This window comes from Paralcaligenes sp. KSB-10, assembly GCF_021266465.1.
Classification (GTDB): domain Bacteria; phylum Pseudomonadota; class Gammaproteobacteria; order Burkholderiales; family Burkholderiaceae_B.
The window spans coordinates 1,946,779-2,177,464 of the sequence record NZ_CP089848.1 but is presented as its reverse complement, the minus strand read 5'-3'; the positions used below and the strand labels follow the sequence as shown (position 1 = coordinate 2,177,464).

The 230,686-nt window shown below is 58.2% G+C and carries 195 protein-coding genes, 5 tRNA genes and 3 pseudogenes (2 of these 203 running past the window's edge); 130 read left to right on the top strand and 73 right to left on the bottom strand.

Annotation, left to right across the window (positions count from 1 at the left end; all coding sequences use genetic code 11):
- Positions 1-213 carry the 3' portion of a 30S ribosomal protein S15 gene (gene rpsO / locus LSG25_RS09850; RefSeq protein ID WP_232744466.1) on the top strand. It extends 57 nt beyond the left edge of the window, so the window shows 213 of its 270 coding nt (coding positions 58-270); its start codon lies off the left edge, out of view; the stop codon is at positions 211-213.
- Positions 214-304: 91 nt separating this feature from the next.
- Positions 305-2,458 carry a polyribonucleotide nucleotidyltransferase gene (gene pnp / locus LSG25_RS09845; RefSeq protein ID WP_232744465.1) on the top strand — a complete coding sequence of 718 codons (2,154 nt, stop codon included), beginning with the start codon at positions 305-307 and terminating at the stop codon, positions 2,456-2,458.
- A 142-nt stretch (positions 2,459-2,600) separates the two neighbouring features.
- On the opposite strand, the gene LSG25_RS09840 is transcribed toward pnp, so the two are convergent.
- Together LSG25_RS09840 and LSG25_RS09835 are read right to left on the bottom strand one after the other, a co-directional pair.
- Positions 2,601-2,686, bottom strand: a tRNA-Leu gene (locus LSG25_RS09840).
- Between the two features lie 180 nt (positions 2,687-2,866).
- Positions 2,867-3,769: a PCC domain-containing protein gene (locus tag LSG25_RS09835; protein WP_232744464.1), complete on the bottom strand. Its 903-nt coding sequence runs from the start codon at positions 3,767-3,769 to the stop codon at positions 2,867-2,869.
- A 387-nt stretch (positions 3,770-4,156) separates the two neighbouring features.
- Between LSG25_RS09835 and LSG25_RS09830 the strand changes: the two genes are divergently transcribed.
- On the top strand, positions 4,157-5,059 hold the full coding sequence (locus tag LSG25_RS09830; protein WP_232744463.1) for a GNAT family N-acetyltransferase: 903 nt from the start codon (positions 4,157-4,159) through the stop codon (positions 5,057-5,059).
- Positions 5,060-5,072: 13 nt separating this feature from the next.
- Here the strand turns inward: LSG25_RS09830 and LSG25_RS09825 are convergent.
- Positions 5,073-5,162, bottom strand: a tRNA-Ser gene (locus tag LSG25_RS09825).
- A 234-nt stretch (positions 5,163-5,396) separates the two neighbouring features.
- On the opposite strand from LSG25_RS09825, the gene LSG25_RS09820 reads away from it, so the two are divergent.
- From LSG25_RS09820 to LSG25_RS09720, 21 genes are all read left to right on the top strand, one after another.
- Positions 5,397-6,374, top strand: coding sequence for an NAD(P)H-quinone oxidoreductase (locus LSG25_RS09820; protein WP_232744462.1), 978 nt, complete (start codon positions 5,397-5,399; stop codon positions 6,372-6,374).
- A gap of 197 nt (positions 6,375-6,571) precedes the next feature.
- The gene (gene tpiA, locus LSG25_RS09815; RefSeq protein ID WP_232744461.1) at positions 6,572-7,324 is read left to right on the top strand and encodes a triose-phosphate isomerase; all 753 of its coding nucleotides are present in this window, start codon (positions 6,572-6,574) and stop codon (positions 7,322-7,324) included.
- A 17-nt stretch (positions 7,325-7,341) separates the two neighbouring features.
- The gene (gene secG / locus LSG25_RS09810; protein ID WP_232744460.1) at positions 7,342-7,842 is read left to right on the top strand and encodes a preprotein translocase subunit SecG; all 501 of its coding nucleotides are present in this window, start codon (positions 7,342-7,344) and stop codon (positions 7,840-7,842) included.
- A 154-nt stretch (positions 7,843-7,996) separates the two neighbouring features.
- A tRNA-Leu gene (locus LSG25_RS09805) sits at positions 7,997-8,081 on the top strand.
- Between the two features lie 352 nt (positions 8,082-8,433).
- Positions 8,434-10,026: a serine hydrolase gene (locus tag LSG25_RS09800; RefSeq protein WP_232744459.1), complete on the top strand. Its 1,593-nt coding sequence runs from the start codon at positions 8,434-8,436 to the stop codon at positions 10,024-10,026.
- Between the two features lie 443 nt (positions 10,027-10,469).
- Entirely contained in the window at positions 10,470-11,609 is a 1,140-nt protein-coding gene (locus LSG25_RS09795) for a porin (protein WP_232744458.1), read from the top strand.
- A 316-nt stretch (positions 11,610-11,925) separates the two neighbouring features.
- Entirely contained in the window at positions 11,926-12,285 is a 360-nt protein-coding gene (locus LSG25_RS09790) for an NADH-quinone oxidoreductase subunit A (RefSeq protein ID WP_232744457.1), read from the top strand.
- 68 nt (positions 12,286-12,353) lie between these two features.
- Complete coding sequence (locus LSG25_RS09785) at positions 12,354-12,830, top strand: NADH-quinone oxidoreductase subunit B family protein (protein ID WP_132584364.1); 477 nt, start codon at positions 12,354-12,356, stop codon at positions 12,828-12,830.
- Positions 12,831-12,878: 48 nt separating this feature from the next.
- Positions 12,879-13,490, top strand: a complete 612-nt coding sequence (locus tag LSG25_RS09780) for an NADH-quinone oxidoreductase subunit C (RefSeq protein ID WP_232744456.1) — start codon at positions 12,879-12,881, stop codon at positions 13,488-13,490.
- Between the two features lie 3 nt (positions 13,491-13,493).
- Entirely contained in the window at positions 13,494-14,750 is a 1,257-nt protein-coding gene (locus LSG25_RS09775) for an NADH-quinone oxidoreductase subunit D (protein WP_232744455.1), read from the top strand.
- 124 nt (positions 14,751-14,874) lie between these two features.
- The gene (nuoE, locus tag LSG25_RS09770) at positions 14,875-15,369 is read left to right on the top strand and encodes an NADH-quinone oxidoreductase subunit NuoE (protein ID WP_232744454.1); all 495 of its coding nucleotides are present in this window, start codon (positions 14,875-14,877) and stop codon (positions 15,367-15,369) included.
- Positions 15,366-16,733, top strand: a complete 1,368-nt coding sequence (gene nuoF / locus LSG25_RS09765) for an NADH-quinone oxidoreductase subunit NuoF (protein WP_232744453.1) — start codon at positions 15,366-15,368, stop codon at positions 16,731-16,733. Before nuoE ends, nuoF begins: the two co-directional genes overlap by 4 nt.
- 15 nt (positions 16,734-16,748) lie before the next feature.
- Complete coding sequence (gene nuoG, locus LSG25_RS09760) at positions 16,749-19,076, top strand: NADH-quinone oxidoreductase subunit NuoG (RefSeq protein WP_232744452.1); 2,328 nt, start codon at positions 16,749-16,751, stop codon at positions 19,074-19,076.
- On the top strand, positions 19,077-20,150 hold the full coding sequence (nuoH, locus tag LSG25_RS09755) for an NADH-quinone oxidoreductase subunit NuoH (protein WP_232744451.1): 1,074 nt from the start codon (positions 19,077-19,079) through the stop codon (positions 20,148-20,150).
- Between the two features lie 18 nt (positions 20,151-20,168).
- Positions 20,169-20,657 carry an NADH-quinone oxidoreductase subunit NuoI gene (gene nuoI, locus LSG25_RS09750; RefSeq protein ID WP_232744450.1) on the top strand — a complete coding sequence of 163 codons (489 nt, stop codon included), beginning with the start codon at positions 20,169-20,171 and terminating at the stop codon, positions 20,655-20,657.
- Positions 20,658-20,675: 18 nt separating this feature from the next.
- Positions 20,676-21,317, top strand: coding sequence for an NADH-quinone oxidoreductase subunit J (locus LSG25_RS09745; protein WP_232744449.1), 642 nt, complete (start codon positions 20,676-20,678; stop codon positions 21,315-21,317).
- Positions 21,314-21,622: an NADH-quinone oxidoreductase subunit NuoK gene (gene nuoK / locus LSG25_RS09740; protein ID WP_232744448.1), complete on the top strand. Its 309-nt coding sequence runs from the start codon at positions 21,314-21,316 to the stop codon at positions 21,620-21,622. Before LSG25_RS09745 ends, nuoK begins: the two co-directional genes overlap by 4 nt.
- A gap of 16 nt (positions 21,623-21,638) precedes the next feature.
- Positions 21,639-23,660: an NADH-quinone oxidoreductase subunit L gene (gene nuoL / locus LSG25_RS09735; RefSeq protein WP_232744447.1), complete on the top strand. Its 2,022-nt coding sequence runs from the start codon at positions 21,639-21,641 to the stop codon at positions 23,658-23,660.
- Between the two features lie 11 nt (positions 23,661-23,671).
- Complete coding sequence (locus LSG25_RS09730; RefSeq protein ID WP_232744446.1) at positions 23,672-25,159, top strand: NADH-quinone oxidoreductase subunit M; 1,488 nt, start codon at positions 23,672-23,674, stop codon at positions 25,157-25,159.
- A 12-nt stretch (positions 25,160-25,171) separates the two neighbouring features.
- On the top strand, positions 25,172-26,662 hold the full coding sequence (gene nuoN / locus LSG25_RS09725) for an NADH-quinone oxidoreductase subunit NuoN (protein WP_232744445.1): 1,491 nt from the start codon (positions 25,172-25,174) through the stop codon (positions 26,660-26,662).
- Positions 26,663-26,725: 63 nt separating this feature from the next.
- Positions 26,726-27,262 carry a DUF2818 family protein gene (locus tag LSG25_RS09720; protein WP_232744444.1) on the top strand — a complete coding sequence of 179 codons (537 nt, stop codon included), beginning with the start codon at positions 26,726-26,728 and terminating at the stop codon, positions 27,260-27,262.
- 89 nt (positions 27,263-27,351) lie between these two features.
- On the opposite strand, the gene serB is transcribed toward LSG25_RS09720, so the two are convergent.
- Together serB and mfd are read right to left on the bottom strand one after the other, a co-directional pair.
- Positions 27,352-28,197, bottom strand: coding sequence for a phosphoserine phosphatase SerB (gene serB / locus LSG25_RS09715; RefSeq protein ID WP_232744443.1), 846 nt, complete (start codon positions 28,195-28,197; stop codon positions 27,352-27,354).
- Between the two features lie 42 nt (positions 28,198-28,239).
- A complete protein-coding gene (gene mfd / locus LSG25_RS09710; RefSeq protein ID WP_232744442.1) occupies positions 28,240-31,698 on the bottom strand; it encodes a transcription-repair coupling factor in 3,459 nt (1,152 codons plus the stop codon).
- Positions 31,699-31,725: 27 nt separating this feature from the next.
- On the opposite strand from mfd, the gene ispD reads away from it, so the two are divergent.
- Entirely contained in the window at positions 31,726-32,430 is a 705-nt protein-coding gene (gene ispD / locus LSG25_RS09705) for a 2-C-methyl-D-erythritol 4-phosphate cytidylyltransferase (protein ID WP_232744441.1), read from the top strand.
- 197 nt (positions 32,431-32,627) lie between these two features.
- Complete coding sequence (ispF, locus tag LSG25_RS09700; RefSeq protein ID WP_232744440.1) at positions 32,628-33,113, top strand: 2-C-methyl-D-erythritol 2,4-cyclodiphosphate synthase; 486 nt, start codon at positions 32,628-32,630, stop codon at positions 33,111-33,113.
- Positions 33,114-34,173: 1,060 nt separating this feature from the next.
- Here ispF and LSG25_RS09695 read toward each other — a convergent pair.
- The 4 genes from LSG25_RS09695 to ompR all read right to left on the bottom strand — a co-directional run bounded on the left by LSG25_RS09695 (position 34,174) and on the right by ompR (position 37,629).
- Positions 34,174-34,692: a carboxymuconolactone decarboxylase family protein gene (locus tag LSG25_RS09695; RefSeq protein ID WP_232744439.1), complete on the bottom strand. Its 519-nt coding sequence runs from the start codon at positions 34,690-34,692 to the stop codon at positions 34,174-34,176.
- Positions 34,693-34,815: 123 nt separating this feature from the next.
- Positions 34,816-35,364, bottom strand: coding sequence for a peroxiredoxin (locus LSG25_RS09690; protein WP_232744438.1), 549 nt, complete (start codon positions 35,362-35,364; stop codon positions 34,816-34,818).
- Positions 35,365-35,425: 61 nt separating this feature from the next.
- Complete coding sequence (locus LSG25_RS09685; protein WP_232744437.1) at positions 35,426-36,820, bottom strand: sensor histidine kinase; 1,395 nt, start codon at positions 36,818-36,820, stop codon at positions 35,426-35,428.
- A gap of 74 nt (positions 36,821-36,894) precedes the next feature.
- On the bottom strand, positions 36,895-37,629 hold the full coding sequence (gene ompR, locus LSG25_RS09680) for a two-component system response regulator OmpR (RefSeq protein WP_232744436.1): 735 nt from the start codon (positions 37,627-37,629) through the stop codon (positions 36,895-36,897).
- 357 nt (positions 37,630-37,986) lie between these two features.
- Between ompR and tsaB the strand changes: the two genes are divergently transcribed.
- The 3 genes from tsaB to LSG25_RS09665 all read left to right on the top strand — a co-directional run bounded on the left by tsaB (position 37,987) and on the right by LSG25_RS09665 (position 41,910).
- On the top strand, positions 37,987-39,288 hold the full coding sequence (tsaB, locus tag LSG25_RS09675; protein ID WP_232744435.1) for a tRNA (adenosine(37)-N6)-threonylcarbamoyltransferase complex dimerization subunit type 1 TsaB: 1,302 nt from the start codon (positions 37,987-37,989) through the stop codon (positions 39,286-39,288).
- Positions 39,281-40,162, top strand: a complete 882-nt coding sequence (locus LSG25_RS09670) for a uracil-DNA glycosylase (RefSeq protein WP_232744434.1) — start codon at positions 39,281-39,283, stop codon at positions 40,160-40,162. Before tsaB ends, LSG25_RS09670 begins: the two co-directional genes overlap by 8 nt.
- 716 nt (positions 40,163-40,878) lie before the next feature.
- Entirely contained in the window at positions 40,879-41,910 is a 1,032-nt protein-coding gene (locus LSG25_RS09665; RefSeq protein ID WP_232740868.1) for an IS110 family transposase, read from the top strand.
- A 664-nt stretch (positions 41,911-42,574) separates the two neighbouring features.
- Here the strand turns inward: LSG25_RS09665 and lplT are convergent.
- Positions 42,575-43,879 (bottom strand): lysophospholipid transporter LplT, encoded by a 1,305-nt coding sequence (gene lplT, locus LSG25_RS09660; protein ID WP_232744433.1) that lies wholly within the window; start codon positions 43,877-43,879, stop codon positions 42,575-42,577.
- A 322-nt stretch (positions 43,880-44,201) separates the two neighbouring features.
- Between lplT and smc the strand changes: the two genes are divergently transcribed.
- From smc to ligA, 3 genes are read left to right on the top strand one after another with little or no spacing between them, the layout of a single operon-like run.
- Positions 44,202-47,726: a chromosome segregation protein SMC gene (gene smc, locus LSG25_RS09655; protein WP_232744432.1), complete on the top strand. Its 3,525-nt coding sequence runs from the start codon at positions 44,202-44,204 to the stop codon at positions 47,724-47,726.
- Between the two features lie 42 nt (positions 47,727-47,768).
- Positions 47,769-48,803, top strand: a complete 1,035-nt coding sequence (locus LSG25_RS09650) for a cell division protein ZipA C-terminal FtsZ-binding domain-containing protein (RefSeq protein WP_232744431.1) — start codon at positions 47,769-47,771, stop codon at positions 48,801-48,803.
- A gap of 20 nt (positions 48,804-48,823) precedes the next feature.
- Positions 48,824-50,884 carry an NAD-dependent DNA ligase LigA gene (ligA, locus tag LSG25_RS09645; protein ID WP_232744430.1) on the top strand — a complete coding sequence of 687 codons (2,061 nt, stop codon included), beginning with the start codon at positions 48,824-48,826 and terminating at the stop codon, positions 50,882-50,884.
- 962 nt (positions 50,885-51,846) lie between these two features.
- Here the strand turns inward: ligA and LSG25_RS09640 are convergent.
- Genes LSG25_RS09640 through msrB form a run of 4 tightly spaced genes read right to left on the bottom strand, consistent with a single transcriptional unit; the run spans position 51,847 to position 53,880 of the window.
- Positions 51,847-52,623 (bottom strand): peptidylprolyl isomerase, encoded by a 777-nt coding sequence (locus LSG25_RS09640; RefSeq protein WP_232744429.1) that lies wholly within the window; start codon positions 52,621-52,623, stop codon positions 51,847-51,849.
- Between the two features lie 14 nt (positions 52,624-52,637).
- Complete coding sequence (locus tag LSG25_RS09635) at positions 52,638-52,898, bottom strand: BolA family transcriptional regulator (protein ID WP_232744428.1); 261 nt, start codon at positions 52,896-52,898, stop codon at positions 52,638-52,640.
- Positions 52,898-53,488 (bottom strand): septation protein A, encoded by a 591-nt coding sequence (locus LSG25_RS09630; RefSeq protein ID WP_232744427.1) that lies wholly within the window; start codon positions 53,486-53,488, stop codon positions 52,898-52,900. The genes LSG25_RS09635 and LSG25_RS09630 overlap by 1 nt, the downstream gene beginning before the upstream one ends.
- A complete protein-coding gene (gene msrB / locus LSG25_RS09625) occupies positions 53,485-53,880 on the bottom strand; it encodes a peptide-methionine (R)-S-oxide reductase MsrB (protein WP_232744426.1) in 396 nt (131 codons plus the stop codon). Before msrB ends, LSG25_RS09630 begins: the two co-directional genes overlap by 4 nt.
- A gap of 611 nt (positions 53,881-54,491) precedes the next feature.
- Between msrB and LSG25_RS09620 the strand changes: the two genes are divergently transcribed.
- The 4 genes from LSG25_RS09620 to LSG25_RS09605 all read left to right on the top strand — a co-directional run bounded on the left by LSG25_RS09620 (position 54,492) and on the right by LSG25_RS09605 (position 59,443).
- Entirely contained in the window at positions 54,492-55,661 is a 1,170-nt protein-coding gene (locus LSG25_RS09620) for an ABC transporter substrate-binding protein (RefSeq protein WP_370635978.1), read from the top strand.
- 141 nt (positions 55,662-55,802) lie between these two features.
- A complete protein-coding gene (locus LSG25_RS09615; RefSeq protein WP_232744425.1) occupies positions 55,803-56,840 on the top strand; it encodes a branched-chain amino acid ABC transporter permease in 1,038 nt (345 codons plus the stop codon).
- 3 nt (positions 56,841-56,843) lie between these two features.
- A complete protein-coding gene (locus tag LSG25_RS09610; RefSeq protein WP_370635977.1) occupies positions 56,844-58,673 on the top strand; it encodes an ATP-binding cassette domain-containing protein in 1,830 nt (609 codons plus the stop codon).
- Complete coding sequence (locus LSG25_RS09605) at positions 58,670-59,443, top strand: ABC transporter ATP-binding protein (protein ID WP_232744424.1); 774 nt, start codon at positions 58,670-58,672, stop codon at positions 59,441-59,443. The genes LSG25_RS09610 and LSG25_RS09605 overlap by 4 nt, the downstream gene beginning before the upstream one ends.
- 467 nt (positions 59,444-59,910) lie before the next feature.
- On the opposite strand, the gene LSG25_RS09600 is transcribed toward LSG25_RS09605, so the two are convergent.
- The 7 genes from LSG25_RS09600 to LSG25_RS09570 form a co-directional block, all read right to left on the bottom strand.
- Positions 59,911-60,897, bottom strand: a complete 987-nt coding sequence (locus LSG25_RS09600) for a branched-chain amino acid ABC transporter permease (RefSeq protein ID WP_232744423.1) — start codon at positions 60,895-60,897, stop codon at positions 59,911-59,913.
- A complete protein-coding gene (locus LSG25_RS09595; protein ID WP_232743906.1) occupies positions 60,894-61,781 on the bottom strand; it encodes a branched-chain amino acid ABC transporter permease in 888 nt (295 codons plus the stop codon). The genes LSG25_RS09600 and LSG25_RS09595 overlap by 4 nt, the downstream gene beginning before the upstream one ends.
- 94 nt (positions 61,782-61,875) lie before the next feature.
- A complete protein-coding gene (locus tag LSG25_RS09590) occupies positions 61,876-63,087 on the bottom strand; it encodes an ABC transporter substrate-binding protein (protein ID WP_232743905.1) in 1,212 nt (403 codons plus the stop codon).
- A 52-nt stretch (positions 63,088-63,139) separates the two neighbouring features.
- Positions 63,140-63,850, bottom strand: a complete 711-nt coding sequence (locus tag LSG25_RS09585) for an ABC transporter ATP-binding protein (RefSeq protein ID WP_232744422.1) — start codon at positions 63,848-63,850, stop codon at positions 63,140-63,142.
- 1 nt (position 63,851) lies between these two features.
- Positions 63,852-64,622, bottom strand: a complete 771-nt coding sequence (locus tag LSG25_RS09580) for an ABC transporter ATP-binding protein (protein WP_232744421.1) — start codon at positions 64,620-64,622, stop codon at positions 63,852-63,854.
- A gap of 263 nt (positions 64,623-64,885) precedes the next feature.
- Positions 64,886-66,466, bottom strand: a complete 1,581-nt coding sequence (locus tag LSG25_RS09575) for an aldehyde dehydrogenase (NADP(+)) (protein ID WP_232744420.1) — start codon at positions 66,464-66,466, stop codon at positions 64,886-64,888.
- A 49-nt stretch (positions 66,467-66,515) separates the two neighbouring features.
- Positions 66,516-67,655: an iron-containing alcohol dehydrogenase gene (locus LSG25_RS09570; protein WP_232744636.1), complete on the bottom strand. Its 1,140-nt coding sequence runs from the start codon at positions 67,653-67,655 to the stop codon at positions 66,516-66,518.
- Positions 67,656-67,820: 165 nt separating this feature from the next.
- On the opposite strand from LSG25_RS09570, the gene LSG25_RS09565 reads away from it, so the two are divergent.
- The 3 genes from LSG25_RS09565 (at position 67,821) to tnpB (ending at position 69,902) form a co-directional block, all read left to right on the top strand.
- A complete protein-coding gene (locus LSG25_RS09565; protein ID WP_232744419.1) occupies positions 67,821-68,759 on the top strand; it encodes a LysR family transcriptional regulator in 939 nt (312 codons plus the stop codon).
- A 403-nt stretch (positions 68,760-69,162) separates the two neighbouring features.
- The gene (locus tag LSG25_RS09560; RefSeq protein ID WP_232744418.1) at positions 69,163-69,561 is read left to right on the top strand and encodes a transposase; all 399 of its coding nucleotides are present in this window, start codon (positions 69,163-69,165) and stop codon (positions 69,559-69,561) included.
- Positions 69,558-69,902 (top strand): IS66 family insertion sequence element accessory protein TnpB, encoded by a 345-nt coding sequence (tnpB, locus tag LSG25_RS09555; protein ID WP_013741949.1) that lies wholly within the window; start codon positions 69,558-69,560, stop codon positions 69,900-69,902. The genes LSG25_RS09560 and tnpB overlap by 4 nt, the downstream gene beginning before the upstream one ends.
- 70 nt (positions 69,903-69,972) lie before the next feature.
- On the opposite strand, the gene LSG25_RS09550 is transcribed toward tnpB, so the two are convergent.
- A complete protein-coding gene (locus LSG25_RS09550) occupies positions 69,973-70,146 on the bottom strand; it encodes a hypothetical protein (protein ID WP_232744417.1) in 174 nt (57 codons plus the stop codon).
- 18 nt (positions 70,147-70,164) lie between these two features.
- Here LSG25_RS09550 and LSG25_RS09545 point away from each other — a divergent pair, with 18 nt between their 5' ends.
- Complete coding sequence (locus tag LSG25_RS09545; protein ID WP_232744635.1) at positions 70,165-70,587, top strand: IS66 family transposase zinc-finger binding domain-containing protein; 423 nt, start codon at positions 70,165-70,167, stop codon at positions 70,585-70,587.
- A 176-nt stretch (positions 70,588-70,763) separates the two neighbouring features.
- Here the strand turns inward: LSG25_RS09545 and LSG25_RS09540 are convergent.
- Positions 70,764-71,036 (bottom strand): annotated as a pseudogene (locus tag LSG25_RS09540) (pirin family protein); the annotation flags it as partial.
- A 104-nt stretch (positions 71,037-71,140) separates the two neighbouring features.
- A complete protein-coding gene (locus LSG25_RS09535; protein ID WP_232744416.1) occupies positions 71,141-72,382 on the bottom strand; it encodes a hypothetical protein in 1,242 nt (413 codons plus the stop codon).
- Positions 72,383-72,940: 558 nt separating this feature from the next.
- Here LSG25_RS09535 and LSG25_RS09530 point away from each other — a divergent pair.
- The 6 genes from LSG25_RS09530 (at position 72,941) to LSG25_RS09505 (ending at position 78,313) form a co-directional block, all read left to right on the top strand.
- Positions 72,941-74,206, top strand: coding sequence for an ABC transporter substrate-binding protein (locus tag LSG25_RS09530; RefSeq protein ID WP_232744415.1), 1,266 nt, complete (start codon positions 72,941-72,943; stop codon positions 74,204-74,206).
- 196 nt (positions 74,207-74,402) lie between these two features.
- On the top strand, positions 74,403-75,272 hold the full coding sequence (locus LSG25_RS09525; protein ID WP_232744414.1) for a branched-chain amino acid ABC transporter permease: 870 nt from the start codon (positions 74,403-74,405) through the stop codon (positions 75,270-75,272).
- A gap of 53 nt (positions 75,273-75,325) precedes the next feature.
- Entirely contained in the window at positions 75,326-76,216 is an 891-nt protein-coding gene (locus LSG25_RS09520) for a branched-chain amino acid ABC transporter permease (RefSeq protein WP_232744634.1), read from the top strand.
- Complete coding sequence (locus LSG25_RS09515; RefSeq protein ID WP_232744413.1) at positions 76,213-76,962, top strand: ABC transporter ATP-binding protein; 750 nt, start codon at positions 76,213-76,215, stop codon at positions 76,960-76,962. Before LSG25_RS09520 ends, LSG25_RS09515 begins: the two co-directional genes overlap by 4 nt.
- The gene (locus tag LSG25_RS09510; RefSeq protein WP_232744412.1) at positions 76,959-77,681 is read left to right on the top strand and encodes an ABC transporter ATP-binding protein; all 723 of its coding nucleotides are present in this window, start codon (positions 76,959-76,961) and stop codon (positions 77,679-77,681) included. The genes LSG25_RS09515 and LSG25_RS09510 overlap by 4 nt, the downstream gene beginning before the upstream one ends.
- A gap of 38 nt (positions 77,682-77,719) precedes the next feature.
- Positions 77,720-78,313: a phenylacetic acid degradation protein PaaY gene (locus LSG25_RS09505; RefSeq protein WP_232744411.1), complete on the top strand. Its 594-nt coding sequence runs from the start codon at positions 77,720-77,722 to the stop codon at positions 78,311-78,313.
- Between the two features lie 5 nt (positions 78,314-78,318).
- Here LSG25_RS09505 and LSG25_RS09500 read toward each other — a convergent pair whose 3' ends face one another.
- A complete protein-coding gene (locus LSG25_RS09500) occupies positions 78,319-79,158 on the bottom strand; it encodes an IclR family transcriptional regulator (protein ID WP_232744410.1) in 840 nt (279 codons plus the stop codon).
- 402 nt (positions 79,159-79,560) lie between these two features.
- Between LSG25_RS09500 and LSG25_RS09495 the strand changes: the two genes are divergently transcribed.
- From LSG25_RS09495 to LSG25_RS09465, 7 genes are all read left to right on the top strand, one after another.
- Positions 79,561-80,244 (top strand): amino acid ABC transporter permease, encoded by a 684-nt coding sequence (locus LSG25_RS09495; RefSeq protein ID WP_232744409.1) that lies wholly within the window; start codon positions 79,561-79,563, stop codon positions 80,242-80,244.
- Positions 80,245-80,255: 11 nt separating this feature from the next.
- Positions 80,256-80,903, top strand: a complete 648-nt coding sequence (locus tag LSG25_RS09490) for an amino acid ABC transporter permease (RefSeq protein WP_232744408.1) — start codon at positions 80,256-80,258, stop codon at positions 80,901-80,903.
- Complete coding sequence (locus LSG25_RS09485; protein ID WP_232744407.1) at positions 80,887-81,615, top strand: amino acid ABC transporter ATP-binding protein; 729 nt, start codon at positions 80,887-80,889, stop codon at positions 81,613-81,615. The genes LSG25_RS09490 and LSG25_RS09485 overlap by 17 nt, the downstream gene beginning before the upstream one ends.
- Before the next feature lie 65 nt (positions 81,616-81,680).
- Positions 81,681-82,508, top strand: coding sequence for a transporter substrate-binding domain-containing protein (locus LSG25_RS09480; protein ID WP_232744406.1), 828 nt, complete (start codon positions 81,681-81,683; stop codon positions 82,506-82,508).
- 110 nt (positions 82,509-82,618) lie between these two features.
- Complete coding sequence (locus LSG25_RS09475) at positions 82,619-83,365, top strand: SDR family oxidoreductase (RefSeq protein ID WP_232744405.1); 747 nt, start codon at positions 82,619-82,621, stop codon at positions 83,363-83,365.
- 24 nt (positions 83,366-83,389) lie between these two features.
- Positions 83,390-84,247, top strand: a complete 858-nt coding sequence (locus LSG25_RS09470) for a fumarylacetoacetate hydrolase family protein (RefSeq protein ID WP_232744404.1) — start codon at positions 83,390-83,392, stop codon at positions 84,245-84,247.
- A gap of 98 nt (positions 84,248-84,345) precedes the next feature.
- The gene (locus tag LSG25_RS09465) at positions 84,346-85,170 is read left to right on the top strand and encodes a transporter substrate-binding domain-containing protein (RefSeq protein WP_232744403.1); all 825 of its coding nucleotides are present in this window, start codon (positions 84,346-84,348) and stop codon (positions 85,168-85,170) included.
- A gap of 222 nt (positions 85,171-85,392) precedes the next feature.
- On the opposite strand, the gene LSG25_RS09460 is transcribed toward LSG25_RS09465, so the two are convergent.
- Positions 85,393-85,469: transfer RNA gene (locus tag LSG25_RS09460), tRNA-Arg, on the bottom strand.
- Positions 85,470-85,714: 245 nt separating this feature from the next.
- On the opposite strand from LSG25_RS09460, the gene LSG25_RS09455 reads away from it, so the two are divergent.
- From LSG25_RS09455 to LSG25_RS09445, 3 genes are all read left to right on the top strand, one after another.
- Positions 85,715-86,890, top strand: coding sequence for an alpha-hydroxy acid oxidase (locus LSG25_RS09455; protein ID WP_255696722.1), 1,176 nt, complete (start codon positions 85,715-85,717; stop codon positions 86,888-86,890).
- Positions 86,891-86,999: 109 nt separating this feature from the next.
- Positions 87,000-87,881, top strand: coding sequence for a LysR family transcriptional regulator (locus LSG25_RS09450; protein ID WP_232744402.1), 882 nt, complete (start codon positions 87,000-87,002; stop codon positions 87,879-87,881).
- 117 nt (positions 87,882-87,998) lie between these two features.
- A complete protein-coding gene (locus LSG25_RS09445) occupies positions 87,999-89,021 on the top strand; it encodes an NAD(P)-dependent oxidoreductase (RefSeq protein WP_232744401.1) in 1,023 nt (340 codons plus the stop codon).
- 900 nt (positions 89,022-89,921) lie between these two features.
- Here LSG25_RS09445 and LSG25_RS09440 read toward each other — a convergent pair.
- The 3 genes from LSG25_RS09440 to LSG25_RS09430 are packed head-to-tail and all read right to left on the bottom strand — an operon-like array spanning position 89,922 to position 94,582.
- Complete coding sequence (locus tag LSG25_RS09440; protein ID WP_232744400.1) at positions 89,922-91,085, bottom strand: acyl-CoA dehydrogenase family protein; 1,164 nt, start codon at positions 91,083-91,085, stop codon at positions 89,922-89,924.
- A gap of 8 nt (positions 91,086-91,093) precedes the next feature.
- Positions 91,094-93,202, bottom strand: a complete 2,109-nt coding sequence (locus tag LSG25_RS09435) for an acetate--CoA ligase family protein (protein ID WP_232744399.1) — start codon at positions 93,200-93,202, stop codon at positions 91,094-91,096.
- Between the two features lie 27 nt (positions 93,203-93,229).
- Positions 93,230-94,582 carry an MmgE/PrpD family protein gene (locus tag LSG25_RS09430; protein ID WP_232744398.1) on the bottom strand — a complete coding sequence of 451 codons (1,353 nt, stop codon included), beginning with the start codon at positions 94,580-94,582 and terminating at the stop codon, positions 93,230-93,232.
- Between the two features lie 236 nt (positions 94,583-94,818).
- Here LSG25_RS09430 and LSG25_RS09425 point away from each other — a divergent pair, with 236 nt between their 5' ends.
- Complete coding sequence (locus tag LSG25_RS09425; RefSeq protein WP_232744397.1) at positions 94,819-95,832, top strand: tripartite tricarboxylate transporter substrate binding protein; 1,014 nt, start codon at positions 94,819-94,821, stop codon at positions 95,830-95,832.
- A gap of 18 nt (positions 95,833-95,850) precedes the next feature.
- Here the strand turns inward: LSG25_RS09425 and lon are convergent, their stop codons facing one another.
- The 3 genes from lon to LSG25_RS09410 form a co-directional block, all read right to left on the bottom strand.
- On the bottom strand, positions 95,851-98,271 hold the full coding sequence (gene lon, locus LSG25_RS09420) for an endopeptidase La (RefSeq protein WP_232744396.1): 2,421 nt from the start codon (positions 98,269-98,271) through the stop codon (positions 95,851-95,853).
- A 22-nt stretch (positions 98,272-98,293) separates the two neighbouring features.
- A complete protein-coding gene (locus LSG25_RS09415; protein WP_232744395.1) occupies positions 98,294-98,698 on the bottom strand; it encodes an Hsp20/alpha crystallin family protein in 405 nt (134 codons plus the stop codon).
- Between the two features lie 110 nt (positions 98,699-98,808).
- Complete coding sequence (locus tag LSG25_RS09410; RefSeq protein ID WP_255696721.1) at positions 98,809-99,360, bottom strand: DNA-3-methyladenine glycosylase; 552 nt, start codon at positions 99,358-99,360, stop codon at positions 98,809-98,811.
- Positions 99,361-99,527: 167 nt separating this feature from the next.
- Here LSG25_RS09410 and LSG25_RS09405 point away from each other — a divergent pair, with 167 nt between their 5' ends.
- The 6 genes from LSG25_RS09405 (at position 99,528) to LSG25_RS09380 (ending at position 103,847) form a co-directional block, all read left to right on the top strand.
- Positions 99,528-100,061 (top strand): hypothetical protein, encoded by a 534-nt coding sequence (locus LSG25_RS09405; protein WP_232744393.1) that lies wholly within the window; start codon positions 99,528-99,530, stop codon positions 100,059-100,061.
- Positions 100,058-101,548, top strand: a complete 1,491-nt coding sequence (locus tag LSG25_RS09400; RefSeq protein WP_232744392.1) for a cbb3-type cytochrome c oxidase subunit I — start codon at positions 100,058-100,060, stop codon at positions 101,546-101,548. The genes LSG25_RS09405 and LSG25_RS09400 overlap by 4 nt, the downstream gene beginning before the upstream one ends.
- A complete protein-coding gene (locus LSG25_RS09395) occupies positions 101,520-102,140 on the top strand; it encodes an SCO family protein (protein ID WP_232744391.1) in 621 nt (206 codons plus the stop codon). The genes LSG25_RS09400 and LSG25_RS09395 overlap by 29 nt, the downstream gene beginning before the upstream one ends.
- Complete coding sequence (locus LSG25_RS09390) at positions 102,137-102,712, top strand: hypothetical protein (RefSeq protein ID WP_232744390.1); 576 nt, start codon at positions 102,137-102,139, stop codon at positions 102,710-102,712. The genes LSG25_RS09395 and LSG25_RS09390 overlap by 4 nt, the downstream gene beginning before the upstream one ends.
- 239 nt (positions 102,713-102,951) lie before the next feature.
- A complete protein-coding gene (locus LSG25_RS09385) occupies positions 102,952-103,161 on the top strand; it encodes a cold-shock protein (RefSeq protein ID WP_013741470.1) in 210 nt (69 codons plus the stop codon).
- Between the two features lie 239 nt (positions 103,162-103,400).
- Positions 103,401-103,847: a hypothetical protein gene (locus LSG25_RS09380; protein ID WP_232744389.1), complete on the top strand. Its 447-nt coding sequence runs from the start codon at positions 103,401-103,403 to the stop codon at positions 103,845-103,847.
- On the opposite strand, the gene LSG25_RS09375 is transcribed toward LSG25_RS09380, so the two are convergent.
- The 5 genes from LSG25_RS09375 to zwf all read right to left on the bottom strand — a co-directional run bounded on the left by LSG25_RS09375 (position 103,834) and on the right by zwf (position 108,940).
- Entirely contained in the window at positions 103,834-104,697 is an 864-nt protein-coding gene (locus LSG25_RS09375; RefSeq protein WP_232744388.1) for an esterase family protein, read from the bottom strand. The two genes, LSG25_RS09380 and LSG25_RS09375, sit on opposite strands and share 14 nt — an antisense overlap.
- A gap of 52 nt (positions 104,698-104,749) precedes the next feature.
- Positions 104,750-105,799 carry an adenosine deaminase gene (locus tag LSG25_RS09370; RefSeq protein ID WP_232744387.1) on the bottom strand — a complete coding sequence of 350 codons (1,050 nt, stop codon included), beginning with the start codon at positions 105,797-105,799 and terminating at the stop codon, positions 104,750-104,752.
- A gap of 130 nt (positions 105,800-105,929) precedes the next feature.
- Positions 105,930-106,763, bottom strand: a complete 834-nt coding sequence (gene hexR / locus LSG25_RS09365) for a transcriptional regulator HexR (RefSeq protein ID WP_232744386.1) — start codon at positions 106,761-106,763, stop codon at positions 105,930-105,932.
- A gap of 39 nt (positions 106,764-106,802) precedes the next feature.
- A complete protein-coding gene (gene pgl / locus LSG25_RS09360; RefSeq protein ID WP_232744385.1) occupies positions 106,803-107,483 on the bottom strand; it encodes a 6-phosphogluconolactonase in 681 nt (226 codons plus the stop codon).
- Entirely contained in the window at positions 107,480-108,940 is a 1,461-nt protein-coding gene (gene zwf, locus LSG25_RS09355) for a glucose-6-phosphate dehydrogenase (protein WP_232744384.1), read from the bottom strand. The genes pgl and zwf overlap by 4 nt, the downstream gene beginning before the upstream one ends.
- Positions 108,941-109,102: 162 nt before the next feature.
- On the opposite strand from zwf, the gene LSG25_RS09350 reads away from it, so the two are divergent.
- The 8 genes from LSG25_RS09350 to LSG25_RS09315 all read left to right on the top strand — a co-directional run bounded on the left by LSG25_RS09350 (position 109,103) and on the right by LSG25_RS09315 (position 116,345).
- Positions 109,103-110,131 carry a LacI family DNA-binding transcriptional regulator gene (locus tag LSG25_RS09350; RefSeq protein ID WP_232744383.1) on the top strand — a complete coding sequence of 343 codons (1,029 nt, stop codon included), beginning with the start codon at positions 109,103-109,105 and terminating at the stop codon, positions 110,129-110,131.
- 255 nt (positions 110,132-110,386) lie between these two features.
- On the top strand, positions 110,387-111,058 hold the full coding sequence (locus LSG25_RS09345) for an amino acid ABC transporter permease (RefSeq protein ID WP_232744382.1): 672 nt from the start codon (positions 110,387-110,389) through the stop codon (positions 111,056-111,058).
- Positions 111,058-111,711, top strand: a complete 654-nt coding sequence (locus LSG25_RS09340) for an amino acid ABC transporter permease (RefSeq protein WP_232744381.1) — start codon at positions 111,058-111,060, stop codon at positions 111,709-111,711. Before LSG25_RS09345 ends, LSG25_RS09340 begins: the two co-directional genes overlap by 1 nt.
- Positions 111,712-111,772: 61 nt before the next feature.
- Positions 111,773-112,579: a transporter substrate-binding domain-containing protein gene (locus LSG25_RS09335; RefSeq protein ID WP_232744380.1), complete on the top strand. Its 807-nt coding sequence runs from the start codon at positions 111,773-111,775 to the stop codon at positions 112,577-112,579.
- A gap of 18 nt (positions 112,580-112,597) precedes the next feature.
- Positions 112,598-113,398 carry an amino acid ABC transporter ATP-binding protein gene (locus LSG25_RS09330; RefSeq protein WP_305072073.1) on the top strand — a complete coding sequence of 267 codons (801 nt, stop codon included), beginning with the start codon at positions 112,598-112,600 and terminating at the stop codon, positions 113,396-113,398.
- A gap of 264 nt (positions 113,399-113,662) precedes the next feature.
- On the top strand, positions 113,663-114,439 hold the full coding sequence (locus LSG25_RS09325; RefSeq protein ID WP_232744379.1) for a sugar phosphate isomerase/epimerase: 777 nt from the start codon (positions 113,663-113,665) through the stop codon (positions 114,437-114,439).
- Positions 114,436-115,380 carry a sugar kinase gene (locus LSG25_RS09320; protein ID WP_232744378.1) on the top strand — a complete coding sequence of 315 codons (945 nt, stop codon included), beginning with the start codon at positions 114,436-114,438 and terminating at the stop codon, positions 115,378-115,380. The genes LSG25_RS09325 and LSG25_RS09320 overlap by 4 nt, the downstream gene beginning before the upstream one ends.
- On the top strand, positions 115,377-116,345 hold the full coding sequence (locus LSG25_RS09315) for a D-glycerate dehydrogenase (RefSeq protein WP_232744377.1): 969 nt from the start codon (positions 115,377-115,379) through the stop codon (positions 116,343-116,345). Before LSG25_RS09320 ends, LSG25_RS09315 begins: the two co-directional genes overlap by 4 nt.
- A gap of 82 nt (positions 116,346-116,427) precedes the next feature.
- Here LSG25_RS09315 and hydA read toward each other — a convergent pair whose 3' ends face one another.
- The 8 genes from hydA to pcaQ form a co-directional block, all read right to left on the bottom strand.
- Positions 116,428-117,831: a dihydropyrimidinase gene (hydA, locus tag LSG25_RS09310; protein ID WP_232744376.1), complete on the bottom strand. Its 1,404-nt coding sequence runs from the start codon at positions 117,829-117,831 to the stop codon at positions 116,428-116,430.
- A gap of 15 nt (positions 117,832-117,846) precedes the next feature.
- Positions 117,847-118,575, bottom strand: coding sequence for an aspartate/glutamate racemase family protein (locus tag LSG25_RS09305; RefSeq protein WP_232744375.1), 729 nt, complete (start codon positions 118,573-118,575; stop codon positions 117,847-117,849).
- A gap of 21 nt (positions 118,576-118,596) precedes the next feature.
- Complete coding sequence (locus LSG25_RS09300) at positions 118,597-119,328, bottom strand: GntR family transcriptional regulator (RefSeq protein ID WP_232744374.1); 732 nt, start codon at positions 119,326-119,328, stop codon at positions 118,597-118,599.
- Positions 119,329-119,493: 165 nt separating this feature from the next.
- Positions 119,494-120,252 carry an aspartate/glutamate racemase family protein gene (locus LSG25_RS09295; RefSeq protein WP_232744373.1) on the bottom strand — a complete coding sequence of 253 codons (759 nt, stop codon included), beginning with the start codon at positions 120,250-120,252 and terminating at the stop codon, positions 119,494-119,496.
- An 88-nt stretch (positions 120,253-120,340) separates the two neighbouring features.
- On the bottom strand, positions 120,341-121,648 hold the full coding sequence (locus LSG25_RS09290; RefSeq protein WP_232744372.1) for an MFS transporter: 1,308 nt from the start codon (positions 121,646-121,648) through the stop codon (positions 120,341-120,343).
- Between the two features lie 1,011 nt (positions 121,649-122,659).
- On the bottom strand, positions 122,660-123,277 hold the full coding sequence (locus LSG25_RS09285; protein WP_232744371.1) for a bifunctional 4-hydroxy-2-oxoglutarate aldolase/2-dehydro-3-deoxy-phosphogluconate aldolase: 618 nt from the start codon (positions 123,275-123,277) through the stop codon (positions 122,660-122,662).
- Between the two features lie 33 nt (positions 123,278-123,310).
- Complete coding sequence (edd, locus tag LSG25_RS09280) at positions 123,311-125,155, bottom strand: phosphogluconate dehydratase (protein ID WP_232744370.1); 1,845 nt, start codon at positions 125,153-125,155, stop codon at positions 123,311-123,313.
- A 248-nt stretch (positions 125,156-125,403) separates the two neighbouring features.
- The gene (gene pcaQ, locus LSG25_RS09275; protein ID WP_232744369.1) at positions 125,404-126,333 is read right to left on the bottom strand and encodes a pca operon transcription factor PcaQ; all 930 of its coding nucleotides are present in this window, start codon (positions 126,331-126,333) and stop codon (positions 125,404-125,406) included.
- A gap of 118 nt (positions 126,334-126,451) precedes the next feature.
- On the opposite strand from pcaQ, the gene pcaH reads away from it, so the two are divergent.
- The 3 genes from pcaH to LSG25_RS09260 all read left to right on the top strand — a co-directional run bounded on the left by pcaH (position 126,452) and on the right by LSG25_RS09260 (position 129,209).
- Positions 126,452-127,168, top strand: coding sequence for a protocatechuate 3,4-dioxygenase subunit beta (gene pcaH, locus LSG25_RS09270; protein WP_232744368.1), 717 nt, complete (start codon positions 126,452-126,454; stop codon positions 127,166-127,168).
- Positions 127,165-127,749: a protocatechuate 3,4-dioxygenase subunit alpha gene (gene pcaG / locus LSG25_RS09265; RefSeq protein WP_232744367.1), complete on the top strand. Its 585-nt coding sequence runs from the start codon at positions 127,165-127,167 to the stop codon at positions 127,747-127,749. Before pcaH ends, pcaG begins: the two co-directional genes overlap by 4 nt.
- 116 nt (positions 127,750-127,865) lie before the next feature.
- Entirely contained in the window at positions 127,866-129,209 is a 1,344-nt protein-coding gene (locus LSG25_RS09260; RefSeq protein ID WP_232744366.1) for a 3-carboxy-cis,cis-muconate cycloisomerase, read from the top strand.
- 23 nt (positions 129,210-129,232) lie between these two features.
- Here the strand turns inward: LSG25_RS09260 and LSG25_RS09255 are convergent, their stop codons facing one another.
- On the bottom strand, positions 129,233-130,201 hold the full coding sequence (locus LSG25_RS09255; protein ID WP_232744365.1) for a LysR family transcriptional regulator: 969 nt from the start codon (positions 130,199-130,201) through the stop codon (positions 129,233-129,235).
- 152 nt (positions 130,202-130,353) lie between these two features.
- Between LSG25_RS09255 and LSG25_RS09250 the strand changes: the two genes are divergently transcribed.
- Together LSG25_RS09250 and LSG25_RS09245 are read left to right on the top strand one after the other, a co-directional pair.
- On the top strand, positions 130,354-131,346 hold the full coding sequence (locus tag LSG25_RS09250) for a tripartite tricarboxylate transporter substrate binding protein (RefSeq protein ID WP_232744364.1): 993 nt from the start codon (positions 130,354-130,356) through the stop codon (positions 131,344-131,346).
- Between the two features lie 96 nt (positions 131,347-131,442).
- On the top strand, positions 131,443-132,360 hold the full coding sequence (locus LSG25_RS09245; protein WP_232744631.1) for an alpha/beta fold hydrolase: 918 nt from the start codon (positions 131,443-131,445) through the stop codon (positions 132,358-132,360).
- A 68-nt stretch (positions 132,361-132,428) separates the two neighbouring features.
- Here the strand turns inward: LSG25_RS09245 and LSG25_RS09240 are convergent, their stop codons facing one another.
- Complete coding sequence (locus LSG25_RS09240; RefSeq protein ID WP_232744363.1) at positions 132,429-133,343, bottom strand: LysR family transcriptional regulator; 915 nt, start codon at positions 133,341-133,343, stop codon at positions 132,429-132,431.
- A 105-nt stretch (positions 133,344-133,448) separates the two neighbouring features.
- Between LSG25_RS09240 and LSG25_RS09235 the strand changes: the two genes are divergently transcribed.
- From LSG25_RS09235 to LSG25_RS09225, 3 genes are read left to right on the top strand one after another with little or no spacing between them, the layout of a single operon-like run.
- Positions 133,449-135,146: an acyl-CoA dehydrogenase family protein gene (locus tag LSG25_RS09235; RefSeq protein ID WP_232744362.1), complete on the top strand. Its 1,698-nt coding sequence runs from the start codon at positions 133,449-133,451 to the stop codon at positions 135,144-135,146.
- Between the two features lie 59 nt (positions 135,147-135,205).
- Positions 135,206-136,186, top strand: coding sequence for a Bug family tripartite tricarboxylate transporter substrate binding protein (locus LSG25_RS09230; RefSeq protein ID WP_370635976.1), 981 nt, complete (start codon positions 135,206-135,208; stop codon positions 136,184-136,186).
- A gap of 2 nt (positions 136,187-136,188) precedes the next feature.
- Positions 136,189-137,328, top strand: coding sequence for a CaiB/BaiF CoA-transferase family protein (locus LSG25_RS09225; RefSeq protein ID WP_232744361.1), 1,140 nt, complete (start codon positions 136,189-136,191; stop codon positions 137,326-137,328).
- Positions 137,329-137,340: 12 nt separating this feature from the next.
- On the opposite strand, the gene LSG25_RS09220 is transcribed toward LSG25_RS09225, so the two are convergent.
- A complete protein-coding gene (locus LSG25_RS09220) occupies positions 137,341-137,715 on the bottom strand; it encodes a DUF423 domain-containing protein (RefSeq protein WP_232744360.1) in 375 nt (124 codons plus the stop codon).
- A 153-nt stretch (positions 137,716-137,868) separates the two neighbouring features.
- On the opposite strand from LSG25_RS09220, the gene LSG25_RS09215 reads away from it, so the two are divergent.
- From LSG25_RS09215 to LSG25_RS09180, 8 genes are all read left to right on the top strand, one after another.
- Complete coding sequence (locus LSG25_RS09215; RefSeq protein WP_232744359.1) at positions 137,869-138,957, top strand: magnesium and cobalt transport protein CorA; 1,089 nt, start codon at positions 137,869-137,871, stop codon at positions 138,955-138,957.
- A 28-nt stretch (positions 138,958-138,985) separates the two neighbouring features.
- Positions 138,986-140,620 carry an isovaleryl-CoA dehydrogenase gene (locus tag LSG25_RS09210; protein WP_232744358.1) on the top strand — a complete coding sequence of 545 codons (1,635 nt, stop codon included), beginning with the start codon at positions 138,986-138,988 and terminating at the stop codon, positions 140,618-140,620.
- A 117-nt stretch (positions 140,621-140,737) separates the two neighbouring features.
- Entirely contained in the window at positions 140,738-141,376 is a 639-nt protein-coding gene (locus tag LSG25_RS09205) for a thermonuclease family protein (protein WP_232744357.1), read from the top strand.
- On the top strand, positions 141,352-143,610 hold the full coding sequence (locus LSG25_RS09200) for an ABC transporter substrate-binding protein (RefSeq protein ID WP_232744356.1): 2,259 nt from the start codon (positions 141,352-141,354) through the stop codon (positions 143,608-143,610). Before LSG25_RS09205 ends, LSG25_RS09200 begins: the two co-directional genes overlap by 25 nt.
- Positions 143,603-144,580, top strand: coding sequence for an ABC transporter permease (locus LSG25_RS09195; RefSeq protein WP_232744355.1), 978 nt, complete (start codon positions 143,603-143,605; stop codon positions 144,578-144,580). Before LSG25_RS09200 ends, LSG25_RS09195 begins: the two co-directional genes overlap by 8 nt.
- Positions 144,581-144,584: 4 nt before the next feature.
- Complete coding sequence (locus LSG25_RS09190; protein WP_232744354.1) at positions 144,585-146,060, top strand: ABC transporter permease; 1,476 nt, start codon at positions 144,585-144,587, stop codon at positions 146,058-146,060.
- Positions 146,057-147,775, top strand: a complete 1,719-nt coding sequence (locus LSG25_RS09185; protein WP_232744353.1) for an ABC transporter ATP-binding protein — start codon at positions 146,057-146,059, stop codon at positions 147,773-147,775. Before LSG25_RS09190 ends, LSG25_RS09185 begins: the two co-directional genes overlap by 4 nt.
- A gap of 107 nt (positions 147,776-147,882) precedes the next feature.
- Positions 147,883-148,356, top strand: a complete 474-nt coding sequence (locus LSG25_RS09180; RefSeq protein WP_232744352.1) for a DUF1178 family protein — start codon at positions 147,883-147,885, stop codon at positions 148,354-148,356.
- Positions 148,357-148,430: 74 nt separating this feature from the next.
- Here the strand turns inward: LSG25_RS09180 and efp are convergent, their stop codons facing one another.
- From efp to LSG25_RS09145, 7 genes are all read right to left on the bottom strand, one after another.
- On the bottom strand, positions 148,431-148,988 hold the full coding sequence (gene efp, locus LSG25_RS09175) for an elongation factor P (protein WP_232744351.1): 558 nt from the start codon (positions 148,986-148,988) through the stop codon (positions 148,431-148,433).
- 86 nt (positions 148,989-149,074) lie between these two features.
- On the bottom strand, positions 149,075-150,211 hold the full coding sequence (gene earP, locus LSG25_RS09170; RefSeq protein ID WP_232744350.1) for an elongation factor P maturation arginine rhamnosyltransferase EarP: 1,137 nt from the start codon (positions 150,209-150,211) through the stop codon (positions 149,075-149,077).
- A gap of 53 nt (positions 150,212-150,264) precedes the next feature.
- Positions 150,265-151,473 (bottom strand): DUF2863 family protein, encoded by a 1,209-nt coding sequence (locus tag LSG25_RS09165; RefSeq protein ID WP_232744349.1) that lies wholly within the window; start codon positions 151,471-151,473, stop codon positions 150,265-150,267.
- 184 nt (positions 151,474-151,657) lie between these two features.
- Positions 151,658-154,363: an aconitate hydratase AcnA gene (acnA, locus tag LSG25_RS09160; protein WP_232744348.1), complete on the bottom strand. Its 2,706-nt coding sequence runs from the start codon at positions 154,361-154,363 to the stop codon at positions 151,658-151,660.
- Positions 154,364-154,665: 302 nt separating this feature from the next.
- Positions 154,666-157,251 (bottom strand): bifunctional aconitate hydratase 2/2-methylisocitrate dehydratase, encoded by a 2,586-nt coding sequence (acnB, locus tag LSG25_RS09155; protein WP_232744347.1) that lies wholly within the window; start codon positions 157,249-157,251, stop codon positions 154,666-154,668.
- A 963-nt stretch (positions 157,252-158,214) separates the two neighbouring features.
- Positions 158,215-158,490: a GNAT family N-acetyltransferase gene (locus LSG25_RS09150; protein ID WP_232744346.1), complete on the bottom strand. Its 276-nt coding sequence runs from the start codon at positions 158,488-158,490 to the stop codon at positions 158,215-158,217.
- A 58-nt stretch (positions 158,491-158,548) separates the two neighbouring features.
- Positions 158,549-158,941 carry a hypothetical protein gene (locus LSG25_RS09145; RefSeq protein WP_232744345.1) on the bottom strand — a complete coding sequence of 131 codons (393 nt, stop codon included), beginning with the start codon at positions 158,939-158,941 and terminating at the stop codon, positions 158,549-158,551.
- Between the two features lie 209 nt (positions 158,942-159,150).
- On the opposite strand from LSG25_RS09145, the gene LSG25_RS09140 reads away from it, so the two are divergent.
- Complete coding sequence (locus LSG25_RS09140; RefSeq protein ID WP_232744344.1) at positions 159,151-159,495, top strand: hypothetical protein; 345 nt, start codon at positions 159,151-159,153, stop codon at positions 159,493-159,495.
- A 41-nt stretch (positions 159,496-159,536) separates the two neighbouring features.
- On the opposite strand, the gene LSG25_RS09135 is transcribed toward LSG25_RS09140, so the two are convergent.
- Positions 159,537-160,184: a TetR family transcriptional regulator gene (locus tag LSG25_RS09135; RefSeq protein ID WP_232744343.1), complete on the bottom strand. Its 648-nt coding sequence runs from the start codon at positions 160,182-160,184 to the stop codon at positions 159,537-159,539.
- A gap of 430 nt (positions 160,185-160,614) precedes the next feature.
- Between LSG25_RS09135 and LSG25_RS09130 the strand changes: the two genes are divergently transcribed.
- From LSG25_RS09130 to LSG25_RS09120, 3 genes are read left to right on the top strand one after another with little or no spacing between them, the layout of a single operon-like run.
- On the top strand, positions 160,615-161,826 hold the full coding sequence (locus tag LSG25_RS09130) for an efflux RND transporter periplasmic adaptor subunit (protein WP_232744342.1): 1,212 nt from the start codon (positions 160,615-160,617) through the stop codon (positions 161,824-161,826).
- A gap of 15 nt (positions 161,827-161,841) precedes the next feature.
- Entirely contained in the window at positions 161,842-165,024 is a 3,183-nt protein-coding gene (locus LSG25_RS09125) for an efflux RND transporter permease subunit (protein WP_232744341.1), read from the top strand.
- Between the two features lie 2 nt (positions 165,025-165,026).
- Positions 165,027-166,484, top strand: a complete 1,458-nt coding sequence (locus LSG25_RS09120) for an efflux transporter outer membrane subunit (protein WP_232744340.1) — start codon at positions 165,027-165,029, stop codon at positions 166,482-166,484.
- 757 nt (positions 166,485-167,241) lie between these two features.
- On the opposite strand, the gene LSG25_RS09115 is transcribed toward LSG25_RS09120, so the two are convergent.
- The 4 genes from LSG25_RS09115 to LSG25_RS09100 form a co-directional block, all read right to left on the bottom strand.
- On the bottom strand, positions 167,242-168,693 hold the full coding sequence (locus LSG25_RS09115) for a bifunctional 2-methylcitrate dehydratase/aconitate hydratase (protein ID WP_232744339.1): 1,452 nt from the start codon (positions 168,691-168,693) through the stop codon (positions 167,242-167,244).
- A 24-nt stretch (positions 168,694-168,717) separates the two neighbouring features.
- The gene (prpC, locus tag LSG25_RS09110) at positions 168,718-169,881 is read right to left on the bottom strand and encodes a 2-methylcitrate synthase (protein ID WP_232744338.1); all 1,164 of its coding nucleotides are present in this window, start codon (positions 169,879-169,881) and stop codon (positions 168,718-168,720) included.
- 17 nt (positions 169,882-169,898) lie between these two features.
- Positions 169,899-170,792: a methylisocitrate lyase gene (prpB, locus tag LSG25_RS09105; protein WP_232744337.1), complete on the bottom strand. Its 894-nt coding sequence runs from the start codon at positions 170,790-170,792 to the stop codon at positions 169,899-169,901.
- 108 nt (positions 170,793-170,900) lie between these two features.
- Positions 170,901-171,890: a malate dehydrogenase gene (locus tag LSG25_RS09100; protein ID WP_232744336.1), complete on the bottom strand. Its 990-nt coding sequence runs from the start codon at positions 171,888-171,890 to the stop codon at positions 170,901-170,903.
- 393 nt (positions 171,891-172,283) lie between these two features.
- Between LSG25_RS09100 and LSG25_RS09095 the strand changes: the two genes are divergently transcribed.
- The 7 genes from LSG25_RS09095 to gltA all read left to right on the top strand — a co-directional run bounded on the left by LSG25_RS09095 (position 172,284) and on the right by gltA (position 178,053).
- Positions 172,284-173,054, top strand: coding sequence for a GntR family transcriptional regulator (locus LSG25_RS09095; protein WP_232744335.1), 771 nt, complete (start codon positions 172,284-172,286; stop codon positions 173,052-173,054).
- Positions 173,055-173,150: 96 nt separating this feature from the next.
- A complete protein-coding gene (gene sdhC, locus LSG25_RS09090) occupies positions 173,151-173,564 on the top strand; it encodes a succinate dehydrogenase, cytochrome b556 subunit (protein ID WP_232744334.1) in 414 nt (137 codons plus the stop codon).
- Positions 173,564-173,947: a succinate dehydrogenase, hydrophobic membrane anchor protein gene (sdhD, locus tag LSG25_RS09085; RefSeq protein WP_232744333.1), complete on the top strand. Its 384-nt coding sequence runs from the start codon at positions 173,564-173,566 to the stop codon at positions 173,945-173,947. The genes sdhC and sdhD overlap by 1 nt, the downstream gene beginning before the upstream one ends.
- A gap of 3 nt (positions 173,948-173,950) precedes the next feature.
- Positions 173,951-175,729 carry a succinate dehydrogenase flavoprotein subunit gene (gene sdhA / locus LSG25_RS09080; RefSeq protein ID WP_232744332.1) on the top strand — a complete coding sequence of 593 codons (1,779 nt, stop codon included), beginning with the start codon at positions 173,951-173,953 and terminating at the stop codon, positions 175,727-175,729.
- 13 nt (positions 175,730-175,742) lie between these two features.
- The gene (locus LSG25_RS09075) at positions 175,743-176,459 is read left to right on the top strand and encodes a succinate dehydrogenase iron-sulfur subunit (RefSeq protein ID WP_232744331.1); all 717 of its coding nucleotides are present in this window, start codon (positions 175,743-175,745) and stop codon (positions 176,457-176,459) included.
- A 12-nt stretch (positions 176,460-176,471) separates the two neighbouring features.
- Complete coding sequence (locus LSG25_RS09070; RefSeq protein ID WP_232744330.1) at positions 176,472-176,732, top strand: succinate dehydrogenase assembly factor 2; 261 nt, start codon at positions 176,472-176,474, stop codon at positions 176,730-176,732.
- A gap of 19 nt (positions 176,733-176,751) precedes the next feature.
- Complete coding sequence (gene gltA / locus LSG25_RS09065; protein WP_232744329.1) at positions 176,752-178,053, top strand: citrate synthase; 1,302 nt, start codon at positions 176,752-176,754, stop codon at positions 178,051-178,053.
- A gap of 1,010 nt (positions 178,054-179,063) precedes the next feature.
- On the opposite strand, the gene LSG25_RS09060 is transcribed toward gltA, so the two are convergent.
- Positions 179,064-181,361, bottom strand: a complete 2,298-nt coding sequence (locus LSG25_RS09060) for an NADP-dependent malic enzyme (protein ID WP_232744328.1) — start codon at positions 181,359-181,361, stop codon at positions 179,064-179,066.
- 449 nt (positions 181,362-181,810) lie between these two features.
- Here LSG25_RS09060 and LSG25_RS09055 point away from each other — a divergent pair, with 449 nt between their 5' ends.
- The 5 genes from LSG25_RS09055 (at position 181,811) to LSG25_RS09035 (ending at position 190,110) form a co-directional block, all read left to right on the top strand.
- Positions 181,811-184,681: a 2-oxoglutarate dehydrogenase E1 component gene (locus LSG25_RS09055; RefSeq protein ID WP_232744327.1), complete on the top strand. Its 2,871-nt coding sequence runs from the start codon at positions 181,811-181,813 to the stop codon at positions 184,679-184,681.
- A gap of 30 nt (positions 184,682-184,711) precedes the next feature.
- Complete coding sequence (odhB, locus tag LSG25_RS09050) at positions 184,712-185,917, top strand: 2-oxoglutarate dehydrogenase complex dihydrolipoyllysine-residue succinyltransferase (RefSeq protein WP_232744326.1); 1,206 nt, start codon at positions 184,712-184,714, stop codon at positions 185,915-185,917.
- 179 nt (positions 185,918-186,096) lie between these two features.
- Positions 186,097-187,524, top strand: a complete 1,428-nt coding sequence (gene lpdA, locus LSG25_RS09045) for a dihydrolipoyl dehydrogenase (protein WP_232744325.1) — start codon at positions 186,097-186,099, stop codon at positions 187,522-187,524.
- A gap of 89 nt (positions 187,525-187,613) precedes the next feature.
- Positions 187,614-188,705 carry a cell division protein ZapE gene (zapE, locus tag LSG25_RS09040; RefSeq protein WP_232744324.1) on the top strand — a complete coding sequence of 364 codons (1,092 nt, stop codon included), beginning with the start codon at positions 187,614-187,616 and terminating at the stop codon, positions 188,703-188,705.
- A 70-nt stretch (positions 188,706-188,775) separates the two neighbouring features.
- Complete coding sequence (locus LSG25_RS09035; protein ID WP_232744323.1) at positions 188,776-190,110, top strand: tryptophan--tRNA ligase; 1,335 nt, start codon at positions 188,776-188,778, stop codon at positions 190,108-190,110.
- Between the two features lie 37 nt (positions 190,111-190,147).
- On the opposite strand, the gene LSG25_RS09030 is transcribed toward LSG25_RS09035, so the two are convergent.
- Positions 190,148-191,173, bottom strand: a complete 1,026-nt coding sequence (locus LSG25_RS09030) for a LacI family DNA-binding transcriptional regulator (RefSeq protein ID WP_232744322.1) — start codon at positions 191,171-191,173, stop codon at positions 190,148-190,150.
- 151 nt (positions 191,174-191,324) lie between these two features.
- On the opposite strand from LSG25_RS09030, the gene LSG25_RS09025 reads away from it, so the two are divergent.
- The 6 genes and pseudogenes from LSG25_RS09025 to LSG25_RS09000 all read left to right on the top strand — a co-directional run bounded on the left by LSG25_RS09025 (position 191,325) and on the right by LSG25_RS09000 (position 193,997).
- Positions 191,325-192,116, top strand: a complete 792-nt coding sequence (locus tag LSG25_RS09025) for a ribonuclease activity regulator RraA (protein ID WP_232744321.1) — start codon at positions 191,325-191,327, stop codon at positions 192,114-192,116.
- Complete coding sequence (locus LSG25_RS09020; RefSeq protein ID WP_232744320.1) at positions 192,109-192,561, top strand: nuclear transport factor 2 family protein; 453 nt, start codon at positions 192,109-192,111, stop codon at positions 192,559-192,561. The genes LSG25_RS09025 and LSG25_RS09020 overlap by 8 nt, the downstream gene beginning before the upstream one ends.
- Before the next feature lie 13 nt (positions 192,562-192,574).
- Positions 192,575-193,636 (top strand): mannonate dehydratase, encoded by a 1,062-nt coding sequence (locus LSG25_RS09015; RefSeq protein ID WP_232744319.1) that lies wholly within the window; start codon positions 192,575-192,577, stop codon positions 193,634-193,636.
- On the top strand, positions 193,633-193,773 hold the full coding sequence (locus LSG25_RS09010) for a hypothetical protein (protein ID WP_232744782.1): 141 nt from the start codon (positions 193,633-193,635) through the stop codon (positions 193,771-193,773). Before LSG25_RS09015 ends, LSG25_RS09010 begins: the two co-directional genes overlap by 4 nt.
- Positions 193,718-193,864: pseudogene (locus LSG25_RS09005) on the top strand (dihydroxy-acid dehydratase); the annotation flags it as partial. The gene LSG25_RS09010 and the pseudogene LSG25_RS09005, both read left to right, overlap by 56 nt.
- The gene (locus tag LSG25_RS09000) at positions 193,842-193,997 is read left to right on the top strand and encodes a hypothetical protein (protein WP_232744781.1); all 156 of its coding nucleotides are present in this window, start codon (positions 193,842-193,844) and stop codon (positions 193,995-193,997) included. The pseudogene LSG25_RS09005 and the gene LSG25_RS09000, both read left to right, overlap by 23 nt.
- 7 nt (positions 193,998-194,004) lie before the next feature.
- Here the strand turns inward: LSG25_RS09000 and LSG25_RS08995 are convergent, their stop codons facing one another.
- The 5 genes from LSG25_RS08995 to gabT all read right to left on the bottom strand — a co-directional run bounded on the left by LSG25_RS08995 (position 194,005) and on the right by gabT (position 199,717).
- On the bottom strand, positions 194,005-194,865 hold the full coding sequence (locus tag LSG25_RS08995) for an ABC transporter permease (RefSeq protein WP_232744318.1): 861 nt from the start codon (positions 194,863-194,865) through the stop codon (positions 194,005-194,007).
- A 1-nt stretch (position 194,866) separates the two neighbouring features.
- A complete protein-coding gene (locus LSG25_RS08990; protein WP_232744317.1) occupies positions 194,867-196,123 on the bottom strand; it encodes an ABC transporter permease in 1,257 nt (418 codons plus the stop codon).
- 76 nt (positions 196,124-196,199) lie between these two features.
- On the bottom strand, positions 196,200-197,246 hold the full coding sequence (locus LSG25_RS08985; RefSeq protein WP_232744316.1) for an ABC transporter substrate-binding protein: 1,047 nt from the start codon (positions 197,244-197,246) through the stop codon (positions 196,200-196,202).
- A 38-nt stretch (positions 197,247-197,284) separates the two neighbouring features.
- Positions 197,285-198,388: an ABC transporter ATP-binding protein gene (locus tag LSG25_RS08980; protein WP_232744315.1), complete on the bottom strand. Its 1,104-nt coding sequence runs from the start codon at positions 198,386-198,388 to the stop codon at positions 197,285-197,287.
- Between the two features lie 54 nt (positions 198,389-198,442).
- The gene (gabT, locus tag LSG25_RS08975; protein ID WP_232744314.1) at positions 198,443-199,717 is read right to left on the bottom strand and encodes a 4-aminobutyrate--2-oxoglutarate transaminase; all 1,275 of its coding nucleotides are present in this window, start codon (positions 199,715-199,717) and stop codon (positions 198,443-198,445) included.
- Positions 199,718-199,820: 103 nt separating this feature from the next.
- Here gabT and LSG25_RS08970 point away from each other — a divergent pair, with 103 nt between their 5' ends.
- Positions 199,821-201,317: a PLP-dependent aminotransferase family protein gene (locus LSG25_RS08970; protein ID WP_232744313.1), complete on the top strand. Its 1,497-nt coding sequence runs from the start codon at positions 199,821-199,823 to the stop codon at positions 201,315-201,317.
- 785 nt (positions 201,318-202,102) lie between these two features.
- Here LSG25_RS08970 and LSG25_RS08965 read toward each other — a convergent pair.
- Both LSG25_RS08965 and LSG25_RS08960 read right to left on the bottom strand, forming a co-directional pair.
- A complete protein-coding gene (locus LSG25_RS08965; RefSeq protein ID WP_232744312.1) occupies positions 202,103-202,624 on the bottom strand; it encodes a hypothetical protein in 522 nt (173 codons plus the stop codon).
- A gap of 5 nt (positions 202,625-202,629) precedes the next feature.
- Positions 202,630-205,005, bottom strand: a complete 2,376-nt coding sequence (locus LSG25_RS08960) for a Tex family protein (protein ID WP_370635975.1) — start codon at positions 205,003-205,005, stop codon at positions 202,630-202,632.
- A 189-nt stretch (positions 205,006-205,194) separates the two neighbouring features.
- On the opposite strand from LSG25_RS08960, the gene LSG25_RS08955 reads away from it, so the two are divergent.
- Positions 205,195-207,207, top strand: coding sequence for an ATP-dependent DNA helicase (locus tag LSG25_RS08955; RefSeq protein WP_232744311.1), 2,013 nt, complete (start codon positions 205,195-205,197; stop codon positions 207,205-207,207).
- A gap of 51 nt (positions 207,208-207,258) precedes the next feature.
- Here the strand turns inward: LSG25_RS08955 and LSG25_RS08950 are convergent, their stop codons facing one another.
- Positions 207,259-208,038, bottom strand: coding sequence for an outer membrane protein assembly factor BamD (locus LSG25_RS08950; protein WP_232744628.1), 780 nt, complete (start codon positions 208,036-208,038; stop codon positions 207,259-207,261).
- Positions 208,039-208,153: 115 nt separating this feature from the next.
- Between LSG25_RS08950 and LSG25_RS08945 the strand changes: the two genes are divergently transcribed.
- The 5 genes from LSG25_RS08945 to phaR all read left to right on the top strand — a co-directional run bounded on the left by LSG25_RS08945 (position 208,154) and on the right by phaR (position 213,282).
- Positions 208,154-209,116, top strand: a complete 963-nt coding sequence (locus tag LSG25_RS08945; protein WP_232744310.1) for an RluA family pseudouridine synthase — start codon at positions 208,154-208,156, stop codon at positions 209,114-209,116.
- Entirely contained in the window at positions 209,104-209,871 is a 768-nt protein-coding gene (gene pgeF / locus LSG25_RS08940; protein WP_232744309.1) for a peptidoglycan editing factor PgeF, read from the top strand. The genes LSG25_RS08945 and pgeF overlap by 13 nt, the downstream gene beginning before the upstream one ends.
- Positions 209,872-210,025: 154 nt before the next feature.
- Positions 210,026-211,660, top strand: coding sequence for a class I poly(R)-hydroxyalkanoic acid synthase (gene phaC, locus LSG25_RS08935; RefSeq protein WP_232744308.1), 1,635 nt, complete (start codon positions 210,026-210,028; stop codon positions 211,658-211,660).
- A 126-nt stretch (positions 211,661-211,786) separates the two neighbouring features.
- Positions 211,787-212,524: an acetoacetyl-CoA reductase gene (gene phbB, locus LSG25_RS08930; RefSeq protein WP_232744307.1), complete on the top strand. Its 738-nt coding sequence runs from the start codon at positions 211,787-211,789 to the stop codon at positions 212,522-212,524.
- Positions 212,525-212,718: 194 nt separating this feature from the next.
- Positions 212,719-213,282, top strand: coding sequence for a polyhydroxyalkanoate synthesis repressor PhaR (gene phaR / locus LSG25_RS08925; RefSeq protein WP_232744306.1), 564 nt, complete (start codon positions 212,719-212,721; stop codon positions 213,280-213,282).
- A gap of 18 nt (positions 213,283-213,300) precedes the next feature.
- Here the strand turns inward: phaR and LSG25_RS08920 are convergent, their stop codons facing one another.
- Complete coding sequence (locus LSG25_RS08920; RefSeq protein ID WP_232744305.1) at positions 213,301-214,242, bottom strand: 3-hydroxyacyl-CoA dehydrogenase NAD-binding domain-containing protein; 942 nt, start codon at positions 214,240-214,242, stop codon at positions 213,301-213,303.
- Positions 214,243-214,418: 176 nt separating this feature from the next.
- Here LSG25_RS08920 and LSG25_RS08915 point away from each other — a divergent pair, with 176 nt between their 5' ends.
- The 5 genes from LSG25_RS08915 to LSG25_RS08895 all read left to right on the top strand — a co-directional run bounded on the left by LSG25_RS08915 (position 214,419) and on the right by LSG25_RS08895 (position 218,805).
- Positions 214,419-215,342, top strand: a complete 924-nt coding sequence (locus LSG25_RS08915) for a ketopantoate reductase family protein (RefSeq protein ID WP_232744304.1) — start codon at positions 214,419-214,421, stop codon at positions 215,340-215,342.
- 270 nt (positions 215,343-215,612) lie between these two features.
- Positions 215,613-216,149 carry an iron transporter gene (locus LSG25_RS08910; protein WP_232744627.1) on the top strand — a complete coding sequence of 179 codons (537 nt, stop codon included), beginning with the start codon at positions 215,613-215,615 and terminating at the stop codon, positions 216,147-216,149.
- Between the two features lie 33 nt (positions 216,150-216,182).
- The gene (locus tag LSG25_RS08905) at positions 216,183-216,509 is read left to right on the top strand and encodes a cupredoxin domain-containing protein (RefSeq protein ID WP_255696747.1); all 327 of its coding nucleotides are present in this window, start codon (positions 216,183-216,185) and stop codon (positions 216,507-216,509) included.
- A gap of 15 nt (positions 216,510-216,524) precedes the next feature.
- Positions 216,525-217,376, top strand: coding sequence for an FTR1 family protein (locus LSG25_RS08900; RefSeq protein ID WP_232744303.1), 852 nt, complete (start codon positions 216,525-216,527; stop codon positions 217,374-217,376).
- A 10-nt stretch (positions 217,377-217,386) separates the two neighbouring features.
- The gene (locus LSG25_RS08895) at positions 217,387-218,805 is read left to right on the top strand and encodes a 4Fe-4S binding protein (RefSeq protein WP_232744302.1); all 1,419 of its coding nucleotides are present in this window, start codon (positions 217,387-217,389) and stop codon (positions 218,803-218,805) included.
- Here the strand turns inward: LSG25_RS08895 and LSG25_RS08890 are convergent, their stop codons facing one another.
- Entirely contained in the window at positions 218,806-219,948 is a 1,143-nt protein-coding gene (locus LSG25_RS08890) for a GNAT family N-acetyltransferase (protein ID WP_232744301.1), read from the bottom strand.
- 130 nt (positions 219,949-220,078) lie between these two features.
- On the opposite strand from LSG25_RS08890, the gene LSG25_RS08885 reads away from it, so the two are divergent.
- Together LSG25_RS08885 and LSG25_RS08880 are read left to right on the top strand one after the other, a co-directional pair.
- Positions 220,079-221,101, top strand: a complete 1,023-nt coding sequence (locus LSG25_RS08885; protein WP_232744300.1) for a GTP-binding protein — start codon at positions 220,079-220,081, stop codon at positions 221,099-221,101.
- 474 nt (positions 221,102-221,575) lie between these two features.
- On the top strand, positions 221,576-221,914 hold the full coding sequence (locus tag LSG25_RS08880) for a hypothetical protein (RefSeq protein ID WP_232744299.1): 339 nt from the start codon (positions 221,576-221,578) through the stop codon (positions 221,912-221,914).
- Here the strand turns inward: LSG25_RS08880 and LSG25_RS08875 are convergent.
- Positions 221,893-221,969 (bottom strand) — tRNA-Met (locus tag LSG25_RS08875). The two genes, LSG25_RS08880 and LSG25_RS08875, sit on opposite strands and share 22 nt — an antisense overlap.
- A 72-nt stretch (positions 221,970-222,041) precedes the next feature.
- Here LSG25_RS08875 and scpB point away from each other — a divergent pair.
- From scpB to truB, 7 genes and pseudogenes are all read left to right on the top strand, one after another.
- Positions 222,042-222,588, top strand: a pseudogene (scpB, locus tag LSG25_RS08870) (SMC-Scp complex subunit ScpB); the annotation flags it as partial.
- 279 nt (positions 222,589-222,867) lie between these two features.
- Positions 222,868-224,583, top strand: coding sequence for a pseudouridine synthase (locus tag LSG25_RS08865; protein ID WP_232744625.1), 1,716 nt, complete (start codon positions 222,868-222,870; stop codon positions 224,581-224,583).
- Positions 224,584-224,902: 319 nt separating this feature from the next.
- Positions 224,903-225,385: a ribosome maturation factor RimP gene (gene rimP, locus LSG25_RS08860; protein ID WP_232744297.1), complete on the top strand. Its 483-nt coding sequence runs from the start codon at positions 224,903-224,905 to the stop codon at positions 225,383-225,385.
- Positions 225,382-226,863, top strand: a complete 1,482-nt coding sequence (gene nusA, locus LSG25_RS08855; RefSeq protein ID WP_232744296.1) for a transcription termination factor NusA — start codon at positions 225,382-225,384, stop codon at positions 226,861-226,863. Before rimP ends, nusA begins: the two co-directional genes overlap by 4 nt.
- A gap of 67 nt (positions 226,864-226,930) precedes the next feature.
- Positions 226,931-229,966 carry a translation initiation factor IF-2 gene (infB, locus tag LSG25_RS08850; protein WP_232744295.1) on the top strand — a complete coding sequence of 1,012 codons (3,036 nt, stop codon included), beginning with the start codon at positions 226,931-226,933 and terminating at the stop codon, positions 229,964-229,966.
- 2 nt (positions 229,967-229,968) lie between these two features.
- Positions 229,969-230,379, top strand: a complete 411-nt coding sequence (gene rbfA / locus LSG25_RS08845; RefSeq protein ID WP_232744294.1) for a 30S ribosome-binding factor RbfA — start codon at positions 229,969-229,971, stop codon at positions 230,377-230,379.
- 33 nt (positions 230,380-230,412) lie between these two features.
- On the top strand, positions 230,413-230,686 hold the beginning of the coding sequence (truB, locus tag LSG25_RS08840) for a tRNA pseudouridine(55) synthase TruB (RefSeq protein ID WP_232744293.1). It continues 482 nt past the right edge of the window; only the first 274 of its 756 coding nucleotides appear in the window; its start codon is at positions 230,413-230,415; its stop codon lies beyond the right edge, outside the window.

Here is a 230,686-nt window from a genome sequence, read left to right as displayed (position 1 = left end):
GGCGATACGGGTTCCCCCGAAGTACAAGTGGCGCTGCTTACGGCCCGCATCAATGAATTGACCGGCCACTTCAAGGCTCACATGAAAGACCACCACTCGCGTCGTGGTCTGCTGCGCATGGTCAGCCGCCGTCGCAAATTGCTCGATTACCTCAAAGGCCGCAGTCCCGAGTCGTATCGTTCGTTGATCGAAAAGCTCGGTCTGCGTAAGTGATACTCGGGGCTGGCTCCCCATGATGCAACCGTGGGCGCTGCGATGACAATTCGCGGTGGCCACGGTTTTTTTATTGTAAGGATATTCCGTAATGTTTAATAAAGTGACGAAATCGTTTCAGTACGGCCAGCACACAGTAGTGCTTGAAACGGGCGAGATTGCTCGCCAGGCTGGGGGCGCGGTGCTGGTTTCCATTGAAGATACGGTTGTGCTGGCGACGGTCGTCGCGGCAAAAAAAGCCAAGCCTGGCCAGGATTTTTTCCCCCTGACAGTCGATTACATTGAAAAAACCTATGCGGCTGGCCGCATTCCGGGCGGATTTTTCAAACGCGAAGGCAAGCCCTCCGAAAAAGAGACCCTCACTTCGCGCCTGATCGACCGGCCTTTGCGCCCTCTGTTTCCCGAAGGGTTCTATAACGACGTTCAGGTCATTATTCATACCTTGTCGGTCAACCCCGAAATCGACCCCGACATCGCTGCCATGATTGGCGCGTCGGCCGCATTGGCGATTTCCGGCATCCCCTTCAATGGCCCTATCGGCGCGGCACGGGTGGGCTATATCGACAATCAGTACATCACCAATCCCACGACCTCGCAATTGAAAGAGTCGCAGATGAATCTGGTGGTGGCCGGCACCGAAGCCGCCGTGCTCATGGTCGAATCCGAAGCACGGCAATTGTCCGAGGAAGTCATGCTGGGCGGGGTCGTATATGGCCACGAACAAATGCAGACAGTGATCAATGCCATCCACGATCTGGTCGGCGAAGCCGGCAAACCCGAATGGGATTGGCAGGCGGCACCCAAGAACGAAGCGCTGATTACCGCCGTGAGCGCCGCCGCTCAGGCCGGCCTGCAGGCCGCTTATCAGGTTCGCGACAAGCAGGGCCGCACTACCCAGTTGCGCGACGTATACGCCAGCGTCAAGGCCAAACTGCTGGAACACGCCACAGCCAAAGGCGAAGCCCAGCCCGACAGCGTTGAAGTCGACAATATCCTGTTCGACCTCGAAGCCAAAATCGTACGCGGCCAGATCCTGAACGGCGAAGCCCGCATTGACGGCCGCGATACCCGTACGGTGCGTCCCATCAGCATCCGTCTGGGCGTGCTGCCTCGTGCGCACGGCAGCGCTTTGTTCACCCGTGGTGAAACACAGGCTTTGGTGGTGGCCACTTTGGGCACCAAGCAGGACGAGCAAATCATCGATTCGATCATGGGCGAATCCCGCGACCGCTTCATGATGCACTACAACATGCCCCCGTTTGCCACAGGCGAAACCGGCCGTTTCGGCGTACCCAAGCGCCGTGAAATCGGCCACGGCCGCCTGGCCAAGCGTTCGTTGATCTCCCTGTTGCCCGACGCTCCCGATTTCCAGTACACGATCCGCCTGGTTTCCGAAATCACCGAGTCCAATGGTTCGTCTTCCATGGCGTCGGTATGCGGCGGTTCGCTTGCCATGATGGACGCTGGTGTTCCCGTCAAGGATCACGTGGCCGGCGTGGCCATGGGCCTGATCAAGGACGGCGGCAAGTTCGCCGTACTGACCGATATCCTGGGCGACGAAGATCACCTGGGCGATATGGACTTCAAAGTGGCCGGTACCGTGCAAGGCATTACCGCCCTGCAAATGGATATCAAGATCCAGGGCATTACCAAGGAAATCATGCAGGTTGCGCTGGCCCAGGCCCGCGAAGGCCGTTTGCATATCCTTGAAAAGATGAAGGCTGCCCTCGAAGGTTCGCGCACCGAGCTGTCGGAGTTCGCTCCGCGCATGCTGACGGTCAAGATCAATCCCGAGAAAATCCGCGACGTCATCGGCAAGGGCGGTGCGACCATTCGTGCGCTGACCGAAGAAACCGGCACGCAAATCGATATCGGCGACGACGGCACCATTACCATTTCCAGCGCCGATCTCGATCGCGCCAGGGATGCCGAGCGCCGCATCAAGGAACTGACTGCCGATGTCGAAGTCGGTCAGGAATACGAAGGCCCTGTGCTGCGTCTGCTGGATTTCGGCGCGATTGTCCAGGTTCTGCCTGGTCGCGACGGCTTGCTGCATATCTCTGAAATCGCCAACTATCGCATCGCCAATATCAATGACGTGCTGAAAGTCGGCCAGACCGTGCGTATCAAGGTTATCGAAGCCGATGACAAGGGTAGGCTGCGTCTGTCCATGAAGGCTATTGGCGGTATCGAAGCCCAAGGCGGCCCGCAAGGTCCGGTGGCTGCTCCTGAAACCGCGGCCTGATTACGCCGGCGCAATACGCCGCGGCGCCAGTATTGCTTATCTGGCGCCCCGGTTATTGCAGTGGGTGGCGGCCTTCGGCCCCGCCTGACTGCAATCGGTGCCTTGTATATGAAAAACGACATCCGTGGATGTCGTTTTTTTATGGTGCACCCAGCCGGAATCGAACCGGCACGATCAATGATCGAGAGATTTTAAGTCTCTTGCGTCTACCAATTCCGCCATGGGTGCGCGGACGTGATTGTTACATGAACTGCTGTTTCCTGCTGTGGGTTTTGAAATTTTATTTCAAATAACAGGGGGATTTGCGATGGACGGCCGCTGCAGCGGCATGTATCGCTTGCGTAGGGGGGGCTTGTTGTCACCCGAGGTTTATGCCTTGGCCTGGACGGGCGGGCACAAGGCTTGCCCCTACGGCAGCGGTTCGACGACGAGTTCGAAGGTGACGAGCACCGCATTGGCGCCGCGGAGCAGGCGCCCTTGCGTGGTGGCTCCGGTGTAGTCGACCATCACAACATCGACAGTGGCTTGCGCCGCACCGTCGGCGCCAGGTTCGACTATGCCCCGCTGGATGAATACTTCGGTGGCAATGGGGGCAACCGTGCGTCCATCGTCGAATGCGGCTCCAACCAGGCTGCCTACGCCTCCGCGCACAATGGCGCGCCGGATGCCGCGCTCCGTACATATGGTTTCCAGGGCGGTGCAGAAATCCTGGTTTGGCCGGACACGCAGCACGAATGCGCTTACGCCGTTTGCCGACGAACCGGGCATAAGCTCCGGTTCGGGCGCCGGCAAGCCCTGTGGCTGCGCCTGCAACTGCGGCTGGAACAGCGAAAAATTTGTTTCGGCATCGGCCGCCACGACAAAATCCACGCCGCGTATCAGTGCGGCCGTGGCGTGCAATGGGGTCGAGAGAATAGCGTCGTCGGGCAGAATATGGCCGCAGCGCTGTGTCCCGTCCGCCTCGTTCCAGAGGGCATGGCAATGCAGCCATGGGGCGTGATCGCGCAGGCCATAGGTTATGCAGCCGGCCTGGATATGCGTTTGACCCGGTGGGGCATCGTAGCGTTTGCTGTAATAGACCGCGTGTTCGGGCGAGTCGGACATGGCGGGCAGCACATAGGCGAAAGGATCCAGGGCGCCGTCATGAAGCGTCAGCACGGCGCTGCTTGCCCCGAGCGCGGACAGGGCCTGCGTGGCAGCGGCCATCAATGGCTGGCCCGCGCCGAGTACGAGTTCCACGATATCGACCTTGCCGTCTATGCACTGCAGCCGCTCGGCCGCGACCGGGCCTGGGTGCTCAATATGACGCATGCGCCGCATCCCGGTCTACCCGCCTTGAAATCGTGTCGTGCTGCATGCCTCGTCCGTTTGATTGTTGGTTCATAATATGAACCTTTTGGCGGTTAAACCCGCTTGATTGTTGCTGGAACCAGTTTAGGGATCAAGGTGTATTCTTGTCAATATGCTCCTTGTTTTTGTCCATATTATGGAACTTGGATATCGGCCGGGATGGTGCGCGCCGTTTGGTGGGGTTTTCGCCAGGGCGACCATAGGAAAAGAGGTTTGTCCTCGCGACACTCTTGGTGCAACTGATTGTTTTTCGAGACGGGGTGTGGGGGTATAACATAAAAGACCAGGCGGCGCGGCGCCAAAAGGCGCCATGACCTGTCTAAAAGGTTCCTCTGAAGGAGTTGCCCAATGTCACTCATCTACAGGCCCGCCCAGGCGCAAGATTTGGCGACGACCGAGGCGCTGGTTGTTGCCAGTATCAACGACCTTACCGAGCGTCATGGCTTTGGCTCGATGGCGACTCCGAGCCCGCCCAACTTTCAGCTGTTCTCGCTCAAGGACGACCCCGGCGGCCTATGGATCGCGCAGGACGGCGGCGACATTCTCGGTTTTGCCTGGAGTTGGGTGTGCGGAAATGTCTGGTTTCTCGCTCAGCTATTCGTCGATCCCTCCCAACAGGGTCGCGGCATCGGGAACGAGCTATTGAAACTGAGCTTGGAGCACGCCCGGAAATCGAGAGCGGATCACAAGGCATTGATTACTTTTGCCTTCAACCGTGTGTCGCAGGGCCTCTACATCCGGCACGGCTTCTTCCCCAGGATGCCGGTTTATTTTTTCGGCGCCGCGCGTGAGCGGGTGAAGGCCGGTTTGCCGGGATTGCCATTGCGCAGCATGGCAATCGACGACACAGACCAGCACATGCAAAGGCTTGCCGAGATCGACGTTCGCGCTGTGGGCGTCGCGCGCGAGAAGCATCACCGCTACCTGCTCAATGACCCGGGGACCACAGGTGTCATGCTCTGCGCCGGCGGCGAGTGCGTTGGCTACGCTTACATTGGTCCCAGCGGGCATGTCGGGCCCCTCGCGGTCACGCGGGCTGACGTCCTTGCGAGCGCCTTCGCAACGGCGTTGAAAATAGCGGCCGACAAGCCCTCGGAGAAAATATCGGCGTTCGTGCCGGGCACATGCGACAGCGCACTGCGCCTTGCGGTCGATTGCGGCATGCGCATCACCGTTCCGATGCTGCTGATGGCGTCGCCTGGCTATGGCGCCTGGACGCAATATCTGCCGCGCAATCCGGGCTTTATGTGATCATAAATGTTCTTGGCGGAAGCGGTGAGATTCGAACTCACGGACGGGTTGCCCCGTCGCTGGTTTTCAAGACCAGTCCATTCAACCGCTCTGGCACGCTTCCATTGAGATGTTCATCCGCAAGGCGCTTGAGGCTTGGGAGTGCCAGGCCGACCTTTCAGAAGGACGTGAGTTTAGCCGATGCGTACCCGCTTGTGGGCGGAATTGGCGTTTTTGTCGCAAAAAGTATGGGAAATCGCCGGCTTTTATCGTTCGTCCGGCAAGTCCCAGGCCGCGGACTGAAGTTATTGCCGCATAGGCGATAATGCCGTTTTTGCCAAGCATACAAGGAGTTGTCATGAAAGCCGTGGAAATTTCGCATCCAGGGGGGCCCGAGGTTTTGGTCCTGGTTGATCGCCCTGTGCCCGAGCCCAAGGCCGGTGAGGTGCTGATCAAGGTTGCCGCTGCCGGAGTCAACCGTCCCGACGTGTTCCAGCGCAAGGGCAATTATGCGCCGCCGCCGGGCGCGTCCGATTTGCCTGGGCTGGAGATCGTGGGCGAGATTACCGGAGGCGACGCCGCTGCAGGCGGCTTTAAGCTGGGCGACAAGGTGTGCGCACTGATTGCCGGAGGCGGCTACGCGGAATATTGCACGGCCCCCGCAGCCCAGTGCCTGCCGGTTCCCGCGGGATTGAGCGACATCGAGGCGGCCGGCTTGCCCGAAACGTATTTCACTGTCTGGAGCAATGTTTTCGACCGCGGCCAATTGTCGGCCGGCGAAACCTTGTTGGTGCATGGCGGAGCCAGCGGTATAGGCACCACGGCCATTCAATTGGCCACTGCCCTGGGTAATAAGGTATACGCTACGGTGGGCAGCGATCAGCGCGCACGCGCCGTTGAAGCTCTGGGCGCTGTCCTGGGCATCAATTACCGTACCCAGGATTATGTCGAGGAAATCAAAAAGGCGACTGGCGGCAAGGGTGTCGATGTCGTGCTGGATATGGTGGCGGGCGACTACATCAACCGCAACCTGGGCTGCCTGGCCGACGACGGCCGCATTGTGATTATTGCGCTGCTGGGCGGCAACAAGGCCACCATCGATTGCGGACAGGTGTTGCGCCGGCGCCTGACCGTTACAGGCTCTACGCTGCGCCCGCGCCCGGTCGCCTTCAAGGCGGCCATTGCGCAATCCTTGAGGCAGCGGGTCTGGCCATTGCTGGAAGCCGGGAAAATCAAGCCTATTGTGCACGCCACGTTTCCTTTGGCAAAAGCGTGCGATGCGCACGCCATGATGGAAGCCGGGGAGCAGATCGGCAAGATCATCCTGACGGTATAGGTGGCGCGGGCGTTCGTGGGGGAGGGGGCGGGCAGCCCGGGCCGCTCCTTTGCGACGGTATCGCGCCTGCTGTTTCCAAGCCTGCCGCTGCTTGCTAAAATGGAACGATTAGGCAATTGGGTTCGCGGCAGGATACAATGCCGGGTTTACCCGATTTTTTGGATTGGCCTTGGGGCCTGTCCGCGTATTTGGACGACATGGCTACAGCACCTTCTCGAGCGCGCCTTGTAATAGGCAACTGGAAAATGCACGGCAACCTGGCGGCAAACGCCTCTTTGCTGGCCGATTTGCGGGCGGGCGTTGCTTCTGTTGCCCTCAAGGGCGAAATCGCCGTATGTGTGCCCTTTCCGTATTTGGCCCAAACCAGCGTGGCGTTGGCAAGCAGCCCTGTTTCCTGGGGTGCGCAAGACCTCAGCGCTCAGGCGCAGGGTGCATTTACCGGTGAAGTATCGGCCGTCATGCTGAACGATTTTGGATGCCGGTGGGTTCTGGCCGGGCACTCCGAGCGCCGTTCCCTGCACGGCGAAACCGATCAGCAGGTTGCCGACAAGGCGTCTGCGGCGGTCAAGGCCGGCCTGACGCCCGTGGTGTGCGTAGGTGAAACTCTGTCTGAGCATCAGTCGGGGCAAACGCAGGCAGTCATTGCCCGCCAGTTGGCACCGGTGCTGGCGCTGGGCGCCCAGGCCATTGCCAAAATCGTACTGGCTTACGAACCCGTGTGGGCAATAGGAACCGGCCGTACCGCTACGCCCGAGCAGGCCCAGGAAGTGCATGCGGCCATACGTGCCAGCCTGGTCGCGGCAGGGGCGGGGCAGAACCCTATTTTGTACGGCGGCAGCGTCAAGGCATCCAATGCCGCCAGCCTGTTTGCCATGAGTGATATCGATGGCGCCCTGGTGGGCGGCGCGTCACTGGTGGCGGAAGAATTTTTACGTATTGCGGCCGCATAGGCTTCGGAGTTTTTTAAATGCAATGGTTGTCACCCGCTCTTCTGGCGATTCAAGTTATTACGTCGCTGGCTATTATCGTGCTGGTCTTGCTGCAGCAAGGCAAAGGCGCCGACATGGGCTCCGCATTTGGCGGCGGCTCCGCTGGCAGCCTGTTTGGGGCAACCGGCGCGGCCAACTTCCTGTCGCGCACTACCAAATGGGCCGCGATTGTCTTCTTTGCATCGACGGCCGGCCTGGCTTATGTTGCCCATCATCCCGCTTCGTCGATTCTTGAGGGCGGCGTAATGCAAGGCTTCAAGCAGGCTCCCGCTCCGGCGGCTCCTGTGGGCTCGGCTGTGCCTTCGGTTCCGGGCAGCAGCGTGCCAGCGGCGAAACCCGCTGCGGGCGGCACATCGCCTGCCGTGCCGGGCGCCAGCGCCATACCCACTGTTCCCAGCACGTCTTCGGCGGTGCCGGCAGCGGCCGAGGGCGCAAAGCCGGCAAGCTCCTCGGACAAGCCGGCGGGTCAGTCCAAGTAAGGGTCTCAAGAGGGGCGGGATCGGCCCCGCAATGCCTTGTAAGCATGCTTGAAAAGCACCGGCAGGTGCGTCCGGGAAGTAGCCGGAAATCATGCTAGAATACCGCTCTTTGCACAGGGCGCAAGCCAGGAATCGCGCCCTGCAAGCAGAATTAGCCGACGTGGTGAAATTGGTAGACACGCTATCTTGAGGGGGTAGTGGCGAAAGCTGTGCGAGTTCGAGTCTCGCCGTCGGCACCAAATATCTAATAAGTAGCTTATCTAATAAGTAGCTTTAGTAAGTCGATCAACCCGCATCTTCACAGGAAGGCGCGGGTTTTTTTATTGCGCTGCGGCCTTGCGACGTTTGTCTTGTGCGTTCTTGCACGTTTGACTTCGCGTGCCTGGCTCACTTCGTCTTGGCCTTTGCTCGTTGCGCTGATTGAGACTCCAGGAATAGACTCCGAGACGCCAGGTCTAACGTCGGCATTCCATCTGCACATATACTTTCGACTCAATGACGGGGCTCCCGACCCTAAGCTATGGCTTTTTAGATCAACCAGCAGGGGTGCGCCGCGCACCCCTGCGCATTTTATAAATAAAGGGGTTCCTAATGCATGTCGCAGCCATCAAGGATCTAGCCAGGATGTTGCGCCTGTCGGCACTGACGGTAGCCCTCACCGTGGCGGCACCTGTCCTGGCGCATCAAACCCTGGTCGACGTAGGCAAGACGCCGGGGCAGGATGTCGTTGCAATGGCAGACAAGGGCCTGGACAAGGCGATTGCCGCGCTCCCTGAAATCGTGGCAAGCATTCTGAAGCGTAGCGGGGTTCCGGGTGCGGCAGTGGCGGTGGTGCACGGCGGCAAGACTATCTTTGCGCAAGGATTTGGCGTCCGCCAGTTGGGCAAGCCCACGCCTGTCGACCCCGGCACGGTGTTCCAGATTGCCTCGGTCTCCAAATCGCTCACCGCTTCGGTCATCGCCGTCGAGGTCAGTAAAGGGGTCGTGGCCTGGGATGATCCCGTCGCCCGTTATCTGCCCGATTTCAAGCTTAGCGACCCTTATGTCGCCAAGCACGCGACGATAGGCGACTTCATGGCGCACCGTACCGGGCTGCCCTTCGCCGCCGGTGACGAGCTCGAGGACCTTGGCTATGATCGCACGCAGATCATCCAGCGGCTCAGTCATTTGCCGCTCGATCCGTTCCGCGCGTCCTATCACTATGCCAATTTTGGCACGACGATCGCCGCCGAAGCCGTTGCGGTGGCCGCCGGCAAAAAATGGGAAGACCTGGCCGCGCAAGCGCTGTTCAAACCCCTGGGCATGACCTCCACCAGCTCGCGCCACGCCGATTACCTTGCACGCGACGATCGCGCGGTGTTGCATGCGCTGGAAGGCGGCAAGTTCCAGCCGCTGTTCGATCGCAATCCGGATGAACAGTCTCCGGCGGGCGGCGTATCCTCCACCGTGCTGGATCTGGCGAAATGGCTCGAGTTCCTGCTGGCCAACGGGCAGCATGACGGCCGGCAACTTGCGACGCCCGACGCCCTGCGAGCCGCAATGAGCCCGCATTCTTTCAGTGCGCCGGCGCACAGCCTGGATGCCCGGCCCGGATTCTATGGCTACGGCTTCAATACCGGCATCAACGCCAACGGACGCACGAGCTTCAGCCATTCCGGCGCCTTCCTGCTGGGGGCGGCCACGTCCTACCTGATCATCCCTTCGGCGGACATCGGTATTGTGGTACTGACCAACGGCAGCCCGGTCGGCGCAGCCGAAAGCATAGGTATGCAATTCATGGACATTGTGCAATACGGCGAGCCCCTGCGCGACTGGTATGCCGCCTACAACGGCCTGATGCGTCCGTTTTTCAATCCGGTGGGCGATCTGGCCGGCAAGAGGCCCCCGGCCCAAGCTCAGGCTCCGGGGGCGCTGGAGAGCTATACCGGCCATTATAAGAATGCCTATTTCGGTGCGGCGGACATCAAGATCGACAAGCAACAGTTAGTACTGACGCTGGGGCCCAGGCACGAACGTATCGTCATGGCGCACTGGGACGGGGATACCTTCGCCGTCGCTCCCCGTAGTGAAAACGCGCCGGAAGGTTCCCGTTCGTCCGTACGTTTCTTGATGAAAGATGGCAAAGCCCGTGGTTTCACCATTGAATATCTGAATCAGAACGGTATGGCCACCTGGCGGCGCTAGGGCGTTAATGGGGGAGGGTGGCTGCAAGCGCCTCCCCTGGGAAATCGCCTTCCAGTAAGTCGCATTACGGCAAATCCGAGTTATGGCAAATCGGCTTTTTTGGCTTTAAAAACTTCCATGGAAACCTCAATGGAAACAAATATTTATTTCGATAAGCTCGAATAAATCTAGATAGAAATAAATCCCGCTGATATGGGAAAAAATGTGGCTGGGATGCCACATAATAACAAGGGTAAACCCTTATGTTTTTAGGGTCAAAAAGCGGGTTTGTTGTGTGAATCCAACGATTATCAGGAAAAGTTAAGCTTTTGCCCTCAGGACAATAGCCAGCGGCCCCGAATTTTGATGCAATAGCACCAACTTCCCATCGCGGAGTTAGAAAGAGTGGCAGGACATAAGATTGATCGCTGCTCTCGTTACTCAAATCTACGGAGATTTCATAAATGAAAAAGACTCTGCTCGCTGCTGCTCTAATCGCTGGCTTTGCTGGCGTTGCTCAAGCAGAAACGTCGGTTACCCTTTACGGGATCATCGACACAGGTATCGGCTACAACCAAGTCAAAGGCACTGTTGACGGCGCTGACTACAAATCCAGCAAATTCGGCGTGATCAACGGCGTTCAGTCCGGCAGCCGTTGGGGCCTGAAAGGTTCCGAAGACCTGGGTGACGGCCTGCGCGCTGTGTTCCAATTGGAAAGCGGTTTCGACAGCTCGACTGGTAAGAGCGCTCAAGGTGGCCGTTTGTTCGGTCGTCAAGCTACTATCGGTCTGGCCGGCGACAGCTGGGGTCAATTGGATTTCGGTCGTCAAACCAATATCGCCTCCAAGTACTTGGCTGGTATTGTTGATCCGTTCAACAACGGTTTCGGTCAAGCCAACGTCGGTACGTCGTTCAGCTCGGCCAACACCCTGCGTCTGGACAACATGGTCTTGTACCAAACCCCGAACTTCTCTGGCTTCCAGTTCGGCGTAGGCTATTCGTTCAATGCTGACGGTGCTCAAAACTGGAACACCACCACTGGTGCCGGCGGTCTTAATCCTAACGACAGCAACAAACGTGTCGTGACCACTGGTCTGCGTTATGCCAACGGCCCCATCGGCGTTGCTCTTACGTATGACAACATGCACGTAGGCAGCAATGTTGCCGCCAACGGCGGCAGCAGCGTGAATGTGTCCGAATGGAACTTGGGCGCCAGCTACGACTTCGAAATCGTCAAGGCTAGCCTGGCTTTCGGTCAAACGCGTAACGGCTGGTTCCAAGGCACGACCTACGACAGCAACATCGCCACCCCGACTCTCGGCGCCGCACAAGGCCTGAAAGTTAATTCGTACTTGGTTGGCTTGAGCGCTCCCGTTGGTAACGGCCGCGTGTTGGCATCCTGGCAAATGGCTGATCCTCGCAATGCTCCTGAAGCAGCGGGCGATGCTAGCCTGAGCAAGATGCAAACATACAGCTTGGGTTACACCTACAATCTGTCCAAGCGCACCAACCTGTATGCAATCGGTTCGTACTCCAGGCACGTTGCATTTGCAGACGACCTGAAATCGACTGTTCTTGGTGTCGGTATCCGTCACCAGTTCTAATCGGCCTGCATAGCTTGTCTATGCACCGAGGCAGCCCAGCTCATCGGGCTGCCAAGAGAACTGGCATGGGCTTCGGTTCATGCATGAAAGCCACCCTTAGGGGTGGCTTTTTGCTGGGTGCTGTTTTTATCGAAAACTGATCCCGCCTGTGTGGCGACGGTAGCGGCAATCGGGCCTAGGCGAGGACAGTTTTGACGCTGCGGCAAAAAAATAACATCGATGCCCGCATTTGTTTCAAAGCCGTGTTTGTTCAGCCGAATGACACACTCAAAATGCTACAATCTATAAGTTTACATATTGCCATTGGATGCTTTGCATGAATCTGCAAGAGTATTTTCCTGTACTGCTGTTTATTATCTTTGCAACCTTGGTGGGCATGGCGCTGTTATCGGGCGGCCGCCTGCTTGGGCCGCACCGCCCCGACGCGCAAAAGCTCTCGCCCTACGAGTGCGGTTTCGATGCATTTGGCGATTCGCGCATGAAGTTCGATGTGCGGTATTACCTGGTGGCCATTTTATTCATTTTGTTCGATCTGGAAATCGCGTTCCTGTTTCCCTGGGCGATCGCCTCCGGTGCGGTAGGCATGGTGGGTTTCTGGACCGTTATTGTGTTTCTTGCGGTGTTGACGGTGGGCTTCATCTACGAGTGGAAACGAGGCGCCCTCGATTGGGAATAAGGTCTTTCGTTCGACGGCGGCGCCGCGTGCCGCACCTCACACCGATTACGAGTAATTAGGCAACAATCATGGCTATCGACGGCATTCTCAAAGAAGGTTTCATCACCACCAGCGCAGATAAATTCCTGAACTGGGCCAAAACAGGGTCCTTATGGCCCATGACCTTCGGCTTGGCCTGTTGCGCGGTCGAAATGATGCACGCCGGCGCGGCGCGCTACGACCTGGACCAGTTCGGCATTATTTTTCGTCCCAGCCCGCGCCAGTCCGACCTGATGATCGTGGCGGGAACCTTGTGCAATAAAATGGCACCGGCCCTGCGCAAGGTCTACGATCAAATGCCCGAGCCGCGCTGGGTTCTGTCCATGGGCTCGTGCGCCAATGGCGGCGGCTATTACCATTATTCGTATTCGGTGGTGCGGGGCTGCGACCGTATCGTTCCGGTCGATGTCTACGTGCCGGGCTGTCCCCCCACGGCCGAGGCGCTGGTCTATGGCTTGCTGCAAATGCAGAACAAAATCCGCCTGACCAATACGATTGCTCGCTAGGCTGCTTCGGCGAGCCTCTTATTCACGTTCATAAGCTAGTAAGTAACTATGACTCGGCTTGATACGCTAAAAACACATTTGCTGGCCCAGTTTGGCGACGGCATTGCGCTTAAAGGCGCCTTGAACGAGCTTACGCTCGAAGTCGCCGCCGATCAGTGGGTAGACACGTGCAAGACTTTGCGTGACGCACCCGCGCTGCATTTCGAAACCTGCATGGACCTGTGCGGGGTCGATTATTCCGCATGGGGGGCACCCACTTTTGCTGTCGATCCCGGCCGGCATCCGCAGCGCTTCGCCGTCACCATCCACCTGCTGTCCATTGAGCACAACTGGCGCCTGCGGGTGCGCACCTGGGTGCCGAACGACGAATTTCCCCTGCTGGATTCGCTGGTCGAGGTTTGGCCCTGTCTCAACTGGTACGAGCGCGAAGCGTTTGATTTGTACGGTATTGTGTTCGAAGGGCACCCTGATTTGCGCCGCATCCTGACCGATTACGGCTTTATCGGGCATCCTTTCCGCAAGGATTTCCCCCTGTCCGGCACGGTTGAAATGCGCTACGACCCTGAACAGCAGCGCGTGGTGTATCAGCCCGTCACCATCGAGCCGCGTGAAATCACGCCGCGGGTGGTGCGCGAGGAAGGTTACGGAATAGGGCGTTAAGACATGGCTGAAATAAAAAACTACACCCTTAACTTCGGGCCGCAGCACCCCGCGGCGCATGGCGTGCTGCGCCTGGTGCTCGAGCTGGACGGCGAAGTCATTGAACGCGCCGATCCGCACATAGGCTTGCTGCATCGGGCCACCGAAAAGCTGGCCGAGCATAAAACCTATTTGCAGGCCTTGCCGTACATGGACCGCCTCGATTACGTGTCCATGATGTGCAACGAGCACGCGTATGTCATGGCGATCGAAAAGCTCATGGGCATACAAGTGCCATTGCGCGCGCAATACATACGCGTCATGTTCGACGAGATTACGCGCCTGCTCAATCATTTAATGTCGCTGGGTTCGCATGCGCTCGACGTCGGCGCCATGGCGGTTTTCCTATATGCGTTCCGCGAGCGCGAAGACCTGATGGATTGCTACGAGGCCGCCTCGGGCGCCCGCATGCATGCGGCCTATTATCGTCCGGGCGGTGTGTACCGCGATTTGCCGGACTCCATGCCGAATTACGGGCAGAGCAGCAAGTACCGCGGCGAAAAAGAAGTCCGCGCCATGAACGAGGCCCGTTCGGGCTCGCTGCTCGATTTCATCGAAGATTTCACCAATCGTTTCCCCGCCTGCGTCGACGAATACGAAACGCTGCTGACCGATAACCGCATCTGGAAGCAGCGCCTGGTCGGCATCGGCGTGGTAAGCCCCGAACGCGCCAAGGCCTTGGGCTTTACCGGCCCCATGCTGCGCGGCTCGGGTGTGGTCTGGGATTTGCGCAAAATGCAGCCCTACGAAGTCTACGACAGGCTCGATTTCGATATTGCCGTCGGCGTCAATGGCGACTGCTACGACCGCTATCTGGTGCGCATCGCCGAAATGCGTGAAAGCAATCGCATTATCCGCCAGTGTGTTGAATGGCTGCGCAACAATCCCGGCCCGGTCATTGTCGACAACCACAAGGTGGCGCCGCCATCGCGCGAGCGCATGAAAACCGGCATGGAAGACCTCATCCACCATTTCAAGCTCTTCACCGAAGGCTTCCATGTGCCCGAAGGCGAAGCCTACTCGGCCGTGGAGCATCCCAAGGGCGAGTTCGGGATTTATCTGATTTCCGATGGCGCCAACAAGCCTTATCGCCTGAAAATACGTGCGCCGGGTTTTGCGCACCTGGAATCTCTCGACGAAATGGCGCGCGGCCACATGATTGCCGATGCCGTAACCATTATTGGGACTCAAGATATTGTGTTTGGCGAAATCGACCGCTAGCCGCTCGATCGTTAACAGCCTGATCGTTAACTGTTTAGCAGTAAGTCGTTAGCAGCCTGATCGTTAACTATTTAGCAGTATGCTGCTAAAAGTCGTTTTGCCAAGGAACAACCGGATTCAAACTATGCTTCTTTCCGAACAAGCCTACCAGAAAATCGATAGGGAACTGACCAAGTACCCCGGCGACCAAAAGCAATCCGCCATCATGGCGGCGCTCACCATTGCACAGGACGAAAAAGACTGGGTGTCGACCGAGGTGATTGAAGATGTGGCGAGCTATCTGGGTGTAGCCCCCATCGCGGTGCAGGAAGTCGCCACCTTCTACAATATGTTCAATACCAAGCCGGCGGGGCGCTTCAAGCTGTCGGTGTGCACCAATCTGCCCTGTGCCTTGCGCGACGGCGTCAAGACCGCCGATTATCTGAAGCAGAAGCTGGGCATCGATTTCCAGGAAACCTCGGCCGATGGCCTGTTCACCCTGGTGGAAGGCGAGTGCATGGGCGCTTGCGGCGATTCGCCGGTGCTGCTGGTCAACAACAAGCATATGTGTGTGCGCATGTCGCAAGACAAGATCGATGCCATGATTCAAGAACTTACACAGCACGGAGAATCGGCATGAGTGCGCCGGAGCTATTGCAGAAATTCTCCCAGGGCCTGGTGGCTGACCCGGGCAACGACTTGTCGCGCAGCATGCTTTTCCACGATCGCCATATCAAGCCGCAAATCGTGGCCGGCCTCGACGGCAGCAATTGGCGGCTCGACGACTACGTCAAGCGCGGCGGCTACGAGGCCTTGCGCAAGATCCTGACCACCGGCATGAAGCCCGAGGATGTCATCGCCGAAGTCAAGGCGTCGGGTTTGCGCGGCCGCGGCGGCGCGGGTTTTCCGACCGGCCTGAAATGGAGCTTCATGCCGCGTACCTTCCCCGGCCAGAAGTACCTGGTCTGCAACTCCGACGAGGGCGAGCCCGGCACATTCAAGGATCGCGACATCCTGCGTTTCAATCCGCATATCGTCATCGAAGGCATGGCGATTGGGGCGTATGCGATGGGCATCAGCGTTGGCTACAACTACATTCACGGCGAAATCTTCGAGGTCTACGACCGCTTCGAAGAGGCGCTGGCCGAGGCGCGCGCGGCGGGCTTCCTGGGCGACAAGATCCTTGGTTCCGATTTCAATTTCCAGCTGCATGCCTTTCATGGCTATGGGGCTTATATCTGTGGTGAAGAAACGGCCTTGCTGGAATCGCTCGAAGGCAAGAAAGGCCAGCCGCGCTTCAAGCCGCCATTTCCGGCCAGTTTCGGCCTGTATGGCAAGCCCACCACCATCAACAATACCGAGACCTTTGCCGCGGTACCCTGGATCATTCGCAACAGCGCCCAGGAATACCTTGAAATCGGCCTGCCCAACAATGGCGGCACCAAGCTGTTTTCCATCACCGGCGATGTCGAGCGTCCGGGCAATTATGAAATTCCCCTGGGCACGCCGTTTTCGACGCTGCTCGAGCTGGCCGGCGGCATGCGCGGCGGCCGTGCCCTGAAAGCCGTGATTCCAGGCGGTTCGAGCGCGCCGGTACTGCCGGCGAGCATCATGATGGACACCACCATGGATTACGACTCGATCTCCAAGGCCGGCTCCATGCTCGGTTCGGGGGCGGTCATCGTCATGGACGACACTCGCTGCATGGTCAAGTCGCTGCTGCGCTTGTCGTATTTTTATTTCGAAGAAAGCTGCGGTCAATGCACCCCATGCCGCGAGGGTACGGGGTGGCTTTATCGCATGGTCAACCGGATCGAGCATGGGCAGGGCCGGCCCGAAGACCTCGAGGTTCTCGACTCGGTGGCCCTGAACATCATGGGGCGTACCATTTGCGCGCTGGGTGATGCGGCAGCCATGCCGGTACGCAGCTTTATCAAGCACTTTCGCGACGAGTTCGCACACCACATCGAGCATAAAAGCTGTGTGGTGCCTAAATATTTGTAGGGTCAGGACACGCTAATGGTTGAACTCACCATCGACGGCAACAAGGTTGAAGTCCCCGAGGGCAGCATGGTCATGCATGCCGCCAATAAACTCGGCTTGTACGTGCCGCATTTCTGTTATCACAAAAAGCTTTCGATTGCGGCCAATTGCCGCATGTGCCTGGTCGAAGTCGAGAAAGCGCCCAAGGCCATGCCGGCCTGCGCCACGCCCGTCACCAACGGCATGGTGGTGCATACCGCCTCCGACAAAGCCGTGGCGGCGCAAAAAAGCGTCATGGAATTCCTCCTGATCAACCATCCCCTGGATTGCCCCGTCTGCGATCAGGGCGGCGAGTGCCAGTTGCAGGATCTGGCCGTGGGCTATGGTTCCTCGGCTTCGCGCTACAAAGAAGAGAAGCGGGTAGTCTTCCACAAGGAAATGGGGCCTCTGGTATCGGCCGAGGAAATGCAGCGCTGCATACACTGCACCCGCTGTGTGCGCTTCGGCCAGGAAATCGGCGGAGTCATGGAACTGGGCATGGTCAATCGCGGCGAGCACTCCGAGATCACGTCTTTCGTGGGCCGTGCGGTCGAGTCCGAGTTGTCGGGCAATATGATCGACATCTGTCCGGTGGGCGCGCTGACCTCCAAGCCGTTCCGCTATACCGCGCGTACCTGGGAATTGGCGCGCCGCCGTTCGGTCAGCCCGCACGATAGCCTGGGTGCGAACCTGGTCGTGCAGGTCAAGGGCGATCGCGTCATGCGTGTCGTGCCTTTTGAAAACGAAGAAATCAACGAATGCTGGATCAGCGATCGCGACCGCTGGGCCTATGAAGGCCTGTATACCGAAGATCGTCTGAAACATCCCATGATCAAGGGTGCCGATGGCCAGTGGCGTGAAGCATCCTGGAGCGATGCCTTGCAGGCGGCCGTCAAGGGGCTTGGCCAGGTGCGCGATCAGCACGGCGCGAGCCAGATCGGCGCATTGGGTTCCCAATACGCCACGACTGAAGAACTTGCCTTGCTGGCGCGCCTGACTCGCGCCCTGGGCTCGGAGAACGTCGATTTCCGTTTACGCAATATCGATCCCGACCTCGATCATGCCCTGACCGGCGTACCGTGGCTGGGCATGCCCATCGCCGAAATTGGCCAGCTCGACCGGGTCCTGGTCGTGGGCTCGTTCCTGCGCAAGGACCATCCCCTCATCGCTCAGCGCCTGCGCCAGGCCGCCAAGCACGGCACGCAGATTTCCTTTATCGATGGCGCCGCCGACGATCCCCTGTTCCCCGTGACCGCGCGCCTGACTGTCGCGCCCAGCCTGATCGCGAACGCCGTGGCCGAGGTGCTGGTCGCCGCGGCGCAGGCCACCGGCCAGGCCATTGCGACCGAGCTCGACTCAGTCCAGCCGTCCGAGGCCGCGCGCAGCATCGCTGCCAGCCTGGCATCGGGCCAGAAAGTGGCGGTGCTGGTGGGCAATCTCGCGGTCGCCTCCGACCGGGCCACCTTGATTGCGGCGAATACGGCGGCCTTGGCCCGGGCGGTCAAGGGCAAGTTCGGTTTCCTGATTCCCGGCGGCAATACGGTGGGCGGTTATCTGGCGGGCGCCACCCCCGGGCCTGGCGGCCTGAGCGCGACGCAGATGCTCACGCAGCCGCTCAAGGCTTACCTGGTAGTGCATGCCGAGCCGGAATTCGATGCCGACAACGGCGCTCGCGCGGTCGAGGTTCTGAAGGCGGCGGAGTTTGCCGTGGCGCTTACTTCATACCGTTCGACGGCCCAGGAATGGGCTCATATCATGCTGCCGATTTCACCTTTTACCGAAACCTCGGGCAGCTTCGTCAATGCCGAAGGGCGCGTGCAGAGCTTCAAGGGGGCGACCGCTCCCTACGCCGATACGCGGCCGGGTTGGAAGGTTTTGCGGGTTTTGGGCAATGTGTTCCAGTTGCCGGGCTTCGACGACGAGACCTCCGAAACAGTGCGCGATACCGTCATGGTGGGCGGTGTGGACAGTCGCCTGGGCAACGAGGTTCGCGGCGAAGTCGGCCTGGGTGCCAAGCTTCCCGGCCTGGAGCGTCTGGCCGATGTGCCCATTTACCGCAGCGACGCCATGGTGCGCCGCTCCGGGCCCTTGCAGGCTACGGCCGCTTCGCAGGCACCCTCCGCCCGCATGAGCTCGAGCACCCTGGCAAGCCTGGGCGTGCAATCGGGCGATGCGGTGCGCATCCGTTCCGCGCAAGGTGAAATCACCTTGCCGGCGCTGCTCGATGATGCGGTCGCCGAAGGGGCGGTGCGAGTGGCGGCGGCGTTTGCCGAGACGACAGCCCTGGGCAGCGCCTTCGGCCAACTTTCCGTGGAGCGTGCATAAATGGAATGGCTACAGATTGTTGAAAGCTACGGAACCGGCCTGATCGGGCCGACTGCCTGGCTGGTGGTCTGGACACTGGTCAAGATTATCGTGATCGCCGTACCCATTATTTTGTGCGTGGCCTATCTGACCTACTGGGAGCGCAAGCTGATCGGCGCCATGCACGTACGCCTGGGGCCCACGCGCGTGGGCTACAAGGGTTTGCTGCAGCCCTTTGCCGACGTGTTCAAGCTGCTCACCAAAGAGCTCATTGTTCCGAGCAAGGCCAACAAGGTGCTGTATGTGCTGGCCCCTGTGGTCACTCTTATGCCGGCGCTGGCCGCCTGGGCGGTGATTCCCTTCGGCCCCGATCTGGTCCTGTCCAATGTCAATGCCGGTTTGCTGTATGTCATGGCGATTACCTCGGTCGGGGTGTATGGCGTGATTGTGGCCGGCTGGGCGTCCAATTCCAAATACGCGCTGCTGGGCGCCATGCGCGCTGCCGCACAGATGGTGTCTTACGAATTGGCGATTGGTTTTGTCATGATCACCGTGCTGCTGGTGTCGGGTACGCTCAATGTCAGCGGCATCGTGGTTGGGCAGACACACGGCTGGTTCGCCGATAAAGGCCTCAACTTCCTGTCCTGGAACTGGCTGCCCCTGTTGCCGCTGTTCGTGATTTACGTGGTTTCCGCGGTGGCTGAAACCAACCGCCATCCCTTCGACGTGGTCGAGGGCGAATCGGAAATCGTGGCCGGCCACATGGTTGAATATTCGGGCATGGGTTTTGCCCTGTTCTTCCTGGGCGAATACGCCAACATGATTCTGTTGTCATGCCTGGCATCCATCATGTTTCTGGGCGGCTGGACGCCACCCATCGAAGTCGCGCCCTTTACCTGGGTGCCGGGCTGGCTGTGGCTGGGCCTTAAAACGTTTTTTGTGGTTTCGCAATTCATTTGGTTTCGTGCGACGTTTCCCCGCTACCGCTACGATCAGATCATGCGCCTGGGCTGGAAGGTATTCATACCTCTGACCGGCGTGTGGCTGCTGATTGTGGCGATCTGGATGCAGACGCCCTGGAATATTTGGCATTAATGCTGCCGGAGGCTTGATATGGAAGCAATTAAGGATTTTTTCGGCAGCCTGATGCTGTCGGAAATGCTCAAAGGGATGCGCTTGACGGGCAAGTACTTGTTCAAGCGCAAGATCACCTTGCGCTACCCGCAGGAAAAAACGCCGGCGTCGCCGCGCTTCCGCGGCCTGCACGCTTTGCGCCGCTACCCCAACGGAGAAGAGCGCTGTATTGCGTGCAAGCTGTGCGAGGCGGTTTGTCCGGCCCTGGCCATTACGATCGAGTCCGAAGAGCGCGATGACGGGTCGCGGCGCACCACGCGCTACGATATCGATCTTGCCAAGTGTATTTTCTGCGGTTTCTGCGAAGAAAGCTGCCCGGTGGATTCCATCGTCGAAACCCATATACACGAATATCACGGCGAAAAACGGGGCGACCTGTATTTCACCAAAGATATGCTGCTGGCGGTTGGCGACCGCTACGAGTCCGAAATCGCGCGTCGCCGTGCCGAAGACGCCCCTTATCGTTGAACGTCGGGACCCCGCTCCATGATTTTTACTTCTGTCCTGTTTTACTTATTGTCCCTGGTGCTGGTGATTGCGGCCTTTCGCGTCATCACGGCTACCAGCCCTGTTACGGCGGTGCTGCACCTGATCCTGGTGTTCTTTACCGCGTCGATGCTCTGGATTCTCCTCGGCGCAGAGTTCCTGGCCTTGCTGCTGGTGCTGGTTTATGTCGGCGCCGTGATGGTGCTGTTCCTGTTTGTGGTGATGATGCTCGATATACGCATGGCCGCCTTGCGCGAAGGGATCAAAACCTATCTGCCGGTGGGCCTGGTCATCGGCCTGGTCATGGTGCTCGAAATGGCTTTCGTGCTGGGCCGTTCATGGTTCGGCGCGGGCGCCGCGGCGCCGGCGGCGGCCGATTACAACAATACGCATGCCCTGGGCGTGGTGATGTACACCAATTATGTATACGCCGTCGAGATCGGCGCCGTGATTCTGCTGGTGGGCATGATCGCCGCCATTGCGCTGACCATGCGCGAACGCCGCGATGTCAAGTACAACAGGCCGGGCGATCAGGTGCGCGTGCGCGCCCAGGATCGTTTCCGCATGGTCAGCATGCCGGCGCAGGTCGAACCTGGTGAGCAGCCGCAGGCTGGCGCCGACGAACAGGGGAAATCAAAATGACAATTACTCTGGCTCATTACCTGATACTGGGCGCAATTTTGTTTGCGATCGGCATCTTCGGTTTTTTTCTGAACCGCCGCAATCTGATCATCTTGCTGATGTCGATCGAGCTCATGCTCTTGGCGGTAAACATCAATTTCGTGGCATTTTCCAGTTGGTTCGGGGATCCCGCAGGTCAGGTGTTTGTCTTTTTCATCCTGACCGTGGCGGCCGCCGAAGCGGCCATCGGCCTGGCTATTCTGGTGTTGCTGTTCCGCAATCTGAATACGATCAATGTCGAAGAACTCGATCATCTCAAGGGTTGATGGGACTGCATAGAATATGAATTCACCTACTCTATATCTTGTTATCGCCCTGGCGCCGCTCGTTGGCGCCTTGCTGGCCGGCTTGTTCGGCACCAATTTTCTGGGGCGTCAGGTAGGCCGCGCGGCCTCCCACTACATCACGATCGTCGGCGTTGCCATTTCCTTCATAGGTTCGGTGGTCGTGCTGTTCCAGGTGCTGGCCGGCCACACGTTCGACGGGACTATCTACACCTGGAGCGTTATCGGCCACGCCCAGCTGAACATCGGCTTCCTGATCGACCCCTTGTCGGCACTGATGATGACGGTGGTGACCTTCGTATCGCTGATGGTGCACATCTATACCATCGGCTATATGGCGGACGATCCCGGTTACCAGCGTTTCTTTTCGTATATATCGCTGTTTACCTTCTCCATGCTGATGCTGGTCATGTCCAATAACATGCTGCAGCTGTTCTTTGGCTGGGAGGCGGTAGGCCTGGTGTCTTATTTGCTGATCGGCTTCTGGTATACCCGGCCAACCGCCATTTTCGCCAGCCTGAAGGCGTTCCTGGTCAACCGCGTGGGCGACTTCGGTTTTATATTGGGCATAGGCTTGCTGTTTGCCTATACGGGCAGCATGCACTACGGCGATATTTTCGGCCAGGCCGACAAGCTGGCCGGCGTCGCCTTTCCCGGGACGGATTGGCAATTGCTTACCGTGGCGTGTATTTCATTGTTCGTCGGCGCCATGGGCAAATCGGCGCAAGTGCCTTTGCATACCTGGCTGCCCGATTCCATGGAAGGCCCCACGCCGATCTCGGCTTTGATCCACGCCGCCACCATGGTCACGGCGGGCATCTTCATGGTGGCCCGTTTTTCGCCGGTTTTCGAGCATTCTTCAACGGCCCTGTCGTTCATGATCATCATTGGTGCGATTGGCGCCTTGTTCATGGGCATATTGGGCATTGTTCAAACGGACATCAAGCGCGTCATTGCCTATTCGACTCTGTCGCAGCTGGGCTATATGACCGTGGCGCTGGGCGCCTCGGCGTATTCGGTCGCCATCTTCCACCTGATGACGCACGCTTTTTTCAAGGCGCTGCTGTTCCTGGCGGCAGGTTCGGTCATTATCGGCATGCATCACGATCAGGACATCCGCAATATGGGCGGCCTGCGCAAATACATGCCGGTTACCGCGATTACCTTTCTGCTGGGCACCCTGGCGCTGGTGGGTACGCCGTTCTTCGCCGGGTTCTATTCCAAAGAACACATCATTGAAGCCGCCGGCGCGGCGAACGTCTGGGGAGCGGGCTTTGCCTATTACGCCACACTGATCGGCGTCTTCGTGACGTCCTTGTATTCGTTCCGTGTGTACTTCGTGGTTTTTCACGGCAAGGAACGCTTCGATACCAGCGGCCATGGGCACGAGGCGCATGCGGACGGGCATGGAGACTCCGACGGGCACGACGGGCATCACGGCGGAATACCGCACGAGTCGCCCTGGGTCGTTACCTTGCCTTTGATTTTGCTGGCCATCCCATCGATCGTTGCGGGGGCGCTGTTCATCGACCCCTTGTTATTCGGCGGCTACTTCAAGAACGCGATCGCGGTCTTGCCGCAACATCCGGCGATGGCCGATCTGGCCGAACATTGGCACGGCTGGGTGGCTTATGCCTTGCACGGCTTCACATCGACCGCATTCTGGCTGATGATCGCGGGTCTGGTCGTGGCGTGGTACTGCTATCTGGTCAATCTCAAGGTGCCGGCAGCCATCCAGAGCAAACTGGCCGGGCTCAATACTGTGCTCAATAACAAATATTATGCGGACTGGTTCAACGAACAGATCGTGGCGCGCGGCGCCCGCTGCCTGGGGCGCGGCCTCTGGCAGGGCGGCGATCGCGCGATGATCGACGGCTTTATCAACGGTAGTGCCCGTGTAGTGGGCTGGACCGCGGCGATCGGCCGCCTGGTCCAGTCCGGGTTCATTTATCACTACGCCTTTGCGATGATCATCGGCATCATGGCTCTTATAACCTTTTTCGTGCTGACGGTTCACTGATGGCTGGCGATATGGCATCTTCTACTATTCCTTGGCTGACGCTTTCAATTTTCGTACCGATTGTGGCGGGCTTGTTTGTATTGCTGCTGGGCAGCGACGACCGGCCTCAGTTCACGCGCAAGCTTGCGCTGGCGGGGGCGGTGCTGGGCTTTCTGGTTACGCTGCCGCTTTATACCGGGTTCAATTCGGCAACCGCCGATATGCAGTTCGTCGAGAACGTTCCCTGGATCGCGACTTTCGCCATCAATTACCACCTGGGTGTGGACGGCATTTCCTTGTGGTTCGTTTTGCTGACTTCGTTCATCACGGTGATCGTGGTGCTGGCGGGCTGGGAATCGGTGACTCAGCGTGTGGCGCAATATATGGCCGCCTTCCTGATTCTGTCGGGATTCATGGTCGGTGTATTCGCGGCGCTCGACGGCATGCTGTTCTACGTGTTCTTTGAAGCCACGCTGATACCGATGTACATCATCATCGGGGCGTGGGGCGGTCCGAACCGCGTGTACGCCGCCTTCAAGTTCTTTTTGTACACCTTGCTGGGTTCCTTGCTGACACTGATCGCGTTCCTGTATTTGTGGCATGCATCGGGCGGTTCGTTCGATATCCTCACCTGGCAGCAGACCAAGCTGGGTTATACGCCGCAGATCCTCGTATTCATTGCCCTGCTGGCGTCGTTCGCCGTCAAGATACCGATGTGGCCGGTGCATACCTGGCTGCCCGACGCGCACGTTGAAGCGCCAACGGGCGGTTCGGTCGTGCTGGCGGCCATCATGCTGAAGCTGGGTGCCTACGGGTTCATGCGGTTTTCCCTGCCGATCGCGCCCGACGCTTCGCATAGCCTGGCGGGGCTGATGATTGCCTTGTCCATCATTGCGGTGATATACATCGGCCTGGTGGCCATAGTGCAAGACGACATGAAAAAGCTGGTTGCTTATTCGTCGGTCGCGCACATGGGCTTCGTCACCCTGGGCTTCTTTATATTCAATACCGCCGGCCTCGAGGGTGCGATTGTGCAAATGATCTCGCACGGCTTCGTATCGGCCGCCATGTTCCTGTGCATAGGCGTGCTGTACGATCGGATGCACACGCGCCGCATTGCCGATTACGGCGGTGTCATCAACACCATGCCGCGTTTCGTGGCGTTCTTTGTGCTGTTTTCCATGGCCAATTGCGGCTTGCCCGCCACCAGCGGGTTCGTTGGCGAGTTCACGGTCATCATGGGGGCGGTCGAACATAATTTCTGGATCGGGCTTCTGGCGGCTACCGCCTTGATCTGGGGGGCTTCCTACTCCTTGTGGATGCTCAAGCGCGTGGCTTTCGGAGGAATTGCAAACGAGCGTGTCAAAGCCATGACTGACTTGAGCAAGCGCGAGTTTTTCATAATGGGCATTATGGCGATATTGGTATTGTTTATGGGGATCTATCCCAAACCATTCACAGATGTCATGCACGTGTCGGTTCAGGCCTTGTTGCAACACGTCTCCATTTCGAAACTGTAGGCCTAGATCACTATGCAAAATCCATTTCAATTAGCCTTGGCGACTCCCGAGATTCTGCTACTGGTGCTGGCGGCAGTGGTATTGATGTTCGATGCCTTCAACAAGTCGAAAGAGCGTCACCTGACCTTTCTGCTGACCATCGGCTCCCTGATCGTCATGACGGCGGTTTCATTGTGGCAATGGCACGAGGGCGTTTCGGGCCACGCGTTCCACGGCTTGTATGTGGCCGATTCCTTATCTCATCTTCTTAAAATAGCGTCGTACCTTGCGGTGGCGGCGGTGCTCATATATGGCCGCGATTATGCCGAACAGAATGATGTACTGCGCAGCGGCGGCGAGTTCTATTGCCTGAGCCTGCTGACCCTGCTCGGGCAGATGGTCATGATTTCGGCCGGGAGCATGCTCACGATTTATCTGGGCATCGAACTGATGTCCTTTGCCCTGTATGCCTTGATTGCCCTGCGCCGCGACAATACCGCTGCCATTGAAGCCGCCATGAAGTATTTTGTGCTGGGCGCATTGGCATCGGGCATTTTGCTCTACGGCATATCGATGATATACGGAGCAACGGGGCACCTCGACCTGGAGCAAGTCGCGCAAGTCATAAGCAGCGGCAAAGCCCAGCGCCTGCCCCTGGTTTTCGGGGTGGTATTCATTGTTGCGGCCTTTGCCTTCAAGATGGGGGTGGTGCCGTTTCATATGTGGGTGCCCGATGTCTACGATGGCTCGCCCACCGCGGTCACTCTTGTTCTGGGAACCACTCCCTACCTGGCGGCATTTGCCGTAATGCTGCGCTTTCTTATCCAGGGCCTGCATGGCATTGCGCTCGACTGGCAGCCGATGTTGCTGATCCTGGCTGTGCTGTCTCTGGGGGTCGGCAATATCGTGGCCATTGCCCAAACGAACTTCAAGCGCATGCTGGCCTATTCCATGATTTCACACATGGGCTATGTGTTCCTGGGTTTGCTGTCGGGGGTCGTGCCTGGCCACTTGCAGGTCATTGAGACGGCCTATGGCGCCTCGCTGTTTTATCTGCTCATTTATGTCTTTTCAACGTCGATCACCTTCGGCCTTATTGTGCTGTTAAGCGGCAAGGGCTTCGAATGCGCTGAAATCGCCGATCTCAAAGGCTTGAACCGGCGCAGTCCCGTGTTGGCCGGTGCCTTGCTGGCATCGATGTTTTCCTTGGCGGGGATTCCGCCTTTTGCCGGATTCTATGCGAAACTCAGCGTGCTGCAAGTGCTGATCGGTGCCAACCATGTGGCGATTGCCGTCGTGGCCGTCATGTTTTCCCTGATTGGCGCATTTTTCTACTTGCGTGTCGTCAAGGTGGCTTATTTCGACGAACCCGATAGCGATGCCGTCGAGATCCAGAGCGGCAATGGCGTGATCCCTCGAGGTTTGATGTCTCTGAACGGTTTGCTGCTATTGCTGTTCGGTATCCTGCCTGGTGGCTTGATGGCCTTATGCATCAAGGTGGTTGAAAGTTCATTGAAGTTTTGAATGTTTCATTTCAGTAGGGGTGGGCCTTGTGCCCGCCCATGAGCAGAGGTTTCAAGGAAGGGCATGGATCAGTCGTCGGCCGTTTGGATATTAATAGCGCTTGCACTCGTGACGGCCAATCTGCCCTTTGTGGTGGAGCGGTCTTTTCTCGTACTGCCCTGGGTGCAGATTGGCGAACACAAGCGCCCGGCCTGGCTGCGCTGGATCGAATCCCTGGTTTTCTTTTTGCTGTTGGTGGCGCTGGGTTACGCCGCCCTGGCGCTGATTGGCCGGACCTTTGTCAGCGGCTCCGACGTGGCCTCGGCTGCGCTGTTCCTGCTGAAAGTAATTGGGGTGTTTGCGGTGGTGGCCTTGTTGCTGGGGTATTCGGGCTGGCGCAATAAAGGGCATGAACTCAATAAGTCCTTTTTCGTGCGTCTTATCGAAGTGCTGGTTTTCTACGCCCTGGTAGGCACGCTGGGTTTTGCCTTCGAGGCAAACATAGGCAACGCATTTCAACAGACCTGGGAGTTCTATGTGGTGACGCTCAGCCTGTTCCTGGTGCTGGGTTATCCGGGTTTTGTCTACCGCTATCTGCTGCATCGCCGCAAGAAATCGTAAGGGCGGGTACCCGCAAGAGGTGCCTCCCGGCGTCATTCAGTTCGCGGGGCCTTACTGACCACGCCGGCCGGTCACAACACACTTATGGTTTATGCATTGAACCAGTTCAACACGGCATCCAGGCCGCTGAAGTTGAGAGCGAAATTGGTTTGCTGGCGAACTACCGGCTTGGCGCGGTATGCGACCGAATAGTGTGCCAGGGCCAGCATTTTCAGGTCGTTGGCGCCATCGCCGAGCGCTATGATCTGGTCGGCGCTTGCTCCGGTGTCTTGCGCCAGCGCCCGCAAATGATCGGCTTTGGCCTGGGCGTCGACGATGTCTCCGAGCACTTTGCCGGTGAGCGCGCCATTTTGGATTTCCAGTACATTCGCATGGGTGGCATCCAGGCCCAGTCGCTGTTGCAGGCGCTCGGTAAAAAAGGTGAAGCCGCCCGATACCAGCATGGTTTTCAAACCGGCTGCCTTGGCTGATGCGATCAGTTTTTCGGCTCCCGCGTTCAAGCGCAGCCGTTCGGTGTAGACGCGCTCCAGGGCGGCTGCGGGCACGCCGGCAAGCAGGCCGACCCTGCGCCTGAGGCTTTCCGAAAAATCGCTGATTTCACCGCGCATGGCCGCTTCGGTAATGGCGGCCACCTCGGCCTTGCGGCCCACCATATCGGCAATCTCGTCGATGCATTCGATATTGATCAGGGTGGAGTCCATATCGGTGGCCAGCACCTTGCAATCGCTCAGTCGTGCCGGACGGTCGATATAGGCATAGTCAATTCCCAGCGTGGCGCAGCATTGCGCGACCTCGGCTTGTTCGCCTGGATCGACGTCCAGCAGGCGTACTGCCGTGTTGTCGATATTCTGAAGCCCGCCTGCCTGCGCGATGGCGGCGATTTTTTCGGTGTCGGCAGCGTTGAGGTTCGGTGCTTGTAGTATCAGATGCGTCATGAGATCAGGTGATGTGGTGGTAGGGGCTGCTTTTGCGCAATGTCATGCCAGGGCTCGAAGGACATTGCGCACTGCGTCGATGCGGGCGGAGATTTGCTGGTCTTCCTTGATTTCGATCCTGAGCTTGTCCTGTCCGGCCAATTTTACTTGCCTTTGTTTTTGGACGAGTTCGATAATGCGCAGAGGGTCGACATTGGGTTTGGCCGAGAACTGGATCAGCGCCTGTGTTTCGCTGGCATCGATTTTTATGACGCCGAGCGGTTCCGCATTCAGGCGCAGGCGGTGAGTGGCCAGCAAGGTTTGCGCGGCTTCGGGCAGCTTGCCGTAGCGGTCTATCAGTTCTTCCTGGATGGTGATCAGCTCGTCGTCGTGGCTTGCGTGCGCGAGCTTCTTGTACAGGCCCAGGCGGGCATGCACGTCCGGGCAATAGTCGGCCGGCAGCAGGGCGGAGGCATGCAGATTGACTTCGCATGACACGGCAAACGGAGATTCCAGGTCCGGCTCTTCGCCCGCTTTGAGGGCGCGCACGGCGGTATTGAGCATTTCCGAATACATGGAAAAGCCGATTTCATGAATATTGCCGGATTGGGATTCTCCCAGTACCTCACCCGTGCCGCGTATTTCAAGATCGTGCATGGCCAGGTAGAAGCCCGAACCGAGCTCTTCCATGGCCTGTATGGCTTCGAGGCGTTTCTTGGCGCCGCTGGTCATGGCATCTTCGCCGGGAGTGAGCAGGTAGGCATACGCCTGATGGTGCGAACGGCCTACGCGGCCGCGCAGCTGATGCAGTTGCGCCAGTCCGAGGCGGTCGGCGCGATGGATCACGATGGTGTTGGCGGTGGGCACATCGATACCGGTTTCGATAATCGTGGTGCAGAGCAGGACATTGAAGCGCTGCTGATAGAACCCCTTCATCACATCTTCGAGTTCGCGCTCCGGCATCTGGCCGTGAGCCACTGCGATACGCGCCTCGGGCACCAGCTCTTCGAGCTTGGCGCGCCGGTTGTGAATGGTTTCGACTTCGTTGTGCAGGAAATAGACCTGGCCTCCGCGCTTGAGCTCGCGCAGCAGGGCTTCGCGTATGGTGCTGCCGTCTTCGCGACGGACAAAAGTCTTGATGGCCAGGCGCTTTTGCGGCGCGGTGGCGATGACCGAAAAATCGCGAATGCCTTCCAGCGACATGCCCAGGGTACGGGGTATGGGGGTGGCGGTGAGGGTCAGCACATCGACTTCGGCGCGCAAGGCCTTGAGCGCTTCTTTTTGACGCACACCGAAACGATGTTCCTCGTCGATGATCACCAGTCCAAGGCGCTTGAATTTAATGTCTTTGGAAAGAATCTTGTGGGTGCCGATGACGATATCGACATGGCCGGTATTCAATCCTTCAATCGTGGCGCCGACTTCTTTGGGCGAACGGAAACGCGACAGCTCGGCCAGTTTGACGGGCCAGTCCGCGAACCGGTCGGCAAAGGTTTGAGCGTGCTGTTCGGCCAGCAGTGTCGTGGGGCACAAGATAGCGACCTGCTTGCCGTTGAGCACGGCCAGGAACGCGGCTCGCAGCGCCACTTCGGTTTTGCCGAAGCCCACGTCGCCGCATACCAGGCGGTCCATGGGGCGGCCTGAAGTCATGTCTCCGATGACCGCTTCGATGGCCGCGGCCTGGTCGGGAGTTTCTTCGAAACCGAAGCCCTCGACAAACGCCTGATAGTCATGGGCAGGCATTGTGAACGCGTAGCCTTCCCGCGCGGCACGCAGCGCATATAGCGCAAGCAGCTCGGCGGCCGCATCGCGTACCTGCTTTGCGGCCTTGCGGCGCGCCTTGTCCCATTGGCCCGAGCCCAACTGGTGCAAGGGGGCATGGTCGGGATCGGCGCCGCTGTATCGGGAAATAACGTGGAGCTGGGCCACGGGAACATACAAGGTGCTGCCGTTGGCATACTGGAGATGCAGGAACTCCATTTCGCCTTCGCCCAGATCCATGTTCACCAGGCCATGATACCGGCCGATGCCATGCTGCGCGTGAACCACGGGATTGCCTTCACGCAGTTCCGACAGATCGCGCACCATGGCTTCGACGTTGCTGCTGCGCTCCTGCGCCCGCCGTCCGCGCCGCGTGCCGTGCGCCTGGCTGGGATAAAGGTCGTTCTCGGTCAGTAGCGTGATGGATTCGGCAACCAGGCCAAAACCGGTGCTCAGAGGCGCCACCGTCAGCCCAAAGCGGCTTGTGGATTGCAAGAAATCCTGCAGCGATTCGGGCTGGGTTTCCGGCGCGATGCCGAATTCCGCCAGCATTTGCAGCAAAGTTTCGCGGCGGCCGGCCGAGTCGGCGCACAGCGCGACGCGGCCCTGGTTCTGGGCCAGCAGCGCGCGCAGGCGGGCAAGCGGATCGTCGGCTCGCCGTGCGACCGCCACATTGGGAGCCGCGGTGAAATCGGGATGTGCCGAGTCGGCTACCAGGGCCAGGCGCGCAAAGGACTTGAGCCGCGTGTATAGCCCTTCGCCGTCCAGGAAAAGTTCCTTGGGCGCGAGTACCGGCCGTTCACGATCGCTTTTCAGGAACTGATAGCGGCTATGCGTATCCTGGTGAAAGCGTCGTATTGCCTCATCGATATCGCCCAGCGTGACCGTGAGCGTATTCGCCGACAGATAATCGAACAGGGTTGCCGTTTCGTCGAAAAACAAAGGCAGGTAATACTCGACGCCCGCGAAAGGAATGCCATTGCCTATATCTTTATAAGGCGTGGCACGTGAAGGATCGCCTTCGAACACTTCGCGAAACCGGGCGCGGAAGTTGTTCCGTGCCGTTTCATCCATGGGAAATTCACGCCCCGGAAGAAGCTGCACTTCCTTGACCGGATAGACGCTGCGCTGCGTATCGATGTCGAAGCTGCGTATGGATTCGATCTGGTCGTCGAACAGGTCGATGCGATACGGCAGCACCGATCCCATGGGGAACAGGTCGATCAGGCCGCCGCGTATGCAGAACTCGCCTGGCGCCGTGACCTGGGTGACGTGGGTATAGTTGGCCAGCGTCAGTTGGCGGCGCAGGCCCTCTTCGTTCAAGCGGTCGCCCTGTTCGAACGAGAAGGTATACGCGGCCAGGAAGGCCGGCGGAGGCAGGCGGTAAAGCGCGGTGGTGACCGGTACCGTCAGAATATCGACAGTTTCCTGCATCAGGGCATGCAGGGTATGCAGGCGCTCGGAAATCAAGTCCTGGTGCGGTGAAAAGCTGTCGTAGGGCAGTGTCTCCCAGTCGGGTAACTGGCGGATTCGCAGCTCTGGGGCAAAGAGCAGAGTTTCTTCCGCCAGGCGCTGGGCTGCCAGAGGGTTTGCGCACAGGATCACCAGGGTTTGGCGGGAGGCGCGGGCGAGATCGGCCAGCAGCCAGGCGTCGCCGGATCCCGGCGGTGTCGGATGGGCATGCCGCAGCCCCGGCTTCAAGGCCGTGAGCAGTGTTTGGGTGGAGGAAAGCCGGGGAGTAGGGGTAGTATGAGTCGCCATTAGGCTTTCGATTATAAAATCTCTTTCATGACAAAAAAAATTATTGCGATTGTGCCTGCCGCCGGAGTTGGGATGCGGGCGGCCACGGCATCTTCGGCCGAGCCGACGCTTGCCGCCCGAGAGCTACCCAAGCAGTATCGCTTGCTGAAAGGCGAGCCCATGCTGCGCTGGGCGGTCAAGGCCCTGCTGGCGGATCCGCGCATCGAGCAAGTCCGGGTGGCTGTGGCGCCTCATGATACATGGGTGGCGCAAGCTTTGTCGGGCCTGGAGCGTACGGTCTGGCGGCCGTGCGGCGGCCCGAGTCGCGCGGCAACGGTTACAGCGGCTTTGCTCGATGCGGGGCTGGATGATGAGGATTGGGTGCTGGTGCACGATGCGGCGCGCCCCGGCTTGCCCCCCGGGGCGCTGGCCCGCCTGATCGATAGCTGTCTGTCGCAAGGCATAGGGGGGCTTTTGGCGCAGCCTGTTGCCGATACGGTCAAGCAGGGCAGCAGGGTGGTCGAGGCCACTTTGTCGCGCGAGGCTTTGTGGTTGGCCCAGACGCCGCAAATGTTTCAGGCGGCTGGCCTGCGCGAGGCCCTGCTCGCCGCAGACGCCGCGGGCGAGACCATCACCGACGAAGCCTCGGCGCTGGAGCGCATGGGCTATAAGCCGTGCCTGGTGCCAGGTTCGGTGCGCAATTTCAAGGTAACCTGGCCCGAGGATTTTGAATTGATGGAAAAATGGCTGTGAAGGCGGGGCTGTATGCCTTTCGGTTCGTCCGTAGGGGGGCTCTCGTGGCCGTCCGTTTGAGCCGCATTTTAATGGCGGGCTCCAGCAAGAGGAGTCCCTGCGCAGCGGTCAATTGAAGCGGTGAATCGAAGCGATGACAGATTAGATAGCGACATACCCAATGAGGTATCTGCGCCGAGCGCGCTGGAGAGTAATTGATGAATGTTCCGTTCCGAGTAGGCCAGGGGTTCGATGTCCATGCCCTGGTGCCTGATCGCCGTCTGATTATCGGCGGGGTGACGATTCCGCATACGCATGGCTTGCTGGGTCATTCCGATGCCGACGTGTTGCTGCATGCGCTGACCGACGCCTTGCTGGGCGCCGCCGGGCTGGGAGATATCGGGCGTCATTTCCCCGATACGGATCCGGCCTACAAAGGGGCCGACAGCCGTGCTCTGCTGCGGGCGGCGATGGCCAAGGTGCGGGAGGCGGGCTGGGATGTGGTCAATATCGATGCCACCATTCATGCCCAGGCGCCCAAGATGGGTCCGCATGTGGCGGCTATGGCAGCCAATATTGCGGCCGACTTGCAGGCCTCGCCGCAAGTGATCAATATCAAGGCCAAGACAAACGAAGGCCTGGGGCATCTGGGACGCCAGGAGGGAATAGCGGCAACAGTGGTGGTTTTGCTGGCGCAGGCTTGAGGCTGCTGGCCTGCGGAGCGATGCGTCAATAGTGGCGCGGCCCTTTTGGCCGTGCGCTTGGGCAATTCATTAGCGCATTTTTGGTTTGCGTTGTTTATGGCATTCGATGGATGGGGTATTGGTATTTAAAGACGCCGTCTATCGGGGCTTGGGGTCAGGACCGGCACGGCGTGCTTGATCCGGATTTAGCTCGGCAAGGCGGGCGTCGGGCGAACTCACTGCGCCTCGCACACTGCGCGAGGCTCCGTTCAGACAGCGCCCGCCGACTACCCCCGCCTTGCCGAGCTAAATCCGGCGCACGCCTTACGCCGGCCCTGACCCCAAGCCCCGATAGACGGCTCACGTAATGGCATGCCTGGAACTGCATCACGGGATGCCCGGAATTTACGTGCTTGCACCTACCGTTAATGGGCCTGCATCCATAGAACCGTTAACGTGCGTGCACCCGTACCTTTATCGCGTGGCCACTACACCACGATGTGCCAAACCCTGGATTTATTAAGCGCCCGATGCCTCAACGTAGCCTGTGATTGGCTCAACGCGGCTTCCCCAATGCATACCTCGATGCATTGCCTCAACGCAAGCCGCAGGGTGGGCGGTGCTGTGCAGTCCGGCGGTAGTCCAGCGCCGGGTGCTGACGAAGGGAAGGCGGGGGCTGTCGGCGGGCCCTGTTTGAGTGGCGACCCGCAGCGCGGGGCGGCGCGAGTTGGCCCGACGCCCGCCTGGACGAGGCAGACCCGGGCAGTCGGGGTGCGTAGCACCACGACCGCTGGACGTGCCGGACTACACAGCACCGCCCACCCTGCGGCGTCTTTATAGAATTAACCGCCGCCTACACAGCCAACACAGCAACGCACCGTCCAAAGTCATCGCTCAAGCCGGTATAGGCAGTTCAAATTCACACCTCAAGCCCAAAAAAACGGCTCAAAACGAAAGTCGCTGAAGCACATTCAGCGCCATAAAACACTTAAACCAAAATACCCTAGCGGCGTGCAAGCGGTAAATCCGGCGGGCGCATCAACGGCGAGCCCACCAAGAATCCCGGGTTTGCAGTGCCGGTTTATTTCCCTTCGGCGACAAATACCTGGGCCGTCGCGTTGACCACCGAGGCGATGCGCCCTACATCGCGCAATTGCTCGGACGTGAACCCCGCCTTTTTCAGATTCTCGTAGTGCGACTGTACGCAGAAATGGCATTTGCCGATAATCGAAGCGGCCAGGGCGAACAGTTCGAAACGGTTCTTGTCGATACCGCCGTGACTGGCATAGGCGTTCATGCGCAACTGGGCCGGCAGGGTTTTAAGCTGCGGGTCGGCCGACATTTCGACATAGGGATAGTAGGTATTGTTCATGCCCATCAGAGCTGCCGCGGTCAGGACCCCGGTTACGTCCGTTTCGGACAGGCCCGACTTGAAAGCGGCGATCAGGGCAGGGCTACGCGCGGCATAGGCTGCGGCCAGGGCCACTCCCACCGCGTCTTCGGAAGACAGGGTCGAGCGCGCAATAGTGCCGTCCAGATTCAAGCGGACATCTTTGGCCCAATCAGGAATCGATTCTTTGATTGATGCTAGGAATTCCATAGTTTTTACCTATTAAAAAGTTCCGATAAAGCCCGGGCTGGCCGGGCTGGCTTATTGCTGCGATCCTCGCCATTCAGACGCTGGCGCATCAAGCGCCGTGCCCGAATGGCGATTGGCGGCATATTACAGCGTGGCGCCACCAACGCTGCGGTTGCACGGGCAGAGTTCATCTGTTTGCAGGCCGTCGAGCAAGCGCAGGACTTCTTCAGGGTTGCGCCCCACGTTCAGGTTATTGACCGAAACGTGCTGGATGACATTGTCGGGATCGACAATAAAGGTGGCGCGCAGGGCGACGCCTTCTGCTTTGTCGCGGATGCCAAGCTGGTCGACCAGTGCGCCCGTGGTATCGCCAAATTGGTAATGGCCCAATTTGTTGAGGTCGGGGTGCTCGCGGCGCCATGCCAGCTTGACGAATTCGTTGTCGACCGAGCCGCCCATCAGGACCGCGTCGCGATCTTCGAAGTCTTTGGCCAGGTTATTGAAGCCTACGATTTCGGTGGGGCAAACGAAGGTGAAATCTTTCGGGTAAAAGTAAATGACTTTCCATTTACCTGGGAAAGAGCTTTCGGTGATGTCTTCAAATGCCGATACACCGTTTTCTTCGTGGTGGTTGAAGCCGGGTTTCACGCCAGCTACTTTGAAGGGTTCTAGTTTATCGCCTACAGTTTTCATCTGAGCTCCTAATTGGTTAGTGTAAGAAAGGCTTGTGCCCGATGAATGTAATTTTACGCTATTAAACTTTGTTGTCTAATTGAAAATTCCTAATTCGAACTTTAGGTAATTCTATTCTGGCGACCAGGCCGCCGGGCGGTCGTGAAATCAGTTTCAACTGCCCGCCTACTTGGCCAAGCAGCCGCTCCACAATAGCCAGCCCCAGGCCGGCGCCGCTTACCCCGGTACGGGCGGATTCGCCGCGCGAAAAGGGGCGCAGCAGGCGCTGGATGTCCGATTCCGGGATGCCGACGCCCTGGTCCGACACCTCTATGGCCAGAATATTGCCTTCTTCCTGGACGGCGAGCCGGATGTAGGCACGGTCTTCGACAGGAGTGCGGCCATAACGGCGCGCATTTTCGATCAGGTTGCTGACGATGCGCTTCAGGTCGTGGGCGCTGATTTTGGCGTACAGGTCCGGCTCTATGACCGCGGTCAGGAAACTGCCCAGCGATTCGGTATGGCTGCGTTCGCGTTCATACAGATCGTGCAGGACCGCGGAGACGTCGATGCCGCGGTCGGGAACCACGCCCGCGGGACGCGCGTATTCCATCAGTTGCCCTATGCTGTGATCGATTTGCGCGAGATCTTCGTCGATGGATTGACGGGCCTCGTCGCTGACATTGCTCATTTCGATTTCCAGCCGCATCCTCGCCAGAGGCGTACGCAGATCGTGGGAAATGCCGGCCAGCATGATTTCACGGTCGGCTTCCGTTTGCCGCAGGTCGCGCGCCATGCGATTGAAAGCGGTATTCAGGTCGCGAATCTCGAGAGGGCCTTTTTCGGGCAGCGGCGAAGGCGATTCGCCGCGTGCCACCTGCTGGGCCACCTTGGCCAGTTGCGCCAGCGGCCGGTTTACAAAACGCACGCTGACGGCGGCGCCGATCAGCGCCAGCAACAGGGCGGTGGCGCCCCAGCCCAGCCACTCGACCCCCGCGGTCAGGCCGAGCTGTTCGCGATCGAACACCAGCCAGTACTGGTCTTTGTTGATATCGAAGCTGACCCAGATCCCCGGGGTCTTGTTGACGGACCACATGATTTTGGCATTGGAACCCAGCCTGTCCCTGATTTCGGCGGCAACATGATTCCAGTAGTTGGACTCGGGCAGGGGTTCCAGCACATCGCTGGGATCGCGCGGCTGGACCCGCAGGCTTTCCTTGGTGGCGAGATCGAGCAGCAGGGCGGGCCGTACGCTGGTGGGGGCGTACACGAGCGCCGATCGGGTAATACTGACGGCGGTAGTGACCCGCTGGGCCATCTGAGTCGCGCGCGGGCCTTCTTCCATGCTGAAAAAAACCTGCAGCCATGCGCCAAGACTTACCAGCATGAGTGCGGCCAGCAATAAAAATGAGCGGCTGAATAGGCCCAGCCTCAGCCGCGATGTCAGTCTCTTCAGTTTTTTGGTTGGGGGGGCCATCGAAACTTTCCGGCGATCACCAGCCAACCAGAAGTGTATGACGGCGATACGCTGTGTGAATAGTGAGCGGAGCCTTAATGGCCGCCATCAGGAACGAATACATAACCCAGGCCCCAGACCGTTTGAATAAATACCGGTTTGGACGGGTTGGGTTCGACGAGCTTGCGCAAGCGCGAAATCTGCACGTCGAGGCTGCGGTCGAACGCTTCGTACTCGCGACCGCGCGCCAGTTCCATGAGTTTGTCGCGTGAAAGCGGTATTTTGGGATGACGCGCAAACACTTTGAGCACCGAAAATTCGCCCGTGGTGATCGGCACCTGCTCGTTGTTGCGAGTTAAAGTACGGGTGGACAAATTAAGCACATACGGGCCGAATTCGATGGATTCATTTTCCTGGCTGGGGGCGCCCGGATGCTCTTCGGTGCCGCGGCGGCGCAAAATGGCATTGACGCGGGCCAGCAGCTCGCGTGGATTGAAAGGCTTGGAAAGGTAATCGTCGGCGCCCATTTCCAGGCCGACGATACGGTCGATTTCTTCGGCCTTGGCCGTAAGCATGATGATGGGCGTGTTGTCGTGCCCGCCGCGCAGGCGGCGGCATATGGACAGGCCGTCTTCGCCGGGCAGCATCAGATCGAGCACCAGCAGGTCGAAATGCTCGCGCTGCCAGAGCTTGCCCATTTCCTTGGCGTCTTCGGCAACAAATACGTTGAATCCTTGCTCGGACAGATAACGGCGCAGCAGGTCTCTGAGGCGCGGGTCATCGTCGACCACAAGAATTTTGCGAGATAAAGATTGGTTTTGAGTATTCATGGTCGAAAATGTAACAGGGCAAAATAAACCCGCATAGGGGTTAGTAGCAAGATATTACACATTAAGTGTTTCGTAGAAAATCTTTTACATTAGCTACTTGGCAATCGTTAACAGTTAAGTCCGGTATTTGTTCGACTGGCAGCTTTGAGCGGGAGGCTGCGTTTTTTTGGATCTTTTGTCTGATTCATGAAAGTATACTGATATATCCGCTATTTGTGCTTATATTTTTATAAATCCGCTTAAGTGTTATTTTTAGGCGATGCCACTCGCGCCTCCGGCGTTTTGTTCTCGCCAGCCATTGTGCCGGAATGTAATGGCCGGCAGCAGAAGTTTCCCAAGTTTCTTAAAATGCATTTCATGGACTCTCACCTTCTCGCTCTTGAAACGTCTTCCAGCCGCTGTGGAGTGGCTGTGTTGTCTGTGGTGCAAGGGCGCCTGAAGCTGTGTACGGCTGCGCATGACGCCGTCGGCGAGCACGCTGAACGGCTTTTGCCCATGGTCGATCAGTTATTGCTTGAAGCAGGCATAGTCCGGGATCAATTGTCGGCGATAGGCTTTGGACAGGGGCCGGGCGGTTTTACCGGCCTGCGTGTGGCGTGCGGCGTGGCGCAGGGAATGGCTTATGCCCTGGGCTTGCCCGTGGTCCCGGTGGGTTCCTTGCTGGCGGTTGCGGCGCGCGATGGCATGGGTTCCGGTGCCGATCGCGGTGCGATCCGGCTGATCGTCCAGGACGCCCGCATGGGCGAGGTCTACCTAGCGGCTTATCGTCCGTTAATTACCCCTGGTGATAGCGAAGAAACATCCGCCTGGGAGGAACTGCAGGCGCCGATCCTGCTCAATGCCGGCGATGTGGCGCCCTGGCTTGATCAGCATGCCGGCTCATGGGACGGGCAGCCCAGCGTGCCTATCCGCCTTGTCGGCGACGCGCTCGATGCTTATCCCCAACTGGCCGCCCTGGCGTCTTGCGGCACACACAAGGTTTTGCCGGGGCAGCCTTTGCGCCCCGATGCCGAGGCCGTGGCCAGGCTGGCCTACCGGGCCTGGCAGCGCGGCGAAGCGGTGCCGCCCGAACAGGCGGCACCGCTTTACGTGCGCGATAAAGTAGCCTACACCACGCTGGAGCGGGAACATGGTTTGGGCGGTAACCCCAAGGCGCAGCAGGTCGCGGCCGCAGGCTCCGGGCGCAGCTCGCCTGTGTCGATCTGCACAATGACTGCGGAGCATCTGGATGAGGTGCTCAAGATCGAGCGCGCCGTCCAGTCCTTTCCCTGGACTCGAGGCAATTTCTCCGATGCCCTGCAAGCGGGTTACGGTGCGTGGGTTGCGTGTCGGGACAATATCGTTCTTGGCGCCTGCCTGGCCATGTTTGCCCCGGACGCCGCCCACCTGTTGCTGATTGCGGTGTCGCCGGATGCGCAGCGGCAGGGGGTGGGAGCGCAGCTCCTGCAACAGTGCGAGCGCGCTGCGCTGGAGCACAGTCTGAAAGCAGTGCTGCTCGAAGTCCGGCCTTCAAACGGCAAGGCCCTGGATTTTTACCGGCATCGGGGGTTCGAACGTCTTGGAGTGCGCAAGAATTATTATCCCACTGGCCGGGACGAGCGCGAAGATGCCTGGGTTCTGGAAAAGAAACTGGGCCATATCGAGGCAAACCATGATTGAAGAATCGTCATCGGCCGAACCCAGGCTCAGCTCGATGCAAATGGCCTGGCTGCAGGAAATGGGTATCGACCGGCAGTTGCTGGCGCGTTTTCGGCGTAGCGCCGAAATCACTGCGGCGGCGCGGTCCACGGCCGGCGAGCGCGTGTCGCACGATGTGTCACCCATGGCGGCGCCGCCGCTTGTCGATCCGCCCACTCTGGTGCCGACCCGTACCTTGCTTAAAGTACCCGGGCATCCCGGACGGGATGCGTCCTCGATTGCCGTGGCGGAGGCAGGCACCGGCGCCGGTCCTCGCGCTGTTGCACACGACTGGGCGGCGTTGCAGATTCAGGTTGCGAATTGTGAAGCCTGTTCCCTGTGTACCAATCGACGTCAGGCCGTGTTTGGGGCCGGGGTCGCCGATTCGCCTGCCTGGATGGTCATAGGCGAGGCGCCGGGCGAACAGGATGATCGGGACGGGCGGCCGTTTCAGGGCAGAGCGGGCATCCTGCTTGGGGCGATGCTGGCTGCGGCTGGGGTAGATGCCGAGGCACAGGTGTTTTATGCGAATCTAGTCAAATGCAGACCATTGGGCAACCGGACTCCTCGGCTGGATGAAGTGAATGCGTGCCTGCCTTATCTGCAGCGGCAGATTGCATTGCTGAAGCCGCAGCGCATTCTTGTGCTGGGCAAGCTTGCCGCGCAAGCCCTGGTGGGCAAGGATGACGATTTTGAATCATTGCGGGGCACGGTGCACGTTTTCCGCAGCGAGACGGGCGTCGACATACCTCTCGTGGCCACGTATCATCCGGCGTTCCTGTTATCGCGGCCGCAGCACAAAGCCCATGCCTGGCGCGATTTGAGCCTGGCGAGATCCTGTCTGGTTTCGCAATGAATGGCGGCGGAATGGGGTTTTCGGGGTGGGCCTTGTGCCTGCTCTAGCCAGAGCGTTTTTGGCTCGAGTGTTTGCGGCATTCTTCGATGGATTGATAGCTTTGGTATTTGAAGACGCCGTCTATCGGGGCTAGGGTCAGGGCCGGCACGGCGTGCTTGATCCGGATCTACCTCGTCCAGGCGGGCGTCGGGCCAAACTCGCTACGCCGCTGGCGCGGCTACGCTCAAACATGGCCCGCCGAAGGCCCCCGCCTTCCCTACGGTAGCATCCGGCGCACGCCTTACGCCGGTCCTGACCCTAGCCCCGATAGACGGCTCACGTAATGGCCTGCCTGGAACTGCATCACGGGATGTTCGGAATTTACGTGCTTGCACCTACCGTTAATGGGCCTGCACCCATAGAACCGTTAACGTGCCCGCACTCATGCCTCCATCACGTGGCCGTATCTACTTCGATTGACTTCTTGATGGATTGACGACTCGATTGACTAAACGCCCGCCGCCTCAACGTATCCCGTGATTGGCTAAACGCCGCTTCCCCAACATATACCTCGATGCATTGCCTCAACGCAAGCCGCAGGGTGGGCGGTGCTGTGTAGTCCGGCGGTAGTCCAGCGCCGGGTGCAATGGAATGGACGCCCCTTCTCGAACCGGCATCATTGTGCCAAAGTGAAGGGGTTACTAACTCATTCACTGCTATCGGAAGGAGCATCCATCATGAAGATTACAACGATTGGTCTTGATTTAGCAAAGTCCGTGTTTCAAGTTCACGGCGTGAATGCGCAAGGCCATACCGTCTTGACCCGGCAACTACGCCGCGAGCAGCTCAGCGCCTTCTTTGCGAAGCTGACACCGTGCCTCATCGGCATGGAGGCCTGCGCGAGCGCCCACCACTGGGCGCGGCTGCTGCGCGACCAGGGCCACGACGTGCGGCTGATCGCCGCGCAGTTCGTCAAACCTTACGTTAAATCCAACAAGAACGATGCCGCCGATGCGCAGGCGATCTGCGAGGCCGTCACCCGGCCCTCCATGCGCTTTGTCGCCATCAAATCGGTCGAGCAACAAGCGGTACTGAGCCTACACCGGGCCCGTGAAGGCTTCGTCAAGGCGCGCAGCGCCGCGGCCAATCAGATCCGCGGCCTGCTGGCCGAGTTCGGGTTGATCCTGCCCCAAGGCATCGCTCACGTCACCCGGCGGGTGCCGGCGTTGCTTGAGTCCGCGCTGGCGCGCCTGCCTGGCCCTTTCGTGGAACTCATCCGTACGCTGGTTGAACACCTGCGCGCGCTCGATACGCAGGTCCAGGCCCTGGAGCGATCGATCGTGCACGGGCATCGTGCCAATCCGGTCAGCCAGCGGTTAGCGCAGTTGCCCGGAATCGGGCCGATTACGGCCAGCGCCCTGGCCGCCAGCGTGGGCGATCCGCGGCTCTTTAAAAATGGCCGGCAACTGGCCGCCTGGCTAGGTTTGGTGCCGCGCCAGCACTCCAGCGGGGGCAAGGCCACGCTGCTGGGGATCAGCAAGCGCGGCGATGGGTACCTGCGCAAGCTCCTGCTCTTGGGCGCGCAGTCGGTGCTGATCCGAGCGCGCGCCCAGGCCGATCGAACGACCTGGCTAGGCCAACTGCTTGTGCGCCGCCCGCTCAATGTGGTGGCCATCGCGCTGGCCAATAAAAATGCGCGCATCGCCTGGGCTCTGATGGCGTACGACACGCCCTACGACCCTGGGCATACGCTGAGCCGGGCCCGCTAGGGTCTACGGCACGCGTACCGAGCTCGGGGCCAACCCGGCAGCGCCTCACCACCGTTTATCCCTTTTAACGTAGGACACCACCGCACCGATTGCTTGAAGCACTTTTAGCCGTAATGGCCACTTAGGTCAGACCAGGACCAGTCAAACCCGATTCGTCAGCCGCACATCAAAGTGCTTGGGTGCTAAGGGGAGCCGGTCAGCACAACCCATTAGGGGCCGTGACACGCGTGTCACCTCGTCAAGCCCGGATGTACTGCTGCAATCAACACCTAAGAAACCGGAAGGGCAAAAAAGGGCTAGGCAAATTAGGGGCGTCCATGTACTGACGAAGGGAAGGCGGGGGGTGTCGGCGGGCGCTGTCTGAGCCCGGCCTCGCGAGGCCGGGCGAGTTCGCCCGACGCCCGCCTGGACGAGGCAGACCCGGGCAGTCGGGGTGCGTAGCACCACGACCGCTGGACGTGCCGGACTACACAGCACCGCCCACCCTGCGGCGTCTTTATAGAATCAACCGCCGCCCACACAGCCAACACAGCAACGCACAGCCCAAAGCCATCGCTCAAGCCGGTATAGGCAGTTCAAATTCACACCTCAAGCCTAAAAAAACGGCTCAAAACAAAAGTCACAGAAACACGTTCAGCGCCGTAACCATTTAATCAAAAATACTCTAATGCAAGGCCTGGCCATGGCCGTATTGGCCGATTTTGTTCTCCAGGCTCGGATCGGCCCGGTGATTGCGACGATTCCAGCGCATAAAGACCAGCATCAGGCTTGCCACCAGCAGGCCGAAAATCACGATAATGATATTGATGGGCAGGTTCAGCCATAGCATCAGGCTATAGATGGCCAGCATCAGCAGAATATTCAGTTGTTCGTTGAAGTTTTGCACGGCAATCGAATGGCCGGCCGACAGCAGGACGTGGCCTCGATGCTGCAGCAGCGCATTCATGGGCACGACAAAGAATCCCGATAAGCCCCCTATCAGCAGCAAGACGCAATAAACCGCCCAGGTCTGGTGCACCAGCGGCATCAGCAGCACGGCCAGACCCATGACAATGCCTACGGGAAGTACCGATAAGGCACGCTTGAGCGGAACACGCCCGGCCACCACCGAGCCGACCACGGTTCCTACGGCGGCCACGCCCATCAGAATGGATGCCTGATCCAGCCGGTACCCTAGATGGCGCGCGCCCCATTCGATTACGATGAATTGCAGCGTTGCCCCCGCTCCCCAGAACAATGTCGTGACAGCCAGCGAGATCTGCCCGAGCTTGTCGCTCCACAAGATGCGCACATAGCCTTTGAAGGTGCGGATAAGCTGCAGCGGATGGGTTTGCTGCTTGGGGTAGGTGACCATGGTGCGCGGAATCAACAGGGTGCAGACCGCCGCAAAAAAGTACACCACGCCGATCAGCAGAATGGCCGCTTCGGCCCGGGTATGCACCAGATGCTGGATCCAGTTGTACTCGAGCAGCGCTTTGGATACGACAGGGTTGATCAGGACTCCGCCCAGCACCGTTCCGATAATAATCGACAGGACGGTCAACCCTTCTATCCAGCTATTGCCCTTGACCAGCAGGTCGGGCGGCAGCATTTCGGTGACAATGCCGTACTTGGCGGGCGAGTAGGCGGCCGCGCCAATGCCCACCAGCGTATAGGCGCAAAAAACCAGTATCAGTTGCGCTGTCGGGTCCGGGCCGAAGCCCTTGTAGCAGAACATCAGGATGCAGCCGAGTATCTTGATGGCGTTGGTGGCGAACATCACCCGGCCTTTGGGGAAGGAATCGGCGAATGCGCCCACGAAGGCGGCCAGCGCCACGTAGGCCAGGGCGAACCACCATTTCATCATAGGCGCCATCCAGTCCGGCCCGTGCAAATCGCTAATAAGCGCTATGGCGGCGATTAGCAGCGCGTTATCGGCGACAGACGATAACGCTTGGGCTGTCATGACCAGATAAAAGCCTTTTTTCAATCGGATGTCTCGGTAGAGTTAGTCAATGAAGCAAGATCCGGCTGTCTTCGGCAGCCTGGACGGGCGCTCAAGCTTATGCCAAATTTCAAAAAAAATGAAATCAAACTACAAAAATTGTTAGCGAGTATAGCGTTAGCGCCTGATTCGGTTCGGATTTTGTGCCGCTGGCCGCTATTTAGCTGCGGATCAATTCGCGGGTGCGTTATCATACGGAACAGTTGCATGTCTGGATTTTCGGCCCGGTTCCTGGGCCGTTTTCATAGCCGCACAGAGGCAGTAATGTGTTGCGGTCCCATCGGTCTTTTTTTGTGCCTCGTCTATTGTGCGTTTGACCCAGATTAAACTTGCCGGTTTTAAATCCTTTGTCGAGCCGACAACCATTCCCACGCCCAGCCAATTGGTTGGAGTGGTGGGTCCCAACGGTTGCGGCAAGTCGAATATTATCGATGCCGTACGCTGGGTGCTGGGTGAGTCCAAGGCGTCGGAATTGCGTGGCGAATCCATGCAGGACGTCATTTTCAACGGCTCGGGCAATCGCAAGCCGTCGGCCAGAGCCTCGGTCGAGCTGGTGTTCGACAATTCCGAAGGGCGTGTGGCCGGGCAATGGGGCACTTATGCCGAAATTGCCGTACGGCGGGTCCTGACGCGCGACGGCACCAGCAGCTATTTCGTCAACGGCCAGCAGGTGCGCCGGCGCGATATCCACGACATTTTCCTGGGCACAGGGCTGGGCACCCGGGGTTACGCCATTATCGGCCAGGGCATGATCAATCGCCTGATCGAGGCGCGGCCTGAAGAATTACGGGTTTTCCTGGAAGAGGCCGCCGGCGTATCGCGTTACAAAGAGCGGCGCCGCGAAACCGAAAACCGCCTCGGCGACACTCGTGAAAACCTGACTCGCGTCGACGACATCATGCGCGAACTGGGTTCGCAGCTTGAAAAACTCGAAACTCAGGCCGAGGTGGCGCAGCAATATCGCGCTCTGCAGGAAGAGGGCGAACAGAAGCAATATGCTTTGTGGCTGCTGAAGGAAGAAAGCGCCGATGCCGACAAACAGAAGAAATTGCTGGCGATTGCGCAGGCGCAAACCGAACTCGACGCGGCGCTGGCAGGTTTGAGGGCCGGCGAGTCGGCGCTCGAATCGCGCCGCCAGGCCCACTATGCGGCCGGAGACGCCGTCCACGCGGCCCAGGGCCTGTTGTTCGAAGCGGGCGCCCAGGTCAGCCGGCTCGAGGCCGAAATACGCCATGTGGTCGATTCGCGCAATCGTCTGCAGTCGCGCCGTATACAGTTGCAGGAGCAAATCCAGGAGTGGGGCGACCAGCAGACTCATTGCTCTGAACAGATCGCCCAGGCCGAGGCCGACCTTGAATCGAATGCCGTGCGTACCGAAGAGGCTCGGGCCCGGGTCGACGAAGCACAGGAACATCTGCCTGAAATCGAGTCGCGGGTACGCGGAGCGGCGGCCTCGCGCGATGAAATGCGCAGCGTGCTGGCGCGGGTCGAGCAAAGCCTGGCCCTGGCGGCCCAGACTCAGCGCGACGCGGATCGCCAGCTGCAGGCCCTCGAGCTGCGTCACGAGCGCCTGACCCAGGAAATGCGCGAACTCAATGCCCCCGACCCGGCAAAGCTCGAGCAACTGGCGGGCGAGCACAGGGTCATGGACGAGCAGGTACAGGAAGCGCAGGCCCAATTGCTGGAGCTTGAAGAGCGTCTGCCCGAACTCGACGAAGCGCGCGGCGCGGCACATGCCGCATCCCGCGAAGAAACCCAGGGCCTGGCGCGGCTCGAGGCGCGTCAGGCGGCGCTCAGCAAATTGCAGGAAGACGTGCAGGGGCAGGGGGCGCTGCAGCCCTGGCTGGCCAAGCACGAGCTGTCCAGCCTGGGGCGCTTGTGGCAGAAGCTGCAAATTGAATCGGGCTGGGAAACGGCGCTTGAAGCTGTGCTGCGCGAGCGCATGGCCGCGCTCGAAGTGCGCCAGCTCGAGCATGCGCGGGCGTTTGCCGCCGATGCGCCGCCGGCGCGCCTGGCGTTTTACCAAGTGCCGCCCGCGGCGCCCGGCCCGGCCGCCGTTTCGGGGCTGACGCCGCTGGCGTCCTTGCTGCGCATCACCGATCCCGATTTACGCACGCTGCTTCACGACTGGCTGCGCGACGTGTACGTGGGCAGCGATTTGCACAAGTGCCTGTCGCAGCGCGCCGATTTGCCCCAGGGTGGCGTTTATGTGGTGAAAGAGGGGCATCTCATCGATTGCCACAGCGTCCGGTTCTATGCGCCTGATTCCGAGCAGGCCGGCATGCTGGCGCGGCAGCAGGAAATCGAGAACCTGCAGCGTGAAATCAAGGCCCGGCAATTGATCGCCGACCAGGCCCTGAATGCCGTGGCGCGCGCCGAAACGGCCTGGCAGCAGGTTTCGCAAGCCATGGCTCCGGCCCGGCTGCGCGTCGCCGAACTGACCCGGCGCCTGCACGATGTACAACTCGAACACTCCCGTCTGCAGCAGCTTGCGCAGCAGTCAGGCGAGCGCGCGGCGCGCATCCGCGAAGATTTGGCCGAAATCGCTTTGCAGCAGGAAGAGCTGCGCGCCGGCAAAGAAGAGGCCGAAGCGCGCTTTGAAACGCTGGATGTCGAATTGGGCGAACATCAATCGGCATTTTCCGATGCCGAAATGTCCGGTGAAGATCTGGCGCGCCAGGCCGATCAGGCGCGCCAGCACCTGCGCGAACTGGAACGCGCCGTGCAGGAGTCCGAGTTCGCCGAGCGCGCATTGCAGACACGCATTGCCGATCTCAAGCGTAATTTGCAGTTGGCGGCGGACCAGTCGCGACGCGCCTCGGACGAACTCGAAGGCCTGCAGGGCGAACTCTTCGAGCTGGATGCGTCCGCATCTCAGGCCGGCTTGCAGGAAGCGCTGGAACAGCGCGCCGGACGCGAAGAAGCCTTGAATCTTGCGCGTATCGAACTGGATAATCTGGCGGCCTTGCTGCGCACCGCCGATGAAGAGCGGGTAACACTCGAGCGCTCGCTCGAGCCGCTGCGTGCGCGCATTACCGAATTGCAGTTGCAGGAACAGGCAGCGCGGTTGTCGCTTGAACAGTTTGCCGAGCAGCTCGATGCGCAAGAGGTCGATCGCGAGCAATTACGGGCCAGCCTGGCCGACCGCTCCGAAGAGTGGCGGCGGCCCAATTGGCTGCAGTCCGAGGTGCAGAGGATTTCGCGCCAGGTCGAAAGCCTGGGTTCGGTCAACCTGGCGGCGCTCGACGAGCTCACCGCCTCGCGCGAGCGCAAGAGCTTTCTCGATTCGCAGTACCAGGATCTGCAGACCGCCATTGAAACGCTCGAAGACGCCATCCGCAAAATCGATCGTGAAACCCGGGAACTGCTGCAGGAAACCTTCAATACGGTCAACACCCATTTCGGCGAGCTGTTTCCGCGCCTGTTCGGCGGCGGCGAGGCCCGGCTTTCGATTACAGGCGACGAAATCCTCGACGCCGGGGTACAGGTCATGGCTCAGCCGCCGGGCAAGCGCAACAGCACGATCCATCTGCTGTCGGGCGGCGAAAAAGCCCTCACGGCCACCGCGCTGGTATTCGCCTTGTTCAAGCTCAATCCGGCCCCATTTTGCCTGCTCGATGAGGTCGATGCGCCGCTCGACGACGCAAACACCGAACGCTATGCCAATCTGGTTAGTAACATGAGCGAACAAACCCAGTTTTTATTTATTTCCCACAATAAAATTGCCATGCAAATGGCGAAACAGCTGGTGGGTGTGACTATGCAGGAGCAGGGTGTTTCCCGAATTGTTGCCGTGGATATCGAATCGGCTCTACAGTTGGCTGAGGTATAACGGTGCTGGTGGTTAACGTAAAGTGTGGCGACGGGGCTAAAAATGAGTGATTTGCAAATCGGACTGATCTCCCTGGGCGTGGTGCTGATCCTGGTCGTGGTGGTGTTCAACTGGTGGCAAGACCGCCGCGTCCGGCAAAAAATGCAAGAGCATTTTCCTGAAACCGAGGCGGATCCCCTGATGGGAGGAGCGGCGCAGGCCGCCGGACGCCGCGAACCGGGTTTCGGCCTGCATACAGTCAACGATGAGCCTGTCCACGACACCCCGCCCGATGACGAGGCCGAGGTCGACCCGACCTGCGAAGTCGTAATCGATATCAATTTTCATCAGGCTGTGCCCAGCGATCAGCTCTATGCGGCGATTCAGGCGATACGCAGAGTAGGCAACAAGCCCGTGCGTATTTTTGCCGAGTGCGACGCGGGCGGGCACCGGGCGCGCCTGCGCCCCGGGGAGTCCTATGCGTCCATGCAATTGGCCGTGCTGCTGGCCAATCGCGGGGGGCCTCTGAGCGATATCGAATGGTCGCACTTGTGGACGATTGCACAAAGCCTGGCCGAGCGGTTCGATGGTTCGGTGGAAGGGCCCGAACAGGCCCTGGTCATGGCGCGCGCCAAACAGCTCGACGAGCTTTGCGCGGGCCTTGATGCCCAGGTCGGCCTGGCCCTGCGTCTGGGCGGCACCAAGCCTGTTCCTCAAGTGGTTCAGGTGGTAAAGGATGCCGGGTTTTTGGTGCACGGCAAACAACTGGCCTGGATGTCCGAGTCCGGTGTACCCCGTTTTACGCTGTTGTTCGATGGCGTGCATGCCGACGAGGTTCAATCGGCCGGTGTGGACCGGATCGATTTGCTGCTCGATTTGCCCAATAGCCCGGCCGACGAGCAGGCATTCAGCCGTATGGTAAGCGTGGGCCGCGACTTGTCCGGCCGTTTGCACGCGGTGTTGGTCGACGATCAGGGGCGGCCGGTGGCCGAAGGCTCCGACCACGCCATCGACGAACAGTTGCTCGAGATGTACCGCAAGCTTGAGCAAGCAGGCTTTCCGGCCGGCGCGGAGCGCACGGTCAGGGTGTTTTCGTGACGGCCGAATCTGGCTCAATCATGACAATACAACAGGAACTCGAAACACTGCGTCAAACGATAGCGCAACATAATCGTCGTTATTATGTACTCGATGCGCCGATTGTTTCCGACGCCGAGTACGACCGCCTGATGGCCGAACTGCTCGCCATCGAGCAGGCTCATCCTGAACTGGTCATACCCGAGTCGCCGTCTCAACGGGTCGGCGGCGCACCCTTGTCCGCTTTTACGACGGTGCGGCATGCCGTGCCCATGCTTTCCCTGGGTAATGCGTTTGCGCCGGAAGACGTGCAGGCCTTCGACAAGCGAGTCAGCGATACTTTGCGCGAATCGGGCCTGCTGGATGCCGACGGACTGGTGGAGTATGTGGCGGAGTTCAAGTTCGATGGCCTGGCCATCAGCTTGCGCTACGAGCAAGGGCGCCTTGTACAGGCGGCCACTCGCGGCGACGGCCGGACTGGTGAAGATGTCACCAGCAATATCCGCACCCTGCGTTCCGTTCCACTGAAGCTGGGGGGTGATTATCCCGATGTGCTCGAAGTGCGCGGCGAAGTGCTTATCAACCGCAAGGATTTCGAACGACTGAACCTCGCGCAGCAAGAGCGCGGCGAGAAGGTTTTTGTCAATCCCCGCAATGCGGCGGCGGGGAGCCTGCGTCAACTCGATCCGCGCATTACCGCCACGCGGCCCTTGCGTTTTTTTGCCTATGGCTGGGGTGACATACAGGGCATGCGGCGCGCTCAGGCCCAACTGTTCGATGGCGCGGCGCGTGCCGCAACGGCCCCCAAGGCGACTCACGCGGAAATGCTGAGCTGGTTCGAGCAATTGGGCCTGCCCGTGAATCAGTCCAGGCAAGTGCTCAAAGGCGCCGCGGGCTTGCTCGGGTTTTACGCCGAGGTTGGCCGGCGGCGTGTCGACCTGCCCTTCGACATCGACGGAGTCGTGTACAAAGTCAACGCGCTCGAAGCCCAGGAAGTGCTTGGCCATGTGGCCCGCGCGCCGCGTTTTGCCATCGCGCATAAGTTTCCGGCCCAGGAAGAAACCACGACGTTGCTGGGCATTGAAGTGCAGGTGGGACGCACCGGGGCCATAACGCCCGTGGCGCGATTGAAGCCGGTATTCGTGGGCGGCGTGACGGTAACCAATGCCACCCTGCACAACGAAGATGAAGTGCGCCGCAAGGATGTGCGGGTGGGCGACACGGTCATTGTGCGCCGTGCCGGCGATGTGATTCCCGAAGTGGTGGGGCCGGTTCCAGAGCTGCGTCCGGCCGGGACGACCCTGTTTGTCATGCCCAAGGTCTGTCCGGTATGCGGCTCGGCCATCGAACGCCCCGAAGATGAAGCCATATCGCGCTGTACCGGTGGCTTGTTCTGCGCGGCCCAACGCAAACAGAGCGTTATTCATGCCGCGGGCCGTAAGGCCCTCGATATTGAAGGCCTGGGCGAGAAGCTGGTGGATCAACTGGTGGACAGCGGCCGCATCAAGTCGCTGGCGGATCTGTTTTCCCTTGATGCCGATGAACTGGCCCAGTACGAGCGCATGGGGCGGAAGTCGGCTGAAAATCTGGTGCAGGCCATCGGAAAAGCCCGTACCCCGGCCTTGGGGCGGCTTTTGTTTGCCCTGGGTATCCGGCATGTGGGGGAAACCACGGCTCGCGATGTGGCTCGCCATTTCGGCTCTATGGAGGCGATCATGGCCGCTGATGAAGACAGCCTGCTGACGGTCAACGACGTGGGACCCGTCGTGGCGCATTCGATCCTGCGTTTTTTTGCCGAAGCGCATAATCGCGAAATTGTCCAGGCACTGGTTGCCGCCGGGGTAAGGCCTCAGGCGGCCGAGCAGCCGACGGGTCAGCGCCTGAGCGGCAAAACCCTGGTGCTTACCGGCGCTTTGCCTACCTGGTCGCGCGACGATGCGACACGCCGCATATTGGCGGCCGGGGGCAAGGTGAGCGGCTCGGTTTCCAAAAAAACCAGCTATCTGGTGGCCGGCGACGATGCCGGCAGCAAGCTGGTCAAGGCCAGGGAGTTGGGCGTTACTGTCATCGACGAAGCAGGCCTGATCGCCTTGCTGGGCTGATTTGGTTATTGCGTGTTGTAATCGATAAGGATAAGGGGGGCACCAGGCTCGCCCTTATCCTTAGCGCATTTTTGGGTCGAGTTGTTTGCGGCATTCTGTTTGTGGCATTCGGTGGTGGATGGGTATTGGTATTTGAAGACGCCATCTATCGGGGCTTGGGGTCAGGACCGGCACGGCGTGCTTGATCCGGATCTACCTCGTCCAGGCGGGCGTCGGGCCAACTCACTACGCCGCTGGCGCGGCTGCGTTCAAACAGGGCCCGCCGAAAGCCCCCGCCTTCCCTACGGTAGCATCCGGCGCACGCCTTACGCCGGTCCTGACCCCAAGCCCCGATAGACGGCTCGCGTAATGGCATGCCTGGAATCAACGTGCTTGCGCCCACCGTTAATGGGCCTGCACCCCTAGAACCGTTAACGTGCCCGCACTCATGCCCTCTATCACGTGGCCACTACACCACGATGTGCCAAACCCTGGATTTACTATGCGTCCGACGCTTCAACGTAGCCTGTGATTGGCTAAACGGGGCTTCCCCAATGTATACCTCGGTGCATTGCCTCAACGCAAGCCGCAGGGTGGGCGGTGCTGTGTAGTCCGGCGGTAGTCCAGCGCCGGGTGCTGACGAAGGGAAGGCGGGGGCTTTCGGCGGGCCCTGTTTGAGCAGTGCCTCGCACGCGAGGCACTGCGAGTTGGCCCGACGCCCGCCTGGACGAGGCAGACCCGGGCAGTCGGGGCGCGTAGCGCCACGACCGCTGGACGTGCCGGACTACACAGCACCGCCCACCCTGCGGCGTCTTTATAGAACTACCGCCCAAAGTGCAAAGTAATAAGCTAAAACCTGAACGAACGGCTCAAAACAACGGCCGCTGAAACACGTTCAGCGACCGTAAACACTTTAACCGGAAATGCCCTAATGTATCGCCCCGCGCGGGCGGGCATGAGGCCCGCCCCTGGTTCGGGTCAGCTTATTTGACGGTGGCCGATTTCAGCAGGCCTTGCTGATAGCTGGCCAGGGCTTGCTGGTGCAGCATTTCCTCGATTTGCGACTTGACGTCTTTCAGTTCGGGGAATTTCACGGGCCGAGTGTCTTCCACTTCGATGATGTGCCAGCCAAACTGAGTTTGCACCGGCTTGTCGGTCATTTGGCCTTTCTTCAGGCTTTCGACAGCCTTGGCGAATTCGGGTACATAGTTGGTTGCCGGGCCCCAGCCGAGTTCTCCGCCTTTTTTGCCACTGCCAGGGTCGATGGAGTTTTTCTTGGCCGCCGCATCAAAAGTGATTTTTTTGCTTTTGATTTTGGCGGTCAGGTCTTCGGCGGTTTTCTCGTCTTTGACCAGGATGTGGCGCAGCTTGTACTCTTCTTTGCCGGCCTGTTCTTTCTTGATCTGGTCGTATTCCGTTTGTACCTGGGCATCGGTGATGGGATGGCCTTTAACGTAATCGGCCATAAGGGCACGCACCAGGATGCTCTGGCGAGCCAGTTCAAGTTCCTGCTTGACCGCGGCCTGCTTGTCGATGCCTGCTTTTTCGGCAGCCTGTACGGCGACCAGGCGATTGATCATTTCCTGTTTGACCTGTGCGCGCAGCTCGGGCGAGTCTTTGGCGCCCTGGCTGACCATCAGGGAAACAAATTGATCCAGGTTGCTCTGTGTGATGGCCTGGCCATTTACGGTGGCGATGTTTTGTGCATAAACGGGAACGGCAATAACACATGCTGCTGCAAATACGGCGAGTCGTTTCATGTAATTCCTTTTATTTAGGTTGTGCTGGCAACGATTGCCAGTGCATGAATGGGGTAGGGGATTAAATCTTGGAGGCGATCATACACGAGCCGATGGCGGGCAAGTAGTGCCAGGCCATTAAATTGCCTGGAAGAAATAATGATCCGGTAATGACTTGCCCCCCCCTTGCTGCCCTCGTGCCCGGCGTGCAGGTGGGATTCGTCGATGATCTCGAGTTTGGCGGGCTCGAGCGGTGCGAGGCGTTCCCGAATCAATTCCGTACGTTCTATAGACATCAGCCCGGTTCCTTTGGTTCCCCGGGACCGGGCAGCGCCTGTGCCTGGGTGAGTTCTTCTTTCATGTACCGGCTTAGCCAGAGAGACTGGGCAATCACGAATACCAGCAGCAGGGCCATGAGCCCGAATACCTTGAAATTGACCCATTGCGATTCGGTGAACCTGCCGGAAAACGCCACATACAGGTTAAGGGCGCCCGATGCCGCGAAAAAGCCGGCCCAGCTCAGGTTGAGCCTATCCCAGATGGCTTCGGGCATATCGATCTGGGTGCCAAGGACCTTGCGGATCAGATTGCGTTTGAATACCCATTTCCCCACCAGCAGGATGCCCCCGAACAGCCAGTACAGCACGGTAGGCTTCCAGCGGATGAAGACATCGTTATGGAAGAACAGGGTGGCGCCGCCAAATACCAGGATCACGGACAAGTTGATCCAGTGAGTGGCTTCAATGGTTTTGCCGGTGACTTTGAGCCAGATGAATTGGGCTATTCCGGCCGCGATGGCGACGGCGGTTGCGGTGAAGATATCGGCAAACTTGAACGCCAGGAAAAACAGGATCAGCGGGAACAGGTCAAACAGGAATTTCTTCATTCGGCAGGTTCAAACTTGAGAGACAGTGAATTGAGGCAATAGCGCAGGCCGGTGGGCGGGGGGCCGTCGGGGAAAACGTGGCCCAGGTGCGAATCGCATATATTGCACAGGATTTCGGTGCGCACCATGCCCAGGGTGGTGTCGCGTTCTTCGCGCACCGCGGCCGGATCCAGTGCCGCGAAATAGCTGGGCCAGCCGCAGCCCGCGTCGAATTTCGTGTCGGAGGCGAACAGGGGGGTGCCGCAGCCCACGCAACGGTATATTCCGGGCTCGGTCGTATCCCAATACCTTCCGGTGAAAGGACGCTCTGTACTTTTCTGGCGGGCCACCTGGTATTCTTCGGGGCTTAGCTGCGCACGCCATTCGGCGTCGGTTTTGCGTACTTTGTTCATTGTGGATGCTCCTGCATCGTGTTCCGATACGGCATTGCCGGGCCATGGCCCGCGGCCTCGCCTGTATCGGCGGCCTGTATCTGGCTTGATCTTTACATCCGTCATGTTAATCGACTTTTAAATGTCACGGATGTTCCCGCGATTGCCGCAGGCTTGCCGATTATTTTTTACTCTCCGATGCGCGGCCTTCCATCGTTGCGGAAGATGCCGGGCATTTATGCGAAATCCCGGCGCGGGACCGGCTCAAGATCGCTGGAAAGGCAGTCATTCAGGGATTCCCCTTAAAGACTTCGCGGCGATTATTATCGATAATCGCTTTATGATTAGATAGTTACAAATTAATTAGACAATTACTAATTAATTTCCAGGGCCTGGTTTCCCAACACACTGTATGGGGCCTATGCAGGGAATCCCCTAAAAGACTTTGTATCTATTTTTGTCGATAATTTAAAACCTATCGTAAAATGCTATAAGCTTAAACTATTTGAAGGCCCAGGCTTTTTTGTAGGGTAAATTTGATACGTTAATTTCCAGTACCACCTATTTTGTGTATAACTTTTGGTTTAAACGAGAGTGCCGGGTCGGCACTGTGTTTTGCCTTGGAGACAAAGATGAACATTAGTCAGTCATTCCGGCTTTCGGCTTTGGTCGGCGCTGTTGCCCTTGCCCTGCCTTTAATCGCCTCGGCGCAGATCAAGGTAGGCATCACGGTTGCCAGCACAGGCCCGGCGGCATCTCTGGGCATCCCCGAACGCAATACGGTGGCCTTGCTGCCTACGGAAGTTGCCGGCCAGAAAATCGAATACATAGTCCTCGACGACGGAACTGACACGACTCGTGCTGTCAAGAACATGCGCAAACTGATTACCGACGACAAGGTCGATGTCGTGGTGGGCTCGTCGGTGACTCCCAGTTCCATGGCCATGGTCGATGTGGCGGGCGAAACCAAGACTCCAATGATCTCTGTGGCGGCCAACGCCAAGATTGTCGAGCCGGTTGAAGGCGCCCGCAAATGGGTTTTCAAGACTCCGCAAAACGACCAACTGATGGCATCGGCCCTGGCCGATGCCATGGCCAAGCAGCATATCAAAACCCTGGGCTTCATCGGTTTTTCTGACACCTATGGCGATGGCTGGCTCAATGTCATGACGGCCGCGGCCAAGGAAAAAGGCATCAAGATGTCCGCGGTTGAAAAATACGGCCGCACCGACACCAGCGTAACCGGTCAGGCGTTGAAGCTGATCGCCGCCAAGCCCGATGCCATTCTCATTGCCGGTTCGGGTACGCCTACCGCCTTGCCGGTGCGCGAACTCAAGAGCCGTGGCTACAAGGGCATCATTTATCAGACCCACGGATCGGCCAACAACGATGTCCTGCGTGTCTGCGGCAAGGATTGCGACGGCATGATCCTGCCGGCCGGCCCATTGCTGGTGGCTGACCAGTTGCCCGACAGCAATCCGGTCAAGAAAACCGCGCTGGCTTACGAAAAGCTCTATAACGCCAAGTACGGCGCCGGCACCATGAATACGTTCGGCGGCCATATGTGGGATGCCGGCAAGTTGATTTCCACGGCGATTCCTCTGGCGCTCAAGACCGGAGCGAAGCCGGGCACCGAGGCATTCCGCTCGGCCTTGCGCGATGCTATCGAACAAACCAAGAATCTGGCGGCGTCGCAAGGCGTGTTCAACATGAGCCCGACCGATCACGCCGGCTTCGACAAGCGTGCCCGCGTCATGGTGAAAGTGGTCAACGGGAAATGGGTCTACCAGCCCGATCTGTAATCGACTTTGCGCGGCCGGATTCGCGTCGGCCCGAAAGTATGCTGTTCGTACGAGTACCGGCCCTCGCGGCCGGTATTTATTGCCTACGCCGCAGGGCGGCGTAGGCGCATTTTCAAACCCCGAGATATGGTGTTGTCCTAGATGGATCTGACGATAGTACTGATATTGCTGCAGGACGGCGTGGTAAACGGCGCAATCTATGCCTTGCTGGGGCTGGCGCTGGTGCTGGTGTTCGTGGTGACGCGCGCTATTTTCATACCTCAGGGAGAGTTCGTGGCCTTCGGCGCCCTGACACTGGCCTTTCTGGTCAATGGCAAAGTCCCGGGCACTGTCAATTTGCTGGTCATCATAGGTATTCTGGTGTTTGTGGTGGAACTGCTCGCCGCCTTGCGCAGCCGCGACTGGAGCGGCCTGCCCAAAACGCTGGCGTGGTCGGTGGCACTGCCCGTGGCGCTGTATTTTGCGGCACCATTTATTGCAAGCACCACAACGCCGCTGTGGATCAACGTTATTTTTGCGATGGCCCTGGTCGTTCCCCTTGGGCCGATGATGTATCGGCTGGTGTATCAGCCGGTCGCGGAAGCCAGCGTGCTGGTGCTGCTGATTATTTCGGTGGCGGTGCATTTCGCCATGACGGGCCTGGCCCTGGTTTTTTTTGGTGCCGAAGGCTGGCGTACGCCGCCTTTCATGACAGGCGATGTGCATCTGGGCGCAGTCACCTGGTCGGCGCAGACCTTTTTCGTGCTGGGCACCTGTGTTGCGCTGATCCTGGCTTTGTGGATATTTTTCGGTAAAACGCTGTACGGGCGCGCCTTGCGCGCCACCGCGGTGAATCGTCGCGGTGCCCGCCTGGTGGGCATCAGCACCAATATGTCCGGCACGCTTACCTTTACCTTGGCCGCCGCTATCGGAGCCCTGTCGGGCATGCTGATTGCGCCGGTTACCACCATTTATTACGACACCGGGTTCCTGATAGGCCTGAAGGGCTTTGTGGCCGCCATCTTCGGCGGGCTGGTCAGCTATCCGCTTGCGGCGGCGGGAGCGTTGTTCGTCGGCATTCTTGAAGCATTCTCGTCGTTCTGGGCGAGCGCCTATAAAGAGGTTTTCGTGTTTACGCTGATTATTCCTGTGTTGATGTGGCGCTCGTTCAGCGCGCACCATGTGGACGAGGAGGAATAAGCCATGCTGAACCGTCTTGTGCTTTTTGTGGTCTTGCTGGTACTGGCGATTTTGCCGGCCTTGTCCAGTACCCCCGAATTCTGGATCACCCAGCTCAACTACATCGGCCTGGCCAGCCTGGTTGTCTTGGGTTTGCTGTTGCTGACGGGAGTGGGCGGGCTTACCTCGTTTGGCCAAGCGGCGTTCGTGGGCATAGGCGCTTATACGACGGCATGGCTGACCACGGCCATGGCCGTGTCGCCGTGGCTGGCCCTGCTGGTGGGTTTGATCCTGACTTTTATTATCGCTTATGTCCTCGGGGCGATTACCCTGCGGCTTTCGGGGCATTATTTGCCGCTGGGCACGATAGCCTGGTGCTTGTCGCTTTATTACCTGTTCGGCAATCTGGAGTTTCTGGGCCAATACGACGGGATCGCCGGCATTGCTCCCATCAAATTCTTCGGCATTTCGCTCGGAAGCGGCCGGTATATCTATTATTTGATCTGGATCATTGTGCTGTTGTCCATGTGGGCCACGCGCAATCTGCTGGATTCGCGGCCTGGCCGCGCCATCAGGGCGCTTAGAAGCGGCGGAGGAATGGCGGAGTCATTCGGTATCAATATGGCGTCCTACAAAGTCATTATCTTTGTGTACGCCGCATTGCTGGCCTGTCTTTCGGGCTGGCTGTACGCGCATATGCAGCGGGCCGTCAGCCCCAGCCCGTTTGGCTTGAACTATGGCATCGAATATCTGTTCATGGCCGTGGTGGGCGGGGCCGGCAGCGTCTGGGGCGCAGTCCTGGGTTCAGGCCTGATCCTGGTTCTCAAGGACCAGATCCAGAATGTGCTGCCGCATATTCTCAATACCAGCGCCAATTTCGAGCTTATTGTTTTCGGTGTCCTGATGATTCTGGTGCTGCAGTATGCCCGCAACGGGGTCTGGCCCATGTTGGCATCATGGTGGGATGGACTCACCAGCAAGACGCAGCGCCGCCGCGTGGCCGCGCCGCCCGAAGCGCCGGCGCTCATGCAGCGCGCGCGGCCGCAACAAGGTTCGCTGGTGCTCGAGGTCGATTCGGTGCGGAAAGAGTTCGGCGGCCTGGTTGCCGTCAATAACATCAGCTTTTCGCTGCGGGCCGGTGAGATCATGGGTTTGATCGGGCCGAATGGGGCGGGCAAAAGCACGACCTTCAACCTGATCACCGGTGTGCTGCCTCTGACCGCCGGCAAGGTCAATTTCATGGGCCACAGGCTCGACCAGCTGCGGTCTCGTGAAATTGCCAAGCTGGGCGTGGGCCGTACTTTTCAACATGTTCAATTGCTGCCTACCATGACGGTGCTCGAAAACGTCGCCCTGGGTGCGCATTTGCGCAGTGATATCGGCGTGCTGGCGTCCGCCCTGCATCTCGAGCGCAAGGGCGAAGCCGAGCTCCTGCATGAAGCCGCCAGGCAGCTGCAGCGCGTTGGCCTGGGTGATTATCTGTATGAACAGGCGGGCAATCTGGCCCTCGGGCAGCAGCGCATTCTTGAAATTGCACGTGCGCTGGCCGCCGATCCGGTGCTGCTTTTGCTCGACGAGCCGGCCGCCGGCTTGCGCTATAAAGAAAAACAGGAACTGGCCAAGGTGCTGGATCAGCTCAGGTCCGAGGGCATGAGCATTCTGCTGGTCGAGCACGATATGGATTTCGTCATGAATCTGACCGATCACCTGGTTGTCATGGATTTCGGTGTCAAGTTGGCGGAAGGTTTGCCGGCCGAGGTGCAACAGAATCCTGTGGTGCTTGAGGCCTATCTGGGTGGAATCGACGATGAGCTGACTCTCGATGATGTCGCCGTGGCGGGAGAAAGCGCATGAATACGACTGATTCCTCGGTTCTGCAGGTGACTGGCCTGGCCGCAAAATATGGCAAGGTGACTGCGGTGGCTGGAGCCAATATCAAGGTGGCTCGAGGCAGTATTGTCACGGTTATCGGTGGTAATGGCGCCGGCAAGTCGACGCTGCTTAATTCCATCATGGGTTCTTTGCCTTTGACCGGCCATTGTGCGGGGTCGATCCAGTACCTGGGTTCCGATGTCGCTTCATGGCAGGTGGAGCGCCGGGTTGCCGGCGGCATGTCGCTGGTGCCCGAGCGGCGCGAGTTGTTCGGCAGCATGTCGGTTGAAGATAATCTGTTGTTGGGCGGATTCAGGCTATATCGTGCCGGCAAGGCGGGATGGAAGGCGAAAATCGAGGAAGTCTACGATTTGTTCCCACGCCTGCGCGAACGCAAGGCCCAGGAGGCGGGTACCTTGTCGGGGGGTGAACGACAGATGCTTGCCGTTGGGCGTGCGTTGATGGCGCAGCCGCAATTATTGATGCTCGATGAGCCCAGCCTGGGTCTGGCGCCGCGTATTGTGCGGGAAATCTTCCAGATCATTTCCCGCCTGCGCAGTGGTGGCGTGTCGATTCTGCTGGTCGAACAAAACGCCCGCGCGGCCTTGCAAGTGGCCGATTACGGCTATGTGCTGGAAACCGGCGAAATCGTGCTTGAAGGGCCCGCCGGCGATCTGATCGGGAATCCTCGCGTCATTGAAAGCTACCTGGGCCTGGGCAATGCCAAGAAGGCTGCGGGCGAGGCGGCGTAGGGCAATTAAGCGGCGGAAGGGCCGTGTTGGGATAGGGCCTGAGCGTGGGAATACGGTCTTGAGGCCAAGGAGCTACTGGCCTCGTGGCTTGTTCGTCAATCTGTGGGGGCGGTTCATTGTGATTGGCCCTTGTGCTCGTTCTTGAGGCGCGGGGGTGGCGGCCCAGGCAGGGTGGAGCTCGCATCGTCCGGTCCTGGCTTTCGCCAGGACTGCCCGCGGCCGCAGCCTGGATCGGGCGGTCGCGGAACTCGCGTCGTCCACAGCCCCCCGGGCTGTGGACACCCTTGACGCTCAAGCAGCCGCTCCCTTGCATCCCGATCCAGGCTGCGGCCGCGGCGGACTCAAGCTCGCTCACCCTGCCTGGGCCGCCACCCCCGCTCGCATTGGAGTTTTTTGTACGGTAGTAGGCTGACGTTTTTTTGATCACGGGCCAGCGCAACAATGAGGGGATCGGCGTCGCCGGGCCGTTATGGGCTTTCGGTTGAGGCTTTTTTGGGCCGGAAATGGTGGAGCACTTCGCCTACGATGCCGCGCCGGAAAGCCATTACGCAGATAATGAAAATCAGGCCGATGACTATGGTGACCGATTCGCCGAGCGCCTGAAACCCATGTATGCCGGTGGTCTGTGCCAGAAAGCGGCCGAATTCGCCGACTTTGTTCTCGAGCAGGACTACGATAAAGGCTCCCAATACCGGCCCGGTAAAGGTACCCAGGCCGCCGATGAGGGTCATGAGTATGACCAGGCCGGACATGCCCCAAGTGGCATCCGACAAGGTGGCCGAGACGAATACGAGGGCCTTGGTTGCGCCGGCCAGGCCGGCCAGGGTCGCCGACAGCACGAACGCCAGCAGCTTGAAGCTGTTGACGTTGTAGCCCAGCGAAATGGCGCGGGGTTCGTTTTCGCGGATGGCTTTCAGCACTTGGCCGAAAGGGGAGTTGATTGCGCGCCAGATCAGGGCATAGCCGAATATGAAGATGGCCAGGACCACATAGTAAAGGTTCAGGTCGTTGCTGAGATCGAGGCCGAACAGGGTGCCGCGGGGGATGCTTTGCAAGCCGTCTTCACCACCCGTGAAATGGGCTTGAAGAAAGAAGAAGAACACCATTTGCGCCATGGCCAGGGTAATCATGGCGAAGTAAATGCCGCTGCGGCGAATTGCCAGTAAGCCCATGACCAGCCCCATGACGGCAGCCACGGCAGTGCCGAATATCAGCCCCGCCAGGGTTGGCATGCCCCATGCCGTCAGGGCATAACCCGCGGCGTAGGCGGCTCCGCCCAGGAAGGCGGCATGGCCGAAGGAAAGCAGGCCGGTGTAGCCCAGCAGCAGGTTGAAGGCGCAGGCGAACAAGGCGTAGCACAATACCTTCATGACGAAGATGGGGTAGGCGCCCATTGCCGGCAGCAGGGCAATAATGACTACGGCCAGCAGATACGCGATTAGTTTACGATTCATTTCTCTTTCCCGAACAGGCCTGCGGGGCGCACCAACAGCACAATGACCATGATGATGAAGACAACCGTGTTGGATGCTTCGGGCCAGAACACTTTGGTGAGGCCTTCGATAATGCCCAAAGCCAGACCGGTGACGATAGACCCGAGGATGGAGCCCATGCCGCCAATAACCACCACGGCAAAAACCACGATGATCAGGTTTTGTCCCATTAGCGGAGAAACCTGCAGTATCGGGGCGGCCAGCACGCCGGCGAATCCGGCGAGGCCGACGCCGAATCCGAAGGTCAGGGTCACGACCAGGGGCACGTTGACGCCGAACGCCTCAACCAGTTTCGGATTTTCGGTGCCCGCGCGCAGCAAGGCGCCAAGGCGTGTTTTTTCGATGACCAGCCAGGTTCCCAGGCATGCAAGCAGCGAGGCCACGATAACCCAGCCGCGATAAATGGGCAGGTACATGAACCCGAGGTTGACGCCGCCTTGCAAAATCTTTGGAGTGGCGTAGGGCTGTCCTGAAACGCCATAAAGGCTGCGGAAAAGGCCTTCGATGAGCAGTGTCAGGCCGAAGGTCAGCAAAAGGCCGTACAAATGATCGAGCTTGTACAAGTGTTTGAGGAGCAGGCGTTCGATGACAATGCCGAACAGCCCGACAATAATCGGCGCGATGATCAGCATGGCCCAGTAATTCAGGCCCAGATACTGCAAGCCCATCCACGCAACGAAGGCGCCCAGCATATAAAGCGCGCCGTGAGCAAAATTGATGACATTGAGCAGACCGAATATGACAGCCAGACCAAGGGAAAGTACCGCGTAAAACGAACCGTTTACTAAGCCCAGCAATAACTGACCCAGCAGCGCTTGTATGGGTATGCCGAATATTTCAGTCATATTTGTTAAAAATCCATGACAAAATGCAAAATTCCCGGGTTAATAAAAGATCTGCCCCCCGCAGGGCAGGAAGCAGATCTTTTATAACAAAGTTTTATTTTTTAACGAGTTTGCAGGTTGATTCGGCCAGCGTAGTGTAGATTTGCTCGCCTGGCAGGGTTTTAACCAGTTTGACGTAATCCCAGGGTGATTTGGATTCGGCCGGCGATTTGACTTGCATCAGGTACATGTCGTGTATCAGCGTGCCGTCTTCGCGCACATAGCCGTTGCCGGCGAAGAAGTCGTTGACCTTGTGCGATTTGACCCATTTCATGATGGTATCGCCATCGTCGGTGCCTGTGGCCTTGACGGCTTTCAGGTAGAACGACACGGCGGAGTAGTCGCCCGCTTGCAGGTACGAGGGCATGCGGTTTTCTTCTTTGTAGAAACGCTGAGCCCATTTGCGCGATGCATCGTCTTTGTTCCAGTACCAGGCGCTGGTCAGGTACAGGCCCTGAGTCGCTTCCAGGCCCAGGGCGTGGATATCGTTGATGAACACCAGCAAGCCGGCCAGCTTCATGGTTTTGGTAATGCCGAATTCCTTGGCGGCCTTGACCGAGTTGACGAAGTCGCCGCCCGCATTGGCCAGTGCCAGGACCTTGGCCTTGGAGGACTGAGCCTGCAGCAGATACGAAGAGAAATCGGTGGTGCTGAGCGGCGCATCGACGCTGCCTACCACTGTGCCGCCGGCTTTCTTGACAACCGCGGTGGCGTCGCGCTGCAGGGAATGGCCGAAGGCATAGTCGGCCGTCAGGAAGAACCAGGACTTGTCGCCTTGCGCAACCATATGGTTGGCGGTGCCGCGGGCCAGCGCCACCGTGTCGTAGCCGTAGTGGATGCTATAGGGTGTGCAGCTGGCGTTGGTCAGGTTGGACGAGCCTGGTCCGACCGCGAACATGGGTTTGTGTTTTTCTGCCGCAACCGTGACCATGGCCAGGTTTACGCCGGAGTTGGTGCCGCCCACCAGCATGTCCAGGTGTTTTTCGTCGAACCATTGACGTGCGGTCGCGGAGCCGATGTCGGCTTTGTTTTGATGGTCTGCAACAAGCAGTTCGATTTTCTTGCCGTTGATTTCACCGCCGGCGTCGGCGATGGCCATGCGGATGGCATCGGCGCCGGCCTTGCCGTCGATGTCGGAGTAGACGCCCGACATATCGGTGATGAAGCCGATGCGTATAACGTCGTTAGAAATGCCTGCCGCGTGGCTTAGCCCGGTAAAGCTAAGTCCTGCTAGGGCGAAGGCTGCGGATAGTGTACGCAGTTTCATTGAAGGCTCTCCTTTGTATTGTTATACCGGGTACTCCGGCAGTATTTTGTGATTAAACGCCGAGCAGCGTGTTAAGCACGTCTTGTTTGGCTGGCAATTCAGCCGCACTAAATTGTTCTACGATCTGGCCGTGCTCCATGACATAAAAGCGGTCGGCCAAAGGCGCCGCAAAACGGAAATTCTGTTCCACCATGATGATGGTGTAGCCCTTTCCCTTGAGGATCTTGATCATGCGGGCCAGGGCCTGGACTATGACCGGCGCGAGCCCTTCGGAAATTTCGTCGAGCAAAAGCAGATTGGCGCCGGTGCGCAGAATTCGGGCAACCGCCAGCATTTGCTGCTCTCCTCCCGACAGGCGGGTGCCGGGCGAATGCTTGCGCTCCTCCAGGTTGGGGAACATGTCGTAGATATCGGCCAGGGACATGCCTCCACCGAGCGTATCGCCCACGATGGGCGGCAGCAGCAGGTTCTCTTCGCAGGACAGCCCGGCAAATATGCCGCGCTCCTCGGGGCAATAACCAATGCCCAAATGCGCAATGCGATAGGTGGGCAGATAAATCGATTCGGTGCCCTGGATGCGGATCGAACCCCGGCGTGATCCGGTCAGCCCCAGGATGGCGCGCAAGGACGTTGTGCGCCCTGACCCATTGCGCCCGAGCAGCGTGACCACTTCGCCTTTGGCAACGTTCAGGTGCACCCCATGCAGGACATGCGATTCGCCATACCAGGCCTGCAGATCCGAAATTTCAAGTGCGATAGCCATCTTAGTGAGCCCCTTCCAGTTCGCCGCTTGTCGTGCCCATATAGGCCTGCATGACATCGGCGTTGCGTGAGACTTGCGCATAGTTGCCCTCGGCCAGCACGGCGCCGCGGGCCAGAACGGTAATCTTGTCGGCAATTTGCGACACCACGTTCATGTTGTGTTCGACCATCAGGATGGTGCGCCCAGCGCTGACCTTTTTAATCAGTTGCGTGACGCGGTTGACATCTTCATGGCCCATGCCTTGGGTGGGCTCATCGAGCAGCATTAGTTCGGGCTCCATGGCTAGTGTGGTGGCGATCTCCAGCGCGCGCTTGCGACCATAAGGCAGGTTGATCGTGTGTACCTGGGCAAACTCAACCAGGTCGACTTGTTCAAGCAAGCCGTAGGCCGCCTCGTTCAGGTGGGCCAGGGACGCACCGCTGCGCCAGAAGTGGTAGGACTGGCCCGTGGAGCGCTGCAGGCCGATGCGTACGTTCTCCAGCACCGTCAGTTGCGGGAAAACGGCCGAAATCTGGAACGAGCGGATAATGCCCTGCCGCGCGATCTGTGCGGGCTTGTCGTGCGTGATTTCCTTGCCCGAGAAGAATATTTTTCCCGCCGTGGGGGTAAGAAATTTGGTCAACAGGTTGAAGCAGGTGGTTTTGCCTGCGCCGTTGGGCCCGATCAGCGCATGGATGTTGCCGCGTTGAACCCGCAAATTGACATCGCTGACCGCGACAAAGCCGCGGAATTCTTTGGCGAGATGCTGGGTTTCGAGAATGTATTCGCTCATATCTATCACCGGAATCCAATAAAGCATGTAGAAGCTATCTTGCCGCTGCATTCTGGGCAGGCCGTATGCTTGACCCTGCCGGGAACTACAGCCCCATAACGACAAATTGCTCGTCAAATACATCAGTTTTGATATGGCGTTAAACGACATAGAACGCACAGATCTGGCAATTGGGTTGCAGTAGCTTCCGGCCATACCGTTCTGATTGGCTATGGGAAAATACTCCATCTGCTGCGAAACAGGCGGGTCGTTGTTATGGCCCTTTAGTGCTTCTCCATTTGCCCATCTCGCAAGCGCCACAGTGAAAGCGGGTTGCTATCTTGTAGTGCCGGTGGGATAAATTTGCTCGGAACATCCTGATAGCAAATGGGTCGTAAAAAGCGGTCAATGGAGCTTGCGCCGACAGACGTCGCACGCGCATTCGAAGTGGAGGGGAATGGCCCACCGTGGACCATGGCGTGCGATACTTCGACGCCCGTCGGATACCCATTGGCAATAATGCGTCCGACCTTCTTGGTCAGGATGGGAAGCAGCTGTCGAACGATTGCTTCATCACCATCTTCAAAATGCAAAGTTGACGTTAACTGGCCCTCGAGAGAGTTAGCTAACTCAAGAAGCTCCGAAACATCGCGACAGTAAACGACTAAAGAAGCTGGCCCGAAGATTTCTTCACGATGAAGTGTATTGGCTAGAAATTCTCCGGCAGTGACTGCAAAGATCGCCGGTTGAGCCGTACATGCCGATGCATCGAGGGTTGGTGACAAGATTTGTGTTATCGCCTGATCGTCAAACCGGCGTTTCAACGCAACTTCGTAAGCTTTGGCTATGCCAGGGGTAAGCATGGTCTGGGCAGATTGCTTCCCGAGTATTGCTGTCAGCTCATCAACAAAGTTTCTCGCTGCTTCGCTATCTAGAAGGGCAATAAGGCCTGGATTGGTGCAAAATTGCCCAGCACCCAAGGAGATAGAATCGGCTAGAGCCGCAGCTAGTGTCGACGTGCGTTTGGAAAGAGCACCAGGTAATACGAAAAAGGGATTGATGCTGCTCATCTCCGCGTACACGGGAATAGGCTCCTGACGGTTGAAAGCAGCACGGACGAGCGCCAGGCCACCTTGTCGAGAGCCGGTAAACCCCACGGCTTTGATGGCGGGGTTAGTCACAAGCTGTGTGCCTACTTCGGAGCCTGATCCCACGACTAGGGAAAACACCCCATCAGGCATATCGCATTCGACGCTTGCTTGTTGTATAGCCTCAGCAACCAGTTCGGAAGTTCCCAAATGCGCACTATGCGCTTTGACGATGACTGGGCAGCCTGCAGCAAGCGCCGATGCGGTATCTCCTCCCGCCACGGAAAATGCCAAGGGAAAATTGCTGGCACCGAAGACAGCTACAGGCCCTAGAGGCACCATTAGCTTCCGCAGATCGGACCGAGGTAGGGGTTGTCTATCCGGTAGCGGGCTGTCTAGGGTGGCGTTTAACCAGTGCCCGCTCCTGATAACAGATGCAAACATTCTAAGCTGGTTAGCTGTTCTGGCTCTCTCGCCCTCTAGGCGAGCCATGGGCAATCCTGTTTCGCTGTGTGCTCGTTGGATCAGAATACTGCCGATACTTTCAATATTCGCGGTAATACGCTCTAAAAACCCTGCCCGGGCTTCTAGTGGTAATTCTTTATAGGCATCAAAGGATTGTGTTGCCAGTTCGCAGGCTTCATCGACTAGCTGACGGGTTGCAGATAAGAAAGTCGGTTCGAGCATGCGATTCTCGTTTGGATCGAAAGCGTATAACTCGGGTCCTTCACCAACGACTTTTCGCCGTCCGATAATCATCTTGCCGGTAATCGTCATTTCATTTTCCTATCAACGGGTACATATAAATAAATGATGACCCTAGCGCTCAAAATGATGCATCAAGCATCTGCAAATAGTCTTCTCTTATGGCATCCCGAGGGTTTGTTTTATGGCTATGATCTTGGAGCGCCCCATCGACGATTTTTGAGAAGAGATCTCGAGAAACTTTCACTTGGCTCAAAGAGGTAGGTAAGCCAAGTCTCAGTGTCAATTTCTGGACTTCGTCGGCAACGAAGCTGCCAGACGAAAGTCCCATTGCCGCAGCAATCCGGTTCAATTTATTTTCTTGTATCATCGTAGGGGCCGGAGCATTGAACTGAATGACTGCCGGCAAAAAGATGGCATTCAGCGTCCCGTGATGAAGCCGAGGATCAATTCCCCCTAAAGAATGGCTGAGGCTATGAACACACCCTAGGCCTTTCTGGAATGCGAGTGCACCCTGCATGCTGGCACTCATCATATTCATGCGGGCATTACGATCTTCTGGGTCGTTAGTTGCCTGCTCGATATGTCGCCAGGCACGGTGTAAGCCGTCCAGGGCAATGCCATCCGCAGGAGGATTGAACAACGGAGACATGAATGTCTCAAGACAATGTGCGATGGCATCCATGCCAGTTGCGGCGGTTAGAGCTGGCGGCAATCCCAGCGTTAGCTCCGGATCGCAGATTGCTGTCCTGGGAACGACAAACGGGGAGATCACGCCTACTTTTCGGCCATCGTCAAGAATCAGGATGGCGCCTCGCCCAACTTCACTACCTGTGCCTGCAGTAGTAGGTATCGCAATCACAGGAGCCGTTGCTGCTGTGATTTTGTTCAACCCACCCTCAATCACTGCGAAGCTCTTTAGCGGCCCGCTGTGGGTTGCACAAATAGCAACACCCTTGGCCAGATCGATCGAAGATCCTCCGCCGAGCGCAATAATTCCATCACAACCGTTATGGGTGAAGATCTCAACAGCCTTGCGCACCGCTGCTTCATTTGGGTTAGATGGTGTTTCGTCGAAGATGGGTACAGCTTCAGATTGCTTTATATGCTCCATGACAGTGGCAAGAATTCCTGCAGCTTTGATACCTTTATCTGTCACCACCATGGGGCGTTTTATCCCGATACGGTCACACTCCGCTTGCAGTAGGCCAACGGCGCCGAAATCGAATTGAATGGAAGTGATATATTGAATGAGCGCCATTTGAATTAACCAAAAGTTATAATGAAAGCGGAATGGAACCACACGGCCACTGCTAATAATCTATTGGCGGACAGGTCTTTTCCAATGTCAGCGCCTATTCTAAGCTTTACTTTTGAGTTTTGAACACTGAAAGCTGCTCATATTGGTATGTCGAAATGGAATATCATGATGCCTCCACTGACCTCAATTGTTTCTCGATTGCACGTCAAGCACCTGCGTTTATTGATCGCAGTTCACGAGCACGGTTCGTTGCTGAGCGCAGCGAAAGAAGTGGCGATTACGCAACCAGGGGCCAGCAAGGCACTTCAGGAAATCGAGGCTGCGTTTGGAGCTACTCTTTTCACTCGAACAAATCGAGGCCTGGCAGCAAACGACTTGGGTCGATGTGTTGTGCGCTACGCGCGCATGATCTACACCGATCTTGGTCATCTTCGTAATGAGCTAGAGGCAATTCAGCGGGGAGACGGTGGACGGGTGTCAGTGGGGTCGATTATGGGGGCAATACCGTTGCTGACGGATGCCGTTTCGAATTTGATGCAAACACACCCGGGCATGTCCGTGGAGATCGTTGAAGATACCAGTGCGACGCTTTTAAGCTTATTGGACAGCGGCAGACTCGACCTGGCAATATGCCGAAAAACTGTCAGCAAAACGCCCGATCTATATGAAAGCGAGATTCTTCAGCCGGAAGAGTTGCGGATCATTGCTAATAATGAAAGTCCTTTTGCGCATAAGGATTGTTTAACTCTTCAAGATTTGGCCCAATGTAAATGGATTGTCTATCGTGCGAATATGCCGATGCGCCTTTTGCTCGAACGGGAGTTTTATGACAGAGATATTCGTTTTCCTGCGAATCTATTGGAGACTACGTCCCCATTTGCAACATTGGCTTTATTGAGAAGAAATCCGTCTTTCGTTGCGCTTGCCTCGACAGATGTGGCCTCCTTTTTTGCTCGCAACGCCTTAGTTAGCATACTGCCATTTGAATTCAGCATACGAAGCGAACCCTACGAATTAGTGCACCGCCAAGGCTCGCCCATGTCTATCGGAGCCAAGTTGATGAAGGGATATCTACTAAATACCCAAGGGCAAAAAGTTGATTGAGTAGGAATATGTAACCCCAGCCCTACGCATCGCCTTTGGAGCTAGATATTTTAGACGTGGGTAATCCTCCGTTTTTAACGGTCGTTAAGAGTAGAGGCTAAGCGGCCAAGGCCATTTTTTGAATTGGTGTAATGCCGCCTAAGGCCATATTTGGCCGTTCTACGGTATGACTGCGCTGGTCGTCAGACTAAGAGTCGAAGCGCACGCATCGAATCCAAAACGCCCTGTAAGAAACGCCCTGTAAATAGAGGCAGTTTTATCACTGAACGATTGAAAGTCTTATGGTTTAAAAGAAGACAATCGGCAAAGATATGTAACGGCCCGCCCTGTACCGTCTAGAAGTCTCGGTTAAATCTCATCAAGATACGTGTCCATGTATTTTTTGAGATGTACACGTATTTTCATGAGCGATTCTCTTTGTGTAGTGAGTTCCTCGCAGAGCCCCCGACGCCGCTATCCGGTCGAGTACAAACGTCAGGTCGTGCAGGAATCGATGTCCGCTGGCGCGTCGATCGCACGGGTTGCGTTGGCGCACGGCATCAATGCCAACCAATTGCACAATTGGCGCTGGCAGTATCGGCGTGGCGACTTCGGCCCAATTAGCCAAGGGCCGTTGCTGCTGCCGGTGCAGATAGCGGCGCCACCGGTATCCACACCGCGCCAACCGGCCAAGATAATTGACGAGCAAGATAGGCCGGCGATCTCTGGCGTCGAACTGATCTTCCCAGCCGCGCGTGTCGTGATCCATGGCGCAGCAGACTTGCCTACGTTACGCTGCCTCATTCAGGCGCTACGAGAATGATCGGCTTACCGGCAGGAACCCGGGTCTGGCTGGCAGCCGGTGCAACCGATATGCGTCGTGGCTTCGATGGCCTGGCGGCAACGGTGCAGGCCACGCTGCTTGAGGATCCCTTTAGCGGTCATGTGTTTGTCTTTCGTGGGCGCAAGGGCGATCGCATCAAGGTGCTGTGGTGGAGTGGCGACGGCATGTGTCTGCTGGCAAAGCGCTTGGAGCACGGTCATTTCGTGTGGCCCAGCGCCGAATCAGGAGCCGTGCATCTGACCCCCGCGCAGCTATCGATGCTGCTCGAGGGGATCGACTGGCGTCGGCCCGCTCGCACGCATAAACCGACTCAGGTCTAGTGTTAATAAAACGCTTGAGAGCCGCATTTTTATTGGCCTTCCAGCCTTTTATTCATAGAGGAAACAGTCGTTATTTAGTATAATGACGGCCATGCTCAACCGCACCCAACTGCCCGACAATATCGACGCCCTGAAGGCGTTGCTGTCGGCCAAATCCGCCCAGATCGATGCCTTCGAGCAAGAGCGCGCGGCGTGGCAGGTAGAGCGCGAAGCCCTGCGTCAGGATAAGCAGGGCGATCAACAAGAAATTGCCCGTCTGACGTTGTTGCTCGATAAACTACGGCGCGCCTTGTTCGGCCAGAAGTCTGAGAAGCTTGCGGGCCAAATCGATCAATTGCAGCTCGAACTCGAAGAGCTGCACATTAACCAGGGCGAACGCGCGCAAAGCATTGAATCGGCCCAAGCGCCTGCCTCGCGCCCCGCGCCGCAGCGTCGGCCATTACCCGAGCACTTGCCGTGCGAGGTGCATGAACATCTTCCCAAGGAGTCTGCCTGCCCCGACTGCGGCGGCGCGTGGACGCGCTTGGGCGAGGACGTGAGCAATGTGCTGGAACACGTGCCAGCCAGCTTTAGAATCGTTCGCCATGTGCGCCCACGCCTGGCGTGCAGTTGTTGCGAGCGGATGGCGCAAACGCCCGCGCCCACCGGCAGCGTAATGCTTGCTCCCGGTTCCAGGTGTACATGAGCGAAGAGGGTTGGGCTGGTGGTCTGCATTGGGCCTTCCACACCTTCCAGCCGACCTGCAATAACCCGAGCCTGCGCGCCTGCGCGTTTGATTTCGGGAATGTCCGCGGCGCGAAACGAGGCGTATGCCGGCTCCGCCAGCTTTTGTTCAGGCGGCAGGCTGGTCCAGAGCTGCAGGCCATGGCGCCCGCCGCTGGGTTGTTCCGCGTGCAGCATGCCGCGCCCGGCACGTATCCATTGCGCGTCGCCGGCTTCCAGGCGATCTTTAAAGCCCAGGCTGTCGCGATGTTCGACCCCGCCCTCCAATAAATAGCTGATCACTTCGATGCCGGCGTGAGGATGGGGCGAGTCGCCGATGCCACGCCGACTGTGGTGCCGGTAATGATCGATGAACACGAACGGCCCAAGCGATGTTCGAGCCGGCAGGGGCAGGGCGCGCCACAGTCGCATATCGCCATCATCGATGACGCGCTGGGAGGGCAGGATGGCTTCAATAGTGCGTTGCATAAAATGGATTCCGATTGTGGGGCAGCGACGAGCGCCATGAGGATGGTTCAGGCAGCGGCCTTGACTCCGCCGCGGATGCACAGCGTACCTACAGACCCCAGCAGTTCGACTGGGGCAATGCCTTCGCCATGGGTCACGACACCGCCGTCGATTTCGATCTTTCGCGCCGAGCCACCGGCTTTGACACTTAACGCAATCGCAGAAAGTTTGACCACTACGCCTTTTACCAAGGAGTCACCCGTCGCCCCGAACGTTTCGATGCCGCGGCGCACGACCAGGCTGCCGATGGGCTGGCTGATCTGGATTCCCACTGCGCCATCCGCATGGGTCGTAATGCGATCGAAATCAGCCGCGTTGACCGTGCCATCATACACATTGAAGCCGCGCGCACCTTGGCCGAATGTTTCGATGGGAGCGCTGACTTTCAGTTCGTTGACCACGCCGAAGTTGACGAAACCAATGCCGCTGGGGCCGTACGAGGTGAGTTTCTCCTGGGCGATCCAGCGATCCACCGTTCCCCAATTATCCAGCACCATGTCATTCACTCCATAGGTGACGACCGGCCCAAGATTACGCACCACATCGACAAACGCGCTGAATACAGTAAAGACTCCGCCGGTGATTGCATCGGGTGTGCCAGGAGCGATTTTGCCGTCGCTGTAGACGGCACCCGTTTCCAGTTGAGGAACGACCAGCCGACCCCCTTTAAAGCCGGCGCCGCTGACAAAAATGCCGCTGCCCAGCACCGGCGCAACGGGCCGTCCGGCGGACAAGCCTTTCAAACTGGCACTGATGGCCACTTTCTCATCGGCCTGCATGTTCCACAGGGTGAATGCCCCTTGTGTCACATAGACGCCAAACCCCTGGGGTTTATCGGTTTGGGCCCGGGCATCGGCGGCGATAATATCCAATCCATCGACATCAACGTGGCCGCTGCGCACCTTGTCGCGCGCCAGAATTTGCACCTGGCCTATGGTGGCAACGCTCGCGAGCCGTATCCGGCCCAGGCTATCGACATTGGCGTCGTTAAAAATCGCTCTTTTGTCGACCGACGTTTCCAGGCGCATATCGGTCACCTCGTTATCCGAACTCAACTGCAGGCCATCGCTGCCCGCTGCAAAGGAAAGTCGCGCCTGATCGCTTTCGCCCGCCAGTTTCTGCCCAGGAGCGAGTCGAAACGAGGGGAGCCCCGACAATGCGCCGCGCACCACGATGCTCTGTACGGCCGTGTCGCGGCTGGCAGCCAGCATTTCTTCATTGGTCGTCACCAGTTTTTTCCGGGAGATCATATTGATTCCTTTTGCGTTTTCACACAGGAGCGCGGGACAGCCGGGAGGGCTGCCAAATTATGAATCGGGGAGAGGTTGACCTTGCGCCTGCCGTGGCAATGTCTTGCCTGAAAAGGCTGCGGCGCGCAGGAGCTGCAGGGATGTCATCGTCCAAGGCTCCTTATGCATGCAAAAGAGAGTAAGAACAAAACAAGAGGCTGGAAGATATGCTACTCCCGATTCCTTACAGGCTCCTTGAATTCATATTGAAAAAAAACGCGTTTCAACGCGCGCTGAACTCCTTGGCATACTGGGATTCCTGGCCTCGATTTGCCGTTGCGCGGTGTGCTGATCGGGTATTTTTACCAGGCCGCTGCCAGGCATCTCCACGTTGCCCCCAGGGGAAATATTTGTCTTGACAATGGGGTCTGTCTGGGGCAAATTAAAAAGGGCCGTCTCGTTTTGATACATGAGAAATACAGCTGCAATAAAAGCAAGAAATAAAAAAGAAAAGTCGGTCCTGCATCAAAAAGTCGCTACTGCATCATTTCCGCCAACCCGAGTAGGAGGAGTGTTCAAATGGAAGACAAAAAAAAGAGCTCGACCGGCATCAGCCGCCGTGCAGTCCTGCAGCTTGCCGCCGCAACCGGCATTGCGCAGTTGGCGCCGCCGTTCATCATCCAGGCGCGTGGCGAACAGTCCGTCAAGCTTGGTCTGGATAACCCTCTGACCGGCACTTATGCGCAGACCGGCAAGAACGAAATGATCGGCTGCCAACTGGCGGTTGAGCAAATCAATGCCAAAGGCGGAATCCTCGGCCGTCCGGCCGAACTACTGGTCGAAGACTCGACCAGCGGCGACGCGGGTACGGCTGTACAAAAGGCGCGCAAGCTGATCGATCGCGACAAAGTCAATTTCCTTCTTGGCAATGTGAATTCAGGGCTTTCGGTCGCCATGGCGGCCGTCTCCTTCGAGAAAGGTGTGCTGCATGTCGTACCGGGAGGCCACACTGACACGGTTACCGGCAAGACCTGCCACTGGAATGTCTTCCGGGTGTGCAATACCACGCGCATGCTGACCAATGCCATCGCCAAATCGCTGATGGACATGTACGGCAAGAAAATGTATTTCCTCACGTCGGACTATGCCTTTGGCCATACCCTGCAAGAGGGTTACGACGCCAATCTTAAAGAAGGCGGCGGCGTGGATCTGGGCGTGGACATGATCCCGCTGGGCACGTCGGATTTCTCGTCCTACCTGATCAAGGCGCAGGCGGCCAATCCGAACGTCATTGTGTTCCTCATGAATGGCGATGACCTGACCAACGCGCTCAAGCAGGCTGTACAGTTCGGCCTTGACAAGCGTTTTCATCTGGCCGGCGCCAATCAGGAACTCGAGACGCTCGAGGCGCTTCCTCCGGAAGCCCGCCTTGGCGACTGGGTGTTCGAATGGTACTGGAACCAGCCGAAAGTGCCTCATGTCCAGGAGTTCGTCGATGCCATCAAGAAAAAGACCGGCAGGGTTCCAACCTCGCGCACCTGGTTTGGCTTCGTAGGCGCCTGGACCTGCGCCCTGGCTGCCAATAATGCCAAATCGCTCGACGCCGTGAAGATGGCCAAGGCATTGCAGGGCTTCACGCTTCCGCCGGAAGTAGGCCTGATGCCCAATCCACCGTTTTACCGCGCCGGACAGAACCAGCTCATCGGGTCGCTTTATGTCGGTACTGCGCAGCCCAAAGGCAGTCTTCCCGACGACCTATTCCATGTCACCCGGGTGGTCGACGGCAAGACCGTGGCGGGCACGGTTGAGGCCTCGGGCTGCAAGATGACGTGGCCGGCCGCCTGACACATAGGCATCCGGGACACTGCATGCACTGCGGTGTTCCGGAATTTCCTGTTTGACCAAGCATGGAGTCCAATTCTGGCAATTGCGCACAACCGTCATCGAATGCATCTCATTGCCCGTTCAAATCTAGCCGCTCGATCTGTTGTCGCGAGCGGCTGTCTATGTCCGGCGCGAGAGCCATGAAAGGGAATACAAAGTGACTCAATTACTTCTTTTCAATATTTTCAACGGCTTGATCGTAGGTGCCTTCTATGCCTTGATGGCCCTGGGCCTTTCGCTGATCATCAATCTGACCAGTGTCATCAATTTCGCCCATGGCGGTTTCCTGGCGCTGGGCGCTTACATTGCCTATACGCTGGCTCCTTATCTTGGTTTCTGGGGCGCGCTGATAGTCGCCCCCGTGCTTACGGCAATCCTGGGCCTGCTGGTCGAGCGCGTACTGATTCGCCATTGCTACGGGCGCGATCCGCTCTACAGCCTGCTGCTCACTTTCGGCCTGGCCTATGTTTTTGAAGATTCCATCCGGTTTATCTGGGGCGCGCAAGGCTTGCCTTTCCAGATACCCGGTTGGCTCACACAGCCTTTGAGCACGTACTTTTTCTTCCTGACCGGCTATCGTGTGTTCATGGTTGCGCTGGTTGCGGTTGCCGTCATTGGTTTGTTCTTTGTGTTGAATCGCACGCGTCTTGGCATGCGCATTCGTGCCGGTACGCTTGATCTTGAAATGGTTTCGGTACTGGGCGTGAATGTACGCGTACTGCGCAATCTCAATTTCGGGCTGGGCATTTTCTTTGCCGGCCTGGCCGGCGTGCTTGCTGCCGGCCTGCTGGGCTTGCAGCCCACCATCGGCGATTCACTCATCATGCCCAGCTTCGTGGCCATTATCGTGGGCGGGATAGGCAGCCTGACCGGAACATTGCTGGGTGGTCTGTTAATCGGTGTTGCGGCGGGAGTGACCACGGTGTTTTTTCCCTCCGCCTCCGAGGCGGTCATTTACGTGATGATGGCGCTTGTTTTGTTGGTCAGGCCACGCGGCCTGCTTGGTGAAGAAGGAATGACCCTGTGAACCGCAAGAACAAAGCTATTTCCCTTGCCATACTCTGGCTTGCTCTGCTGACCATGCCTTACTGGATGGTGCCGATCGGCGGCTACACGGATCTTGCAACGCGTGTGCTGGTTCTGGGCCTGGCGGCGATGTCCGTGAATTTTCTGCTCGGTTTCACCGGGGTGCTGTCCTTCGGGCATGCCGCCTATTTCGGCTTGGGCGCTTATGGTGTGGGGCTGACGCTGAAGTACCTGGTTCCCAGCACACCGGTCGGTATTCTTGTCGGCATTCTTGTCGGTACCGCTGCCGCCGCGCTGGTCGGCATCCTGATCGTCAAGCTGCGCGGGATCTATTTCGCCATGGTCACGATCGCCATCGGCCAGGTGTTCTACTTCATTGCGTTCCGCTGGAGTTCGGTCACGGGGGGGGATGATGGCCTGACCGGATTCAAGCGCCTGCCCCTCGATCTTGGCTTTACCCAAATCGATATTCTGGGCAACGACAAGGCTTATTACTACATGGTGCTTGCCGTCTTTGCCGTGGCCGTGGGCGCCATGGCGCTGATACTGCGTTCCCCGTTTGGCAGAACCTTGCTTGCCATCCGCGAAAACGAACGCAGAGCCCGGTTCCTGGGGATTCCCGTAGACCGGCACATCTGGATCGCCTTTGTGATTTCATGTTTTTTCGTAAGCGTTGCGGGAACCTTGTATGCGCTGCTGAGCAATTTTACCGACCCCCGTGCCTTGCACTGGACTCTTTCCGGTAATTTTGTGATCATGGCCGTTCTTGGCGGCATGCGGTCTTTCTGGGGGCCGCTGGTGGGGGCCGCAATCTTCGTGGTGTTGCAGGATTACGTTTCCAGCCAGACCCAGAACTGGATGTTTTTTATAGGCGTGTTTTTTGTACTCGTCGTGCTGTTTTTCCCCAGGGGTGTGCTCGGCCTCATTCGGAGAAAGTCGTCATGAGCCTGTTGCAAGTAGAAAATGTCTCGCAGCACTTTGGCAGCCTGGTTGCCGTCAATGGCGTTTCCCTGATGGTCGAGCCTGGCGAACTGCACGCAGTGATCGGGCCCAACGGCGCGGGCAAAACAACTTTTTTCAACCTGATCAGTGGGTTTTTCAAGCCGACGTCGGGTCGTATCCTGTTCGACGGCCAGGATATCACGCTGCTTCCACCGCATGAGCGTGTCGCAATGGGAATGGCGCGAACCTTTCAGATTACCGAGATTTTCCCGGAACTGACGGTGCGCGAAAACCTGCGCATCCCGGTTGAACTGGCTCTTGGGCTGCGGCTTAAGCTTTGGCTGCCGAGGGCTCAGAACGCCCAGATCAGCGAACGGGTCGATGAACTGATCGCGCTGGGCGGCCTGACCGAAAACGCCGACAGGCTGGTGGGGGAACTCTCCCATGGCGATCAACGGGCCACGGAAATCATGATGTCGCTGGCCTTGAAGCCGCGGCTGTTGCTGCTCGACGAGCCCACCGCCGGCATGGGCAACCAGGAAACCTACAACACGGCGCTGCTGATTCGCAGGCTGCATAAATCGCAGAGCCTGACTATCGTGCTCGTCGAGCACGATATGCGCGTCATTTTCAATCTTGCCGACCGCATCACGGTGCTTGCGGAAGGCGCAGTGCTCGACGCAGGCACGCCGAGCGAAATCGCGGCAAGCGAACTGGTCCAGACTGCTTACCTGGGGAAAGCGGCATGAAAGCGCTCGAGGTCGAAGGGGTTCACACATACTACGGGAAAAGCCATATTCTGAAGGGCGTGGATCTGTATGTGGAAGAGGGCGAACTGGTAACCTTGCTCGGACGCAATGGTGCCGGGAAGTCAACCACGCTGCGCAGCATTGTGGGGCTTACCCCCGCGAAGACGGGAAGCATACGCATACTGGGCCAGCCTGCGATGCAATGGCCGCCCTATCGAATCGCCATGCTTGGGGTAGGTTTTGTTCCGGAAGGGCGGCGCATTTTCGCCAACCTCACGGTTGAAGAAAACCTGAAGGTTCCGATGGACCGCCCGGGGCCGTGGACGATCGCGCGGGTCTATGAGCTCTTCCCCCGGCTGGCCGAGCGCAAGAACAATAAAGGCCGCCAGTTGTCGGGCGGCGAGCAGGAAATGCTGGCCATTGCGCGGGCATTGCTGCTGAATCCCAAACTGCTGGTTCTGGATGAGCCATCGCAGGGCCTGGCGCCGCTGATTGTGCAGAATGTTTTCAAGGTCATTGTCGCAGCCCGCAATGAAGGCATGTCGGTGCTGCTGATCGAGCAAAACGTGCGGGCGGCGGTTGAAGTAGCCGATCGCGCTTATGTGCTCGATGACGGGCATATCGTCTATACCGGGGCTGCCGCCGAGTTTGCCAAGGACGAGGACCAGGTTCGCGCGCTCGCCGGGGCAAGTGCCGAAAAATGGGAAGCCATGGAATAGGTGCGGGCTCCGCGCCTTGCATTCCAGAGGGAAAGCCGATGTTCAAAGTCTATGCCATCAACGGGATCACGCCGGTTGTCGATCCTTCCGCCTACGTGCATCCCAGCGCTGTATTAATAGGCGATGTGATTGTCGGGCCGGGCGTTTATATCGGGCCCTTGGCCAGCTTGCGTGGCGATTTCGGGCGCATTGTGATCGAGGAGGGCGGCAATGTCCAGGATACCTGTGTGCTGCACGGCGTGGCCGGGACCGACACCGTTGTCGAGATCGATGGCCATATCGGCCATGGCGCCGTGCTGCACGGGTGCCGCATTGCCCGCAATGCGATGGTGGGCATGAACGCGGTAGTCATGGATGGCGCCGTTATTGGCGAGTCCAGCATTGTTGGCGCCATGGCGTTTGTGAAAATCGGCCTGCTCGTGCCTCCCCGCCATCTGGTGGTTGGGGCCCCCGCGCGCATCCTGCGGGAACTGAGCGACGACGAAATTGCCCAGAAAACCTGGGGCACAGCGCAGTACCATCACCTGGCGCGGCGCTCTTTGCAAACCATGCAGGCGGTGGATCCTCTTTCGCGGCCTGAAGCCGGCCGCCGCCGGCTTGCTTCGGCGGAGATCGATCCGCCGCGGGAGTAAACGGCTCAGCCTTGAGCGTCCATCCAGTTGGGGTCGAAACCTATGCGGGTCGAGAGCCGGGTGCAGATATTGGCCATGATTTCTTTTATTTGGGCAATGTCGGGGCGGGGTGTGCCGTCGATGCGCGCGATATGGGGAATGTTGATGGCGGCAACCACGCGGCTGCCTATGCCGCGAATCGGAAAGGCAATATTGGTGACCCCCTGGGTCTGGATGCTGGGCATCGATGCGTAGCCGTCGGCGCGCACCTCTTTGAGCAGGGAAAACAGCTGGCCGGGGTCCATGTCCAGCTCGCCCTCCACTTTGATATGGCTGCTGAGCATGCGTGTGCGCTCGATTTCGTCCTGATAGGCCAGTAAAACGTGGCCCGACGAGGTATCGGTCAGGCCCATGACCACGCCGACCTTCAGTCCGAACGACCAGCGTTCCGGACTATCGACTTGCGCAATGACCACCACACGCCCATTCTGATAAATCGACAAGTGGCATGATTGCCGTGTGCGTTCGGCCAGCTCGTGCAGCAAAGGCAGGGCGGCACCGACCAAGGCCTTGATGGGTTGCTGGCGATGCGCCAGCCGGAACATTTTCAGAGTCAGGGTATAGCGGTCATTCTGATCGGCCTGGATATAGCCGCGGCGCTGCAAGGTAACCGCCATGCGAAATATTTCGTTCACATTGCGGCCCAAGGCCTGGCACAGCTCGTTGAGGGTATAGCCCTCGGTACTTTCGCTGAGCGCTTCCAGGATATCCAGGCCTTTTTCCAGTGCGGGCGCGGTGTAGCGGGCTCCGTTCTCCCTGGGTTCCTGTGGCGAGTCGAGAGTCTTGTCGTGTTGTGTGCCGCCCATACATGTGTTCCGGTGTTCGCGGTTAAGGCCGAGTGTTGAATGATACGTACAAAAGCCTGGCTTTTTCTATCGTGGCTATTATCTTAGCGGAAATAATTTCATATAAGAAATTTATTTTTATCAGAAAAATAAAATAACAAGAAAATCGGCTGAATTCTATCGCTTTGCTGCAAAAATAAATCATCTATTTAGGGAAAGCCCTAATTAAAACCACGCGTTTATTGCTTGATCGGCAACCCGTTCATGGCTTAGGATAGCTTTCTATATATCAAAATTAATTTTATAAATAAAAACATTGCGGAAGTGTTTCATTGCGGAGCAATCCGCTGGTCTGGAAATGGAATAACACGGTCGGCTGCAAATTTACGCGCTCTCAATAAGGTTCAACTGTGCAGGAGTCGAATGAGTTACGAGTTTGATTTTCAAAGTGTGCTGGCTTATTGGCCCATGTTTCTGAGTGGCGCGTGGACTACTTTGCAGATGTCGTTCTGGGCAACGCTGGTGGGGTTCGTGCTGGGAGTCTTGTGTGCCGTCGCACGCACCGGCGGCCCGTTGTGGCTGCGCAAGGTCGTTGGGGCGTATGTTGAAGTCATACGCAACACGCCTTTGCTGATCCAGAGTTATTTCCTGATATTCGGCATGTCCAATATCGGCATCAGAATGCCGATCATGGCGGGCGCGATCCTGGCCCTGGTGATCAATATCGGTGCGTACACCTGCGAAATCGTTCGCGCCGGAATCGAGTCCATACACAAGGGGCAGCTCGAGGCTGCCGAATGCCTGGGCCTGTCGCCCGCCCAGGTGTATTGGCATATTATTTTGCGCCCCGCAGTCGAACGGGTCTATCCGGCGCTGACCAGCCAGTATGTCCTGCTGATGCTGGTAACCAGTATCTTGTCGGCAGTGGGCGCCAACGAGCTGTTCGGGGTTTCCAATCAGGTGCAGGCCAATACCTTTCGGAATTTCGAGGTATTCATTGTGCTGTGGGTGGTTTATCTGGCCCTGTCGGTGCTGGTGCGCGCGGTATTTTGGCTTGTTGCGCAGTGCGTATTCGTGCGTCGCCGCAAGCTCGGCACTTCCTTGTAAAGCGAGTCATAATGAATCCGCAACAGTTCGACTATTTGCTGCAAGGTGCGTGGGGGACGGTGGTGCTGTCCTGCCTGACTTTTGTCTTTGCGGGCTTGCTGGGCCTGCTGGTGGCGCTGTCGCGCATATCACCCGTGAGGGCGGTGCGCGGCGCCGCCTCGTTGTATATTCAGTCGATACAAGGCACTCCTTTGCTGGTTCTGATGGGCGTGTGTTTTTACGGCCCGAATCTGTTGGGCATGACAAGCGTGCCCGCCTTGTTTGCCGCCACGCTGGCGCTCACCATTCAATCCAGCGCCTATTTCGGCGAGATCTGGCGCGGCTGCCTTCAATCGGTTGCCAAGAATCAGTGGGAGGCCGCCGAATGCCTGGGCCTGAGCCGCCTGCAGCGCATGGTCAAGGTCATTTTGCCGCAGGCCATGCGCATTGCGACCCCGCCCACCGTGGGTTTCATGGTGCAGATCGTGAAGAACACCTCTATTGCATCGTTGGTCATCGGCTATGCCGAGCTGTCCTACAACGCCAAGATTCTGAACAATTCGACGTTCGAGCCATTTCTTTATTTTGGCTGCGCCGCCGTTTTGTATTTTGTTATTTGTTACCCCCTGTCTCGCTGGAGCCGGAAACTGGAAAGGAGGCTGAATGTCGCCCATAGTTGAGTTGAAGAATGTGCACAAGCGATTTGGCGATCAGCACGTTCTCAAGGGGATATCGCTGTCTGTCCACAAAGGCGAGATTGTTGCCGTGATCGGCCAGAGCGGGTCGGGGAAAAGCACGGCATTGCGCTGCATGGACCGGCTGGAAAAAATAGACGAAGGTGAAATTACCGTATGCGGCCATGAGCTGACCGGTGATCGTGTCGACCTGGGCGGCCTGCGCCAGGATGTGGGGATTGTGTTCCAGAGCTACAACCTGTTTCCGCATCTGACGGTGCTGCAAAACATCACTCTGGCTCTGATCCATGTCAAGAAACTGTCCCGGCACAAGGCCCGCGAGGTGGCCCATGACGTGCTGGTGCAAGTAGGCCTGGTCGACAAGATTGACGCGTATCCGGAGCAATTATCGGGTGGGCAGCAGCAGCGGGTGGCTATTGCCCGTTCCCTGGCCATGGATCCCCAGCTCATGTTGTTCGATGAAGTGACCTCGGCCCTGGATCCCCAACTGACCGGCGAGGTGCTCAAGGTAATCGAAGGGCTGGCCAGCAAAGGCATGACCATGGTTCTGGTGACGCACGAGATGGCGTTTGCCTATAAATTGGCCAGTCGTGTCATTTTCATGCACCAGGGGCTGGTTTGGGAAGAAGGCAGTAGCCAGATCCTCAAAAATCCGGCAACCAAGGAATTGCAGGATTTCGTGGGCAATGGTTTGTAGTTCGGCGCCGGCTGTGCCGCGGCATTGCGGCACAGCCGGATAAACACCATAAGGAGAGTGTCACTATGAATGTGAATAAAACAGGTATAAAAAAAGCGGTATCCCGCGCATTGGGGTTCGGTGTCATGGCAGGCTTGCTGGGACTGGCGAGCGTGTCGGCGCAGGCCAACGACTTGAGCACGGTCAAGGCCAACAAAGTGATTCGTATTGCGATCGACCTGGGCGCGCCGCCGTTCGGCACCAAGGATGCCACGCTCAAGCCGATAGGCTCCGACGTCGAGACCGCCGAGCTGCTGGCCAAAGACCTGGGTGTAAAGCTCGAAATCGTTCCCACCACTGGCGCCAATCGTGTTCCGTTCCTGTTGACCAACAAAGCCGACCTGGTGATAGCGAGCTTCTCGATTACTCCCGAGCGTGAAAAAGTAGTGGCGTTTTCCGTGCCCTACGCCGCCATCCAGGCCGTGGTGGGCGCCCCGAAAAGCATGAATATCAAGTCGCTGAAAGATCTGGTTGGCAAGACCGTCATTTCGACCCGCGGCACGACCAACGATCTGGCCATTACCAAGCAGGCCTTGCCCGGAACCAATATTTTGCGCTTCGATGACGACGCGACTTCGATTACGGCGGTGGCCAGCGGGCAGGGCGATATTTTCGCCACCGCGCCTCCTTTGCTCAAGGCGATCAATAAAAAGTCGCCCGGCAAGAATATGGAATCCAAGATTTTGCTGTCCACGGCCATGCTGGGTATCGGCCTGGACAAGAAAAGCACCGAACTCAAAGCCTGGGTCGACAACTGGGTGCGCGCCAATCTGAAAAACGGCAAATTGAATGGTATTTACGAGAAATACCATGGCTCTCCTTTGCCCGAAAATGTGTTGAGCGCCGGCAAGTAATACAGGCGGCGCACGCCCGCCGGCAAATCGGGCAGGGTGCGCGTCGTCAGGCAGGATGGGTGGGGCGCATGGGGCGCCGCATCTTTGAAGTATCGTACTTGGAGTGAATAATGGCAGGTCGTTTAGCAGGAAAAGTAGCATTGGTGACAGCGGCGGGACAAGGGATCGGTCGGGCGACCGTCGAGCAGTTCATGGCCGAGGGCGCACAGGTCATTGCGACCGATATCAACGAGCACTTGCTGGCCAGCTTGCAGGGTTGCCAGACTCGCCGCCTCGATGTGACCAAGCCGGCGGAAATCGCGGCGCTGGCCAAAGAGCTGGAAACCGTCGATGTGCTGTTCAATTGCGCTGGCTACGTCCACGACGGATCCATCCTGAACTGCGATCTCGATGCCTGGAATTTTTCCTTCGATCTGAATGTCACGGCCATGTACCACATGATCCAGGCATTTTTGCCCGGCATGCTGCAGCGCAAGCGCGGTTCGATCATCAATATGTCGTCGGCGGCTTCCAGTATCAAAGGGGTTCCCAACCGCTTTGTCTATGGCACGACCAAGGCCGCGGTCATTGGCCTGACCAAATCCGTGGCGGCCGATTTCGTGTCTCAGGGCATACGATGCAATGCGATTTGCCCCGGTACGGTCGAGTCTCCTTCACTCAAGGGGCGGATTGCCTCCCAGGCGAGCAAATACGGCAAGACAGAACAGGAAGTGCACGAAGCCTTTGTGGCGCGCCAGCCTATCGGGCGCGTCGGCAAGCCCCAGGAAATTGCCGCCCTGGCTGTGTACCTGGCTTCGGACGAGTCGTCATTCACGACCGGCACGACGCAAATTATTGACGGTGGCTGGTCGAACTAGCTTTTGTATTTACAAGGAAGAATCATGAAATTATTACGTTATGGCCCAATCGGCAGTGAAAAGCCCGGGTGCCTCGATGCCCAGGGCAAAGTACGCGATTTATCGGGCAAGCTGTCCGATATCGACGCCCGGACCCTCAGCCCGGCACAATTGAAAACATTGCAGGCTATCGACATTGCAAGCCTGCCGGTCGTGGCGAACCCCGGCCGTATCGGCGTTCCGTACTCCGGCCTGGGAAAATTCATTTGCGTAGGCTTGAACTATAGCGATCACGCCGCGGAGACGGGGGCCGAAGTACCCAAGGAACCTATCCTGTTCAACAAGTGGTCCTTGCCGTCCGGCCCGACAGATCCCATCGTCATGCCCAAAGGCTCTGTCAAGACCGACTGGGAGGTCGAGCTTGGCGTGGTCATCGGCACCAAGGCGCGCTATGTCGGCCTGGACGATGCCTTGAAGCATGTGGCGGGTTATTGCGTGGTAAATGATGTCTCCGAGCGCGAATACCAGATCGAACGCGGCGGCACCTGGGACAAGGGCAAGGGCTGCGATACCTTCGGACCGGTGGGTCCGTGGCTCGTTACCGCCGACGAAATCGCCGATCCCCAGAACCTGGGCATGTGGCTGGACGTCAATGGCAAGCGTTTCCAGAACGGCAGCACCAAGACCATGATTTTCAATGTGGCCTATCTGGTCCACTACATCAGCCAGTTCACCACGCTTTATCCCGGAGACCTGATCTCCACAGGCACTCCGCCCGGCGTCGGCCTGGGGCAGAAGCCGCCTCTTTACCTGAAAGCCGGCGATGTGGTGCGCCTGGGCATTGAAGGCCTGGGAGAACAAGAGCAAAAGGTCCATGCCTGGGATGCAGGCTTGCTGGACTGATGCTTTTGCGTGTTTTGGTATGGGCATTGCGCGGCTCCCCGGAGGCGCGCAATCCGAGCAAGTGAACTAGTTGAAACTGCATTATCCGGAGACTGTTGATGTTTGGAATATCGTTTAAATATGTGGTGGCCACAAAAGCCCTGGCTCTGGCCGGGGCGTCTCTGATTGCCATGACTTCTTTTGCCGCGCATGCCGAGAGCTATCTCGACAAGATCAAGCAGCGTGGCGTGATCAAAGTAGGGATCGTGGTGGATTTTCCTCCCTACGGAATTACCAATGCCGCCAATCAGCCCGATGGCTACGATGCGGATGTGGCCAAGCTGCTGGCCAAGTCCCTGGGGGTCAAGCTCGACCTGATTCCGGTTACAGGCCCCAATCGCATTCCTTATTTGCTGACCGACAAGACCGATGTGCTGGTTGCATCGCTGGCCATTACGCCCGAGCGGGTCAAGCAGGTTCAGTTCTCCAAGCCGTATTCGGCCGCCAGCATGGTCCTGATGGGGCCTGAAAAAACCCATATCAAGGCGCCGGCCGACTTCGTCAACTACACGATAGGCGTCCCGCGTGCCGGCACAGCCGATCTGGGCTTGATGAAAGTGGCGCCCAAAGGCACCAATATCCGTCGCTTTGACGACGACGCCTCGTCGCTGCAGGCCATGATCGTGGGCCAGGTGGATGCCGCCGGAACATCGTCGGTCATCGCCGGGGACATCCAGAAGCGTTATCCGGGAAAATTCCAAGTCAAGTACATCATCAACGAGCAGGTCATGGGCATCACCATGCAGTACAAGCGCCCCGAGCTGCTCGATGCGGTCAACAAATTCATCAAGACCAATATCGATAACGGCGAATTCAATACGTTGTTCGAAAAATGGATAAAAATGCCTTTGCCGCAATCGGTGGTCGTGGCATCGGCCAAATAGCCCAGGGGAGCGAGCCTGCTTATGCAGGCCCGTCCGGATTGGCGTGGGCCGGGCGCCCGAGGCGCCCGCCAGCCCGTCAATAAGGGCATGCAGGCAAGGGGCTATGCAGGTAAGGCGCGCGTGGGTAAGGGCATTACCCAAAAGTCCCCCGCCCAAAGAAAAACCGCCTAGAGAGTTGGTGCTCTAGGCGGTTCTAACTAGCTGAAAATACTAGTGTAATTCTGGTGCGGCTGGCAGGATTCGAACCCACGACCCCTTGGTTCGTAGCCAAGTACTCTATCCAACTGAGCTACAGCCGCTGCAAAGAGGCGTAACTATAACATATATTTTTTTCTTTGTCGTGAAGTGCTGTAATAGCGCCTGTCGTCTGCCCAGGGCAGGCGCTTCGCCCGATGCGGGCCGTTGGCGGGTTCGTCAGGTCGTGGCCGAAAATGACCGCTTGCGCCGCTTGCGAGAATATTGATTATTATTCATTCTACGTCTTGGGCTCGTCGCACGATCCAAGTCCGGTGCCGGTAGCACCTCAACCAACCAGGAGGCATTCTTGTCCAACTCACCCAAAATCACTTGCGTTGAAGACTTTCGACGGCTGGCCGTGCGCCGCGTACCCAGAATGTTCTACGATTACGCAGATTCTGGTTCCTGGACGGAAGGCACCTACCGCTCGAACGAAAGCGATTTCCAGAGACTGAAGCTGCGGCAACGAGTCGCTGTCGATATCGAAAAGCGCTCCATACGCAGCACCATGATTGGTACAGACGTCGCCATGCCGGTGGCCATTGCCCCTACCGGACTGACCGGCATGCAACATGCCGACGGCGAAATCCTGGGCGCCAGGGCCGCAGAGAAATTCGGCATTCCGTTTACGCTGTCCACCATGAGCATTTGCTCGATTGAAGATATTGCCGCCCATACCCACCAACCCTTCTGGTTCCAGCTGTATGTGATGCGCGATCGCGACTTCATCGAGCGCCTGATAGATCGCGCCAAGGCCGCCAATTGTTCGGCGCTGGTATTGACCCTGGACCTCCAGGTTCTGGGCCAGCGGCACAAAGACATCAAGAATGGCCTGTCGACCCCGCCCAAGCCCACGCTCGTCAATCTGCTCAACCTGATGACCAAGCCGCGCTGGTGCATGAACATGCTGGGTACCAAACGCCGCACTTTTGGAAATATCGTTGGCCATGCCAAGGGAGTGGGCGACCTGTCTTCCCTGTCGTCCTGGACGGCCGAGCAATTCGATCCCAGCCTGAGCTGGGGCGATGTCGAATGGATCAAAAAACGCTGGGGCGGAAAACTCATCCTCAAAGGCATCATGGATGCCGAAGACGCGCGCTGCGCGGTCGATAGCGGCGCCGACGCGTTGATCGTATCGAATCACGGCGGGCGCCAGCTCGACGGCGCACCGTCGTCGATTTCGGCCCTGCCTCATATTGTCGAGGCAGTGGGCAAGCATATTGAAGTCTGGATGGATGGAGGCATACGCTCGGGGCAGGATGTGCTCAAGGCGATAGCGCTGGGCGCGAAAGGCACCATGATAGGCCGGTCGTTCCTTTATTCGCTGGGTGCCATGGGCGAAGCGGGCGTCACGCGCTGCCTGGAACTTATCGCCAACGAACTCGATGTAACCATGGCATTTTGCGGACGTACGAATATCCGCGATGTGGACCGTTCGATCCTGCTGAACGCCGATCTGTTCGACAGGCCAGGCCGGTCCTGAAAGCGAGCGGCTTTGGCCCGGCGCATGCGATCGCTCGGAAATGAGCGGTCGCCGCGCCCATTTGCGGGTAGACTGATTGCGAAGAACAAGATTCCTACAAGCAAAGGCAATGAAAAAATTGGATATTCCCACCCTGGAGATTTTTGTTGCCGCGGTGGAGGAAAAGAGCTTATCGAAAGCGGCGGAGCGCGAGAACCTGGTTACGTCCGCGGTCAGCAAACGCATGACGGAACTTGAACGCCACCTGGGCAAGGCGGTGTTGTTGCGCCACGGACGGGGTGTCGACCCGACCCCGGCGGGAATACTGCTTTACCAGCGCGCCAAGTCTCTTTTGCGCCACGTCAAGCTCACTGAAAAGGCGATCAACGAATTTACCAGCGATGGCGTGGCAAAAATAAGGCTGCTGGCCAACCCTTCCACGGTGCTGCAGTTCCTGCCCATCGAGATGAAAAGCTTTTTGGCCAAAAGCAAGAACATCAGCATCGATCTCGTTGAAAGCCATAGTTATGACATTCCTCGCCTGGTTGCCGATGACCAGGCGGATCTCGGAATCTATCATGCCGACTATCCCGCCTCGGGGATACTTTCGTATCCCTACAAAAAAGACCGTGTCGGGCTCGTTGTGCCCAACGGCCATCCTTTGTCGAACGCGACCGAGCTTTTTCTAGAAGATGCGCTGGAGTATGACTTGTTGGGTTATTTCCCACGTCATTCCCTGGGGCAGTTCCTGGACTATGTGGGCAAGTCTATTTCCAGGCCGCCCATCGTAAAACTGCAGGTGTCGAATTTCGAGACGCGTTGCCGCATGATCCAGGAAGGCTTGGGGCTGGGCATAGTCCCGCAAAATATAGCCAAGAATTATTTAAGCCAGATGGGTCTGGTATTTATCAATCTGCGCGATACCTGGGCCGAACGGCAATTTTATCTTTGCGTCAATAATGACTCCAAAGATACCGACGCTGTACAGAAGCTTATCAAGCACCTTATATAAAAAAATGCTGCTGTCGCAGAGTGTGAAAGGAAGGAAATTCAGCATTGAAATTTTGGAAACGAAAAGGCGCTTCGGGCTTGTAGAATTGGCGCTTGGCATTCCTTCGCGCACTGGGTCATGGTTCAGAAAAAAATTCACCTGCTAGCCTCGTCAGAGGCCATAGAATTGATCAACGCCAAAGACCCCGGTTTCCTTTCACGGCATATTGATTCCATTGTGCTCTATTCCCCAGGCGAGTTGCCGGATGCCAGGCAGTCCGACAAGGTTAATGTTGCATTGCTGTCCAGGGACATAACAGGCGCCTCGACCAAGCATCGTGTACTGCCGCCTCTGGCCGCCTTCAGCTCTTTATTGCTGTCGGCCAGGAGCCTGCAATGGCTGCATACTCATTCCGCGGGAACCGATAGGCCCATCTATCAGGATTTGAAGGCACAGGATGTCGCGATCACGACGTCGACGGGGGCAAATGCGGCAATCGTCGCACAGAGCGCGCTGGCGGCGGTCTTGGCCTTGAACCGGAAATTCAAATTGCTGCAGGCGGCGCAAGCTGCCAGGGCATGGCGGCCCTTGATGGGAGAATATTTGCCTAAAGACCTGGCAGGGCAGTCGGCCGTGGTTGTCGGCTGGGGCCAGATAGGCCGGAAAATAGCGGCGTATCTGCAATTGCTCGACATTGAAGTCACAGCGGTCCGGCGCAATCCATCGACGGCGGAAAACCAGGGGGGCTTCAATGCGGTGAAGATGATCTCTTACTCCGAGTTCAAGAAAAATACGGTTCAGCATGACTGGCTGATTCTGGCGTGCCCTTTGACTGAAACAACGTTTAAAATAATAAGCAGACAGTTCATATCCGGGCTATCCGACCGCACCCACATTATCAATGTGTCGCGCGGCGATGTGATCGACGAGCCGGCTCTTGTAGAAGCCTTGAAAGGCAACAAGCTCGCGGGAGCGTATCTGGACGTATTTGCTCACGAGCCGCTCGGGCGGGATTCCGAACTATGGGATGCGCCAAATACGATAGTCTCACCCCATTCCGCGGGGCATGCGTCGGGCAATTACGGCAGGGCCATCGATATCTTCATGAAGAATATTCCGCTATGGCTTGAGGGCAAGCCTTTGATCAACGTGGCGTTCTAAAACGTTTTTGGCTTGCGTGTTTGTGGCATTCTTCGATGGATGGGGTATTGGTATTTACGTTTTGGTAGCTTTGGTATTTAAAGACGCCGTCTATCGGGGCTTGGGGTCAGGCCCGGCACGGCGTGCTGGATCCGGATCTACCTCGTCCAGGCGGGCGTCGGGCGAACTCGCGTCGCCCCGCGGCGCGGGGCGCCACTCAGACAGCGCCCGCCGAAAGCCCCCGCCTTCCCTACGGTAGCATCCGGCGCACGCCTTACGCCGGTCCTGACCCCAATCCCCGATAGACGGCTCACGTAATGGCCTGCTTGGAATTGCATCACGGGATGCCCGGAATTTACGTGCTCGCACCTACCGTTAATGGGCCTGCACCCATAGAACCGTTAACGTGCCCGCACTCATGCCCTCTATCACGTGGCCGTATCTACTTCGATTGACTAAACGCCCGCCGCCTCAACGTATCCCGTGATTGGCTAAACGCCGCTTCCCCAACATATACCCCGATGCATTGCTTCAACGCGAGCCGCAGGGTGGGCGGTGCTGTGTAGTCCGGCGGTAGTCCAGCGCCGGGTGCTGACGAAGGGAAGGCGGGGGCCTTCGGCGGGCCCTGTTTGAGTGGCGACCCGCATCGCGGGGCGGCGCGAGTTGGCCCGACGCCCGCCTGGACGAGGCAGACCCGGGTAGTCGGCTAGCGCAGCTAGCCGACCGCTGGACGTGCCGGACTACACAGCACCGCCCACCCTGCGGCGTCTTTATAGAATCAACCGCCGCCCACACAGACAACGCACCAAAGCCCAATCCAAAGTCATAGATCAAACCAGTACAGGCAGCCCAAAACGAAAGCCGCTAAAACACATTCAGCGCCATAAACACACTTGAACCGAAAATGCTTTAGCCTGTGTTCTAAGCAGGCGACCGTGTCGCTGGGCGTTGAGAAAAACTGCGTTCGAATATGCCTTCGGCTATTCTGTTTTTAAGAATTTCTATAGACCCGCCAGCGATCATCCAGCCGCGGCACCGGCGCACGCAATACTCCACCAGCGATTCCCGGCTATATCCCATGCCCCCCATGACCTGCAATGCATCGTTGGCCACATCAAAGCCGATCTGATTGCAATAGGCCTTGGCAATCGCGGTTTCCGTGGCTGACGGAAATCCGGTGTCGGCGCTCTGGGCCGCGCGATACAACAGCAACTGGGCGGCATCGAGCTTGATACGCATGTCGGCAAACTTCCATTGCAGACCCTGGAACTCGCATAAAAGCTTTCCGAACTGCTTGCGTTGCATGGCCCAGCCTTTGGCCTCTTCGTACGCGTATCGACCCAGGGCCAGGGAGCGCGAGGTATTGCCAATGCGTTCGACGTTAAACCCGGCAATCTGCTTTTTAAAGCCGCCTTCGCCCAACACGACGTGCGTGTCAGGTACATGGACATTATCGAAAAATATTTCCACCCATTCCTCGTCGGACATGAACGCCGAGCGCTTGCCCAGCTTTACGCCTTCCGAATCGGTTTCAATCAGAACCGAGCCTATGCCTTGAGTGCCTGGACCGAAACGGACATAGGCCAGAATGAAGTTGGCGTGAGGCCCGTGAGTGGTGAAGATCTTCGTGCCATTTATGCGCCAGCCGCCTGCGTCCCGGGTGGCGCTGGTTTTTAATTCCGTAACAGCGGAGCCCGCCTCGGGTTCCGTCATGCCCACAGAGATAAGCGCTTTGCCCTGCAGCAGCGGGCCCAGGTACTTTTCCTTTAAAAAGGCGGAACCGTATTCGGCAAGAACCCGTATAGCTCCAAAATTACCTGCCTGGATCACATCGGCGCTACGGGGACACACCGAGGCGATGGTTTCGATTGCGATAACCGCATCCATCAGCGTGCCGCCTATGCCGCCATCGGCTTCCGCGATAGTGATGCCCAGCAGGCCTTGCGCAGCCATAGATCGGGCCACGTCCCATGGATACTCAAGCGAGTGGGCGCGTTCGACCGCCTGATTGCGCAGTTCTTTGTCAGCGTAGCGGTAGACCGCCGACTGGAAGTCTTTCTGTTCGGGAGTTAAAGAAAAATCCATGCTCTTCCTTAGGGGTTGAATCGTAGGCGCACGACGCCGTCGACAGCCACGACGCGCTGTGCTTGAATGAATAGCGGGTTTATTTCGGCTTCGGCAATCGGCTGCCCGGGCAGCAGGGCCAGCTTTGAAAAATCGACGATGGCTTGGGCCAATACACCGCAGTCGGCTTGCGGCAGGCCGCGGAAACCCCTGACCAGTTTTGTATGCCGCACTTCATCGATCATGTCGCGTGCGTCATTCAAGCCGATTGGGGCGAGCCGGGTGGCATAGTCGGGCATCAATTCGGCGGCAATGCCACCCGCGCTCAATACAATGATCGGGCCGACCAGCGGATCGTGCCGATAGCCCAGCATCAATTCGATCAAGCGGCTTTCCATTTTCTGGACTAGCATTCCGTCTATTTTTGCGTCTGGCTGGTGATGCTTGACGGCCTTGACGAGTGCCGGCAGCGCCGCACGCAACGCCTGATCGTCCTCCAGGCCGGTTACGACACCACCTGCTTCGGTTTTGTGCAGGATGTCGCGTGAAACGATTTTTAGAACAATCGGGTAGGGTACGTCGTGAGCCGTGTCGGCACCTTGCAGAAGCGTGCTTTGCGCCGTTTCAATGCCCAGCAGGGAAAACAGAGAGTTTGCCTCGGGCTCGTTCAAATTCCCCGACGTGGGCAGGTGGTCCGGCCAGGCGACGGCCTCGGCGGTTTCGTCCTGGTAGTGCGGCGCGGGCTTCAGGAAGGCGCGCAGGGCATCGGCACAGGCCTCTGGGGTGCGGAAAGTGGCGATTCCGTGCTGCTGCAGCAGACTTAGAGAGACAGCTGCTTCCGGCGCCAGAAACGCGATCAGCGGTTTGTCGGCGGGCTTGGACGCGTCAACCAGCGGTTTGACGACGAGCTCAGGGTGAAATTGCGCCGAAGATCCTGCGACACTCAATACTGCGTCGCACCAGTCGGACTGAAGCAACTGCTCCAGCAAGTCTTTGTACTGTTCGCCGGTGGCGGCAAGTGTCAGATCGATGACTGGCGTTTCTCGCAGCGCCAGGCCTCTGCTTTTCATATGCGTGATGAAGTCGGGCGGCGGCGGCACCGCTTCGATATTGTGCAGGCCCAGATTATCGACCACTGTGGCGGCGCCGCCGCCAGTCGTGGTAATGACCGCGACACGAGATGCCCGGGATGGCCTTGTATGCAATCTGGCGGAATGATAGCGTTCGGCCAGAGGAGCCATTTCGAACAGCGTTTCCAGCATATCCACGCGCATTACACCGTATTTGTCAAAGTACGCATCGACCGCGGCATCGTTGCCCGCGATTGCGCCGGTATGGGACTGTGACAAGGCATCCCCTTGCGCCGAACGGCCCAATTTATAGGCGATGACAGGCTTGCCTGCCAGGCGAGCCCGCGATAAGGCGCGGCTTAACGAGGGGGTATCACGCAGGGTTTCCAGAAAGAGCAGGATGACAGTTGTTTGTTTGTCGTCGACCAGGGCATCGACGACTTCGCCCACCGAAATATCGCTTTCGTTGCCTACCGAAACGGTTTTGGCGAAGCCGAAACCTCGGCCTCCGGCGCGCGACAGCAAGGAACCCATCATTGAGCCGCTTTGCGAAACCAGGCTTATGCGGCCCGGTATCAGCGTATTCATTTCAAAGGCGGCATTCACGGAAATAATTCCGCCGGTCTGGATATTGGCGACACCTATGCTGTTGGGTCCCAGGATGCGTATGCCCAAGCTTCGAGCCAGTTCGAGAAGCCGTGCCTGCTTTACCTGGCCTTCAGGACCCGTTTCGCCAAAGCCGTCGGAATAAATGGTGACTACCGGGATGCTTTTGCTGGCGCAGTCCCTGAGAGCGGCTTCCACATGCTCGCTGGAAATCATGATGAAGGCATGATCAATGTTTTGCGGCACGTCGCATACCGAGGCATAGGATTTTTCACCGAAGATTTCCGGGCTTGTGGCATTGATCGGGAAAACCAGGCCTTTGAAACCATGCTTGCGCATGAACCTGAAAGGCCGGGCGGTATTCTTTTTGCTATTGCTGGATGCTCCGATCAGTGCGATCGATTCGGGTTCCAGCAGGGCTTTGGCGAAGGATGCTTGTTTATTGTTGCGGGTGTCTTGCATGGCGGTGTCGATTTATTCCCAGGATTTTCAGGCGAGGCTAGAATCAAGCTGCAGTTCGCGAACCGGGAGCCGGTCGACATCCCATATTTGATTTCGCAGGACTGCCGCGGCACCTGGTCCAAGAACAGGGCTTGCCAGTTCCTCGAATTTTTCGTTCAGATCCTGATCCGATAAAGGCAGCTCCGGGTCTCCTTTGCGATACGGCGAAAAATGCTCGAAGGATTGGCCGTCGTCCAGCGCAATAGTGACGCGGGCGGCGCGCTGGCCCGGAAAGGCGGCGCTCAGGCCGGCGTCTTCAACCAAAGCCAGTTTCGCCATAAGCCGGCGAATATCGGAATTCTGCAATCGTTCCGCGCTAAAGGCATTCAATCGCACAGAACCGAAGCGCAGCGCATGGCAGACCACATACGCCAAGCTGAACTTGGCCTCGAACGCAGTTGTCGGATTTCGGTTGCCGGTTACGTCCAGTGCGACCTGGTAGCTTGCAACCTTGATTTCCCGGATATCAGTGGGTGCGATATTGAATTTTTCTTTAAGGATCAGGGCTGCGTCAATGGCTGCGAAGGTATGGCCGCAGCAGCCGTGATTCTTCTGCGTGATTCGAGTAATGTTGTAGTGCTCGCCAAGCCCTTCGGTGGCAACCGCCCAGTTCGGATTCGTTGCCAGGGCAGCGCCGAAGCCGGCGTCGCCTTCAAGAATATCCGGAACCCCCGTGACGCCGGCGGCAGCGGCCAGCCCGGCCCTGACACCTACCGCTGCGGCGTGTCCCGCGTGCAGGGCTTTGGTCATGGCATCGGATCGAAAGGCTTGCTGCAGGCCGGATGCAAAGGTGCATGCCGTGGCGATTGCGTGCTGCATGACCGTTGCATTGCCTGGTGCGCAGAGGGCTGCGACGGCGGCGGCAGCCCCTATGCATCCGACGGTACCGGTAGTGTGAAAAAACCGGTAATGCGAGGGTTGTATGGCCGCGCCGATGCGGGTGGAGATTTCATAGCCGACGACGATCGCGTTCAATAGCTCTGCGCCCGAGGCATTTCGCGCGTCGGCGATGGCCAGGCTTGCGGATATGACGGGGCATCCAGGGTGGTAGACGGCATCTTTGAAAATATCGTCAAACTCCACGGCGTGGGACATGCTGCCGTTGATCCATGCGGCGGTCGCAGGTAGCGAGGTCGTGCGATGGCCTGGGAGCCGGCTGGCGCCCAAACCTAGTTCGTCTTTGTATGCGGCAAGCAATTCGCGTCCGGGCGAAACCCGGGTACCCGGGTACAGGGCGCCCAGCCAGTCCAGCAAGGCGCGTTTCGCGTGATGCGCAACATCTGGAGCCAGTGCGTGGCGCGATTGCTGCGCGCCGTATTGAGCCAGGGTTTGAAGGAGCATGCCGGTTGCCTTATTGAACAGTGCGAAGCCCGAATCGAGCTATGGGTACTTTATGAGTATTTGTAGTGATGAGGATTGAAAAAAAAAGAAAGCAGCTTTCAATTAACAGTATTTCAATGCATGCGGGTTTTCATGCATTTCATATTTATTCAAGAAAACCTTGCCTAATTCTCAAAGCTTTGAGAGGGCGTTCCCAACATAATTGTTTCTTCTTGATAAAAAATATGGAGACACGCATGTCCAGAAGCTATGCTCGGAAACTATTGCAAACGAAGAGGCCGGGCGGCCTGAGGGCGGCCTTGCTGTCGGCTATCATGCTGCCTTGTTTTGCCGCTACGGCAAGCGCCGCGGGTGCCTGGCCGCAAAAACCTGTGAAGGTGATCGTTGCGTTTACCGCCGGCGGCACGACCGATATTCTGGCACGTGAAGTTGCCGCCGGTTTAACCACGAAATGGGGCCAAAGCGTTGTAGTCGAGAACAAGCCCGGGGCAGGGGGCAATATCGGTACGCAGGCTGTGATTAATTCAGCGCCCGACGGCTACACCATACTGATCAATTCAATCGGGCCCATCGCCATCAATCCCTATCTTTACAAACATGTGAATTTCAGCACGATCAAGGATTTGAAGCCTATAACCATGGTGGCCGATGTTCCCAATGTTCTGGTTGTGGCGCCGTCCCTGAAAATAAACTCTGTTAAACAACTGGTCGAGGCCATAAAGAGCAAGCCCGATTTCTACAATTGCGCTTCCACGGGGGTGGGAACCGCTGCCCATATTTCATGCGAGGAATTCGCAAAGCAGGCAAAGCTGAAGATTTCGCATGTGCCGTACAAGGGGGCCGGTGCATTGACCGACGTGGTTGCCGGCCGGGTCCAGTTCATGTTTGCCACGCTTCCGTCGGTTATCGGATTTATCAAGGCCGGCACCCTGGTGCCCCTGGCGGTCTCGACGGCAAAACGTTCACCGGTTCTGGCCGATGTGCCCACGATGCAGGAACAAGGGTTTCCCAAGTTTGCATTGGGTTCCTGGTTCGGGTATTTCGCCCCGGCCGCCACGCCCGATAGCATCGTCAAGAAAATCAGCCTTGATATCAATAGCGTTATCAAAGAACCCACGGTTCGAAAACAACTGCTGCAGCAGGGAGCCGAGCCTGTCGGAGGTACGCCGGAAGAATTTGGCGAATTCGTCAGGTCGGAAAACAAAAAGTGGTCGGCCGTCGTGAAGGAAATGGGCATTTCCCTGGATTAGCCTGGGCCTGGGCAGGTGTTACGGCGTGGCCGGCTCGAGCGCGGCACGCATGGCATCGTCGACGGTGTCCAGCCAGATGAATTCAAGCCTGGCTCGTGCATCGTCGGGAATGTCCTCCAGGTCTTTCCGGTTGCGAGCGGGAAGCAGTACAGTGGTAATGCCTGCCCGCAACGCTGCCAGCACTTTTTCCTTGATGCCTCCGACCGGCAGCACCAGGCCGCGCAGGCTGATCTCGCCGGTCATGGCGCGCTCGCTGTGCACGGGTCTGTTGGTGACTTGCGAGGCCAGGGCAATATACATGGCAACGCCTGCACTGGGGCCGTCTTTCGGGATTGCGCCCGCGGGCACATGGATATGGATGTCGCTGTGCTCGAACAGGTCCGGATCCAGCTTGAGTTCCGACGCCCGGGCCTTGAGCAAGGTAAGCGCCGCCTGCGCGCTTTCCTTCATGACGTCGCCAAGCTGGCCTGTGAGTATCAGTTTGCCGTGTCCGGCGGTCCGGCTTGCTTCGATGAAGAGTATGTCGCCGCCTACGGGAGTCCAGGCCAGGCCGGTGGCCACGCCGGGCAGGCTGGTGCGCATTGCCAGTTCGCTCTCGAATTTTATCGGCCCCAATATTGCGTGCAGATCGTCTGCATCGATTCGTAGCGATCCTGCCTGGCCTTCGGCCACACGCATCGCGGTATGGCGGAACAGATGGCCGATTTCCCGTTCGAGATTGCGCACGCCCGCTTCGCGGGTGTAGCTGCCGATGATCGCATGCAAGGCCTGGTCGGTGACCTCGCACTGTCCGGGCGACAGGCCGTTGGCCGTCAGTTGGCGGCCGATCAGGTAGCGCCTGGCGATCTGTACTTTCTCGTCTTCCGTATAGCCCGGCAGGTTGATCATTTCCATGCGGTCCCGCAGTGGGCCAGGAATGGTGTCCAGCATATTGGCCGTGCATATGAACATGACCCCGGACAGATCGAATGGAACCGTCAGGTAATTGTCGCGGAAGGTTGCGTTCTGTTCCGGGTCCAGCACTTCGAGCAGCGCGGCGGAAGGATCGCCCTGAACGCCTATGCTGAGCTTATCGACTTCGTCGAGCATCATGACGCAATTCTTTACGCCGGCCTTGCGTATGTTCTGGATGATATTGCCCGGCAGCGCGCCGACGTAGGTTCGGCGATGCCCGCGGATCTCCGCTTCATCATGTACACCGCCCAGGCTTACCCGGGAGAATTTACGCCCCGTGGCTTTGGCTATGCTCTGGCCGAGGGAGGTCTTGCCTACGCCGGGAGGCCCCACAAAGCACAGGATCGGACTTTTGCCCCGGGGGTTGAGCTTGTGCACTGCCAGGTATTCCAGAATGCGCTGCTTGACCTTTTGCAGCCCATAGTGGTCTTCATCCAGGATCCGGCGCGCTTCGGCGATATCGATGCGCTCTTCGGTGGTGGCCGACCAGGGCAGTTCGACGAGCCATTCCAGGTAGGTGAGCAGCGTCGAGTATTCGCCGGCCGCCTCCGGAGTACGATCGAGCCGTTTGAGCTCCTTCCTGGCATAGGCCTCGATTTCCTCAGGCATTTTGGCTTTGGCGATGGCCGCTTCCAGCTGTGTTATTTGCTCGCTTGCACCCTCGGGTTCGCCCAACTGCTTCTGTATGGTTTTAAGTTGTTCCCGCAGCAGAAACTCGCGCTGCTTTTCTTCGAACCGATCTTTGGTCTGCTGACTGATGTCATGGCTCAGGCGCAGTACTTCGAGCCGGTGTGTAAGAAAGGCCAGAACTTTGTCCATCCGGGCTTGCAAGCCCAGGGTTTCCAGCAAATCCTGTTTTTCGACCGGTGTCAGGTCCATTAGCCCGCTGACCCAATCGGTCAGCATGGAAGCCGATGTGATGCTCTGCGCCGTGGCGGCGAGTTCAGCCGGCGCATCGGGCATGAAGCCGAGGATTTCGGCGGTCTGTTCTTGAAGCTGAACCATGCGTGCTTCGATTTCAGTGCTGGTTTCCTTGGCGTCGTCCAGGCGCTCGATGCGTGCAACTTGAAACGGATAGCCCTGCAGAAACTCAATCACACGGAAACGCTGCTCGCCCTGGCAGACAATGTGGTGCGCACCGTCCGGCGTAGTGACATAGCGCAAGATGCTGGCGGTTGTACCGATCTGATACAAGTCAGCGGCCCCGGGAGCGGCCGTTTCGGGATCGCGTTGCAGCAGGACACCGACCTGGCGATTGCTGCGCGCCGCCTCCTGGGCGCCAGCCACCGTACTTTTGTGGCCTATTGTTATAGGCACCAGCAAGCCCGGGAACAGCACAACGTTGCGCACGGGAATGATGATCAGCGCGTTCTCGGGAAGCTCCGGGGATTGGTGCGATTCCTGTGTGGCTTTGGCGCCGGCCGTTTGTTCGGGGGTGGCGGCGTCGCGTGCGTGCGGGGAGTTGATAGGCTGATCGTTGTTCATGCGTCACCTGTCGTGCTTGTATTTACGCAAGTTTGCGCAGGGTCAAACGCAAACATCCGTTTGACAGGTTTTGCTCTTCGATCTCAAACAGGCCTGCTGGTAAATCGAAGCGTCGTTCAAAACGACCGTAGGGAATTTCGATGCTGCGAATGATGGCATTGACGGGGGCCGGCATGAGCCTGTCGCCCACGACGATTAAGGCACTGCTGTCGATCAATACGGTGACGTTATCGGGCAAGACCCCGGGCAATGCGATCAGGATCACCAAGGCGTCGTCGATTTCGAAAATGTCGGCGGGCGGCTCCCAGGTCGGACCGCCGTTGCGGCTTCTGCTCAACTGAAAAAACCGGCGATGCAGACGGTCGGCCCGTTCCAGCATGGTGAGCGCGTCGGCCCACATGGATTTGCTTGGATTGCGCAATGTCATGAATCATGCCTCCGTGGCACAATGCCTCTTGAACGCGCCGACGCCAGACGGCGGGCGGTTCATTTTCTTATTTTAGGCACAGAATGGCTCAAGGCACCACTGCGGCCTGTTTATTTTTTTGAAATGAACTTATTGCCCTCTATATAGAAGCGCAAGGGCTTGCTGGCCCACTCGCCGGCATAATCCACGCCAATGCGCGGGCGTTCCACGATGGCCATGGGTTTGCCAGGCGTGGGTGACGCAATATAAAAATCTTTGCTGCACAGGTCGTGCCCGTAGTCCTGAAGCGTGACACCCATGGCTTTGCATAACAGGCCGGGCCCGCTCGTTTTGCCAGTTACGTTCTGTATTGGTTCCAGTGCCCGAAGCAGTACGGCCGCTCCAGTGCCGTCGGCTTCCGTGACGACATTCATGCAGTGGTGCATGCCATACACAAGGTATACATAGACGTGCCCCGGCGGTCCATACATGACTCGGGTGCGTGGCGTAATGCCTTTCGAGGTATGCGCCGCCAGGTCGTGGGGGCCGAGATAGGCCTCGACTTCGACGATTCTGGCTATGCGTTCTTCGCCCTGGACATGGCGCACGAGCAGTTTGCCCAAAAGTTCTCTGGCGACCAGGCAAGTGTCGCGATTGTAAAAGTTCCTGGATAATTTTTGCATGGGATGTAAGGGGCGCATGGGCGGCAGGGTGTTGCAGCCTTGTTCTTGCGGCCTTAATCATACCGGTTTTCAATGCTATTGACGGGTAAGGTGTTCGGGAGTAGATTGCCAGGAAGATGTGTCGCTAGTTCCTGTTTCTTAACGCGTGTTAAGTGAAGGAAGCCGCCATGATTTTGCAAAACCAAATCTGGCTGTTGACGCTGACGGGCATTGGCCTGGTCTCGTTGGTATTTATCTGGATCATCGTTCAGGCAGGCAAGCCTGCCGATTCTGCGCAAGTGCAGAAAACTGCCCATACCATTCGACGATGGTGGTTCCTTGCCCTGGTTCTGCTGGGGGTCGGTGTGGCCTATGCCACGCTGAAACCGTTCCCTATCGCCGATCAAAATGCCTCATCGCCCGCAGGGCAAATCGTTGATGTAGTAGGGCGGCAGTGGTCGTGGACGCTCAGCCAAAACCAGATCAAGGCCGGGGTTCCCGTGCAATTCAATGTAACCAGCCTGGACGTCAACCACGGTTTCGCGATCTACGGCCCGAACGACCTGATCGTCACGCAGACCCAGGCCATGCCCGGTTTCACCAATCGCCTGCACTATACCTTCACCCAGCCCGGCAAGTATCGGGTAATGTGCCTTGAGTATTGCGGCGTTGCGCACCACGGCATGGTGACGGAATTCGAAGTCGTGGGAGGCCAGCCATGAATGCATCGCAATCCGCCGGCGCACTGCACCCGGCCAATGAAGCCCTGACGCGCAACGAACGTATCGTCTTTAACCTGTATACCATCTCGGCGCTGCTGGTGTTTGTGCTGATGATGCTGCTGGGATTGACCATGCGCATGGCCCAGAGCAATTGGGCCGGTGTCCTGCCCAACGTCTTCTACCAGATAATGACCGCGCACGGAGCCGGCATGGTCGGCACGATCGGCCTTGCAACAAGCGCGGTAATGTGGTTTTTCCTGCGCAAATATGTGAAGCTCAGTCTGTCGATATTCCTGGCAAACTACGTGCTGTTCATGCTCGGCGCGGTGGCGTTGCTGGCGGCCGTCTTTATCGGTGGATACGCGGGCGCGTGGACGTTCCTGTATCCGCTTCCCCAACATCCGATGGGACTATGGAGCGGCAATGCGGCCGCGTTGTTCATGCTTGGTTACCTGCTGATCGGGGTGGGCTTCCTGCTGTTTTATCTGGATGTCATGAGAGCCATCATTCGCATGTATTCCAATCTTGGGCGCGCACTGGGCTTGCAGTGGCTATTCAGCGGAGACATCGACAAGTCGCATCCCAAGACTGTGGTGGCCAGCACCATGGTTGCCATTACCAATTCCATCGGCATCCTCGCCGGCGCCATAGTGCTGGTCATGTGCCTCATCAATATCTATTTTCCCTCGGTCGCGCTAAATGCATTGCTGGTCAAGAATCTAACCTATTTGTTCGGCCACATGTTCATCAACGCCAGCATCTACATGGGCGTGATCGCAGTCTACGAATTGCTGCCTCGCTACAGCGGACGTCCTTACCCTATATCAAGGCCATTTCTATGGTCCTGGGCGGCAAGCTTGGTGATGGTGCTGATCGTCTATCCACATCACCTCATGATGGATTACGTCATGCCGCATTGGATGCTGGTGATGGGGCAGATCATTTCCTATTGTGCGGGATTGCCGGTATTTACCGTGACAGTGTTCGGTGCGCTGGCGAACATTTATCGTTCGGGAATGCGCTGGAATATGCCGTCCAGGCTTCTGGTCCTGTCGATGTTCGGCTGGGCCGCGGGCATTGTTCCGGCTATTATCGACGGCACCATCAGCGTCAATAAATTAATGCACAACACTCAGTGGGTGCCCGGCCATTTTCATTTTTACCTGCTGCTGGGCGTCCTGCCTATGGTGCTCGCGCTGATGTTCCACGTCATCGGCCAGAACGCGCCTTCCCGTTCCAGCGACAAACTGAGCTTCCCGCTGTATATCCTGGGCGGCCTGATATTCGTCTTTTCCTTCCTCGCAGCGGGCCATATCAGCACTCCTCGACGCTATGCCGTGCATCTGCCTCAGTGGCTGTTATATGATCAGTTCGGATCGATAGGCGCCATTCTACTGATTGTCGCGATGCTGGTGTTCGCCCTGCATATTGTGGTCGGGCTATTGAGGTCACCTGGCAATGGCGATTCTGCGCACGCTACTGGCTAGCCTGGTCCTGTTACTGGCCGGCGGCGCCGCATTCGGCGTAGTCACCGATCAGTTTCAGGCATTCACCACCGAAACCGCGCGTCGGCTTGCGGTGCGTCGGCATCCTGTCCAGATTCCGCCAGTCGAGCTGCAACTCCAATCGGGCTCACGCATCAGCCTGGCGGATTTGCGTGGCAAATGGCTGCTGGTCGATTTCATTTATACCCGATGCCCCACCTACTGCGTTGCGCTTGGAAGCGAATTTGCGCAACTCCAGGACCTCCTCTCCAAACCGTTGGCGCAAGGCAAAGTGCAACTGCTCAGCATCAGTTTCGATCCCATCCATGACACTCCTGCGCAACTCAAGGCTTATATGCAGCGCTCGCGTGACCGGGGGCTGGGCTGGATCGCTGCCCGGCCCGTCGAGCCCCAAGGGCTTGGGAACCTGGAGCGAGCCTTCGGCATTACCGTCATTGCCGATCCGTCCAGCGGCGGCTATACGCACAATGCCGCTATTCATCTTGTCGATCCCGGCGGCAGGCTGGTAGAGATTTTCGACGAAGATGCCCCGAATCTCGCGGGGAGAACCGTGCTGCAGCGCCTGGGGCAATGATTATCCGCTCGCCGCACCATCCAATCCGTATCGCGGCATTGACCTATCTCGTATTGCTGGCACCGCCGCTGCGGCATATCCTCGAATCCAGCATGACCGGACAAATGCTGCTGCAGATCCCATTGCTTATCGGTGTGGGACTTCTACTGCGGCAAGCGCTGCCTGCGCGCGCCCTGAGCATTGTCGCCAGCTGCAATTACCAGGGTATCGCCGGGCTGCTGCTCGCAAGCGTGATCAGCGCCTTCTGGATGTTGCCGCTGGCGCTGGATGCCTCGGTAACCGAGCCTTTCATCGCCGCAGCAAAGTATCTGTCGGTGCCGCTTCTGATAGGCTTGCCCTTGGCACTCAGTTGGCCGCGCATGGGTTTCATTGTCAGGGGAGTGTTTCTGCTTGAGTTGACAGCCTCTTTCTTTCGGCTGGGTTGGCTCTATCTTATCTGGCCCGGGCGTTTGTGCAATAACTACCTGCTCGACGACCAGCAGCGGCTTGGCCAGTACATGCTGTGGATCGGCGGCGCGCTATTGCTTGGCATTGCGATCAAGCTTATCTGGGGTCGCTTTGGTTCCGTATAATGGACATGTGGCAATAAAAGCACATTCTATGCATGCAAAACCGGACATTTCATTTGTTTCTTCTAATGCTTGTCTTGACCTGTGGTTTGTTTTAGTGCTACTATACCTTGCTAGATTTTCAAGTTCGTTGATGTTTGTACAATTCAGTACCAAAAAAAGTACTTTTTTGCTCTGATCTCTACTCCTTGACAGTCTTTTTATAGAGCATAGTGCTCGTCATTTTTAGGGATTGCAAAAAAATGCAAACAGAAACTGGTATTGTTAAATGGTTCAACAACGAAAAAGGCTTTGGTTTTATCAAGCCTGAATCGGGCGGCAAAGATTTGTTCGCTCACCACACCGACATCATCGGCACCGGCTTTAAATCGCTCGAAGAAAACCAGCGTGTTTCCTACGTAGCGGCCGAAGGCCAAAAAGGCCCTCAAGCCAAATCGATCCAAGTTATCTAAATACATAGCTTAGTTGCGGTTTAAAAGCCCGCCTGAATAAGGTGGGCTTTTTGCATTTGGCCTTTCCGTTTGCCGATACAATATTTACCATGCTGTAAATATTCGGTGCTTGGCTATGCGCCGTAATGCGGGTCTAATCAAACTGGCTTTTCGGATGGAAGAATGAACCGCCCGATCGATATTCGTACGAAATAAGGTTGCGTCGCGCAAGCCGCGTATTCGAAATCAAGGGAAAATTTGTGCAAAAACTGCTGATAGCGATGGTGCTCAGTGCGGGTGCATTGACGGGGTGCGCGCCCATGCTGGCCGGCCAGGCGGCCGAGGCCGGCTATAGCGCGGCGAAGAATTCACTGGGTGGCGTTCTGGGATCGTCGAACGATAAAAAAACGGCTTTGGGCGAGGATGCGCGCCAGCAGAAATTGCAGTCGATCCTGAATTCCATAGAAGTAGGGCAAATTGTGGCGCCTATTCTTGATTCGATGGGCGAACAGCCAAAAGAAAAATCGGGCAACACGTATGGTTATACCTGTTACGAATACCCTGCCGTATATTCGGCCACCGATGCGGCCGTAATTGTCGCCAAAAACGGAAAAGTCGTATTTTTCGGCAATTCCCGTTGCGTGACAGAAATGCAGGACCAGAACTTTACCGGCACGGGCAAGTACGCAGGCGTCAAGGCTTCCTGAAACCACATTGCCGGTCTATGTATTTCAGCGCTTTGGGCAAGGCGTCGCGAAAGGTCATCCATTCGTGAGCGCCATCCACGATGCGCAATTCCACCTGCTTGGGCTGAATGGCATAGAGCGCTTCGTACAGGCTGGCGGTCACGACAGGGGTGACATCACTGTCATGGTCGCCACTGCTGATAAACATGGGAACAATTTGTTTTTTTGCCTCGTAGCCGGCCAGTAATGCGGGGTAGCTTTGCGCCGCCCAGAGTGACGGACTGAATTTGCCGTTTTCTTCAAACTGGCCACTACCGCTGCGGGCACTGGATTTTTCCGGAGGGCTGGCCTGGACGGCCGGGCTGAGCAGTCCAGCCGCGCATACCAGTTCCGGATGACGCAGGCTCAGGTTCAGCGCGCCAAAACCGCCCATGGAAATGCCGGCGATGGCTCGATGATGGCGATCGCTTTTTGCCTCGTACTGTTTCTCCACATAAGGAATCAATTCAGTCGCGAGCGCGGTCTGGATCTTTGCGGCACTGCCGTCGACCCACCAGGAGGACTCGCCAGCTGGCATGACAGCGATGACCGGCTCTATTTCGCCGCGCCGAATCAGGCCATCCAGGGTTTCGCGGGCGCCGGCGTAGTTGGTCCAGACGTGCTCGTCTCCACCGGATCCATGTAAAAGGTAGATTACCGGGAATTTATCGAAGGAATCGTAATAGCCGTCGGGTAAATACACGGTAAAAGGCAGGCTGCGACCCAGGATCCGGGAGTCGAGTTTGTCGCTGACGATTTCCCCGGCCTGGGCGCCGGCAACGATTGCTGCCAGAGCGAACGCCAGGCAGGTTTTGGATCCGCGAAAATGCATGAGTGTCTCCGGTAAGGCAATTTATTCAGTTTACCGTAAGGTGAGGCAGACTTCAGCTTTGATTCAAGTAGGCGTACAGCGTATCGAGCAGATCCTGTTTGCGGTCGGTGGGCAAAAAAGAAGCGCGCAGGCTATTTTCGGCCAGGGTGCCCAGTTCCTGCCGGCTGAGTCCCAGCGCCAGGGCGCTTGCCAGATAGTTGCCGGCCACATAGCCCCCAAAATAGGCCGGGTCGTCCGAGTTGAGGGTAACCATTGCGCCGCGCCGAAGCAGGCGGGCCAGATTATGCCGGGCCAGTCTGTCCACAACGCGCAGTTTCAGGTTCGATAAAGGACAAACCGTCAGGGGGACTTGCTGTTCAATAAGGCGCTGCATGAGTACTGGATCCTCTTCGCTGCGCACGCCGTGGTCGATGCGTTCAACGTGCAGCAAATCAAGGGCATCGCGTACATACGCCGCGGGGCCTTCTTCGCCGGCATGAGCGACCAGGCGGAAACCCAGTTCCTTGCAATGGGCAAAGACGCGGGCGAATTTTTCAGGAGGGTTGCCGCGTTCGGACGAGTCCAGCCCTATGCCTATCCATAAATCGCCGTATTGTTCGCGCACGGGTAGCGCGGCGGCCAGCGTTTCGAAGGCTTCCTGCTCGGATAAGTGACGCAGGAAACTCAGCAGCAGATAGCTGCTCATGCCGGTGCTTGCACGCATTTCCCGCAAGGCCCGGGCAATGCCGGAAAATACTGTTTCGATCGGGATGCCGCGCGCCGTATGGGTTTGCGGATCGAACATGAGCTCCGCATGCACGACGCCGTCAGTGTGGGCACGCTGCAGATACGCCATCGTCATGTCGTAGAAGTCCTGCTCGGATATGAGTACGCCGGCGCCCGCGTAATACAGATCCAGAAAAGACTGCAGGTCGGTAAAGGCATAGGCGGCGCGCAGCGTTTCGACCGAGTCGTAGGGCAGGGCAATCTGATTGCGCTTTGCCAGTTTGAAGATCAACTCGGGTTCCAGCGTGCCTTCGATATGAAGATGCAGCTCGGCCTTGGGCAGGCCTTGGATAAAGGCGTTCAGGTCGATGGCGTGGCGGGATGCTGGTGGGGGCATGTCTGGGCGATGATTTGGGGTCGAAAGAGGCATTATAGGAAAACCGCGCTTGCTCACGGAGTCGGCCTGCCTGGTGGTCTTGGCCGCATGTGCCGTCAGGCTTTCCCTTGGCCGGATGGATGCGCCGGGTTTAGACCTGCCTGCGGCTCCTCAGGCTTTCTTTGGTTTTTTCCAGCAGCAGGCTGATATCGGTGCCGCGCCGCAAGGCCAGGCCCAGGGCAAGCAGGTCGACAAGCGTCAAGTGCACCAGCCGGGAAATCATGGGGCTATAGACTTCGGTGTCTTCCAGGGTATCGGCGCGCAGCAGTACCGAGGCAAGTTCCGCGAGCGGTGAATGCGAGGCCGTGATGGCAATGACCGGGCAGCCGTTTTTCCTGGCCAGGCGTACTGCCTCGAGCAGTTCCTTGGTGCGCCCTGAATGGGATATGGCGACTAAAACATCGCTGGGCCCCAGCAGCGAGGCGGCCATTAATTGAGTATGGGTATCGGCATAGGCCACGGTGGCGACGTCGTAGCGGAAGAACTTGTGCTGGGCATCGGCCGCGACAATGCCGGAGTTCCCCAATCCATAGAATTCGATGCGGCGCGCGGCCAGCAGCAAGGTGATGGCGGCATCGACGGAATCGGTGTTGATCTCATTGCGCGCCCGCAGCAACGCCGATACGGCATTGTCGAATACCTTGGCCGCCAGCATTGATGTGGGATCTTCGGCGCGGACGGACGAATGTACATACGGCACTCCGACCATCAGGCTGGCGGCCAGCCTGATTTTGAAATCAGGCCATCCGCCGCAACCCATGGATCGGCAAAACCGGATGACTGTCGGCTGGCTGACCCGGGCGAGCCTGGCGACTTCTCCGACCGATGACTTGACGATATCGTTTGGCTGCGCAAGAACGAGTTGCGCCACTTTTCGTTCTGCTTCGCTTAAGCCGGCAAGTTGCTGTTCGATTTGCGCTAGCATGGGTTTGCGTGATCTGACATATGATTTTGCCGGGGCTTTTCAGGGGTGCCAGTAGACATCGATGGGCGCGTCGGGGCTTGTCAATAAAAAGCTGATGGGCAGCGCAGGCGTGGCGCGCTGCGCCGCCCGTTCCATGACTTGCCGCTTGAGCGGCCCGGATATGAACAGGATGCGGCTCTGCGCGCGCAGCAAGGCCGCCAGGGTCATGCTGATGCGTGTATGCGGCGCGTCTGTGGGGGTAATGCGCACATAATTTCGTGTCTGTCCGGGATCCAGGGCCTGCGTCAATTCCGGGGCCAGCGGAAACAGCGACGCGGTATGGCCGTTTTCGCCCATGCCCAGGACGGCGAGGGTGATGGTTTCTGTCTGGCGATTAGCCTGCTCCAGGCAGCTTTCGATATTGCCCGGATCGCTAAGCAGACCCTGGAATCGGGCCTGTCGGGCGCGGTTGACGAGTAGATGGCTGCGTACCAGGTTCTCGTTGCTGTCCGGGTCGCCGGGTGTCACGAAGCGTTCATCGACCAGGGTGATCGTTATTTTCGGCCAATCCAGATCGGCGTGGCTGAGCCTGGCGAAGAAGGGGATGGGCGAACGTCCTCCCGACACCGCAAGCCTTGCTGTGCCGCAGAGGTCGATGGACTGTTGCAAAGTGCCGGCCACGGCGTGTGTCAAGGCGGCGATGCAGGGTTCGTCCTGCTCGTAGGCGTGCCAGCTCATCATGTTTCTTCGTGCCAGACGACCCCGGCTCGCGAGAGCAGGCCGCTCGAAGCGGGCGGCCCCCAACTGCCGGCGGTATAGGTTTTGGGCGCGATAGTGCTGTGCTCCCAGGAATCGATGATGGGCTCGACCCAGGTCCATGCCTGGGCCTGTTCGTCGCGGCGCATGAACAGGGCCAGGCGGCCGCGTATCACATCGAGCAGCAGCCGTTCGTAAGCATCGGCCCAGCGCGCCTTGAACATGGTATGAAAGTCCAGGTTCAGATAAGTGGACTGCAAGTTCATGGCGTCGCCGGGTTCTTTGGCGAGAAAGTACAGGCGTATGCTTTCTTTGGGCTGCAGATGTATGACCAGGCGATTGGCCGAGTGCAGATCTACAGGCATGGGAAAGACCGCATGCGGCACATCGCGGAAATTGATGACGATTTCCGCGATGCGTTCCTGCATGCGCTTGCCTGTGCGTAAAAAAAATGGCACGCCGGCCCAGCGCCAATTGGCGATTTCAGCCTGAAGGGCCACGAAGGTTTCGGTATTGCTATGCGGGTCGACTTTATGTTCATCGCGGTAGGCGACAACCGGCATGCCGTTGATGGCCCCGCTGCGGTATTGCCCACGGACCGTTTTGGCGAGGATGTCTTCGGGCGTGAAGGGTTTCAGCGCCTTCAGCACCTTGAGTTTCTCGTCGCGAACGGCGTCTTCGGCCAGGCTTGCGGGAGGCTCCATGGCGACGATGCACAGCAATTGCAGCAAGTGGCTTTGCAGCATGTCGCGCAGGGCGCCTGTACGATCGTAGAACTCGCCGCGCTCTTCGACTCCCAGTTCCTCGGCGATGGTTATCTGTACATTGTCTATCCATTCGCGGCGCCACAGTGGCTCGAACAAGGCGTTGCCAAACCGGATGGCCATCAGGTTCTGTACCGATTCCTTGCCCAGATAATGGTCGATGCGGTAAATCTGGTTTTCGGTGAAGCACTGGCCCACGGCGGCATTGATGGCATTGGAGGATTCCAGGTCATGGCCCAGGGGCTTTTCGAGCACGACGCGCACGCCGGGGTGGTTGAGTCCGGCTGCGGCCAATTGTCGGCATATATTGGTAAACAGGTGAGGGGCGGTGGCCAGGTAGCACACTGTTGTGCGCTCGCCGGCCCGGCCCAGCGCTTCTGCCAGATTGACGTAATCGCCGGCTTTGTCGGCTTCAAGCATGAGGAAGTGGATACGCTTGATGAAGCTGGCCCAGATCCCGCTGTCGAATTCGGCTCCAAGCCTGGGTTTGACGCGCTCATTCAGCAGGGCCAGATAGCCGTCCTGTTCCAGGGCTTGGCGGCCCAATGCGAAAATCCGGCCATCGTGATGCAAAGCCCCTGCTTTGTGGGCGCTATAGAGCGCAGGCAACAGCTTGCGCAAGGTGAGGTCGCCGGTGCCACCAAAAAATATCATGTCGAAGGCGGGCGTGCTGGCCATGCTCATTTTCCTGTCATGCAGTTTCAAGATACTTGAAGTGAAGATGTAATTAGGCTACATGTATTATCAGATGTAAAGCCGGGTTTGCCGCGGGGCTGGCTACAATACGGCCCAGACAGCACGCAAAGACACTTTTTTTGGCCATTCCCTTTTCCCACCATCATGATTAAAAGCGCAGTCCGTGCGACGATCGCCGATGTTGCCCGCCAGGCGGGAGTATCCAAGGCTACCGTGTCGCGATTCCTGAATCATCGCGATGCCTTGCTGTCGCTGGACATTGCCAAAAGGGTTGAAGCGGCGATAAACCAGCTGGGCTACTCGCCCAGCCCAATGGCGCAGGCACTCAAGCGCGGCCGCTCCCGTCTGATTGGGCTGGTGGTTGCCGATATCACCAATCCCTATTCGGTGGCTGTGTTGCGCGGTGCCGAAAAAGCCTGCCGGGCCGCGGGCTACCTGGTCATGCTGTTCAATCTGGGTAATGAAAGCGAGCGCGAGAGCGCGGGAATCCAGGCCTTGTCTTCGTATCAGGTCGAAGGCTTCATCCTGAACACGATGGGGCATGACGCGGGGGCGGTCGTTGAAACTGCCCGACAGGGTAAGCCGGTGGTATTGGTCGATCGCCTGCATGCCGGCCTGGATGTCGATTTTGTTTCCCTGGACAACGATCAGGCCATACGTGTGAGCGCGCAACATTTGCAGGACGCGGGCTATGGCGAGCTGTTGCTTGTGACCGAACCCTTGGGGAAAGTAAGCTCGCGCATCGAACGCTCGATGGCATTCCAGTCGTTTATTCGGGATGGCGGCCCGGAGGTGTCGGGCCAATGCGTTGAAAGCGCCGGCGACGGCGCAGATCTGGATGCCGCATTATTGGCCTTGCGTGCGCGCGCGCATGACCGGCGGCCGGCGCTGATTTCCAGCAATGCCGTCGTTACCCTGCGTTTGATTGCCGCTGTGGCTCGTTTGGGCTGGAAGCTGGGCTCCGACGTGGGCCTGATTGGCATCGATGAAACCGAATGGGCGCCTTATGTGGGCCCGGGGATCAGCACGGTGTCGCAACCTACCGACGATCTGGGACGCATGGCTGCCGAATGCCTGATCGAGCGCCTTAAGGGGCGGGACGAGGCGCCGCGAAAAATACTCTTGCCCGGAGCGCTGCATATCCGGGGCTCGTCGAGCATCACGCGCCGCTGACGGTTTGTGGTACCCGACTATTTTTACCCCTGTCATATTAGGGTAAATACTGATTCGATTTTTTTCCTGCTTTTATTAAACTTTCACAAACGTCTGAAACCGGTTTCATAACTAAATTGCCGCCTCTTTCATAGTCGGCTCATTCGTGGCTCGAGCAAGGTTTCTGATTCTTCTGGCCATAACTGGTTTTGTGTGGGTATATTCGCGAGGTGCGCGAGCATTTGTCGTCGAAGCCATACCTTGGGTACTAAAAAAGTGAATTATTCCTTTCAATTTGGCCCTGTCTTCGAGGCATGGCCACTGCTGCTCAGGGGCACCTGGATGACAATCCAGCTGTCCTTTTTGGCCATGCTGTTCGGGCTGCTCGTGGCCATACTGTGCGCATGGGGCAAGACATCCGGCCCGAAGCTGCTGCGCTGGCTGATCAATGCGTACATTGAATTGATACGCAACACGCCTTTTCTGGTGCAGCTGTTTTTCTTCTATTTTGCCTTGCCCGCAACCGGGGTACGGTGGTCGGCGCATACGGCGGCCCTGGTGGCCATGGTCGTCAATCTGGGGGCCTACGCAACTGAAATCGTCCGGGCCGGGATCGAATCCATTCCCAAGGGGCAGATCGAAGCGGGGCTGGCGCTGAATTTATCGCGCTACGAGATTTTCCGGTTTGTGGTGCTCAAGCCCGCATTGCGCGCCATCTATCCCGCGCTCACCAGCCAGTTCATTTTGCTGATGCTGGCCTCCAGTGTGGTGTCGGTGATTTCCGCCGATGATCTGACTTCGGTTGCCGCCAATTTGCAGTCGGAGACTTTTCGCAGCTTTGAAATCTATATCGTCATCACAGCGATCTATCTTGTGCTGACCATGATATTTTCATATGCGTTTCGCCTGGTCTTCCAGTGGGGCCTCAACTATCCGGACCGTCGATAATGCGTACTTTTGGTTATTCGGAGTTCCTGTTTATTCTCGAGGCGGCCAGATGGACGATCGGGCTGTCGCTCATGGCTTTCGTGGGCGGCGGCATTGTCGGCCTGATCATTGCCTTGTCGAGAACCTCGGAGCACGCGGCGATACGGGGCCTTGCCATCGGATTTATCCAGTTGTTCCGCGGCACTCCCTTGCTGCTGCAATTGTTCCTCATCTTTTTCGGATTCCCGGTGCTCGGCCTGGAAGTCAATCCGTGGCTGGCGGCCGGTATCGCTCTGACCCTCAATAGCGGGGCTTTTCTGGGCGAGATCTGGCGTGGCTGTATCGATGCGATACCCCGCGGCCAGTGGGAAGCGGCCGAGGCCCTGGGGCTGTCCTATCGCTGGAAAATGCGCGATGTCGTGCTGCCGCAAGCCATGAAAATTGCGATTCCGCCGACCGTGGGTTATCTGGTGCAAATCGTCAAAGGCACGTCGCTGGCGGCCATTATCGGTTTTACCGAATTGACCAGGGCGGGGCAGATCATCAATAACGCGACCTTCGAACCCATGCTGGTCTTCTCGGTTGTGGCGGTTATTTATTTCTTGTTGTGCTGGCCTTTGTCCTTGCTGGCCGCGTATATGGAGCGACGGCTTGCCGCGGCATTGACGCGTTAGGCCGCCAGGGTCCGATTGTTGTTTAACTGGCGTTTAAGTTTTTAATTCTTGGAGACGAGATATGTTTTTAGGCAAAGAAATTCGCACACTCATTGGTGCGACAGTGCTGGCGGGCTTGGGCGTGCTGGCTCTGGGCGCGACGGCGGCCAGTGCGGAAACCATCGATCAGGTCAAGCAGAAGGGTGAGCTGACGATTGGCATGCTGGTCGATTTTCCGCCCTATGGCATCATGAACACCGAAAACAAGCCCGACGGCTACGATGCCGATGTGGCCAGACTGCTGGCCAAGGATTTGGGCGTCAAACTGAAAATCGTGCCGGTGACCGGCCCGAACCGGATTCCGTTTCTCTTGACCAACAAAGTGGATCTGCTGGTTGCCTCGCTGGCCATTACTCCTGAGCGCGCCAAGCAAGTACAGTTCTCCAAACCGTATTCCGCGGCCCAGATCGTGGTATTTGGCGGTAAAGATGCCAAAATCAAAACGGCCGATGACCTGGCGGGTTTGCGCATAGGCGTTGCGCGTGCCAGTACCCAAGATATCGCGGTGACCAAGGTGGCCCCGAAATCCGCGAATATTCGCCGTTTCGACGACGACGCATCGGCCATGCAGGCTCTGCTGTCGGGGCAGGTCGACGCCATTGGCTGCTCCACCACGGTGGCCGCGCAAATTGCCAAACGCGTACCGAACCGGTATGAAAACAAGTTCGTGCTGTTGCAGCAGGAAATGGCTGTTGCGATGCGCCCGGGCGAGCCCAATACCTTGAAAGCGGTCAATGCTTTTGTCGAGAAGAACATCGCCAACGGCGAGTTGAGCAAACTGTACAAGAAATGGCTGGGTGTTGACTTGCCTCCATTGAAAGCTTCGTAATTCAACGGCGGTTTCACTATGACTGATAGACAGGCTTCTGTTGCTGTCGACGGTTCGAATCGTCCCGCCGGTCAAGGCGGGACGATTATCGAAGTCGAGGCAGTCAACAAATGGTATGGCAGCTTCCAGGTTTTGACCGATGTCGATTTGACGGTCAAGACAGGAGAGCGCATTGTGATTTGCGGGCCTTCGGGTTCGGGAAAATCAACCATGATCCGTTGCATCAACGGTCTCGAAAAGGTGCAGAAAGGCCGTGTCGTGGTCGACGGTATCGATCTGACCGCCAATGCGCGCAACGTCGACGCGGTGCGGCAGGAAGTCGGGATGGTATTCCAGCAGTTCAATCTTTTTCCGCACATGACAGTGTTGCAGAACTGCATGCTGGCCCCTATGCGTTCCCGCAACGCTGACAAGCAGGCGGCCGAGGCCACGGCCATGAAATACCTGACGCGGGTTCGCATTGCCGATCAGGCCAAAAAATATCCCAGCCAGTTGTCGGGTGGACAGCAGCAGAGGGTGGCGATTGCGCGTGCCTTGTGCATGACTCCCAAGATCATGCTGTTCGACGAGCCGACTTCGGCCCTGGATCCGGAAATGGTCAAGGAAGTGCTCGACACCATGATAGGCCTGGCCGAGGATGGTATGACCATGTTGTGCGTGACGCATGAAATGGGGTTTGCGCGCAGCGTTGCGGATCGGGTCATTTTCATGGCCGATGGGAAAATTATCGAGCAGGCTCCGCCCGCCGAATTTTTCGGTAATCCACAACACGAAAAAACGCGCAGTTTCCTGGGGCAGATACTGAGTTCCCAGCATTGATATTTATTGGTGGATCGACGAGGGATCACAAGGGCCTTTCCTACGGATGACCTTGTGCCGAATCGGCAGAATCGCCATGACATGAATATGCATTGATTTTGTTGGGCCACTGCGTCTTCGGCTCGCCGGACGCCGCCTTGCTGGTTTCGATCCTGGGTAGCGCCGTTTTCACGCACGGCCATCACGCGGTTTTTACAAAAATTTCTCGCGGCTTTTTCGCGAGCGTTCCTTGGAGCTCAGGTCTCGAGCGGAGTCTGTTTTACGATGAGCTTTTCCACACACGTCATTATTTCCTTATCGTCGTTCGGCGCGGCCGAAGTACGGCGCCACGGACAAGCATGGTTTATCAAACTGTGTCATTCGGCGGGTGCCGATGGGGCCGAGGTGCGGGGCGAATTGCTGGTCGATCCCGAACGGGAACTGCATGAACTGGCCGGCATTTTGCATGACACGGGGCTTGGCTGCGTGTACTCGAGCCCCGACGGCCTGTGGGATGAAGCGGGGGTATTGAATCGCCCAGCTCTCGAACAGGGCCTGGCCGCCGCCGCCATCCTGAAGGCCCCTGTGCTGAAAATGTCCATTGGCGGTTTCAACACGGGGTCTCAGGCATCGCTGAGCGAGCTGGGCGATCGCCTGGGGCAAGGCGCGGTCAAGCTATTGATTGAAAACGATCAGACGGTATCGGCTGGCAGCGTATCGGCCTTGCGGCGCTTTTTCGACGCGGCGGATCGTGCCGGCCTTGCCTTGGACATGACTTTCGACATGGGCAATTGGCATTGGCTGGGTGAAAGCCCGTTGCAGGCCGCGGAGCTGTTCGCTGCACGGGTGCAGTATGTGCATTGCAAGGGTGTGCAGCGGCAACCCGGCCGCTGGGTGGCCGTGGCGCTGGCCGACTCTGTGGCGCCGTGGCGCGCTGTTTTCAATGCCCTGCCGGTAAACGTGCCGCGGGCGATCGAGTATCCCTTGTTCGGCGACGACCTGCTGGGCGAAACACGCATGGCCATACAGAATTTGCGCAAGCTGGAAGGAGATCGGCAATGAACCCGCCACTGGACATCGTAACGTTTGGCGAAGCCATGATGATGCTGATCGCCGATCAGCCTGGCCCCATCGAAAATGCGCAGGCTTTTTACAAGCGCACGGCGGGAGCGGAAACCAATGTGGCTATCGGCCTGGCGCGTTTGGGGCTCAGGGTCGGCTGGGCGAGCCGATTGGGAGCCGACACAATGGGGCGCTATCTGCTGGCGGAAATGCAGCGTGAGGGTATCGATTGCTCGCATGTGGTGTGCGATCCGCAACAGCGGACCGCTTTGCAATTCAAAGGCCGGGTTTCCGATGGCAGCGACCCTCCGGTCGAATACCATCGCAAAGGTTCGGCCGCAAGCCAGATGCAGCCAGAAGATATCGACGAGGCTTGGCTGTGCGGGGCTCGCCATTTGCATTCGACCGGTGTTTTCCCCGCGGTGTCGGGCAATTGTTTCGAAGTCAGCCGCAAGACCATGGCGCTTATGCGCGCCGCAGGCCGCACGATATCTTTCGATCCCAATCTTCGTCCTACATTATGGTCTTCCACCGAACGCATGCGTGCATCCATCAATGAGCTGGCGTTCGGCGCGCACTGGGTATTGCCTGGAATCGAAGAAGGACGCCTGCTGACGGGCTGCGATACGCCGCAAGCCGTGGCGCATTTTTATCGAACCCACGGCGTGGAACGGGTGGTGGTGAAGCTCGGCCCCGACGGCGCCTATTTCGACGGTCCGGATGGCCAGGGTTTTGTGCCGGGCTTTCCGGTTGAGAAGGTGGTCGACACAGTGGGAGCGGGCGACGGCTTTGCGGTAGGCGTGATCAGCGCCTTGCTGGAAGGCCGCGATATGCAAAGCGCGGTCAGGCGCGGCGCCTGGATCGGCGCGCGCGCCGTGCAGGTGCTGGGGGACACCGAAGGTTTGCCTTCGCGAGCCGAACTGGAGCAGGCGACCCTATGAGCCTGCCACGCAAGCGGGTGCTGGTATTCCGGGAGTTGCCCGCCGATCAGCTGGCCAGGATCCAGCGGCATCACGACGTTGTCGTTGCCAACCCGCGACAGCAGGAACAGGTCGAAGCCTTTCGCCATGCTCTGCCTTCGGCTCAGGGACTGATCGGCTCCAGCTATCGTATTGGCGCGGATTTGCTGGCATCGGCGCCAGTGCTGGAAGTCATTTCAAGCATTTCGGTGGGCGTGGACAATTATCCTTTGCCAGAGCTGCGCGCACGCGGTATTCGCCTGTGCCATACGCCGAATGTCTTGACCGAAACCACGGCTGATATGCTGTTTGCGCTGGTGCTGGGTACCAGCCGGCGTATTGCCGAACTGGCGCAGTACGTGCGGCGTGGAGATTGGAAAAAGAATATCGGGCCGGATCTGTTTGGCTGGGATGTGCATGGCAAGACCCTGGGCATTCTGGGTTTTGGCCGGATTGGCCAGGCATTGGCGCAGCGGGCCGCGCTGGGGTTCAATATGCGGGTGCTCTATCACACCCGGACGCCCGTTTTTTCGTCTTTGCCGGCGGGGCGCGTACGAGCCGCCGCGCTTTCCGAATTGCTTGAAGCCTCCGATTTTGTCGTGGTAGTGCTGCCCTTGAACGAACAGACGCGGGGAATGATAGGCCCTGGCGAATTCTCCGCCATGAAGCCAGGAGCCATCCTGATCAACGGCGCGCGCGGTCCGATAGTCCAGGAGCGGGCGCTTCTGGAGGCGCTTGACACAGGCTCTTTGCGTGCGGCCGGCCTGGATGTTTTCGACACCGAGCCCCTGCCTTTCGATTCGCCTTTGCGCACGCATCCAAAAGTGCTGGCCTTGCCGCATATCGGTTCGGCTACGCACGAAACCCGTTATGCCATGGCCGAGATGGCCACCAGCAATCTGTTGCTGGCCCTGGACGGCAAGGAGCCGCTGGCGGCTTTTCTATAAACCTGTCCGGCGGCTTTCGATTGCCCTGAACGTTCATCGTCGTAGCGGCGCACCATGCCAGGCAAGGATTGCGCCGATACTTTCAGATCATGGGCTTGCCGCAAGGCAAGAACTCGCCGCCGTACATATCGCCGACTAGGGAAGAGTCCCGGCTGACTACTCTGCCGCGCGAAAGCGTGAGGACGGGCCAGCCTTGAACTTCCATGCCCTGATACGGCGTGTAGTCGACATTATGATGCAACATTGCGTTATCGATGGTCACGCGACGCTTGGTGTCCCAAAGGACGATATCGGCATCGGCGCCGACCATGATGGAACCCTTGCGTGGATATAGTCCATACATTTTTGCCGGATTGGTTGCGGTGAGAGCGACGAATTGATGGATGTCGATACGGCCCGCCGCCACTCCGCCGGAAAACAGCAAGGGCAAGCGCGTCTCAAGGCCGGGGATCCCATTGGGAATATATTGAAAAGGCTGCTCCTCGCCGCCCGGCTTTTTACCGTGCGAATCATCGTAGCGGAAGGCGGCATGGTCTGATGAAAATATTGAAAAAACGTTGTGAGTCAATCCGCTCCAGACGGCATCCTGGTTTTGTTTGTCGCGGGGCGGGGGGCTGCAAACGCATTTTGCCCCCTGATAGCCGTCAGCATCCAGATCTTGTTCAGTGAGAAACAGATATTGCGGACAGGTTTCGGCATGGATGCGCAGTCCGCGCCCATGCGCCCAGCGTATTTGTTCGATGGCTTCGCGGCCCGATACATGCACAATAAGAATCGGCACTCCTGCCAGTTCGGAAAACGTGATGGCCCTGTGAGTGGCTTCGCGCTCAACCGCCATGGGTCGCGAACTGGCATGGAACTTCGGGGCAGTGTGGCCCTGGCCGGTCAGGCGCTCGGTCAGCCATGTGATGCAGTCGGAATTTTCGGCGTGGATCATGACCAGGGCGTCATGGGTACGGGCGACATCAAGCACTTTTAGGATCTCATGATCGCTCAGCTTGAGATCGTCGTAGGTCATGTAGATTTTGAATGAAGTGTAGCCCCCCTCGATCAGGCGGGGCAGCTCGTGCTGAAGGACTTCGGGCGTTGGGTCGGAGACGATGAGATGGAATGCGTAATCGATAGCCGCCTTGCCTGCAGCCCGCTCGTGATAGTCGTCGACCGCCGCCTGCAGTGAGCTTCCTTTGATTTGGGCCGCAAAAGGAATGACTGTGGTTGTCCCTCCGCAGGCCGCTGAACGAGTACCTGAAGAAAAATCGTCGGCCATGCGCAAGCCGTGCGGCATGGGCTGGTCCAAATGGCAATGTGCGTCTATGCCGCCCGGCAGCACCAGCAGGCCCGATGCGTCGATGGTTTCCGCTGCTGTGCCCAGGTTCAGGCCAAGCGCTGTAATCTTGCCCTGTACGATGCCGATGTCGCATTGGAAGCGGTCCGAGGCCGTTGCGACGTCCGCGTTGCGGATTATTAAGTCAAAGTCTGTGCTCATGGCTGATTTCTATCTTTATGCGACGTCGCTGAATAGACGGCCCCAGCCAGTTACCTGGCGCGTATCGAATCCCGCGATGCGCAACGATTTCCATACGACGGTGGCGATTGTGTCGTAGATGGGAATATCGACAAGAGCTTCAAGCTCGGGCACTAAATGGGCGGCTTTCAAATTCGTGCAAAAGGTAGTTATGGCTTGAGGATGTGAGGCCGCAATCTGGGTGACCATGGCCCGGATTTGTTCGCTGGTGACTTCTGAAAACGAGAAGTTGACGTGCAGGTTCAGATGGCGCTCCGCGATGCAGTTCAGGCCCGAGCGTTGGTAGTTTTCCACAATCTTTTCCTGGACCTCGGTAAGATAGGGAGTGGCCAGGCCGAATTCCTGCACGCCAGTCTTCTTGAAGATTTCATTCAAGGCCAGTACGGACGTGGTGGCCGGAATGCCGGTGATTTCGGTAATTCGCTGGCAAAGGCGTTGGTCGGCATCGAAGCCCAGCCAGCCTGAAGATGTGCCATTCCATGCGATGACGTCCACCTTCGCATCGGCCAGCAGCTTGGCGGCTTCCATTATTTTGCTGTCGTCGAATTGCCCCAGCGCCTGGTTGCGCAGGGAAATTTCAGTAACTGTAAAGCGCGCGAAGTGTGCGGATACCCCGGGCAGGCCCGATACCATGGCGCTGGTGATGGGCTCCAGTGCCGTATTCGACGACGGTGTCAGCATTCCCAGCAAAATACGTTTGGTCATTGTTGTCTCGTGATGAAAAGGCTATATGTCATTGCGCTTGAATATGGCGTCGAAGTCGGGCGGAGCCGGTTCGGTGCTGTCGAGGTCCAGGGTTTGTTCGATGTGCAGAAGATGATCCAGCATGCATTGCTGGGCGCCGGCGCTGTCGTGGGCTTCGATCAGGTCAACCAGGCTGCGATGCTCGTGGTGCGCGCAAGCCGGAGTGTTGGGTTTGTCGTAGAGCGTGATGATGAGGCAGGTCAGGGCGGTCAATTCGCGCATTATGCGCGGCAAGATGCTGTTTGCGACCATGTCCGCAATATGAATGTGGAACTCTCCGGATAATCTGATGATGCGGCGCAAGTCGTTGGCGTCTCTGGCTTCCTGTTCTTGCGCGACGTGCCGGCGCAGCGCGCGCACCTGGGCCGCGGTGTTTTGCTGTGCAAGCAGGGCGACCATGCCAGGTTCGATCAGGCGCCGGGTCGTGAACAGCTCTCGCGCTTCCTGCACCGTCGGGCGGGATATAAATGCGCCGCGATTCGGAATGAGCGTAACCACCTTTTCGTGCGCCAGGCGGCTCAATACCTGACGTATCCTGGCTCGACTTGCCCCGGTGACGTCGGTCAGGCGCTCTTCCGCCAATTTGGTGCCGGGGGCGAGCCGGCGCTCAAGAATGGCAATCTGGATGCGCCGATAGATTTCATCGTTTTCCATCTCGTGTTCTTTGGGCGAGTTGGAGTCACTAAACACTGCTGTGGCGGCAGAATTGTCCAATCCGCATCTCCTGAATAATTCAAAACAAGTTGCTTGGCGAGTGTCCAGGGTCCGGAATTTTGCGTAAACATCATTGCGCTGGATTGTGAACAATTTTTCCTGGATAGATTGATTATATACAGACGGCCGTGTATCTCCGATTGCTGCACACCTTGTCAAGCAAGGCTATGCGGCGGGAGGGTGGCCGTGTGCGAGCAATGCTTGCATGGCTGCCGACAGTCCTTGGTTGGGTTTATGCGGAGGAGGTGCAAAACTACCCCTATTGGCTAGCCCGGGCGCCAGGGAAATCAGTGTTTCGGCGTGCCGTACCGCACTGGATACTCCTTCTACCAAGGGCACGGGAATATCATTTCGTATGGTGCGCGCGAGACCTGCCAAAGGAGCGCCGGCCAGCACCAGTACGTCGGCTCCGTCTTCCTCGATCGCTTGCAGGCACAGCTCGCGCAACCGAGCCTCGTGATCAGCCTGCACCGTGCCTATATCCCGCAAGGGCTGTTGCAGACAACGTATGCTGGCCAGCCTGCCGGCCAGTCCATTGGCTTGGACGCATTCCCGGTACCAGGCCGTGATCCGGTGCGAAATGGCGATGATCGAAAAGCGATTGCCCAGCATGCAGGCGCTCATGAGTGCGGCTTCCGTAAGCCCCATTACAGGGATGTCGACCGCTTCTCGGATACCCCATAAACCCGGATCTCCAAAGGCGGCGATCACGAGCGCGTCATAGTCGCCTGCGTGCTCGGCAGCCAGGTTGGCGGCTGCATACGCGCCTATCAATGACTCGAAGCGCGTTTCGATGTACGCCACGCCGAATGGCGCCGTTACGACGTCGATGTGAGTCGAGGCCGAAGCGGCCCGGCGGGCCTCGGCTTCAATCAGATTTGAAACGCTTTCGGAGGTATTGGGGTTGATCAGCAGGATGCGCATTGGATTATCCTTTGTACGGTATCGCGAACTCCGGGAGTTCCGGGGCTTGCGATACCTGTTTGCCGGTACAGCGTGGCCATGGCCGATTTCAGACAGGCAGTTTCTTGCTGTAGTCGATGAGCATGGTGGAGCAAATGAACAACCCTGCGCCCGCCGCTGCAAATACCATGAATGCCAGGAAAAATGAGCCGGTCGTCTGTACAATCAGGCCCACCAGAATTGGAACGCCCACGCCCGCTATATTGCCTCCCAGGTTCATCGCGCCGCCCAGAAAACCTACGGTATTGCGTGTACCAAGAATCGCCGGAATACACCAGTACAGGCCGCACCAGCGCAGGAAAAACAGGGTGGCTGAAAGCATGATAACCACGGCGACAGGGTCGGAGATCTGGGAAACGCTGAAGATCGAGATCGTGGCAAGAATAGACGCGATGCCGCACAGCGTGCGCATCACTTTGGCCTGGGAGGCGCCGGCGGCCCTCCATTTGTCCGCGAGCCATCCGCCAACCAGTTCGCCGATGAATCCCGCGAAGAACATAATGAACACGGCACCGCCCATTTGCTTGATGTTCAGGCCCCGCACTTCGGACAGATAGCTGGGTATCCAGGTCAACAGGCCGTAGAACAGCGTGTTGAAAAACATCCAGCCGAAAAACATGCCCCATACTGAGCGATATTTTAAAAAATCCAGCATGCGGCCACTGACGACTTGCGGTTCCGAAGCTTGTTCTTGCGTGTGGCTGGCTTCGATGTGATGGGCTTCGCTGTCATTGACACCAGGATGCTGGCGCGGATTATTGCGGATGTAGTACCACGCCCATACCCCGGCGATCATGGTGCCCACGCCGGCAATGACAAAAGCCACGCGCCATGACTGAAAGATGGCAATCAGGAATGAGATCAGGATGGCGCCCAGGGCGGATCCCAGCGGGGCGCCGCCATCGAGCAGCGTAGCGCCGCGCCCGCGTTCATTCTGTGTCATCCAGATGGCATTGAGCTTGCCGCCGGCCGGATAGATCGGCGCTTCGGATGCGCCCAGGCCGAGCCGCGTCAGAAGCAGGACCACCCAGCCGGTCGATACAGCGGCGACTGCCTGGAAAAAGCCCCAGAAGAACGTTGCGGCGGCAATCACTCCGCGCGGCCCGTATTTGTCGGCAAGCATGCCCCCGGGGATTTGCATGAAGGCATAAGTCCAGAAAAAGGAGCTCAGCAGCAGGCCTTGTACCGCGGGGCCAATATTGAATTCTTTGCCTATCAACGGCATGGCGACCGATATGGAAGCCCGGTCGACGTAATTGATGGTCACCAGAAAGAGCATTAAAAAGAATATTTTCCAACGCACGCGAGTCGGTGCGATGGCGATCGAGCCAACGCTATCTTTGAGTCGAGCTTCCATTGATTGTCTCCAATAGTTATGTTTTATTTATCTTGGTGAAATGATTTCATGAAGATAAATATCATTCCGATTATTTAGCTTCTTTTCGAGATATTGTTTATCGGATGGCTTTATTGTCCACATTAAATATATTGATTGTCAACTATTAATAATTTATTGTGGACAATTTTTTGATGGGCTTTGGGCTGTGCGTTGCTGTGTTTGCTGTGTAGGCGGCGGTTAATTCTATAAAGACGCCGCAGGGTGGGCGGTGCTGTGCAGTCCGGCACGTCCAGCGGTCGGCTAGCTACGCTAGCCGACTACCCGGGTCTGCCTCGTCCAGGCGGGCGTCGGGCCAACTCACTACGCCGCTGGCGCGGCTCCGTTCAAACAGGGCCCGCCGAAGGCCCCCGCCTTCCCTTCGTCAGCCCCCGGCGCTGGACTACCGCCGGACTACACAGCACCGCCCACCCTGCGGCTTGCGTTGAGGTAATGCATCGAGGTATACATTGGGGAAGCCGCGTTGAGCCAATCACAGGCTACGTTGAGGCGTCGGGCGCTTAGTAAATCCAGGGTTCGGCGCAGCGTGGTGTAGTGGCCACGCGATAGAGGCATGAGTGCGGGCGCGTTAATGGTTCTATGGGTGCAGGCCCATTAACGGTGGGTGCAAGCACATTGATGCCAGGCATGCCGTCTCCACACGCCGTCTATCCTTCCAGGCACACCGTTCTAGGCAATCATTCTAGGCAGGCCGTAACGTGAGCCGTCTATCGGGGCTAGGGGTCAGGACCGGCGTAAGGCGTGCGCCGGATGCTACCGTAGGGAAGGCGGGGGCTTTCGGCGGGCCATGTTTGAGCGTAGCCGCGCCAGCGGCGTAGCGAGTTTGGCCCGACGCCCGCCTGGACGAGGTAGATCCGGATCAAGCACGCCGTGCCGGCCCTGACCCCAAGCCCCGATAGACGGCGTCTTTAAATACCAATACCCATCCATCAAAGAATGCCGTAAATATTTCGACCAAAAAGGCCCTGGGTATTAAAGCAGGCAGGCTTCTTTGGCGAGTCGCGTGATAAGGTCCCATTGTCCGTTGGCGATCGCCGATTCCGGCGTGAGCCATGATCCGCCCACGCATTCGACATTGGGCAAGGCGAGATAGCTCTTCGCGTTGCCGGCGTTGATGCCGCCGGTGGGACAAAACCGGATATCCGGCAGGGGACCATACAAGGCTTTCAGCAAAGCCACGCCACCAATTGCCTCGGCCGGGAACAGCTTTTGCACGATGAACCCCTCGTCCGCCGCAAACATGGACTCGGAAGGAGTCGCAATACCCGGCAAAAACGGCAGGCCCGAGTCGCGGGCCGCTTTGGCGATGTCGCGGGTCAGGCCCGGGCTGACGGCAAACTTCGCACCGGCGCTGACCGCCGCCTCGAATTGCCTGGTGTTGCGTATCGTACCGACGCCCACCAGCGCGTCGGGTACGGCATCGGCAATCAATCGTATGGCCTCGAGCGCGACGCTGGAGCGCAGGGTGATTTCGAGGCTGCGCACGCCGCCGGCCACCAGGGCGCGAGCCAGGGGGATGGCCGTATCGAGATCCTTGATGACGATGACTGGCATGACAGGGCTTTGCTGGAGCAATTCAATGGCATTCATAAGTGGTCCGGGTAAGAAATTAAACGGAATTGCCTATTTAAACATCTCGGCCATTGTCCAGTCCGGGTGCTGGAACAGGGAAGCCCCTTGTTCGGCGGCGCCGGCGTGGCCGCGCGCCGAGGCAAACAGTTCGCGGCCAAAGCCGGTTTGATGGGCGCTGAGGTCGGGTTGTGCAAGCGGCCGTGTGATCCAGTCGGCGGGGCCGAGGACGTTGAGCTCGCCCGTATCGGCATCGACGCGCAGCATGTCGCCATTTTGAATGCGCGCGAGAGGCCCGCCTGCCAATGCTTCCGGTGTAACGTGTATGGCCGCGGGCACTTTGCCCGAGGCGCCCGACATGCGGCCGTCTGTAACCAGGGCTACCTTGTAGCCTTGCTCTTGCAGGACGGACAGGGTGGGGGTGAGTTTGTGCAGTTCGGGCATGCCATTGGCCCTGGGGCCCTGGAACCGGACCACGGCCACAAAATCGCGTGTCAGATCGCCCTTTTTATAGGCGGCAAGCAGCTCGTTCTGGTCGTGGAAGACGAGCGCGGGTGCTTCGATTACGCGATGTTCGGGCTTGACCGCGGACACCTTGATGACGGCGCGCCCCAAATTGCCGTTCAGAAGTTTCAAGCCGCCATCGGGGCTGAAAGGTTCATTGACCGGGCGTATCACGTTGCGATCCTGGGACTGGGCGACGACCGGGCGCCACTTCAGGGTTTCGCGGTCCAGATAGGGCTCGTGCGTATAGCGTCGCAGGCCGGGGCCGGAGACGGTCTTCACGTTTTCGTGCAAAAGCCCGGCGTCGAGCAGTTCGGCGATCACCAAACCTATGCCTCCGGCGGCATGAAAATGGTTGACGTCGGCCTGTCCGTTGGGATAGACGCGTGCCAGCAAGGGTACGATCGCCGAGAGTTCCGAGAAGTCATCCCAATTGATGGCGATGCCGGCGGCTTGCGCAATGGCAACCAGATGCAGGGTGTGATTGGTGGAGCCTCCGGTCGCAAGCAGTCCGACTATGCCATTGACTATGGTTTTTTCGGAGATGACTTCGGCAACCGGGGTAAAAGACGATGTCTGGGCCGTGATTTGTATGGCTTGTTGCGCCGCGGCCCGGGTGAGGGCATCGCGCAAGGGCGTGTTGGGAGTGATGAATGCGCTGCCCGGCAGGTGCAGGCCCATGACTTCCATGAGCATCTGGTTGGAGTTGGCGGTACCGTAAAACGTACAGGTGCCGGGCCCGTGATAGGACTGGCATTCCGACTCCAGCAATTCGGCTCGGCCGATTTTTCCTTGGGCGAAGAGCTGCCGGGTTTTGGATTTTTCGTCATTGGATATGCCGGTGGTCATGGGGCCGCCCGGTATGAATATGGCAGGGATGTGTCCGAAGCTGAGCGCGCCGATCAGCAGCCCCGGTACGATCTTGTCGCACACCCCCAGATAGACCGCGGCGTCGAACATTTGATGGCTCAAGGCAATAGCCGTTGCCATGGCGATGACGTCCCGGGAAAACAGGCTGAGTTCCATGCCGGTCTGTCCCTGGGTAACGCCGTCGCACATGGCGGGGACGCCTCCGGCGAATTGCGCCGTCGCGCCCAGTTCGAGCGCCGCCTGCTTGATGATGGCGGGGAAGGCAGCCAAGGGCTGGTGCGCCGACAGCATGTCGTTGTAGGAAGAGACGATGGCCAGGTTGGGTTTGGATATTTCCTTGAGCAGGCCTTTTTCCCTGGCCGGCATGGCCGCGAAGGCGTGGGCGAGGTTGGTGCAGCCAAGCTGGCTGCGTTCCACTTTCTTGCCGTATGCGGCTTGCGTCCGTTTTAAATAGAGCTCGCGCGGTTGGCGGCTGCGCTCGGCGATTCGTTCGGTAACGGCGTGCACAACGGGGTTCAATGCCATGGAAGGATCCTGATTGAAGATAGGCTTGTGTAAGCTCTCAAGCAATCATTGAATTGTAATTTCACTACATACAAAAATCAATGTCTTTAACGGAGGAAAATCAGGTTATTGGCGACGCCAGGTTCTTATTGCAATGGAATATGATGTGTTTACATTGTTTCTTGGCGCAAGGGCGATTAGCTAAAAGATCGAGGCGGCGTCATTGTTTTTGGAAGTTTTTGATATTGATATTATGTAATTTCATTACATTAAAGAAGGCCAATCACTGTCCGTAATGCACCAATGAGCGTTTGCACCGGGGGAGTCGGAATGGTGTCGCTGCGCTGGATAAGGCCTATCGGTTCCTCGGTGCCGGACATATCCAGGGGCAGGGTGTGCAGGCGGCCCTGCCGCAAATCGCCGCGCACGGCAATTTCGGGAACAAACCACACGATATTGTCATTGTTCAGGGTCATGGCCCGCCCTAGCGATACGGATAGTATTTCAGAGTAATCGGCCAGTGCGCCGAGGCCGTGCGATAGCAGAAAACTGTCGGCCATATGGCGAATAATGGTTCCGCGCGGTGGCAGGATTACGTGAAAGTCGATCAGATCCGAGGCCGCGACTGACGCCAATCCGAGCAAAGGGTGCCGATCGCGCACCACAATCGCCAGGGGGGCCGCGAAAAGATATTCGAAGGCCAGGCCGGCCATTGCCGATGGATCGGACACCCGGCCTATCAGCAGTTCCACCTGCTGTGTTTTGAGCATGGCCAGCAGTTGATGGTTCAAGCCGGTGTGAACCTGCACGACCATGCCCGGCCATTCCTGGCGAAAGGATTTGAGCACGGGCGGCATAAGGTGGGCGGCAAGGGTTGGCAGTATCGCGATATCGACAGTGCCTCCCGCAGCCCCATGATTCCTGGAGAGCAGGTCCAGGCCCTGGCGCAGGGCGCTTACACTGGCGTTGGCATGGCGCAGGAAAACTTCGGCCTGCGAAGTTGGGCGGGCTCCGTTGCGGCCGCGTTCGAAGAGACGCACGCCCAGAATGTTTTCCATCTCGGCTATGGACTTGGACATGGCCGGCTGGGTCACGGACAGCGCGTCCGCCGCTTTCTGCAGGCTGCCATGCTGCGCCACGGCAAGCAGGCAGTGCAAATGACGCAGTTTGATACGGGCATCCAGTTTGTTATTTTCCATAACTATTTATTATGCAATACCTGAAAAATTGTCAATATATATATCTTCTGGTTAAGTATATAGTGTGCCGAATCCCAATTGATGGCTATGCCGCCGATTTGTCTCAGACGGAGCAAAAATGACCGCCAATACACTGCTGAACCCCCGCGACTGGGGCGCGCATCCCAAACTTATCGATCCAGGCTATAAGTCGTCGCTCTTGCGCGGCCCGACCCAGGCACTGCTGCCCATCAAAACCGCCATGCAGAATCTGCGCGCGCCCGTGTATGGCCATGAGCTCATTGGCGAGCTCGATAACGATTTGACCCGCAATGCGCGTCGCAATGGCGAACCGTTGGGCGAGCGCATCATCGTTACAGGCCGGGTTCTCGATGAAGATGGCAGGCCGGTGCCCAATACCCTGCTCGAAATATGGCAGGCGAACTCCACAGGACGCTATGTGCATAAAGTCGATCGGCACGACGCACCCCTGGATCCCAATTTCCTGGGGGCGGGCCGTACACTGACCGACGATGAAGGCCGCTACCGTTTCCTGACGATCAAGCCAGGCGCTTATCCCTGGGGCAATCATCCGAATGCCTGGCGCCCCAACCATATTCATTTTTCCTTGTTCGGCGCCTATTTTGCTACGCGCCTGGTGACCCAGATGTATTTCCCGGGAGATCCATTGCTGCAGTACGACCCGATCTACCAAGGCGTTCCGGAAGGCGCCCGTGAACGCCTGGTGTCGCGCTTCACCCTGGATGCGACCGAGGCGGACTTCGCGCTGGGCTACGAGTTCGATATTGTGCTGCGCGGCACCCGTGAAACTCCGATGGAGAAATCGCCGTCATGAAACTCAAGCAAACTCCTTCGCAAACGGTGGGACCTTTTTTCGCCTACGGGCTGACGCCGAAACAATACAGCTATGATTTTCCCAATGCGTTCACGCCCGATATCGCCGGAGACCAGGCCCGGGGTGAGCACATCATGCTGGCCGGCCGCGTGTTCGACGGCGCGGGCAAGGTCGTCAATGATGCCTTGCTGGAGATCTTCCAGGCCGATGCCGATGGCCGATATGCCGAATCCGCCGCGCAGATTGGCGCTTCGGGGTTCACGGGTTTCGGCCGCGTAGGCACCGGGACGGATCCCGATAGCCGTTATATAGTCCAGACGGTGAAGCCGGGCGCCACCGACGGTGCGGCACCGCACGTGGATGTGATCCTGACCATGCGCGGCATGCTCAATCATTTGTTTACGCGTATTTATTTCGACGACGAAACCGCTGCCAATGCCGAAGATCCGGTATTGCAATCGGTGCCGGCCGAACGCCGCAATACTTTGCTGGCCAGGCGGCAAGTCCTGGATGGTCGTGTAATCTATCACTTTGATTTTTATATGCAGGGAGCGCAAGAGACGGTGTTTTTCGATCTCTGAACGCTTGTGTGGCCTGGGGAGCGTGAACCCGTCCCATCCGTCCCTGGCCTTTGTCTATTAATGAATGGAGCGGGCCACATGTCCGGTTCGCTCTTGTCTGCCGGAGCTTCGCATTCATGGAACTGCTCGATTCATTGCTTCGTCCGACCGCCAGTCGCGCGTGCTTCAGCGCGTCGGCCACATTGCAGGGCATGCTCGATTTCGAGGCGGCCCTGGCCGAGGCCCAGGCAGACAGCGGAGTCATTCCAATCGAGGCCGTCGATCCGATCCGGCAGGCATGCCGGGCCGAACGCTTCGATCCCTCGCAAATCGCCGCCGAGGCCGCGCGGGCGGGTAATCTGGCGATTCCCCTGATCAAGCATCTTACTGCCGCGGTCAAGTCGCAGAATCCCGACGCCGCGCGGTTCGTGCATTGGGGGGCGACCAGCCAGGATGTCATCGATACCGGCCTGGTGTTGCAATTGAAAGGCGCGCTGCGGCTTATCGAGGCCGATCTGGACCGCCTGATTGCCGCATTGGCCTCGCAAGCCGCATCGCATCGCGATACGGTAATGATAGGCCGCACATGGCTGCAGCATGCCTTGCCGCTTACCTTCGGATTGAAGCTGGCGGGGTCGCTCGATGCCGTGCTGCGCCAGCGCGCGCAGCTGCAAGCTTTGAAGCCGGAAATGCTTAGCCTGCAGTTTGGCGGGGCGGCCGGAACATTGGCATCCTTGCGCGACAAGGGGCCACAGGTGGCCTGCAGGCTTGCGGCAAACCTGGGGCTGGCCGAGCCCGATTTGCCCTGGCACAGCCAGCGCGACCGCATTGCCGGCGCCGCCGCTTTTTTCGGCACGCTTACCGGCACATTGGGCAAGCTGGCGCGCGATATTTCGCTGATGGCTCAGACTGAAGTCGCCGAACTCGCCGAAGCCGCGGACGAAGGCCGCGGCGGCTCATCCACCATGCCTCACAAGCGCAACCCAGTGGCCTGCGCCGCCATTCTTTGCGCCGCCCAGCGCACTCCGCAATTGGTGGCGACGATCATGGCGGCCATGATCCAGGAACACGAGCGCGGCCTGGGAGGCTGGCACGCCGAGTGGGAGGCCTTGCCCGAACTGGTGCTGCTGTGCGGCGGCGCCTTGGCTACAAGTGCCGGCCTGATCGAAGGGCTCGAGGTGTTTCCCGATCGGATGCGGGGCAATCTGGAACTCACGCATGGCCTGGTCATGGCAGAGGCGGTTACCATGGCTCTGGGCGAAACATTGGGGCGCCTGGAGGCCCATAAATTGGTTGAGAAAAAATGCCGCGAAGCTGTAGCGACGGGCGCCGATTTGCAACAGATCCTGGCTGGCGACGAGCGCATTGCGGCAATCCTGTCGCCGGAAGCTCTGGCGAGACTGATGGCTCCGGAAAACTATACCGGTGCCGCGGCGATTTTTGTGGATCGGGTCCTGGAGCGGGTGCGCCGCCTGGTTTGATTTCACCTGCTTGGGCCAGTGCGTCAACCATGGGTTGTCACAGGGAGCGCTTCCACATGTTCCGACGAAATGACTTTTACCACGGCATCTCGAATCCAGCGGTTAAGCTTGGATTGGTCTTTTTGAATACTCCATACCATCACCATGCGTGCTTTTCGCAGTTCTTTGGGCAAGATGATTTGCCGTAGCGGAAAGTATTTCTGGTATTTGTTTGCAATGCGCCTGGGCATGGTTGTAGCGTAGTCGCTTTCCATCAAGAATGTGGGAGCCAGCCCGAAATTCGATACGTAAACGCTGAAGTGCATTTCCTGGTGCAGATTGCGCAAAGCGCGGTCGAAGTTGGTTTCCGCCCCATACATATGAGAAAACGCCAGCCATTTCATTTTTGGCAGATCGTGCAGCGTCAGGCGATTTCGCGACGCCAGGGGATGCTGCGAGGACACCACACAAACGCGCTCATCGTCGAAAAGCGTTTCGTGCCGGAATCGCTTGGGGGGTGGCTGGAACAGCCCTATCGCAATATCCATCCGTGAAGAGTCTAGATCGTCCGGGACGAAATCTCCGTGCACCGGCTGGAATCGTACGGTGAGATTGGGCGCCGCCGCTCTCAACAAGAGAGTCAATGGTGCCGCCAGCAACAACTCGATATGTGCTGCGGCTCCGATATTGATCGCTCCTGTCAGGAGCAACGGATTGAAGGCGTCGTCATGAGATAAAGCTTGTTCCAGCGTGCACAGTGGCTCATGGATATTGTTATGCAGACGGATGGCGCGTTCGGTAGGCACCAGGCGTTTTTTAATTACAACGAAAAGCGGATCAGCCAGCAATTCCCGCAATTGAGCTAGTTCCCGGCTGATGGCTGGTTGGCTTTTATTGAGAGCATGAGCCGTAGCAGTAACACTGCGGGTTTGCATAAGTGAATCGAAGCACAGCAGCAAGGTCATGTTCAGGCGACGCAAAGCCGAGAAACCACTGACTCTCGCGCTAGTCATTTCGGGTGCCAGCGAGCTGATCTTTCATCATCGGTTCATCGTAAAAAATTCATATTAAAAATGGTATGTAATGCATAGGAAATAATCATTATTTAAATATAACCTACGTAGATAGAATGGTGCCAATTTATGTTTGCTCAAGGAGACAGGAAATGGGTTCGCGATACGATGGTTTGGCAAGAAGAATGGTGTTTGTCGCAGCTGCATTGATGGCAGCAGTGGTTTTTCCCGCCTTGGCACAGGCCGGTTCGTATCCCGACCGCACCATTACTCTTGTCGTGCCGTTTCCCGCAGGAGGCACTCCAGACATCATTGCTCGCGTGCTGGGCCAGCGCGTAGGGGCTCAGCTCAAACAGACTGTCATTGTCGACAACAAGGGAGGCGCCGGGGGCAATATTGGAGTTCAGTATGTATCGCGCGCAAAGCCCGATGGCTATACCCTGGTGATGTGTGCCTATAGTTGCGCCGTCGCGCAATCACTATATAAACCTGCTCCCTATAATATCTCCACTCAGTTTGCCCCGATTGTCATGGTGGGAACGGTACCCAGCGTATTGGTCGTAAATCCTAAGGTTCCGGCTAAAACCGTTCAAGAACTTGTTGCTTACGCGAAAGCGAACCCCAATAAGCTGAATGCCGCGTCTTCAGGAATAGGAGGGTCGGCTCATCTGGCATTGGAGTTGTTGAAACGAGAAGCTGGGGTGCAAATCGCGCACATCCCCTATAAAGGGGCGGGACAGGTGGCCGGCGACTTGCTGGGTGGGCAGGTGGATATGTATTTCGATAACTTGCCCGCCTCATTGCCTTCCATCAAGGCTGGTCGCCTGAATGCCTTAGCCGTTGCCAGCAAGGAGCGATCCAGCGCCATTCCGGATGTGCCTACCTTTGCCGAAGCCGGACTACCTAATATGGTGGTCACGCCCTGGTTCGGGATACTGGCGCCTGCCGGTACGCCTCAGCCGGTAGTGGAACAATTAAATACGGCTTTTAATAAAGCCTTGGTCGACCCCGAAGTGCAAAAGCGCTTGAAGGATCTAGGCGTAGGCATCGCTGGTGGGGCGCCCGCTGTGCTGGCGGATTTCCTTGGAACTGAAACTCAAAAGTTGGCGGACTTGATCGCGCAAAACCATATTGTTGCCAAATAGAGCGACCAGTGGGCGCTCTCAGAAAATCAAATTCAACTCCTGAAGTAAAAAGTAATGCACGGGAAACATAATGCGGAGCCGATACGCTTGCGCGACATGGGTTCTTTTCATGTTGGCGGCCGGCATGTTCAATTATCGGGCCGCTCCAGTTTTGAGCGTGTCTTGAGTGAAGGGGGTGAGCCCGTCAAGATTAATCTTAACGGGACCTATGTTGTTGAACAGATGTATGTTCAATATTTTCACCCCGAGCAGCGTAACGGCAAGGGGCCGTTGGTGTTGTGGCATGGTGGAGGGATGACAGGCGTAGTGTGGGAAAGCACGCCCGATGGGCGAGATGGATGGCTCAACTTTTTTATTCGGCAAGGATGGGACGTCTATGTGTGCGACGCTGTTGAGCGCGGGCGCTCCGGTTTCGCACCTTACCCCGACATCTGGCCCGAAAAGCCCATTACGCAGACGGTCGATGATGTGTATAGCCGCTTTCGCATAGGGAACCATGCATCGAGCTACAACGCAGATCGGTCGCTGCGGACCTCGTACGAAAACTCCCGATTCCCTCTGGAGGCATTCGACCAGCTGTCCAAACAAATGGTGCCGCGCTGGGCGCATACCAACGAGGCTATGATCAAGGCTTTTCAGGCTTTGCTGGAGCGGCTGGGGCCCGCATCCATTCTGTGCCATTCGCAGTCAGGACCCCTGGCCTTGAGGCTGGCCGGAAAACATTCGGCGTTGGTCAAAGCTCTGGTCGCTGTTGAGCCTGCGGGAATTCCGTGTTTTCAATCGCAGGGGTATCGGACTCCCACACTAATGGTGATGGGTGACAATATGGAGTCGGATGAGCGCTGGGCTATTTTGAAAAAAAAGATCGGCGAATTTGCAAATTCGCACGACGGTGTCGATGTTTTTTCCTTGCCGGAAGTGGGCATATTCGGGAACTCTCATTTGCTTATGGTCGACAACAACAATATTGACATTGCGCTGCGTATTGACGCATGGCTGAGGGCGCATGTTTGACAGGCTGGCGTACCGCCGAGGCCTGCCTGCACCTTTGTGCCTAAGCCTGCCGCACAAGCCCGCTTTGCTTAGACGGCAGGGCTTGCCTGTTGCGCCTGGCAACCATACACGCCTTTGACCAGCTCTATATGTTTTTCCTTGATATGGGACGCAGGCTGCGCCGACCAGATCAGGCTGCAGACCGATTTGTGGTCATGCTCGAACGGCAGGAACCGTATGCCCGACAGGCCGCTGCGCGACAGGCATTCCGGAACGATCGATACTCCCATTCCCTGCGACACCAGCGATGCAACGCTCAGCCAGTGCCGCGCTTCGTTTTTCACTTTGGGGAAAAAGCCGGCGTGCAGGCACATGGACAGCAGGGTTTCATAATAGCTGGGAGAAAATGACCGGGAAAAGAAAATGAAATCGTCCTGCGCCAACTCGTTCAGATCGATATAGGCCTCGCCGGCCAGTGGATGAGTGTCCGGCAGGCAGATGGCAAACGGCTCGGATACCAGATCGAGACGGGACATGGTGGCGGGCACGGGGTTGGCATGGATGAAGCCCAGGTCCAGCCCGCCGTGCTCGATCAGTTCGATTTGTTCCGCGGAGTTCAATTCGAGCAGTACATGTTCGATGTCGGGATAATGCTTTTGGAACAGTTTCAGCACGTCGGATAAGCGTCGATACAGCATGGAGCCGACAAAGCCTATTTTGATTTGCCCGTGCAGGCCGGCGTCGATGCGTTGAATCAGTTTCTGGACATCGGCATTCTTGCGCAGCAGGAACAATGCTTCGTTGTACAAGACCCGGCCCGCGGCGGTGAGTTCCACCTGACGGCTGGTGCGGACCAGCAATTGGACCTGGATGGCTTCTTCCAGTTGCTTGATGGCATAGCTCAAAGGCGGCTGCGAAATATGCAGGCGCCTGGCCGCGCGGCTGAAGTTCAACTCTTCGGCCACGGCGACAAAGTAGCGCAATAGGCGGGGATCCAGATCCATGAGAAGCTTCTATACTTTTTTTGTATTGATCTAAATAAATATAGTATTTGTTTATATTAATACCGAATCTTAAGATTTGAGTCACTTTATTTTGTGTGGCTCATCATGGTACGCGAACCTTCTGCGGCAAGCGCAACGCTGAATATCCCGGATTCCCGCGGGATCAATCTGTTTCGGGTGGACCCCTATGCCCGCCCCATGCTGGAAAAATACCTGCCGCCGGATTTGTACGCCCATTTGCTGCCGCACTTTGACGAGTTGGGCCGTCTGGCTGGCTCCTCGCTGGACGAACTGGCTGCGATCGCCGATAAAAATCCGCCTGAATTGTCGGTGCGCAGCCGTGCGGGAATCGATGAGTCGCGGCTTTCCAAGCATCCCGCTTATGTCGAGCTGGAAAAAATGGCGTACGGGAAACTCGGCCTGGCGGCCATGTCCCATCGGTCTGGAGTGCTGGGCTGGGGAGCGCCCATGCCGCCTGTGGCCAAATACGCCCTGACATATCTGTTCGTGCAGGCCGAATTTGGCCTGTGCTGTCCGGTCAGCATGACGGATTCCCTGGCCCGCACGCTGCGCAAATTCGGCGAGCCAGGGCTGGTGGATAAAATCCTGCCGCAGGTCACGGCCCTGGATTTCGACGAATTGCGTCAGGGTGCGATGTTCATGACCGAGCAGGCGGCGGGTTCGGATATCAGTGCGACCCAGACACAGGCTGAATTGCAGCCCGATGGCCGTTGGCGGTTGTTCGGCGATAAGTGGTTCTGCTCGAATCCGGACGCCGGTTTCGCCATGGTGCTGGCTCGCAGCGAGGCCAAAGAGGGCCTGGCGGGTGTATCGCTTTTCTTGCTGCCCAGGGACCTGCCCGAGGGCGGGCATAACCACTATCGTATTTTGCGTTTGAAAGACAAGCTGGGCACCCGGTCGATGGCCAGCGGCGAGATCCGCCTCGAGGGCGCGTATGCCTGGCTGATTGGCGAACCGGGCCGCGGCTTTCAGCAAATGGCCGATATGGTCAACAATTCGCGCCTGTCCAATGGCATGCGGGCGGCTGGCTTGATGCGGCGGGCAGTCAGCGAGGCTATGTTCGTGGCCGAAAATCGCCTGGCCTTCGGCAAACGCCTGGTCGACATGCCTTTGATGCAAAAGCAGTTGCTCAAGATGACCCTGGTGGCCGAGCAAGCGCGTTCTTTTGTGTTCCAGACTGCCCAGGCCCTGGAGCAGTCCGATCGCGGCGATGAGCAGGCCAGGACCCTGGTCCGGATCATGACCCCGTTGATCAAGTTCCGTGCCTGCCGCGACGCCAGGAAAGTGACCGGCGATGGCATGGAAGTGCGAGGCGGTTGCGGTTACATAGAAGAATGGGTCGAGTCGCGCCTGGTGCGCGATGCCCATCTGGGCTCGATATGGGAAGGCACCAGCAATATTGTGGCCCTCGATGTGTTGCGGGCCATACAGAAAAACAATTGTCTTGCGGCTCTCAGGCTGCACGTGGACAGCCTTTTGGCCGAAGGCGCGGCTTGCCCCGAGCCCCTGGCGGCCCTGCAGCAAGACAGTCTGGAAAAAGCTTATCGGCTGGCCGAGAAAGCATCGCGGGAAGGCCGCTCGGATCTGGCCCGGCAGGCGGCGTCCGTCTTGTATCACGTGGTGTCCATGGCGGCCATGCGCAGCGAGGCCAGGCATGACGGCATGCGGGCTCGCAATGAATTGGCGAATCTGGTGCTGCTGCACAGGCTGGCTCCCCGCGATCCTTGCGCGGCTGAGGAATTCCCCGTCGATTATGGCGCAGTCCTGAATCCGGCGTCCTGATGGCGGTCCGCATTCCTTGTACGAATGAAGCATTCTTTTTATATAAAACAATAGGAGACATGATGAACAAATTTTTTTCGGTTCTGCTGATTGGAGCCGCCACATTATGCGGATCCGTTCCCGCCTTGGCGAGCGACAGCTATCCCTCGCAGCCCATCAAGCTGATCGTGCCGTTTCCACCCGGCGGACCCACCGATGCGTTGGCGCGCAGGCTGGCCCAGGGCTTGAGCAAGCCGCTGGGGCAGTCGGTCATCGTCGAGAACAAATCCGGCGCGGGCGGCAATATCGGATCGGACTATGTGGCCCAGGCCAAGCCCGACGGCTACACTTTGCTGTTCGGCACGTCCGGACCGCTGGCCATCAATATCAGTCTGTACAAGAAATTGCGCTATGACCCGCGCACCAGCTTTGCCCCCATTATTCGCATTGGTCATTTGCCCAATATCCTGGTCCTGAATCCCAAGGTGCCTGCCAAGAATCTGCAAGAGCTGATTGCCTATGCCAAACAGAATCCGGACAAGCTGACCTATGCGTCGTCGGGCAACGGCGCCTCATCGCATCTGGCTGGCGTCCTGTTCAATAAAATGGCGGGCACTCATATTTTGCACATTCCCTACAAGGGAACCGGGCCCGCCCTGAACGATTTGCTGGGCGGACAGGTGACCATGTCGTTTACCGACATCCTGACCGCGCTGCCCCATGTGAAGAATGGCACGCTGCGTGCAATCGGACTGGCCAGCGCGCAGCGCTCGGCCGCCTTGCCGGATCTGCCTACGCTTAGCGAGGAAGGCTTGACGGGCTACGATGTCAGCGTGTTCTTCGGCATAGTCGCGCCCAAGGGGACGCCCGAGCCCGTTGTCCAGAAGTTGAATCAGGCCTTTATCCAGGCCATGGCCGAGCCTGAGGTTAAAAGCACCTTGGTCAGCCAGGGCATTGTGGAAGCCGACGACAAGACTCCACAGGGCTTGGCGACATTCATCGATCAGCAGGTTCCCAAATGGGCCGAGCTGATCCATAGCGCGCATATTTCCCTGGATTGAGCATGGCACAGTCAAAACAGGATAACGGCGGGGCACTGAGCGGTTGCAAAGTAATCGATTTGTCGCGGGTGCTTGGCGGGCCCTATTGCACCCAGATCCTGGGCGATCATGGTGCCGAGGTATTCAAGATCGAGCCGCCTTCGGGCGACGAGACCCGCGCCTGGGGCCCCCCGTTCCTGGATGGCACCGCTTCGTATTTTCTGGGCGTGAACCGCAATAAATATGGGCTGTCGCTGGATTTGTCCCAGCCCGACGGGCAAGCTTTCCTGAGGACCCTGCTGCAGGATGCCGATGTGCTGGTGGAAAATTTCAAGCCGGGCACGCTGGAAAAGTGGGGCCTGGGTACGGATGCGCTGCAAAAACAGTTTCCGCGCCTGGTTCATTGCCGCATCAGCGGCTTTGGGGCGGATGGCCCGCTGGGCGGCTTGCCCGGCTACGATGCCTGCGCCCAGGCCATGTGCGGCCTGATGAGCGTCAACGGCGAGGGCGATGGGGCGCCCACGCGTGTCGGCCTGCCTGTGGTCGATATGGTGACCGGCCTGAACGCGGCGCTGGCGATTCTCCTGGCCATCAACGAGCGCCAGCGCAGCGGCAAGGGCCAGTTCCTGGATATCACCTTGTTCGATTGCGCCATTTCGCTCTTGCATCCTCATGCCGCCAACTATTTTTTGAGCGGGAAAATCCCGCAGCGTACCGGCAATGCGCATCCGAATATCGCGCCATATGAATCATTTCCGACCCGGGATGGGGAAATTTTCCTGGCTGTCGGCAACAATCGCCAGTTTGAACTGCTGTCCAGGGTTCTCGAGCAGCCCTCGCTGGCCAGTGATGAACGGTTCCAGTCGAACGCCGATCGCCTGAAGAACCGGCAGGCGCTGCACATGCTTCTGACGGGCTTTCTCAAGGAACACACCGCTTCGGACCTGGCGCAAACCTTGCTCAAGGCCGGTGTTCCGGCCGCGCCGGTGCTCAATGTGGGTGAGCTTCTGAATCATCCGCATACCCGCCACCGGGGCATGGTCATAGAAGAAGGCGCATACCGCGCCATTGCCTCGCCCATCAAGCTGTCCCGCACGCCCGCGACCTTAAGGCTTCTGCCGCCCTCGTTCGGCCAGCACAACGGTGAAATCTCCAAGATCTGATTGCAGGCTTGGTCAGCTGGCCCGGTAAGCGGCCAGGGCCACCATGGCCCAGGCCACGATAAAGGCCAATCCGCCAAGAGGGGTAATGGCGCCCAGCCATTTGACGCCGCTGATGGCCAATATATAAAGGCTGCCGCTGAACACCACGACGCCGACAAACATCAGCAATCCGGCGTTGCTGAGCAAAGGCGAACCGAAGCGCGCTCCCAGGCTGGCTATTGCCAGCATGCCCAGGCCATGAACCAACTGATACAGCACAGCCGTGTGCCAGACCGCAAGCATCTCGGGCGCGAGGACGCGCTTCAAGCCATGGGCGCCGAAAGCGCCTGCCGCTACGCCAAGGAGCAAAGTAAGGGCGGCCATGACAACAAGTTGTCGGTCGGTCATGTTTGAGTTCTCCTGGAACGATGTATTGGCCTGTAGTGTATATCCAGGAAGGCCCTGCCGCTCCTTGCCGTCCGCCGGCTTGGTGATATGATGAATTCGTTCATGCCGCAAGTTTTTTTACTCGAATTCCCACGACCAGAAGGCCGCAACACTATGTCCAGCGATGAAGCGATTTCAGGCTCCGGCGAACAGCAGGCCCTTCATGGGGGCGAAATTCCAGGCCCGGATTCCGCATTGGCTTTGCACGACGATGCGGAGATCGGCGCCACCTGGAAATCGGTCGTGGCGTCGGTGCTGTATCACAAGGGCCAGGCTCCCGTAGATGTCCCGATCGACCAGATCGAGCGCTATGTGGGTCAAGGACAGCATCTGCTGTGGATAGGCCTGAAAGACCCGGAGCCTGAGCTGATCGCGCAGTTGGGGGCCAAGCTGGGCTTTCCGAGAAAGGCCGTGGAAGAGATCAACGAGGTGCATCGGCGCGCAAAGATCATCGAGTATGGAGTATTGACCCAGGTTGTGGCGATTACGGTCGAAGTCGACACTATGCGCCCCGCTTTCGGCGAAACCCAGATTCTGATCGGCAAGGGTTTTCTGGTGACGGTGCGGCGAGGCGCAACGGCATCGCACCGGGAACTACGCGAGCATCTCGAGAATTCGCCCGAATTCCTGGATCGGGGCAGCGACTATATTGCATCGACTTTGCTGGATTTTTTGGCCGACCGCTACGTGATTGCCGCGTCCAAGCTCGAAACCGGCATCGAAGCCGTCGAGCAGAAGTTCCTGTTGCGCGGTTTTCACGACACCGATGTGCGCCGATTGTATCGGCAGCGCCGGGATTTATTGCGCATCCATGTGGCTATTTCCCCCCTGGTTGAGATTTGCCGGCGCCTGTCGCGGGTCGAAATGGGAAATATCGACGAGAACTGTCGCGGCTACTTTGGCGAAGTCGCCGACCGTGTGCAGCGTGTCGACGAACTCGTCAATAGTCTGCGCGAGGCCCTGGCGTTCGCATTCGAGGCAAGCCTGATGATAGGGCAGTCGCAGCAAACCGACATTACCAAAAAATTGGCGGCGTGGGCCGCCATTTTGGCGGTGCCCACGGCCGTCGCGGGTGTCTACGGCATGAATTTCAAAGTCATGCCGGAGCTGTCGTGGACCTATGGGTATCCCGCCGTCATGGCGCTTACCGCAGCGGCATGCGGATTTCTTTACTGGAAGTTTAAAAAAACCGGATGGCTGTAGGGCCGGCTTCAATCAGCGAGGTGGCGTCATGAGCGGCATAACGCATGAGGTAAGGAATCAGGTTCCCGAATTAAGCGATTACAACGTGTACCTGAGTGATCTTGCCTTGCAGGAAGCGGTAAAGCGGGATGGGGCACAGTGGCACGACGAGGCGCTGCGCCACTACGGTGCGCGGCTTGGTTCGAAAGAAACCCTCGCATGGGCTCATGATGCCAATCGCCACAAACCCGAGCTTGAGGCCTTTGACCGATGCGGCCTGCGGGTCGATCGCGTTCATTTTCATCCGGACTGGCATCGCATTATGCGCATGGCATTTCTTCAAGGCATGCATTCGAGTGCCTGGTCCGATCCCAAGCCCGGCGCCCAGGCGGCGCGGGCGGCGACTTATCTGCTTCACGGCCAGGTCGAGGCGGGATCTTTGTGCCCCGTTACCATGACCTCGGCGGCGATTCCGGTATTGCGCGAGGAGTCCTGGTTCGATTCCATATCGCCCCTGCTGTATTCGCCGCAGTACGACGAGCGGGATCTTCCACTGTCTTTCAAAACCAGCATGACGATCGGCATGGGCATGACCGAGAAGCAAGGCGGCTCCGATTTGCGCAGCAATGCCACCAGAGCGCTGCCGGTCGGCGCAGCGGGGCGCGGGGCGGAATATCGCCTGCTCGGCCACAAGTGGTTTTTTTCCTCGCCCGCTTCCGATGCGCATCTGGTTCTGGCCAGGCATGGAGATCGGCTTTCGTGCTTTTACGTACCGCGCTGGTGCGCCGACGGCAGCAAAAACCAGGTGCATATACAGCGCCTGAAAAACAAGATGGGCAATCTTTCCAATGCCAGTGGCGAAGTGGAATTCAACGACGCTTCGGCCATTATGGTGGGTGAAGAGGGGCGCGGCATCGCCACGCTCCTGACCATGGCTTCCTACACGCGTCTGGATTGCATTCTGGGCAGCACGGCACTGATCAGGCAGTCGCTGGTGCAGGCCTTGCATCATGCCCGGCATCGCCAGGCGTTTGGCCGCGCATTGATCGACCAGGAACTGATGCAAGCGGTGCTGACCGATCTGGTTCTTGAGAGCGAGGCCGCTACAGTGCTGGCCATGCGCCTGGCACACGCGTTCGACGCCGGCGGTGATCTGCTCGATCGGGCATACCGCCGCATTTTGACCCCTGCGGCCAAGTTCTGGGTGTGCAAGCGCGCCATAGCCGTGGCGGCTGAATGCATGGAAGTGTGGGGCGGCAATGGTTATATCGAAGACGGGCCCATGCCGCGCTTGCTGCGCGAGGCTCCGGTCAATTCGATCTGGGAGGGTTCGGGCAATGTCATATGCCTGGATGTGTTGCGTGCCATGAAAAGCCATCCCGATCTGGCGCAGGCTTTGGCCCAGACACTGTCGCACGACTGCGCCGACGAGCCTTTGCTGGCCGATAGCGCCCGCGGCTTGATATCATTGCTCTCAGGCAAAGGGGAAACTCTCGAATCGGCCGGTCGTCTTGTGGCCCAGGAACTGGTGTTGCTGGTACAGGCCTGCCTTTTGCGGCGGCATGCGCCGCAGGCGCTGGCCGATGCGTTCATTCTCACGCGTTTCGGCGGGCGCGGCGGGCGTGTGTTTGGGGTTTCGCAACGCCCGGCCCCGAGTCTGCTGGAGCGCGCCTGGCCTATGTAGCAAACACCGGCCCCGTGGCCGGTTCAGTTTGCAGGGCAAAAAACCGTGTTTCAGGGTGGGGCATCTGTAAAATCATGATCGGCATTTTCTGTATAGTGAGGCGTTTTCGAGGCGTGCATGAATAGCTTTTTAAATATATTGGTGCGCAGATTGGTGACCATGGCATTTTCGAACCGGCGCTCGAAGATGCTTACGTTCATCATGGCGGTGATTCTTGCCGCATTGGGAACATTCAATATCCTGAACAAGCCGGCGGCAACGGCGCGCCCCGTCCAGCACGAGGCGCCCGGCGAAAACTATGCGCTCACGGGCAGGGTGGTGCGGGTGGCCGACGGCGATACATTCACTCTGCTTGTCGACGGCCGCCAGCAGCGTATACGCATGGCCAGCATCGACGCCCCCGAAACCACCAAGGACAGCCAACAGCCGGGCCAGCCCATGGCTCAGGCATCGAAAAAGTCGCTGGCCGACATGATTGCCGGCCAGACCCTCAGCCTGATCTGCTTTGAACACGATCAATTCGGCCGCAATGTCTGCGATGTCCCCCTGGGCGACGGCAGCACGGCAAACCAGAAACAGGTCGCGGCGGGCATGGCTTGGGCAAATATGGAAGGCCGGGGCAAGTATATGCGCGACGCCAAAATTCCGGAGCTCGAGCAGCACGCCAGGCAGGCAAAGCTCGGCCTGTGGCAGGAACCCAACCCGATCCGTCCCTGGGTGTGGCGTTATCAATGCTGGAAAAAAGGCCAGTGCTAGCCCCACCGCAAGGCGCCGGCCGCTATGTGCTGGTACTCCTGGCGGGCCTATTGCTGGGGGGCTGCGGCCGTGAACCCGTCAACAGCCCCTATGCACAAGGTGCCACACAGGAAAATACTCTGTACACGGCTTTTACCCAGCGTTCCCCCAAGTACCTGGATCCGGCCAGCTCATACTCGACCGATGAAACCCCGTTTACGTATTCCATTTACGAGCCCTTGTATGGCTACGAATATCTGCAGCGGCCGTATGAATTGGCTCCGCGCGCCGCGGTTGCCGTCGCGCAGCCGTTTTATCTGGATCAGGCCGGCCAACGCCTGCCGGAACAGGCGCCTGGAACTTCGGTGGCCGTCAGCGTATACGACATCAAGATCAAGCCCGGCATCCTGTTCCAGCCGCATCCCGCTTTCGCAAAAGAAAAATCAAGGCAATACAGCTATTGGCCTTTGGCCGCGGGAGCCCTGGATGGCAAGTTTTCAATCGGCGATTTCAAGAAAACCGGTACGCGGGAACTTACGGCCGACGATTACGTTTATGCCTTTCGCCGTCTTGCTAGCCCCCGCGTAGTCTCGCCCATCTATGCCGTCATGGCCGAGCATGTAGTGGGAATGCGCGCATACGGCGAACGGCTCAAGGCCCAGGACCAGGCCTTGCGTGCCCAGCGCCCGGCCGGCTCGGCGCTGCCCTGGCTGGATTTGCGCCAGCAAGGCTTCGATGGAGTACAGGCGCTCGATGCGCATACTTTGCGCATCAAGGTCGTGGGCAAGTATCCGCAATTCAAGTATTGGCTGGCCATGACCTTTACGGCCCCGGTACCCTGGGAGGCGGACCGTTTTTATCAGCAGCCGGGCATGGCGCAGCATAATTTGTCGCTGAATACCTGGCCAGTGGGTACCGGACCCTATATGTTGACGGAGTCGATTCCAAACCGGCGCCATGTGCTGTCGCGCAATCCGAATTTTCACGGCGAGCCTTATCCCTGCAAAGGCGAGGCGTCGGATCGCGCCGCCGGCTTGCTTGCCGATTGCGGCAAGCCCACTCCGTTTATCGACAAAATCGTGTTTACGCTGGAAAAGGAAAGTATTCCCCTGATGGGCAAGTTTATCCAGGGCTATTACGATGTGCCGCAAGTCGGCGCCGGCGACATAGGTGTGGCCATGCGAGTGGCCGCCGGCGATTCGGCCGAAAAAGCGTCTTTGTACAAAGACCATGGCATACAGTTGCAGGCATCGACCGAAGCGCAGATTTTTTATTTTGGCTTCAACTGGCTCGATCCTGTCGTGGGCCAGGGCGACACTCCGGAGCGGCAGGAAAAAAATCGCAAACTCAGGCAGGCAATCAGTATTGCCTTCAATTGGGAGCAATACGTTTCGATTTTCCAGAACGACCAGGCCCAGGTGGCGTATGGCCCGATCCCTCCTGGAATCCTGGGCTACCAGGCCCTGCCTGAAGGGATCGATCCTTATGTCTACACTCTCAAGGACGGGCATGCCGTGCGCAAGCCTCTGGAGGCGGCCAAGCAACTGCTGGCCCAGGCCGGCTATCCGGGCGGGCGCGACGCCAAGACTGGATCGCCGCTCATCCTGCACTTCGATTCGGCTGCCGGCATGGGTTCGAACGCCACGCTGAATTGGATGCGCCGGCAACTGGATGCCCTGGGTATACAGCTCGAAGTGCGAGCGACCGACTACAACCGCTTCCAGGACAAAATGCGCAACGGAACCGCCCAGATGTTCATGTGGGGCTGGGTAGCCGACTATCCGGACGCGGAGAATTTTCTGTTTCTTCTGTACGGGCCCAACGCCAAGGCATCGAAGGGCGGAGAAAATGCCTCCAATTATCACAGCGCCGAATTCGACCGCCTGTTCGAGCAGATGCGCTTTCTCGATGATGGCCCGGTTAAAGAACAGATTGTTCATCGCATGATCGCCATCGTCCAGGCCGATGCGCCCTGGATGTTTGGCTTTTTTCCCAAATCGGGCGGCGCTTACCAGGCCTGGGTGGGCAATGCCAAGCCAACCCAAATGGTGCGCAACACCTTGCAGTATTACAAGATCGACCCGGCGGCGCGCGCGCGGAAAATCCAAGAGTGGAATCCGCCGGTCTGGTGGCCGATGTGGTTGATCATCGGCCTGCTGGCATTAAGCGTATATCCGGCCTGGAGGGTGGTCAGGCGGCGCGAGCGGGCTACGGCATTGGCCGGGGGCACCGCCGGAGAGGAGCATCATGACTAGCTATATCGTGCGTCGCCTGCTTTATGGCGTACTGGTCTTGATCGGCGTCAATGTGCTGACTTTCGCGCTGTTTTTTGCCGTCAATACGCCCGACGACATGGCACGCCTGTCTATTGGCGGCCAGCGTGTCAGCCAGGCGGCCGTTGACAAGTGGAAGGTCGAGCGGGGTTATGACAGGCCGCTGTTTTTTAATCCGCGCGCCAGTGGCGCGGCGAAATTGACTGATACGATTTTCTACGCCCGTTCGCTGCCTTTGCTGCGTTTTGATTTCGGCTTTTCCGACGGCGGAAACGATATAAGCCATGAGATTCGCGAGCGCATGGGCCCAAGCCTGGCGCTGGCGCTGCCAACGTTTGTGCTGGGCCTGTTCGTGTGTATTGTCTTTGCCCTGCTGCTGGTGTTTTTCAAAGGCACTTCGCTGGATTTCTCCGGGGTTGTGGTGTGCGTCATTTTGCTGTCGATTTCCGGTCTGTTCTATATCATTGCCGGCCAGTGGCTGTTCGCGAAAATCTTGCGCTGGGTCCCGTATTCGGGTTTTCTTGATGGCTGGGGCAGTGCCCGCTTCCTGGTGCTGCCGGTTCTGGTTGGCGTTTTGTCGCGCATGGGCGGCGAGGCGCGCTTTTATCGAACCCTGTTTCTGGAGGAGATGAGCAAGGATTATGTGCGCACCGCGCGAGCCAAGGGGCTTGCCGAACATATTGTGCTGTTTCGCCATGTACTGCGCAATGCCATGCTGCCCATCCTGACCGGAACTGTGTCGGCCATACCGTTACTGTTCATGGGCAGCCTGATTTCGGAGTCTTTTTTTGGCATTCCCGGTTTGGGCAGCTACACCATCGACGCGATTAATGCCCAGGATTTTTCCATAGTCAGGGCGATGGTGTTTTTAGGTTCGGCCCTGTATATAGTAGGCCTGATCCTGGCCGATATTTCATACACCCTGGCCGATCCACGGATTCGATTCGAGTAGCCGCATGCCAAAATTTGTGTTTCTCTGGACCGATATTTTTCTTTTCTGCCTTGTGTCGGCGCTGGTGCTGTATGGCTTCAAGGTGCGGCGCTCCGCTGCCTTGCGCGCCACCTGGGGGCATGTGGCACGCACGCCCACCGCAATGTGTGCCGCCGTGGTCCTGCTTGTGTTTGGTCTGGTCGGCATGCTGGACTCGGCGCACTACAGGCCCTTGTTGCCGCCCGAGGCAGGTTCGAGCCGGGGGGCCGCCGCCGTGTATGCGCCCTTGCGTTCGGTGCTTGACGATGTGCTGGCGCTGACGCAACTGAGCAAGCCGGAAAAAACCTATTCGGCGCCGCTGGCATTGCGGCAATTCACCAAGGAAAACGAGCTGATCCACGGCAAGCCTGTGCGTGACTATCCGCGGCTGCAGCACGCGGGTATGCATTTGAGCAGCGACTCCGACCGAGGCGCCGATATTCGGCAACGGCTGCTTTGGGGCGTGCTGGCGGCTATTGCATGCGGCATGGCGGCGGCCCTGATTCTAACCGTCATGTTCTTGAAGCAGGCCGGGTCGTTTTCGCGCGCCTCGGCTATCTGGTGGCATTCCGAAAGCGGGGTTCCATGGCGCGCCATGTGGCTGACGTTTTGCGTATTGGCGCTCATTGTGTGCGTGGCGGCGGCGTTAAGCACCAATTACCATGTTCTTGGCACCGATCGAACCGGCAACGATGTATTGAAGCAAGCCTTGAAAAGCGTGCGCACCGCTTTGGTCATAGGCACTCTGACCACCATGGCCATGTTGCCGCCGGCCCTGGTTTTTGGCATTTCGGCGGGTTATTTCAAGGGCCGCGTCGATGATGCCATCCAGTATGTTTATACAACTCTTACGTCGATTCCCGGCGTATTGCTGATTGCCGCGTGTGTGCTCATGATGCAAGTCTATATCGACAACAATCCGGCTCTGTTCGACACGACCGCCGCGCGTGCCGATCTGCGCCTGTTTCTGCTCTGCCTGATTCTGGGCCTGACCGGCTGGGCTGGCTTGTGCCGCCTGTTGCGCGCCGAGACCCTGAAGCTGCGCGAACTCGACTATATACAGGCGGCTAGGGCTTTTGGGGTGTCGCACTGGCGCATCATGCGCAGGCACCTGCTGCCCAATGTCATGCATATTGTGCTGATTACCATGGTGCTCGAATTTTCCGGCCTGGTGCTGTATGAAGCGGTGCTGTCCTACCTGGGCATAGGCGTCGACCCAAGCACTCCGTCGTTCGGCACCATGATCGATTCGTCGCGCCTCGAGATGTCCCGCGATCCCATGGTCTGGTGGAATTTGTTCGCGGCATTCGTTTTCCTGCTGGCGCTGGTCTTGTCGGCCAATGTCTTTGCCGACGCGGTGCAGGATGCCTTCGATCCGCGCACGCGCAAATTCCGCCCGCAAGGCTTGCGGCCTCGTGCCCCGGGTCGCCTGCGGGGCGCCGCCGATACGGAGGGAGCATGACCGTCATCGCCCACGATAGGCCGGCAGGCAAACAGGCCGTCCTGTCAGTGCAGGATTTATCGGTTCGCGTGGAGAGTGATTCAGGCTTGTTCGAGGCCGTCAAATCCCTGCGGCTTGTCGTAGAGCAGGGGCAAACCTTTGCGCTGGTGGGTGAATCGGGCTGCGGCAAGAGCATGACGGCGCTTGCCTTGCTGCGCTTGCTTCCCGAGGCGGGACGGATCACGGGCGGGGCGGTCAGGCTCGATGGCCTGGATTTGACCCGGCTGCCCGAGCAGCGCATGCGCGCCGTCCGGGGCGGCCGGATCGGCATGATTTTCCAGGAACCCGCCACCAGTCTCAACCCGGTTTTGAGTGTGGGCCGTCAAATCGTCGAAACCTTGCTGGCTCATACCTCGTACCGTGGCGCGGCGGCTTCCGGGCGAGCCATGTGGTGGCTGGCGCGGGTCGGCATCCCCGACCCACGGCGGCGCTTTCATGATTACCCCTTCCAGTTTTCGGGCGGGCAGAAGCAGCGCGTCATGATTGCCATGGCGCTGGCGGCCGAGCCCGGGCTGCTCATCGCCGATGAACCTACAACCGCGCTGGATGTAACGGTCCAGGCCCAGATTCTGGATCTCCTGGCCGACATCCAGGATGAGATGGGCATGGCGATTTTGCTCATCACACATGACCTCGCCGTTGTAAAAAACGTGGCTGATCATGTGGCACTGATGCGTGCGGGGGAAATTGTTGAAACGGTCGATGTGGCAACTTTCTTTGCCAATCCGCGGCATCCTTATGCGCGTGAATTGCTCGCGGCCATTCCCGCTTTCGAAAAGCGCGGCCGTCCGTTGAGCACGAAGACGCATGAGCGGGCCGATGCGCGGCAACACCCGCCGCAGTCCGCCATCCGCCCCGATTCCGCCGACTTACATGCCACGGCGCCCGTGCTGCGTGTGGAAAACCTGTCTGTGCAGTATCTGCGGCGCAGCGGCTTTTTACGCCGTACAAGCGGCTCGATCGATGTGGTGCGCGATGTGTCGTTCGATCTTTGGCCTGGCGAAACATTGGCTTTGCTGGGCGAGTCGGGCTGCGGCAAGACCACCACCGCCAAGGCCTTGTTGCGTTTGCTCGATAAGCGGGCCGTGGTCGGGGGCGAGGCCACGCTAGGCAAGGAAGTTCTGTTGTCGGCGGGCGGGGCGCAGCTCAAACGCTTGCGCCGCAGCATACAGATTGTGTTTCAGGATCCGTATGCCTCCCTTGATCCGCGCATGCTGGTGGGCGAGATACTCGATGAGGGATCCGCGGCATTGCGGCCCGATCGTACGCCGGCCGACCGAAAGGCGGCGGTGCGCGATTTGCTCGACCGAGTAGGCTTGCCCAAGAACACGGTCGATCGCTATCCCCATGAATTTTCAGGCGGCCAGCGGCAGCGGATTGCCATTGCACGGGCTTTGGCGGTCGAGCCCAAGGTGCTGATCTGCGACGAGCCTACGTCGGCCCTCGATGTGTCGGTACAGGCGCAGATCCTCGAATTGCTGAAAACCCTGCAGGGCGAATTCGGCATTGCGTATCTGCTTATCACGCATAACTTTGGCGTGGTTGAATACCTGTCCGATCGCATTGCCGTGATGCATGAAGGCTCGATTGTCGAAATAGGCAGCACCGAAACGGTTCTGAAGGCCTCCCGGCATCCCGAAACGCAGCGCCTGCTTGCCGCCGTGCCGCGCCTGTAAAGTGCTGATAGCGCTTCTTGTTCGAGTGCCTGGGCGTATACCGCCTATAATCCAGACAAGAAGGCCTCTGGCCTTGTTTTCAGGGATTTCAACCCCACTTTGCTTCTATGACATTAAAAGTTTTCGATCTGCAGTGTGAATCCGGCCATATATTCGAAGGCTGGTTCGGTTCGCTCGACAATTACGAGTCGCAGCGGAGCAGAGGCTTGCTGACGTGTCCGGTGTGTGGAAGTGGCCAGGTAAACAAAAAACTGTCTGCGCCGCGCTTGAACGTCGGCCATCCCCCGGATCCCGCCGAGCGGCCGGCGGCGTCCATGGCCTCGAATGCAGTGGCGGCCCCGGCCAGCCGACAATTGGCGCAATTGCAGGCCGAGGTAATGCGGCAGATACGCCAGATGGTGCGCAATACCGAAAATGTAGGCGAGCAGTTCGCCCGGGAGGCGCGCCGCATGCATGAAGGCGAGGTCGAAGAACGTGCCATTCGTGGAACGGCCACCATCGAAGAGCGCGAATCGCTGGCTCAGGATGGGATTGTAGTGATGCCTATACCCGATTATCTGGATGACGATCGCTTGCAATAGGCATTTTCATCTTCCGACTCGGCCATGCCTATGCAAGCGAAGCCTGCAAGGCACGTGGCCGATTCGTATCGGAGTTACATGACGCGGCTGCGGTATTCCCCTGTGCGCGTGTCGATTTCGATTTTGTCGCCAATTGCGCAAAACAGCGGTACATTCAGGTCCATGCCGGTATTGATCTTGGCGGGTTTCAAGACTTTGCCCGAGGTATCGCCACGCACGGCGGGCTCGGTGTAGATGATTTCACGCACCACGATGGTGGGCAGATCGACCGAGATGGCGCGATCGGCATAGAACACGACTTCGACCTTCATGCCTTCTTCCAGATAGTTGAGCGCATCGCCCATGCTATCGGCTTCCACTTCGTGCTGGTTGTATTCTTCGTCCATGAAGACATACATGGGATCGGCGAAATACGAATAGGTGCACTCTTTGCGGTCCAGGACCACGATTTCGAATTTTTCGTCGGCCTTCGATACCGATTCGCTACCGGAGCCTGTCAGCAGGTTTTTGAATTTCAGCTTTACGACGGCCGAGTTACGGCCCGATTTGTTGTATTCGGCCCTCTGCACCACCAGGGCGTCGCTGCCCACCATTACAACGTTACCAACGCGCAGTTCTTGTGCGGTTTTCATGTTTAAAAAAACTCCGGGATAATTTTGCTCCGCCAGATGCCGAAAACTGCCGGGCCGGAGCACGATTTTGTACAAAACTCAGCATTTTAACCTGTTTGCAGGGTTTTCATGCAAAAAGCGAGCAGGGAACTGCCCAAATCGTTGTTTCGAGCCATTTTTTCCGCCCAAAGACGGGCTTGAGCCTGCCATTGAGGCCATTCGCCAGGACTTAGCGCTTCATCGAGTCGAGTGCCGAATTCGTGTTCCTGGGCCGTGTTCCAGGCATTCATCAGGCCGTGAATGGCTGGTTGGAAAGGAGTCCGCGCCAGCCATGCCCGTAATTTGACGAGATGAACAGCCTCTTGCTGCTCGTAAATTTGCCATACGAAGGGCCGGCCCGCCCAGATGGCCCTGACCAGCGAATCCTCTCCGCGCACGAAATTCAGGCCGCTGCTCCAGAGCAGGCGGTCAAAGTCCGCCTGGCCGACAAACGGGATCTCGACGACGTGCACCCGTGGATTTCGCTGATTTTTGAGCGTTGGGCAGACACCTGCGGGCACCAGTATTACCGATGTATTGTCATCGCGTCCCAGGCTTTGCAGCAGGCCCGCCACGGGCGCATTGGGATAGCAAAACAGGTACACCTGGCGCCAGCCGTGCATCAGGCCCTCGATCATGGCGTCCGGCACGTGCAGGCTGCGCAGCAAATCCCTGCGCAGCACAGGCTGGGCTAGCCAGCGCTCGCGTGTATCGAGCAGTTGCGCTTCGCGCAGCAGCCCGCCTGTTCCCGCTGTAAAGCCGGGAAAGAAAAAGGCTTTGCGCAGGCCGCTGGCCTGGAGAGAAGGCAGGGCATGGCAGCTCTCGACCCAGTCTTCGGCGCTCAGATACTCCAGATTGATCCACAGGCTGTTCCCTGCGTTCATGCGGGCAATGAACGCAGGAGGTGGCGTGCAGGCAAAGGCCTCGACGACGACCTGATAAGGCCGCAGATCGGGTGGGCTATCGGTCCAGCGCACGAGTTCGATGCCGTGGATGGTTTGCCGGCCCTGCCCTGGATCGACGCCGGATTCGATTTTGGCGAAACTGTGCAGATCGTCCACCCACAGGCGGACACGACTTACGGGCGCCATGCTCGTCAATTGCCTGGCCAGGCGCCAGCAAACTCCGATATCGCCAAAATTATCGATGACACGGCAAAAAATATCGAAATCGATCGGGACAGAGGGGGAGGAGGAATCGATCATACAGGCCAGGCAAAGCCGGTTTGCCGGGGCAGCGGCTTTGCCTGAAAGGCGGTTCAGTGAAAATGGACGGGATTCAGGTCGATTTCCTCGGGAAGTTCAGGGTGCATCATTTCGCCCAATGGGTTGGGAAAATAAGGGGCGCCGCAATCGTCGCAGAACTCGGCTGCGTACAAGCCGGGCAGGCGCCGGACATCGATCACTCCCAGTTCCTTGAGCAAAGCGGCGATGTCGTCGGGGATGTCGGCCTGCTCGCTGTCGGTGCCTTCGGAGGCGGCTTCCTCTTTGCTGAGGATGGGCCAGATGCATCCGTAAATGACATCGTTGCTTTGCTTGGTGCTGAAGCCGACCCGATATTCTTCGATAGTTGATTCGCCGCAGCCGGCGATTACGGCATGCAAATCGCTTGCAGGCAGATTTGCCGCGGTCTGCAGCCATGTGACAGCGGCTTTCAGGGCAAGAGGCCGAATTTGGCGATCGGCCTCGCGGTTGCTGATGTAGTAGGCATCGGGTTGCAGGTGCTCGAAATTGCAACCGGTAAATAATGCGCCCAGCGCATCGGTGCTGTCGGCAGCCCAGTTGGCGAAACATTGTTCGCGCGTTGCCGAGCCGGAAGCCTCATCGGACTGCCAGCGAAACAGCGGGGCTCCCTTTGGAACCACAATGGCCCCCACGACAAATCGCGCGTCGGCCAGCATGCCTTCCGAATCGGGCAGTGCCTTGACAGGAAATGGCTCGGTGCTTGGAGCGAGGGCGGCCAGCCCCAGCCGCTGGGTCCATGTCCAGGTTTCCTGGAACGATTGCGGCATCTGGTCGAAACAGATGAGGTCCGGAATGAGGGCCAGGTGAGCGCCTTCGGCGAGGATATGAGCGCTTAGCTGTTTGTGGGTAGCCTGTTGGACGGCTTTGCTCAAGCGGCCGTTCGGCAGTTGGTACCGGGTCCACGCAACGATCGGTGCGGAAAACAGCAGGGCGTCGTAGTCGACACCGTCGACAGTCAGCCGTGTCGATTCGGACATGGTTTCGGCTTGTTCCACCAGAATTTCGTAGGCATTCAGGTTTTGCGCGACAAGATGCTCAAGCGCGGATTCTATTGCTTTGTTCTTTTTGCCTTGCAACAGTTTGCTGATATGCGCGCCAAGCAGGTTTTCCCAGTATATGTCTTCAAGACGGCATCCGGAGCGCGCAAGCGACTCGGACAGCGCTATAAGGCGCTGGGCGTCGCGAGACAATCGAGGAAGATGAGGGGAAGGCGTACGTGACATATGCTGGAAATCGGCCTTTTATGAAGTAATAGAGCCTAGTGTAACGCGGGGCCTGTTTTTCGGGATCGTTCGGGCAATAAGCGATCAAAAGATGCCCGGCAAGCCGAGCAAGCGTGACAGGCCAGAGTTCCCAAACGCCGTGCGACGTTTGAGAACTCTGGGGGGCCGACCTGCGGGCAGGCCGTCAGGCAGCCAGCAGGTCGCGCAAGACAAAGGGCAAAATTCCGCCGTGCTCGTAGTAGTCGACTTCGGTGGCGGTGTCGATGCGCAGCAGCATGGCTACATTCTGGCTCGTACCATCTTTCCGGTGGATGGTCAGCGTGACGTCCTGTTGCGGCTTGATGCCGTTTTCGGTACCGGAAATGTCGAAGGTTTCTTCGCCCGTGATGCCCAGTGATTCGGCACTGTCCTGGCCCTTGAATTGAAGCGGCAGAACGCCCATCCCGACCAGGTTGCTGCGGTGTATGCGCTCGAAGCTGCGAGCGATTACGGCTTTGACCCCCAGCAATTGCGTGCCTTTGGCCGCCCAGTCGCGCGAAGAACCTGTGCCGTATTCTTCGCCGCCGAAAATGACGGTCGGGACGTCGGCCGCGACATACTTCATGGCGGCGTCGTATATGGACAGGCGTTCCTGTGTGGGCTGGTACAGCGTTTCACCACCCTCGAAGCGGCTGCCGTCGGGGTTTATGGGAATCATCAGGTTCTTGATGCGTACATTGGCAAAGGTGCCGCGCATCATGATTTCGTGGTTGCCGCGACGCGAGCCATAACTGTTGAAGTCTTGCTTCATGACGCCATTCTGCTTGAGCCATGCGCCGGCGGGCGAGCTTTCCTTGATGGATCCCGCTGGAGAAATATGGTCGGTGGTGACCGAGTCGCCGAAGATGGCCAGTACCCGTGCGCCCTTGACCTGAGGCATGGGGGCCGGCGTCATGCCGAAACCGGCAAAAAACGGAGGTTCGGCAATATAGGTGGATTCGGGCCAGTCGTAGACGTCGCCTTGCACGCCGGCAATCTGTTTCCAAAGCTTGCCGGGATTGGACTTGATCTGGCTGTAATTGGTCCGGAAGGCGTCGGCGTCCAGGGCCTGGCCCAGCAGAGCCTGCACTTCGGCATTGGTGGGCCAGATATCTCCAAGCCAGACATCGCCATTCTTGCCTTTGCCGACGGGTTCGGTCATGAGATCGCGCAACACGGTGCCGGCCAGCGCGTAGGCCACGACCAGCGGAGGCGAAGCCAGGAAATTGGCTTTGACGTTGGGGTGGATGCGAGCCTCGAAGTTGCGGTTGCCCGAAAGTACGGCCGAACAGACCAGGTTGTTTTGATTGATGGCTTCATTGAGCTCGGGCGTCAGATCGCCCGCGTTGCCTATGCATGTGGTGCACCCGTAGGCGGCAACATCGAAGCCGAGCTTATCCAGGTACGGCAGCAGGCCGGTCTTGCTCAGGTATTCGGTTACGACACGGGATCCGGGCGCAAGCGAAGTCTTGATATGCGGGGGGACTTTCAGGCCCGCTTCCACCGCCTTTTTAGCGAGCAAGCCGGCTGCGAGCATCACACTGGGGTTGGATGTGTTGGTGCATGATGTAATCGCGGCGATGACGATATCGCCATTTTTCACTTTGGCGCCTGCGCTGGTGGTAAATACCTGCCCGAGTTTTTCGGCGGGCTGGTTGAAACCGTTTTCCGCCGTCTTCCTGGAGTACAGGTCGATGAAGTTGTTTTTGACCTGGCCCAGTTCGATGCGGTCTTGCGGGCGTTTCGGGCCGGCCAGCGACGGCGTGACGCTGGAGAGGTCCAGAGTCAGGAGCTTGGTGTAGGCGATGTCTTTGGCATTTGGGATGCCGTACATTTCCTGGGCCTTGAAATAGGCTTGCAGGGCGTCGATTTCGTCTTTGGTGCGGCCCGTGCCTTTGAAGTACTCGATGGTGCGGTCGTCGACCGGGAAGAAGCCCATGGTGGCGCCGTATTCGGGCGCCATATTGCCGATGGTTGCCCGGTCGGTGACCGAGAGGCTGGATGTGCCGGGACCACAGAATTCGACGAAACTGCCCACGACTTTTTCTTTGCGCAGCATTTCGGTAATGGTGAGCACCAGATCGGTGGCGGTGACTCCGCCGCGCAGCTCGCCCTTGAGCTCGACTCCGACCACGTCGGGAGTCAGGATGTAAACAGGCTGGCCCAGCATGCCGGCCTCGGCCTCGATGCCTCCTACGCCCCAGCCAACCACGCCGATGCCGTTGATCATGGTGGTGTGACTATCGGTACCCACGAGAGTGTCGGGGTAATACACATTGTCCTGGGCGTTGTAGTGCACGCCGCGAGCGAGATATTCCAGATTGACCTGGTGCACGATGCCGAATCCTGGAGGCACGACGCCAAAGGTATCGAAAGCCTGCATGCCCCATTTGAGGAACTGATAGCGTTCTTTGTTGCGCTGGAACTCGAGCTTCATATTGAGGTCGAGCGCATTTTTCGTGCCGAAATAATCGATCATGACCGAGTGGTCGACCACGAGATCGACGGGCACCAGCGGTTCGATGCGTTTGGGGTCTTTGCCCATTTTGGCGGCTACCGAACGCATGGCCGCTATATCGGCCAGGAGAGGAACCCCGGTAAAGTCCTGCAATATGACTCGGGCCACGACAAAAGGAATTTCGGCCGAGCGTTTGGCGACGGGCTTCCAGCCGGCCAGCTCCTTGACATGCTTTTCGGTAACTTTCTTGCCGTCGCAGTTGCGCAGCACGGATTCCAGCACGACGCGTATCGACACGGGCAGGCGTTGTACGTTGATACCCAGGCTTTTGCCGAGCGCAGGCAAAGAATAGAACTGGGCCGTTTTGCGCCCGACCTTGAATTTTTGCAAGCTATTGAATGTGTTGTGCGGCATGGTGAGCTCCGTAAGAGGATTGGCGGTCGGCTTCAATTGGAACATGCGGCGCATGCGAACCCGGATGGCGCGGCGTTTTCAATTTACCAGGACTGCCACATTTTAGGCCCGATTGCGGAAGTTTTGCAGATTCGGCGCGGGATAATTTTCGGTGTCGGCCCTGCCCAAGTCGGCAAGCGGGCATCCATCCTGGCGGATCGCCACAAAAGCCACCCCCACGCATCGATCATTAACGGCACGGGGCGCCCATTTGGGCGCCCCGTGGTCCTTCACACAATCACACAACTAGGTCGTGCTGCCGCCTATACGCCGACGGAGTCGGCGATTTCCTTGAAATCTTCGATCTGGTCGAAGTTCATGTAGCGGTAAATCTGGTCGCTGCTCTGTTTGAGGACACCCATATCGGCCATGTATTCCTCTTTGGTAGGAATACGGCCCAGGCGCGAACAAATGGCGGCCAGCTCGGCCGAGCCCAGGAATACGTTGGCATTCTTGCCCAAACGATTGGGGAAGTTGCGCGTGCTGGTGGACATGACCGTGGCGCCTTCACGCACTTGGGCCTGGTTGCCCATGCACAGAGAGCAGCCGGGCATTTCCATGCGTGCACCGGCTCCGCCCAGAACGCCGTAATGGCCTTCTTCGGTGAGTTGTTTCTGGTCCATTTTGGTTGGCGGAGCCACCCAGAGCTTGACGGGGATGTCGCGCTTGCCTTCGAGCAGCTTCGAGGCCGCCCGGAAGTGCCCGATGTTGGTCATGCAACTGCCGATGAATACTTCGTCTATGTGTGTGCCGGCCACATCGGACAGGGTCTTGACGTCGTCGGGATCGTTCGGGCAGGCCAGGATGGGCTCATGGACGTCGGCCAGATCGATTTCGATGACTGCCGCGTACTCGGCGTCGGCGTCGGGTTCGAGCAACTGGGGATTGGCCAGCCACGCCTGCATGGCCTTGATCCGGCGACTGATCGTGCGCTCGTCTTCATAGCCATTGGCAATCATCCATTTGAGCAGTGTGATGTTGCTGTTGATGTACTCGATGATCGGTTCTTTGTTGAGACGCACGGTGCAGCCGGCAGCCGAACGCTCGGCCGAGGCATCCGAGAGTTCGAAGGCTTGTTCCGCCTTGAGGTCGGGCAATCCTTCGATTTCCAGTATGCGGCCCGAAAAGATGTTTTTCTTGCCTTGTTTTTCGACAGTGAGCAGGCCTTGCTTGATGGCGTACAGCGGGATGGCATTGACCAGGTCACGCAATGTGACGCCAGGCTGCAAAGAGCCTTTGAAGCGCACCAGCACCGATTCAGGCATATCCAGCGGCATGACTCCGGTGGCTGCGGCAAAGGCCACCAGGCCCGAGCCCGCGGGGAAGCTGATGCCGATGGGGAAGCGGGTGTGCGAATCGCCGCCCGTGCCGACGGTATCGGGCAGGAGCATGCGGTTCAGCCACGAGTGGATGATGCCGTCGCCGGGGCGCAGCGACACTCCGCCGCGGGTGCTCATGAAGGTGGGGAGTTCATGCTGTGTCTTGATGTCCACCGGTTTTGGATAAGCGGCGGTGTGGCAGAACGATTGCATGACCAGATCGGCCGAGAATCCCAGGCAGGCCAGGTCTTTCAGTTCGTCGCGGGTCATCGGGCCGGTGGTGTCCTGGCTGCCGACCGATGTCATCTTCGGTTCGCAATAGACACCTGCGCGAACGCCCAGGCCTTCGGGCAGGCCGCAGGCGCGTCCCACGATTTTCTGGGCCAGTGTGTAGCCTTTGCCGGAATCGGCAGGATTGACAGGCAGGCGGAACAGGGTCGAAGGCGGCAGGCCCAGCGCTTCGCGGGCCTTGGCGGTCAAGCCGCGGCCTATGATTAGCGGGATGCGGCCGCCGGCGCGGACTTCGTCGAAGAGCACGTCGGACTTGACGCTGAATTCAGCAATGACCTGGCCATTTTTCAGTGCCTTGCCTTCATAGGGGCGCAGTTCCATGACATCGCCCATTTCCATCTTGGACACATCAAGCTCGATCGGCAAGGCGCCATCGTCTTCCATGGTGTTATAGAAAATGGGGGCGATCTTGCTACCCAGGCAAACACCGCCGAAGCGCTTGTTGGGGACAAAAGGAATGTCTTTGCCGGTATGCCAGAGCACTGAGTTGGTGGCTGACTTGCGCGAGGAGCCGGTGCCGACGACATCGCCCACATAAGCGATGGGATGGCCTTTTGCTTTCAGGCTTTCGATGAATTTGATAGGGCCGATTTTGCCGGGCTCTTCGGGTTCGATACCGGGGCGCGGGTTCTTGAGCATGGCCAATGCGTGCAGGGGAATATCCGGGCGGCTCCAGGCATCCGGGGCCGGGGACAGATCATCGGTATTGGTTTCACCGGTGACCTTGAATACGGTAACGGTCAGGCTTTGCGGGACTTCGGGGCGGTTCGTGAACCATTCGGCATCGGCCCAGCTTTGCAGGATCGATTTGGCATATTGGTTGCCCTTTTCAGCTTTTTCCTGAACATCGTGGAACGCATCGAATATGAGCAAGGTCTTTTTCAGGCCCGCTGCCGCGATGGAGCCCAGTTCGGTGTTGTCCAGCAGCTCGACCAGGGGCGCGACGTTGTAGCCGCCCAGCATGGTGCCCAATAGCTCGGTCGCCTTTTTACGGTCGATCAGGGGACAGGCCGTCTTGCCAAGTGCAATGGCTGCCAGGAACGAGGCCTTGACTTTGGCCGCATCGTCGACTCCGGCGGGGACCCGGTGTGTGATGAGATCGAGCAGGAAATCGGCTTCGCCAGCCGGCGGATTTTTGAGCAGTTCAATGAGGTCTGCCGTTTGTTGCGCGGACAGGGGAAGGGGGGGGATGCCTAGTGCCGCGCGTTCGGCGGCGTGTTGGCGGTATGTATCCAGCATGATGGCGTGCCCTTTGGTCGAGGGTTGGGAAGGAGTAATAACTGCCCAATTGTAAAAGGAAGCCTGCTTTCAAGCAAATGTCTTATATCTTATATAAGAGTTAGGAAAATGCTTGTGGCAAGAATGTGACGTTTGTTCGCAAACGTGGTGGTTGAGTGGGCTGGTGCATTTTTGGTTTAAGTGGTTACGGTGCTGAACGTGTTTCTGTGATTTTTGTTTTGAGCCGTTTTTAGGCTTGAGGCGTGAGTTTGGGCTGCCTGTACTGGTTTGAGCTGTGACTTTGGATTGGGCTTTGGTGCGTTGTCTGTGTGGGCGGCGGTTGATTCTATAAAGACGCCGCAGGGTGGGCGGTGCTGTGCAGTCCGGCACGTCCAGCGGTCGTGGCGCTGCGCACCCCGACTGCCCGGGTCTGCCTCGTCCAGGCGGGCGTCGGGCCAACTCGCGCCGCCCCGCGCTGCGGGTCGTCACTCAAACAGGGCCCGCCGAAGGCCCCCGCCTTCCCTTCGTCAGCACCCGGCGCTGGACTACCGCCGGACTGCACAGCACCGCCCACCCTGCGGCTTGCGTTGAGGCAATGCATAGAGGGAAGCGTTAGGGTCATGCACCGAGAGAAACATGCACCGAGAGAAACGTTGAGGTCATGCATTGAGGTATACCTTGGGCCGGCACGTTCATTCCAGGCATGCCATTACGTGAGCCGTCTATCGGGGCTTGGGGTCAGGACCGGCGTAAGGCGTGCGCCGGATGCTACCGTAGGGAAGGCGGGGGCTTTCGGCGGGCCATGTTTGAGCGTAGCCCCGCTCCGCGGGGCGTAGCGAGTTTGGCCCGACGCCCGCCTGGACGAGGTAGATCCGGATCAAGCACGCCGTGCCGGTCCTGACCCCAAGCCCCGATAGACGGCGTCTTTATATACCAATACCCCATCCATCAAAGAATGCCGTAAACACTTCGACCAAAAATGGCCTAAGCCATCAGTTCCTGGTACTGAGGATGGCGTTGCAGATAGGCTGCCGCATACGAGCACACCGGGCGCACTTTCCAGCCGTGCGCGCTGGCGGTATCCAGGGCGGCTTGAGTGAGGTCGGCGGCAATTCCCTGACCGCCGACAGCCTCGGGAACACCCGTGTGGATAATCGTCATGAGCTTGCCGCTCAACCGATAGTCGAGAACGCACAATATGCCGTCTTCAAGCCATTCGAATCGTTGTTGTGCCGGATTGTGGGTGATGCTGCGAGTCATGCCGAGCCCTTCAAAGTCCTGCGGTGATGTTTGCTTCTCTATTTCTATATTCTAGGCGTTACATTTTTAGAAGCAGGAACGACCACAGCACTACCATTGCAATCAGACCGACATAGCAGCCGCCCCACAGGCCGATAAGTGGCCATTTGATGCCGGACGGGATGCTTTTGGGATCGACGTGCTGAAGCATGCGATTGGCGTCGCCTATCAGCCAGAAGCGGCTGTTGGGCAAGCTGATGCGGAAGAAATAATCCATCAGTATCGATAAGCGAATGGACAGAGAATAGCGTTCGAAGGCTTGCTGTTTCAGGTAGGGATGCTGAAACAGTTCGTTGGTTTTTCGAAGCTTGAACAGAATGATCGTCAGTCCGGAAATCAGCGAAGCCAGAAAGCACGCGACGAACACGCTGAACACGAAGGGAACGACGTAGGCATAGATGGAATTGAACATAGGTCGGGCGAAAACGATACAGGGTGTTGGGCAAAATGTGGCCAAGCGCGAGCCATTGTAAAAGCTTGTGTGCAGGGCTTGTATGCTGAATCAGGCCCACTATACTGGTTTTTAGCGGCCTGCTCTGGCGGCGATCATAGTGCACGTGCAGGTTGCTGGCAATGTGCTGGTTCAATTCCAGGCTTTTCACTTTGACGGGAGGTAACACCATGCAAAAATTTTCATGTAAATTGCTGGCGGCGAGCGCGATGGCGATGGGTGCCCTGGGGGTGGCGCACGCCGGCATGCCCGCCCATGCCTTGGAGCAGGGCAGTTATGCGAATCAGATCTTGGCGAAAGATGCTCTGGCAGGGGTTACGGCCAAGGTTCACACTCTCGGTTGCAGCAACCCGCAGCGCTACCAGCCTTATGTAATGCAAAAACCCAGCGGCCAGGCCGGTTCGCGTGCGTGGCAAGAGCAGTGGGTGGTCGATGGCTGCGGCAAGCAATATCCGGTGCTCCTGAATTTTCGCGAGGAAGGCGCCAAGGGTGCCAGCTGGAACATCGTTAACTGATCCAGGTTCATCAACGGGGTGTCCCGGCGCCGAGTGCCGGGCTACGCCCCCGGGGGTGTGCGCAGGGTAGAGCTCAGCCGCAACATGTCGAAGAAACTGTCGACCATGATGGCGGCGTTGGCTTCCAGGTCGAAGCTTTCGGGCATGAATAGCCAATCGCCCATCAGGCCGGTAATCATGGCATGCAGCAATACGGCCGCCCGCCTGGTGTCGAGATCGACTGGCAGTTGCCCGAGAGCGACCGCGCTGCGCAAACTATGTTCAATGCGCTCCCGGCCGTCCGCGCAAGCTTCCTGGTGGCGCTCTATCACGGAGCCCATTTCATCGGTGTATTCGCATTTGTGAAACAGGATTTCGAGTACACGGCGGCGCTGCGGATTGCGGGCGGTTTCGCGCAGCACTAATGTAAAAATTTTACGCAAGGTACCGACTGGATCGTTGTCCGGGTCGTTATCGCGACACCTCTCGATCATGGTTTCCATGGGCAGGCGAATCCGGTCGAACATGACTGTGAACAAATCGGCCTTGTTCTTGAAGTGCCAATAGATGGCGCCGCGCGTAACGCCTGCGGCTCGGGCAATATGTTCCAGCGACGTGCGGGACACCCCGTTTTCGTGAAATATATGTTCAGCGGTATCGAGTATCCGGTTACGGGTTTCGATCGCCTCTTCCTTAGTGCGTCGGACCATTTCTGCCTATACCTGGCAAGCCGGAAAGTGCGGCGTAAGCGATGCACCGGTTCCCCGCTTCGGTTTTCATTTTTTGCTGGATGAAAATCGTGATTATATTATTTTTTTAGCCTTTACCTTCAATACTGAATGTATATATAATGGCGGCCGAAGATCGAATAGATCGTGTCAGTTTCGGCTGTTGTGCATTATGTAGCCTTTATCGCCTGCCGCCGGGTCGTGACGAGTACTTGCTCACGGCCCGGCGCGCTGCGTTTCATCCGGCAGACGTCGCGGGGTGGCGTACTTCCTGACCCATGGCGCGGCTGGCGAGCCCGCGCCGGATTTCGATCAGCTATCCACGAACGCATTACGCGGGATTTGGGTCTCCGCGGTACGAGCGTGCCAGTTTTTTTACCTAACTACTCAGCCTAGGCATAGAGGTTGCTCCATGCGTTTCGGTCAGATTCCGTTGAAGTCGGTTTATGGTTTTGCTGCGGTCATAGTGCTGGCGCTGGCAGGTTGTGAGAAGACGTCGCCGCCGACGCCGCAGCCATTAGAGGTAGGCGTCATTACCGTGCACCCCCAAAGTGTGGCGGTCAGCAGCGAGTTGCCTGGTCGCACATCGGCCTACCTGGTTGCCCAGGTGCGGGCGCGAGTCGATGGTATCGTTTTGAGCCGCGAATTCAAGGAAGGCAGCCATGTCACTGCCGGTCAGCGTCTGTACAAGATCGACCCCGCGCCTTATCAGGCCGCGCTTGACAGCGCCAAAGCGAGCTTGCAGAAGGCGCAGGCGAACCTTGCCTCGACTTCCGCCCTGGCTTCCCGCGACAAGGTACTGGTGGCGGCCAATGCGATCAGCAAACAGGACTACATCAACGCGGTGGCAGCGCAAAAGCAGGCTGCCGCGGACGTCGCCACAGGCAAGGCGGCTCTCGAAATCGCGCGGATCAATCTGGGCTATACCGATGTGACGTCGCCCATCACCGGCACCATTGGCGTCTCCAGTGTGACGCAGGGTGCTTATGTACAGGCAAGTGCGGCGACCCTGATGGCGACCGTCCAGCAGACCGATCCGATTTATGTGGACGTTACCCAGTCGACTGTCGACCTGATGCGCCTGCGCCGCGAACTGGCTAACGGCCAGTTGCAGCCGGCCGGGCTTAATGCCGCGAAGGTGCAACTGGTGCTGGATGATGGGTCTGTCTACCCGCTGGAGGGCAGGCTGGAATTTGCCGATATCACGGTCGACCAGACCACAGGGAGCGTGAGGCTGCGCGCTGTCTTTCCAAATCCCAGGAAAGTGCTGCTGCCGGGCCTGTTTGTACATGCTCGCCTGCAGGAAGGCATCAATGATCGTGCGATGCTGGTGCCGCAGGTTGGAATCACCCACGACGCCAAAGGCTTCCCCACGGCGCTTGTCGTGGGGCCGGATAACAAAGTTGAGCTGCGCTCGCTGGTCACGAGCCGCGTGGAAGGCCCCAACTGGGTTGTCGACAGCGGTCTGGAACCGGGCGACCGGGTTATTGTCGCCGGCGTCCAGAAGGTCCAGCCGGGTGTCACGGTGAAGGCGGTTGAACAATTGGCGACACCGGCGGCGGTTTCCGGTTCGGCCGCGCCCAATCCGCCGCCCAGGCCCTCATCCTCGACCCCAGCGCATTAACCGGGAGCCTGTTTCATGGCCAATTTCTTTATTGACCGCCCCATTTTTGCGTGGGTGATCGCCATAGTCCTGATGCTTGCCGGCGGCTTGTCGATAACGACCCTGCCGGTTTCGCAATACCCGACGATCGCTTCGCCCGCGGTGCAGATACGCGCCAACTATTCCGGCGCCTCGGCCCAGACCGTCGAAGACACGGTCACGCAAGTGATCGAGCAGCAGATGAACGGTCTGGATCATTTGCAATACATGTCGTCCACCAGCGACGATTCCGGCGCCGCCGTGATTACCCTTACCTTTACGGCGGGCACCAACCCCGACGTGGCTCAGGTGCAGGTGCAGAACCAGTTGCAACTGGCCACGCCTCTTTTGCCCCAGGCCGTTCAGCAGGCCGGCGTCAAAGTCTCGAAATCAAGCAGCAGTTTCCTGATGGTATTGGCATTCGTTTCCGCCGACGGCAGCATGACGAAATACGACTTGGCGAACTATCTGGCCTCGCGCGTGCAGGATCCTGTCAGCCGTGTCAGCGGTGTCGGCACGGTCAGCGTGTTCGGCACTCAATATGCCATGCGCATCTGGCTGGATCCGGACAAACTGGCTCGCGTGAACCTGACGCCGGTGGACGTGGTCACCGCGCTGCAAGGCCAGAACGTCCAGGTTCCGGCGGGCCAGTTGGGCGGGGCGCCATCGGTGAAGGGCCAGATGCTGACGGCGACCATCAGCGAGGCGACATTGCTGCGCACGACCGAAGAGTTCGGCAATGTACTGTTGAAGGTCAATCCGGACGGGTCGCAAGTGCGCATCAAGGATGTGGCGCGGCTTGAACTGGGCGGCGAAAACTACAACTTCGACACCAAGTACAGCGGCGTGCCGGCCGCCGGCCTGGGCATACAACTGGCCACCGGCGCCAACGCCCTGCAAACCGCCGATCTGGTGCGCGCCCGCGTCGGGGAGCTCTCCAAGTATTTTCCGCCAGGCCTGGAGGTCAAGTATCCGTACGACACGACTCCGTTCGTGAGGATTTCCATTCAGGAAGTGGTCAAGACCTTGTTCGAAGGCATAGTACTGGTTTTCCTGGTGATGTACCTGTTCCTGCAGAATTTCAGGGCAACGCTGATTCCGACGATCGCGGTGCCGGTGGTGCTGCTTGGCACGTTCGGCATCATGGCGATGGTGGGTTTTTCAATCAATACCTTGTCCATGTTCGGGATGGTGCTTGCCATCGGCCTGCTGGTCGATGATGCCATCGTCGTGGTGGAAAACGTCGAGCGGGTGATGGCCGAAGAAGGGCTTTCGCCGCGCGACGCCACGCGCAAGGCAATGGGGCAAATCACCGGAGCGCTGGTGGGGGTGGCGCTCGTCCTGTCGGCGGTGTTCGTGCCCATGGCGTTCTCGGGAGGCTCGGTCGGCGCCATCTACAGGCAGTTCTCATTGACCATCGTGGCGGCCATGGTTTTGTCGGTGCTGGTGGCGTTGATCCTGACGCCGGCGCTTTGCGCGACCTTGCTCAAGCCGATTCCCAAGGGCCATCACATGGAGAAGACCGGGTTCTTCGGATGGTTCAACCGCACGTTCGACAACAGCCGGCAGAAATATCATTCCGGCGTTGAGCGCGTGATCAAGCGTCCGCGCCGCTGGCTGCTCTTGTATGGCCTGATGTTCGTGGTCATAGGCTTTCTGTTCATGCGTCTGCCCACCTCGTTCCTGCCCGATGAGGACCAGGGCGATTTGCTGATCCAGGTGCAGACCCCGCCGGGCGCGACCCTGGAACGCACGCAAACGGCGCTCGACGATGTCAGCCATTATCTTCTTGATACCGAGAAGGCCGTGGTCGAATCCACCTTCGAAATCGCCGGCTTCAATTTCGCCGGGCGTGGCCAGAATTCAGGCCTGGTGTTCGTGCGTCTAAAGGATTGGGAAGAGCGCGCGGCGGCAAAGGACAAGGTGCAGGCCCTCGTCGGACGGCTCTTCGAGCATTTTTCAAGCTATAAAAATGCGGTGATCATTCCTATCAATCCGCCTCCCATACCGGAACTCGGAACGGCTTCGGGCTTCGATTTCGAGCTGGAAGACCGGGGAGGCCTGGGCCATGACGCCCTGATGGCCGCGCGCAATAAATTGCTGGCCGAAGCCGCCAAAAATCCCCTGTTGACACGGGTGCGTCCCAACGGCCTGGACGATCAGCCGCAGTTCAGCGTCAATATCGATCGGGAAAAGGCCAGCGCGCTGGGTGTGGCGCTGCCCTCCATAGACCAGACCTTTTCCATCGCCTGGGCGTCTTCCTATGTCAATAATTTTCTCGATACCGATAATCGGATCAAACGGGTGTACGTGCAAGGGGATGCACCGTTCCGCATGAATCCAGGCGACCTGAACCGCTGGTACGTGCGCAATATGCAGGGAACGATGGTGCCGTTTTCGTCCTTCGCCACCGGCAAGTGGACCTATGGATCGCCCAAACTCGAGCGTTACAACGGTGTGTCGTCGATGGAAATCCAGGGCAGTCCGGCGGCGGGAAGAAGCACGGGCGAAGCCATGGACGAAATCCAGAAAATTGCCGACGCCCTGCCTGCCGGAATAGGCTATGAATGGACCGGCATCTCGTTCCAGGAAAGGCTGTCCGGTTCCCAGGCGCCTCTTCTTTACGCCATTTCGATTCTCGTCGTGTTCCTGGCCTTGGCCGCGCTGTACGAAAGTTGGTCGATTCCGTTCTCGGTCATCATGGTGGTGCCCCTGGGCATTATCGGCGCTCTGCTGGCGGCAACGGGCCGTGGGCTGTCGAATGACGTGTATTTCCAGGTCGGTTTGCTGACCACGGTAGGGCTGTCGGCGAAAAATGCCATCCTGATCGTGGAGTTTGCGAAAGTGCTGCAGAGCCAGGGCATGACAGCCGCCGCGGCGGCGATGGAGGCGGCGCGCCTGCGGCTGCGTCCGATCCTGATGACATCGATGGCCTTCATCCTTGGCGTGCTGCCGCTGGCCATCAGCAACGGCGCGGGTTCGGGGGGCCAGCATGCGATTGGCACCGCCGTGATCGGCGGCATGATGACAGCGACCTTCCTGGCGATTTTCATGATACCGATGTTTTTTGTCGTGATTCGCGAACGATTTTCCAAGAACACGCTGACGCGTTCGGCCGATGCGCCTCCTGCCGATCGCGCGATTCCGGTCGGCAGCGATTCGGATAATCAAGGACATTGACCATGCGCGCGTTTTCACTGCCCATCATTGTCTCGGCCGCCGCCTTGCTTGCCGGCTGTTCATTCGAACCGAAATACGAGCGGCCGGCATTGCCGGTTGCCGCACATTTTCCCACAGGCCCGGCCTATCGCGCCGAACCGGCTTCCGGCGCGCAGGCTCTGCCGGCCGCCGACATAGGCTGGCGCGATTTTTTCGGCGAACCGCGGCTGCGCAAACTGATTGAACTGGCGCTTGCCAACAACCGCGATCTGCGGGTTTCCGCCCTGCGCGTCCAGGAGGCGGCCGCCCAATACCGGATCGTGCGCGCCGGTTTGTTTCCGAACGTCAACGCTACGGCCGGCCAGAGCAAATCACGCGTGCCTGAGGATTTGTCGTCGTCCGGGCAAACGATCACCAATGTGTACTCGGTGGGCCTGGGCGCGGCGTCGTGGGAGCTTGATTTCTGGGGCCGCGTCCGCAGTCTGAAAGCCCAGGCTCTGGCGCAATACCTGGCAACGGCGCAGGCACGCAAGGCCGCGGCAATTTCGTTGGTTTCGCAAGTGGCGGATCAATACCTGGCGGTGCTCGCCTATGATGAGCAGCTCAAGATTACTCGCGAAACTCTGCGCACCGCGGACGCATCCTACAAATTGGCGAAGCTGAAATTCGACGTGGGCGCGGGCTCCGAGCTGGACCTGCGCGAGGCGGAGGGCGTCGCCGAGCAGGCCCGGGCCAATCTCGCGGTTCAGATGCGCTTGCGCGCGCAGGCCGAGAATGCATTGATACTGGTGGTTGGAGAACCTTTGCCGGCAGACCTTCCGCCTTCTCTTGGGCTTGATGACCAACGTATTCTGGCCGATGTGCCGGCAGGGCTGCCGTCGGATCTCTTGACGCGGCGCCCGGATATTATCCAGGCCGAACAGACGCTGCGCGCCGCCAATGCGAATATCGGAGCGGCACGTGCTGCATTTTTCCCCCGAATTGCATTGACCGGCCAGTTTGGCACCGAGAGTGCGTCTTTGGGAGGGCTGTTCAAGGCGGGGTCGGCCGCCTGGTCTTTCGCGCCGCAGATTACGCTGCCGATTTTCGATGCGGGGACCAATCTGGCCAGGCTGGATGTTGCTCACCTGGAGAAGAACGTGGCGATCGCGCAGTATGAAAAAGCGATCCAGACGGCGTTTCGCGAAGTCTCCGATGGCTTGGCCGCCCGCGGCACCTACGATAATCAGATCGCTTCTTTGCAGCGTTTTGTCGCTACGCAACAGCGCAGGCTCGATTTGTCGAACCTGTTGTACAAGAATGGTGCGAGCAGCTACCTGACTGTGTTGACGGCACAGACCGATTTATATACGGCGCAGCAAACGTTGATTACCGCCCGGATGCAGCGTCTGGCCAATTTGGTCGACCTTTATCAGTATCTGGGAGGCGGTTGGATCGAGCACACCGGCGATACGCCGTTGCCTGCCGACGCAGGTAGCTAGAGTGTTTTTGGTTCGAGTTGTTTGCAGCATTTTGTTTGTGGCATTCGGTGGTAGCTTTGGTATTTAAAGACGCCGTCTATCGGGGCTTGGGGTCAGGTCCGGCACGGCGTGCTTGATCCGGATCTACCTCGTCCAGGCGGGCGTCGGGCCAAACTCGCTACGCCGCTGGCGCGGCTACGCTCAAACATGGCCCGCCGAAAGCCCCCGCCTTCCCTACGGTAGCATCCGGCGCACGCCTTACGCCGGTCCTGACCCCAAGCCCCGATAGACGGCTCGCGTAATGGCATGCCTGGAATGAACTTGCCGGCCCAAGGTATACCTCGATGCATGACCCCAATGCTTCTTCTCGATGCATTGCCTCAACGCAAGCCGCAGGGTGGGCGGTGCTGTGTAGTCCGGCGGTAGTCCAGCGCCGGGTGCTGACGAAGGGAAGGCGGGGGCTTTCGGCGGGCCCTGTCTGAGTGGCGCCCCGCATCGCGGGGCGACGCGAGTTGGCCCGACGCCCGCCTGGACGAGGCAGACCCGGGTAGTCGGCTAGCGTAGCTAGCCGACCGCTGGACGTGCCGGACTACACAGCACCGCCCACCCTGCGGCGTCTTTATAGAATTAACCGCCGCCTACACAGCAAACACAGCAACGCACCGTCCAAAGCCACAGATCAAGCCCAAAAACGGCTCAAAACGAAAGCCACTGAAACGCATCCAATGCCGTAAACACACTAGAACCAAAAATGAGCTGGCGTGTTTTCTTTCGCCCTTTAAATTACATACAGATCTACGTACTCGTGCACCGGCATGTTTTCAAGGGTTTTCTGGTCCAGCGAAGCTTCGAGTATCCGTTGTTGCTGCCTGGCGGGAAATTGACGCGCCAGATTGGTGCGGAACTTGGCTTCCAGCAGCGGAATACCATCTTTGCGGCGACGTTTGTGGCCAATCGGATATTCGCACACGATTTCGTCGAGCTTGCTTCCATCATTGAATTCGACGGTCAGTGCGTTGGCGATCGAGCGTTTTTCCGGATCGTGATAATCCTTGGTGAAGGCCGGATCTTCCACGCACACGATTTTGTCGCGCAGCGCGTCGATGCGGGGATCGGCGGCGATGGCGTCTTCGTAGTCGCCCGCGGTCAGGCGGCCGAATATGACTGGAACGGCCACCATGTACTGGATGCAGTGATCCCGGTCGGCCGGATTGCTCAGCGGGCCTTTCTTGTCGATGATGCGGATGCACGCCTCATGGGTGCGTATGGTGATCCGCTTGATATCGGTAGCGGCTTTACCCGCCTTTTCAAGCTTTTGATGGATGTCCATGGCGCATTCCACCGCGGTCTGCGAATGGAATTCAGCCGGGAACGATATTTTGAACAGCACATTTTCCATCACATAGCTGCCATAGGGCCGTTGGAACTTGAAAGCCTGGCCTTTGAACAGCACATCGTAGAAGCCCCAGGTCTTGGCCGACAGGACCGAGGGGTAGCCCATTTCACCGGTCTTGGCGATAAGCGCCAGGCGTACCGCGCGGCTGGTCGCATCGCCGGCGGCCCAGCTCTTGCGGCTGCCGGTATTGGGCGCGTGGCGGTAGGTACGCAGGCTTTGGCCGTCGACCCAGGCCAGCGAGACCGCATTGATGGTTTCGTCGCGATTCAGGCCCAGCATCTGCGAGACCACCGCCGTAGAGGCGACTTTGACGAGCACCACATGATCCAGGCCCACCTTGTTGAAGGAATTTTCCAGCGCAATGCAGCCCTGGATTTCGTGCGCCTTGATCAGGCCGGTGAGAACGTCGCGCATGAGCAGGGGCGCCTTGCCCATGGCCACGGCGTTGCGCGACAGCCAGTCGGCGGTGGCCAGGATGCCGCCCAGATTGTCCGACGGATGGCCCCATTCGGCGGCCAGCCAGGTGTCGTTGAAATCGAGCCAGCGGATCATGGCGCCGATATTGAAGGCCGCTTGCACGGGGTCGAGCTGGAATTGAGTGCCGGGGACTTTGGCGCCGTTGGGCACGACGGTACCGGGCACGATAGGGCCGAGCAGTTTTCTGCACGCCGGGTATTCCAGCGCTTCGAGGCCGCAGCCGAGCGTGTCGATCAGGCAATTGCGAGCTGTGTCGTAAGCCAGCTCGCTTTTGATCTGGTAATTGAGTACGTAGTCGACGATATCGACCAGCACCTGATCCGGTGCGGGGCGTACATTGGAAATATGCGCGGACATAAGGATTTCCTGGATGGCTAAAAATTATTTGCGTTTATCGAGGGGCACGAATTTCTGGTCTTCGGGGCCGACATAGTTGGCGGTAGGCCGGATGATCTTGTTGTCGACGCGTTGCTCGATGATGTGGGCCGACCAGCCCGCGGTACGGGCAATCACGAACAGCGGTGTAAACATCGCGGTGGGCACGCCCATCATGTGGTAGGAAACGGCCGAGAACCAGTCCAGGTTGGGGAACATTTTCTTGGCGTCCCACATGACGGTTTCGAGCCGCTCGGCAATATTGAACATTTTCATATTGCTCTGCTTTTTGGACAGCTTGCGGGCCACATCCTTGATGATTTGATTGCGCGGATCAGAGACCGTGTACACCGGGTGGCCGAAGCCGATGATGACTTCCTTGTTCTCGACGCGGCGCCGTATGTCGGCCTCGGCCTCGTCGGGCGAGTCGTAGCGTTTCTGCACTTCGAAGGCGACTTCGTTGGCGCCCCCGTGTTTCGGGCCGCGCAGCGCGCCGATGCCGCCGGCGATGGCCGAGTACATGTCGGAGCCGGTGCCGGCGATGACGCGGCTGGCAAACGTCGAGGCATTGAACTCATGCTCCGCATAGAGTGTGAGCGAGGTGTGCATGGCACGCACCCAGTCGTCGCTGGGCGCGACCCCGTGCAACAGGTGCAGGAAATGGCCGCCTATGCTGTCGTCGTCGGTATGGACGTCGATGATGCGCCCATTGTGGCTGTAGTGATACCAGTAGAGCAGGGCGGACCCCAGGCTGGCCATGAGGCGGTCGGCGATATCGCGTGCATCGGGCAAGTTGTGATCGTCTTTCTCGGGCAGCACGCAGCCCAGCACCGAAACCGCTGTGCGCATGACATCCATGGGGTGGCTGGCCGCGGGCAGCGCTTCGAGGGCGGTTTGCAATTGCGCCGGCAGGCCGCGCAGGCTGCGCAATTTTTGCTTGTAGGCCGCCAGCTCGGGCTTGGTTGGCAGCTTGCCATGGACCAGCAGATGGGCGATTTCCTCGAATTCGCAGGCTTCGGCGATATCCAGGATGTCGTAGCCGCGGTAGTGCAAATCGTTGCCGCTGCGTCCTACGGTGCACAGGGCGGTATTGCCGGCGACGATGCCGGAGAGTGCAACGGATTTTTTGGGTTTAAAGCCGGGATTGGTTTTTGAAACTGTCGTAGCCATGTCTCAACTCCTGAAAGTTACTTGGATTTGCCTTGCTGGAAGAGTGCGTCAAGCTTGGATTCGAATGCGTGGTAGCCGATACGGTCGTAGAGCTCGTCGCGGGTTTGCATCAGATCGATCACGTTTTTCTGGTGGCCGTCGCGGCGTATGGCCTGGTAGACGGTTTCGGCTACCTTGTTCATGGCGCGGAAGGCCGACAAGGGATACAGCACCATGCCGACACCGGCGCCGGCCAGTTCGGGCACGCTGAACAGGGGCGTTTTGCCGAATTCGGTAATGTTGGCCAATATGGGAACATTGAGCGCTTTTGCAAAACGTTCGTAGGTGGCCAGGTCGTAGGATGCTTCGGCGAAAATGGCGTCCGCGCCGGCGGCAACGCAGGCGTGGGCCCGGTCCAGCGCAGCGTCGACGCCGTCGACGGCAATGGCGTCGGTGCGCGCAATAATGAAGAAATCGGAGTCGGTGCGGGCATCGACCGCCGCCTTGACGCGATCGGCCATTTCCTGCGTCGAGACGATTTCTTTTCCGGGTCGATGGCCGCAGCGCTTGGCGCCGACCTGATCCTCGATATGGCAGGCCGCGGCGCCGAACTTGATCAGGCTTTTGACGGTGCGGGCAATGTTGAAGGCGGAAGGCCCGAACCCGGTATCGATATCGACGACAAGCGGAACGTCGCAGACATCGGTGATGCGGCGCACGTCGGTCAGTACATCGTCGAGCGTGTTGATGCCCAGGTCGGGCAGGCCCAGCGATCCGGCCGCTACGCCTCCGCCCGAAAGGTAAATGGCGCGATATCCCGCGCGCCGTGCCAGCAGCGCATGGTTGGCATTGATGGTGCCCATGATTTGCAGCGGTTGTTCTTCTTTAAGTGCCTGGCGAAACAGGGCGCCGGGCGAGGCGGGTCGGGTCATGCGAGTCTCCGGAGAAGGCCGGGCAGATGTGCGCAGCGGTCGGTTGATATGAAACAGTGGCGGCCATGAAAAACAAAGGCCCGCATCAAGGGGCCTTTGCAGAACGGCTTACTTGAGCAATTCTTGTACGCCGTCGCGTTCTTCGAGCAGCTCTTTGAGAGTGAAGTCCATGCGTTCGCGCGAGAAAGCATCGATTTCCAGGCCCTCGATGCGCGTGTATTCGCCGTTTGCCGTGGTAACCGGCACGCCGTAGATGATGTCTTTGGGAATGCCGTAGGAACCGTCGGAAGGGATCCCCATGGTGACCCATTTGCCCTGTGTGCCCAGGACCCAATCATGTACGTGGTCGATCGCGGCATTGGCTGCCGAAGCCGCCGAGGACAGGCCGCGCGCCTCGATGATGGCGGCGCCGCGCTTGCCTACTGTAGGAATAAAGACTTCGCGGTTCCATTTGTCATCGTTGATAAGCTTGGTCAGGCTTTGGCCGCCTATCGTGGCATAGCGGAAATCGGGATACATCGTGGGCGAATGATTGCCCCAGACGATGAGTTTTTCGATATCGGCAACCGGTTTGCCCGATTTGGCCGCCAATTGCGACAGGGCGCGGTTGTGATCCAGCCGCAGCATGGCCGTGAAGTTCTTGGCCGGCAGGTCGGGTGCCGACTTCATGGCGATATAAGCGTTGGTGTTGGCCGGATTGCCCACGACCAGCACTTTGACGTTGCGGCTGGCGACATCATTGAGCGCTTTGCCCTGAACCGTGAAAATCTGGGCATTGACGTGAAGCAGGTCTTTGCGTTCCATGCCCGGGCCGCGCGGACGTGCGCCAACCAGCAGGGCGACATCGACGTCTTTGAATGCCTCGCGGGCATCGCTATGCGCGCTCATGCCGGCGAGCAGCGGAAAGGCGCAGTCGTCCAATTCCATCATGACGCCTTTGAGCGCCTTTTGTGCTTTTTCGTCGGGGATTTCGAGAAGCTGAAGGATTACCGGCTGATCTTTACCGAGCATTTCGCCCGAAGCGATGCGAAACAGCAGGGCGTAGCCGATTTGGCCGGCAGCGCCGGTGACGGCGACACGCATGGCGGGTTTGGACATGAACAATCTCCGAAAGGTGATGAGTTGAGCGAGTGAGAACACTCGACAGTTTAATTCCTTTACATGCCTTTTTGGGGCGCACGCCTTGCCTGGCTTGCCTTCGCTTTCCGCCCGGCGAGCAGGCAAGCACGGGGTCAAGCCGCTGCACGACTCTGAAGGTAAGGCCTGGCTGTGAAACAAGCCGCGCACGTACGGCATGGCGATGTTTCAGGCGGGACTCGACGGCCGCCAGCCTGATACATACCGAGTAAAAGAGTAGTCGAAATTGACGTTAACGTCAATGATCTTATATCTTATATAAGACAGAAGAGTGTTAGACAGGAAGGCGCAGGCGTGCGAGAATAATAATAGAAGTTTCAAACAATCACACTTGGCTTGCTTCAAGCCTGAACCATGCCCGATATTCCCCCAATCGACCGTGCATCAGACACAGACCGTACTGTTGGCAGTGCGGCCTTCAGTCCTTTGTACCAGCAGATCCGGGGTCTGCTGGTACAAAGCCTGGATCGGGGCGAATGGAAACCGGGCGAGGCCATACCCAGCGAGTTCGAATTGGCTGCGCGCTTTCAGGTCAGCCAGGGAACGGTACGCAAGGCGATCGACGAGCTGGCGGCCGAAAACCTATTGCTGCGGCGGCAAGGCAAAGGTACTTTTGTCGCGACTCACAACGAGGCCAAGGTGCGCTATCGCTTTTTGCGCCTCACCCCCGACGACAGCAAGCCTCCGGTATCGGGCAGTCAGATCCTGGAGTGCCGGCGGGTCAAGGCTCCGGTCGATATTGCCCATTTGCTTGATCTGCGCGCCGCCGATATGGTTGTGAACTTGCGTAGAGTATTGTCATTTGACCAGGTTCCCACGATACTCGACGACATATGGCTGCCGGGTTCGGTGTTTCGCGGCCTGACCGCCGAATCGCTGGCCCGTTATCGCGGCCCGCTTTACGCATTGTTCGAATCTGAGTTCGGCGTCAGCATGGTGCGCGCCGACGAAAAAATAAAAGCTGTTTCGGCCGATCAAGAACAGGCGGGCTTGCTGCAAATCAAGCCCGCCAGCCCTTTGTTGCAGGTGGAGAGAGTTTCTTACACTTATGGGGATCGGCCCATGGAAATTCGTAGGGGATTATATGTAACAGATCGGTTCCATTACAGAAACAGTTTGAATTAATAGGGTTTTTTCGCCGATTTGATACGGATCCCTTAAATAGGCGAAAATGCTGGTTGTGCTTTGCCCAAAATTACTTGTTATAACTCCGAGGCCATCATGTCCGATTCAGCTTCAAAGCCGCGTCCACAGTTTCGCAATCTCAGCATTTCCCAGATCCTGAGCTATCGTCTGCCGCTCGCTGGTAAATCTTCAATCCTGCATCGCGCCAGTGGCGCCTTGTTGTTCCTGTGCTTGCCGCTTGTCATCCTACCTCTGTTTGCCCTGAGCGTGACATCGCCCGAATCGTTTGCGGCCATGCAGGCCTGGACCGCCAATCCGCTGTGCAAGCTGGTCTTGCTGGTGCTGATTTGGGGTTATCTGCATCACTTCTGTGCCGGCATCCGCTACCTGACCATCGATCTGCATATTGGCGTCGATAAAGCCTCGGCGCAGAAAAGCGCGGGGCTTGTGATTGGCGTCAGCCTGGCCCTGACCGTGGTTTTTGGCCTTAAATTGTTTGGAGCGTGGTAATGGCGACTCAAGAACGCATCGGTACTCAACGCCTGGTCGTGGGCGCTCATTACGGCTCCCGGGACTTCCTCATCCAGCGCATGACCGCCATTATCATGGCTGTCTACACGCTGGTCCTGATTGTCGGGATCCTCTTTACATCCAAGCTCGATTTTGAAGGCTGGCGCCACCTGTTTACCTTCCATTGCCTTGGCATCCCGCTTGGGCAACTGCTGGCCACGCTGGCCTTCATGTCGCTGGCCTGGCATGCCTGGATAGGCGTGCGCGATATCTGGATGGACTATGCCAAGCCCACCGGGGTGCGCTTGCTGCTGGAAGTGCTGACCGCGCTCTGGCTGGTCGGTTCGCTTGTCTATTTTGCAAAAATTCTCTGGAGCCTATAAACCGTGGCAGCTGTCAAAAATTCCCTACCTCGCCGCCAGTTCGATGTGGTGGTCGTAGGAGCCGGCGGGGCCGGCATGCGTTGCTCATTGCAACTGGCACAGGCGGGCTTGTCCGTTGCCGTGCTGTCGAAAGTGTTTCCCACCCGTTCGCACACCGTGGCCGCCCAGGGCGGGATCGGTGCTTCGCTGGCCAATATGAGCGAAGACAACTGGTACTGGCACATGTACGACACTATCAAGGGATCCGACTGGCTGGGCGATCAGGACGCCATCGAATTCATGTGCCGCGAAGCGCCCAACGCCGTGTACGAGCTCGAACACTTCGGCATGCCTTTCGACCGCAATCCCAACGGCACGATTTATCAGCGCCCGTTTGGCGGCCACACGGCCAATTTCGGCGAAAAACCGGTGCAGCGCGCCTGTGCCGCGGCCGATCGTACCGGCCACGCGCTCTTGCATACGCTTTATCAGCGCAATGTGGAGGCCCGTACGCAGTTCTTCGTCGAATGGATGGCGCTCGACCTGCTGCGCAATGAAGCCGGCGATGTGCTGGGCGTAACGGCTCTGGAAATGGAAACCGGCGAAATCTACGTACTCGAGGCCAAGACTACGGTGCTGGCCACTGGCGGCGCCGGTCGCATCTGGGCCGCATCGACCAACGCCTTCATCAATACCGGCGATGGCCTGGGTATGGCGGCTCGCGCCGGCCTGCCTTTGCAGGACCTGGAGTTTTGGCAATTCCACCCCACCGGCGTGGCCGGTGCCGGCGTGTTGATTACCGAGGGTGTGCGCGGCGAGGGCGGGATTCTGCTCAATAAAGACGGCGAGCGTTTCATGGAACGTTATGCGCCTACATTAAAAGATCTGGCGCCGCGCGATTTCGTGTCGCGCTCCATGGATCAGGAAATCAAGGAAGGCCGCGGCTGCGGCCCGGACGGCAACTATGTGGTGCTCAAGCTCGATCACCTGGGTGCCGAAACCATACAGAAGCGCCTGCCGTCGATACGCGAAATCGCCATCAAGTTTGCCAACGTCGATCCCATCAAGGAACCGATTCCGGTCGTGCCGACCATCCATTACCAGATGGGCGGCATTCCGGCCAATTACACCGGCCAGGTGGTGTCCACGTACAACGGCGAAAACAAGGTTGTCAACGGCCTGTATGCCATCGGCGAATGCGCCGCGGTTTCCGTGCATGGCGCGAATCGCCTGGGCACCAATTCCCTGCTCGACCTGGTGGTATTCGGCCGTGCCGCGGGCAACCATATTGTCGACTCGCATCCCGAACGCCAGCACGCGCATCAGCCGATTCCCCAATCGGCCATCGATTATTCGGTGGATCGCGTCAACAAGCTCGAAACTCGCAACTCCGGCGAAAAAGTCGCGGACGTGGCCAACGCCATTCGTTTCTCCATGCAGCATCATTGCGGCGTATTCCGCACTCTCGATCTGCTCAACGAAGGTGTCACCCAGATCGAAGATCTGGCCCAGCAAGTGGCCAATATTTCGTTCAAGGATAAATCCAAGGTTTTCAATACCGCCCGCGTCGAGGCGCTCGAACTGACCAATATGATCGAGGTCGCTCGCGCAACGACCAAATCGGCGGCCAATCGTACCGAGAGCCGCGGCGCTCATGCGCTCAGCAATCACCCCGAGCGCGACGACGTAAATTGGTTGCGCCATACCTTGTGGTATTCGGAAGGCAGCCGTCTCGACTACAAGCCGGTGCAGTTGACGCCGCTTACCGTAGACAGCTTCCCACCGAAATCGCGGACGTTCTGAGCAGGATATCGAAATGAGTGAAAAACGCATCGTTAAGTTTGAAATCTACCGCTATGATCCCGACAAGGACGAGCGCCCCTACATGCAGAAGCTCGAAGTCGAGCTGCAGCCCACCGATAAAATGCTGCTGGATGCCATCCTGCGCATCAAGAACGACGTAGACGACAGCCTGGCGTTGCGCCGTTCCTGCCGTGAAGGCGTCTGCGGTTCCGATGCCATGAATATCAATGGCAAGAATGGCCTGGCGTGCACGACCAATCTGCTCGAACTCAAGCAGCCCATCGTGCTCAAGCCCTTGCCTGGCTTGCCTGTGGTTCGCGACCTTATCGTCGACATGACCCATTTTTTCAACCAGTATCATTCGATCAAGCCGTACCTGATCAATGACCAGCCGCCGCCCGAGAAAGAGCGCCTTCAAACACCCGAAGCGCGCGAAGAGCTCAATGGCCTGTATGAGTGCATTCTGTGCGCGTGCTGTTCGACCGCCTGCCCATCCTTCTGGTGGAATCCCGACAAGTTCGTCGGACCTGCCGGCCTGTTGCAGGCGTATCGGTTCATTGCCGACAGCCGCGACGAAGCGACTGGCGCGCGTCTCGATAACCTCGAGGATCCGTATCGCCTGTTCCGCTGCCATACCATCATGAATTGCGCCGACGTCTGTCCCAAGGGCCTTAACCCATCGCACGCGATTGGCAAAATTAAGGAACTATTGGTCCGTCGTGCGATCTAGACAAGAGCTCGCATGAGTACCTTGTCCGAGTTGGAGCGTGCCCGTCTGCGTTGGCGGGCACGTCGAGGTTTATTGGAAAATGACCTGATCATTACCCGATTCCTGGATCGGTATGAATCTCAGTTGATTGACACCGATGTTTCCGCCCTGACTCAGCTGTTTGAAATGGGTGATAACGAATTGCTCGATGTCTTGCTGGCTCGCACGGAGCTTCAGGGAGACTACGATACCCCGGCGATTCGTCGATTGGTGACGCAAATGCAAGAGCTGTAATTTTTTTAGGAATAATGCAATGCAACTGTCAGACAAAAAAGCCACGCTATCGTTTTCCGACGGCAGCGCGCCGATCGATTTTCCTGTTTATCAGGGTACGGTAGGCCCGGATGTGATCGACATTCGCAAGCTGTATGGTCAAACCGGCATGTTTACGTATGATCCCGGCTTCCTCGCGACGGCTTCCTGCGAATCGGCCATCACGTATATCGACGGCGACAAGGGCGAGCTGCTGTATCGCGGCTACCCCATTGACCAGCTCGCCGAAAATTGCGACTTCATGGATATCTGCTATTTGATCCTGAATGGCGATTTGCCCAATGGCACGCAGAAAACCGATTTTGATTCGCTGGTTACGCACCACACCATGGTGCACGAGCAACTGCATTTCTTTTTGCGCGGCTTCCGGCGCGATGCCCACCCCATGGCGGTCCTGGTCGGCCTGGTAGGCGCCTTGTCTGCCTTCTATCACGACTCCACCGATATCACCAATCCGCATCACCGCGAGGTTTCGGCCATACGCCTCATTGCCAAGATGCCCACCCTGGTGGCCATGGCTTATAAGTATTCGCAGGGCCAGCCTTATATTTATCCGCAAAACGATTTGTCGTATACCGGCAATTTCCTGCGCATGATGTTCGGCACGCCTTGCGAAGAATACAAGGTCAATGATGTGGTCGAGCGCGCTCTGGATCGCATTTTCATTTTGCATGCCGATCACGAACAGAATGCCTCGACTTCCACGGTCCGGCTTTGCGGCTCGTCGGGCACCAACCCGTTTGCGGCGATTGCGGCCGGCGTGGGCTGCCTGTGGGGGCCGGCCCATGGCGGTGCCAATGAAGCGTGCCTGCAGATGCTCGAGCACTTGCAAGCCAATGGCGGTGTCGAGAAAGTCGGCGAGTTCATGGAGCAGGTCAAGGACAAGAATTCGGGCGTGCGCCTGATGGGTTTTGGCCATCGTGTCTACAAGAACTATGATCCGCGTGCCAAACTGATGCAGCAAACGTGCAAGGAAGTGCTGGCTGCGCTGGGGCTCGAGAAAGATCCTCTGTTCAAGCTGGCGATGGAACTGGAGCGTATTGCGCTTGAAGATCCGTATTTCGTCGACCGCAAGCTGTATCCCAACGTCGATTTCTATTCGGGTATTGTGCAACGTGCCATTGGCATTCCCACTTCGCTGTTTACGGCCATTTTCGCGCTGGCCCGTACGGTGGGCTGGATTGCCCAGTGGAACGAAATGCTGTCCGACCCTGACTACAAAATCGGCCGTCCACGTCAGTTGTACACGGGTTCGGTGTCGCGCAACGTCAAGCGCGGCTGATCGCGCGGCAGTCTGCCGGTTAGGGGCGGCCAGCGGGACCGCAGGGCTGTGATTTGAACCGGTGGTTTGGAAGGGGCACCTCTTGTGGGTGCCCTTATTATTTCGCATCCGGCGCCAGGCATTTGTTTGTGACGGCGTATTCTTTGTGGATACCTTTGCTTTGGACGGGTAGTTCTATAAAGACGCCGCAGGGTGGGCGGTGCTGTGTAGTCCGGCACGTCCAGCGGTCGTGTCGCTACGCGCCCCGACTGCCCGGGTCTGCCTCGTCCAGGCGGGCGTCGGGCGAACTCGCGTCGCCCCGCGATGCGGGGCGCCACTCAGACAGGGCCCGCCGAAAGCCCCCGCCTTCCCTTCGTCAGCACCCGGCGCTGGACTACCGCCGGACTACACAGCACCGCCCACCCTGCGGCTCGCGTTGAGGTAATGCATCGAGGTATACATTGGGGAGGCCGCGTTGAGCCAATCACAGACTACGTTGAGGCGTCGGGCGCATAGTAAATCCAGGGTTTGGCACATCGTGATGTAGTGGCCACTCGATAGAGGCATGAGTGCAGGCACGTTAACGGTTCTAGGGGTGCAGGCCCATTAACGGTAGGTGCAAGCAAGTTCATTCCAGGCATGCCGCAATGTGAGCCGTCTATCGGGGCTTGGGGTCAGGACCGGCGTAAGGCGTGCGCCGGATGCTACCGTAGGGAAGGCGGGGGCTTTCGGCGGGCCATGTTTGAGCGTAGCCGCGCCAGCGGCGTAGCGAGTTTGGCCCGACGCCCGCCTGGACGAGGTAGATCCGGATCAAGCACGCCGTGCCGGTCCTGACCCCAAGCCCCGATAGACGGCGTCTTTAAATACCAAACCGTCGAATGCACAGTAAACACTTCGAACAAAAAATGCGCCAGTGATACGGAAATCCAGACATGGCACGGCGCACAGCACCCTGCCTGGACCTCCCCGCCACGGATCAAGAACGATATCGCTGCAATCTCAGCATTGCACTATCGACTCGCCGCATTTTTCTATAGTTTCACCTGCCCGGCCTCCTGCTGCGCATCGACCACCGCCAGCGCCGTCATGTTGACGATGCGGCGCACCGTGGCGCTGGTGGTCAGCACATGAACCGGGCGTGCCGCGCCCAGCAGCACCGGACCCATGGCGACCCCGTTGCTGCCCGTCATCTTCAACATGTTGTAGGTGATGTTCCCGGTATCCAGATTGGGCATGATAAGCAGGTTGGCCGGCCCTTTCAGGCTTGAGTCCGGGTAGGCCTTGAGGCGGATTTTTTCCGACAAGGCGGAATCGGCATGCATTTCGCCATCGACCTCCAGGTGCGGGGCCCGCTCGCTGATCATTTGCCGCGCCCGCGCCATTTTCCGCGACGACTCGGAAGGCCGGCTGCCGAAGTTCGAATGCGACAGCAGGGCGATCTTGGGTATCACGCCAAAGCGCAGGATTTCCTCGGCCGCCAGAATCGTCATGTCGGCGATCTGTTCCGCCGAAGGGTTCTCGTTGACATGCGTATCGCAGATGAACAGGGTTTGCTCGGGCAGCATCAGCACGTTCATGGCGGCAAAGGTTTGCGCGCCGGGCTTCAGGCCTATGACTTCCTGCACATATTTGAGCTGATTGTCGTAGCGGCTGGCGACCCCGCAGAGCAGTGCATCGCCGTCGCCGCGACGCAGCAGCATGACGCCGATCAGGGAGTTGTGCTTGCGCACCATGGCCTTGGCGATTTCGGGGGTGACCCCTTCGCGGCCCATCAGCTTGTAGTATGCCGTCCAGGTTTCGTTGAAGCGTTTGTCGTCTTCGGGGTTGACGATTTCGATGTTGCCGCCGTCCTTCAGGCGCAAGCCGAATTTTTCGATTCGCATATTGATGACCGAGGGACGCCCGATCAGGGTGGGGTAGGCAATATTTTCGTCCACCACTGTTTGGGCCGCCCGCAGGACGCGTTCATCTTCGCCATCGGCATATATGATGCGCTTGGGCGCCGTCTTGGCTTGCATGAACAGGGGTCGCATCAATTGGCCGGTGTGATACACCAGGCTCATGAGCTTCTGCCGATAGGCCTCCATGTCTTCGATGGGCCGGGCCGCCACACCCGAGGCTGCCGCGGCGGCGGCGACTGCCGGTGCGATTTTTACGATCAGGCGCGGGTCGAAGGGCTTGGGAATGATGTAGTCGGGGCCGAACGACAGCTCCTGGCCTGCGTAGGCGCTGGCCACTTCGTCGTTCTGCTCGGCCTGGGCCAGATCGGCAATGGCTTTGACGCAGGCCAGCTTCATTTCTTCGTTGATGACCGAGGCTCCGACGTCCATCGCTCCGCGGAAAATAAACGGGAAACACAGAACGTTGTTGACCTGGTTGGGATAGTCGGAGCGTCCCGTGGCAATAATGCAGTCGGGACGGGCCTCCTTGGCGATTTCGGGGCGGATTTCGGGCTCGGGGTTGGCCAAGGCCAGGATCAGCGGGCTGGGGGCCATGGTCTTGACCATATCGGCGGTCAGTACGCCGGGCGCTGAACAGCCCAGGAACACATCGGCGTCGCGGCAGACATCGGCCAGTGTGCGCGCATCGGTGTTTTGCACATAGCGCGCCTTGTTGGCTTCCATATTTTGTTCACGGCCGGCCCAGATGACTCCGCGCGAGTCGACCACATAAATGTTCGAACGCTGGATGCCCAGGTGTACAAGCAGGTCCAGGCAGGCAATGGCCGCGGCTCCGGCGCCCGAGCAGACGAGCTTGACGTCCGCCATCTTCTTGTTGACGACTTTCAGGCCATTCAGGATGGCGGCCGAGGAGATAATGGCGGTACCGTGCTGGTCGTCGTGAAAAACCGGGATCTTCATGCGCGCGCGCAGCTTTTTTTCGATGTAGAAGCATTCCGGAGCCTTGATATCCTCGAGGTTTACCCCTCCCAGGGTGGGTTCGAGGGCGGCAATGATATCGACCAGCTTGTCCGGATCGGTTTCGTTCAGCTCGATATCGAACACATCGATGCCGGCGAATTTCTTGAACAGACAGCCTTTGCCTTCCATGACGGGCTTGGCGGCCAGCGGGCCTATATTGCCCAGGCCCAGCACGGCCGTGCCGTTGGTGACCACGCCCACCAGATTGGAGCGCGATGTGTATTTGGACGCGGCTGTCTCGCCGTCGGCGTGTATGGCCATGCATGCCGCGGCGACGCCCGGCGAGTAGGCCAGCGATAAATCGTCCTGGTTCGCCAGGGTTTTGGTGGGGGTGACCGAGATTTTGCCTGGAGTGGGGTAGGCATGATAATCGAGTGCTAGTTTGTTGAGATCGGCGTTGGCGTCCATGATGGAAAAGCTCCAGGATAATGTGCTGAATAATAAATACGGGTTTATAAATTTTTTAAAAATGCAAAGGCGATTTGGAGCGGTATTCTAAAGGAGCATGTTCGAGTCCAGTATGCTCCTGGCCATTGACGGCCGAGACCCGCAGACTTTCCTCTTTTGCCTGAAAGCGGTATTTCAGCAGAGTTTTCGCTTGCGTGGTTTTGCAGCGCAATATTGCAGGCTGCATATCGGGGTGTTTGTTAATGCCAACGTCTTGACATTATTTACGGTGTGGGTTTCCCTTTGGCGTTACTTTATAAATTGTTCAGGGTTATACTACTGCGAATACGGCTTATCAAGGCGTCGTACGTTGCCTTCTGCCCCGCTATCCGCTAACCGGTCTGGCCGTGTCGCGGAAGGTTGTTCCCTGCATCAAACGAGTGAGACACTCGGATAGGTGAAGCGCATTTATGTCATCGGAAATAGAACTTCAATCCAATTCATACCTTTTCGGCAGTAACGCCCCATATGTAGAGGAACTCTACGAGTCCTACCTGGATAATCCGGGTTCGGTCAGTGATCAATGGCGCGATTACTTCGATCAATTGCAGCATTTGCCTGCTACGGATGGCAATGAGATCACGCGCGATCAGGCGCATGCGCCCATTGTGGAGTCTTTTGCGCAGCGTGCCAGGGCCAATGCCTTTGTAGCGCGCGCCCAAGAGCCGGATCTGTCGGTCGCCAACAAGCAGGTGTATGTGCAATCGCTGATTGCCGCGTATCGCTCGCTGGGTTCCCGGTTCGCCGAGCTCGATCCGCTCAAGCGCCACGATCGTCCTGTCATTCCCGAGCTCGATCCCAGTTTTTATGGCTTGGCCGAGTCCGATCTCGATCAGGTGTACGCGGCAACCAATACCTATTTCACCAAAGCCGATACCATGACCATGCGCGACATGCTCAAGGCATTGCGCGATACCTACTGCCGCAGCGTGGGCGCCGAGTTCATGCATATCTCCGACCCGGCTGCCAAGCGCTGGATCCAGGAGCGTCTGGAGTCCACCGGTGGCGTGCCGCCTTATTCATCGGAGCGCAAGCGTCATATATTGCAGCAGTTGACCGAAGCCGAGGGCCTGGAGCGCTTCTTGCACACCAAATATGTGGGGCAGAAGCGCTTTTCTCTCGAGGGCGGCGAAAGCTTTATCGCCTCCATGGATGAAGTCGTCAACCACGGGGGCGAAAACGGCGTCCAGGAGATCGTGGTCGGCATGGCCCACCGCGGCCGTCTCAATATGCTGGTCAACATCATGGGCAAGATGCCCGGCGACCTGTTCGCCGAGTTCGAAGGCAAGCACGCCGAGGGCCTCTCCGATGGCGATGTCAAATACCATAATGGTTTTTCCAGCGATCTTTCCACGCGCAGCGGCCCTCTGCATCTGTCGCTGGCGTTCAACCCCTCGCATCTCGAAATCGTCAATCCGGTGGTTGAAGGCAGCGTACGCGCGCGCCAGGATCGCCGCGGCGATCATCAGGGCAACGAAGTACTGCCGGTTCTGGTCCACGGCGACGCCGCGTTTGCAGGGCAGGGCGTGGTCATGGAAACCCTCAACCTGGCACAGACTCGTGGTTACGGCACCGGCGGCACCCTGCATATCGTGATCAACAACCAGATCGGCTTCACGACATCCGATCCACGCGACACGCGTTCCACGCTGTACTGTACCGATGTCGTCAAAATGATCGAGGCACCGGTTTTCCATGTCAACGGCGACGATCCCGAGGCTGTGGTGTATGTTACGCAACTGGCGCTCGATTATCGCCTGCAGTTCCATCACGATGTGGTGGTCGATATCGTTTGCTTCCGCAAGCTTGGCCACAACGAGCAGGACACTCCCTCGCTGACCCAGCCTCTTATGTACAAAAGCATAGGCAAGCATCCGGGCACCCGCAAATTGTATGGCGACAAGCTGGTTGCACAAGGCATCCTGGCTGAAGGCGAGCCGGATCAATTGGTCAAGGATTACCGCCAGCTCATGGAAGATGGCCAGCGCACCATCGAGCCGGTTCTGACCGATTTCAAGAACAAGTACTCGACCGACTGGTCTGCCTTTCTGGGCGCCAAATGGACCGACCAGGCCGATACAGGCGTGCCTCTGGCCGAACTGACGCGTATCGGCGAAAAGATCACAACGATACCCGACAACTTTACCGTGCACCCGCTGGTCAACAAATTGCTCAACGATCGCCGCAATATGGCGCACGGCGAGCAGAAGCTCGATTGGGGCATGGGCGAGCACCTGGCCTTTGCAACCCTGGTTTCATCCGGGTACGCCATACGCATCACTGGCCAGGATTCAGGGCGTGGCACGTTTTCTCATCGCCATGCCGTGCTGCACGACCAGAAGCGCGAGCGTTGGGACGACGGCACGTATATTCCCTTGCAGAACGTCTCCGAGAACCAGGCGCCTTTCACGGTCATCGATTCGGTGCTTTCCGAAGAAGCCGTGCTGGGTTTTGAATACGGCTATGCGTCGGCCGAGCCCAATACCCTGACAATCTGGGAAGGCCAGTTCGGCGACTTCGTCAACGGCGCGCAAGTGGTTATCGACCAGTTCATTACTTCGGGCGAGGCCAAGTGGGGCCGGCAATGCGGCTTGACCCTGATGCTGCCGCACGGCTACGAAGGGCAGGGTCCGGAGCACTCGTCGGCGCGTATCGAACGCTTCCTGCAGTTGTGTGCCGACAATAACATCCAGGTTGTGCAGCCCACCAACGGCGCGCAGATTTTCCACGTCTTGCGCCGCCAGATGATTCGGCCGTTTCGCAAGCCGTTGGTCATCTTTACGCCCAAGTCCCTGTTGCGCAACAAAGACGCCACGTCGCCGCTGTCCGACCTGGTCACCAGCCAGTTCCTGCCGGTCATTGGCGAGCAAGACGAAAGCATCCAGGCCGACGAGGTCAAACGCGTCCTGGTTTGCTCGGGCAAGGTGTACTACGACCTGGTCCATGCCCGGACCGAGGCAGGCCGTACCGATACCGCCATCCTGCGTATCGAACAGCTGTACCCTTTTGCCCACAAGGCATTTCAGGCCGAGTTGCAAAAATACTCCAAGGCCAAGGAAATCGTCTGGGTTCAGGACGAGCCACAGAACCAGGGCCCCTGGTTTTATATTCAGCACCATTTGTACGAGAATATGGCAGAAGGTCAACGACTTGGTTATGCCGGCCGCGCCGCTTCGGCCTCGCCGGCGGTGGGTTACCTGGCCAAGCACCAGGAACAGCAAAAGGCCCTGCTCGAGGCGGCCCTTGCGCCCAAGTTCAAAGGCTACATGCTGACCAAGTAACGAATATTTTTAAATAACGGACTAAAAATTATGGCTATTACTGACGTTCTCGTTCCCCAGCTTTCGGAATCGGTTTCCGAAGCGACTTTGCTCAACTGGAAAAAACAACCCGGCGAAGCCGTCACCGAAGACGAAATCCTTATCGAAGTCGAGACCGATAAAGTGGTGCTTGAGGTACCTGCCCCGTCTTCCGGCGTGCTGAGCGAAATCGTGAAAGGCGACGGCAGCACGGTTACAGCGGGCGAGGTGCTGGCTCGTATCGATACCACAGCCAAGGCGACCGCGGCGGCGCCAGTCGCAGCGGCTGCTGCTCCGGCTGCTCCAGCAGCCGCTCCCGTCGTGGCCGCGCCGGCGGCGTCTGCGATTGCCTCGCCGGCCGCGGGAAAGATCCTGGCCGATAAGGGCGTCGATCCGGCTTCGGTCGAGGGTTCAGGCCGTGGCGGCCGCATTACCAAGGGCGATGCCTTGCAAGCCAGTGCCACTCCCGCTCCCAAGGCCGCGGCGCCTGTGGCCCCGCCCACTTTGTCTCTCGATGGCCGGCCCGAGCAGCGCGTGCCCATGAGCCGCTTGCGTGCGCGTGTTGCCGAGCGTCTGCTTCAATCGCAATCCGAAAATGCGATTCTCACTACGTTCAACGAAGTGAACATGCAAGGCGTCATCGACCTGCGCAACAAATACAAGGAAAAGTTCGAGAAAGAGCACGGCGTGAAGTTGGGCTTCATGTCTTTCTTCGTCAAGGCGGCCATGGCGGCGCTCAAGAAATATCCGGTAGTCAACGCATCGGTCGATGGCAAGGACATCATTTATCACGGCTACTTTGATATCGGCATTGCCGTAGGCAGCCCGCGTGGCCTGGTCGTGCCCATTTTGCGCAATGTCGATCAAATGTCGATCGCCGACATCGAGAAGCAAATTGCCGAGTACGGCGCTCGCGCCCGCGACGGCAAGCTGGGTCTTGAAGAGCTGACCGGCGGTACATTCTCGATATCGAACGGCGGTGTGTTTGGTTCGATGTTGTCAACGCCCATTATCAATCCGCCGCAAGCGGCCATTTTGGGCATACACGCCACCAAAGACCGGGCGGTTGTCGAAAACGGTCAAATCGTGATTCGTCCCATGAATTATCTGGCCTTGTCCTATGATCACCGGATCATTGATGGCCGCGAGGCGGTTCTGGCATTGGTCGCCATCAAGGAAGCGCTCGAAGATCCGCAACGTCTGTTGCTCGATGTATAAGGCGCCGGGTTAGCAATCGCATGGTAGGGCTTCGGCGCGAAACCGCTTGCGGGAGCGCCGGGGCCTGTCGTTTGAGCATCGCATAAAACTTGTCATGGCAGTCTGTCAGGCGGGCGGTGCCCTTCTTTTGACATAGCGCGTGCAGGCTTGCGTTATCAACAATTTTATCGAGTGAAAAAATGGCTAAACAATTCGACGCTGTCGTTATTGGCGCTGGGCCCGGCGGGTATGTTGCTGCGATTCGCGCCGCTCAATTGGGCATGACCGTTGCATGCATCGACGCCTGGAGCACCGCCGACGGAAAACCGGCACCGGGCGGGACTTGCACCAATGTCGGTTGCATTCCATCCAAGGCTTTGCTGCAGTCGTCCGAGCATTACGAGCAGGCCAACCATCATTTTGCCGAGCACGGCATCGAGATCAAAGAAGTCGGGCTTAAGCTCGATACGCTGCTTGGCCGCAAGAACAATGTCGTCAAGCAAAACAACGACGGCATTATGTACTTGTTCAAAAAGAACAAGATAACGTTCTTTCACGGCACCGGTTCATTTGTGGCGCAGGTCGACGGAGGCTGGTCGATCAAGGTCTCCGGCACCTCGGATGAAGATCTGGTGGCCAGGCACGTGATCGTGGCGACGGGTTCGTCCGCGCGCGCCTTGCCCGGACTGCCTTTCGACGAAAAACAGGTCGTGTCCAACGATGGCGCGCTCAGCATTCCTTCCGTTCCCAAAAAACTCGGCGTGATTGGCGCCGGTGTGATCGGTCTTGAAATGGGCAGCGTCTGGCGCCGTCTGGGCGCCGAGGTCACCATACTCGAAGCCATGCCCGATTTTCTCGCCGCAGCCGATCAGCAGGTTGCCAAAGAAGCCCAAAAGGCATTCGCCAAGCAAGGCCTTGTCATACAAACCGGTGTCAAGATCGGTGAAGTCAAGGCTGCGGCCAAGAGCATCACTATTCCCTACACCGACGCTGCCGGCGCCGAGCATAAACTGGTGGTCGACAAGCTCATCGTTTCGATTGGCCGTGTACCCAACACTCAGGGACTGGGTGTCGAAACCGTCGGGCTCAAGCTCGATGAGCGCGGTTTTGTGCTGGTAGACGCCGACTGCAAAACCAATTTGCCCAATGTGTGGGCCGTGGGTGACGTGGTTCGTGGCCCCATGCTGGCGCACAAGGCCGAAGAGGAAGGTGTGGCCGTGGCGGAACGCATTGCCGGGCAGCACGGACATGTCAACTTCGATACCATACCCTGGGTTATTTACACTTCGCCCGAGATCGCCTGGGTGGGCAAAACCGAACAGCAGTTGAAAACGGAAGGCCGCCAATACAAGGCCGGAAGTTTCCCGTTTCTGGCTAATGGCCGCGCTCGCGCCTTGGGAGACACGACCGGATTTGCCAAGGTACTGGCCGACGCCAGCACCGATGAAGTCCTGGGTGTGCATATCGTCGGGCCAATGGCCTCCGAACTGATTGCCGAAGCTGTCACCATCATGGAGTTCCGCGGTGCGGCTGAAGATATAGCCCGAATCTGCCATGCTCATCCGACTTTGTCCGAGGCCCTCAAAGAGGCTGCGCTGGCTGTCGACAAGCGTGCGCTGAATTTTTAAGCCTGTTGCGCGCGGCGCAAGCATGCGCTTTTTAAAAGGGGCGGGCGCCTGACCGCCCCTTTTTTCGTTTCTGCGAGTCCGGTTTTTTTATGAATGTTCGCGAGTATTATCAGAAGGCGCTTGTGGAGCGCAGCTATCAACCCGACGCAGCCCAATTGGCCGCCGTCGACCGCTTGCAGCGCTACTTCGATGACTGGCTGGCTTTCAAGCAGGCTCGCTCCAACGGTCTGAAGAAGATCTTCAATCGGCCCGATGTTCCTCGCGGCATATACCTGTGGGGCGGAGTGGGTCGCGGCAAGAGCTTCCTGATGGACGCGTTCTATCTTACGGTCCCGGTCAAACGCAAGACACGCCTGCATTTTCACGAGTTCATGCGCGGGGTGCATCGCGAGCTCGGGGAGGTCAAGGGCCAGCAGGATCCTCTTGACGAAGTGGCGCGCCGCGTTGCCCGGCGCTATCGCCTGATTTGCTTCGACGAGTTCCACGTATCGGATATTGCCGATGCGATGATTCTCTATCGTCTTTTGCGCAAGCTGTTCGAACTGGGCACCTCCTTTGTCATGACTTCGAATTACGAGCCGTCGACCCTGTATCCGGATGGCTTGCAGCGCGATCGGCTTTTGCCCGCGATCAAACTGATCCAGGATCGCATGGATATACTTAATGTCGATGCGGGAGTCGATTACCGCCGTCTTGCCCTTCAACAGCTGCGTGTGTACATGACGCCCATTACCGACAATACCGACGGCGAGTTGCGAGCCGCTTTCGAGCGGCTGTCGGATACGGCGCCGCAAGATCCGGTGTTGACGATCGAAGGTCGCGAGATCAGGGCCATTGCCCTGAGCGGCAGCATTGTATGGTTTGATTTCGTCACATTATGCGGCGGCCCCCGTTCGCAAATCGATTACCTCGACATGGCCAGCCGGTTTCATACCGTGATTCTTTCGGACGTGCCCTGCATGGGGCCGCGGCACTCTTCGGAAGCACGGCGGTTTACCTGGCTGATCGACGTGTTTTATGATCACAAAATCAAGCTCATCATTTCGGCCGAGTGCAAACCCGACGAGCTATATACCCACGGTGCTTTGGCCAACGAATTTCACCGTACCGTTTCCCGTATCATGGAGATGCAGTCCCGCGAATACCTGGAGTCGGAGCGCAGGGCGGCCGTCACTCTTTGATCTCCGCAGTGTCGGCGATCAGGGCCCAGGGATTTTCTATCCATTACCACCTTCCAGCAGACCACGACTTATGAATACCCGTGTATTGACAGGCATTACGACATCCGGAACTCCGCATCTGGGCAATTACGCCGGAGCAATCCGCCCGTCGATCCGGGCCAGCGCGCAGCCCGAGGTCGATGCTTTTTATTTCATGGCCGATTATCACGCCCTGATCAAATGCGACGATCCCGAACGCATCGCCCGTTCACGCCTGGAAATTGCCGCCACCTGGATTGCGGCCGGGCTCGATACCGATAAAGTCACGTTTTATCGCCAGTCCGACATCCCTGAAATTCCCGAACTGTGCTGGATGCTGACCTGCGTGACCCCCAAAGGGCTCATGAATCGTGCACATGCCTACAAGGCCTCGGTCGATCAGAATGAGCTCAAGCAGCTTGAACCCGACGACGGGATCACGATGGGGCTGTTTTCCTATCCCATCCTCATGGCTGCCGATATTCTCATGTTCAACGCCAACAAGGTGCCTGTGGGCCGGGATCAGATCCAGCATCTGGAGATGACGCGCGATATTGCTCAGCGCTTCAACCATTTGTACGGCGGCGGCAAAGAGTATTTCGTCTTGCCGGAGGTTCAGATCGAGGAAGACGTGGCGACCCTTCCAGGGCTTGACGGGCGGAAGATGTCCAAAAGCTATGACAACACCATTCCCTTGTTCGAGGGCGGCGCCAAAGCCTTGCGTGCCGCCGTCATGCGGATTGTCACGGATTCGCGCCAGCCGGGTGAGCCCAAGGATGCCGAGGGCTCGCATCTTTATACGATATATCGCGCTTTTGCGGCGCCGGACGAGTCCGCCGATTTTCGCCGACTGCTTGAAGAAGGGCTGGGATGGGGCGACGCCAAGCAAATGCTGTGCGAACGCCTTGAGCGGGAACTCGCGCCCATGCGTTTGCGCTATATCGAATTGATGTCGCAGCCCGAACGCATTGAATCGATATTGCAGGAAGGGGCCGCCAAGGCACGCAAATTGTCGGCGCCGCTGATGGCCGAGTTGCGTGAAGCCGTGGGGCTGCGCCAGGCCGCAAAAACCGTTGCAAAAGGCAAGGCAAAAGAAAAGTCGGGCGGTAAGAAAGCCCGGTTTGTCAGCTTCCGCGATGAGGCGGGTGATTTTCGCTTTCGTTTGCTGGCAGCCGATGGCCAGGAGCTTTTGTTGTCCGAGCCTTTTGCCAACCCCCGCCAATCGGGGCAGGCGATTCAGGCCTTGCGGTCCGGAATCCTGGACGAGCTATTCACCGAGCACGAAGGAGTTGTCAGCCTGCGCATCGAGAATGCCGTGGTTGGCCGCCTTGTCGCAAGCCAATTGCCGCAACTGCGCGAAGCGCTGCGCGAACTGGATGCGGAATAAGAGGTGGTGCAGGGGCGGGGTCCTGCGTCTTCGTTTCCTAGGCGCTTTCACGCCCGATTACATCAAAGCCCAGGTCCTGGGCCATCGAGGCAATTGGACGGCCTTGCAGACGGTCGAGCAGCAATCGGGCGGTGGATTCTCCCATTGCCTTGCGGTGCACGCGTATGGTGGTGAGCCGCGGATGGCAGGCGCTGGCGATAGGCAGATCGGCAAAGCCCATGATCGCGATATCGCCGGGAACTTTCCAGTTCTGGCGCGCGCACTCGTAGATGGCGCTGGCCGCCAGCATGTCGTTGCTGCAAAAAACAGCGTCGAGGCCGGGGGCCTGTTTCTTTAATTCAAGCAGGCTGGCGACACCGTTTTCGATGGGCGAGGGTGATGCCGTTTCTATGGCGTGAACCGATACATTGGCATGCTGCCCTGCTTCCTGGCGCAGTCCCTGCAAGCGTTGCTGCGATCGATGTTCGTAGCCGCCCAGATAACCGAGCTGCCTGTAGCCCCTGGCTATCAGGAAACGGGCCGCGGCGCGGCCTGCGTCGAAATTCGAAAACCCCACCAGCATATCGATGGGATGGGGGCCGTGCTCCCACATTTCGACCACAGGGATGCCTGAAGCCTTGAGCCGTTCCACCAGCGTTTTTTCGTGATGTATGCCGGTCAGCACGATGCCGTCGACCCGGCGCCCCAGGAATGCCTCGACGATTTTGGTTTCATTGGCCTCTCGATAAAAGGTTTGACCCAGCAGCAATTGGTAGCCGTGCTGGTCGAGCGTATTGGCCAGGGCCTCGATGGTTTCCGAAAAAAAAGAATTCGATATGGTGGGGACGACGGCGGCGATGATGCGGGTTTTCGCCGAGGCCAGGCTGCCGGCCGTCAAATTGGGCACATAGCCCAGTTTCTGTATGGCTGCCTGTACTTTTTCCAGTGTCCTGGGAGCAAGCTGCGACGGATGGTTGATGGCGCGGGAGACAGTAACCAGCGCGACCTGGGCCTCGAGGGCCACGTCTTCCATGCGGTTGGTGGATGCCGCGCCGGCTCTGGGTTTGGGGGGAGTGTTGCGCACAGTGTTTTTCGCAGAAAGTAGGGTGTGGAATATTGACATGGTAGCCGCAAACATGATTTAATGAAAGCGCTTCCATATCTATGGATTTTTAAATCTTTGAATATGAAAGCGCTTTCATTTTTAATTAGATGGCAATTTCCAGGAGAGAGAGTTGGGCGCACCACATGGCAGGAAACCGGTACCTGTATCGTCGCAGGTCATAGAGCGGCTCAAGAACATCAGCAGCGGTACGCTGACAACCCAATTGTTCAAGCATGGCCTGAAGCAATGCTTTCTGGTGGGGCTGAAACCGCTCAATCCGAATTGTGCGAAATTCGCCGGCGAGGCGTATACCATGCGTTTCATTCCCACCCGTGAAGATATCGACACCTACGCGACCCTCACTCCTTTTTCGAATCCGGATAATCTGCAATGGGATGCGGTCGATCAAATCGGCCCCGGCCAGGTGCTGGTCATCGACAGCCGCAATGACACGCGTGCGGCGTCGGCCGGCAATATGCTGCTGACGCACATGATGATCAAGGGCGTGGCGGGCGTAGTCACTGATGGGTCTTTGCGCGACGGTCAGGAAATTTCCCGAATGGCGATTCCGGCCTATGCCCGCGAGGTCACGGCGTCGACTCGTTTGTCATACCATCATGCGGCCGATTTGCAGGTTCCCATTAGTTGCGCCGAGGTGGCCGTATATCCTGGCGATATCATTGTGGGCGATGGCGACGGGATTACCGTGATTCCCCGTCATCTGGCCGCGCAACTGGCCGACGACGGCGAAAAGCAGGATGCTTTCGAGGCCTACCTGGCGATGCGGATGGCGGCGGGCGAAAAACTATATGGCCTGTACCCACCCAACGATCAAACGCGGGCCGACTATCAGGCATGGATCAAGCAGGGTTCCGACCCCGCCAGGGCGGTTGATATCCGCGCGGAGAAAATCAGTGGCTAAGCTCACTCCTCAATTCATGGAAGCGGCCATACGCCGCTATTTCGATGCCTGCAATGCGGCCGACTACCAGGCACTGATCGCTTGTTTTACTCCGGATGCCGTGCATTATTTCCCGCCCGGCTTGCCTGAAATTCCCTGGCGCGGAGCCGACGTCATTGCCCGCAAGTGGGTATGGTGCGTTGAAAACCTGGGGTCTCGCTGGACCATAGAAAAAGTATTGTGCTCGTCCACAGAGCCCGAAGCGGCGATCGAATGGACACACTGGAAAACGGCCAGGCACACAGCCCTGCGGGGCGATGAATGGTATGTCTTCGATGAAGCCAGCGGACTGATCAAGGAAATCCGCGCGTACTATGCTTCGGCGGCCGATCCCGGCGCGCCGATCTGCGAATTGGTGGATTTCGATTATGGCGGACGCGGCTATCACCTGAAGCCCAAGGCATAAGAAAGTAGACACTATGTATATTTCAGAACAGTTGATCAACCCCGATGCCAATCGCCTGCGTCTTTCCGCCCAGTTGGGCGTGGAAAGAGTGGTTATCGACAATCGCGGCACCGAGCTGCTGGCATCGGACGATGGCCGATGGAATAAAGACAAGCTGACGGCCTATCGCCAATGGATCGAAAGTTTCGGTTTGAAGATCGATGTCTTCGCCCTGGATGTGGGGTCGATACTGCTGACGTCTCTGGTGGACAGGGAGGCCGCTCAACGGCACCTGGAGGTGTTGCAGGACAATATCCGTATCGCGGCGGCGGCGGGGATCTCCTGTCTCAAGTACAACGTGCAGATGGTCGGCATTACCCGCACGGCCTTGCGCGAAGGGCGTGGCGGATGCCGTTATTCCAGTTTCAGCCTGAGCGAGTACTCGCCGGATGCGGACCGTCAGTTTTCGTACTGGGGAGTAGGCTATCCCTCGAACCAGGAAGAGGGAGGCGCGGATTCCAGTCTCTTGTGCGGGCAGCAAATGGCGCGCCAGGTTCCCGAAGTGAGCCAAGCCGATGGCTGGAAAGCCATCGAATTCCTGGTATCCGGGCTGGTTCCGGTGGCGCAGGAAGTGGGCGTCAAACTGGCCTGTCATCCGCATGACCCGGCCTATCCCGTCGGCGGGCTGAATGGCGTCGAGCACGTCATGGGTTCGCTCGACGGCATTGCGCGTTTTCTGGCGCTAAGCTCCAGCCCGGTTCACGGTTTGAATTTTTGCCAGGGTACGGTGGCCGAGATGTCGGCCGACCCGCATGCCGCCGTCATGGAAGCCATAGAGCGATTCGGCAAACGCATATTCATGGTTCATTTCCGCAATATCAAGGGGGGCTACCTTGATTTTTCCGAAGTGTTCCCTGACGAGGGCGATGTCGACATGTACCAGGCATTGTTGAACTACCGGCGCGTCGGGTATCAGGGGCCGCTGTGCCCGGATCATGTACCGGTGTCCGACCAGGATCCCAATCGCGAGCGTTTCATGTCTTTTGCGCTGGGCTACACTAAGGCCTTGCTGCAGGCGAGCGCGCACCAGCCATGAAAAATACCCCGCTCAGAAGCGCCCGCTGGCTGGCCGCCGAAGGCATGCGCACCTTTGGCCACCGGTCGCGCCTGGCGCAAATTCAAATATTGGACGGAATTGCGGGCTGGCAACATCACTGCACAACAGTGGGGTGAAATAGAGCAGGGCATTTCGCGTTCGCCGGGTCATTGCATGACGATGGGCACGGCCTCGGCCATGACCAGTGCCGCCGAAGTCCTGGGCCTGGGCTCCGCCCGCGCCGAAGTATGCGCGTGGCTATGGAGCCTTGTTTGCCCAGCAAGTCAGCCAGGCCAATCTGGGGTGTGATTTTGAACTGCTGGCCCGGGCAGGCGATATTCCGGACCCCGATATCTATTGACGCTTTATCAGTGCCCTGGAGTGCCGCCGCTGGCGACGGTCTTGGCCTGGGCGCGTCCGCGCAACCACTCCAGGGTGAGCAGCAGGGCGGTCGAGAAGATGATCAGTATGGTGGCCACGGCGGCGATGATGGGGCTGATGTTTTCGCGTATGCCGGTGAACATCTGGCGCGGCAGGGTAGCTTGCTCGGGCCCTGCCAGAAAAAGGGTTACCACGATTTCATCGAAGGACGTGGCAAATGCAAACAGGGCGCCGGCGATCACGCCAGGCGCAATAATGGGCAGTGTGATTTTGAAAAACGTGCGCAGCGGATTGGCGCCCAGGCTGTAGCTGGCTCGTATCAGATTATCGTTGAAGCCTTGCAGGGTGGCCGTGACGGTGGTGAGAACAAAAGGAGCACCGAGCGCCGCATGCGCCAGAATCAGCCCGCTGTAGTTGTTGACAAGCCCGTAAGGTGCAAAAAACAGATAGATCCCGACGCCCACCACCACTAGCGGAACGATCATGGGTGAAATCAGGACTGCCATGAGCAATCCCTTGCCGTGAAATTCGATACGGTGCAGGCCGGCGGCGGCCAGCGTGCCCAGCACGGTGGCGATCAGCGTGGCCGATGGCGCGACGATAAAACTGTTTTTGGCGGCGCGGATCCAGTCGTCCGAATGAAACAGTGCGCTATACCATTTGAACGAGAACGACTGGATGGGGTAGAGCAGCAATGTGCTGTCGCTGAAAGACAGCGGAATCATCACCAGTATGGGCAGCAGCAGGAAAACCAGGATCAGCAGGCAAATCAGGCGATGGCCGTAGTGCCACGCACGCTCCACCCTGGATGTGTAGGGCGGGAATTTGAGAGAGCGGATTTTTTCCATGTCAGCCTAGCCCCAGTTCCCGGCCCGACAGCCTGCGGTACAGCGAGTACAGCAGCAATGTGCCGATCAGCAGGATGAAGCCCAGCGCGCTGGCCATGCCCCAGTTGATGGTTTGATTGGTGAAGTAGGCAACGTAGTAGCTGATCATCTGGTCGCTGGCTCCACCCAGCAGGGCGGGGGTGATGTAGTAGCCGATGGCGATGATGAAGACCAGGAGCGTTCCGGCGCCTATGCCTGGATAGGTTTGCGGCACATACACGCGCCAGAATGCCGCAAAGGGATGACTGCCCAGGGAAATCGCCGCGCGCTGACAGGTATTGGGTACGGACTGCATCACGCTGAATATGGGCAGGATCATAAAGGGCAGCAAGATGTGGGTCATGGCGATATATACACCGACCCGGTTGAACAGCAAGGCGATGGGGGCATCGGTAATGCCTGTGCTTATAAGCGCCTTGTTGACGAGGCCCTGGCGCTGCAACAGCACGATCCAGGCGGCAATACGCACCAGCACCGAGGTCCAGAAGGGGATCAGTATGCAGATGATGACCAGGTTTGCCCGGCGTTTGGACAGTGTCGTGATCCAGTAGGCCAGCGGGAAGCCCAGGATCAGTGTCAGTATGGTTACCACGGCGCTGATCAGGAATGTGCGGCCGAATATATCCAGGAATGCCGATGTGCCCGCCGGAGCCCTGACGATATCGCCCTTGGCGTTTTGCTTCAGGTCGAGAGAAGCGAGCAGGTAGTACGGAGAATACGCCGTATTGTTGCTGGCGATCGCCTGCCAAAATGGCAGCTCCGACCAGTGTTTGTCGATCTGGATGAGACGGGTGCGGATATCCGCGTCGCTCAGTGTCTTGCCGTCCGGCCCCGTCAGAGGCATGCGGCGTATGGTTTTGAAAATCAGCGAACGGTAGCCCGGGATCTCGTAATTGAGCCTGCGGGCGAGGCCGCCGGCGGCGCTTGATCCTTTGGCCTTGCCCAGGTCTGCCGCCAGCGCGGCATAGGCGGCATCGCTCGGGGCAGTGCTGCCGTCCCAGCCCTTCAGCGTTTCCAGGGTTTTGGGCAGTGTGGCGATGACTTCCGGATTTTCGACGGCGCGCTGGAGCAGGGCGCCGATAGGTATGACGAAAATGACCAGCAGGAACAGGGCCAGGGGGGCGACCAGAAAGAACGCGCGCCATTTCCGTTTGCGTTCGGCGGCCCGCATGGCATGCCTGATTGCATGCGCATCGTTGTTTGTAATCGTCGCTGTCATCGCTGAGTTTGCCTGGATGGCGTCTCCCGCCGCGAACGGCAAGAGGAACGCCAGGTTTTTAAGAGACGGTCAGGTCCTAGCGGGCCGCCCAGGCGGTGAAGCGCTGATCCAGTTCTTCGCCATGGTCGGTCCAGAACGAATTGTCGGAGAACAAGGCGTTCTTGCCGTTTTCGGGCGAGTTGGGCAGATTGGCCAGGGTCTTGGAGTCGAGTTTGCCGATGGCCTGTTTGTTTACGGGTCCGTAGGCAATATGCTGGGCGTAGGCAATTTGAGGTCCGGTGGACGTGGCGAAGCTGATGAATTTTTCAGCGGCCGCCTTGTTGGGTGTGCCGGTGGGGATGACCCAGTAGTCCAGGTCGTAGATGCTCTGGTTCCAGACGACCTGCAGCGGTTGTCCTTCACGTTGCGCGGCGTCGATGCGGCCGTTATAGGCTGTAGACATTACCACGTCGCCGGCAGCCAGCATTTGCGGAGGTTGCGCGCCTGCTTCCCACCACTGAATGTTGGGCTTTAGCTGGTCGAGCTTCTTGAAAGCGCGGTCTACGCCTTCGGGCGTGCTCAGTACTTTGTAGACATCCTTGGGGGCGACGCCGTCCGCCATCAGAGCGAATTCCAGGTTGTAGTGGGCGCCTTTGCGCATGCCGCGTTTGCCGGGGAATTTTTTCACGTCCCAGAAATCGGCCCAGCTTTTAGGCGCTGTTTTCAGGGTTTTGGCGTTGTAGGCCAAGGCGGTCGACCATACGAAGGCCCCCACGCCGCAGTCGCGTATGGCTTCCGGCACGTAGTCCGCCTTGTTGCCTATTTTTGACCAGTCGAGCTTTTCGTACAGGCCTTCATCGCAGCCGCGGCCCAGATCTCCGGTTTCGACTTCAACGGCATCCCACACGACATTGTGAGTTTCGACCATGGCTTTGACTTTGGCCTGTTCGCCGTTATAGGCAACGGTGATGATTTTTTTGCCGGTCTGTTTTTCCAGAGGCTTGATGAACGCGGCGTCCTGGGCATCGCCGTTGGCGCCGCCGAAATTGACGACGGTGAGATCGCGCGCGCTGGCCACGCCGGAACCCAGGGCCATCATGGCCGATGCCAGGCTCAGGGCGCACAGTATTTTATGGGTATTCATAAGTTGTCTCCGTGGTTTTTAAATTGGAATGGGAAGAACTAGGGAGTGAATGCTCGGACGTGCTCGGGAGGGACGTGGAGCAGAATGTCGCTGCCGGCGGCAACGGATTGAATCGAGCTACTGTCACTGAGCGGTAGCTTGACAAAAAAGGGAGAGGCTTGCGGAATGCTGCATCGCAGCCGCACGTGATCTCCAAAATAAACCTGATCGAGCGCCGTGGCGCGGATCAGGTTGGTGTCCGGACTGGCCTGGCCGCTGACAATGCGTATCCGTTCCGGTCGCATCGCAACTATGCAGGGCGCGCCAACCTGTGCCTGGCCGATGTTGAGTCCGGTAATGGCCGTGCCATTGCCCAGATGCACGACACAGCGGCCATCGGAGCTTGCCTGGACTACGCCTTCGAACTGATTGCAGTCACCGACGAATCCGGCCACAAATCGGTTGCAAGGCGACTCGTACAGTGTATTCACAGGCGATATTTGCTGGATGATCCCCTGGTCGAAAACGGCGACGCGATCCGACATGGTCAGGGCTTCGCTTTGATCGTGAGTGACGTAGACGAATGTGATGCCCAGCTTCTTGTGCAGGGCCTTGAGCTCCAGCTGCATATGTTCCCGCAGCTGTTTGTCCAATGCGCCCAGGGGCTCGTCCATGAGCACCAGCTTGGGTTCGAATACCAGGGCGCGCGCCAGGGCAATGCGTTGCTGCTGGCCACCCGACAACTGGGCCGGGTAGCGCTTGGCGAAGGCATTCATTTGCACCATAGACAGGGCGTCGTCGATGCGGCTGGCCCGCTGGGCCGCGGGGACCTTGCGCACATTGAGAGGGTACTCGAGGTTTTTCTCAACGGTCATGTGCGGAAACAGGGCATAGTTCTGGAAAACCATGCCTATGTTGCGCTTGTGCGGCGGTACATTGTTGAGGCGCTGCCGATCCAGAAAAATATCGCCGCTGGTCGGAAATTCGAAGCCGGCCAGCATCATCAGGCACGTAGTCTTGCCCGAGCCGGAGGGCCCCAGCAGGGACAGGAACTCTCCTGGATAGATGTCCAGGTCCAGGTTTTTGACGACGAGGTTCACGCCGTCATAGGACTTCTGGACGCTCTGGAAGCTGACTAGGGGTTCTGGATTTGTTTGAGCCAAAATAGTTTCGCACTCGCTAATAATGGATTAACAAAAGTCCCGGCTGCGCTCCGGTCATGCCCGGGATGACTTGACTGCGTCGGCAAGAATGAGCAGCCCTTCGTCGAGAAGCTGATCGGGGATGGTCAGCGGAAACAGAAAACGGATGACGTTTCCGTATATTCCGCACGTTAGCAGAATCAGCCCGTTTTTCAGCGCATTTTTTTGTACCCGGCCGGCAAACTCCGGATTGGGTTTGCCGGAGTCCGCGTGCTTGAATTCAACGGCTATCATAGCCCCCAATCCTCGGATATCGGCTATTTCAGGGGTGATGGCCTGCAGCGCCCGCAGGCTTGCCCGCAATTTTTCGCCGCTCGCATTGGCTCGGGCAAGAAGCTGCTCGTCTTCGATAATATCCAGGACGGCCAGCGCGGAGGCCAGCGCCAGGGGATTGCCTGCGTAGGTGCCCCCCAGCGCGCCAGGAACCGGCGCATCCATGATTTCAGCTTTGCCGCATACGCCCGATAGCGGCATGCCGCCTGCCAGGCTCTTGGCCATGGTCATGAGGTCTGGAATGACGCCGCTGTATTCAATGGCGAACATTTTTCCGGTGCGGCCAAAGCCCGTTTGCACCTCATCGGCGATCAGCAATATGCCGTGTTTGTCGCACAAGGCGCGCAAGCCCCGGATGAATTCGAAGGGGGCCACATAGAAACCGCCTTCTCCCTGTACCGGCTCCAGGATAATCGCGGCGACCCGTTTGGGGTCGATGTCTGTTTTGAACAGCGCTTCAATGGCGTCCAGCGAATCCTGCGAACTGACGCCATGCAGTGCATTGGGGAAAGGAGCGTGATAGATCTCGCCGGGGAAAGGGCCGAACCCCAGCTTGTAGGGCGCCACTTTACCGGTCAGGGCCATGCCCATGAACGTGCGCCCATGAAACGCGCCTGAAAAGGCAATGATGCCGGTGCGGCCAGTGGCCGCCCGGGCTATCTTGATGGCGTTTTCGACGGCTTCGGCACCGGTGGTAAAAAAGGCGGTTTTCTTTTTGTGATTTCCCGGCGCTGCCCGATTGACTTTTTCGGCCAGCTCGACATATGAGGAATAAGGGGAGATCTGGAAGGCGGTATGCGTGAATTGGCTTGCCTGCTGCTGGACTGCCGCAACGATTTTTGGATGGCAGTGGCCCGTGTTGGCGACGGCAATGCCGGCCGCGAAATCGATATACCGGCGTCCTTCGATATCCCAGATTTCTGCATTCAGCGCGCGCTGTACGTAAAAATCGCACATGATTCCTATCCCGTTCGGGATGGCTGCCGATTTTCTTTCCTGCCAGGTCTGGTTGCTCATGATCGTATCCGCTTATCTCGATGGGGTGGTGCGCTAGCGATTACTATAGCGACACTATGGTCTACAATCCAGAGCCATTCTGGCAAATTTTATAGAGCCAATTATGGAATCCTTCATTCTGGCGGACTGGTTGCAACAGAGGCTGGATGCCGAAGCCGGCGAGCCCGCCTATCGGCAACTGTATCGATTGATTCGCCGCGTGATTCTCGACGGGCGCCTGACGGCCGGGGCGCGGCTGCCGTCGTCCCGCAATCTGGCGGTCGACCTGGCCATTGCGCGCAATACGGTTATTCAGGTGTATGAGCAACTGGCCATCGAAGGCTATGTCAATGCGGCGACCGGCCGCGGTACGCATGTTGCCGATCTGAGCCAGGACCTTATCGACGATCCTCTCGACAAGGCGAGCGGGGAGACCGGCACCCAGGCGCAGCCTTTGAACCGTGGGCTGTCCAAGCGCGGGCAGCACTTGATGGATCGGCTTGGATTTTCGAATCGGCAGATAGGTGCGTTCATGCCCGGCATTCCGGACGTGTCGGAATTTCCTCTCAAGGCCTGGGTGCGTATACAGAACAAACAGTGGCGCCGTGCCGCGCCCGCGCTGATGAGTTATGCGCCCGCCGGCGGTTACGAGCCTCTGAGGCAGGCGATTTCGGAATATTTGAGCAGCGCGCGTTCGGTCAACAGCACCGCCCGTCAGGTCGTCATGACCACCGGGATACATCAGGCAATCGATGTGGCGACACGTTTGTTGTGCCAGGTGGGGGATGTGGTCTGGATCGAGGAGCCTTCGTATTGGGGCGTACGCAACCTGGTGCTGTCGTCCGGCTTGAAAGCGGTACCGATCAGTGTGGATCAGGAGGGCATGTGTCCGACGGCGGCCGATTTTGCGACGCCCCCCAGATTGATCGTCGTGACGCCTTCGCATCAATATCCGCTGGGGATGGTCATGAGCCTTGCGCGACGCCGGATGTTGCTGGAATATGCGCGGCAAAACGGGTGCTGGATCATCGAAGACGATTACGATAGCGAGTTCCGCTTTGGCAGCCGCCCCTTGCCGTCATTGCAGGGACTCGATGACGCGGGGCTGGTGCTGTATGCGGGAAGTTTCAGCAAGACTTTGTTTCCGGGCTTGCGCGTGGGTTATCTGGTCGTTCCCGACGGTCTGGCCGAGGCGTTCTCGGGAGCGGTCGCCGAGCTTTATCGAGAGGGGCAGTTGATGACGCAGTCGGTGCTGGCGGAATTCATCCGTGAAGGTTATCTGACTTCGCATATCAGGCGGGTGCGCAATCTGTACGCCGGGCGCCGCACTTGTCTGATTGGTGCGATCGCAGGCCGTTATGGCGACGCGCTCGATATTGTGGGCGAGCATGCGGGCCTGCATCTGGTGCTGGCTCTGCCCGATTACGTAGACGATCATCGGGTAACGCGCGAGGCTTTTGAGGCGGGAGTGGTGGTGCGGCCTCTGAGTAATTATTATCTGAAGGCCGGCAGTGCGAAAAAAGGTTTGCTGCTCGGCTACGCAGGAGTGCCTGTTGACGAAATTGGCCCGGCATTCAATATTCTTTCGCGCGTGATCGATGCACAGTTGCTACGTGTCTAGCGCATTTTTGCTTCGAGTGTATGCGGGGCTGGACGCGTTTCAGTGACTTTTGTTTTGAGCTGTTTTTAGGCTTGAGTAGTGGCTTTGGACGGTGCGTTGCTGCGTTTGCTGTGTAGGCGGCGGTTAATTCTATTAAGACGCCGCAGGGTGGGCGGTGCAGTGCAGTCCGGCACGTCCAGCGGTCGTGGCGCTTGCGCGCCCCGACTGCCCGGGTCTGCCTCGTCCAGGCGGGCGTCGGGCCAACTCACTGCGCCGCTGGCGCGGCTCCGTTCAGACAGGGCCCGCCGAAAGCCCCCGCCTTCCCTTCGTCAGCACCCGGCGCTGGACTACCGCCGGACTGCACTGCACCGCCCACCCTGCGGCTCGCGTTGAGGAAATGCATCGAGGTATACGTTGAGGCGATGGGGCTTAATACATCCAGGTGCCAATCAAAGTAGATGTGGTCACGTGATGGAGGCATGGGTGTAGGCCTATTAACGGTAGGTGCAAGCACATTAATTCCAGGCAAGCCCTAACGCGAGCCGTCTATCGGGGCTTGGGGTCAGGACCGGCGTAAGGCGTGCGCCGGATGCTACCGTAGGGAAGGCGGGGGCTTTCGGCGGGCCATGTTTGAGCGCAGCCGCGCCAGCGGCGTAGCGAGTTTGGCCCGACGCCCGCCTGGACGAGGTAGATCCGGATCAAGCACGCCGTGCCGGTCCTGACCCCAAGCCCCGATAGACGGCGTCTTTAAATACCAAAGCATCAAATGCCATAAAACACTTGAACCGAAAATGCTCCAGCACCCCTTATTCGCACAGTTCGATTCGCAATCCCAACTGAGAGCAGAGGTTCATGATTTGCGGCACATCTTCCCGGTACACCAGCACGACTTGAAAATCATTGGTATAGCTTTCACCAAAACTGATCAGGCGATACTTGGGATGATGCACAAGCAATTCCTGATCCAGCCATTGATAATAGTCGGAGACGGTTTCGAAGGTATTGTTATTGTAGGGATACTCCGGCAGGGCCGGGTGTTCGAACGCCTCGACGATCTGCTCATAGAGCTCGTCGACCGTATCCGAAACCGCAAAGTAGTCTTCCAGCTCAATAAAAATAATAAATGCTGTCACTCCTGGCCGGTCGTATTCGGCCAGGCGCGCGGCATCGTCGCCGTAATTTTCTTTCAAGACCTTGACAGGATCGGCCTGCGCTTCGAGGCAGAGGTTGACGATACGCCGCGCCTCGTGGACGTCCAGGTCATGGCAACTGATCAGATCAATCAGAGTTGTCAGCTGTGCAGCCGTGTCTTGTGCGGTGGTATTCATAATGATTATTTTTTCAGTTTGGCAAAGGCAGCGGCCATCGCGCCCAAGCCCGCCGCTTCGGTCGGCCGAGGCGAGGCGGCAGGACGCCGGTTGCCTGAGCTGGCTTCGCTGCGTTCCGCGTTGCCGCGGCGCAAAGGCATGGAATCGTCGTTGAGCCGCATGGTCAGGCCGATGCGCTTGCGCGCCACATCGACCTCTTGAACCTTGACTTGCACTGTCTGGCCCACCCGCACCACATCGCGCGGATCCTTGACGAATTTTTCCGCCAGCGCCGAGATATGCACCAGGCCGTCCTGATGCACTCCGATATCGACGAATGCGCCGAAATTCGCAACATTGGTCACGACGCCTTCGAGAATCATGCCGGTGTGCAGATCATTGATTGTGTTGACGCCTTCCTTGAATTGAGCTGTCTTGAATTCCGGGCGCGGGTCGCGGCCGGGCTTTTCAAGCTCGACGAAAATATCCTTGACGGTAGGCAGGCCAAAGCGTTCGTCGATGAATTCGCTTGGCGATACCCCTTTCAGGCCGCCTTGCTGTCCCATGATCTGGTGGGCTTCGGTGTTGAGCTTCTTGAGGATGCGTTCCACCACGGGGTAGGCTTCAGGGTGTACCGATGAAGCATCCAGGGGATTGTCGCCATTGGGTATGCGCAAAAAACCGGCGGCCTGTTCGAACGCCTTGTCGCCGAAGCGGGAAACCTTGAGCAGCATCTTGCGATTGGCAAATGGGCCGTTATCGTCGCGCCAGGCCACGATATTTTTGGCGAGCGAGGAATTCAGCCCCGATACTCGTGTCAGCAAAGGGGCCGAGGCCGTATTGACATCGACGCCCACCGCGTTGACGCAGTCCTCGATGACCGCATCGAGCGAACGTGCCAGTTCCCGCTGGTTGACGTCGTGCTGGTACTGACCGACGCCAATGGCTTTGGGCTCGATTTTGACCAGCTCGGCCAGTGGGTCTTGCAGTCGGCGCGCAATCGACACTGCGCCGCGCAGGCTGACATCGAGATTGGGAAATTCCAGCGCGGCCAGTTCCGAGGCCGAATAGACGGACGCGCCCGCTTCCGATACAACGACACGCGTAGGCGACAGCGTGGGGAATTTTTCCGCCATGTCGGCCACCAGCTTCTCGGTTTCACGGGAGGCTGTGCCATTGCCGATGGCGACCAGTTCGATCTTGTGCCTGGCGGCCAATGTGGCCAGGGTGTTGATCGAACCTTCCCGGTCGCGGCGCGGCTCGAACGGGTAGATCGTGGCGGTATCGAGCAGTTTGCCGGTGGGGTCGATAAGAGCCACCTTGACGCCGGTACGTATGCCGGGATCCAGGCCCATTACCGGTTTCGGGCCGGCCGGAGCGGCGAGCAACAGGTCTTTCAGGTTGGCGGCAAAAACGCGTATGGCTTCTTCTTCGGCACTGTCGCGCAAGCGGCCGATCAGTTCGGATTCGAATGTGGTCAATAATTTGACGCGCCAGGTCCAGCGGCAAACCTCGGCCAGCCAGCGGGCGCGAGGCGCCGCATCGGGCTCGAATCCCGCATCGATATTTAAAAAGCGGGCTGTCCGCGCTACGCAGGGATGCGGATTCTGCAGTTCGAGGTCAGCCTCCAGGCCCAGGCGCAAATCGAGCACACTTTGCTGGCGGCCGCGCAGCAAGGCCAGGATGCGGTGCGAGGGCAGGGTGCGCAGGGGCTCCTTGAAGTCGAACCAGTCGCGAAAGTTGGCTCCTTCGGACTCCTTGCCCTCGACCACTTTGGCGTAGAGCAGGCCAGTGGCCCACAGGTGTTCGCGCATATTGGCCAGCAAGTCGGCATTTTCGGCAAATTGTTCCGCCAGTATGTCGCGGGCTCCGTCCAGGGCGGCCTTGGTGTCGTTGATGGATGCTTCGGGATTCAGATAGTTTTGCGCCAGTACGGAGGGATCGCATCCGGCGTCATTCAAAATGGCTTCGGCCAGGGGACCCAGGCCGGCTTCCCGGGCGATCTGGGCCCGAGTGCGGCGTTTGGGCTTGTAAGGTGCGTACAAGTCTTCCAGCCGCTGCTTGGTATCGGCTGCCAGGATTTCCTGCTGCAGCCCGGCGGTAAGCTTGCCCTGCTGTACGATCGATTCGAGAATGGCCGTCCGGCGGCCTTCCAGTTCGCGGACATAGAGCAGGCGCACTTCAAGATTGCGCAAGACGGTATCGTCGAGTCCGTCGGTGGCCTCTTTGCGATAGCGGGCAATAAACGGCACCGTGGCACCGCCATCGAGCAATTCCACGGCTGAACCGACTTGCGAGGCGCGCACATTCAGCTCGCGGGCGAGCTGGGCGATGATGCGTTCGGGGTCGTTGCCCTGGTTCAGGGCTATCGAAGTCATGGAAACGAAGGTATCAGCAGTCATAAGGCCATTGTAAAAACGTAATTCGAGCGGGGCATTTTGCCACAAGGCGGCATTGATCCGGGAAATACCCGGGTATCATCACGTTTGAAACCATTAAGGAATGTAAAAAAACGGCGGTGTATCCTTGTCGCTTGCGTCGGGCAATGGGCCGGCATTCAACTTTCATGCTTGTTACCTGTCGATTTTTCAATGTTTTTGCAAGAACTCTCTGATATTTTTGCCGCAGACGGCCCTATTGCCTCTGCCGTGCCCGACTACCGGCCGCGGCTGGCTCAGCTGGAGCTCGCGCAAGCTATCGAAAGCGCCATGCGGGACCGGTCCACCCTGGTGGCCGAGGCGGGTACGGGAACCGGAAAAACCTGGGCGTATCTGGTGCCGGCGTTTCTGGGAGGAGGCAAGGTGTTGGTGTCCACCGGCACTCGTACCCTGCAGGACCAGTTGTTTCGGCGCGATCTGCCCAAATTGCGCGAGGCCCTGTCGCTGCCGATCACCGTAGCGCTTCTGAAGGGCCGGGGCAACTACGTCTGCCATTATCATCTCGAGCGTCTATCGGGGGACAAACGCGCCTTGAAATCGCGTGCCGAAATGGGTCAACTGCGCAACATCCAGGTTTTTGCGAAGCAGTCCAGAACAGGCGACAAGGCCGATTTGGCGCAGGTGCCCGAAGAGGCCGATATCTGGAACCGCGTGACATCCACTCGCGAAAATTGCCTGGGCCAGGATTGCCCGCATTTGCGCGACTGTTTTGTCATGAAGGCCCGTCGCTATGCCCAGGACGCCGATCTGGTCGTCGTGAATCATGCCTTGTTCATGGCCGATCTGGCATTGCGCGAAGAAGGGATCACCGATTTATTGCCTACCGTGGATACGGTGATTTTCGACGAAGCGCACCAATTGCCCGACATTGCCACCCGCTTTCTGGGTACCAGCGTGTCTTCGCATCAATTGCTGGATCTGGCGCGATCGATCGAAGCGGCCGGCCTGGCCCATGCCAGGGAATCCACCAACTGGAGCGAGGCCTCCAAGAAACTCGAGCAGGCGGCGCGCGAATTGCGCCTGGCATCGAGTCCGATCGACAAATTGCCCGGTCGCAAAGCCACATTCGATGCAATTCCCGAGCCCGAATCATTCGATACTGCATTGTCCGAGCTGCAGAAGGTGCTGGACCGGAGTTCGCAATTGCTGAATGTCGTGACTGAAAAACACCCCGATCTTGCCGCGGCGGCCAAGACATGCCTGGACATCCGTGCCCGTCTGTTCCAGTGGAGCCAACCGGATCGGCAAGGGCATAACGCGCTGCAGCCCGAGCCGCCCCAAGAGGGAAGTGTGAACGATGAGGGCGGGGCGGTTCGGTGGGTCGAACACAGCCTGCACCACATGCGCCTGCATAGTGCACCGTTGTCGGTAGCACAGATTTTTTCACGCTACCGCAGTGCCAGTCAGGCCTGGATCCTGACATCGGCCACGCTGTCGGTGCACGGCGATTTCAGTCATTTTCTGCGCCAGCTTGGGCTTTGGGAGGCCAAAACCCTGCGCTGGGAATCGCCCTTCGATTATGCTCGACAGGGCGTTTTGTTTGTTCCGAAAGCCTTGCCTTTGCCCAGCGATTTTGCTTTCAACGAACGATTCGTGGATGCCTTGCTGCCGCTGGCCAGGATGGCCGCCGGTGGCGTGCTGGTTCTGTGCACGACCTTGCGTTCGGTCGACAGGATCGCCGAGCTGCTGCAGGAACGATTCGACGACGAGGGCCTCGACAGGCTGATATTGCGCCAGGGCGAGAGTTCGCGACGTATTTTGCTGGAACGGTTCCGCACAGAGAAAAACGCGGTGCTGGTGGGAAGCGCCAGTTTCTGGGAAGGGATCGATGTACCGGGCGATGCCCTGACGCTTGTGGCCATCGACAAGTTGCCGTTTGCGCCGCCGGACGATCCCGTTCTGGAGGCGCGTTTGAAGCGTTGCCGCGAGAATGGCGGCAATCCGTTCATGGAGTATCAGCTGCCGGAGGCCGCGATTTCCCTCAAGCAGGGCGCGGGGCGCCTTATCCGTTCGGAGACGGATTGGGGGGTGTTGATGGTGGGCGATACCCGTTTGGTGGAAAAGCCGTATGGCAAGTTGCTCTGGCGCGGCTTGCCGCCTTTTTCACGCACTCGCGAGCAAGCCGAGGTGCTGGCTTTTTATGACAAAAAACAGAATGCGTGCTGATGGCCGACCGGGCACCCGCAAGGGGTGCCTTTCTCGGGTGCCATCGGGCCGCTAGAGCCAGTTGATGGGATTCCAGTTGTTGACCGGCTCGTTCAGCCCCTGCTTGTAATATTTGCTGTTGGGGAAGTTCTTGTCCAGCACGCGCTTGGTGTCGTCCCGCAGTTGGGTCAGGCCAAGCTTGCCGTAGCTCAGGTACATGATGTACAGCGCTTTTTCGGCTATGGGCACGCCCTGAAAGTCGGTAATGACCTTTTGCGCCCGATTGACCGCGGCGACATAGGCGCCGCGCTCGTAATAGTACTGGGCGACATGGGCTTCATTCTCGGCAATGGTGTTGACCAGCCAGGTGACGCGTTTTTTGGCATCGGGGGTGTAGCGGCTGTTGGGATAGCGGGCAATCAGCTGGTTGAATGCCTCGTAGGACTCGCGCAGGCCTTTGGGGTCCCGTTCGCTTGGATCCTGGCGCGTTATGTTGCTGAAGGAGGCGCTGGGCGGCGTAAACGTAACCAGCCCTTTCAGGTACAGCATGTAATCCGTGCCGGGGTGGTTCGGATACTGCTGCTGGAACCGCGCAATGGCGGCCAGCGCCTGATCGGGTTCCTCGTCTTTCCAGTTGACATAAGCCAGGTCGACCAAGGCTTGTTGCGCGTAGACTCCGAAAGGATAGCGGGCCTCGACGGCTTCGAGGCGTGTGCGCGCGTCTTTCCAGTTGCCGTCGCTCATCTCGGCGTGGGCGTCTTTGTAGAGGCGGTCTGCGCTCCAGCCGGCTGTTTTGTCGACCTGGTTCTTGAAGGAACTGCAGCCGGCAATAAGCGCGACGGCAACGAGCATAAGCACCGCGTGCGTCAGTCGTTTCAGGCTGGGAAAGCGAGGTAAAGCGAGGTCTAGACGAATCACAAAAGTGTCCTTGGTGTTAGCATGCAGGCTGATTATATGATTTGTCGCCATGACTGACACAGTTATCCATAAAGAAAGTTCCGCCACAGATGAACCGGTCGAGTTTCAACTGCCGTTCCGGGCACCGCCGGAGCGGCTGGACAAGGCCCTGGCCAGGTTGATTCCCGAGCATTCCCGCAGCCGTTTGCAGGTCTGGATCGAGCAGGGGCACGTGTGGGTCAATGGCCAGCCGGGACGCATCAAGCAAACCGTTGGTCCGGGAGACAAACTCAGCGTCTGGGAGCAATTGCCGCCGGAATCGCTGGCGTTTTCTCCCGAGCCGGTCGAATTCGGCGTGGTGGCTGAAAGCGGCGACTGGATCGTCATCAACAAGCCTGCGGGCCTTGTCACCCACCCCGGCGCGGGCAATTGGCACGGGACTTTGCTCAATGGCTTGCTGTACCGTTTCCCGGAACTGAAGCTGGTTGCGCGGGCCGGAATCGTGCACAGGCTCGACAAAGACACCTCGGGCCTGCTGGTGGTCGCGCGCCACGAAAAAGCCCAGACGCACCTGATCCGGCAGTTGCAGGACCGCAGCGTCAGCCGAGAGTATATCGCCCTGGTACACGGCAATATACCCAAGAGCGGAACAGTCGATCTCGAGATCGGGCGCGACGCCAAGGTACCGGTTCGCATGGCGGTCGAGCGGCCGATCGCTCCCAAGCAGGCCATTACCCATTATGAGCCCCGGCGTATTGGCGAAAGCGCCGAAGGTCATGTTGTGACCGAAGTCGTCTGCCGTCTTGAAACTGGCCGTACGCATCAAATCCGGGTACATATGATGAGTCTGCGCCATCCCCTGGTGGCCGATACCTTGTACGGTGGCAAGCCTGTTGCCGGCGCAGTGCGGCAGTTGCTGCATGCGCGCTCCTTGAGTTTCGATGATTTTTCAAGCGGGCAACGGGTTTCTTTCGAGGCTCCGCTGGCCGATGATTTCAGGCAGGTTCTGGAGAACATTACATGGCAGAGCTGACGCCTGCAAATTCCTTGCCCAGTGTGACAGGCCTGGACTGGCGGGGTGTGCGGTATTTCTCCACGGTGCGCCAGGGAGGGGTCAGTACCGGGCCGTGCGCGTCGCTCAACCTGGGACGTCACACGCAGGACAACATCGATCATGTAGTGGAAAACCGGCGTCGCTTGCGCGCGGAGCTGCCGGCCGAGCCCTTCTGGCTGAATCAGGTGCATGGCGTCGAGGTGGCCGATGCCGACCTGCCCGCCGACGTGCCGCCTTCCGCCGATGCCGCCGTCACGGCGCAGAAGGATCGGGTGCTGGTCATCATGACCGCCGATTGCCTGCCGGTGGTTATTGCCGACGACGAGGGCAGCGTGCTGGGCGTGGCGCACGCGGGCTGGCGCGGGCTGCTCAATGGCGTGCTGGAAGAAACTCTTCGACGCCTGCAGGCAAAGCGTCCGCAGACATCGCGCTGGCGCGCCTGGATCGGGCCTGGAATCAGCCAGCGGCATTTCGAAGTGGGCGCGGATGTCCAGGCCGCGTTTGTCGATCGGGACAGGCGAAGCGCCGATTTTTTTGTGGAAAAAATCGCCCATGAAAAATGGCTGGCCGATCTGCCGGGCCTGGCAAGATTCCGCCTGCAGGAAGCGGGCGTGGGCCAAGTCGAGTTGAGCGGATACTGCACGTTCGGCGAGGCCGAGCGTTTTTACTCATATCGGCGTGAACGCGATACGGGGCGGCTTGCGACGGTGGCGTGGCTGCCGGAAGGGCGCTAGCCGGCGGTCGATGCGATTCGCCAATGGCAACTATTTCCGCACTATTCGGATTGGAATTTTGCAAACATGCGGGCTAGCGACTTACCCTGATTGACAGGTGTTCAAATGCAATCCAACATGCGTTAAAAGAAACGTTAATGCATAGGTGTCTAAGATGAGTGTTCCATTTTCATCTGAATGGCCCGTCCCGGTGAGCGTGGCACCGGACAAGCTGGCTGAAATTCAAGCCGAATTTTCACGTGAGTGGCTGCGCGTCACTTCCCAGGCGCAGCAAGGCACGCTCCAGGCTCCGCACGACCGCCGTTTTCACAGCGATGCGTGGTCCGCCAATTCCAGTTTTCTGCTGATGGCTCATGCTTACCTGCTGTCGGCGACGGCCATGAATCAAATGGTCGAGGCCGCCCAGGTTCCCGAGCCCGTTCGCAATCGCCTGCGATTTTCAGTTATGCAATGGGTCGATGCGCTCGCTCCATCCAATTTTCTGGCCACGAATCCCGAGGCGCAAAGAGCCTTGCTTGAAAGCCATGGCGAATCGTTTCGCCAGGGTGCGCACAATTTGCTTGCCGACCTGCAAAAAGGCCGCATGTCTCAAACCGACGAGTCCCAGTTCGAGCTGGGCCGCAACATCGGTCTTTCCGAAGGCGCCGTTGTTTTCGAAAACGAACTCCTCCAGCTTATCCAGTATTCGCCGCTTACATCTGAGGTTTATAAGAAGCCCTTGTTGTTGGTGCCTCCGTGCATCAATAAGTTTTATATCCTCGATCTGCAGCCGGAAAATTCGTTCGTGCGGCATGCGGTCGAACAGGGTTTCAGCGTTTTCCTTATCTCGTGGCGCAATCCGCTTGCGTCCGATACCGACGGCATCGACTCGGCGACATGGGGCGATTATCTGCAAAAAGGGGTGCTGGCGGCCCTTGATGCCGTACGCGATATTTCCGGGCAAGACCAGGTCAATGCGCTGGGGTTTTGTGTCGGCGGCACGCTATTGGCGTCCGCCCTGGCCCTGGCCCATGCCAAGGGCCAGAATCCGGTCAGTTCCCTTACTTTGCTGACCACCCTGCTCGATTTCGAAGATACCGGGGTGCTGGATGTTTTCGTCGACGAACTCCACGCGCAGACGCGCGAACGGCAACTGGGGCGGGGCGGCCTCATGTCGGCGCGCGAACTGGGCACGACATTTTCGTTCCTGCGCCCCAACGAGCTGGTCTGGAACTATGTAGCCAGCAACTACCTCAAAGGTGAAACGCCACCCGCGTTCAATTTACTATTCTGGAATGCGGATGGCACCAATCTTCCGGGGCCGTTTTTTGCCTGGTATTTTCGCAACACGTATCTGGAAAACAATTTAAAAGTTCCCGGTCGGGTCAAGGTCGATGGCCATGCGCTCGACTTGCACAGCCTGACCATGCCGGTCTACATCTATGGGTCGCGCGAAGACCACATCGTTCCCTGGCCGGCGGCCTACGCGTCGACCCGTATCCTGAAAGGGCCGCTGCGGTTTGTACTGGGGGCGTCCGGACATATTGCGGGGGTTATCAATCCACCTGCCAAAAAGCGCCGCAGCTACTGGACTCACGAAAAAGACTATAAGCACGCTGAAATTCCCGGCGATCCCGAGGCGTGGCTGTCCGACGCCACTCAGCAGGCGGGAAGCTGGTGGCCCGATTGGGCCAACTGGCTGGCTGCCCGGTCGGGAGCCAAGGGGCGGGCCAGGTCCAGCTTGGGCAATGCGCGTTACGCGCCCATTGAAGCGGCGCCCGGGCGCTATGTGAAAGTCAGAGCGGTCTAAGGAGAAGGAGGTAAGGCATCGGCAAGCGGCAATTGCAAATGATCGGGCCAATTGTGGCAGTTCTCGCGGCCCTGGCCCCGAGTCCCAGTAAAGCAGGTATTTGGAATGATTCCAGAGGAGACTGAAATGAGTGGCAAATTGGCTTATGTGACAGGCGGGATGGGAGGTATTGGAACTTCAATATGTCAGCGTTTAGCCAAAGAGGGTTATACCGTCGTTGCCGGTTGCGGGCCTAGCCGCAATTACAAGCAATGGCTCGATGAGCAGGCTGCCTTGGGCTACAAATTCCATGCGTCGGTTGGCAATGTCTCCGACTGGAATTCAACCGTGGAGGCTTTTGAGCAGGTCAAAAAAAATCTGGGGTCTGTCGATGTTCTGGTCAACAATGCGGGGATCACGCGCGACGGGCTGTTTCGAAAAATGAGCCATGAAGATTGGCGGGCCGTCATCGATACCAACCTGAATAGCCTGTTCAATGTGACCAAGCAGGTCATCGAGGGAATGGTCGAGCGGCAATGGGGGCGTATTGTCAATATCAGTTCGGTGAACGGCCAGAAAGGCCAGTTTGGCCAAACCAATTACTCGACGGCCAAGGCCGGTATACATGGCTTCACCATGGCCCTGGCCCAGGAAGTCGCCAACAAAGGGGTTACCGTCAATACCATTTCACCGGGTTATATTGGTACCGATATGGTACGAGCCATACGTCCCGATGTGCTGGAAAAAATCGTGGCAACCATTCCGGTCAAGCGTCTGGGTACGCCGGAAGAGATCGGCTCGATGGTCGCCTGGCTGTCGTCGGACGATGCGGGGTTTGCAACCGGCGCCGACTTCTCGTTGAATGGCGGCTTGCATATGGGATAAGCGTGCTCGTCTGGCTGCCGGCAACAGTGTTTGACGAGCCTGGTCCGTCAAACACTGTTGCTTTTTGTTGTTTTTAAAACGATAGTAGCAAGTTGTGGCAGCAAGCAATAGCGTAGGTATTTGTTGTATTTTTCGACAAACATGCAATTTCATTGTTTCCTTTTCCTGGATCCACCACGTACTCGGCCAATCTCATGACGCAAATCTCACCTCCTGCTGCAACTCGCCTGATCAAGAAATACCCCAATCGCCGCCTGTACGATACGCAAACCAGCGCGTACATTACCTTGTCCGACGTCAAGCAGCTGGTTCTCGATAATCAGGCTTTCCAGGTAGTCGATGCCAAGTCCGGCGAAGACCTGACACGCAGCATATTGCTTCAGATCATTCTTGAAGAGGAAAGCGGTGGCGTGCCCATGTTTTCGTCGGTAGCGCTGTCGCAGATCATCCGCTTTTATGGACACGCCATGCAGGGCGTCATGGGAACCTTCCTGGAAAAGAACATCCAGGCGTTCATGGACATCCAGGATCGCATGGCCGAGCAATCCAAAGGTCTGTACGGCAATCAGGTCGCACCGGAAGCCTGGGCGCAGTTCATGAATGTCCAGACTCCGGTTTTGCAAAACATGATGAACAGCTATATCGATCAGAGCAAGAATCTGTTCGTGCAAATGCAGGACCAGATGCAGGACCAGACCCGTTCTATGTTTTCTGCCTTTCCGTTCAATCCCAACGCGCCCAAAGATTCCAAAAAATAGAAAGCGGGCCTGCGTGTGTCAAGGTAGCTGATCGGAGTCCTTTTTCATCTGCAATAGCGATACCAGCAGTTTGTCGCGCTGTTGCCGCATCAGGGTTTCATCGTGGAGCGCAAGCTCCTGCCTGACTCCGTCGATGATTTTCTTATTGGTGTGGGCGGTCAGCGAGACCTGCCCCAGATCAGCCCACCAGTCTTCGATGGGCGGGCCCAGATGTTCCAGCAAATGCTCGATGCCGCCTTCACCGCCGGAAAGATGCAGATTCAGAAAAGGGCCGAGCAGCGCCCAGCGCAGCCCAGGTCCGGACGAAATCGCGGTGTCGAGATCGGCAACCGAAATCACGCCCTGGTCGACGAGATGGAATGCTTCTTTCCATAGCGCGGCCTGCAGGCGGTTCGCGACGTGGCCCTTGACCTCCCGGCGAATGTGTATGGGTTTTTTATCTATCGAACGGTAGAACTCGAGCGCGCGCTCTATGGTTTCCGGGGACGTCAGCTTGCCGCCGACCACTTCGACCAATGGGATGAGGTGAGGAGGATTGAAGGGATGTCCGAGTACGATGCGTTCGGGATGTTTGGCGCCGCTCTGCATGTCGCTGACCAGCAGCCCCGAAGAGCTGGAAGCGATAAGCGTGTCTGGCAAAGCCGCCTCTTCGATTGCGGCAATCAGGCTGTGTTTGATGTCCAGCCGCTCCGGCCCGTTTTCCTGGATGAACAGGGCGTTCTTTACCGTGCTGTGCAAATCCGTACTGAAGACGAGATTGTCGAGCGATGCTTCAGGCGCAAGGCCCTGCTTTTCGAGGGAGGGCCAGAAGGCGTGAATCCATTTGGATAAACTGGACTCGGCGTTGTGCCCCGGGTCTGTTGCGGCGACCGAAAAACCTTTGGCTAAAAAATAGGCCGCCCAACTGGCTCCTATTACTCCACAGCCTATTACAGCGATTTTTGACAACGGTTTGCGCATTGCATGGTCTCCGGTGTATGTTTGAAGGCAATTTGCGTGCGGCGGACTGAACAATGCGTGTTTTTTGCATGCAGGTTCCGGGGCTGCCCCATCGATGGTCGCGCCGGCATGCGGTCACGGGCGCTTCAGTATCATACTAGGTGAAGCCGGTAGGCCGGCGGCTTTCAGGAGTTCTGATGAAAATTGTCATGATGGGGGCCGGCGGCGTGGGCGGCTTTTTTGGTGGGCTGCTTGCCCATGCGGGTTACGACGTGAGCTTTATTGCCCGGGGCGCGCATCTCGCCGCCATGCAGGAGCGCGGCTTGTTGATAGAAAGTGAATCGCATGGCGATATTCACGTGCCGAAAGTACAGGTTGCCGATGATCCCGCGGCGCTTGGGCCGGCTGATCTTGTCATTGTCTCGGTCAAGCTGTGGGATAGCGAAGCCGCAGCAAAATTGATCAAACCGTTGGTCGGCCCCAAAACCGGTGTGCTGTCATTGCAAAATGGTGTCATAAAAGATGAGCTCTGGTGCAGGGAGTTTGGTGACAGCGCGGTCATGGGCGGTGTCGCCTATGTGGCTACATATATTTCCAGGCCAGGTGTAATTCATCAGATCGGCACCATGCAGCGCATCGTTGTTGGCGAATATGATGGCCGCGAGTCCGCACGTACCCGGTTCCTGCACGACGCATTGCGGCATGCGGGGGTTGCGTCCGAGCTCAGCCCCAATGTGCGCAGGGCGATCTGGGAAAAATATGTATTCCTTGTCGGGCTGTCGGCAGCGACGACGTCCATGCGCGCGCCGCTGGGCCCGATTCGAAGCAATCCTCAAACCCGGGCGTTTTTATTGCAATTGATGCGCGAGGTTGTTGCGGTCGGCCGTGCCCAGGGCGTCGATCTGGCAGAGGATTTTGCAGAAAATCGTCTTGAATTTGCCGATTCGCTGCCTGAAAGTATGGATTCCTCCATGCACCATGATCTTCAGGGCAGTCGTCCGATCGAGGTCAATTGGTTGAGCGGCGGGGTGGTCAGGCTGGGTCAGAAAAGCGGCGTGCCAACCCCCGCCAACAGCGCCGTTTGCGATATTTTGGCGCTCCACGCCGCGCAGGCCTCCTGAGGCGGTCTGTTGCGGCGACCCGTGCAGCGCATCCGCGCGACCGCCCAGGCGGCATTGCCACTGTTGTTCTTCGGCATATAAATCCATGCCGGCCACTGTGGATTCAGACTATTGTTAGAATCCATATGATATATTAATGAGAATAAATCTTGTTTGTGTTTCGAGTTCTAGCCAGACGGCAAAAGCCGCGGCTTTCCGAACTGCATGTGCAATAAAAACCGGACGAGCATTATCTTATTTCTTATCGGAACAAAACCGGAGATCGTGAGCATGGTAAAGCAGTTATTGGTTGTGGCGATGGGCATGGGACTTGCGGCGTCGGCCTGGGCGGCCGAATATCCTATCGGCAAGCCTGCGGAGCTCAATGGCTTGGAAATCGGCGCCGTGTATCTGCAGCCGGTCGAGATGGAACCCGCCGGAATGATGCGCGACGCCAAGGATTCCGATATTCATCTTGAAGCCGACATACATGCAACGGCCGACAACAAGAATGGTTTGCCCGAAGGAGCATGGGCTCCTTATCTGGTCATTCAATATACCCTCCAGAAAGTAGGCAGCGACAAGGTGCTGAAAGGGGACCTGATGCCGATGGTGGCCAACGACGGGCCTCATTACGGCGACAACGTCAAACTGCAGGGCCCTGGAAAATACAAATTGTCTTTTACAATCGCTCCTCCTACGGCAAATAAAATGAATCACTTCGGTCGCCATGTCGACAAGGAAACGGGTGTGGCTCCCTGGTTCAAGCCGTTCGAGCTGAATTACGACTTTGTGTTTGCAGGCACTGGCAAGAAAGGCGGATATTAAAACGTGACGATCGGTTTCCAGGTATTCAAATCGCTGGCCCTGGCCTTGTGCATCATGCTGGGCGTGGCCGGCGGTGCGCAGGCAGACGAAATGCCCACGTTCACGCTGACTTTCAAGCCCGACGGCACCTTCGAGCCGGCGCGGTTCGAAGTTCCGGCAGGGCGTTTCAAGCTGATACTGGTCAACGCCAGCAAGGAGCCCGTCGAGTTCGAGAGTTTGCCCTTGCGCAAGGAAAAAGTGCTGGGCCCGGGGGTGACTTCGTTTGTGGTGCTTACCCTTTCCCGGCCTGGAGAATACCCATTCTTCGATGATTTCCATCAGAAGGCCAAGGGTGTTTTGGTGGTGCTGCCCAAAAAGTAGTGAAGGTATCTGATCATGGAACAAATAGCCTTTATAGTCTGGCGTGAAAGTGTCGAAGCTTTATTGGTCGTGGGCATCTTGTATGCCTGGCTTCGATCCAGCCCTGAAGGGCGTAAAGGCTTGCCCTGGCTCTGGGGCGGCGTTGTGGCGGGGCTGGGCCTGGCCGTGGTGCTGGCCCTCGTCCTGCTGGGCATCTCGTCGTGGCTGTCGAGCGAGGGTCAGGAATGGTTTCAGGCGGTCATGGCTCTGGTGGCCTGCTCACTGGTGGTGCAGATGGTGGTCTGGATGAAGCGCCATGGCCGCTCCCTGAAGAAGGACCTTGAAGGAGGCGCAAAAGAGCAGATCGGCGGCGACAACTGGTGGGGTCTGCTGATTCTGGTCATGTGCGCCGTGGCTCGCGAAGGCAGCGAAGCGGTGGTGTTCCTGTATGGCACGATTGCCGCCGGCGACTCGGCCGGATCGGCGTGGCGCATGGCCCTGGCTGGCTTGCTGGGTTTTGGCGCGGCGCTGGCTACATTTGGGATCTTGCAGCTGGGCGGCAAGATCATCACCTGGCGGCGGTTTTTCAAGCTGACTGAAATTCTTTTGCTGCTGCTGGCGAGCTCTTTGCTGGTGGGCGGGCTGGATCATTTGATTTCGCTTGGAGTCCTGCCCACCCTCATGGATCCTGTATGGGATAGCTCGTGGCTGCTCGACGCCAATGGCGGCCTGGGTTCGGTCCTGGCTCATTTCGCCGGCTATCGCGCTTATCCCGCGTTGTCGCAGCTTTTGATCTGGATCGGGTTCTGGGTCGTGGTGCGCTATTTGCTCAAGCGCGCCGAATCCGGCCCATCAAAGACGGCGCGCCTGTCGACGGCATCGGTATAGCAGATTCTTCATGGCCATCGCTTTGCGCCGGGCAACAACGAAAGTTGCCGATTTCTTACGCGACCATGCCTCCTTTTTGCGGCGGATGCAATGGGTGATCGTCGCCGTTTATCTGTTTTTGTTGATTGTTCCGGCCGTTCTGCCTTTGCCGGGACGCACGGCGTCGATATTCAATAACCTGACCATCTTTGCGCAGTTTGCATTCTGGGGTATCTGGTGGCCTTTCGTCCTGGTCTCCATCCCTCTGTTCGGCCGCGCCTGGTGCGGCTTGTTCTGTCCCGAAGGCATGCTCACCGAATGGGCCAGCGAGCATGGCCGCGGCCATGCCATTCCAAAATGGATGCGCTGGGGAGGTTGGCCATTTGTAGCCTTTGCCCTGACGACGGTATATGGCCAACTGGTGAGCGTTTATCAGTATCCATGGGCCGTGCTGGCGGTTCTGGGCGGTTCGACGGCCGGCGCAATGGTCGTGGGGTGGCTGTATGGCCGCAACAAGCGCGTCTGGTGCAAGTATCTGTGCCCGGTCAATGGCGTGTTCAATCTGCTGGCCAAGCTTGCTCCATGGCACTACAAGGTGGATGAAGACGCCTGGCGCAAGCCGCAACGGCGCACCGCGGCCATCAATTGCGCTCCATTGGTGCCGTTGCGGCACATGAAAGGAGCCGGCGATTGCCATATGTGCGGCCGGTGCAGCGATTATCGCGGAGCGGTGCATCTGACTGCGCGCTCTCCGGAGGCCGAGATCGTTCATGTGACTACGGGCGATAGCTGGCAAACCGCGCTTATCGTATTCGGCCTGATGGGGCTGGCGGTGGGGGCTTTTTTATGGAGCGCCAGTCCCTGGTTCGTGACGCTCAAGCAGGCCAGCGCAACGTGGCTGGTGAATCACGATATTTATTGGCCTTTGGCGGGAAATGCGCCCTGGTTCATTTTGACCCATTATCCCGATGTCAACGACAGCTTTACCTGGCTCGATGGTGCGGGAATCCTGGTGTTTATTCTTGGCGCCACCATTGTGGTGGGCGGCCCTATCTACATTGCCCTGTGGCTGGCCGACCGCGTGTTGCCACGGGTTCGGGAAACGGATCGGCGGGGCGGTTCAAAATCCAGGGCCGGGTTCCAACTGGGGCGCGATAGTGTGCACAAACTGGCGCAAGGTCTGATTCCGGCGGGCGGCGCGGGCGTATTCCTGGGCCTTTCGGCCACCACTCTGACCCTGTTGAAGAATGAGGGGATTTCCACAAGCTGGGCGACGGGGGTTCGGTTTGCATTGCTCAGCCTGGCTTTGTTGTGGAGCATGCGCCTGGTTTGGCGCCTGGCTGGCTTGCGTAGCGTCCATGTATGGCAGCGTCTGAGCGCCACAGCGGTTGTTGCGCTGGGCCTGGTTCCGTTCTGCATCTCCTGGGTGCTGTTCTTCGTGGTCTGGTAGTTATAGGCTGGGCTTGGCTTTGCTGGCTTTGAATGGGCTGTGTTCGTGCAGTTCGTCGATATAGCCGGTGATGGCAGGGGTTTCACGCTCCAGGAAATCGGCTATCGCGTGCGCGTAGCGGGCATCGCGTATCCAGTGGGCCGACCAGGTTTTTACCGGGAGCATGCCGCGCGACAATTTGTGTTCGCCTTGGGCCCCTCCTTCGAAAACCGCGATTCCGTGGTGTATGCAAAATTCGATTGCCTGCACATAGCAGGTTTCGAAATGCAGGCCCGAAATAAATTGAGTGCTGCCCCAATAACGGCCATATAGGGCATTGTCGCCCCTGATGTTCAGGGCCGAGGCGATGGGAACACCGTTTTGTTCCGCCAGGACGACGACCAGCCGGTCAGCCATGTGTTCGTGCAGCCTGGAAAAAAAATCGAAATTCAAATACGGAGCGTTGCCGTGCTCGATATAAGTGCGGCAGTAGCATTTGAAAAAAAAGGATAGCGCTTTTTCGTCGATTTCGCTTCCCTGCAGCCAGCGAAAGCGTACGCCTGCTTCAAGGGCTTTTTTTCTATCCTGCTTGATTTTTTTGCGCTTGGGTTGGCTCAGGCAGGCCAGAAAATCGTCGAAGCTTCGATACTCCTGATTGAACCAGTGAAATTGAACATTTTCACGGAACATGAACCCGGCTTCTTTCAGTGCGGCGCAATCGGCTTCATGTGGAAACAGTATGTGCAGGGAAGAAAGCTCGTTTTGCCGTGTCAATTCGATAGCCTGTTGCGCCAGCAGCAGACGATCGGCGTGGGCGGCGGCCAGCAGGCGCGGTCCGGGTACAGGGGTGAACGGGATTGCGCCGAGAAGCTTGGGATAGTATGCAAGCCGATGTTGCGCAAATGCCTGGGCCCAGATGGCATCGAACACATACTCGCCTCTTGAGTGGGATTTCAGGTACAAAGGCATGGCTCCGGCCAGTGCCGAGCCGCGATGCAAAAGCAGGTAATGTGGTGCCCAGCCGGTTTCGGGAACGGCGCACCGGGCCTCGTCCAGGGCCAGCAGGAATTCATGGCGTACCAGGGGGTGGCCGCCGGCCAGGCGATTCCACTGATCGGCGTTAATATCTTTCAGGCTGTGAACAAGAGAAAAGGAGGCGGTCAAAACGAGAAGCTCGATAATAGGAAGCAGTGCTTGCGGGGGCTGGTATTGCCGGCCCGGCATGCTGGGCCAGTGCAGATTTTAGTCCAGCGACCGCCGGGAAATGAAAGAACGAATCCAGGTGCAGAATTTTATGAGCGGGCGAATTCCGGTAACGGTTGTGACAGGCTTTTTGGGGAGCGGCAAAACCACGCTCCTGAATCGTGTTTTGGACACACCCGAGGCGAGTCGGACGGCTGTGATTGTCAACGAAATTGGCGATGTCGGCCTGGATCACAAGCTCTTCAAACACATTAACGACAATGTGGTCTTGCTTGAATCGGGTTGTGTATGTTGCGGCGTGCGCGGGGAACTGGTGACGGCGCTGCGTGATTTATTCATGGCTGCCTTGCAAAAAAAAATTCCGGCCTTGACCCGCGTACTGATCGAAACGACAGGGGTGGCCGATCCGGCGCCCGTCATGTATACCCTGCGGTACGAGCGTTTTCTGAACGAGCGGTACGTTTATGACGGCTGCATTGCAGTGGTTGACGGCGTGTTCGGGCGGCAGCAATTGGGGCGGCATTTCGAGGCCATGCAACAAGCCGTGCTGGCGGATGCTGTTGTCCTCAGCAAAACCGACCTGGCCGGGCCAGAAGAAATTGCGGAACTTGAAAATGCCCTGCGCGACATCAATGCCGACGCGTCTTTGTATCGCATGCAGGCGTTGCCCGGTTTGCCCGAATTGCTGGCTGCCAGCTCACAGAACAGCAGCATGGGTGCGCGAAGGCCGGGTTCGGCGGGGAAGGGCGCCTTATGGTCGCAGCCAGGCCTGGGACGCCGCGTCGAGCCATCTCATCGCGGTGTGCGGGTGCTGACCCTGCGGAGCCCTGAATCTCTTGCGCGGTCTGAGTTTTTGCGTGCCATGAGCCTGTTGCAGGCAACTGATGCCGCGGATCTGTTGAGATTCAAAGGCTTGATCCGGTTCCGTGGCGAGGCTGGCCCGAGCATTGTTCATGGCGTACATCAGCAGTTGTACCCGATCGAACCCTGGCCAGGCAGCGCCGATGCAGCTCCCGATACCGCGCTGGTGTTTGTCCTGCGCGATGCCGATGTGGCGGCGTTCGAGCAAAAAGTGCGCGCCCTGCTGTCTGGCGACGAGGCCGTTGTGCCTTGAGGCCTTGGAGAATGCCGGGAGGCCAGCAGTTGCCATGGCGTAACGGCCGGTTCCGGGCCGCTTTGCGTGGAGTCCATGCACGATTATGTGCGTGTAATGGTTGCGCTATGTCTTATGAGGTGGTGTAATGTGGGCAGTCGCGTATTTATTAATACGTATGCCGTTGCTGCGGTCCGTAGCGCTAGCCCGTGTTAAAGCTCTTCAATAAAACAACAGGGTGCGATTCGGTAAACTTCCGGGCACGCATTCTTCTTGGCGGCAATAAATCTCGGACTTTATAAGCTCTTTGGGTGCAGGTGTGCAGCCTCTGTGATACATGTTTCATGCTGTTGCATACAGCTGGCATGTCGCAGCCCGATGCGCATGTGCCATAAATGTATTTCATATACCAGTGTTGCCTCGCGCAAGCACAGCGGCTCAAGCGTGTTTTGTTTTTAAACAGATATAGCCGGCGTCAGTAGTTAAAAAATTGAAATGATGACTCGCCAAATGTTGGTGTTTTCCAACAGTAGGGTAACCAGCCAATCTCAAGCAAATTGTTTGTCGGAAATCGTTTTCCGGGTATTCGGTGCGCGCGCTTTGGCTTTGAATAAACAGTGCAAATCCGGTGACAAGCTTTTGGGGCTGTTTTTAGAGCCGTTCTTAGCGGTTTTTAGTGCCGTCCTTAGTGCCGTTCTTAGCGCCGCTTTTGAAACCTCTTTTGGACCTGTTTTTGGAACCGCTTTTGAACAATACCCTGCTGCAAATAAAAACAGGCCGTTCACAAAAAGTAAACGGCCTGTCGGTAAAACTGGTTGCGGGGGCAGGATTTGAACCTACGACCTTCGGGTTATGAGCCCGACGAGCTGCCAGACTGCTCCACCCCGCGTCTGAAGAAAATGATATTAACCTTTATTGAAACTTATAGCAAATTGCAGGCAGGTCCTGTGCTCTTGAATTGATGATTGAATCCGAGATTATTCGTATATTGGAAACTGCGCTTTTATGTGCAGATGAGCCCATGTCGCTAGCGGAATTGCGAAAGCTGTTTGGGGCGGAAGAAGTTTCGAACGATGAGTTGCGCCGCCTATTGGCTATTTTGCAGCTTGATTGGGCCGAAAAGGGTTTGGAGCTGGTTAATCTGGCTAGCGGGTGGCGCTTTCAAAGCCGCCCCGAAATGCAGAAATTCCTCGAGCGCCTGAATCCTGAAAAACCGCCACGCTATTCACGCGCGGTGCTCGAAACGCTGGCGATTATCGCCTGGCGCCAGCCGGTTACACGGGGCGACATCGAAGATATACGCGGTGTAACGGTATCGTCGCAAATCGTCAAAACCCTTGAAGAACGCGGCTGGATCGAGGCTCTTGGGTATCGGGATGCGCCTGGCCGTCCCGCTCTGTTCGGCACGACCCGGGCTTTTTTGGACGACCTGGGTCTTAAGGCGCTCGATGAGTTGCCGCCGCTGGAGTCGCAGGAAGCGGTTGTTTCCCTTGCCGGACTGACTCTCGAAGAAGTGGCGTTGGTTCAAGAGTCTGATTCCCCGATGCAGGAACCCGATTTCCCGGAGCAGGGGGCCGATTTCCCGGAGCAGGAGTCTCCCGAGCAGGAGTCCGCTTTTGCTCTCGATGAGGGTGAGGCATCCGTCGTCGCGATACCGGTCGAGGCCGACGGCGCGAGTGCTGTTGCCGCCGATTCGGACCTTATCCCCGCAATTACTGAGTCGGGCCACGAAAGCCTGTTACCAGACATCCAGATTGATACGGAATCACTTAAAAAAAATGACTGAAATGAATCAAGACAACGCATTTGTGAGCGATAAGCCCGAATCCGACCATCCTGCCGAGGCGAATGCAAATTCGGTGCCTGATGGCGCGTCCGAGGCAAAGTCAGCCGCTCCGCGCGGGCGTGGCCGCAAACTCAGGACACCATTTAGGCGCCGCAGAGGTGATGCGACGGCAGAGAATTCCGACGCCAGGCCAGAGGTCGAAGCCTCGGCTGCGAACAATTCAGATGCGCCTGTGGAGCCGCGTACTCCTCGCGCTCGCAAGCCCCGGGCCGAACCCAGGAAGAAAGCCGAAGCCAAACCGCATGTCGAAAATCCGGGTAATGAAAAAGAAGCCGAACAGGCGCTCGCCTATCTGGACAAGACAGAAAAAATGGATCAGCGCCTGAGCAAATACCTGAATAGCGATGCGGTTACTCCAAAATTGCACAAGGTGCTTGCCGATGCGGGCGTGGGTTCGCGCCGCGAAATGGAAGAGCTGATCGTTGCGGGCCGTGTCTCGGTCAATGGCGAGCCGGCTCATATAGGTCAGCGAGTCGGGGCCAACGATCAGGTACGGGTCAATGGCCGTCCCGTGACTCGTCCCAACGCGAAAAAGCCGCCGCGCATCATTCTGTACCACAAGCCCGCCGGTGAAATCGTGAGCCACGACGATCCTAATGGCCGTGCCACTGTGTTCGCCCGTCTGCCCAAGATGCGCGTGGGCAAATGGCTGTCGGTAGGACGCCTCGACCTGAATACCGAAGGCCTCCTGATCCTGACGACTTCGGGCGATCTGGCCAATCGTTTGATGCACCCCCGTTACGGCGCCGAGCGCGAATACGCGGTCCGGGTGCTGGGCGAACTCGGCGAGGAACAGCAAGCCAACCTGGTCAAGGGCATAGAGCTCGACGACGGGATGGCCCAGTTCGGGGCGCTCGAATATCTGGGCGGAGAAGGCAGCAATCGTTGGTATCGCGCCACCCTGAACGAAGGGCGCAATCGCGAGGTGCGCCGAATGTTCGAGGCCGCGGGCGTTACCGTCAGCCGATTGATCCGGACCCGCTTTGGCGAAGTTGTCCTGCCCCGCAATTTGCGGCGCGGGCGCTGGGAAGAACTCGACAGCACGCTGGTCACTGCCTTGATGGTGCAGCTAGGCCTGTTGCGCGACGACGACTCCGATGGTCCGGGAGCGCGTGGCGAACATCGTCACCGTCAGCCGGATTCGCACGATAGCGCCTTGCCTCCGGGCTTTGGAACGATGGAGCGCAATGGCCTCAATGGCGCCAAGGTAAGCCGCCGTGGCAAGCTTTCGGGGGGCCGGACAGGCAAAGGCGTGGCCAATGAGTCCTATCCTTCGGATCCCTACGGGACCGGCCTGATGTTCAGCGGCGGCCTGGCCAATGGCCATCCGGATGGCAGCAAGCCGGCGGGCGAAGGCGGGCGGCGCAAGGGGGGCGGCCGTACACGCGGGCCGCGGCCCGATGGCGAGCAGTCCGGCAATCGCAAAGCCCAGGGCCCTCGTGCGGCGAAGACTGGAGCGCGTCCGGGCAAGCGTGCCGCGGAGCCGGGAAAACGAACTGGCAACCCCAAGGCAGGCAAACCCCGGCCCGGTAATTCCGGCGGCCCTGCGGCTAAATCCGCGTCGAATCGCGGCGACGACTGGCAGCCTCGCAGTGCGTCGGCGCATGAGTCGCATCTGGGGGTGATGGGAGGGCGGGGGCGGAATTTCCGTCCCTGATCCCCGCCTGCGCTGCTTGTGCGGTCTTTGCGCATTTTCCAGATCGAACAAGCCGTTCAAGTGTTGCTTTTTCAGTGTAAGCTCGTGAGATAGCAGGAATTTTTCTAAATTTCTGCTAGAATAGCGGGCTTTACAGCTATGTTTATTTTTATGGCCACGGGTGGTGCGCCCTCGTGGGGCTTGGCTAAACATGGCGGCACATTTTCGAATGCGCCTGGCGCGTTTGGCCTGAAACAGCCTTTTTGAGGCTTGAAGGTACGACGCAGACGGCGTGATAACAATAGTGGGCTGGTCGTACAGCCCATTTTTTTTTGATTTTATGGCAGATATATTCGCACTGACACTAGAGGCACTGGCCGATATGGATATCGAGCTGGTCGATGTTGAGCGCGCGCCGCTTGGGCTGCTGCGTGTTACGATCGATCGCCCTGACGGTGTGCGGATTGAAGATTGCGAGCAGGTTTCAAAACAATTGTCGCGTGTATTCGAGGTAGAGAATATCGATTACAAGCGTCTCGAAGTCGGCTCGCCTGGCATCGATCGTCCTTTAAGGAACATCGCCGATTTCCTGCGGTTTGCAAACGAGCGCGTTGAAATCAAATTGCGCGAGGCGGTTGATAACCGCAAGGTTTATGCGGGTTTGCTGCGTGCGCCCGATAGCACCGTTACGACCGATGCTCCTGTTTTTGGTCTCGAGCTCGACACCAAAAGCGGTGACGCCCAGGTTCTTAGCTTCACTCTCGACGATGTCGATCGTGCCAAACTGGATCCCATACTTGATTTCAAGGGTAAAAAGCGATGAGTCGCGAAATTCTTTTATTGGTTGACGCCCTAGCGCGTGAAAAAAATGTAGCGCGGGAAGTGGTTTTCGGTGCGCTTGAAAACGCATTGGCATCCGCCATGAAAAAGCGCTTCAAGGAAGACGCCGATATTCGCGTTTCAATTGACCGCAACAGCGGCGAGCATGAAGGCTATCGCCGCTGGCTGGTGGTGCCCGACGATGCAGGCTTGCAGGAGCCGGATCAGCAGGAAATGTATTCCGACGCCCAGGAAATCTCGCCCGGGATCCAGGTTGGCGATTTTATCGAAGAGCCTCTCGAGCCCGTCGAGTTCGGACGCATAGGCGCCCAGGCGGCCAAGCAGGCCATTTTGCAGAAAATCCGCGACGCCGAGCGTGAACAGGTTCTGAACGATTTCCTCGAACGTGGCGAAACGATTATCTCGGGTACCGTCAAGCGCATGGACAAGGGCGATGCCATTATTGAAACCGGCAAAATCGAAGCCCGGCTGCCGCGCAACGAAATGATCCCCAAGGAAAACATGCGGATCGGCGACCGGATTCGCGCCTGGGTCCTGAAGGTGGATCATGCCGCACGTGGCCAGCAGGTCATTTTGTCGCGCACCTCTCCGGATTTCATCCGCCAATTGTTCGAGAATGAAGTGCCTGAAATCGAACAGGGCCTGCTGGAAATCAAGGCGGCTGCCCGCGACCCGGGCGTGCGTGCCAAGATCGCCGTTATTGCCTACGACAAGCGTATCGATCCGATAGGCACGTGTGTCGGTATGCGTGGTTCGCGCGTGACCGCTGTGCGCAACGAACTTGGCGGCGAGCAGGTCGATATCGTACTATGGGCTGAAGAACCCGCCGAGTTTGTCATTGGCGCCCTGGCGCCCGCGCATGTCGAGTCGATTGTCGTCGACGAAGACAAGCATGCCATGGACGTGGTGGTCGACGCCGAAAACCTGCCCAAGGCCATAGGTGCCCGTGGCCAGAATGTGCGTCTGGCATCCGAGCTGACGGGCTGGCAAATCAACATCATGACGCCTGAAGAAAGCCAGAACCGGCAGGAAGAAGAGCGTACTGGCCTGCGCCAGGCCTTTATCAACAAGCTCGATGTCGACGAAGAAGTTGCCGACATCCTGATCGATGAAGGTTTTACAGGACTCGAGGAAATCGCATACGTGCCTTTGCAGGAACTGCTCGAAATCGAAGCGTTCGACGAAGATACGATCAACGAACTGCGTACGCGTGCCCGCAATGCGCTGCTGACCGAGGCGATTGCCCAGGAAGAGCGCGTGCAGACTGCGCAGGATCTGCTGGAAGTCGAAGGCATTACACCGGAATTGGCCGCCAAGCTGGCGGATAAAGAAGTTTATACGCGGGACGATCTGGCCGAATTGGCCACTGATGAATTGTCGGAAATCACCGGCCTGGACGAACAGCATGCAAGCGAGATGATCATGCGCGCCCGGGCTCACTGGTTTGACGACGAGGCTTGAAGCCCCCAGTCGCTGTGAGCGCTGGCTGTATTTATTGAAATTGCTGTAGTGAGTAAGAGAGAGTCGAATGTCGAGTAACACCGTCGCCCAGTTCGCAGTTGAACTGAAAATGCCTGCAAACGTACTGCTTGAGCAGTTGCGTTCGGCAGGTGTTGAGCTCAAATCGGTTGACGATGCCGTCACCGACACCGATAAGGCGAAACTGCTCGAATCCTTGCGTCGCACTCATGGCGGTTCAGAGGGAAAGAAAATTACCCTGACTCGCCGGCAGACCTCCGAGATCCGGCAGGCCGATGGGTCGGGCCGTTCCCGCACCATTCAGGTCGAGGTTCGCAAAAAGCGCGTATTCGTCAAGCGCGATCCGTCCGAGCTGGCTGCCGAGGCGGTCAAGGCCGCAGCGGCCGACGAGGACGATACTGTTGTTGAAATTTCCGCAGACACGGAATCGATTGCTGCAAGCCCTGCTGCGGCTGAAGTATCGGCGGCGGCAGGCGCGCCTGTGGTCGAAACCGGCGAAACCGACTCTCACTCCGACGACAGCCGTCCAGATGCCGGTACCCGCGAACCCGCGGATGCCGCTGGCGTTGACCGCTCCGAGGCCGGCGATGCCGTGGCATCGGACACAGCTGCTGCCGCGCCTGCCGGCACAGGTAGTACTACGGACGCGGACACTCTCTCGGCACAAGCCGTTCCGGCACCGACGGATGCCGAGCCCGAGGTAACGCGGCCCGAGGCCGAAAGTACAGCCCAGGCTGCTGTTGATGAGCCGTCGGGGGCCACTGGTTCTGTCGAGTCCACTGCCGATGCCCAAGACAACCCTGCCGACAAAGCGGAAGAAGCCAAGGCTGCAGGCAAATCGCCAGCGTCTGCTTCGCCTCGTCAGGGCGTGAGGTCCACGCACAAGGGGGCCGCCGTTGCCGCCGAGCCCGACGATGTCGAGCGTGATCGTGCACGACGCGCTGCGGCTGCCGAAGCCGCCGCCTTGAGCCAGATGCTGAACCGCCCGCGCAAAGTCCTGAAGGCTCCAGAGCCCGATGCGGCTGGCTTGTCGGGTACCCTGCACAAGCCCAATGGCGGCAAAGTGGCGGGCAAGAAAGACGCGAAGGCCGGCGCTGCGGCACCGGGCATCAAGAAAACCATCAAGGCTTCCGAAGTGTCGTCTTCATGGACTGACGAAAGCGGGCGTAAAAAGCCTGCTCAAAAAGGCGATACTCCCCCAGCAAGCCCCAGCCGCGACGGCTGGCGTGCGGCGGGAGGCAAAGCCGGCGGCAAAGGTAGTGGCGGCCGAGGCGGGCGCAATAGAAATGCCCAACCCGAGCGCAAAGAACCGCAGGCCGTCGAGTTCATCGCCCGTGAAGTCCATGTGCCCGAAACCATTACGGTGGCCGACCTGGCCCACAAAATGTCGGTCAAGGCCGCCGAAGTCATCAAGCATCTCATGAAGCTTGGCCAGATGGTCACCATCAACCAAGTGCTCGATCAGGAAACGGCCATGATTGTGGTCGAGGAACTCGGCCACGTAGCCATCGCTGCCAAGCTGGACGACCCCGAGGCCTTCCTGGATCTGAACGAAGGCGAGCAGAGCGAAGCCGAGGCCTTGCCGCGCGCTCCAGTCGTGACGGTAATGGGCCACGTCGACCACGGCAAGACGTCTTTGCTCGATTACATACGCCGCACCAAAGTCGCTTCCGGCGAGGCCGGCGGCATTACGCAGCATATTGGCGCTTATAACGTCAAGACCAACCGCGGCATGGTGACCTTCCTCGATACCCCGGGCCATGAAGCATTTACGGCGATGCGCGCACGCGGCACCAAGGCAACCGACATCGTCATCCTGGTGGTCGCCGCCGACGACGGCGTCATGCCGCAAACCAAAGAAGCCATACATCACGCCAGAGCCGCCGGCGTTCCGCTGGTGGTTGCGATCAACAAGATCGACAAGCCCGATGCCAATGCCGATCGCGTCAAGCAGGAACTGGTGGCCGAGCAGGTTGTGCCGGAAGAATATGGCGGTGATGTGCCGTTCGTTGCGGTGTCGGCCAAAACCGGCGATGGCATAGACGATCTGCTTGAAAATGTGTTGTTGCAAGCCGAAATGCTCGAACTCCGGGCGCCAGTCGATGCGCCGGCCAAGGGTATTGTCATCGAGGCGCGCCTCGACAAGGGGCGCGGACCGGTGGCGACGATTCTGGTGCAAAGCGGAACCTTGTCTCGCGGCGACGCCGTGCTGGCGGGCGCCAGCTTCGGCCGCGTACGTGCCATGCTTAACGAAAACGGCAAGCCGATTACCAGCGCCGGTCCATCCATACCCGTTGAGATCCAGGGCCTCACAGAGGTTCCCGCGGCGGGCGACGAATTGATTGCCATGGTCGACGAGCGCAAGGCGCGGGAAATCGCCTTGTTCCGTCAGGGCAAGTTCCGCGATGTCAAGCTGGCGCGCCAGCAGGCCGCCAAGCTCGAGTCGATGTTCGAAAACATTGGCGAAGGCGCGCAGACCCTGGAACTTATTGTCAAGACCGATGTTCAAGGCTCGCAGGAAGCGCTGGTCTCTTCGCTGGTCAAGCTGTCCACCGAAGAGGTTCGTGTCCAGGTGGTGCATGCGGCAGTCGGCGGCATCTCTGAAAGCGATGTCAACCTGGCTATTGCGTCCAATGCGGTAATCATTGGCTTTAACGTGCGCGCCGAGCAAAGCGCCAAGAGGCTGGCCGATCACAATGGCATCGACCTGCGCTACTACAACATTATTTACGATGCGGTCGACGACGTGCGCAAGGCCATGTCGGGCATGCTGGCCCCCGAGAAAAAAGAAGAGATTATCGGGATGGTCGAGATTCGCGAGGTCTATACCATTTCGCGTATCGGCAATATTGCGGGCTGCATGGTCACCGATGGCGTAGTGCGCCGCGATTCGCAGGTACGCCTGCTGCGCAATAATGTGGTTCACTGGTCGGGCTGGCTTGAATCCTTGCGTCGTTTCAAAGACGATGTCAAGGAAGTGAAGTCGGGCTTTGATTGCGGTATTACCCTCAAGGGCAATAACGACATCGAGGTCGGCGACCAGCTTGAAATCTTTGAAATCAAAGAAATTGCCCGGACTCTGTAATCATGAGCCGCCACAAGTCCAAACCTAATCCGGGCCGCATTACGCGGCTGGCTGACCAGATCCAGAAAGATCTGGCCAGCCTCATCCAGCGCGAAATCGACATTTCGCGTGCCGGACTTATTACGCTCACCGGCGTGGACCTGTCGGCCGATTATGCTCACGCCAAGGTGTACTTCACTGTGATGGGGGCCGAGCCCGAGGCGGCCAGTGCCGCGCTCAATGAAAAAGCCGGCTGGCTGCATTCCTTGCTGTTCAAGCTTTTGCATATTCATACGGTGCCGACCCTGCGTTTTATGCATGACGATCAGCTGGCGCGGGGCATTGAGTTGTCCCAGCTGATTGATCGGGCGAATCGTCCGGCTGCTTATTCCCCAGCTCCTTCGGATCTCGAAGATCCCGACGAACAGCCCTAGAGGGGCTGTCGTTTTTGTTCAGGTTGATAAACGATGGCTTCCCGACGCGGGCAGGTGCTCGATGGTGTCTTGTTGCTGGATAAACCGGAAGGTTTGTCCAGCAATCACGCCTTGCAAAGAGCCAAGCGGGCGCTGGATGCCAAAAAGGCCGGCCACACCGGTACGCTCGATCCTTTTGCAACGGGCCTGCTGGTGTGTTGCCTGGGTCGGGCCACCAAGATATCGGCCGCCATGCTCAATGCCGACAAGGTGTATCACGCAACGATCCGCTTCGGCGAAGAAACCGATTCGGGCGATTTGACCGGCA

Bases quoted from the DNA above. Each gene is read 5' to 3' on its own strand.
- pnp (WP_232744465.1), top strand. From the start codon at position 305: ATGTTTAATAAAGTGACGAAATCGTTTCAGTACGGCCAGCACACAGTA.
- LSG25_RS09835 (WP_232744464.1), bottom strand. From the start codon at position 3,769: ATGCGTCATATTGAGCACCCAGGCCCGGTCGCGGCCGAGCGGCTGCAG.
- LSG25_RS09830 (WP_232744463.1), top strand. From the start codon at position 4,157: ATGTCACTCATCTACAGGCCCGCCCAGGCGCAAGATTTGGCGACGACC.
- LSG25_RS09820 (WP_232744462.1), top strand. From the start codon at position 5,397: ATGAAAGCCGTGGAAATTTCGCATCCAGGGGGGCCCGAGGTTTTGGTC.
- tpiA (WP_232744461.1), top strand. From the start codon at position 6,572: ATGGCTACAGCACCTTCTCGAGCGCGCCTTGTAATAGGCAACTGGAAA.
- secG (WP_232744460.1), top strand. From the start codon at position 7,342: ATGCAATGGTTGTCACCCGCTCTTCTGGCGATTCAAGTTATTACGTCG.
- LSG25_RS09800 (WP_232744459.1), top strand. From the start codon at position 8,434: ATGCATGTCGCAGCCATCAAGGATCTAGCCAGGATGTTGCGCCTGTCG.
- LSG25_RS09795 (WP_232744458.1), top strand. From the start codon at position 10,470: ATGAAAAAGACTCTGCTCGCTGCTGCTCTAATCGCTGGCTTTGCTGGC.
- LSG25_RS09790 (WP_232744457.1), top strand. From the start codon at position 11,926: ATGAATCTGCAAGAGTATTTTCCTGTACTGCTGTTTATTATCTTTGCA.
- LSG25_RS09785 (WP_132584364.1), top strand. From the start codon at position 12,354: ATGGCTATCGACGGCATTCTCAAAGAAGGTTTCATCACCACCAGCGCA.
- LSG25_RS09780 (WP_232744456.1), top strand. From the start codon at position 12,879: ATGACTCGGCTTGATACGCTAAAAACACATTTGCTGGCCCAGTTTGGC.
- LSG25_RS09775 (WP_232744455.1), top strand. From the start codon at position 13,494: ATGGCTGAAATAAAAAACTACACCCTTAACTTCGGGCCGCAGCACCCC.
- nuoE (WP_232744454.1), top strand. From the start codon at position 14,875: ATGCTTCTTTCCGAACAAGCCTACCAGAAAATCGATAGGGAACTGACC.
- nuoF (WP_232744453.1), top strand. From the start codon at position 15,366: ATGAGTGCGCCGGAGCTATTGCAGAAATTCTCCCAGGGCCTGGTGGCT.
- nuoG (WP_232744452.1), top strand. From the start codon at position 16,749: ATGGTTGAACTCACCATCGACGGCAACAAGGTTGAAGTCCCCGAGGGC.
- nuoH (WP_232744451.1), top strand. From the start codon at position 19,077: ATGGAATGGCTACAGATTGTTGAAAGCTACGGAACCGGCCTGATCGGG.
- nuoI (WP_232744450.1), top strand. From the start codon at position 20,169: ATGGAAGCAATTAAGGATTTTTTCGGCAGCCTGATGCTGTCGGAAATG.
- LSG25_RS09745 (WP_232744449.1), top strand. From the start codon at position 20,676: ATGATTTTTACTTCTGTCCTGTTTTACTTATTGTCCCTGGTGCTGGTG.
- nuoK (WP_232744448.1), top strand. From the start codon at position 21,314: ATGACAATTACTCTGGCTCATTACCTGATACTGGGCGCAATTTTGTTT.
- nuoL (WP_232744447.1), top strand. From the start codon at position 21,639: ATGAATTCACCTACTCTATATCTTGTTATCGCCCTGGCGCCGCTCGTT.
- LSG25_RS09730 (WP_232744446.1), top strand. From the start codon at position 23,672: ATGGCATCTTCTACTATTCCTTGGCTGACGCTTTCAATTTTCGTACCG.
- nuoN (WP_232744445.1), top strand. From the start codon at position 25,172: ATGCAAAATCCATTTCAATTAGCCTTGGCGACTCCCGAGATTCTGCTA.
- LSG25_RS09720 (WP_232744444.1), top strand. From the start codon at position 26,726: ATGGATCAGTCGTCGGCCGTTTGGATATTAATAGCGCTTGCACTCGTG.
- serB (WP_232744443.1), bottom strand. From the start codon at position 28,197: ATGACGCATCTGATACTACAAGCACCGAACCTCAACGCTGCCGACACC.
- mfd (WP_232744442.1), bottom strand. From the start codon at position 31,698: ATGGCGACTCATACTACCCCTACTCCCCGGCTTTCCTCCACCCAAACA.
- ispD (WP_232744441.1), top strand. From the start codon at position 31,726: ATGACAAAAAAAATTATTGCGATTGTGCCTGCCGCCGGAGTTGGGATG.
- ispF (WP_232744440.1), top strand. From the start codon at position 32,628: ATGAATGTTCCGTTCCGAGTAGGCCAGGGGTTCGATGTCCATGCCCTG.
- LSG25_RS09695 (WP_232744439.1), bottom strand. From the start codon at position 34,692: ATGGAATTCCTAGCATCAATCAAAGAATCGATTCCTGATTGGGCCAAA.
- LSG25_RS09690 (WP_232744438.1), bottom strand. From the start codon at position 35,364: ATGAAAACTGTAGGCGATAAACTAGAACCCTTCAAAGTAGCTGGCGTG.
- LSG25_RS09685 (WP_232744437.1), bottom strand. From the start codon at position 36,820: ATGGCCCCCCCAACCAAAAAACTGAAGAGACTGACATCGCGGCTGAGG.
- ompR (WP_232744436.1), bottom strand. From the start codon at position 37,629: ATGAATACTCAAAACCAATCTTTATCTCGCAAAATTCTTGTGGTCGAC.
- tsaB (WP_232744435.1), top strand. From the start codon at position 37,987: ATGGACTCTCACCTTCTCGCTCTTGAAACGTCTTCCAGCCGCTGTGGA.
- LSG25_RS09670 (WP_232744434.1), top strand. From the start codon at position 39,281: ATGATTGAAGAATCGTCATCGGCCGAACCCAGGCTCAGCTCGATGCAA.
- LSG25_RS09665 (WP_232740868.1), top strand. From the start codon at position 40,879: ATGAAGATTACAACGATTGGTCTTGATTTAGCAAAGTCCGTGTTTCAA.
- LSG25_RS09650 (WP_232744431.1), top strand. From the start codon at position 47,769: ATGAGTGATTTGCAAATCGGACTGATCTCCCTGGGCGTGGTGCTGATC.
- ligA (WP_232744430.1), top strand. From the start codon at position 48,824: ATGACAATACAACAGGAACTCGAAACACTGCGTCAAACGATAGCGCAA.
- LSG25_RS09640 (WP_232744429.1), bottom strand. From the start codon at position 52,623: ATGAAACGACTCGCCGTATTTGCAGCAGCATGTGTTATTGCCGTTCCC.
- LSG25_RS09635 (WP_232744428.1), bottom strand. From the start codon at position 52,898: ATGTCTATAGAACGTACGGAATTGATTCGGGAACGCCTCGCACCGCTC.
- LSG25_RS09630 (WP_232744427.1), bottom strand. From the start codon at position 53,488: ATGAAGAAATTCCTGTTTGACCTGTTCCCGCTGATCCTGTTTTTCCTG.
- msrB (WP_232744426.1), bottom strand. From the start codon at position 53,880: ATGAACAAAGTACGCAAAACCGACGCCGAATGGCGTGCGCAGCTAAGC.
- LSG25_RS09620 (WP_370635978.1), top strand. From the start codon at position 54,492: ATGAACATTAGTCAGTCATTCCGGCTTTCGGCTTTGGTCGGCGCTGTT.
- LSG25_RS09615 (WP_232744425.1), top strand. From the start codon at position 55,803: ATGGATCTGACGATAGTACTGATATTGCTGCAGGACGGCGTGGTAAAC.
- LSG25_RS09610 (WP_370635977.1), top strand. From the start codon at position 56,844: ATGCTGAACCGTCTTGTGCTTTTTGTGGTCTTGCTGGTACTGGCGATT.
- LSG25_RS09605 (WP_232744424.1), top strand. From the start codon at position 58,670: ATGAATACGACTGATTCCTCGGTTCTGCAGGTGACTGGCCTGGCCGCA.
- LSG25_RS09600 (WP_232744423.1), bottom strand. From the start codon at position 60,897: ATGAATCGTAAACTAATCGCGTATCTGCTGGCCGTAGTCATTATTGCC.
- LSG25_RS09595 (WP_232743906.1), bottom strand. From the start codon at position 61,781: ATGACTGAAATATTCGGCATACCCATACAAGCGCTGCTGGGTCAGTTA.
- LSG25_RS09590 (WP_232743905.1), bottom strand. From the start codon at position 63,087: ATGAAACTGCGTACACTATCCGCAGCCTTCGCCCTAGCAGGACTTAGC.
- LSG25_RS09585 (WP_232744422.1), bottom strand. From the start codon at position 63,850: ATGGCTATCGCACTTGAAATTTCGGATCTGCAGGCCTGGTATGGCGAA.
- LSG25_RS09580 (WP_232744421.1), bottom strand. From the start codon at position 64,622: ATGAGCGAATACATTCTCGAAACCCAGCATCTCGCCAAAGAATTCCGC.
- LSG25_RS09575 (WP_232744420.1), bottom strand. From the start codon at position 66,466: ATGACGATTACCGGCAAGATGATTATCGGACGGCGAAAAGTCGTTGGT.
- LSG25_RS09570 (WP_232744636.1), bottom strand. From the start codon at position 67,655: ATGGCGCTCATTCAATATATCACTTCCATTCAATTCGATTTCGGCGCC.
- LSG25_RS09565 (WP_232744419.1), top strand. From the start codon at position 67,821: ATGATGCCTCCACTGACCTCAATTGTTTCTCGATTGCACGTCAAGCAC.
- LSG25_RS09560 (WP_232744418.1), top strand. From the start codon at position 69,163: ATGAGCGATTCTCTTTGTGTAGTGAGTTCCTCGCAGAGCCCCCGACGC.
- tnpB (WP_013741949.1), top strand. From the start codon at position 69,558: ATGATCGGCTTACCGGCAGGAACCCGGGTCTGGCTGGCAGCCGGTGCA.
- LSG25_RS09535 (WP_232744416.1), bottom strand. From the start codon at position 72,382: ATGATCTCCCGGAAAAAACTGGTGACGACCAATGAAGAAATGCTGGCT.
- LSG25_RS09530 (WP_232744415.1), top strand. From the start codon at position 72,941: ATGGAAGACAAAAAAAAGAGCTCGACCGGCATCAGCCGCCGTGCAGTC.
- LSG25_RS09520 (WP_232744634.1), top strand. From the start codon at position 75,326: ATGCCTTACTGGATGGTGCCGATCGGCGGCTACACGGATCTTGCAACG.
- LSG25_RS09515 (WP_232744413.1), top strand. From the start codon at position 76,213: ATGAGCCTGTTGCAAGTAGAAAATGTCTCGCAGCACTTTGGCAGCCTG.
- LSG25_RS09510 (WP_232744412.1), top strand. From the start codon at position 76,959: ATGAAAGCGCTCGAGGTCGAAGGGGTTCACACATACTACGGGAAAAGC.
- LSG25_RS09505 (WP_232744411.1), top strand. From the start codon at position 77,720: ATGTTCAAAGTCTATGCCATCAACGGGATCACGCCGGTTGTCGATCCT.
- LSG25_RS09500 (WP_232744410.1), bottom strand. From the start codon at position 79,158: ATGGGCGGCACACAACACGACAAGACTCTCGACTCGCCACAGGAACCC.
- LSG25_RS09495 (WP_232744409.1), top strand. From the start codon at position 79,561: ATGAGTTACGAGTTTGATTTTCAAAGTGTGCTGGCTTATTGGCCCATG.
- LSG25_RS09490 (WP_232744408.1), top strand. From the start codon at position 80,256: ATGAATCCGCAACAGTTCGACTATTTGCTGCAAGGTGCGTGGGGGACG.
- LSG25_RS09485 (WP_232744407.1), top strand. From the start codon at position 80,887: ATGTCGCCCATAGTTGAGTTGAAGAATGTGCACAAGCGATTTGGCGAT.
- LSG25_RS09480 (WP_232744406.1), top strand. From the start codon at position 81,681: ATGAATGTGAATAAAACAGGTATAAAAAAAGCGGTATCCCGCGCATTG.
- LSG25_RS09475 (WP_232744405.1), top strand. From the start codon at position 82,619: ATGGCAGGTCGTTTAGCAGGAAAAGTAGCATTGGTGACAGCGGCGGGA.
- LSG25_RS09470 (WP_232744404.1), top strand. From the start codon at position 83,390: ATGAAATTATTACGTTATGGCCCAATCGGCAGTGAAAAGCCCGGGTGC.
- LSG25_RS09465 (WP_232744403.1), top strand. From the start codon at position 84,346: ATGTTTGGAATATCGTTTAAATATGTGGTGGCCACAAAAGCCCTGGCT.
- LSG25_RS09450 (WP_232744402.1), top strand. From the start codon at position 87,000: ATGAAAAAATTGGATATTCCCACCCTGGAGATTTTTGTTGCCGCGGTG.
- LSG25_RS09445 (WP_232744401.1), top strand. From the start codon at position 87,999: ATGGTTCAGAAAAAAATTCACCTGCTAGCCTCGTCAGAGGCCATAGAA.
- LSG25_RS09440 (WP_232744400.1), bottom strand. From the start codon at position 91,085: ATGGATTTTTCTTTAACTCCCGAACAGAAAGACTTCCAGTCGGCGGTC.
- LSG25_RS09435 (WP_232744399.1), bottom strand. From the start codon at position 93,202: ATGCAAGACACCCGCAACAATAAACAAGCATCCTTCGCCAAAGCCCTG.
- LSG25_RS09430 (WP_232744398.1), bottom strand. From the start codon at position 94,582: ATGCTCCTTCAAACCCTGGCTCAATACGGCGCGCAGCAATCGCGCCAC.
- LSG25_RS09425 (WP_232744397.1), top strand. From the start codon at position 94,819: ATGTCCAGAAGCTATGCTCGGAAACTATTGCAAACGAAGAGGCCGGGC.
- lon (WP_232744396.1), bottom strand. From the start codon at position 98,271: ATGAACAACGATCAGCCTATCAACTCCCCGCACGCACGCGACGCCGCC.
- LSG25_RS09415 (WP_232744395.1), bottom strand. From the start codon at position 98,698: ATGACATTGCGCAATCCAAGCAAATCCATGTGGGCCGACGCGCTCACC.
- LSG25_RS09410 (WP_255696721.1), bottom strand. From the start codon at position 99,360: ATGCAAAAATTATCCAGGAACTTTTACAATCGCGACACTTGCCTGGTC.
- LSG25_RS09405 (WP_232744393.1), top strand. From the start codon at position 99,528: ATGATTTTGCAAAACCAAATCTGGCTGTTGACGCTGACGGGCATTGGC.
- LSG25_RS09400 (WP_232744392.1), top strand. From the start codon at position 100,058: ATGAATGCATCGCAATCCGCCGGCGCACTGCACCCGGCCAATGAAGCC.
- LSG25_RS09395 (WP_232744391.1), top strand. From the start codon at position 101,520: ATGGCGATTCTGCGCACGCTACTGGCTAGCCTGGTCCTGTTACTGGCC.
- LSG25_RS09390 (WP_232744390.1), top strand. From the start codon at position 102,137: ATGATTATCCGCTCGCCGCACCATCCAATCCGTATCGCGGCATTGACC.
- LSG25_RS09385 (WP_013741470.1), top strand. From the start codon at position 102,952: ATGCAAACAGAAACTGGTATTGTTAAATGGTTCAACAACGAAAAAGGC.
- LSG25_RS09375 (WP_232744388.1), bottom strand. From the start codon at position 104,697: ATGCATTTTCGCGGATCCAAAACCTGCCTGGCGTTCGCTCTGGCAGCA.
- LSG25_RS09370 (WP_232744387.1), bottom strand. From the start codon at position 105,799: ATGCCCCCACCAGCATCCCGCCACGCCATCGACCTGAACGCCTTTATC.
- hexR (WP_232744386.1), bottom strand. From the start codon at position 106,763: ATGCTAGCGCAAATCGAACAGCAACTTGCCGGCTTAAGCGAAGCAGAA.
- pgl (WP_232744385.1), bottom strand. From the start codon at position 107,483: ATGATGAGCTGGCACGCCTACGAGCAGGACGAACCCTGCATCGCCGCC.
- zwf (WP_232744384.1), bottom strand. From the start codon at position 108,940: ATGGCCAGCACGCCCGCCTTCGACATGATATTTTTTGGTGGCACCGGC.
- LSG25_RS09350 (WP_232744383.1), top strand. From the start codon at position 109,103: ATGATTAAAAGCGCAGTCCGTGCGACGATCGCCGATGTTGCCCGCCAG.
- LSG25_RS09340 (WP_232744381.1), top strand. From the start codon at position 111,058: ATGCGTACTTTTGGTTATTCGGAGTTCCTGTTTATTCTCGAGGCGGCC.
- LSG25_RS09335 (WP_232744380.1), top strand. From the start codon at position 111,773: ATGTTTTTAGGCAAAGAAATTCGCACACTCATTGGTGCGACAGTGCTG.
- LSG25_RS09330 (WP_305072073.1), top strand. From the start codon at position 112,598: ATGACTGATAGACAGGCTTCTGTTGCTGTCGACGGTTCGAATCGTCCC.
- LSG25_RS09325 (WP_232744379.1), top strand. From the start codon at position 113,663: ATGAGCTTTTCCACACACGTCATTATTTCCTTATCGTCGTTCGGCGCG.
- LSG25_RS09320 (WP_232744378.1), top strand. From the start codon at position 114,436: ATGAACCCGCCACTGGACATCGTAACGTTTGGCGAAGCCATGATGATG.
- LSG25_RS09315 (WP_232744377.1), top strand. From the start codon at position 115,377: ATGAGCCTGCCACGCAAGCGGGTGCTGGTATTCCGGGAGTTGCCCGCC.
- hydA (WP_232744376.1), bottom strand. From the start codon at position 117,831: ATGAGCACAGACTTTGACTTAATAATCCGCAACGCGGACGTCGCAACG.
- LSG25_RS09305 (WP_232744375.1), bottom strand. From the start codon at position 118,575: ATGACCAAACGTATTTTGCTGGGAATGCTGACACCGTCGTCGAATACG.
- LSG25_RS09295 (WP_232744373.1), bottom strand. From the start codon at position 120,252: ATGCGCATCCTGCTGATCAACCCCAATACCTCCGAAAGCGTTTCAAAT.
- LSG25_RS09290 (WP_232744372.1), bottom strand. From the start codon at position 121,648: ATGGAAGCTCGACTCAAAGATAGCGTTGGCTCGATCGCCATCGCACCG.
- LSG25_RS09285 (WP_232744371.1), bottom strand. From the start codon at position 123,277: ATGAATGCCATTGAATTGCTCCAGCAAAGCCCTGTCATGCCAGTCATC.
- edd (WP_232744370.1), bottom strand. From the start codon at position 125,155: ATGGCATTGAACCCCGTTGTGCACGCCGTTACCGAACGAATCGCCGAG.
- pcaQ (WP_232744369.1), bottom strand. From the start codon at position 126,333: ATGGAAAATAACAAACTGGATGCCCGTATCAAACTGCGTCATTTGCAC.
- pcaH (WP_232744368.1), top strand. From the start codon at position 126,452: ATGACCGCCAATACACTGCTGAACCCCCGCGACTGGGGCGCGCATCCC.
- pcaG (WP_232744367.1), top strand. From the start codon at position 127,165: ATGAAACTCAAGCAAACTCCTTCGCAAACGGTGGGACCTTTTTTCGCC.
- LSG25_RS09260 (WP_232744366.1), top strand. From the start codon at position 127,866: ATGGAACTGCTCGATTCATTGCTTCGTCCGACCGCCAGTCGCGCGTGC.
- LSG25_RS09255 (WP_232744365.1), bottom strand. From the start codon at position 130,201: ATGACTAGCGCGAGAGTCAGTGGTTTCTCGGCTTTGCGTCGCCTGAAC.
- LSG25_RS09250 (WP_232744364.1), top strand. From the start codon at position 130,354: ATGGGTTCGCGATACGATGGTTTGGCAAGAAGAATGGTGTTTGTCGCA.
- LSG25_RS09245 (WP_232744631.1), top strand. From the start codon at position 131,443: ATGGGTTCTTTTCATGTTGGCGGCCGGCATGTTCAATTATCGGGCCGC.
- LSG25_RS09240 (WP_232744363.1), bottom strand. From the start codon at position 133,343: ATGGATCTGGATCCCCGCCTATTGCGCTACTTTGTCGCCGTGGCCGAA.
- LSG25_RS09235 (WP_232744362.1), top strand. From the start codon at position 133,449: ATGGTACGCGAACCTTCTGCGGCAAGCGCAACGCTGAATATCCCGGAT.
- LSG25_RS09230 (WP_370635976.1), top strand. From the start codon at position 135,206: ATGATGAACAAATTTTTTTCGGTTCTGCTGATTGGAGCCGCCACATTA.
- LSG25_RS09225 (WP_232744361.1), top strand. From the start codon at position 136,189: ATGGCACAGTCAAAACAGGATAACGGCGGGGCACTGAGCGGTTGCAAA.
- LSG25_RS09220 (WP_232744360.1), bottom strand. From the start codon at position 137,715: ATGACCGACCGACAACTTGTTGTCATGGCCGCCCTTACTTTGCTCCTT.
- LSG25_RS09215 (WP_232744359.1), top strand. From the start codon at position 137,869: ATGTCCAGCGATGAAGCGATTTCAGGCTCCGGCGAACAGCAGGCCCTT.
- LSG25_RS09210 (WP_232744358.1), top strand. From the start codon at position 138,986: ATGAGCGGCATAACGCATGAGGTAAGGAATCAGGTTCCCGAATTAAGC.
- LSG25_RS09205 (WP_232744357.1), top strand. From the start codon at position 140,738: ATGAATAGCTTTTTAAATATATTGGTGCGCAGATTGGTGACCATGGCA.
- LSG25_RS09200 (WP_232744356.1), top strand. From the start codon at position 141,352: ATGCTGGAAAAAAGGCCAGTGCTAGCCCCACCGCAAGGCGCCGGCCGC.
- LSG25_RS09195 (WP_232744355.1), top strand. From the start codon at position 143,603: ATGACTAGCTATATCGTGCGTCGCCTGCTTTATGGCGTACTGGTCTTG.
- LSG25_RS09190 (WP_232744354.1), top strand. From the start codon at position 144,585: ATGCCAAAATTTGTGTTTCTCTGGACCGATATTTTTCTTTTCTGCCTT.
- LSG25_RS09185 (WP_232744353.1), top strand. From the start codon at position 146,057: ATGACCGTCATCGCCCACGATAGGCCGGCAGGCAAACAGGCCGTCCTG.
- LSG25_RS09180 (WP_232744352.1), top strand. From the start codon at position 147,883: ATGACATTAAAAGTTTTCGATCTGCAGTGTGAATCCGGCCATATATTC.
- efp (WP_232744351.1), bottom strand. From the start codon at position 148,988: ATGAAAACCGCACAAGAACTGCGCGTTGGTAACGTTGTAATGGTGGGC.
- earP (WP_232744350.1), bottom strand. From the start codon at position 150,211: ATGATCGATTCCTCCTCCCCCTCTGTCCCGATCGATTTCGATATTTTT.
- LSG25_RS09165 (WP_232744349.1), bottom strand. From the start codon at position 151,473: ATGTCACGTACGCCTTCCCCTCATCTTCCTCGATTGTCTCGCGACGCC.
- acnA (WP_232744348.1), bottom strand. From the start codon at position 154,363: ATGCCGCACAACACATTCAATAGCTTGCAAAAATTCAAGGTCGGGCGC.
- acnB (WP_232744347.1), bottom strand. From the start codon at position 157,251: ATGCTGGATACATACCGCCAACACGCCGCCGAACGCGCGGCACTAGGC.
- LSG25_RS09150 (WP_232744346.1), bottom strand. From the start codon at position 158,490: ATGACTCGCAGCATCACCCACAATCCGGCACAACAACGATTCGAATGG.
- LSG25_RS09145 (WP_232744345.1), bottom strand. From the start codon at position 158,941: ATGTTCAATTCCATCTATGCCTACGTCGTTCCCTTCGTGTTCAGCGTG.
- LSG25_RS09140 (WP_232744344.1), top strand. From the start codon at position 159,151: ATGCAAAAATTTTCATGTAAATTGCTGGCGGCGAGCGCGATGGCGATG.
- LSG25_RS09135 (WP_232744343.1), bottom strand. From the start codon at position 160,184: ATGGTCCGACGCACTAAGGAAGAGGCGATCGAAACCCGTAACCGGATA.
- LSG25_RS09130 (WP_232744342.1), top strand. From the start codon at position 160,615: ATGCGTTTCGGTCAGATTCCGTTGAAGTCGGTTTATGGTTTTGCTGCG.
- LSG25_RS09125 (WP_232744341.1), top strand. From the start codon at position 161,842: ATGGCCAATTTCTTTATTGACCGCCCCATTTTTGCGTGGGTGATCGCC.
- LSG25_RS09120 (WP_232744340.1), top strand. From the start codon at position 165,027: ATGCGCGCGTTTTCACTGCCCATCATTGTCTCGGCCGCCGCCTTGCTT.
- LSG25_RS09115 (WP_232744339.1), bottom strand. From the start codon at position 168,693: ATGTCCGCGCATATTTCCAATGTACGCCCCGCACCGGATCAGGTGCTG.
- prpC (WP_232744338.1), bottom strand. From the start codon at position 169,881: ATGGCTACGACAGTTTCAAAAACCAATCCCGGCTTTAAACCCAAAAAA.
- prpB (WP_232744337.1), bottom strand. From the start codon at position 170,792: ATGACCCGACCCGCCTCGCCCGGCGCCCTGTTTCGCCAGGCACTTAAA.
- LSG25_RS09100 (WP_232744336.1), bottom strand. From the start codon at position 171,890: ATGTCCAAACCCGCCATGCGTGTCGCCGTCACCGGCGCTGCCGGCCAA.
- LSG25_RS09095 (WP_232744335.1), top strand. From the start codon at position 172,284: ATGCCCGATATTCCCCCAATCGACCGTGCATCAGACACAGACCGTACT.
- sdhC (WP_232744334.1), top strand. From the start codon at position 173,151: ATGTCCGATTCAGCTTCAAAGCCGCGTCCACAGTTTCGCAATCTCAGC.
- sdhD (WP_232744333.1), top strand. From the start codon at position 173,564: ATGGCGACTCAAGAACGCATCGGTACTCAACGCCTGGTCGTGGGCGCT.
- LSG25_RS09075 (WP_232744331.1), top strand. From the start codon at position 175,743: ATGAGTGAAAAACGCATCGTTAAGTTTGAAATCTACCGCTATGATCCC.
- LSG25_RS09070 (WP_232744330.1), top strand. From the start codon at position 176,472: ATGAGTACCTTGTCCGAGTTGGAGCGTGCCCGTCTGCGTTGGCGGGCA.
- gltA (WP_232744329.1), top strand. From the start codon at position 176,752: ATGCAACTGTCAGACAAAAAAGCCACGCTATCGTTTTCCGACGGCAGC.
- LSG25_RS09060 (WP_232744328.1), bottom strand. From the start codon at position 181,361: ATGGACGCCAACGCCGATCTCAACAAACTAGCACTCGATTATCATGCC.
- LSG25_RS09055 (WP_232744327.1), top strand. From the start codon at position 181,811: ATGTCATCGGAAATAGAACTTCAATCCAATTCATACCTTTTCGGCAGT.
- odhB (WP_232744326.1), top strand. From the start codon at position 184,712: ATGGCTATTACTGACGTTCTCGTTCCCCAGCTTTCGGAATCGGTTTCC.
- lpdA (WP_232744325.1), top strand. From the start codon at position 186,097: ATGGCTAAACAATTCGACGCTGTCGTTATTGGCGCTGGGCCCGGCGGG.
- zapE (WP_232744324.1), top strand. From the start codon at position 187,614: ATGAATGTTCGCGAGTATTATCAGAAGGCGCTTGTGGAGCGCAGCTAT.
- LSG25_RS09035 (WP_232744323.1), top strand. From the start codon at position 188,776: ATGAATACCCGTGTATTGACAGGCATTACGACATCCGGAACTCCGCAT.
- LSG25_RS09015 (WP_232744319.1), top strand. From the start codon at position 192,575: ATGTATATTTCAGAACAGTTGATCAACCCCGATGCCAATCGCCTGCGT.
- LSG25_RS09010 (WP_232744782.1), top strand. From the start codon at position 193,633: ATGAAAAATACCCCGCTCAGAAGCGCCCGCTGGCTGGCCGCCGAAGGC.
- LSG25_RS08995 (WP_232744318.1), bottom strand. From the start codon at position 194,865: ATGGAAAAAATCCGCTCTCTCAAATTCCCGCCCTACACATCCAGGGTG.
- LSG25_RS08990 (WP_232744317.1), bottom strand. From the start codon at position 196,123: ATGACAGCGACGATTACAAACAACGATGCGCATGCAATCAGGCATGCC.
- LSG25_RS08985 (WP_232744316.1), bottom strand. From the start codon at position 197,246: ATGAATACCCATAAAATACTGTGCGCCCTGAGCCTGGCATCGGCCATG.
- gabT (WP_232744314.1), bottom strand. From the start codon at position 199,717: ATGAGCAACCAGACCTGGCAGGAAAGAAAATCGGCAGCCATCCCGAAC.
- LSG25_RS08970 (WP_232744313.1), top strand. From the start codon at position 199,821: ATGGAATCCTTCATTCTGGCGGACTGGTTGCAACAGAGGCTGGATGCC.
- LSG25_RS08965 (WP_232744312.1), bottom strand. From the start codon at position 202,624: ATGAATACCACCGCACAAGACACGGCTGCACAGCTGACAACTCTGATT.
- LSG25_RS08960 (WP_370635975.1), bottom strand. From the start codon at position 205,005: ATGACTGCTGATACCTTCGTTTCCATGACTTCGATAGCCCTGAACCAG.
- LSG25_RS08955 (WP_232744311.1), top strand. From the start codon at position 205,195: ATGTTTTTGCAAGAACTCTCTGATATTTTTGCCGCAGACGGCCCTATT.
- LSG25_RS08950 (WP_232744628.1), bottom strand. From the start codon at position 208,038: ATGCTCGTTGCCGTCGCGCTTATTGCCGGCTGCAGTTCCTTCAAGAAC.
- LSG25_RS08945 (WP_232744310.1), top strand. From the start codon at position 208,154: ATGACTGACACAGTTATCCATAAAGAAAGTTCCGCCACAGATGAACCG.
- pgeF (WP_232744309.1), top strand. From the start codon at position 209,104: ATGGCAGAGCTGACGCCTGCAAATTCCTTGCCCAGTGTGACAGGCCTG.
- phaC (WP_232744308.1), top strand. From the start codon at position 210,026: ATGAGTGTTCCATTTTCATCTGAATGGCCCGTCCCGGTGAGCGTGGCA.
- phbB (WP_232744307.1), top strand. From the start codon at position 211,787: ATGAGTGGCAAATTGGCTTATGTGACAGGCGGGATGGGAGGTATTGGA.
- phaR (WP_232744306.1), top strand. From the start codon at position 212,719: ATGACGCAAATCTCACCTCCTGCTGCAACTCGCCTGATCAAGAAATAC.
- LSG25_RS08920 (WP_232744305.1), bottom strand. From the start codon at position 214,242: ATGCGCAAACCGTTGTCAAAAATCGCTGTAATAGGCTGTGGAGTAATA.
- LSG25_RS08915 (WP_232744304.1), top strand. From the start codon at position 214,419: ATGAAAATTGTCATGATGGGGGCCGGCGGCGTGGGCGGCTTTTTTGGT.
- LSG25_RS08910 (WP_232744627.1), top strand. From the start codon at position 215,613: ATGGTAAAGCAGTTATTGGTTGTGGCGATGGGCATGGGACTTGCGGCG.
- LSG25_RS08900 (WP_232744303.1), top strand. From the start codon at position 216,525: ATGGAACAAATAGCCTTTATAGTCTGGCGTGAAAGTGTCGAAGCTTTA.
- LSG25_RS08895 (WP_232744302.1), top strand. From the start codon at position 217,387: ATGGCCATCGCTTTGCGCCGGGCAACAACGAAAGTTGCCGATTTCTTA.
- LSG25_RS08885 (WP_232744300.1), top strand. From the start codon at position 220,079: ATGAGCGGGCGAATTCCGGTAACGGTTGTGACAGGCTTTTTGGGGAGC.
- LSG25_RS08880 (WP_232744299.1), top strand. From the start codon at position 221,576: ATGATGACTCGCCAAATGTTGGTGTTTTCCAACAGTAGGGTAACCAGC.
- LSG25_RS08865 (WP_232744625.1), top strand. From the start codon at position 222,868: ATGAATCAAGACAACGCATTTGTGAGCGATAAGCCCGAATCCGACCAT.
- rimP (WP_232744297.1), top strand. From the start codon at position 224,903: ATGGCAGATATATTCGCACTGACACTAGAGGCACTGGCCGATATGGAT.
- nusA (WP_232744296.1), top strand. From the start codon at position 225,382: ATGAGTCGCGAAATTCTTTTATTGGTTGACGCCCTAGCGCGTGAAAAA.
- infB (WP_232744295.1), top strand. From the start codon at position 226,931: ATGTCGAGTAACACCGTCGCCCAGTTCGCAGTTGAACTGAAAATGCCT.
- rbfA (WP_232744294.1), top strand. From the start codon at position 229,969: ATGAGCCGCCACAAGTCCAAACCTAATCCGGGCCGCATTACGCGGCTG.